Source organism: Streptomyces sp. NPDC021562 (assembly GCF_040640875.1).
In the GTDB taxonomy this organism is placed as follows: Bacteria; Actinomycetota; Actinomycetes; order Streptomycetales; family Streptomycetaceae; genus Streptomyces.
This window is the reverse complement of sequence record NZ_JBFACN010000004.1, coordinates 225,491-442,379: the sequence shown is the minus strand read 5'-3', so window position 1 is coordinate 442,379 and position 216,889 is coordinate 225,491. Positions and strand designations below refer to the sequence as shown.

Annotated in this window: 192 protein-coding genes, 1 tRNA gene and 3 pseudogenes (1 of these 196 only partly in view); 88 read left to right on the top strand and 108 right to left on the bottom strand. The window is 70.3% G+C overall.

What is annotated here, in order from left to right:
• The 3 genes from AB0G52_RS08990 to glgB form a co-directional block, all read left to right on the top strand.
• The coding region (locus tag AB0G52_RS08990) for an alpha-glucosidase C-terminal domain-containing protein (protein WP_207921722.1) at positions 1–243 on the top strand (243 nt) is incomplete at its 5' end.
• Positions 244–331: 88 nt separating this feature from the next.
• Positions 332–1,702 (top strand): maltokinase, encoded by a 1,371-nt coding sequence (locus AB0G52_RS08985; protein WP_361335103.1) that lies wholly within the window; start codon positions 332–334, stop codon positions 1,700–1,702.
• 17 nt (positions 1,703–1,719) lie between these two features.
• Positions 1,720–3,906 carry a 1,4-alpha-glucan branching enzyme gene (glgB, locus tag AB0G52_RS08980; protein ID WP_361335100.1) on the top strand — a complete coding sequence of 729 codons (2,187 nt, stop codon included), beginning with the start codon at positions 1,720–1,722 and terminating at the stop codon, positions 3,904–3,906.
• Between the two features lie 186 nt (positions 3,907–4,092).
• On the opposite strand, the gene AB0G52_RS08975 is transcribed toward glgB, so the two are convergent.
• The 5 genes from AB0G52_RS08975 to AB0G52_RS08955 all read right to left on the bottom strand — a co-directional run bounded on the left by AB0G52_RS08975 (position 4,093) and on the right by AB0G52_RS08955 (position 9,628).
• Positions 4,093–6,381: a UvrD-helicase domain-containing protein gene (locus AB0G52_RS08975; RefSeq protein ID WP_361335149.1), complete on the bottom strand. Its 2,289-nt coding sequence runs from the start codon at positions 6,379–6,381 to the stop codon at positions 4,093–4,095.
• Between the two features lie 132 nt (positions 6,382–6,513).
• Positions 6,514–6,849, bottom strand: coding sequence for a thioredoxin domain-containing protein (locus AB0G52_RS08970; RefSeq protein ID WP_361335097.1), 336 nt, complete (start codon positions 6,847–6,849; stop codon positions 6,514–6,516).
• Positions 6,846–7,274 (bottom strand): MerR family transcriptional regulator, encoded by a 429-nt coding sequence (locus AB0G52_RS08965; protein WP_132888961.1) that lies wholly within the window; start codon positions 7,272–7,274, stop codon positions 6,846–6,848. The genes AB0G52_RS08970 and AB0G52_RS08965 overlap by 4 nt, the downstream gene beginning before the upstream one ends.
• A gap of 29 nt (positions 7,275–7,303) precedes the next feature.
• Complete coding sequence (locus tag AB0G52_RS08960) at positions 7,304–8,077, bottom strand: DUF2127 domain-containing protein (protein ID WP_132888960.1); 774 nt, start codon at positions 8,075–8,077, stop codon at positions 7,304–7,306.
• Between the two features lie 150 nt (positions 8,078–8,227).
• On the bottom strand, positions 8,228–9,628 hold the full coding sequence (locus tag AB0G52_RS08955; protein ID WP_132888959.1) for a cation:dicarboxylase symporter family transporter: 1,401 nt from the start codon (positions 9,626–9,628) through the stop codon (positions 8,228–8,230).
• A 130-nt stretch (positions 9,629–9,758) separates the two neighbouring features.
• Here AB0G52_RS08955 and AB0G52_RS08950 point away from each other — a divergent pair, with 130 nt between their 5' ends.
• From AB0G52_RS08950 to AB0G52_RS08940, 3 genes are all read left to right on the top strand, one after another.
• Complete coding sequence (locus AB0G52_RS08950; protein WP_132888958.1) at positions 9,759–11,384, top strand: sensor histidine kinase; 1,626 nt, start codon at positions 9,759–9,761, stop codon at positions 11,382–11,384.
• The gene (locus tag AB0G52_RS08945) at positions 11,381–12,064 is read left to right on the top strand and encodes a response regulator (RefSeq protein WP_132888957.1); all 684 of its coding nucleotides are present in this window, start codon (positions 11,381–11,383) and stop codon (positions 12,062–12,064) included. Before AB0G52_RS08950 ends, AB0G52_RS08945 begins: the two co-directional genes overlap by 4 nt.
• Positions 12,065–12,163: 99 nt before the next feature.
• On the top strand, positions 12,164–12,886 hold the full coding sequence (locus tag AB0G52_RS08940; RefSeq protein ID WP_361335091.1) for a helix-turn-helix transcriptional regulator: 723 nt from the start codon (positions 12,164–12,166) through the stop codon (positions 12,884–12,886).
• A 72-nt stretch (positions 12,887–12,958) separates the two neighbouring features.
• On the opposite strand, the gene AB0G52_RS08935 is transcribed toward AB0G52_RS08940, so the two are convergent.
• Entirely contained in the window at positions 12,959–13,984 is a 1,026-nt protein-coding gene (locus tag AB0G52_RS08935) for an ATP-dependent 6-phosphofructokinase (protein WP_132888955.1), read from the bottom strand.
• A gap of 190 nt (positions 13,985–14,174) precedes the next feature.
• On the opposite strand from AB0G52_RS08935, the gene pta reads away from it, so the two are divergent.
• From pta to pyk, 3 genes are all read left to right on the top strand, one after another.
• A complete protein-coding gene (gene pta / locus AB0G52_RS08930) occupies positions 14,175–16,262 on the top strand; it encodes a phosphate acetyltransferase (RefSeq protein WP_132888954.1) in 2,088 nt (695 codons plus the stop codon).
• Positions 16,259–17,500, top strand: coding sequence for an acetate kinase (locus AB0G52_RS08925; RefSeq protein WP_361335087.1), 1,242 nt, complete (start codon positions 16,259–16,261; stop codon positions 17,498–17,500). The genes pta and AB0G52_RS08925 overlap by 4 nt, the downstream gene beginning before the upstream one ends.
• 73 nt (positions 17,501–17,573) lie before the next feature.
• The gene (pyk, locus tag AB0G52_RS08920; protein ID WP_132888952.1) at positions 17,574–19,001 is read left to right on the top strand and encodes a pyruvate kinase; all 1,428 of its coding nucleotides are present in this window, start codon (positions 17,574–17,576) and stop codon (positions 18,999–19,001) included.
• A gap of 80 nt (positions 19,002–19,081) precedes the next feature.
• Here pyk and AB0G52_RS08915 read toward each other — a convergent pair whose 3' ends face one another.
• The 7 genes from AB0G52_RS08915 to AB0G52_RS08885 all read right to left on the bottom strand — a co-directional run bounded on the left by AB0G52_RS08915 (position 19,082) and on the right by AB0G52_RS08885 (position 28,418).
• Complete coding sequence (locus AB0G52_RS08915; protein WP_132888951.1) at positions 19,082–19,468, bottom strand: hypothetical protein; 387 nt, start codon at positions 19,466–19,468, stop codon at positions 19,082–19,084.
• A complete protein-coding gene (locus AB0G52_RS08910; RefSeq protein WP_132888950.1) occupies positions 19,465–19,857 on the bottom strand; it encodes a hypothetical protein in 393 nt (130 codons plus the stop codon). The genes AB0G52_RS08915 and AB0G52_RS08910 overlap by 4 nt, the downstream gene beginning before the upstream one ends.
• A gap of 18 nt (positions 19,858–19,875) precedes the next feature.
• Complete coding sequence (locus tag AB0G52_RS08905) at positions 19,876–23,766, bottom strand: hypothetical protein (RefSeq protein ID WP_361335083.1); 3,891 nt, start codon at positions 23,764–23,766, stop codon at positions 19,876–19,878.
• Between the two features lie 309 nt (positions 23,767–24,075).
• A complete protein-coding gene (locus AB0G52_RS08900; protein ID WP_361335080.1) occupies positions 24,076–25,473 on the bottom strand; it encodes a hypothetical protein in 1,398 nt (465 codons plus the stop codon).
• A complete protein-coding gene (locus tag AB0G52_RS08895; RefSeq protein ID WP_132888948.1) occupies positions 25,463–26,014 on the bottom strand; it encodes a DUF6114 domain-containing protein in 552 nt (183 codons plus the stop codon). Before AB0G52_RS08895 ends, AB0G52_RS08900 begins: the two co-directional genes overlap by 11 nt.
• A gap of 149 nt (positions 26,015–26,163) precedes the next feature.
• Positions 26,164–26,811: a DUF6230 family protein gene (locus AB0G52_RS08890; RefSeq protein ID WP_132888947.1), complete on the bottom strand. Its 648-nt coding sequence runs from the start codon at positions 26,809–26,811 to the stop codon at positions 26,164–26,166.
• 635 nt (positions 26,812–27,446) lie between these two features.
• Positions 27,447–28,418, bottom strand: a complete 972-nt coding sequence (locus tag AB0G52_RS08885) for a tetratricopeptide repeat protein (RefSeq protein ID WP_132888945.1) — start codon at positions 28,416–28,418, stop codon at positions 27,447–27,449.
• Between the two features lie 186 nt (positions 28,419–28,604).
• Here AB0G52_RS08885 and AB0G52_RS08880 point away from each other — a divergent pair, with 186 nt between their 5' ends.
• Positions 28,605–29,237 (top strand): TetR/AcrR family transcriptional regulator, encoded by a 633-nt coding sequence (locus AB0G52_RS08880; protein WP_361335075.1) that lies wholly within the window; start codon positions 28,605–28,607, stop codon positions 29,235–29,237.
• A gap of 212 nt (positions 29,238–29,449) precedes the next feature.
• Here AB0G52_RS08880 and AB0G52_RS08875 read toward each other — a convergent pair whose 3' ends face one another.
• The 4 genes from AB0G52_RS08875 to AB0G52_RS08860 form a co-directional block, all read right to left on the bottom strand.
• Positions 29,450–31,150: a methylmalonyl-CoA mutase family protein gene (locus AB0G52_RS08875; protein WP_132888943.1), complete on the bottom strand. Its 1,701-nt coding sequence runs from the start codon at positions 31,148–31,150 to the stop codon at positions 29,450–29,452.
• Between the two features lie 83 nt (positions 31,151–31,233).
• Positions 31,234–31,572 carry a DUF3817 domain-containing protein gene (locus tag AB0G52_RS08870; RefSeq protein WP_132888942.1) on the bottom strand — a complete coding sequence of 113 codons (339 nt, stop codon included), beginning with the start codon at positions 31,570–31,572 and terminating at the stop codon, positions 31,234–31,236.
• Between the two features lie 66 nt (positions 31,573–31,638).
• Entirely contained in the window at positions 31,639–32,148 is a 510-nt protein-coding gene (locus AB0G52_RS08865; protein WP_132888941.1) for a MarR family transcriptional regulator, read from the bottom strand.
• A gap of 32 nt (positions 32,149–32,180) precedes the next feature.
• Positions 32,181–33,449: an MFS transporter gene (locus AB0G52_RS08860; protein ID WP_361335071.1), complete on the bottom strand. Its 1,269-nt coding sequence runs from the start codon at positions 33,447–33,449 to the stop codon at positions 32,181–32,183.
• Positions 33,450–33,528: 79 nt separating this feature from the next.
• On the opposite strand from AB0G52_RS08860, the gene AB0G52_RS08855 reads away from it, so the two are divergent.
• A complete protein-coding gene (locus tag AB0G52_RS08855) occupies positions 33,529–34,527 on the top strand; it encodes a DUF5937 family protein (protein WP_132888939.1) in 999 nt (332 codons plus the stop codon).
• Positions 34,528–34,573: 46 nt separating this feature from the next.
• Here the strand turns inward: AB0G52_RS08855 and AB0G52_RS08850 are convergent, their stop codons facing one another.
• Together AB0G52_RS08850 and AB0G52_RS08845 are read right to left on the bottom strand one after the other, a co-directional pair.
• Entirely contained in the window at positions 34,574–34,867 is a 294-nt protein-coding gene (locus tag AB0G52_RS08850; protein ID WP_132888938.1) for an MTH1187 family thiamine-binding protein, read from the bottom strand.
• On the bottom strand, positions 34,864–35,208 hold the full coding sequence (locus AB0G52_RS08845) for a DUF3817 domain-containing protein (protein ID WP_361335067.1): 345 nt from the start codon (positions 35,206–35,208) through the stop codon (positions 34,864–34,866). The genes AB0G52_RS08850 and AB0G52_RS08845 overlap by 4 nt, the downstream gene beginning before the upstream one ends.
• A 135-nt stretch (positions 35,209–35,343) precedes the next feature.
• On the opposite strand from AB0G52_RS08845, the gene AB0G52_RS08840 reads away from it, so the two are divergent.
• From AB0G52_RS08840 to AB0G52_RS08820, 5 genes are all read left to right on the top strand, one after another.
• The gene (locus AB0G52_RS08840; protein ID WP_132888936.1) at positions 35,344–35,670 is read left to right on the top strand and encodes a DUF6191 domain-containing protein; all 327 of its coding nucleotides are present in this window, start codon (positions 35,344–35,346) and stop codon (positions 35,668–35,670) included.
• A gap of 76 nt (positions 35,671–35,746) precedes the next feature.
• The gene (locus AB0G52_RS08835) at positions 35,747–36,379 is read left to right on the top strand and encodes an AIM24 family protein (RefSeq protein ID WP_358985359.1); all 633 of its coding nucleotides are present in this window, start codon (positions 35,747–35,749) and stop codon (positions 36,377–36,379) included.
• Between the two features lies 1 nt (position 36,380).
• Entirely contained in the window at positions 36,381–37,031 is a 651-nt protein-coding gene (locus AB0G52_RS08830) for an AIM24 family protein (protein WP_132888935.1), read from the top strand.
• Positions 37,028–37,825 carry an AIM24 family protein gene (locus AB0G52_RS08825; RefSeq protein ID WP_361335063.1) on the top strand — a complete coding sequence of 266 codons (798 nt, stop codon included), beginning with the start codon at positions 37,028–37,030 and terminating at the stop codon, positions 37,823–37,825. Before AB0G52_RS08830 ends, AB0G52_RS08825 begins: the two co-directional genes overlap by 4 nt.
• A 92-nt stretch (positions 37,826–37,917) precedes the next feature.
• On the top strand, positions 37,918–38,394 hold the full coding sequence (locus AB0G52_RS08820; protein WP_132888933.1) for a MarR family transcriptional regulator: 477 nt from the start codon (positions 37,918–37,920) through the stop codon (positions 38,392–38,394).
• A gap of 88 nt (positions 38,395–38,482) precedes the next feature.
• Here the strand turns inward: AB0G52_RS08820 and meaB are convergent, their stop codons facing one another.
• The gene (meaB, locus tag AB0G52_RS08815) at positions 38,483–39,439 is read right to left on the bottom strand and encodes a methylmalonyl Co-A mutase-associated GTPase MeaB (RefSeq protein WP_361335059.1); all 957 of its coding nucleotides are present in this window, start codon (positions 39,437–39,439) and stop codon (positions 38,483–38,485) included.
• A 28-nt stretch (positions 39,440–39,467) separates the two neighbouring features.
• The gene (locus AB0G52_RS08810) at positions 39,468–40,673 is read right to left on the bottom strand and encodes an acetyl-CoA C-acetyltransferase (protein ID WP_361335056.1); all 1,206 of its coding nucleotides are present in this window, start codon (positions 40,671–40,673) and stop codon (positions 39,468–39,470) included.
• Positions 40,674–40,822: 149 nt separating this feature from the next.
• Here AB0G52_RS08810 and mce point away from each other — a divergent pair, with 149 nt between their 5' ends.
• The 7 genes from mce (at position 40,823) to AB0G52_RS08775 (ending at position 50,669) form a co-directional block, all read left to right on the top strand.
• Complete coding sequence (mce, locus tag AB0G52_RS08805) at positions 40,823–41,263, top strand: methylmalonyl-CoA epimerase (protein WP_132888930.1); 441 nt, start codon at positions 40,823–40,825, stop codon at positions 41,261–41,263.
• Positions 41,264–41,485: 222 nt separating this feature from the next.
• Complete coding sequence (scy, locus tag AB0G52_RS08800) at positions 41,486–45,334, top strand: polarized growth protein Scy (protein ID WP_361335052.1); 3,849 nt, start codon at positions 41,486–41,488, stop codon at positions 45,332–45,334.
• A 195-nt stretch (positions 45,335–45,529) separates the two neighbouring features.
• On the top strand, positions 45,530–46,465 hold the full coding sequence (locus AB0G52_RS08795) for a cellulose-binding protein (RefSeq protein WP_132888928.1): 936 nt from the start codon (positions 45,530–45,532) through the stop codon (positions 46,463–46,465).
• A 209-nt stretch (positions 46,466–46,674) separates the two neighbouring features.
• The gene (locus AB0G52_RS08790; protein ID WP_132888927.1) at positions 46,675–47,631 is read left to right on the top strand and encodes an ABC transporter ATP-binding protein; all 957 of its coding nucleotides are present in this window, start codon (positions 46,675–46,677) and stop codon (positions 47,629–47,631) included.
• Between the two features lies 1 nt (position 47,632).
• Positions 47,633–48,409, top strand: a complete 777-nt coding sequence (locus AB0G52_RS08785; protein ID WP_132888926.1) for an ABC transporter permease — start codon at positions 47,633–47,635, stop codon at positions 48,407–48,409.
• A 119-nt stretch (positions 48,410–48,528) separates the two neighbouring features.
• Positions 48,529–49,788 (top strand): ATP-binding cassette domain-containing protein, encoded by a 1,260-nt coding sequence (locus AB0G52_RS08780; RefSeq protein ID WP_132888925.1) that lies wholly within the window; start codon positions 48,529–48,531, stop codon positions 49,786–49,788.
• Entirely contained in the window at positions 49,785–50,669 is an 885-nt protein-coding gene (locus tag AB0G52_RS08775; protein ID WP_132888924.1) for an ABC transporter permease subunit, read from the top strand. The genes AB0G52_RS08780 and AB0G52_RS08775 overlap by 4 nt, the downstream gene beginning before the upstream one ends.
• A gap of 20 nt (positions 50,670–50,689) precedes the next feature.
• On the opposite strand, the gene AB0G52_RS08770 is transcribed toward AB0G52_RS08775, so the two are convergent.
• Positions 50,690–51,031 carry an ATP/GTP-binding protein gene (locus tag AB0G52_RS08770; protein ID WP_361335047.1) on the bottom strand — a complete coding sequence of 114 codons (342 nt, stop codon included), beginning with the start codon at positions 51,029–51,031 and terminating at the stop codon, positions 50,690–50,692.
• Between the two features lie 221 nt (positions 51,032–51,252).
• On the opposite strand from AB0G52_RS08770, the gene AB0G52_RS08765 reads away from it, so the two are divergent.
• Positions 51,253–52,293, top strand: coding sequence for an LLM class flavin-dependent oxidoreductase (locus AB0G52_RS08765; protein ID WP_132888922.1), 1,041 nt, complete (start codon positions 51,253–51,255; stop codon positions 52,291–52,293).
• A gap of 105 nt (positions 52,294–52,398) precedes the next feature.
• Here AB0G52_RS08765 and AB0G52_RS08760 read toward each other — a convergent pair whose 3' ends face one another.
• Positions 52,399–52,791: an SCO5389 family protein gene (locus AB0G52_RS08760; protein ID WP_046734776.1), complete on the bottom strand. Its 393-nt coding sequence runs from the start codon at positions 52,789–52,791 to the stop codon at positions 52,399–52,401.
• A gap of 278 nt (positions 52,792–53,069) precedes the next feature.
• On the opposite strand from AB0G52_RS08760, the gene nucS reads away from it, so the two are divergent.
• A complete protein-coding gene (gene nucS, locus AB0G52_RS08755; RefSeq protein ID WP_132888921.1) occupies positions 53,070–53,741 on the top strand; it encodes an endonuclease NucS in 672 nt (223 codons plus the stop codon).
• A gap of 88 nt (positions 53,742–53,829) precedes the next feature.
• Here nucS and AB0G52_RS08750 read toward each other — a convergent pair whose 3' ends face one another.
• The 4 genes from AB0G52_RS08750 to AB0G52_RS08735 all read right to left on the bottom strand — a co-directional run bounded on the left by AB0G52_RS08750 (position 53,830) and on the right by AB0G52_RS08735 (position 58,700).
• Positions 53,830–56,343, bottom strand: a complete 2,514-nt coding sequence (locus tag AB0G52_RS08750) for an ATP-binding protein (RefSeq protein ID WP_132888920.1) — start codon at positions 56,341–56,343, stop codon at positions 53,830–53,832.
• Between the two features lie 245 nt (positions 56,344–56,588).
• Positions 56,589–56,912 carry an STAS domain-containing protein gene (locus tag AB0G52_RS08745; protein ID WP_053753244.1) on the bottom strand — a complete coding sequence of 108 codons (324 nt, stop codon included), beginning with the start codon at positions 56,910–56,912 and terminating at the stop codon, positions 56,589–56,591.
• A gap of 150 nt (positions 56,913–57,062) precedes the next feature.
• Positions 57,063–57,911: a 3-hydroxyacyl-CoA dehydrogenase family protein gene (locus AB0G52_RS08740; protein WP_132888919.1), complete on the bottom strand. Its 849-nt coding sequence runs from the start codon at positions 57,909–57,911 to the stop codon at positions 57,063–57,065.
• Between the two features lie 147 nt (positions 57,912–58,058).
• Positions 58,059–58,700, bottom strand: a complete 642-nt coding sequence (locus AB0G52_RS08735) for a TetR/AcrR family transcriptional regulator (protein ID WP_132888918.1) — start codon at positions 58,698–58,700, stop codon at positions 58,059–58,061.
• An 81-nt stretch (positions 58,701–58,781) separates the two neighbouring features.
• Here AB0G52_RS08735 and AB0G52_RS08730 point away from each other — a divergent pair, with 81 nt between their 5' ends.
• The 4 genes from AB0G52_RS08730 (at position 58,782) to AB0G52_RS08715 (ending at position 62,897) form a co-directional block, all read left to right on the top strand.
• Positions 58,782–59,567 carry an ATP-binding cassette domain-containing protein gene (locus tag AB0G52_RS08730; RefSeq protein ID WP_361335041.1) on the top strand — a complete coding sequence of 262 codons (786 nt, stop codon included), beginning with the start codon at positions 58,782–58,784 and terminating at the stop codon, positions 59,565–59,567.
• Positions 59,568–59,580: 13 nt separating this feature from the next.
• Positions 59,581–60,330: an ABC transporter permease gene (locus AB0G52_RS08725; RefSeq protein WP_132888916.1), complete on the top strand. Its 750-nt coding sequence runs from the start codon at positions 59,581–59,583 to the stop codon at positions 60,328–60,330.
• Between the two features lie 13 nt (positions 60,331–60,343).
• Positions 60,344–60,916 (top strand): cob(I)yrinic acid a,c-diamide adenosyltransferase, encoded by a 573-nt coding sequence (locus AB0G52_RS08720; protein WP_132888915.1) that lies wholly within the window; start codon positions 60,344–60,346, stop codon positions 60,914–60,916.
• 154 nt (positions 60,917–61,070) lie between these two features.
• Positions 61,071–62,897: a glycoside hydrolase family 18 chitinase gene (locus tag AB0G52_RS08715; protein ID WP_132888914.1), complete on the top strand. Its 1,827-nt coding sequence runs from the start codon at positions 61,071–61,073 to the stop codon at positions 62,895–62,897.
• Between the two features lie 15 nt (positions 62,898–62,912).
• On the opposite strand, the gene AB0G52_RS08710 is transcribed toward AB0G52_RS08715, so the two are convergent.
• From AB0G52_RS08710 to AB0G52_RS08585, 26 genes are all read right to left on the bottom strand, one after another.
• Positions 62,913–63,359 carry a DUF2550 domain-containing protein gene (locus tag AB0G52_RS08710; protein ID WP_132888913.1) on the bottom strand — a complete coding sequence of 149 codons (447 nt, stop codon included), beginning with the start codon at positions 63,357–63,359 and terminating at the stop codon, positions 62,913–62,915.
• A 122-nt stretch (positions 63,360–63,481) separates the two neighbouring features.
• Positions 63,482–63,856, bottom strand: coding sequence for a F0F1 ATP synthase subunit epsilon (locus AB0G52_RS08705; protein ID WP_132888912.1), 375 nt, complete (start codon positions 63,854–63,856; stop codon positions 63,482–63,484).
• A gap of 111 nt (positions 63,857–63,967) precedes the next feature.
• Positions 63,968–65,404 (bottom strand): F0F1 ATP synthase subunit beta, encoded by a 1,437-nt coding sequence (atpD, locus tag AB0G52_RS08700; RefSeq protein ID WP_132888911.1) that lies wholly within the window; start codon positions 65,402–65,404, stop codon positions 63,968–63,970.
• Positions 65,405–66,325: a F0F1 ATP synthase subunit gamma gene (locus AB0G52_RS08695; RefSeq protein WP_132888910.1), complete on the bottom strand. Its 921-nt coding sequence runs from the start codon at positions 66,323–66,325 to the stop codon at positions 65,405–65,407.
• Between the two features lie 21 nt (positions 66,326–66,346).
• On the bottom strand, positions 66,347–67,936 hold the full coding sequence (gene atpA, locus AB0G52_RS08690) for a F0F1 ATP synthase subunit alpha (RefSeq protein ID WP_132888909.1): 1,590 nt from the start codon (positions 67,934–67,936) through the stop codon (positions 66,347–66,349).
• 126 nt (positions 67,937–68,062) lie between these two features.
• Positions 68,063–68,884, bottom strand: coding sequence for a F0F1 ATP synthase subunit delta (locus AB0G52_RS08685; RefSeq protein WP_132888908.1), 822 nt, complete (start codon positions 68,882–68,884; stop codon positions 68,063–68,065).
• Positions 68,881–69,426 (bottom strand): F0F1 ATP synthase subunit B, encoded by a 546-nt coding sequence (locus tag AB0G52_RS08680; RefSeq protein ID WP_132888907.1) that lies wholly within the window; start codon positions 69,424–69,426, stop codon positions 68,881–68,883. The genes AB0G52_RS08685 and AB0G52_RS08680 overlap by 4 nt, the downstream gene beginning before the upstream one ends.
• Positions 69,427–69,463: 37 nt before the next feature.
• A complete protein-coding gene (gene atpE / locus AB0G52_RS08675; protein ID WP_132888906.1) occupies positions 69,464–69,712 on the bottom strand; it encodes an ATP synthase F0 subunit C in 249 nt (82 codons plus the stop codon).
• A 75-nt stretch (positions 69,713–69,787) separates the two neighbouring features.
• Positions 69,788–70,624, bottom strand: coding sequence for a F0F1 ATP synthase subunit A (gene atpB, locus AB0G52_RS08670; RefSeq protein WP_132888905.1), 837 nt, complete (start codon positions 70,622–70,624; stop codon positions 69,788–69,790).
• Positions 70,625–70,834: 210 nt separating this feature from the next.
• Positions 70,835–71,266 (bottom strand): hypothetical protein, encoded by a 432-nt coding sequence (locus AB0G52_RS08665; protein WP_132888904.1) that lies wholly within the window; start codon positions 71,264–71,266, stop codon positions 70,835–70,837.
• A 313-nt stretch (positions 71,267–71,579) separates the two neighbouring features.
• A complete protein-coding gene (locus AB0G52_RS08660) occupies positions 71,580–72,908 on the bottom strand; it encodes an MraY family glycosyltransferase (protein WP_132888903.1) in 1,329 nt (442 codons plus the stop codon).
• 150 nt (positions 72,909–73,058) lie between these two features.
• Positions 73,059–74,306: a serine hydroxymethyltransferase gene (glyA, locus tag AB0G52_RS08655; RefSeq protein ID WP_132888902.1), complete on the bottom strand. Its 1,248-nt coding sequence runs from the start codon at positions 74,304–74,306 to the stop codon at positions 73,059–73,061.
• Positions 74,307–74,398: 92 nt separating this feature from the next.
• Positions 74,399–75,082, bottom strand: coding sequence for a protein-tyrosine-phosphatase (locus AB0G52_RS08650; RefSeq protein WP_132888901.1), 684 nt, complete (start codon positions 75,080–75,082; stop codon positions 74,399–74,401).
• Complete coding sequence (locus AB0G52_RS08645; protein ID WP_132888900.1) at positions 75,079–75,726, bottom strand: L-threonylcarbamoyladenylate synthase; 648 nt, start codon at positions 75,724–75,726, stop codon at positions 75,079–75,081. The genes AB0G52_RS08650 and AB0G52_RS08645 overlap by 4 nt, the downstream gene beginning before the upstream one ends.
• 79 nt (positions 75,727–75,805) lie before the next feature.
• Positions 75,806–76,645, bottom strand: a complete 840-nt coding sequence (gene prmC, locus AB0G52_RS08640) for a peptide chain release factor N(5)-glutamine methyltransferase (protein ID WP_132888994.1) — start codon at positions 76,643–76,645, stop codon at positions 75,806–75,808.
• Positions 76,646–76,737: 92 nt separating this feature from the next.
• Positions 76,738–77,814 (bottom strand): peptide chain release factor 1, encoded by a 1,077-nt coding sequence (gene prfA / locus AB0G52_RS08635; RefSeq protein ID WP_132888993.1) that lies wholly within the window; start codon positions 77,812–77,814, stop codon positions 76,738–76,740.
• Between the two features lie 114 nt (positions 77,815–77,928).
• The gene (gene rpmE / locus AB0G52_RS08630) at positions 77,929–78,153 is read right to left on the bottom strand and encodes a 50S ribosomal protein L31 (protein WP_132888899.1); all 225 of its coding nucleotides are present in this window, start codon (positions 78,151–78,153) and stop codon (positions 77,929–77,931) included.
• Positions 78,154–78,330: 177 nt separating this feature from the next.
• On the bottom strand, positions 78,331–79,467 hold the full coding sequence (locus AB0G52_RS08625; protein WP_361335029.1) for an LCP family protein: 1,137 nt from the start codon (positions 79,465–79,467) through the stop codon (positions 78,331–78,333).
• Positions 79,468–79,685: 218 nt separating this feature from the next.
• Positions 79,686–81,464, bottom strand: coding sequence for a trypsin-like serine protease (locus AB0G52_RS08620; RefSeq protein WP_361335026.1), 1,779 nt, complete (start codon positions 81,462–81,464; stop codon positions 79,686–79,688).
• A gap of 199 nt (positions 81,465–81,663) precedes the next feature.
• On the bottom strand, positions 81,664–83,709 hold the full coding sequence (gene rho, locus AB0G52_RS08615; protein ID WP_132888897.1) for a transcription termination factor Rho: 2,046 nt from the start codon (positions 83,707–83,709) through the stop codon (positions 81,664–81,666).
• 402 nt (positions 83,710–84,111) lie between these two features.
• The gene (thrB, locus tag AB0G52_RS08610) at positions 84,112–85,041 is read right to left on the bottom strand and encodes a homoserine kinase (RefSeq protein WP_132888896.1); all 930 of its coding nucleotides are present in this window, start codon (positions 85,039–85,041) and stop codon (positions 84,112–84,114) included.
• A gap of 338 nt (positions 85,042–85,379) precedes the next feature.
• A complete protein-coding gene (thrC, locus tag AB0G52_RS08605) occupies positions 85,380–86,438 on the bottom strand; it encodes a threonine synthase (RefSeq protein ID WP_132888895.1) in 1,059 nt (352 codons plus the stop codon).
• Between the two features lie 6 nt (positions 86,439–86,444).
• Entirely contained in the window at positions 86,445–87,734 is a 1,290-nt protein-coding gene (locus AB0G52_RS08600; protein ID WP_132888991.1) for a homoserine dehydrogenase, read from the bottom strand.
• A 301-nt stretch (positions 87,735–88,035) separates the two neighbouring features.
• Positions 88,036–89,427 carry a diaminopimelate decarboxylase gene (gene lysA, locus AB0G52_RS08595; protein WP_132888894.1) on the bottom strand — a complete coding sequence of 464 codons (1,392 nt, stop codon included), beginning with the start codon at positions 89,425–89,427 and terminating at the stop codon, positions 88,036–88,038.
• Between the two features lie 19 nt (positions 89,428–89,446).
• Complete coding sequence (gene nrtL / locus AB0G52_RS08590) at positions 89,447–90,598, bottom strand: ArgS-related anticodon-binding protein NrtL (protein WP_361335020.1); 1,152 nt, start codon at positions 90,596–90,598, stop codon at positions 89,447–89,449.
• Positions 90,599–90,795: 197 nt separating this feature from the next.
• Positions 90,796–91,302, bottom strand: coding sequence for a response regulator (locus tag AB0G52_RS08585; protein WP_361335017.1), 507 nt, complete (start codon positions 91,300–91,302; stop codon positions 90,796–90,798).
• Between the two features lie 152 nt (positions 91,303–91,454).
• On the opposite strand from AB0G52_RS08585, the gene AB0G52_RS08580 reads away from it, so the two are divergent.
• Together AB0G52_RS08580 and AB0G52_RS08575 are read left to right on the top strand one after the other, a co-directional pair.
• A tRNA-Arg gene (locus AB0G52_RS08580) sits at positions 91,455–91,526 on the top strand.
• A 176-nt stretch (positions 91,527–91,702) separates the two neighbouring features.
• Complete coding sequence (locus tag AB0G52_RS08575; RefSeq protein ID WP_361335014.1) at positions 91,703–92,404, top strand: hypothetical protein; 702 nt, start codon at positions 91,703–91,705, stop codon at positions 92,402–92,404.
• Between the two features lie 72 nt (positions 92,405–92,476).
• Here AB0G52_RS08575 and AB0G52_RS08570 read toward each other — a convergent pair.
• The 4 genes and pseudogenes from AB0G52_RS08570 to AB0G52_RS08555 all read right to left on the bottom strand — a co-directional run.
• Positions 92,477–92,905: pseudogene (locus AB0G52_RS08570) on the bottom strand (recombinase family protein); the annotation flags it as partial.
• A 918-nt stretch (positions 92,906–93,823) separates the two neighbouring features.
• On the bottom strand, positions 93,824–95,074 hold the full coding sequence (gene dcm / locus AB0G52_RS08565; protein WP_361335011.1) for a DNA (cytosine-5-)-methyltransferase: 1,251 nt from the start codon (positions 95,072–95,074) through the stop codon (positions 93,824–93,826).
• On the bottom strand, positions 95,061–96,023 hold the full coding sequence (locus tag AB0G52_RS08560; protein WP_361335008.1) for a DNA methyltransferase: 963 nt from the start codon (positions 96,021–96,023) through the stop codon (positions 95,061–95,063). The genes dcm and AB0G52_RS08560 overlap by 14 nt, the downstream gene beginning before the upstream one ends.
• Before the next feature lie 22 nt (positions 96,024–96,045).
• Positions 96,046–96,717, bottom strand: a complete 672-nt coding sequence (locus AB0G52_RS08555; RefSeq protein WP_361335005.1) for a hypothetical protein — start codon at positions 96,715–96,717, stop codon at positions 96,046–96,048.
• Between the two features lie 468 nt (positions 96,718–97,185).
• Here AB0G52_RS08555 and AB0G52_RS08550 point away from each other — a divergent pair, with 468 nt between their 5' ends.
• From AB0G52_RS08550 to AB0G52_RS08505, 10 genes are all read left to right on the top strand, one after another.
• The gene (locus AB0G52_RS08550) at positions 97,186–97,974 is read left to right on the top strand and encodes a hypothetical protein (RefSeq protein WP_361335002.1); all 789 of its coding nucleotides are present in this window, start codon (positions 97,186–97,188) and stop codon (positions 97,972–97,974) included.
• Positions 97,975–98,312: 338 nt separating this feature from the next.
• A complete protein-coding gene (locus AB0G52_RS08545) occupies positions 98,313–98,678 on the top strand; it encodes a pilin (RefSeq protein WP_361334999.1) in 366 nt (121 codons plus the stop codon).
• A 287-nt stretch (positions 98,679–98,965) separates the two neighbouring features.
• Complete coding sequence (locus AB0G52_RS08540; RefSeq protein ID WP_361334996.1) at positions 98,966–100,636, top strand: hypothetical protein; 1,671 nt, start codon at positions 98,966–98,968, stop codon at positions 100,634–100,636.
• Between the two features lie 7 nt (positions 100,637–100,643).
• Complete coding sequence (locus tag AB0G52_RS08535) at positions 100,644–101,594, top strand: PrgI family protein (RefSeq protein ID WP_361334993.1); 951 nt, start codon at positions 100,644–100,646, stop codon at positions 101,592–101,594.
• Entirely contained in the window at positions 101,591–103,447 is a 1,857-nt protein-coding gene (locus tag AB0G52_RS08530; RefSeq protein WP_361334990.1) for a DUF87 domain-containing protein, read from the top strand. The genes AB0G52_RS08535 and AB0G52_RS08530 overlap by 4 nt, the downstream gene beginning before the upstream one ends.
• A complete protein-coding gene (locus AB0G52_RS08525) occupies positions 103,444–105,849 on the top strand; it encodes a DUF87 domain-containing protein (protein ID WP_361334987.1) in 2,406 nt (801 codons plus the stop codon). Before AB0G52_RS08530 ends, AB0G52_RS08525 begins: the two co-directional genes overlap by 4 nt.
• Positions 105,850–105,902: 53 nt before the next feature.
• Positions 105,903–106,892, top strand: a complete 990-nt coding sequence (locus AB0G52_RS08520; protein ID WP_361334984.1) for a replication-relaxation family protein — start codon at positions 105,903–105,905, stop codon at positions 106,890–106,892.
• The gene (locus AB0G52_RS08515) at positions 106,889–107,827 is read left to right on the top strand and encodes a bifunctional lytic transglycosylase/C40 family peptidase (RefSeq protein ID WP_361334981.1); all 939 of its coding nucleotides are present in this window, start codon (positions 106,889–106,891) and stop codon (positions 107,825–107,827) included. Before AB0G52_RS08520 ends, AB0G52_RS08515 begins: the two co-directional genes overlap by 4 nt.
• Positions 107,824–108,621 (top strand): extensin, encoded by a 798-nt coding sequence (locus AB0G52_RS08510; RefSeq protein ID WP_361334978.1) that lies wholly within the window; start codon positions 107,824–107,826, stop codon positions 108,619–108,621. The genes AB0G52_RS08515 and AB0G52_RS08510 overlap by 4 nt, the downstream gene beginning before the upstream one ends.
• Before the next feature lie 382 nt (positions 108,622–109,003).
• Positions 109,004–109,852: a helix-turn-helix domain-containing protein gene (locus AB0G52_RS08505; protein ID WP_361334975.1), complete on the top strand. Its 849-nt coding sequence runs from the start codon at positions 109,004–109,006 to the stop codon at positions 109,850–109,852.
• Positions 109,853–110,579: 727 nt separating this feature from the next.
• On the opposite strand, the gene AB0G52_RS08500 is transcribed toward AB0G52_RS08505, so the two are convergent.
• The gene (locus AB0G52_RS08500) at positions 110,580–113,102 is read right to left on the bottom strand and encodes a hypothetical protein (RefSeq protein WP_361334972.1); all 2,523 of its coding nucleotides are present in this window, start codon (positions 113,100–113,102) and stop codon (positions 110,580–110,582) included.
• 631 nt (positions 113,103–113,733) lie between these two features.
• Entirely contained in the window at positions 113,734–114,087 is a 354-nt protein-coding gene (locus AB0G52_RS08495; protein ID WP_361334969.1) for an SH3 domain-containing protein, read from the bottom strand.
• Between the two features lie 244 nt (positions 114,088–114,331).
• On the opposite strand from AB0G52_RS08495, the gene AB0G52_RS08490 reads away from it, so the two are divergent.
• Positions 114,332–114,718 (top strand): hypothetical protein, encoded by a 387-nt coding sequence (locus tag AB0G52_RS08490; protein WP_361334966.1) that lies wholly within the window; start codon positions 114,332–114,334, stop codon positions 114,716–114,718.
• A 10-nt stretch (positions 114,719–114,728) separates the two neighbouring features.
• Here AB0G52_RS08490 and AB0G52_RS08485 read toward each other — a convergent pair whose 3' ends face one another.
• The 6 genes from AB0G52_RS08485 to AB0G52_RS08460 form a co-directional block, all read right to left on the bottom strand.
• Positions 114,729–115,361, bottom strand: coding sequence for a transposase (locus AB0G52_RS08485; RefSeq protein ID WP_361334963.1), 633 nt, complete (start codon positions 115,359–115,361; stop codon positions 114,729–114,731).
• Positions 115,362–115,756: 395 nt separating this feature from the next.
• Positions 115,757–116,449 (bottom strand): hypothetical protein, encoded by a 693-nt coding sequence (locus AB0G52_RS08480; protein WP_361334960.1) that lies wholly within the window; start codon positions 116,447–116,449, stop codon positions 115,757–115,759.
• Positions 116,450–116,600: 151 nt separating this feature from the next.
• On the bottom strand, positions 116,601–120,692 hold the full coding sequence (locus AB0G52_RS08475) for an SGNH/GDSL hydrolase family protein (protein WP_361334958.1): 4,092 nt from the start codon (positions 120,690–120,692) through the stop codon (positions 116,601–116,603).
• 115 nt (positions 120,693–120,807) lie between these two features.
• Positions 120,808–121,191, bottom strand: coding sequence for a hypothetical protein (locus tag AB0G52_RS08470; protein ID WP_361334955.1), 384 nt, complete (start codon positions 121,189–121,191; stop codon positions 120,808–120,810).
• Between the two features lie 18 nt (positions 121,192–121,209).
• Complete coding sequence (locus AB0G52_RS08465; protein WP_361334952.1) at positions 121,210–122,166, bottom strand: hypothetical protein; 957 nt, start codon at positions 122,164–122,166, stop codon at positions 121,210–121,212.
• Positions 122,163–122,372, bottom strand: coding sequence for a hypothetical protein (locus AB0G52_RS08460; protein ID WP_361334949.1), 210 nt, complete (start codon positions 122,370–122,372; stop codon positions 122,163–122,165). Before AB0G52_RS08460 ends, AB0G52_RS08465 begins: the two co-directional genes overlap by 4 nt.
• 127 nt (positions 122,373–122,499) lie before the next feature.
• Here AB0G52_RS08460 and AB0G52_RS08455 point away from each other — a divergent pair, with 127 nt between their 5' ends.
• Positions 122,500–122,724 carry a hypothetical protein gene (locus tag AB0G52_RS08455; protein ID WP_361334946.1) on the top strand — a complete coding sequence of 75 codons (225 nt, stop codon included), beginning with the start codon at positions 122,500–122,502 and terminating at the stop codon, positions 122,722–122,724.
• A gap of 760 nt (positions 122,725–123,484) precedes the next feature.
• Here the strand turns inward: AB0G52_RS08455 and AB0G52_RS08450 are convergent.
• The 19 genes from AB0G52_RS08450 to AB0G52_RS08360 form a co-directional block, all read right to left on the bottom strand.
• Positions 123,485–123,976 carry a hypothetical protein gene (locus AB0G52_RS08450; protein WP_361334943.1) on the bottom strand — a complete coding sequence of 164 codons (492 nt, stop codon included), beginning with the start codon at positions 123,974–123,976 and terminating at the stop codon, positions 123,485–123,487.
• A gap of 83 nt (positions 123,977–124,059) precedes the next feature.
• Complete coding sequence (locus tag AB0G52_RS08445; RefSeq protein WP_361334940.1) at positions 124,060–124,395, bottom strand: hypothetical protein; 336 nt, start codon at positions 124,393–124,395, stop codon at positions 124,060–124,062.
• Between the two features lie 72 nt (positions 124,396–124,467).
• Entirely contained in the window at positions 124,468–124,914 is a 447-nt protein-coding gene (locus AB0G52_RS08440; protein WP_361334937.1) for a hypothetical protein, read from the bottom strand.
• 41 nt (positions 124,915–124,955) lie between these two features.
• Positions 124,956–125,432, bottom strand: a complete 477-nt coding sequence (locus tag AB0G52_RS08435) for a hypothetical protein (RefSeq protein ID WP_361334934.1) — start codon at positions 125,430–125,432, stop codon at positions 124,956–124,958.
• 87 nt (positions 125,433–125,519) lie between these two features.
• Positions 125,520–127,358 carry a hypothetical protein gene (locus AB0G52_RS08430; RefSeq protein WP_361334932.1) on the bottom strand — a complete coding sequence of 613 codons (1,839 nt, stop codon included), beginning with the start codon at positions 127,356–127,358 and terminating at the stop codon, positions 125,520–125,522.
• 88 nt (positions 127,359–127,446) lie between these two features.
• The gene (locus AB0G52_RS08425) at positions 127,447–128,517 is read right to left on the bottom strand and encodes an AAA family ATPase (protein WP_361335144.1); all 1,071 of its coding nucleotides are present in this window, start codon (positions 128,515–128,517) and stop codon (positions 127,447–127,449) included.
• Positions 128,518–129,457: 940 nt separating this feature from the next.
• Positions 129,458–132,253, bottom strand: a complete 2,796-nt coding sequence (locus tag AB0G52_RS08420) for a BTAD domain-containing putative transcriptional regulator (protein WP_361334929.1) — start codon at positions 132,251–132,253, stop codon at positions 129,458–129,460.
• Positions 132,254–132,292: 39 nt separating this feature from the next.
• Positions 132,293–132,739 (bottom strand): pilus assembly protein TadG-related protein, encoded by a 447-nt coding sequence (locus AB0G52_RS08415; RefSeq protein ID WP_361334926.1) that lies wholly within the window; start codon positions 132,737–132,739, stop codon positions 132,293–132,295.
• Positions 132,736–133,164: a TadE family protein gene (locus AB0G52_RS08410; protein ID WP_361334923.1), complete on the bottom strand. Its 429-nt coding sequence runs from the start codon at positions 133,162–133,164 to the stop codon at positions 132,736–132,738. Before AB0G52_RS08410 ends, AB0G52_RS08415 begins: the two co-directional genes overlap by 4 nt.
• Complete coding sequence (locus tag AB0G52_RS08405) at positions 133,161–133,568, bottom strand: TadE/TadG family type IV pilus assembly protein (RefSeq protein ID WP_361334920.1); 408 nt, start codon at positions 133,566–133,568, stop codon at positions 133,161–133,163. Before AB0G52_RS08405 ends, AB0G52_RS08410 begins: the two co-directional genes overlap by 4 nt.
• 3 nt (positions 133,569–133,571) lie before the next feature.
• Positions 133,572–133,772, bottom strand: coding sequence for a hypothetical protein (locus tag AB0G52_RS08400; protein ID WP_355718104.1), 201 nt, complete (start codon positions 133,770–133,772; stop codon positions 133,572–133,574).
• A 60-nt stretch (positions 133,773–133,832) separates the two neighbouring features.
• A complete protein-coding gene (locus tag AB0G52_RS08395; protein WP_361335141.1) occupies positions 133,833–134,729 on the bottom strand; it encodes a type II secretion system F family protein in 897 nt (298 codons plus the stop codon).
• Positions 134,729–135,643 carry a type II secretion system F family protein gene (locus tag AB0G52_RS08390; RefSeq protein ID WP_361334917.1) on the bottom strand — a complete coding sequence of 305 codons (915 nt, stop codon included), beginning with the start codon at positions 135,641–135,643 and terminating at the stop codon, positions 134,729–134,731. The genes AB0G52_RS08395 and AB0G52_RS08390 overlap by 1 nt, the downstream gene beginning before the upstream one ends.
• A 5-nt stretch (positions 135,644–135,648) precedes the next feature.
• Positions 135,649–137,004 (bottom strand): ATPase, T2SS/T4P/T4SS family, encoded by a 1,356-nt coding sequence (locus AB0G52_RS08385; protein ID WP_361334914.1) that lies wholly within the window; start codon positions 137,002–137,004, stop codon positions 135,649–135,651.
• Positions 137,001–137,822 (bottom strand): hypothetical protein, encoded by an 822-nt coding sequence (locus AB0G52_RS08380; protein WP_361334911.1) that lies wholly within the window; start codon positions 137,820–137,822, stop codon positions 137,001–137,003. Before AB0G52_RS08380 ends, AB0G52_RS08385 begins: the two co-directional genes overlap by 4 nt.
• On the bottom strand, positions 137,819–138,382 hold the full coding sequence (locus AB0G52_RS08375) for an SAF domain-containing protein (RefSeq protein ID WP_361335138.1): 564 nt from the start codon (positions 138,380–138,382) through the stop codon (positions 137,819–137,821). The genes AB0G52_RS08380 and AB0G52_RS08375 overlap by 4 nt, the downstream gene beginning before the upstream one ends.
• Before the next feature lie 218 nt (positions 138,383–138,600).
• Entirely contained in the window at positions 138,601–139,437 is an 837-nt protein-coding gene (locus AB0G52_RS08370) for a hypothetical protein (RefSeq protein WP_361334908.1), read from the bottom strand.
• A gap of 17 nt (positions 139,438–139,454) precedes the next feature.
• On the bottom strand, positions 139,455–139,688 hold the full coding sequence (locus AB0G52_RS08365) for a hypothetical protein (RefSeq protein WP_361334905.1): 234 nt from the start codon (positions 139,686–139,688) through the stop codon (positions 139,455–139,457).
• Positions 139,689–140,231: 543 nt separating this feature from the next.
• The gene (locus AB0G52_RS08360) at positions 140,232–140,741 is read right to left on the bottom strand and encodes an ATP-binding protein (RefSeq protein ID WP_361334902.1); all 510 of its coding nucleotides are present in this window, start codon (positions 140,739–140,741) and stop codon (positions 140,232–140,234) included.
• Between the two features lie 411 nt (positions 140,742–141,152).
• Here AB0G52_RS08360 and AB0G52_RS08355 point away from each other — a divergent pair, with 411 nt between their 5' ends.
• The 5 genes from AB0G52_RS08355 (at position 141,153) to AB0G52_RS08335 (ending at position 152,578) form a co-directional block, all read left to right on the top strand.
• Positions 141,153–141,758 carry a hypothetical protein gene (locus AB0G52_RS08355; RefSeq protein ID WP_361334899.1) on the top strand — a complete coding sequence of 202 codons (606 nt, stop codon included), beginning with the start codon at positions 141,153–141,155 and terminating at the stop codon, positions 141,756–141,758.
• 163 nt (positions 141,759–141,921) lie between these two features.
• Positions 141,922–143,307 (top strand): serine/threonine-protein kinase, encoded by a 1,386-nt coding sequence (locus AB0G52_RS08350; protein WP_361334896.1) that lies wholly within the window; start codon positions 141,922–141,924, stop codon positions 143,305–143,307.
• A gap of 246 nt (positions 143,308–143,553) precedes the next feature.
• Entirely contained in the window at positions 143,554–146,736 is a 3,183-nt protein-coding gene (locus tag AB0G52_RS08345; RefSeq protein WP_361334893.1) for a DEAD/DEAH box helicase, read from the top strand.
• On the top strand, positions 146,733–146,891 hold the full coding sequence (locus AB0G52_RS08340; protein ID WP_361334890.1) for a hypothetical protein: 159 nt from the start codon (positions 146,733–146,735) through the stop codon (positions 146,889–146,891). The genes AB0G52_RS08345 and AB0G52_RS08340 overlap by 4 nt, the downstream gene beginning before the upstream one ends.
• Positions 146,888–152,578, top strand: a complete 5,691-nt coding sequence (locus tag AB0G52_RS08335) for a DNA methyltransferase (RefSeq protein WP_361334887.1) — start codon at positions 146,888–146,890, stop codon at positions 152,576–152,578. The genes AB0G52_RS08340 and AB0G52_RS08335 overlap by 4 nt, the downstream gene beginning before the upstream one ends.
• A 67-nt stretch (positions 152,579–152,645) precedes the next feature.
• Here the strand turns inward: AB0G52_RS08335 and AB0G52_RS08330 are convergent, their stop codons facing one another.
• Together AB0G52_RS08330 and AB0G52_RS08325 are read right to left on the bottom strand one after the other, a co-directional pair.
• Positions 152,646–152,858, bottom strand: coding sequence for a DUF397 domain-containing protein (locus tag AB0G52_RS08330; RefSeq protein ID WP_361334884.1), 213 nt, complete (start codon positions 152,856–152,858; stop codon positions 152,646–152,648).
• Positions 152,855–153,730, bottom strand: a complete 876-nt coding sequence (locus AB0G52_RS08325; protein WP_361334882.1) for a helix-turn-helix transcriptional regulator — start codon at positions 153,728–153,730, stop codon at positions 152,855–152,857. The genes AB0G52_RS08330 and AB0G52_RS08325 overlap by 4 nt, the downstream gene beginning before the upstream one ends.
• Before the next feature lie 158 nt (positions 153,731–153,888).
• On the opposite strand from AB0G52_RS08325, the gene AB0G52_RS08320 reads away from it, so the two are divergent.
• The 4 genes from AB0G52_RS08320 to AB0G52_RS08305 all read left to right on the top strand — a co-directional run bounded on the left by AB0G52_RS08320 (position 153,889) and on the right by AB0G52_RS08305 (position 156,266).
• Entirely contained in the window at positions 153,889–154,440 is a 552-nt protein-coding gene (locus AB0G52_RS08320; RefSeq protein WP_361334879.1) for an ATP-binding protein, read from the top strand.
• Between the two features lie 69 nt (positions 154,441–154,509).
• The gene (locus tag AB0G52_RS08315) at positions 154,510–154,779 is read left to right on the top strand and encodes a hypothetical protein (protein WP_361334876.1); all 270 of its coding nucleotides are present in this window, start codon (positions 154,510–154,512) and stop codon (positions 154,777–154,779) included.
• Positions 154,780–154,825: 46 nt separating this feature from the next.
• Positions 154,826–155,395, top strand: a complete 570-nt coding sequence (locus AB0G52_RS08310; protein WP_361334873.1) for a DUF6879 family protein — start codon at positions 154,826–154,828, stop codon at positions 155,393–155,395.
• Between the two features lie 19 nt (positions 155,396–155,414).
• Entirely contained in the window at positions 155,415–156,266 is an 852-nt protein-coding gene (locus tag AB0G52_RS08305) for a formyltransferase family protein (RefSeq protein ID WP_361334870.1), read from the top strand.
• Positions 156,267–156,288: 22 nt separating this feature from the next.
• Here the strand turns inward: AB0G52_RS08305 and AB0G52_RS08300 are convergent, their stop codons facing one another.
• Positions 156,289–158,442 (bottom strand): tetratricopeptide repeat protein, encoded by a 2,154-nt coding sequence (locus AB0G52_RS08300; protein ID WP_361334864.1) that lies wholly within the window; start codon positions 158,440–158,442, stop codon positions 156,289–156,291.
• Complete coding sequence (locus AB0G52_RS08295) at positions 158,439–158,849, bottom strand: hypothetical protein (protein ID WP_361334860.1); 411 nt, start codon at positions 158,847–158,849, stop codon at positions 158,439–158,441. Before AB0G52_RS08295 ends, AB0G52_RS08300 begins: the two co-directional genes overlap by 4 nt.
• A gap of 263 nt (positions 158,850–159,112) precedes the next feature.
• Between AB0G52_RS08295 and AB0G52_RS08290 the strand changes: the two genes are divergently transcribed.
• The 3 genes from AB0G52_RS08290 to AB0G52_RS08280 all read left to right on the top strand — a co-directional run bounded on the left by AB0G52_RS08290 (position 159,113) and on the right by AB0G52_RS08280 (position 170,148).
• Positions 159,113–166,309 (top strand): DEAD/DEAH box helicase, encoded by a 7,197-nt coding sequence (locus AB0G52_RS08290; RefSeq protein ID WP_361334857.1) that lies wholly within the window; start codon positions 159,113–159,115, stop codon positions 166,307–166,309.
• Entirely contained in the window at positions 166,306–168,666 is a 2,361-nt protein-coding gene (locus AB0G52_RS08285) for a UvrD-helicase domain-containing protein (protein WP_361334854.1), read from the top strand. Before AB0G52_RS08290 ends, AB0G52_RS08285 begins: the two co-directional genes overlap by 4 nt.
• A 444-nt stretch (positions 168,667–169,110) precedes the next feature.
• Positions 169,111–170,148, top strand: a complete 1,038-nt coding sequence (locus AB0G52_RS08280) for an ATP-binding protein (RefSeq protein WP_361334851.1) — start codon at positions 169,111–169,113, stop codon at positions 170,146–170,148.
• 348 nt (positions 170,149–170,496) lie between these two features.
• On the opposite strand, the gene AB0G52_RS08275 is transcribed toward AB0G52_RS08280, so the two are convergent.
• Complete coding sequence (locus AB0G52_RS08275; protein ID WP_361335135.1) at positions 170,497–170,829, bottom strand: hypothetical protein; 333 nt, start codon at positions 170,827–170,829, stop codon at positions 170,497–170,499.
• A gap of 335 nt (positions 170,830–171,164) precedes the next feature.
• Positions 171,165–171,299, bottom strand: a complete 135-nt coding sequence (locus AB0G52_RS08270) for a hypothetical protein (RefSeq protein ID WP_361334848.1) — start codon at positions 171,297–171,299, stop codon at positions 171,165–171,167.
• A gap of 286 nt (positions 171,300–171,585) precedes the next feature.
• On the opposite strand from AB0G52_RS08270, the gene AB0G52_RS08265 reads away from it, so the two are divergent.
• The 7 genes from AB0G52_RS08265 to AB0G52_RS08235 are packed head-to-tail and all read left to right on the top strand — an operon-like array spanning position 171,586 to position 176,390.
• On the top strand, positions 171,586–172,248 hold the full coding sequence (locus AB0G52_RS08265; protein WP_361334845.1) for a hypothetical protein: 663 nt from the start codon (positions 171,586–171,588) through the stop codon (positions 172,246–172,248).
• 32 nt (positions 172,249–172,280) lie between these two features.
• On the top strand, positions 172,281–173,282 hold the full coding sequence (locus AB0G52_RS08260) for a hypothetical protein (RefSeq protein ID WP_361335132.1): 1,002 nt from the start codon (positions 172,281–172,283) through the stop codon (positions 173,280–173,282).
• Positions 173,283–173,303: 21 nt separating this feature from the next.
• On the top strand, positions 173,304–173,612 hold the full coding sequence (locus AB0G52_RS08255) for a hypothetical protein (RefSeq protein WP_361334842.1): 309 nt from the start codon (positions 173,304–173,306) through the stop codon (positions 173,610–173,612).
• Positions 173,605–174,891, top strand: coding sequence for a putative T7SS-secreted protein (locus AB0G52_RS08250; RefSeq protein WP_361334839.1), 1,287 nt, complete (start codon positions 173,605–173,607; stop codon positions 174,889–174,891). The genes AB0G52_RS08255 and AB0G52_RS08250 overlap by 8 nt, the downstream gene beginning before the upstream one ends.
• 8 nt (positions 174,892–174,899) lie before the next feature.
• Entirely contained in the window at positions 174,900–175,544 is a 645-nt protein-coding gene (locus AB0G52_RS08245) for a hypothetical protein (RefSeq protein WP_361334836.1), read from the top strand.
• Positions 175,545–175,594: 50 nt separating this feature from the next.
• A complete protein-coding gene (locus AB0G52_RS08240) occupies positions 175,595–176,197 on the top strand; it encodes a hypothetical protein (RefSeq protein ID WP_361334833.1) in 603 nt (200 codons plus the stop codon).
• 10 nt (positions 176,198–176,207) lie between these two features.
• Positions 176,208–176,390, top strand: a complete 183-nt coding sequence (locus AB0G52_RS08235) for a hypothetical protein (protein WP_361334830.1) — start codon at positions 176,208–176,210, stop codon at positions 176,388–176,390.
• A gap of 83 nt (positions 176,391–176,473) precedes the next feature.
• Here the strand turns inward: AB0G52_RS08235 and AB0G52_RS08230 are convergent, their stop codons facing one another.
• From AB0G52_RS08230 to AB0G52_RS08220, 3 genes are all read right to left on the bottom strand, one after another.
• The gene (locus AB0G52_RS08230) at positions 176,474–176,650 is read right to left on the bottom strand and encodes a hypothetical protein (protein ID WP_361334827.1); all 177 of its coding nucleotides are present in this window, start codon (positions 176,648–176,650) and stop codon (positions 176,474–176,476) included.
• Positions 176,651–176,766: 116 nt separating this feature from the next.
• Complete coding sequence (locus AB0G52_RS08225; RefSeq protein ID WP_361334824.1) at positions 176,767–181,188, bottom strand: DUF6531 domain-containing protein; 4,422 nt, start codon at positions 181,186–181,188, stop codon at positions 176,767–176,769.
• A gap of 12 nt (positions 181,189–181,200) precedes the next feature.
• Positions 181,201–181,512, bottom strand: coding sequence for a hypothetical protein (locus tag AB0G52_RS08220; protein ID WP_361334822.1), 312 nt, complete (start codon positions 181,510–181,512; stop codon positions 181,201–181,203).
• 386 nt (positions 181,513–181,898) lie between these two features.
• Here AB0G52_RS08220 and AB0G52_RS08215 point away from each other — a divergent pair, with 386 nt between their 5' ends.
• Together AB0G52_RS08215 and AB0G52_RS08210 are read left to right on the top strand one after the other, a co-directional pair.
• Positions 181,899–182,336: a hypothetical protein gene (locus tag AB0G52_RS08215; protein WP_361334819.1), complete on the top strand. Its 438-nt coding sequence runs from the start codon at positions 181,899–181,901 to the stop codon at positions 182,334–182,336.
• On the top strand, positions 182,329–183,564 hold the full coding sequence (locus tag AB0G52_RS08210) for a hypothetical protein (protein WP_361334816.1): 1,236 nt from the start codon (positions 182,329–182,331) through the stop codon (positions 183,562–183,564). The genes AB0G52_RS08215 and AB0G52_RS08210 overlap by 8 nt, the downstream gene beginning before the upstream one ends.
• A 477-nt stretch (positions 183,565–184,041) precedes the next feature.
• On the opposite strand, the gene AB0G52_RS08205 is transcribed toward AB0G52_RS08210, so the two are convergent.
• The 5 genes and pseudogenes from AB0G52_RS08205 to AB0G52_RS08185 form a co-directional block, all read right to left on the bottom strand.
• Positions 184,042–185,532 carry a hypothetical protein gene (locus AB0G52_RS08205; protein WP_361334813.1) on the bottom strand — a complete coding sequence of 497 codons (1,491 nt, stop codon included), beginning with the start codon at positions 185,530–185,532 and terminating at the stop codon, positions 184,042–184,044.
• Between the two features lie 71 nt (positions 185,533–185,603).
• Positions 185,604–186,464: a hypothetical protein gene (locus AB0G52_RS08200; RefSeq protein WP_361334810.1), complete on the bottom strand. Its 861-nt coding sequence runs from the start codon at positions 186,462–186,464 to the stop codon at positions 185,604–185,606.
• A 97-nt stretch (positions 186,465–186,561) separates the two neighbouring features.
• The gene (locus AB0G52_RS08195; RefSeq protein ID WP_361334807.1) at positions 186,562–186,705 is read right to left on the bottom strand and encodes a hypothetical protein; all 144 of its coding nucleotides are present in this window, start codon (positions 186,703–186,705) and stop codon (positions 186,562–186,564) included.
• 652 nt (positions 186,706–187,357) lie between these two features.
• On the bottom strand, positions 187,358–187,741 hold the full coding sequence (locus tag AB0G52_RS08190; RefSeq protein ID WP_361334804.1) for a DUF6083 domain-containing protein: 384 nt from the start codon (positions 187,739–187,741) through the stop codon (positions 187,358–187,360).
• Positions 187,742–187,934: 193 nt separating this feature from the next.
• A pseudogene (locus AB0G52_RS08185) lies at positions 187,935–188,225 on the bottom strand (site-specific integrase); the annotation flags it as partial.
• Between the two features lie 206 nt (positions 188,226–188,431).
• Between AB0G52_RS08185 and AB0G52_RS08180 the strand changes: the two are divergent.
• The 9 genes and pseudogenes from AB0G52_RS08180 to AB0G52_RS08140 form a co-directional block, all read left to right on the top strand.
• Positions 188,432–188,548, top strand: a pseudogene (locus AB0G52_RS08180) (transposase); the annotation flags it as partial.
• A gap of 192 nt (positions 188,549–188,740) precedes the next feature.
• Positions 188,741–189,109 carry a DoxX-like family protein gene (locus AB0G52_RS08175; protein ID WP_361334801.1) on the top strand — a complete coding sequence of 123 codons (369 nt, stop codon included), beginning with the start codon at positions 188,741–188,743 and terminating at the stop codon, positions 189,107–189,109.
• The gene (locus tag AB0G52_RS08170; RefSeq protein ID WP_361334798.1) at positions 189,106–190,038 is read left to right on the top strand and encodes a hypothetical protein; all 933 of its coding nucleotides are present in this window, start codon (positions 189,106–189,108) and stop codon (positions 190,036–190,038) included. Before AB0G52_RS08175 ends, AB0G52_RS08170 begins: the two co-directional genes overlap by 4 nt.
• Before the next feature lie 23 nt (positions 190,039–190,061).
• A complete protein-coding gene (locus AB0G52_RS08165) occupies positions 190,062–190,817 on the top strand; it encodes a DUF2071 domain-containing protein (RefSeq protein ID WP_361334795.1) in 756 nt (251 codons plus the stop codon).
• Positions 190,814–191,563: a methyltransferase domain-containing protein gene (locus AB0G52_RS08160; protein WP_361334792.1), complete on the top strand. Its 750-nt coding sequence runs from the start codon at positions 190,814–190,816 to the stop codon at positions 191,561–191,563. Before AB0G52_RS08165 ends, AB0G52_RS08160 begins: the two co-directional genes overlap by 4 nt.
• Positions 191,560–191,985: a hypothetical protein gene (locus AB0G52_RS08155; RefSeq protein ID WP_361334790.1), complete on the top strand. Its 426-nt coding sequence runs from the start codon at positions 191,560–191,562 to the stop codon at positions 191,983–191,985. The genes AB0G52_RS08160 and AB0G52_RS08155 overlap by 4 nt, the downstream gene beginning before the upstream one ends.
• Complete coding sequence (locus AB0G52_RS08150) at positions 191,982–192,308, top strand: hypothetical protein (RefSeq protein WP_361334787.1); 327 nt, start codon at positions 191,982–191,984, stop codon at positions 192,306–192,308. Before AB0G52_RS08155 ends, AB0G52_RS08150 begins: the two co-directional genes overlap by 4 nt.
• A 606-nt stretch (positions 192,309–192,914) precedes the next feature.
• Positions 192,915–193,316 (top strand): hypothetical protein, encoded by a 402-nt coding sequence (locus tag AB0G52_RS08145; protein WP_361334784.1) that lies wholly within the window; start codon positions 192,915–192,917, stop codon positions 193,314–193,316.
• Positions 193,317–193,333: 17 nt separating this feature from the next.
• A complete protein-coding gene (locus AB0G52_RS08140; protein WP_132888858.1) occupies positions 193,334–193,978 on the top strand; it encodes a hypothetical protein in 645 nt (214 codons plus the stop codon).
• A gap of 220 nt (positions 193,979–194,198) precedes the next feature.
• Here AB0G52_RS08140 and AB0G52_RS08135 read toward each other — a convergent pair whose 3' ends face one another.
• Complete coding sequence (locus tag AB0G52_RS08135; RefSeq protein WP_132888857.1) at positions 194,199–194,504, bottom strand: nuclear transport factor 2 family protein; 306 nt, start codon at positions 194,502–194,504, stop codon at positions 194,199–194,201.
• A gap of 91 nt (positions 194,505–194,595) precedes the next feature.
• Positions 194,596–195,216: a peroxiredoxin-like family protein gene (locus tag AB0G52_RS08130; RefSeq protein WP_132888856.1), complete on the bottom strand. Its 621-nt coding sequence runs from the start codon at positions 195,214–195,216 to the stop codon at positions 194,596–194,598.
• A gap of 73 nt (positions 195,217–195,289) precedes the next feature.
• Between AB0G52_RS08130 and AB0G52_RS08125 the strand changes: the two genes are divergently transcribed.
• The 3 genes from AB0G52_RS08125 to AB0G52_RS08115 all read left to right on the top strand — a co-directional run bounded on the left by AB0G52_RS08125 (position 195,290) and on the right by AB0G52_RS08115 (position 199,092).
• Positions 195,290–195,904, top strand: a complete 615-nt coding sequence (locus AB0G52_RS08125) for a TetR/AcrR family transcriptional regulator C-terminal domain-containing protein (protein WP_132888855.1) — start codon at positions 195,290–195,292, stop codon at positions 195,902–195,904.
• A 1,237-nt stretch (positions 195,905–197,141) separates the two neighbouring features.
• Positions 197,142–198,020, top strand: coding sequence for a sigma-70 family RNA polymerase sigma factor (locus tag AB0G52_RS08120; RefSeq protein ID WP_361334779.1), 879 nt, complete (start codon positions 197,142–197,144; stop codon positions 198,018–198,020).
• Between the two features lie 370 nt (positions 198,021–198,390).
• Positions 198,391–199,092, top strand: a complete 702-nt coding sequence (locus AB0G52_RS08115) for an NAD(P)H-binding protein (protein ID WP_361334776.1) — start codon at positions 198,391–198,393, stop codon at positions 199,090–199,092.
• Positions 199,093–199,262: 170 nt separating this feature from the next.
• Here the strand turns inward: AB0G52_RS08115 and AB0G52_RS08110 are convergent, their stop codons facing one another.
• Both AB0G52_RS08110 and AB0G52_RS08105 read right to left on the bottom strand, forming a co-directional pair.
• A complete protein-coding gene (locus AB0G52_RS08110) occupies positions 199,263–200,459 on the bottom strand; it encodes an NAD(P)/FAD-dependent oxidoreductase (RefSeq protein WP_361334773.1) in 1,197 nt (398 codons plus the stop codon).
• A 30-nt stretch (positions 200,460–200,489) separates the two neighbouring features.
• Positions 200,490–200,978, bottom strand: a complete 489-nt coding sequence (locus AB0G52_RS08105) for a hypothetical protein (protein ID WP_361334770.1) — start codon at positions 200,976–200,978, stop codon at positions 200,490–200,492.
• Between the two features lie 103 nt (positions 200,979–201,081).
• Between AB0G52_RS08105 and AB0G52_RS08100 the strand changes: the two genes are divergently transcribed.
• From AB0G52_RS08100 to AB0G52_RS08080, 5 genes are all read left to right on the top strand, one after another.
• A complete protein-coding gene (locus AB0G52_RS08100) occupies positions 201,082–201,741 on the top strand; it encodes a PadR family transcriptional regulator (RefSeq protein WP_132888850.1) in 660 nt (219 codons plus the stop codon).
• 169 nt (positions 201,742–201,910) lie between these two features.
• Complete coding sequence (locus AB0G52_RS08095; protein ID WP_361334767.1) at positions 201,911–202,198, top strand: hypothetical protein; 288 nt, start codon at positions 201,911–201,913, stop codon at positions 202,196–202,198.
• 54 nt (positions 202,199–202,252) lie between these two features.
• A complete protein-coding gene (locus AB0G52_RS08090; protein WP_361335129.1) occupies positions 202,253–202,513 on the top strand; it encodes a Fic family protein in 261 nt (86 codons plus the stop codon).
• Between the two features lie 41 nt (positions 202,514–202,554).
• Positions 202,555–203,025, top strand: coding sequence for a hypothetical protein (locus tag AB0G52_RS08085; protein ID WP_132888847.1), 471 nt, complete (start codon positions 202,555–202,557; stop codon positions 203,023–203,025).
• 111 nt (positions 203,026–203,136) lie between these two features.
• Entirely contained in the window at positions 203,137–204,006 is an 870-nt protein-coding gene (locus tag AB0G52_RS08080; protein WP_361334764.1) for a class II glutamine amidotransferase, read from the top strand.
• A 63-nt stretch (positions 204,007–204,069) separates the two neighbouring features.
• Here AB0G52_RS08080 and AB0G52_RS08075 read toward each other — a convergent pair whose 3' ends face one another.
• Positions 204,070–205,080 carry a Ku protein gene (locus AB0G52_RS08075; protein ID WP_361334761.1) on the bottom strand — a complete coding sequence of 337 codons (1,011 nt, stop codon included), beginning with the start codon at positions 205,078–205,080 and terminating at the stop codon, positions 204,070–204,072.
• A gap of 51 nt (positions 205,081–205,131) precedes the next feature.
• On the opposite strand from AB0G52_RS08075, the gene ligD reads away from it, so the two are divergent.
• Positions 205,132–206,013 carry a non-homologous end-joining DNA ligase gene (ligD, locus tag AB0G52_RS08070; protein WP_361334758.1) on the top strand — a complete coding sequence of 294 codons (882 nt, stop codon included), beginning with the start codon at positions 205,132–205,134 and terminating at the stop codon, positions 206,011–206,013.
• 29 nt (positions 206,014–206,042) lie between these two features.
• Here the strand turns inward: ligD and AB0G52_RS08065 are convergent, their stop codons facing one another.
• On the bottom strand, positions 206,043–206,846 hold the full coding sequence (locus AB0G52_RS08065) for a nuclease-related domain-containing protein (protein WP_361334755.1): 804 nt from the start codon (positions 206,844–206,846) through the stop codon (positions 206,043–206,045).
• Between the two features lie 100 nt (positions 206,847–206,946).
• Here AB0G52_RS08065 and AB0G52_RS08060 point away from each other — a divergent pair, with 100 nt between their 5' ends.
• The 6 genes from AB0G52_RS08060 to AB0G52_RS08035 all read left to right on the top strand — a co-directional run bounded on the left by AB0G52_RS08060 (position 206,947) and on the right by AB0G52_RS08035 (position 213,576).
• Positions 206,947–207,453, top strand: a complete 507-nt coding sequence (locus AB0G52_RS08060) for a dual specificity protein phosphatase family protein (RefSeq protein ID WP_165939356.1) — start codon at positions 206,947–206,949, stop codon at positions 207,451–207,453.
• A gap of 123 nt (positions 207,454–207,576) precedes the next feature.
• On the top strand, positions 207,577–208,326 hold the full coding sequence (locus AB0G52_RS08055; RefSeq protein ID WP_132888842.1) for a hypothetical protein: 750 nt from the start codon (positions 207,577–207,579) through the stop codon (positions 208,324–208,326).
• Entirely contained in the window at positions 208,326–209,555 is a 1,230-nt protein-coding gene (locus AB0G52_RS08050) for an ATP-binding protein (RefSeq protein WP_361334751.1), read from the top strand. Before AB0G52_RS08055 ends, AB0G52_RS08050 begins: the two co-directional genes overlap by 1 nt.
• Before the next feature lie 113 nt (positions 209,556–209,668).
• A complete protein-coding gene (locus AB0G52_RS08045) occupies positions 209,669–211,030 on the top strand; it encodes an FtsW/RodA/SpoVE family cell cycle protein (protein ID WP_132888840.1) in 1,362 nt (453 codons plus the stop codon).
• Positions 211,027–212,502 carry a penicillin-binding transpeptidase domain-containing protein gene (locus AB0G52_RS08040; RefSeq protein ID WP_132888839.1) on the top strand — a complete coding sequence of 492 codons (1,476 nt, stop codon included), beginning with the start codon at positions 211,027–211,029 and terminating at the stop codon, positions 212,500–212,502. Before AB0G52_RS08045 ends, AB0G52_RS08040 begins: the two co-directional genes overlap by 4 nt.
• A gap of 135 nt (positions 212,503–212,637) precedes the next feature.
• A complete protein-coding gene (locus AB0G52_RS08035) occupies positions 212,638–213,576 on the top strand; it encodes a diiron oxygenase (RefSeq protein ID WP_361334747.1) in 939 nt (312 codons plus the stop codon).
• Positions 213,577–213,578: 2 nt separating this feature from the next.
• Here AB0G52_RS08035 and AB0G52_RS08030 read toward each other — a convergent pair whose 3' ends face one another.
• The 4 genes from AB0G52_RS08030 to AB0G52_RS08015 all read right to left on the bottom strand — a co-directional run.
• Positions 213,579–214,703 carry an NlpC/P60 family protein gene (locus AB0G52_RS08030; RefSeq protein ID WP_132888837.1) on the bottom strand — a complete coding sequence of 375 codons (1,125 nt, stop codon included), beginning with the start codon at positions 214,701–214,703 and terminating at the stop codon, positions 213,579–213,581.
• Between the two features lie 104 nt (positions 214,704–214,807).
• The gene (locus AB0G52_RS08025) at positions 214,808–215,098 is read right to left on the bottom strand and encodes a hypothetical protein (RefSeq protein WP_132888836.1); all 291 of its coding nucleotides are present in this window, start codon (positions 215,096–215,098) and stop codon (positions 214,808–214,810) included.
• A 10-nt stretch (positions 215,099–215,108) separates the two neighbouring features.
• A complete protein-coding gene (locus tag AB0G52_RS08020; protein WP_132888835.1) occupies positions 215,109–215,762 on the bottom strand; it encodes a TetR/AcrR family transcriptional regulator in 654 nt (217 codons plus the stop codon).
• Between the two features lie 150 nt (positions 215,763–215,912).
• A protein-coding gene (locus AB0G52_RS08015; protein WP_132888834.1) for a styrene monooxygenase/indole monooxygenase family protein crosses the window boundary here: on the bottom strand, positions 215,913–216,889 show its 3' portion. It continues 280 nt past the right edge of the window; the window shows 977 of its 1,257 coding nt (coding positions 281–1,257); the start codon falls outside the window, past its right edge; it ends in the stop codon at positions 215,913–215,915.

The following is a 216,889-nucleotide window of genomic DNA, read 5'->3' as shown; positions in this document are numbered from 1 at the left end:
TCGTCCAACCCGGCGGTGATCGCGTTCCTGCGGGAGTACGAGGACGACCTGGTCCTGTGCGTGCACAACTTCTCCAGGTTCGCCCAGCCCACCGAGCTGGACCTGCGGCCGTTCAACGGGCGGCACCCGGTGGAGCTGTTCGGCGGGGTGCGGTTCCCGGCGATCGGCGAGCTGCCGTATCTGCTCACCCTCGCGGGACACGGCTTCTACTGGTTCCGGCTGCGCGCCGACACCGCTTCGTAGACGAGAGCCCGGGCGGGCCGGTTTCCTCCGGCCCGCCCGGGGCACGCAGCAGTAAAGCCCCCCGACGACCGGGGAAAGGACGTGCCGCATGGCGGAAACGGTCACCCCCTCCACATCCGCTCTCCTCGCCTCGCTCGATCCCCTGCTGCGCGAGTGGCTGCCCCGGCAGCGCTGGTTCGCCGGCAAGGGGCGGCCGGTCGCCGGTTTCTCCCCGGTGGCCGAGACCGAACTGCTGCCGCCGGACGGCAGGGTGGGCCTGTACCACCTGCTGGTCCGCGCCGAGCAGCCGCCGGTGCCCGCCGAGGCCGGCGACTGCTACCAGCTCCTCATAGGCGTGCGCGAGGCGCTGCCGCCCCATCTGGCGCCCGCGCTGATCGGCCACGTGCCCGACGGCCCGCTGGCCGGGCACACGGTGTACGACGCCCTGTACGACCCCCGCCCCGCCGAGGTCCTCCTGGAGGCGCTGCGCTCCCGGGCCCGCATCGGCGCCCTGCGCTTCGAACGGGACCCCGGCCAGGAGATACGCGACGGGCTGGTGGCCCGCCTCCTGACCGCCGAGCAGTCCAACTCCTCGGTCGTCTACGGAGATACGTTCATCCTGAAGCTGCTGCGCCGGGTGGTGCCCGGCGTCAACCCCGATCTGGAGATACCCCTGGCGCTGGCCCGTGAGGGCTGCGCCCGGGTGCCCGCCCCGACCGCGTGGCTGCGGGCGGAGCTGGGCGGTGAACCGTACGTCCTGGCCGTCCTGCAGCCCTTCGTGCACGGCGCGACCGACGGCTGGGAGCTGGCGCTGCGCGAGCTGGCCAAGGGCGAGGACTTCACCGCCGAGGCACGGGCGCTGGGCCGGGCCACCGCCGAGGTGCACACGGCGCTGGCGCACGCGCTGCCCACCGCCACCCTCGGCCACAGCCAGCTGGAGCCGCTGGTCGACGGCATGCTGGAGCGCCTCGCGGCGGCCGCCCAGGCGGTTCCGGCGCTGCGGCCGTACGAGGACGGGCTGCGGTCCGCCTACACGGCGCTGGCTGACCTGGCGGCCGAGGGCCGTACCTGGACGGCCCAGCGGGTGCACGGCGATCTGCACCTGGGGCAGTGCCTGCGCGCGCCGTCCGGGGAATGGTCGCTGATCGACTTCGAGGGCGAGCCGGCCCGTCCGCTGGCCGAACGCCGGATGCCGCAGCCGCCGGTGCGGGACGTGGCCGGGATGCTGCGCTCCTTCGACTACGCGGCCCACTCGGTGACCCCGCCGGTCCCCGGCTGGGCGGCCGCGTGCCGGGCCGCCTACTGCTCCGGCTACGCCGAGATCACCGGCGCCGACCCGCGCACCGACCCCGTCCTGCTGCGGGCCTACGAGACCGACAAGGCCGTCTACGAGGTCGTCTACGAGGCCAGGCACCGCCCCGACTGGCTTCCCGTCCCCCTGTCGGCCGTCCGCCGTCTCGCCACCTCCGACCTGACCTGATCCCGGGAGACCCGTCCGTGACCTCCAAGAAGCCCGCACCCGTAGCCCCCGACGACCGCGATCGGCTGCTGCTCGGCACGCACCACGACCCGCACTCCGTGCTGGGCGCGCACCCGGTGCCGGGCGGCGGGACGGCCGTGCGCGCGTTCCGGCCGTTCGCCCGTGCGGTGACGGTGGTCGCCGGCCGGGACCTGCGGGCCGAGCTGCACGACGACGGTGACGGCTTCTTCTCCGTCCTGCTCCCCCTGACCGACGTACCGGTGTACCGGCTGCTGGTGGAGTACGACGGGACGGTCCTGGAGACCGAGGACGCGTACCGTTTCCTGCCCACGCTCGGCGATCTGGACCTGCATCTGATCGGGGAGGGCCGGCACGAGCGGCTGTGGGAGGCGCTCGGCGCGCATCCGACGGTCCACCAGGGCGTGGCGGGCACCCGGTTCGCGGTGTGGGCGCCGAACGCCCGCGGGGTGCGGGTGGCCGGCGGTTTCAATTTCTGGGACGGCGCCGGGTTCCCGATGCGCTCGCTCGGCTCCTCCGGGGTCTGGGAGCTGTTCGTGCCCGGGATCGGCGAGGGCGAGCTGTACAAGTTCGACATCACCCGCCCGGACGGTTCGCACACCCTGCGGGCCGACCCCATGGCCCGCCGTACGGAGACGCCGCCGGCCACCTCGTCGATCGTGCACGCCTCCCACCACGAGTGGACGGACGGGCAGTGGATGGCGCACCGGGCCGACACCCCCGTCCACGAGGCCCCCTTCTCCGTCTACGAGGTGCACCTGCCGTCCTGGCGCCCCGGCCTGACCTACCGCGACCTCGCGGAGCAACTGCCCGCCTACGTGGCCGAGCTGGGCTTCACGCACGTCGAGCTGATGCCGGTCGCCGAGCACCCCTTCGGCGGCTCCTGGGGCTACCAGGTCACCGGCTTCTACGCGCCGACGGCCCGCCTCGGCACCCCCGACGACTTCAAGTACCTGGTCGACGCGCTGCACCGGGCGGGCATCGGCGTCCTGATGGACTGGGTGCCGGCGCACTTCCCCCGGGACGAGTGGGCGCTGGCGGAGTTCGACGGCCGCCCGCTGTACGAGCACTCCGATCCGCTGCGGGCCGCGCACCCGGACTGGGGCACCCTGGAGTTCGACTTCGGCCGCCGTGAGGTGCGCAACTTCCTGGTCGCGAACGCCGTGTACTGGTGCGAGGAGTTCCACATCGACGGACTGCGGGTGGACGCGGTCGCCTCGATGCTGTACCTCGACTACTCGCGCGAGCCGGGCCAGTGGACGCCGAACGAGCACGGCGGCCGGGAGAACCTGGACGCGGTGGCGTTCCTCCAGGAGATGAACGCCACGGTCTACCGCCGGGCCCCGGGTGTCGTCACCATCGCCGAGGAGTCGACGGCCTGGGAGGGCGTCACCCGCGCCACGGACGGCGGCGGTCTCGGCTTCGGGCTGAAGTGGAACATGGGCTGGATGCACGACTCGCTGGAGTACATGGCGCACGAGCCGGTGCACCGCAGGTACCACCACCACGAGATGACCTTCTCGATGGTCTACGCGTACAGCGAGAACTACGTGCTGCCCATATCCCACGACGAGGTGGTGCACGGCAAGCGGTCGCTGGTCTCGAAGATGCCGGGCGACTGGTGGCAGCAGCGCGCGAGCGAACGCGCCTACCTGGGCTTCATGTGGGCTCATCCGGGCAAGCAACTGCTGTTCATGGGACAGGAGTTCGCGCAGGGCGCGGAGTGGTCGGAGGCGCGCGGCCCGGACTGGTGGCTGCTGGACCCGGCGTACGGCGCCGAGGCGGACCACCGGGGCGTGCGGGACCTGGTCCGTGACCTCAACGCGGTGTACCGGGCGACCCCGGCGCTGTGGCAGCGGGACACCTCCCCCGCCGGTTTCCGGTGGATCGCGGGCGACGCGGCCGAGGACAACGTCCTCGCGTTCCTCAGGTACGACGCGGACGGCACCCCGCTGCTCGCCGTCTGCCACTTCTCCCCCGTGGTCCGCCACGACTACCGCCTGGGCGTCCCGGACGAGATCCCCGCCTGGCACGAGACCCTCAACACGGACGCGGCCCCCTACGGCGGCAGCGGCGTCAGCAACCCGGACCCGGTGAAACCGGAGCATCACCCGTCCCACGGCCGCTCCACCAGCATCCGCCTGACCCTCCCCCCACTGGCCACGGTCTGGCTGCGCCCCGCCTAGCTCGTACCGTGACCGGTCCTGGACTTCTCCTGTCGAGACCGCGGCCGGGGGCTGCGCGGCGGTGCGGCGGTGCGGCGGTGCGGCACAGGGAACCGGCCCTCCCGACCGCGCTGTGCGCGTCGCTCGCGCCCCTGCCCGCCGCGCTGCACCCGAGCTACCCGCCACCGTCGCCCGGCGGGAGCCCCGCTACGGCGCGGTGACCGCGGTGGCCAGTGCCTCCGGCAGTCCGTGCGTGTACAGCACGCCCAGCCGCTGAGTGGCCCGGGTCAGGGCGACGTACAGGTCGCTCGTGCCGTAGCGGCCCGGCTCCACCACCAGGACCGAGTCGAACTCGAGGCCCTTGGCCTGGCGGGGGTCGAGCAGGACGACCGTGCGGGTCAGATCCGGCTCGGCGCCCGCCGTGACGCCGTCCAGCCGGGCGGCCAGCGCGCGGTGCAGCTCACGCGGGGCGACGACGGCCAGCCGGCCCTCGGCCGGGGTGAGTTCGGCGACCGCCTTGGCCACCGCCTCGGACAGGTCGCCGTCGGCCCGGCGGATCCAGGGGCGTACGCCCGTCGACCGGACCGAGCTCGGCGGTTCGAAGTCCGGGTGCTCGGCGCGGACCACGGCCGCGGCGAGGTCCATGATCTCGGACGGGGTGCGGTAGTTGACCCCGAGCCGGGTGTGCTCCCAGCGGTCGGCCACGTACGGTTCGAGGATCTTCGACCAGGAGCCGACGCCCGCCGCCTCCGCGGTCTGCGCCGGGTCGCCGACCAGGGTCATGGAACGGGTCGGGCTGCGCCGCATGAGCAGGCGCCAGGCCATCGGGGAGAGCTCCTGGGCCTCGTCGACGATGATGTGCCCGAAGGCCCAGGTGCGGTCGGCCGCGGCCCGCTCGGCCGCGCTGCGGAAGTCCTCCTCCTCCTGCCGTTCGGCGAACCGCTCGGCGTCGATGATGTCGTGCGCGGAGAGGACCTCCGAGGCGTCGGGGTCGTCGTCCTCCTTGTCGTCGAACTCGTAGGTGCGCGAGGCGTAGGAGACGTCGAGGACGCCCTGCGCGTAGGCGATCTGCGTCTCGCGTTCGCGCTCGGCGCGGGCGCGGGCGGCGCGTTCGTCGACGCCCAGCAGTTCGGCCGCCTCGTCGAGGAGGGGGACGTCCGAGACGGTCCAGGCGCGGGCGACGGGGCGGCGGATCGCGGCCGCGTCCTCGGCGCCGAGGTACCGCTCCGGTTCGGCGAGGAAGTCGGCGACCAGGCGCCGTGGGGTCAGCAGCGGCCACAGCCGGTCGACGGCGGCCCACACCTCGGGGTTCTCGGCAAGCTCGTCGCGGATCTGGGTGATGTCGGAGGCGTCCAGGAGACTGCTGCCGTCGAAGGGGTCGGTCCCGACCCGTTCCGCGTACAGCTCGGTGAGGGTGTTGAGGATGTGGCCCTCGAAGTACTCCCGGGCCACGTTGTGCGGGAGCCGGGCGGCCCGGGTGCGCTCGCGGGCCATGTTGACCAGGCCGTCGTCGAGCATCAGCACCTCGCGGTCGTGCTCGACGGTGATGACCGGGTCGGGCAGCGCCTGCCGGTCGCGTACGACGGCGGCCAGCACGTCGGCCATGTCCGCGCGCCCCTTCACCGCGGCGGCCGCCGGGGTGTCCACGGCCGTCGCCCGCACGCCGGGGAACAGCTCCCCGACCGTCGCGAGCAGCACACCGGTCTCGCCGAGCGAGGGCAGCACCTCGCCGATGTAGCCGAGGAAGGCGGGGTTCGGGCCGACGATCAGGACCGCCCGCTTGGCGAGCAGCTCCCGGTGTTCGTAGAGGAGGTAGGCGGCCCGGTGCAGCGCGACCGCGGTCTTTCCGGTCCCCGGCCCGCCCTCGACCACCAGCACGCCCCGGTGGGGTGCCCGGATGATCTCGTCCTGCTCGGCCTGGATGGTCTGCACGATGTCGTTCATCCGGCCGGTGCGGGCCGAGGTGAGGGCGGCGAGCAGCACGGCGTCCCCGGACGGGTCCTCGTGCCCGGTGCGCTCGCGGTCGCCGAGGTCGAGGATCTCGTCGTGCAGGGAGGTGACCCGGCGGCCGTCGGTGCCGATGTGCCGGCGGCGGCGCAGGCCCATCGGGGTGTGGCCGGTGGCCAGGTAGAAGGGGCGGGCGACCTCGGCCCGCCAGTCGATGAGGACCGGGGTGCGCTCGGCGTCATCCAGGCGCAGCCCGATCCGCCCGATGTGGTGCCTGGTGCCGGAGGTCAGGTCGATCCGGCCGAAGCAGAGGGAGCCGTCGACGGCGTTCAGGGCGGCGAGCAGCCCGGAGCGTTCGGCGACCAGGATGTCCCGCTCCAGGCGGGCCTGCATCGGCTTGTCGCCGAGGGCGAGGGCGTCCGCGACCGAGCCCTCGGTGTCACCGCGCAGCGCGTCCACCCGTTCGTACAGTCCGTCGATGAATTCCTGCTCGTGCCGCAATTCATCATCTGGAAAGTCGGTGTTTGACAATTCCGCTCCCGCCCGGATATACTGTGCCCACTGAACTTCTCCGCGTTCCGATCGACTTGACCGTCGATACGAAGTCGCGAACTCTTGAATATACGCAAAGAAATCCCCCGGGCGCAATTGCCGGGGGATTTCTTCGTATGACCAAGCGGTTCAGCGCAGTGCGTCGTTCAGCTCCTCGACCAGCCGCCGCTTCGGCCGTGCGCCCACCATCGAGCGCACCGGCTCACCGCCCCGGAACACCATGAAGGTCGGCATCGACAGCACCCGGTAGGCGTTGGTCGTCTCCGGATTGGTGTCCACGTCCAGCTGGACCACCTTCAGCCGCTCGCCCTCCTCCGCCGCCAGCGCCGTGAGCACCGGCCCCATCTGCCGGCACGGCGGACACCAGTCGGCGGTGAACTCCACCAGCACCGGCACCTCGGATTCGATCACCTCCGCCGCGAAGTCCGCGTCCGTCACCTCGGCCACGCCCGCCGCCCTGATCATGGAATTGCCCCTCCCAGCTCGCACACCGGTTCCGGACCACCCGGAACCCCCGCGTCGGCGGCCAGCTCGTCCCGGGCCCGCTCGGCCCGCTCCAACTGGGCCCCCACCGTCGCCCGCACGGCCTGCAACTCACCGATCAGCGAGTCCAGTTCCGCCAGCTTGCGCCGGTAGACCGCGAGCGAGGCGGGGCACGTGTCGCCCTCCGGGTGCCCGGCCCGCAGACACTCCACGAACGGCCGGGTCTCCTCCAGCTCGAACCCGAAGTCCCGCAGCGTCCGGATCTGCCTGAGCAGCAGCAGGTCGCTCTCGTCGTACGTCCGATGGCCGTTCCCGGAGCGCCGCGCGGGCAGCAGCCCGCGCGCCTCGTAGTACCGCAGGGTGCGCGTGGTGGTCCCGGCCCGTGCGGCCAGCTCGCCGATTCGCATGGGTACGACCGTAGGCGTTGACGTCGGCGTCAAGGCAAGGTCGGCTGCAGCCCGGCGGACTCCTCGACCTCCAGCAGCGAGGCGCTGTGCCGTTCCTCGTCGAAGGCCCGGCGCCCGCCGCGCAGCCCGAACAGCCGCTTGGCGAGGGCGATGTAGAGCACGGCGAGGATGTTCAGCACCAGCGTGGCGATCTTCAGGTAGCTGACCTTCTCGGTGAGTTCCCAGATCTCCAGCGGCAGGAACGCGGCGGTGGCGACCACGGTCAGGTATTCGGCCCAGCGCTTGGCGTACCAGAGGCCGACCGCCTCGACGAGTTCGATCAGCGCGTACGCCAGCAGCAGTCCCGCGACCAGCAGCAGGGTGGAATGCCGGTAACCGAAGGCCTTCTGGATGGAACCGACGACCGGTGAATGGTCGAGGTCGTAGTGGAAGTGCCGGAAGACCGGCCGGAAGGTGTTCAGGTACTCGTTGAACAGCCGGCGCACCGCGTCCTGGCTGTTGGAGAATTTCCACACCGCCACCGCGACCAGCACGATGAACACGCCGCGCACCGCCCGCTCGACCGCCAGGAAGCGCAGGATGAACAGGTCCCGCAGCACCTTCCCGCGCGGCACCAGCGGGGCGTCGGCGGCCGGCCCCGAGCCGTGCGGCTCGCCGAGGACGAAGTCCCCGCAGCGCAGACAGCGCCACACGTCCCCGACCGCGGTCTGGGCGTGCAGCCGCACCCGCAGCCGCGGGTCGTCGGGTGCGTAGGTCACATGCCCCTTGCGTGCACAGTGCCGCCGATCCCAGTCGATCTTCATTCCCCCGAGCCTCCACATGCCGCGTGCCGTTCCCGTTGAACAGGAACGGCACGTTAGTGGATACGGGTGACAAGCGGGGGCGAGGGGTGGGGGCCGGGCGGCCGGCCCGGGTTCAGGCCGGGCCGGACGCCCGGGGTCCGGTCGGAGGCGTCAGGCCTTGGCCAGTTCCTCGCGCTGCTCGGGAAGCTCCGGCGGCTCGGGCGTGCCGGTCTCGCCGCCCTCGTCCAGCAGCGTCTTCTCGTCGAACGGCAGCTCACCGGCGAGCACCCGCTGCATCCGGGCCTTGTCGATGTCCTTGGTCCAGGTGCCGATCAGGACGGTGGCGACCGAGTTGCCCGCGAAGTTCGTCAGGGCGCGGGCCTCACTCATGAAGCGGTCGATGCCGACGATCAGTCCGACGCCGTCGACCAGCGCGGGCTTGTGCGACTGCAGACCGCCGGCCAGCGTGGCGAGGCCGGCGCCGCTGACGCCCGCCGCGCCCTTGGAGGCCAGCAGCAGGAAGAGCAGCAGCGGGATCTGCTCACCGACGGACATCGGCGTGCCGAGGGCGTCGGCGATGTAGAGGGACGCCATGGTCATGTAGATCATGGTGCCGTCGAGGTTGAAGGAGTAGCCGGTGGGGACGGTGATGCCGACCACGGCCTTGCTGACACCCAGGTGCTCCATCTTCGCGATGAGCCGCGGCAGCGCGGACTCGGAGGAGGAGGTGGACAGGATGAGCAGGAACTCCCGGGCGAGGTACTTGAACAGCGTGAAGATGTTCAGCCCCGCGACCAGCCGCAGCAGGGCGCCGAGCACGACGAAGACGAAGAGCACACAGGTCACGTAGAAGCCGAGCATCAGCACGGCGAGGCTCTTGAGGGCGTCGATCCCGGCGGAGCCGACGACGGCCGCGATGGCGCCGAAGGCACCGATCGGCGCCGCCCACATGATCATGCCCAGGATGCGGAAGACGAGCCGCTGGATGTGCTCGACACCGCGCAGCACCGGCTGTCCGACCGGGCCCATGGCCTGCAGCGCGAACCCGGCGAGCAGCGCGATGAGCAGCGTCTGCAGCACCTGGCCCTCGGTGAAGGCGGACACGAAGGTCGTCGGGATGATCGACAGGACGAAGTCGACGGGGCCGAGCGCCTCGGAGTCGACCTGGCTGTGCCCGGAGGCCTTGAGGGCGTTGGTCAGGTGCAGGCCGTCGCCGGGGTGCAGGACGTTGCCGACGACCAGGCCGATGGCCAGCGCGACCAGGGACATCACCAGGAAGTAGCCGAGTGCGATACCGCCGACGGCGCCGACCTTGGCGGCCTTCCGTACGGACCCGATCCCGAGCACGATCGTGCAGAAGATGATCGGCGAGATCATCATCTTGATCAGGTTGACGAAGCCGGTTCCGAGGGGCTTGAGCTCGACTCCGGCGTCGGGCCAGATCAGGCCCACCGCGATACCGAGCGCCACGGCGACGATCACCGCGATGTAGAGGTAGTGGGTGCGGTCTCTCCTGGCGGGTGCGGCTGGTGCCGTTGGCGTCGTCGTCACGGCTCGCCTCCTTGACGTCATCGTCGGTACGACCGGCGTGCGGCTCACGTCCGGGCTTGCGGGGGGATGCCGTGACTATCTCCCGGTCTGTGAGGGCGGTCACCCTTCCGTTCATTTAGTTCTCGGTTCACCCCGGGGGCACACTGCTGACATGCGCTTCCCGCCCGTCCCCCGGCCCCGCAGCCTCGCCGGCCAGCTCTTCGCGATGCAGGCCGTGCTGATAGCGGTGCTGGTCGCCGGGTACGCGCTGTTCAGCTACGTCAGCGACCGCCACCAGGCGCAGGAGGCGGCGACCCGGCAGGCGACGGCGGTGGCCCGGTCGGTGGCGGACTCGCCGTCGGTGCGCACGGCGATCCACACGCCGGACCCCTCCGCGCGGCTCCAGCCGTACGCCCTCCAGGTCATGCGGGACACCGAGGTCGACTTCGTCACGATCATGACCCCGGACGGCATCCGCTGGACCCACCCCGACCCCGGCCAGATCGGCCGGCGGTACCTCGGCCACATCGACGCGGCCCAGCGCGGCCACACCTACAGCGAGACCTACAAGGGCACGCTCGGCGCGTCGGTGCGCACGGTGACGCCGGTGACGGAGAACGGCCGGGTGATCGGTCTGGTGAGCGCCGGCATCCGGGTGGAGGCGATCAGCCGGCGGGTCCAGGAGCAGGTGACGGCGCTGCTCGCGGCGGCGGCGGGGGCCCTGGTGCTGGGCGCGGTCGGCACGTACGTCGTCAACGCCCGGCTCCGCCGCCACACCCACGGCATGAACGCGGCGGAGCTGAGCCGCATGCACGACTACCACCAGGCGGCGCTGCACGCGGTGCGCGAGGGCCTGCTGATGCTCGACGGCCAGTACCGGGTGGCGCTGATCAACGACGGGGGGCGGGAACTGCTGGGCGTGGGCCCGGAAGGGGAGGTGGTGGGCAGCTCGGTGGCCGAGCTGGGGCTGCCGGCGCCGCTCACGGGCGCGCTGCTGTCCTCCGAACCGCGCATGGACGAGGTGCACCTCACGGCGGACCGCGTCCTCGTGGTGAACACCTCCCCGGTGTCGGGCGGCGAACGCCGGGGTACCGTCGTGACCCTCCGGGACGTCACGGAACTCCAGTCGCTGATGGGCGAGCTGGACTCGGAGCGGGGCTTCACGCAGGCGCTGCGCTCGCAGGCCCACGAGGCGGCGAACCGGCTGCACACGGTCGTCTCGCTGATCGAACTGGGCCGGGCCGAGGAGGCGGTGGACTTCGCGACGGCCGAGCTGGAGCTGGCGCAGGCGCTGACCGACCAGGTGGTGGCGGCGGTCGGCGAACCCGTCCTGGCCGCGCTGCTGCTGGGCAAGACCGCCCAGGCCAACGAGCGGGGCGTGGAGCTGGTGGTCTCGGACGAGAGCCGGCTGGATGACGGTTTGCTACCGGAGAGCCTGTCGGCACGCGATCTGGTGACCATCCTCGGCAACCTGATCGACAACGCGGTGGACGCGGCCCAGGGGTCGGTGGGGGCGCGCGTGACGGTGACCGCATACGCGGAGGACGCCGAGCTGGTGATGAGGGTGACGGACACGGGGGCGGGGGTGGACCCCGCCCACGCGGAGCTGGTCTTCCAGCGCGGTTTCTCGACCAAGCCGGCGGGACCGGGCGGGCGGGGGCTGGGCCTGGCCCTGGTACGGCAGGCGGTCGTACGGCTGGACGGCACCATGACCGTGACGGAGGCTCCCGGGGGCGGAGCGGTGTTCGAGGTACGGCTGCCGTTGCGGGCGTCGGTGACGGGAGGCAGGGCCGGATGACCGGGGAGCCGATCAGAGTCCTGGTCGTCGAGGACGACCCGGTGGCCGCGGACGCGCATGTCATGTACGTGGGCCGGGTGCCGGGGTTCGTGGCGGTGGGCAAGGCGCACACGGGGGCGGAGGCGCGGCGGATCCTGGACCGTACGCCGGTGGACCTCCTCCTCCTCGACCTGCACCTGCCGGACGTGCACGGCCTGCAGTTCGCGCGCTCGCTCCGGGCGGCGGGGCATCAGGCGGACGTCATAGCGGTGACGTCGGCCCGGGACCTGGCGGTGGTCCGGGAGGGCGTCTCGCTGGGCGTGGTCCAGTACGTCCTGAAGCCGTTCACCTTCGCGACCCTCCGCGACCGGCTGACCCGGTACTCGGAGTTCCGGGCGGCGGCGGGCGAGGCCAGCGGGCAGGACGAGGTGGACCGGGCCCTGGCGGCGCTGCGCGCGCCGGCGCCCGCGGCGCTCCCCAAGGGGCTGAGCGCGCCGACGCTGGAGCGGGTGACGGTCGCGTTGCGGGAGGCGGAGGAGGGCCTGACGGCCGCGGCGCTGGCGGAGGGCGTGGGGATCTCCCGGATCACGGCCCGGCGGTACCTGGAGCACCTGGTCGAGGCGGGCCGGGCCGGGCGGAGCCCGCTGTACGGGCAGGTGGGGAGGCCGGAGCTGGTGTACCGGTGGGGGCGGGGCAGATGACGGGCCGAACTCGCGCTCGAAACCGTACGTTCCCACAATCCGTGTTCCTGTCCGAACGGACCGTAGTCAGCTCGCGCGCGGACCCCTACCTTGTCGGCTGTGCGCCGACCCCCAGCTCTGCCGAACCAGCCAGGTCCCCCCTTCGACGCCCCCGCCGCCCGCAGACTGCGGTCCGCACTCGGCATGGGGCCCGAGCACGTGGCCCACGACCTGCGGGCGTCGTACGGGATGCCGTACGCGACGCCGGATCTCGTGCGGGCCTGGGAGCAAGGGGCGGTGACCCCGACCAGCCCCGAACTCACCGCCCTCGCGGGGGCGTTGTGGTGCTCCCCCGGTGACCTGATCGGCCGGCCGCGGACGCTGCGCGAGCACCGGATCGCCCGGGGCGTCGCACCGGAGGACGTGGCGATGGCCGTCGGTCTCGACCTCCTGCCCTACCTGGAGATGGAGGAGGCCGGGGACTGGCGGGGCACCGAACGGCAGTCCGCGGTCCTCGCCGACCTCCTGCACCTGTCCCTGCCGGACTTCGTCACCGTCACCGGGAAGGAGGAGAAGCTGGCCGAGCTGCTGCGCGGCGCGGTCACCACCCGCTGGCAGGCCCAGGTCCGCCAGCTGGGCAAGCTGGTCCCCCTGGACAGGCACCTGATCGAGACCGCCCTGCGCGCACTCCACGAGGAGTACCAGGGCCGCATGACGGCCACGCTGTCCTGGGGCGACACCCCCGCGTCGGCGCAGGCCCAGCGTCTGGGCGAGGACTTCCTGACCCGGATCGTCACCTACTTCTGGACCGCGGTGGAAAGGGGAACTCCCGCACGCCCCTGAGCGAAGGCTGGGGGAGGAACTGCGCGACCGGCCCCCGGGACCCGCACGGACAACTACACCCGCAGCCGCCCCTCAGAAAACCGACTCCGCCTCGTCCATCCGGTCCTTCGGCACCGTCTTCAACTCGGTCACCGCCTCCGCCAGCGGCACCATCACGATGTCGGTCCCCCGCAACGCGGTCATCCTCCCGAACTCCCCCCGGTGCGCCGCCTCCACCGCGTGCCACCCGAACCGTGTCGCGAGCACCCGGTCGTACGCCGTGGGCGTCCCGCCCCGCTGGACGTGCCCGAGGATGACCGGCTTGGCCTCCTTGCCGAGCCGCCGCTCCAGCTCGTACGCGAGTGCCGTGCCGATGCCCTGGAACCGCTCGTGGCCGTACTGGTCGATCGCGCCCTTGCCGTAGTCCATCGTGCCCTCGGCGGGATGGGCGCCCTCCGCCACGCAGACCACCGCGAACTTCTTGCCGCGGGCGAACCGCTCCTCGACCATCTTCACCAGGTCGGCGGGGTCGAAGGGCCGCTCGGGGAGGCAGATGCCGTGCGCGCCCGCCGCCATCCCGGACTCCAGGGCGATCCAGCCGGCGTGCCGGCCCATCACCTCGACGACCATCACCCGCTGGTGCGACTCGGCGGTGGTCTTGAGCCGGTCCATCGCCTCCGTGGCCACGCCCACCGCGGTGTCGAAGCCGAAGGTGCGGTCGGTGGAGGAGATGTCGTTGTCGATGGTCTTGGGGACGCCCACCACGGGCAGGCCGGCGTCGGACAGCATGCGCGCCGCCGTCAGGGTGCCCTCGCCGCCGATCGGGATCAGCGCGTCGATGCCGAACTCGGCCACCATGTCGGTGGCCCGGTCGCACGCCTCGCGCAGCCGGTCCCGCTCCAGTCGCGACGAGCCCAGGATCGTGCCGCCGAGCGCCAGGATGCCGCCGACGTCGTCCAGGTCGAGGGGGCGGTAGTGGCCGTCGAGCAGACCCCGGAAGCCGTCCTCGAAACCGATGACCTCGTCGCCGTACTGGGCGACCGCGCGGTGCACCACCGATCGGATGACGGCGTTCAGGCCGGGGCAGTCGCCGCCTGCGGTGAGAACTCCGATACGCATGGTGGTGTGTCTCCTGCTCGCTGTCGTGACCGATGAGCCGATCCGATTGTTTCATGGCATACAGGGCGATGAAATCCTGACGGGCGCCTTATCCGGCACCGGGGGTATTGTCAAGAGGGATCTGCTCACCTTGGTGGGCGATTTTTATGCCGAGTTGTATGCCGATATGCAGGGAACGGAGTGTGCACACGTGACGCGCAGCGTGTACGTGACCGGGATCGACCGCGGCGACGGCCGGCAGGTCGTCGAGCTGGGCGTGATGGAGCTGCTGACACGGCAGGTCGACCGGGTCGGGGTGTTCCGGCCGCTCGTCCACGACGGTCCCGACCGGCTGTTCGAGCTGCTGCGTGCGCGGTACCGCCTCTCCCAGGACCCGGCCACGGTGTACGGCATGGACTACCACGAGGCGTCCGCCCTCCAGGCCGAGCAGGGCGTCGACGAGCTGGTCTCCACGCTCCTGGACCGCTTCCACCTGGTGGCCCGTGAGTACGACGTGGTCCTGGTCCTCGGCACCGACTACGCCGACACCCAGTTCCCCGACGAGCTGTCCCTCAACGCCCGGCTGGCCAACGAGTTCGGCGCCTCGGTGATCCCGGTGGTCGGCGGCCGCGGCCAGCAGGCGGAGTCGGTGCTCGCGGAGACCCGCAACGCGTTCCGGGCGTACGACGGCCTCGGCTGCGACGTGCTGGCGATGGTCGCCAACCGGGTGGCCCGCGAGGACCGCGACGAGATAGCCGAGCGGATCGCCGGCCGGCTGCCGGTGCCGGTGTACGTGCTGCCCGACGAGCCTGCGCTCTCCGCGCCGACGGTCGCCCAGATCACGCAGGCGCTGGACGCGACGGTGCTGCTCGGCGACGACTCCGGGCTGGCCCGCGACGCGCTGGACTTCGTGTTCGGCGGGGCGATGCTGCCGAGCTTCCTGCCCGCCCTGACCCCGGGCTGCCTGGTCGTGACCCCGGGCGACCGCGCCGACCTGGTCGTCGGCGCGCTGGCCGCGCACAGCGCCGGCACCCCGCCGATCGCCGGTGTGCTGCTCACCCTGGGCGAGCGGCCCACCGAAGAGATCCTGACCCTCGCCGCCCGGCTCGCCCCCGGCACCCCGGTGATCTCCGTGCCCGGCAACAGCTTCCCGACCGCCGCCCAGCTGTTCGCCCTGGAGGGCAAGCTGAACGCGGCCACCCCGCGCAAGGCGGAGACGGCGCTCGGCCTGTTCGAGCGGCATGTCGACACCGCCGGCCTCGACAAGCGGGTCTCGGCGCCGAGCACCGACCGCCTCACCCCGATGATGTTCGAGCACAAGCTCCTGGAGCAGGCCCGCTCCGACAGGCGGCGGGTCGTGCTGCCGGAGGGCACCGAGACGCGGGTGCTGCACGCGGCGGAGGTGCTGCTGCGCCGGGGCGTGTGCGACCTGACCCTGCTCGGCCCGGCCGACCAGATCCGCAAGAAGGCCGCCGACCTCGGTATCGACCTCGGCGGCGCCCAGCTGATCGACCCGGCCACCTCCGAACTGCGGGACTCCTTCGCCGAGCGGTACGCGCTGCTGCGCGCCCACAAGGGCGTGACCGTGGAACTGGCCTACGACGTGGTCTCCGACGTCAACTACTTCGGCACCCTGATGGTCCAGGAGGGGCTGGCCGACGGCATGGTGTCGGGTTCGGTGCACTCCACGGCGGCGACCATCCGGCCGGCGTTCGAGATCATCAAGACCGAGCCCGGGTCGTCGATCGTGTCCTCGGTGTTCTTCATGTGCCTCGCCGACAAGGTGCTGGTGTACGGCGACTGCGCGGTCAACCCGGACCCGAACGCCGAGCAGCTCGCCGACATCGCCATCCAGTCCGCCGCCACCGCGGCCCAGTTCGGGGTGGCGCCGCGGATCGCGATGCTGTCGTACTCGACGGGCACGTCGGGTTCGGGCGCCGACGTCGACAAGGTGCGGGAGGCGACCGAGCTGGCGCGCTCGCGGCGGCCCGACCTGATGATCGAGGGCCCGATCCAGTACGACGCGGCCGTGGAGCCGTCCGTGGCCGCCACCAAGCTGCCGGAATCCGAGGTCGCCGGGCAGGCCAGCGTGCTGATCTTCCCGGACCTGAACACCGGCAACAACACCTACAAGGCCGTGCAGCGGTCGGCCGGCGCCATCGCCGTGGGACCGGTGCTCCAGGGGCTCCGCAAGCCCGTCAACGACCTGTCCCGGGGCGCCCTCGTCCAGGACATCGTCAACACCGTCGCCATCACGGCGATCCAGGCCCAGAATCCGAGCGAGAAGGCAGCCCAGTGAGCCCCAGTCGTGTCCTCGTCCTCAACTCCGGCTCCTCGTCGGTGAAGTACCAGCTGCTGGACATGCGCGGCGGCGGCCGGCTGGCGACGGGCCTGGTCGAGCGGATCGGCGAGCAGACCTCGCGGCTCAAGCACAGCTGCCTGGTCGACGGTGGGACCCGGGAGCAGAACGGGCCGATCGCGGACCACGAGGCCGCCCTGAAGGCGGTGGCGGAGGAGCTGGCGAAGGACGGGCTCGGGCTCGACTCGCCGGAGCTGGCCGCGATCGGGCACCGGGTGGTGCACGGCGGGATGTTCTTCACCGAGCCGACGGTGATCGACGACGCGGTGCTCACCGAGATCGAGCGGCTGATCCCGGTCGCCCCGCTGCACAACCCGGCCAACCTGACCGGCATCCGCACCGCGCGGGCGCTCCGTCCGGACCTGCCGCAGGTCGCCGTCTTCGACACGGCGTTCCACACGACCATGCCGGAGGCGGCGGCCCGCTACGCCATCGACCCGAAGATCGCCGACCGGCACCGGGTCCGCCGCTACGGCTTCCACGGCACCTCGCACGCGTACGTCTCGCGGGCGACCGCGCGGCTGCTGGGGAAGACACCGGAAGAGGTGAACGTGATCGTGCTGCATCTGGGCAACGGGGCGTCCGCCTCGGCGGTCCGCGGCGGACGGTGCGTGGACACCTCCATGGGGATGACGCCTTTGGAAGGGCTCGTGATGGGAACCCGTTCCGGCGATCTGGACCCGGCCGTCATTTTCCATTTGGCGCGTGTTGGCGGAATGTCCATGGACGAGATCGACACTCTTCTCAACAAGGGGAGCGGTCTGTTCGGACTGTGCGGTGACAACGACATGCGCGAGATCCGGCGCCGGATCGACGAGGGCGACGAACAGGCGAAGCTCGCCTTCGACATCTACATCCACCGTCTGAAGAAGTACATCGGCGCCTACTACGCGGTGCTCGGCCGGGTGGACGCGGTGGCGTTCACGGCGGGCGTCGGGGAGAACGCGGCATCCGTGCGGGAGGCCGCCCTGGCCGGGCTCGACGGGCTGGGACTGGCCGTCGATCCGGAGGCGAACGCCGCCCGGGCGGACGGGCCGCGACTGATATCCCCGGCGGGTGCGCGCGTGGCCGTCGCCGTGGTGCCGACGGACGAGGAACTGGAGATCGCCGAGCAGACGTACGCGCTGGTCGGAAGTAAACCCGTAAGTAACCCGGCAGCACCGGTGAATAACAGCTGAGCATATAGGCGCCCATTTGTATCTTCCGCCAGACGGAATATTCCGCAGCGAAACAAACCGATAGGATCGCCCCATGCGCCGTTCGAAAATCGTCTGTACTCTCGGCCCCGCGGTCGACTCCCACGAGATGCTCGTCGCCATGATCGAGGCGGGTATGAACGTGGCCCGGTTCAACTTCAGCCACGGCTCCCACGCCGAGCACCAGGGGCGGTACGACCGCGTCCGGGCCGCCGCCAAGGAGACCGGGCGCGCCATCGGCGTCCTCGCCGACCTGCAGGGCCCGAAGATCCGCCTGGAGACCTTCGCCGAGGGACCGGTGGAGCTGGAGCGCGGTGACGAGTTCGTCATCACGACCGAGGACGTGCCGGGCGACAAGACCATCTGCGGTACGACCTACAAGGGCCTGCCGGGCGACGTCTCGCGCGGCGACCAGATCCTCATCAACGACGGCAACGTCGAGCTGAAGGTCCTGGACGTCGAGGGCCCGCGGGTGCGGACGATCGTCATCGAGGGCGGTGTCGTCTCCGACCACAAGGGCATCAACCTGCCCGGCGCGGCCGTGAACGTGCCCGCGCTGTCCGAGAAGGACGTCGAGGACCTGCGGTTCGCGCTGCGCATGGGCTGCGACATGGTCGCGCTGTCCTTCGTGCGGGACGCCAAGGACGTCGACGACGTCCACAAGGTGATGGACGAGGAGGGCCGCCGGGTCCCCGTCATCGCCAAGGTGGAGAAGCCGCAGGCGGTGGAGAACATGGAGGGCGTCGTGATGGCGTTCGACGCCGTCATGGTGGCCCGTGGCGACCTGGCCGTCGAGTACCCGCTCGAGAAGGTCCCCATGGTGCAGAAGCGGCTCATCGAGCTGTGCCGGCGCAACGCCAAGCCGGTGATCGTGGCGACCCAGATGATGGAGTCGATGATCACCAACTCCCGGCCGACCCGCGCCGAGGCCTCCGACGTGGCCAACGCGATCCTGGACGGCGCCGACGCGGTCATGCTGTCGGCGGAGTCCTCGGTGGGCGCCTACCCGGTCGAGACCGTCAAGACGATGTCGAAGATCGTCGCGGCGGCCGAACAGGAGCTGCTCAGCAAGGGCCTGCAGCCGCTCGTCCCCGGCAAGAAGCCGCGTACGCAGGGTGGCTCGGTGGCCCGTGCGGCCTGCGAGATCGCCGACTTCCTCGGCGGCCGCGGCCTGGTCGCCTTCACGCAGTCCGGAGACACGGCCCGCCGTCTGTCCCGCTACCGCGCCCAGCAGCCGATCATCGCCTTCACCACCGACGAGAACACCCGCAACCAGCTCACCCTCAGCTGGGGCGTGGAGTCGCACGTGGTGCCGTTCGTGAACAGCACGGACGAGATGGTCGACATGGTCGACCAGGAGCTCGCGAAGATCAAGCGCTTCCACCCCGGCGACACCGTGATCATCACGGCCGGCTCGCCACCCGGCGTCCCCGGCACCACCAACATGCTCCGCGTCCACCACATCGGCGGCATCAACAAGTGACGCCCCGCTAGGGACCGTTGACAGCACTGAGGGCGCCCCCTGTGGCAGGGGGCGCCCTCAGCCGTTTCACCACGGCCGGCTCACGCCTCGGCGACCGCCTCCGCGATGCCCTGCGCCAGGGCATCGAAATTCTCCCGGTAGAAGGCCAGTTCACGGTGGAACGCCTCCTCCGAGAACATGCCCCGCTCCAGCAGCACGACGGCCGACGCGGTCATGGCGCTGTGCAGGACGTGCAGCTCCGCGAGAGACAACCGGAGTTCGAAGGAGGTCTCGGGCCGGTGGGCGAACCGCCCGGCGAGGGCGTCGACCGTCGCGGGCCCCGCACCGAGCCGCACGACCAGCGCCGCGTCACCCGGCACCCGCGCCCGCAAAAACGTCAGCGCCCGGTGGAACGCCTCGGCCTGGGCCGGGGTGACGCGCGCGACGAACGCGTCGCCCTCACGAGTGAGCCGCAGGCGCGCCCTCATCCGGTCACCTCGCGGACGGCGTCGGCGATGCCGAGCGCAAGGGCGTCGAGGTTCTCACGGAAAAAGCCCAGTCTGGTACGGAACGCCTCCTGCGAGAGCCTTCCGTCCGACAGGAACATGGTCGCCACCGAGGTGAGCGCTGCGTGCACGGTGTGCAGCTCCTGCCACCGGAACGGGACCTCGACCGGCTCCCCGGCGTCGACGACCAGCCGTTCGACCAGGTCGTCGACCTCCTGCGCGGTCGCGCCCAGTTGCAGCGCCAGGACGTGCTCACCCAGGTCCCGGTTGCGCAGGAAGGCAAGGGCCTCGCGCACGGCGAGCGCCTGGGAACGGGTGAGCCGCACGACGAACGCCGCGCCGTCCCGCCGCAGTACGACCTCGGTCCTCACACCGTCACCGCCGCCGCACTACTGGCTGGGGCCGTTCGGGACATAGCGTCCGCCTTTCAGGAAGTCTGCCTTGGGCAGCTTGTAGCCGTGGATGAACCGGGACGTGATGATGACGATCACGCCCTTGTCCTCGTCGTAGGCGACGGGATTGCCGGTCCGGGAGTCCCGGTGCGTGCCCTTTCCGCGCCAGCCCTTGAAGTACTCGGCCATGGCCTTCAGGTCCCGGCCGATGCCCGGGATGCTGTGGTCCGCAGCCTCCTTGCTGTCTCCCATCATCCGCTTCCACTGGTACTCGATGCCGTCGGCCACGTCGGGCCCGTACTTCTCGTCGAAGAAGTCCAGGATTTCGTACGACAGGTCGGCCAGCTCGTCGAGGTCGCACAGGTCCGGTTCGTCGTCGTCCGAGGCGGCGGCAGCGGCCACCGGCACCGGTGAGGACGACTTCGCCGACGAGAACACCGCCGTCCGCGCGGACGGCTTGCGCACACACGCCGGGAGGCCGGGCTCCTTCTTCGCCTTCTCGGCCAGCTTGCGCAGCTTGTCGAGAGTGCGCTTCGCCTTGGCCGAACCCTCGAAGAACTCGGTGACCCCCTTGGAGACCTTGATGATCGCCTTGCCGACGGCGGGAATCTTCGTCAGCGGGATGGCCACGCCGACCACGTTGACCAGCGTCCACAGACAGCTCTCGACGTCGCCCTTGGTGAAGCAGTTCTTCAGGTCGGTCCAGCCGATGTAGTCCAGGAGGATCTGACCGCCGTTCTGCTTGACCCAGGCCAGCAGGTCCATCGAGGCGAGCGCCTGGGCCGCGCGGTACTGGTCCAGGCACTCCTGACCGCAGGCGCGCAGCAGGGCGGCCTCCAGGTCACTGCTCAGCGCGGGGGCGTCGTACGGCTGGTCGGCACGCTGCTTGCGGAGGGCCTCCACCTGCTCGCGCTGGGCCTTCTCGGCACGGTCCGCTGCGGCGTCCGCCTCCTGCGCGTGCCCCTGTGCGTCGGCGGCCGCCTTCTCGGCCTTGACGGCGTCCGATTCGGCAGCGGAGGCGATCCCGTCGGCCTGCGCGGAGGCCCTCTCGGCGGAGTCGGCCGAGGAGCGGGCGCTCACGGCGTCCCGTTCGGCCTCGGTGGCATCACGGTCGGCCTGCGCGGACGCCGACTCCGCCTCGTTCGCCGCGAAGTTGGCGTAGAGGGCGTCGGTACCCGCCTGCTCGTCGTACTTCTGAGCGCTCGCGTCGGCCTTCTTCGCCGCCGCCGCGTCTGCGGAGGCGGCGGCGGCCGAGGCGTTCGCGGCCGCGGCGGAATCGACCGCCTGCACCGCGTAGGCGGCCGCATCGGCCGATGCCTGAAGAGCGATCTTGGCGTCGCCGGCCGCCTTGTCGGCCAGCGCCTTGGCCTGCGCCGCCGCCTTCTTCGCCTCGTCCGACTTGGCCTTGGCCGCGGCGGCCTGCTGCTGAGCAAGGGTCTTGGAGCTCTGGCCGACCAGTACCGCGAACGCGGCGGAGGAGTCCGACTCCTGGTAGGGGGAGCCGAGGCTGATCGCTTCGTCGGCCGTCTTGGTGGTCGCGACAGCCGCGTCCCGGGCGGCCTGCGCATACTGGGCCGTGGCGGTGGCGTACCCGGCGGTCTTCGCCGACCATGCTGCCGTCTTGACCGCCTCGGCCTGTGCGGCGGTGGCCTCCTTGCGCGCGGCAATGGCGGCCGCCTGGGCCTTCTTGGCCTCGCCGTCGGCCTTTCTCGCCTTCTCCTTCGCCGCTGCCGCCGCGTCGATCGCCTCGGCCGCCGCCGCGTGCGCGGTGGCCGCGGCGGCGGTGGTCTTCCGGTAAGCGGCTTGGGCGGCGTCAGACGCCGAACGGGCACGTGAGGCTGCTGCCTCTGCGCGGGTGGCCGCCGCGCGGGCGCTCACCGCGGCCGCCGACGCGTCGTTCGCCGCGGCCCTGGCCCGGCTTGCCGCTCCGGCGGCCGCGGTAGCCGCACCCCGCGCTTCGGTGGCCGCCTGCCGGGTCTCGGCGGCGGCGTCGGTTCCCGCGGCCGCCGCGGCCGCTGACTCGAGCGCGGCTGCCCGGGACGCGGTGGCGTCCCGCTCGTGCTCCGCCTTCACCGCCTCGTTGCGTTTCTGGAAAGCGAGGCGGTCCGCCTCCTCGGCCGCGGCCCGCTTCTCGGACGCCGTGGCACCGGCCGTGCTCGCATCCGAGAGGGCCCGCTGGGCGTTGCTCTCCTCGGTGCGCGCCCGGGCCTCGGCCGCCTGGGCGTTCTTCCGCTCGGCGGCCGCCTTGTCCCGCTCCCGCTCGGCGTTGGCCTTCTCGGCCTCCGCGACCTCCCGCTGCCGCTTCGCCTCGGCGGCACCGGTTCTGGCGTCCTGCTCCGCCTTCTCGGCCGTCGCGCGGGCGTTCTTCGCGGTGGTGGCGTCGGCCGCGGCCTCGGCGGCCAGTTTGGCCGCGGAGTCCGCGGCGGCCTTCGCCTGGGCCTTGGCCTCCAGTGCGGCCGTCTTGCGGAACTCGGTGTTCAGCGCGTGCGTCTGGGTCTTGGCCAATGCCAGAAGCGTCTGGGAGTCGGCCACGGTGGCCTTCGCCGCGTTCGAGGCGGTCAGCGTGGCCTTCGCCGCGGCTTGGGCGGCGGCGTACGAGGCCTTGGTCACCTGCACCGACTGCTGGGCGTACAGGAGGCCCCGGCCGCGGGGCAGCTTCGCCGCGTCGGCTGTCTGCCAGGCCTTCTGTTGCTGGGTGGTCACGGTGTCGGCGGCCGTCTTCGCCCGTGCGACGGCCGCGTCCGCCGCGGTCACCTGCTTGGCCGCGGCTGCCTTCGCCGCGTTCAGGTCGGCCGTCGCCTTGGTGAAGTCGGCAGCCTTGGGGTAATTGATGGAGTCCTTGTGGGCGGCCCAGTACTTCTGCCAGTACAGGATCTGGTCCGCGAGCCACGCCTGGCGGACCGCCTCGGTCATGGCCTCGGTGGCGGCCCGCGTCTCCTTCGCAGCGGCGGCCTCGGCGGCGACGATCTGCTTACGCTGATCGGCCTGGCCGGCGTACTCCGCCTCCCACTCCGTGTAAGCCGCGGTGACGACACCGGTCAGCACCCGGTAGTGGTCGATGGGGTTGTCGCTGTCGCAGGCAGCCCAGGCCTGCTTCAGTGCCTCGACCTCGGTGCGGAACTCCAGCGAGTCCGGCTCGGGGGCCTTGGTGGCGAAGCCGCCGAAGCGCAGGAAGGTGGCGATGTCGTTGGCCGAGGAATAGCCCAGGTTGGTCGTGTCGAGCAGATCCTTGCCGGCGACGTCCTTGTAAGCGGCAGCCCAGGCGTCCCCGCCGGTGTCGAACGCGTCGAGGACCTTCTTGGCCTGGTCCAGGGAGGCCTGGCCGGGGTGCGGGGTGGGGTCGTCCTTGGCCTTGTCGTACAGCTTCTGCTGCGTGCCGAGGGTGAAGGTGACGATGTCCGCGCCGAACTCGGGGGCCCAGAAGTCCCGGCCGTTCGAGGAGTTCACCGAGCGGTACGGCTTGTTGGTCTCGTCCAGTTTGGTCTGGCGGTCGCGGAACGCGTTCAGGGCGGCGATTCCCGCGTCCCGATCGCGGAGGGCGGCCTGGCCCCACTCGCCGAGCAACGCGTCCGGCGTCACGAAGGCGCGCAGTGCGGCGTCCGTGCCGGTGAGCCTGGCCGCTGCGGCCGCCTTGAGGTCGGGGCCGCCGAAGTGCACGGCCTGGCCCGCCTGGCAACGGTCCGCGCGGGCCTGGGCGCCCAGGCTGATGCGCAGGGTGCGCTGGTAGGGGTTGGCCGGGTTGTCGCCCGGCTCGTCGGCGGCGGCCGGGACCGCATGGACGAGTCCGCCGAGCACCGCTGCGGCGGTGACGAGCGCCGTGCCGGCGATGCTCCGCTGGAGCCGCCTTCCCCCGGTGCGTCTGTATCTGTTCCTTTGTGCTGTTCGCACGTCAGTTCCTTCCTCAGGATGGTCAGTCCGTCAGTCGGTCCGCGCGGAAAGCGGGCAGGAAGCAGCAAAGGATGAAAAAGGCACAAACCCCCCTATGGCGTGCGGTCAACACGCCACCCCGCCCCCCTCCCCCGGGGACGCGATCATCCTGTCAGGCCAGGGCATTTTACGAAAGCAATATCGGCGGTTTATTCGTGCTTTTGAATCACCCCCTCCCCCAAGGGGCAGTGAACGCGACTGTGCCCCGCCGAGTTGGTACTCGGCGGGGCACAGTCTCCTCGCGGCTCCCGAACGGGTCTCTGGTGGGGCTCAGCCGGTGCCGTCGGTGGTGTACACGTGCATCCCGGGCACGGTCAGGGTGCCTCCGAACTGGCCCGCCTGGACGACCTTCACGTTGGTGAAGTAGATCAGCGGGATGTTCAGCGGCGGCGGGTTGTCCGGGCTGAACGTGATCGGGATCAGGCCGAAGAGGTTGCCGGAGATCGACTCCGTGTACATCGTCGTGTCACCGTCGCGGATCGTGGACTTCGAACCGGGGGCCGCCTGGACGTGGTAGGTCTTGTCGATCTTCGTGTCCTTGACCGTCTGGTGCAGGTCACCGATGTCGGTACCGCCCGAGATGACGTACTTCAGGACCTTCTTCGTCTTGCCGCTGGCCGTCCGCACCTCGACGATGCCCTGGTAGTCGGCTCTGTTCAGGGTCAGCGAGCTGGCGCTGAGGTACCAGGGGTCGTCCGCCACCGTCACCTTGTTGTCGACGCCGCTCACGTCGTCGGTGGCCGCCTTGCAGTCGTCCGCCGACGCACTGGAACTCGCGGACGGGCTCGGCGAGGCACTGGAGGTGGCGTCGCCGGCCGCCTTCGTGGCGTCCTTGGTGACCTCGCCGGCCGCCTTGGTCGCCGTGTCGGTGGTGCCCTTGACGGTGTCCGTGACCTTCTTGACGGTCTTGGACACGGTGTCGGAGCCGCTGTCCTTGCCCGACGAGGACGACGAGGACCCGGAGGACCCGGAGGACCCGGAGGACCCGGAGGACTTGGACGACGAGCCGGCGGACGCCGAGGCCGACGGCGACGGAGTGGCGCTCGCCGCGGAGTCCGACGAGGACGAACTCGTGCTGCCGCCGCCGAGGATGCCGGTGATGGCGTCCCCGATGGAGCCCAGCAGACCGCCGCCGCCGCTGCTCGTGGAGGCGGACGGCGAGGGGGTGGCCGTCGCCCCGGAGCCGGACGAACCCGAGGACGAGCCCGAATCACCCGACGAAGCGGACGACTTGGACGCGGACGGCGTCGGTTTCGCCGCCTCGTCGGAACCTGAATCCGACGAGGACGACGTGCCGGACGACGACGTCGGGTCCTTGGTGCCGGACGACGCCGTGGCCGAAGGGGTCGCCGGGTCCGTGGCCTTGTCGCTCGCGCTCGCCGAGGCGGAGGGCGAGGCGGTGTCCAGGGCGGAGACGCAGTTCTTGTAGTCCTCGGCGAGGCTCTTCGACGCCGACGGCGACGTGTTGTTCGTGTCCGCGATGGCGAGCGTCGAGGTGAAGCCCATGCCCATGATGACGGCCGTCGGCATCGCCACGGTGGCTATCGCCTTGCCGGCCGGCATCTGGAACCTGGTGAACAGCGGCCTCTTGGGTGCCGCGTGGCGCGGCCCGGTTCTCACACGGGACTCGTCCACCTCGGTCCCGTGGGTCACCTCGTCAGCCGGCACTGTGCCTCCCGTTCGCCCCGTTCACCGGGCTCGTTCCTGACAGGTCGTTCGACTCCACGCCGTCCGGGCCCGGGTAGTAGGCGGCCTCCTGCGGGGCGTCGTCCGCGGCCGGCGGGATCTCGCCCTCCGGCTGCGGCTTGGGGGGCGCACCCGGGGACCAGGCCACGGCCATCGCTCCGCCGATCAGGGCGAGCAGGAAGCCCATGATGAAGCCGCCGAAGTTGGACACCGGAAGGGACACCAGCGCCAGCAGGATCGCGGCGATCCCCGCGAACGTGCGGATGTGCCTCTGGAACCAGAGGCTGATGCCCAGGACGACGAGCAGCACGCCGATGATCAGGGACCCGGCACCAGCTGTGGTCGCCATCGCGACCGTCAGGCCGCCGAGCTGGAGGTGCGCGTACGGGAAGTACATGATCGGGAAACCGGCGAGCAGGATGTACAGACCGGCCCAGAACGGCCGCGTGCCCCGCCAGGCGCGGAACTGCAGCCTCCGGCGGGTGAACTGGCCGGGTGTGGCGGCAGGGGTCTCGGCGCTCATGGAAAACAGCTCCCTGGTGCGGCGTTGCTGTGGTGGTGGTGCTGTGTGGTGCGGCGGCGGTGTGTGGTACCGCGTGTACCGCCCACGAAGAGTGGGCGGAAGGTGGCCGGGCGGGAGCGCCGTCGGCTCCCCCGCCCGTCACGGAGTGCCTAGTAGCACTCCTCACCCTTCGTCGAGATCGACATGTGCAGACCGCTCAGCTGGAAGGTCGCGGCAGTGGTGGCCCACGCCGTCTGCTTCACCTTCGTCAGCGTGGCTTCGTCCGCTTCCTGCCCGAACCCGTCCGGGTTCGCCTTGCCGGCCTTGACCTCGTCCTGGTTGACACCCGGACCCTTGGTCATGCTCCCCGCAGCGACACCAATGTTGATGTTGCTGAACGTCGCATTCTCGGTCTGCAGGTCATCGAGGTCGATGTACAGCTTGCTGGCCTCGACCGGGTGGTTCGGGTCGGTGCCCGCCCGCAGGATCAGGCTGACGTTCCCGAAGAACGGCACCTTGGGCGTGACCACGGACTGGCACAGGTTGGTGATGGTCGCCTTGTTGAAAGCCGACACCGCCACCGGGTGAACCGTGTCCTTGGAGACGGTGCTTCCCATGTCGACGGCACCGTACTGCTCGAAGCCATAGCCATGAAGCGAGTCGGCCGCGACCTTGAACTGCTGGCCCGACACACTGAACGACGCGGCCAGAGCGCCCTGCGCGAGGGCGACACCTATACACGCCGTGGCGGCGACGCTGGGCACCATGACCACAGCGAACCGCTTCCATCTGGTCCCGCCACGCACCTGGGACTCCATATTTCCTCCTTCTCGGACGTACATCTCCTGGCCCGGAATCGCCCCCAACGGCGGCTCAGCCGGGCAGGGATGGGAGAAGTGCTACGTCCTCGGAAGGGGAGCGCCCGCGCTCGGAGGCGCGAACCGCACCTCGATCACCGGCGATCACCCCCGAGCGACAACCACTGGTCGCGCCTGACACGCATCACGCACAACCCTGCCGGACAGGCTTCACCCAGAAGGTGAAGACCCCCCTGCCCAAGAGCCGGCGTCACTGCCGCCGACTCTGCTCGGTGGGGACCCAGATGAACCCGTGAGCCCGACCGGCTGTCGGGGTACGGGAATGGACCGAGCGTCGCCGATCGTGGTGCATTCTCGGCGCCCGCACAAGGGGCTTCGTTACTCGGTAGTAACGGCGTGATAACCGATGGACGACCCGCCGGTCTCGGAGTGCGACGCTGGGTGTCGTCGAGGGGCGGAACAAAGATGTTGATACATGGACGGAACCAGACAGGCCAACGTCCCTGTTTTACTGCGAGTAACAGCGGCTGCGATTACCAAGATTTGGTAAAGAGCAGCCGCTGTGATCCCTTCTCGGCCAATCTTTCACTCGGGCATCACATGGCGTGACGTTTAGCGACTGGTCAGAACCCGGTTCAGAACAGCGCCCGCGCCAAGGCCCGGCGCGCGCCCACGACGCGCGGGTCGTCGGTGCCGACCACCTCGAAGAGTTCGAGCAGCCGCCGCCGTACGGCGTCCCGGTCGTCCCCCGCGGTCCGCTGCACCGTCTCGATCAGCCGTCCGAAGGCGTCCTCCACGTGCCCGCCGACCAGGTCCAGGTCGGCGGCCGCGATCTGCGCCGCGGCGTCGGCGGGCTTCTCGGCCGCGTCCCTGCGCACCTGCTGGGGGTCCATCCCCTGCACCCGCTGGAGCAACTCGGCCTGCGCGAGCCCCAGCTTGGCCTCGCTGTTGGCCGGGTCGTCGCTCAGCACGTTCTGGTACGCCCGGACCGCACCGCCGAAGTCACCGGCGTCCAGCGCCTGCACGGCGGCTTCGAGGAGCGCGTCGTACGGCCCGGCCGGCGCCGCGGCCGGCGGCTGGGCGCCCGGCTGCGCGTCGGCGTCGACGACGAGTCCGGTGAGACCGAACCGCTGCTCGGCGACCTGGATCAACTGGTCGAGGGTGCCCCGGATCTGCTCCTCGCCCGCCGCCCCCTGGAAGAGCGGCAGCGCCTGTCCGGCGACGACCGCGAAGACGGCCGGGATGCCCTGGATCCCGAACTGCTGCATCAGCATCTGGTTGGCGTCGACGTCGATCTTGGCCAGCAGGAAGCGGCCGTTGTACTCGACGGCGAGGCGCTCCAGGACCGGGCTCAGCTGCTTGCAGGGCTGACACCACTCGGCCCAGAAGTCGATGACGACGGGGACTTCGGCGGACCGCTGGAGGACATCGCGCTCGAAGCCTGCTTCGTCGACGTCGATGACCAGGTCGGCCGGGGCGACGGCACCGGTACCACCCTGCCGGGCCGCTTCGGCGCGCGTCTGCTCGGCCTTGGCCTTGGCCTCCTGGGCCGCCTTCACCGCGGCGAGGTCGACGACGCCGCTCATGGACATGTTCCGTGGCTGCATGCGTCTATCCTCCCCCGTTCCCGCGCGTGTGTGAAAAGCGTCGTGAAAGCCGGGCCCACGGCACGCTCCGGACGGGCCCTGCTTTCGCTACGACCCGTAGCGTAATGCCATCGAGCCCCCGCCCGACACCGATTCCCGGTGATCTCCCTCACGACCCCGCCCGAACCGGCCGGTTATGGTCGTGGGATGCAGAGCCGCACCCCCGCCAGCCGTACCGGCCGTCCGCGCAGCGCCGCCGCGGACGCGGCGATCCTGGCGGCGACGCGGCAGGCACTGGTGGAACTGGGCTGCTCCAAGCTCACCCTGGGGGACGTGGCGACCCGGGCCGGAGTCGCGAAGACCACGCTCTACCGCCGTTGGGCGGGCAAGAACGAGCTGGTCGTGGACGCGGTGGCGGAGCTCTTCGACGAACTCGAACTGCCCGACCGCGGCAGCCTCGCGGAGGACATCGAGGGCGTGGTGCTCCAGTTCGCGGCCATCCTGGACCGCCCGGAGGCGAAGAGCGGGCTGATGGCGGCGGTGGCCGAGTCGACCCGGGACGAGGCACTGCGGGAACGCATCCGCACCTCGATCGTGGACCGCCAGAAGCGGCTGGTCCTGGAGGGCCGGGAGCGCGCCCAGCGGCGCGGCGAACTCCCCCCGGAACCGGACCCCGCCGCGGCCGCCCGCACGGCGGACCTGATCTTCGACGTGGTGGCCGGTTCGGTGGTGCACCGCGCCCTGGTGAGCGGCAAACCGGCGGACGAGGAATGGGTGCGCGGCCTGACCAGGGTCCTGCTGCTCGGCCTGGCGGGCGCGGCGCGGGACGCCACAGGGTGACCCCCGTGCCGGTCCCGCCGCGCGCGGGGACGCCGGCACCGGCTCCCGGCCGCCGCCCGCCACCGGTCGCCTAGGGCGTGTTGCGAAAGTCCCGTCGTCCGCCCGGAGGGCGGGCCGCGCGGCGTCAGGTGCGTGCTCTGGGGGTCCCCCCGGCCGAAGGCTGGGGGGAGCGTGCATGGCGTCGCGCGGCAGGCGGGACTTTCGCACACGCCCTAGAAGCCCGGCGGCTCCGTGTACACCCCCCACTCGTCCCGCAGCGTCCCGCAGATCTCGCCCAGGGTCGCCTCCGCGCGTACCGCGTCGAGCATCGGGGGGATCATGTTGGCGCCGGAGCGGGCGGCGGCCAGGACGGCGTCCAGGGCGGTGCGCACCGCGCCGTCGTCCCGCGCGGCCTTCCGCTCGCCCAGCACCCGCACCTGCTCCCGCTCCACCTCGTGCGAGACCCGCAGGATCTCCAGGTCCCCGGTGACGGAACCGGTGTGCACGTTGACGCCGACGACCCGCTTGTCGCCCTTCTCCAGCGCCTGCTGGTACCGGAAGGCCGACTCGGCGATCTCCCCGGTGAACCAGCCGTCCTCGATGCCCCGCAGGATCCCGGAGGTGACCGGCCCGATCGGGTGCCGTCCGTCCGGGTGGGCGCGCAGCCCGCGCTCCTTGATCTGGTCGAAGATCTTCTCGGCGTCGGCCTCGATCCGGTCGGTGAGCTGCTCGACGTACCAGGAACCGCCCAGCGGGTCGGCCACGTTGGCGACCCCGGTCTCCTCCATGAGCACCTGCTGGGTGCGCAGGGCGATCTCGGCGGCCTGCTCGCTGGGCAGCGCGAGGGTCTCGTCGAGGGCGTTGGTGTGCAGCGAGTTGGTCCCGCCGAGCACCGCGGCGAGCGCCTCCACCGCCGTGCGCACCACGTTGTTGTACGGCTGCTGGGCGGTCAGCGAGACCCCCGCGGTCTGGGTGTGGAAGCGCAGCCACTGCGACTTCTCGGACCGGGCGCCGTAGACGTCCCGCAGCCACCGGGCCCAGATCCGGCGTGCGGCGCGGAACTTGGCGATCTCCTCGAAGAAGTCGACGTGCGCGTCGAAGAAGAAGGACAGGCCGGGTGCGAAGACGTCGACGTCGAGGCCGCGGCTGAGGCCCAGTTCGACGTAGCCGAAGCCGTCGGCGAGCGTGTAGGCCAGCTCCTGCGCGGCCGTCGCGCCCGCCTCGCGGATGTGGTAGCCGGACACCGAGAGCGGCTTGTACGCGGGGATGCCGGCCGCGCAGTGCTCCATCAGGTCGCCGATGAGGCGCAGATGGGGCTCGGGCTGGAAGAGCCACTCCTTCTGGGCGATGTACTCCTTGAAGATGTCGGTCTGGAGCGTGCCGTTGAGGACCGACGGGTCGACGCCCTGCCGTTCGGCGGCGACCAGGTACATGCAGAAGACGGGGACCGCGGGCCCGCTGATGGTCATGGACGTCGTCACGTCGCCCAGCGGGATGTCCTTGAAGAGGACCTCCATGTCGGCGGCGGAGTCGATGGCCACCCCGCAGTGGCCCACCTCGCCGAGCGAGCGCGGGTCGTCCGAGTCGCGTCCCATGAGGGTCGGCATGTCGAAGGCGACGGACAGACCGCCGCCGCCGTTGCCGAGGATCATCTTGTAGCGCTCGTTGGTCTGCTCGGCGTTGCCGAACCCGGCGAACTGGCGGATGGTCCAGGTCCGCCCGCGGTAGCCGGTGGGATACAGCCCGCGCGTGAAGGGGTATTCACCCGGCCAGCCGATCCGCTCGAATCCCTCGTACGTGTCACCCGGTCGGGGCCCGTAGGCAGGCTCCACGGGGTCACCGGAGAGCGTGGTGAAGTCGGCGTCCCGCTTGCGGGCCGCGTCGTAGCGGGCCTGCCAGCGTCGGCGGCCCTCCTCGATGGCGTCAGCGTCCATACCCCCGAATTTACTAGGACGTCCAAGTAAATGTCGATGGAGACCCGCCGCACGGGTGTCCGTACGGCGGTGTGTCCCGGCTCTCAGGCCTTGGCCGCGACCGGCGAGGGCTCGGTCACCTTGGCTTCGAGTTCACGGGTGACCTTGCGCTCCACGAAGAAGGCGGCCGTCGGAACGGTGCCCGCCAGCAGCACCCACAGCTGCTTGCCGACCGGCCACTTCGCCTTGGAGCCCAGGTCGAAGGCGAAGACCAGGTAGACGACGTAGAGCCAGCCGTGCGCGATGGCGACGACCCGGGTGACGTCGGCCGCACCGGAGATGTCCAGCCCGTACTTGGCGATCATGCTCAGGCACAGCAGCACCAGCAGCACACCGGTGACGTAGGCCAGGACGCGGTAGCGGGTCAGCACGCTCTTTTTCATGGGGACGAGCGTAACCACCCGTTCCGGGAGATCTTGCCCCGGGGCACCGCTCGGCGCAGGGCGCGTTCAGTCCTCGTCGAAGTCGTGCGCGGCGACCCTGAGCGGCCGCAGCATCGCGAAGATCTCGCCGCACTCCTCGGCGTCGTACACACCGAGCCCGAAGTCCATCGCCATCAGGTCGCGGGTGGCCGCCTCGACGACCTCGCGGCCCTTCTCGGTGATCGTGGCGAGCGTGCCGCGGCCGTCGTTGGGGTTGGGCCGCCTGGCGACCAGACCCGACTTGACCAGCCGGTCGACCGTGTTCGTCACCGAGGTGGGATGCACCATCAGACGCTCACCGATCTTCGACATCGGCAGTTCGCCGGCCTTGGAGAAGGTGAGCAGGACCAGCGCCTCGTAGCGCGCGAACGTCAGCCCGTACGGCTTGACCACGGCGTCGACCTCGGCCAGCAGGATCTGCTGGGCCCGCATGATCGACGTGATCGCGGCCATCGACGGGACGCTCCCCCAGCGCTGCTTCCAGAGGTCGTCGGCACGGGCGATGGGGTCGAAGGGGAGACTGAGTGGCTTGGGCACGCCCCCGACCCTACCGGCCGGTCATATAGCGTTCAGCCCTGTCTCGGCTTTCGGTCACCTCCGGTGACGACCGCGAGATCCCGGCCCTGCCACGAGCCCGTGGGCGCCGTCCGCCGGGCCGCCGCCGCGAGGGCGCAGCAGCACACCGCGCCCACCGCACCGGCGCCCGCCACCGTGGCCCGTACCCCCACCGCCTCCGCCGCCACCCCGGCCAGCGCCATCCCCACGCCCTGGATGGTCATCAGCCCCGCGCTGAGCACCGTCATGGCCCGGCCGCGCAGCTCCTGCGGCACGGCGCGCACGAACCACTGGTCCAGGCCGAGCGTGTACGCCGACCCGGCGCCGGCCAGCGCCAGGAGCAGCGACGAGACGGCGAGGGAGGGGTGCAGCGCGTAGCCCAGGTACGGCAGCAGGGTGAGGCGGACCAGCGGGAGGGCGATCCGCTCCCGGGCGGCCGGGGCGAGCCGGGCCCCCGCGTACAGCTCCCCCGCGACCGTGCCGACCGGCAGCGCGCACATCAGCAGCCCGAGCCCCGGGGAGCCGGTGCCGAGGGCGTCGGCGTAGGGGGCGGCGAGGGCCTCGGGGACGACGGCGAACATCGCCGGGACCCAGAAGAGCAGGAGGAGCCGCCGGACCCGGGGGTCGGCGAGCAGCCGCCGGGTGCCGCCCCGCTCCCGGGTTCCGGCGCCGCGGGCGCGGGCGGGCCGGTGCCGGGTGCCCAGGCGCAGCAGCGCGGCCGAGGCGAGGAAGCCCGCGACGGTGATCAGCAGGGCGTGGCGGGGGCTGAGGACGGCGAGCAGCAGGCCGCCGAGGCCGTAGCCGACGAGCAGCGCGCTCTGGGCGACGATCCGCAGCAGGGAGCGGCCGAGCACGAACAGGTCGCCGCCGCCGAGGATGTCGGAGAGGGTCGCCATCCGGGTGCCGGAGAACACCGGCGAGACGACGGCGAGCGCGCAGCGCAGCCCGAGCAGCACGCCGATCCCGGTCCCCGGTACCGCCATCACGGCCACGCATCCGGCGCACACCAGGTCGCACACCACCAGCACCCGCCGGGCCGGGTAGCGGTCGCCGACGCCGGCCAGCAGTGTGCCGCCGACCAGGTAGGGCAGGAAGCCGAGTGCGAAGGTCAGCGCGCTGAGCAGCGGTGACCCGGTGAGGTCGTACACCAGGACGGACAGCGCGATCTCGCTGACGATCACGCCGAGCATGGACAGGACATGGGCGGCGAACACGGCACGGAACTCGGGGACACCGAGGACCCTGCCGTAACCGGCGGTGCCGGACGGGGCGGGAGCGGACATGACGGCAAGCGTGCCGCCGGGCCCTTTGCCGCCTTAGAGTTTCGGCACCACCCGAATCTTCACCGCCACAGGACCCCTCATGCCCTCCCGACTGCACTTCGACGAGGACGACTTCCTCCGGTGCCGGTTCGTCGTGTCGCCGTTGTGGGAGACGCAGGAGGCGGTGCGCACGCTGCGGCGGCCGGACCGGCAGGGGTACCACGCGCCGTGGCTGCGGCGGATCCGGGCGGTGGCCGACGGTCTCGACCTGACCCCGCTGTGGCTGCTGATGCCCCGGCACGGCCACTCCCCGGACTGGCTGGTGCCGCCCCCGGCCGGTCCGGCGGCCTCGGTCGAGGAGGAACTGGCGGCGCTGCGGGCGGTGGACCCGCACACGGCCCGCGCGGACACGGCACGTTCGCTCGCGGACACCCCCGGCGCCCTCGATTCGGCGACCGGTCGGGCCTGGCTCGCCGACCCGGCCCGCATGGTGCGGGAACTGACCGACGCCCTGGAGGCCGCCTGGGAGGTCCTGGTGGCCCCGGACTGGCCCCGGCTGCGCGCCCTGCTGGAGGCGGACATCGCCTTCCACTCCCGGCGGCTCGCCGAGGTCGGCCTGGGCGGCCTGCTGCCGGAGATCCACCGCGACTGCGCCTGGCGCAGCGGGACGCTGACCGTGCAGTCGGGGGGCCGGTACGAGCGGCGCCTCGGCGGACAGGGTCTGGTGCTGATGCCGAGCGTGTTCACCTGGCCGGACCTGATCAGCACCTTCGAGCCGCCCGCGCGCCCGACGCTGGTCTACCCCGCCCGGGGCATCGGCGGCCTGTGGACGGAGCCCGCGGCCACCACACCGGATGCGCTGGTACGGCTCCTGGGCCGGGGCCGCGCCACCGTGCTCGGCGCCCTCACCGACCCCGCGTCCACCACCGCCCTCGCCCACCGGCTCCGGCTGGCCCCCTCCTCGGTCTCGGCGCACCTGACGGCGCTGCGCGACGCGGGCCTGCTGACCTCCCGCCGCTACGGCCACCAGGTGCTGTACGAGCGGACCCCGCTGGGCATCGCCCTGGCGTCGGGCGCGACGGCCCCCGGGGACGGCTGAGCACCCCGGCCCGCCTCGGCCCGGGGTGCTCCGTGCGTGCCGTCGGCTATCCGGCGAGGTACCGCTCGACCGTCGCCACCTTGCTGGTGAGCCCGTCGGTGACACCGGGCCGGATGTCCGCCTTGAGGACCAGGGAGACCCGCGGGGCGCGCGCCTCCACGGCGGCGACGGCACGCCTGACGACGTCCATCACCTCGTCCCACTCGCCCTCGATCGAGGTGAACATCGCGTCGGTGCGGTGCGGCAGCCCGGACTCGCGTACGACCCGGACGGCGTCGGCCACGTACTCCCCCACGTCCTCGCCTACGCCCAGCGGCGTCACGGAGAAGGCGACGATCACGCGTTCACCACTCCCTCGTTGCGCGCGCGGGCGGCGATGACCGCGTCCTCGGCCTCGCGGCGCAGCTTGCGCTCCGCGAAGAAGCCGCCGGTCGGCAGCACCGAGAGGACGAAGTAGAAGGCCGCGGTCTTCGCGGACCACTTGGTGCGGTTCCAGGCGTCGGCCCAGAAGATCACGTACAGGATGAACAGGACACCGTGGACCGCGCCCATCACGGGCACCGCGTTGAAGTCCGTGGTCCGCTTCAGCACCGAGCAGACGAGGAGGACGAGGAAGGAGACGGCCTCCGGGGCGGAGACCAGGCGCAGGCGGCGGATGGCGGTGGCGGTCTTGATGTCCACGGGTCACCTTCGGTGGGAGAGACGTCCACTCTTTGTGAACGCGAGCACAAACGTCCCCCCATTGTGGCAAAGGAGCCTCGCGGACCCGGCGCGGGGGTGGGAAGGTGGAGCCCGACACGGAGGGGGTGCCGGGCGATGCAGTTCGTCTTCTTCATGACCCTGCCGGGGCTGGTGGTGGTGCTCACGGTCCTGGCCTTCGCGGACCAGTTGCTGCTGCGGGCCGGGCGGGCCGGGATGCTGCCCTGGCGGAACGCGGCACGGCAGGGCCAGATCTCCGCGACCGGCTTCGAACAGCTGCACGCGGCACTCTCGCCGGGCAAGCAGCACGAGCTCAAGGAGCGGCAGAGCTCGCTGGTGCTGCGCGACGACGAGGAGGACGGCGCGCCCCCGAGGTCCGCCGTCGACCTGACGGCCGGCACGGCGGTCATCCGGCTGCCCGGGGAGCGGCGGCCGGCCCCCTAGGGGGCGGATCCGGGGTGATGTCCACCCGAGGGATCTGTCGCCGCCGTCGGGCTGCGGCTACCTTCGCTGCGTGGCGATGTTCCGACTCCAGGGCAGCAAGGTGCTCGCCGTCGAGATGACCGGGGACGCCGTGAAGGCGAAGAACGGCTCGATGGTGGCGTACGACGGGCAGATGACGTTCAAGAAGATGACGGGCGGTGGTGAGGGGCTGCGGGGGATGGTGACCCGGCGGCTCACCGGCGAGCAGATGACGGTGATGGAGGTGAAGGGGCACGGGACGTGCTGGTTCGCGGACCGGGCGTCCGAGATCAACCTGGTCGGCCTCCAGGGCGACAAGCTGTACGTCGAGTCCAGCAACCTGCTGGCGACCGACGCCGGCCTGCGCACCGGCACGACGTTCACCGGCCTGCGCGGCGCCTCCCAGGGCAACGGTCTGTTCACGACGACGGTCGAGGGCCACGGCCAGGCCGCCATCATGTCGGACGGCCCGGCGGTGGTGCTCCGGGTGAGCGCGCAGTACCCGCTGACGGTCGACCCGGGTGCGTACATCGCCCACCAGGGCAACCTCCGCCAGTCCTTCCAGTCGGGCGTGACCTTCCGCACCTTCCTCGGGGAGGGCGGCGGCGAGGCCTTCCAGATCCGGTTCGAGGGGGACGGCCTGGTGTACGTGCAGCCGAGCGAGCGGAACACGATCGCGGGGGACGTCTGAGATGGCCCTGCGCGAGGTGAACTCCAAGATGGTCGAGGCGACCGTCGTCCCCGGGCAGCGGCTGTTCAGTCAGCGCGGGGCGATGCTCGCGTACAAGGGCGAGGTGTCCTTCACCCCCAACATCCAGGGCGGCCAGGGCGGGGTGATGTCGATGCTCGGCCGCCGGGTCGCGGGCGAGGCGACCCCGCTCATGACGGTCGAGGGCAGCGGCACGGTCTTCTTCGGGCACGGCGGCCATCACGTCCACGTCATCACCCTCACCGGCGACACGCTCTACGTCGAGGCGGACCGGCTGCTGGCCTTCGAGGGGACGCTCCGGCAGGGCACGATGTTCATGGGCTCGCAGGGCGGGGTGATGGGCATGGTGCGCGGCCAGGTCACGGGGCAGGGCCTGTTCACCACCACCCTGAAGGGTCACGGCGCGGTCGCCGTGATGGCCCACGGCGGGGTCTTCGAGATCCCGGTCACCCCGCAGCGCCCGGTCCACGTCGATCCCCAGGCGTACGTCGCCCACCACGGCGACGTCCGCAACAAGCTGTCGGCGGCGCTCGGCTGGCGGGACATGGTGGGCCGCGGCTCCGGCGAGGCGTTCCAGCTGGAGCTCAGCGGCAACGGGACGGTGTACGTGCAGGCCTCGGAGGAGAAACTGTGAGCGGATACGGTGCCGCCGGACCGGTCGTGCACGACCCCCTGACACTGCCCGTCGACGACAACGTCAACAAGTACACCTTCTGCGTGGAGCTCAAGGGGAGCCAGTGGTTCCTGCAGAAGGGGAAGATGATCGCCTACTACGGCTCGATCGACTTCAACGGCGTCGGACACGGCCGTCTCGACCGTCTGGTCCGCTCTTCCTTCCATTCGCCTCTGCACGCGAGCGACTGGGTGGTGGCGGAGGGCTCGGGCCGGATGCTCCTCGCCGACCGGGCCTTCGACGTCAATTCGTATGACCTGGACGACGGCAACCTGACCATTCGCTCCGGCAACCTGCTCGCTTTTCAGCCAAGTCTCGCGCTCAAGCAGTCCATCGTTCCCGGTTTTCTGACCCTTATCGGAACCGGAAAGTTTGTGGCCGCGTCCAACGGTCCGGTGGTGTTCATGGAACCGCCGATCCGGGTGGACCCGCAGGCACTGGTGGGGTGGGCCGACTGCCCCTCCCCCTGCCACCACTACGACCACGCCTATCTGACCGGCGTGATGGGCGGTCTACGTGCGATGACGGGCCTCGGCGGGGCCTCCGGGGAGGAGCACCAGTTCGAGTTCGTGGGGGCCGGCACGGTGCTGCTCCAGTCCACCGAAACCCTGATGGCGGAGCAGGCCACGGGAGCGGTTCCGCACGAGCCCGGGGTACCCGGTGGGGGAGGCCCTTTCACAGGGCCGCCACAGCAGCAGGGCACACCGCGCCTTCCCGGACAGCTGGGGGACCTCCAGCGTCGCTTCGGGCTGTGAGCGGTAGTCTGCGGAGTGTGACCTCGAACGCGTGCGCACAGTCACACCACCCTCACTAGTTCGCCTTTCAACATTTTAGGTAGACTTCATTCATGGAGACCGAAACGGCCACGCGCTGGCTGACCGATGCGGAGCAGTGCGCCTGGCGCACCCACCTGGAGGTCAACAGGCTGTTGACGTACCAGCTCGAAAAGGATCTGCAGCCCTTCGGCCTGACGATGAACGACTACGAGATCCTGGTGAACCTGTCCGAGTCCGAGGACTACCGGATGCGCATGAGCGACCTCGCGTCCGCCACGCTCCAGTCCAAGAGCCGGCTCTCGCACCAGATCACCCGCATGGAGAACGCGAACCTGGTCCGCCGGGAGAACTGCGAGTCGGACCGCCGCGGACTGTACGCCGTCCTCACCGAGCACGGCATGGAGACCATGAAGAAGGTGGCGCCACATCATGTCGCCTCCGTGCGGCGGCACTTCATCGACCTGCTGTCGCCGGAGGCACTCATAGAGCTGGACAAGGGCCTGAAGCCCATCGCGGAACACCTGCGGGGGCAGCGCGGGCGCCCATGACAGGGAACGGCGGCTGAAGACGGCGGACGGGAAGTTCAGGTCCCGTCCGCCGTCGCCGTGGGGCGCCCTTGCCGGGCAGCGCCCCCGGTCAGCCCTCCGTCAGCCCCGCCACCAGTTCGTCCGCCGCGCGGTAGGGGTCGAGGCCGCCGGCCACGATGCGTTCCGCCAGCGCACCCAGGTGGCGGTCCCCGTGCAGGTCGCCGATGCGTTCGCGCAGCGCCGTCACCGCGATCGTCTCGACCTCGCGGGCGGCGCGGGCCAGCCGGCGTTCCGCCAGGACGCCCCGCTCCTCCATCCACGCGCGGTGCTTCTCCAGGGCCGCCACGAGGTCGTCGATGCCCTCGGCGCGCGCGGCGACCGTCTTGACGACGCTCGGCCGCCAGTCGCCGGGACCGCGGGACTCGCCGAGGCCCAGCATGTGGTTCAGTTCGCGGGCCGTGGCGTCCGCGCCGTCGCGGTCCGCCTTGTTGACGACGTACACATCGCCGATCTCCAGGATTCCGGCCTTGGCCGCCTGGATGCCGTCGCCCATGCCGGGGGCCAGCAGGACGACCGAGGTGTCGGCCTGGGAGGCGATCTCGACCTCCGACTGGCCGACGCCCACCGTCTCCACCAGGATCACGTCACAGCCCGCCGCGTCCAGCACCCGGATGGCCTGCGGGGCCGCCCAGGCGAGACCGCCGAGGTGGCCCCGGGTGGCCATCGAGCGGATGTAGACGCCCGGGTCCGAGGCGTGGTCGGACATCCGGACGCGGTCACCGAGGAGGGCGCCGCCCGAGAACGGCGAGGACGGGTCGACGGCCAGGACGCCGACCCGCTTCCCCTGTTTGCGATAGGCACTGACCAGTGCCGAGGTGGAGGTCGACTTGCCGACGCCCGGTGAACCGGTCAGGCCCACCACATACGCGTTGCCCGTCAGCGGCGCGAGCGCCGCCATGACCTCCCTGAGCTGCGGCGACGCCCCCTCCACCAGTGAGATCAGCCGGGCCACCGCACGCGGTCGGCCCTCCCTGGCCTGGGCCACCAGGGTGGCGACGTCCTGCATCACAGCTCCGTTCGCTGAAGAAACGTACTCAGGCCTTCGGTACCCGCACGATCAGCGCGTCACCCTGTCCGCCGCCACCGCACAGCGCCGCCGCGCCGACCCCGCCGCCCCGGCGCTTGAGCTCCAGGGCCAGGTGCAGCACGAGCCGCGCGCCGGACATCCCGATGGGGTGGCCCAGGGCGATGGCGCCACCGTTGACGTTCACCCTTTCCGTGGACACGCCGAGGTCCTTCATTGACTGCACGGCGACCGCGGCGAAGGCCTCGTTGATCTCGATGAGGTCCAGGTCGCGAACGCCGAGACCCTCCTTCTTCAGGGCGTGGGCGATGGCGTTGGACGGCTGGGACTGCAGCGAGTTGTCCGGTCCGGCCACGTTGCCGTGGGCGCCGATCTCGGCGAGCCACTGCAGGCCCAGCTCCTCGGCCTTGGCCTTGCTCATCACGACCACGGCCGCCGCACCGTCGGAGATCTGCGAGGAGGAACCGGCGGTGATGGTGCCGTCGCGGGTGAAGGCCGGGCGGAGCTTGCCCAGCGACTCGACGGTGGTCTCGCCGCGGATGCCCTCGTCCTTGCTGAAGACGACCGGCTCGCCCTTGCGCTGCGGGATCTCCACCGGGGTGATCTCCGCCTCGAAGATGCCGTTCTTCTGCGCGGCGGCGGCCCGCTGGTGGGACAGGGCGGCGATCTCGTCCTGCTCGGCGCGCTCGATGCCGAGGCGCGCGTTGTGCTTCTCCGTGGACTCGCCCATGGCGATGTTCTCGAAGGCGTCCGTGAGGCCGTCGTAGGCCATCGCGTCGAGCATCTCGACGGCGCCGTACTTGAAGCCCTCGCGGGACTTCGGGAGCAGGTGCGGGGCGTTGGTCATGGACTCCTGCCCGCCCGCGACCACGATGTCGAACTCACCCGCGCGGATCAGCTGGTCGGCGAGGGCGATGGCGTCGAGGCCGGAGAGGCACACCTTGTTGACGGTGAGCGCCGGGACGCTCATCGGGATCCCGGCCTTCACGGCGGCCTGCCGGGCGGGGATCTGGCCGGCACCCGCCTGGAGCACCTGGCCCATGATCACGTACTGCACCTGGTCGCCCCCGATCCCCGCACGGTCGAGGGCGGCCTTGATCGCGAAGCCGCCGAGGTCGGCTCCGGAGAAGGACTTCAGCGAGCCCAGCAGTCGTCCCATGGGCGTCCGCGCGCCCGCGACGATCACCGAGGTCGTTCCAGAGGTTCCAGAAGTCATGAGCTGCGAATCCCCTTACCGGCTGCACTGCCGAGGAGTGAACGAGGGTTTACTTCGAATGTATTGCGTGGCACTCCGTGCCGTCATCGGGCCGTCAGTGTGATCGCTGGCACGTTGCGTAACCATCGCCGTGGCGCTGCACTGAATCCATGCTGACGCGAATCGACCACATCGGGATCGCCTGTCACGACCTCGACGCGACCGTCGAGTTCTACCGGGCCACGTACGGCTTCGAGGTGTTCCACACCGAGGTCAACGAGGAGCAGGGCGTGCGGGAGGCCATGCTCAAGATCAACGAGACGTCCGACGGAGGCGCCTCCTACCTGCAGCTCCTGGAGCCGACCCGGGAGGACTCGGCGGTCGGGAAGTGGCTCGCGAAGAACGGCGAGGGCGTCCACCACATCGCCTTCGGTACGGCGGACGTCGACACCGACGCCGCGGACATCCGTTCCAAGGGCGTACGCGTTCTGTACGACGAGCCACGGCGCGGCTCCATGGGGTCGCGGATCACCTTCCTGCATCCGAAGGATTGCCACGGAGTACTGACAGAACTGGTCACTTCGGCGGCTGTTGAGTCACCTGAGCACTGACCCTCGTACATATGGGCCGGTAGGGTTGGGGGCGGTCGCCCCTTCGCAGGTTCGCAGGGCCGGGGCGGCCGCATGCCGGGGTCCGGGTTTCGGGGGACGAGCGTCGGGGCAGCAGCCCGTGCTCCGCCGTTGATCTGACACCATTCCCCGGGGGCCCCGTTCGGCGGATGGACGGGGCTCGTACGGAGAAGGTTGCGACCAGGGGACGGATGGGACCGCGCAGTGCGGGGCTACGAGAGCCAGGAGCGAGAGCCGGCGGCTGACGTCGACCACCTCACTCGTTTCGAAGCCGAGATGAAGCGGCTGAAGACCGAGCGGGAAAAGGCGATCCAGCATGCCGAGGACCTCGGCTACCAGGTCGAGGTGCTGCGCGCCAAGCTGCACGAGGCGCGGCGCACCATCATGTCCCGGCCCGCGTTCGACGGCGGTGACATCGGCTACCAGGCCGAACAGATGCTCCGCAACGCCCAGATGCAGGCCGACCAGATCCGCCAGGAGGCGGAGCGGGTGGCCGCGGAGGCGCGGGCGCAGACCCAGCGGATCCTCCAGGAGCACGCCGAGCAGGCCGCGCGGCTCCAGTCCGAGCTGCACCAGGAGGCGGTGACCCGCCGCCAGCAGCTGGACCAGGAGCTGGCGGAGCGCCGGCAGACCGTCGAGTCGCACGTCAACGAGAACGTGGCGTGGGCCGAGCAGCTGCGGGCGCGCACCGAGTCGCAGGCCCGCCGGCTGCTCGACGAGTCGCGCGCCGAGGCCGAGCAGGCCATGGCGGCGGCCCGCGCCGAGGCCGAGCGCCTGACGAACGAGGCCCGGCAGCGGCTGACCAGCGACACCGAGGCGGCGCGCGCGGAGGCCGAGCAGATCCTGCTGCGGGCCCGCCGGGACGCCGAGCGGCTGCTCAACGCCGCCTCGACCCAGGCCCAGGAGGCCACCGACCACGCGGAGCAGCTGCGCGAGTCCACCACGGCGGAGTCCGACGCGGCCCGTCGGCAGGCCGGTGAGCTGAGCCGGGCCGCCGAGCAGCGGATGGCCGAGGCCGAGGAGGCGCTGCGCAAGGCGCAGTCGGAGGCCGAGAAGCTGGTCGCGGAGGCCGAGGCGGCCGCCGCCAAGGCGCTGGCGAGCGCGGAGGCCACCAACGAGCAGCGCACCCGGACGGCGAAGGAGCAGGTCGCCCGGCTGGTCACCGAGGCCACCAAGGACGCCGAGGTCACCCGGGCGGACGCCGAGCAGATCGTCACGGACGCCAAGGCCGAGGCCGAGAAGATCATCGCGGAGGCCTCCGAGAAGGCCCGCACCCTCACCGCCGAGGAGAGCGCCTCCCAGCTGTCCAAGGCCGCCAAGACCGCCGAGGACGTCCTGAACAAGGCGGCCGAGGAGGCCAAGCGGACCACCAGGGCCGCCGCCGAGGAGGCCGAGCGGATCCGCACCGAGGCGGAGACCGAGGCCGACCGGCTGCGGGCCGAGGCCCACGACATCGCCGAGCAGCTCAAGGGCACGGCGAAGGACGACACCAAGGAGTACCGCGCCAAGACGGTCGAGCTGCAGGAGGAGGCCCGCCGGCTGCGCGGCGAGGCCGAGCAGCTGCGCGCCGACGCGGTCGCCGAGGGCGAGTCGATCCGCGCCGAGGCCCGGCGCGAGGCCGTGCAGCAGATCGAGGAGGCGGCCAAGTCCGCCGAGGAGCTGCTCGCCAAGGCCAAGGCCGACGCCGACGAGCTGCGGGGGACCGCGACCGCCGACAGCGAGAAGGTCCGCACCGAGGCCATCGAGCGCGCCACCGCGCTGCGCCGGCAGGCCGAGGAGACCCTGGAGCGGACCCGGCAGGAGGCCGACCGGCTCCGTGCGGAGGCCGAGGAGCAGTCCGAGGCGCTCAGGGCGGACGCCGAACGGGCCGCGGCGGAGCTGCGCGAGGAGACCGAGCGGGGCGTGGCGGCCCGGCGCGCGGAGGCCGCCGAGGAACTGGCCCGGCTGCACGGCGAGGCCGAGGACCGGCTGGCGAGCGCCGAGCAGTCGCTGGCCGACGCCCGCGAGGAGGCCGGCCGGATCCGCCGGGAGGCCGCCGAGGAGACGGAGCGGCTGCGTTCCGAGGCCGCCGAGCGCATCCGCACCCTCCAGCAGCAGGCCGAGACCGAGGCCGAGCGGCTGCGCGACGAGGCCGCCGCGGACGCCTCAGCGTCGCGCGCGGAGGGCGAGAACGTCGCCGTACGGCTGCGGTCCGAGGCCGCGGCCGAGGCGGAGCGGCTGAAGCAGGAGGCCCAGGACACCGCCGACCGGGTCCGCGCCGAGGCGCAGGCGGCCGCCGAGCGGCTGTCCACCGAGGCGTCCGAGACGCTGGCCGCGGCCCAGGAGGAGGCCGCCCGGCGCCGCCGCGAGGCCGAGGACCTGCTCGGTGCCGCCCGCCAGGAGGCCGACCAGGAGCGGGAGCGGGCCCGCGAGCAGAGCGAGGACCTGCTCGCCTCCGCCCGCAACCGGGTCGAGGAGGCGCAGGCCGAGGCGGTACGGCTGGTCGAGGAGGCGGACCGGCGGGCCACCGAGATGGTGTCGGCCGCCGAACTCCACGCCCAGCAGGTACGGGACTCGGTCGCCGGACTGCACGAGCAGGCGCAGGAGGAGATCACCGGGCTGCGCTCGGCCGCCGAGCACGCCGCGGACCGCACCCGGCGGGAGGCCGAGGAGGAGGCGGACCGGGTCCGCGCGGACGCCTATGCCGAGCGGGAGCGGGCCAGCGAGGACGCGACCCGGATCCGGCGCGAGGCCAACGAGGCGTCGGAAGCCGCGAAGGCGCTCGCCGAGCGCACGGTCGCGGACGCCATGGCGGAGTCGGAGCGGCTGCGTTCGGAGGCGTCCGCGCACGCCCAGCGCGTGCGCACCGAGGCCTCCGACACCATCGCCCAGGCCGACCAGGACGCGAGCCGTACCCGGGCGGAGGCCCGGGAGGACGCCAACCGGATCCGGTCGGACGCGGCGACCCAGGCCGACACCCTCATCACGGAGGCCCGTAACGAGGCCGAGCTCCTCCAGAACGAGACCGTCGCGGAGGCCGACCGCGTCCGCGCGGACGCCATCGCGAAGGCGGAGAAGCTGATCGCGGACGCCACCGGGGACGCGGAGCGGCTGCGCGCCGAGGCCGCGGAGACGGTCGGCTCGGCCCAGCTGCACGCCGACCGCACCCGCAGCGACGCCGAGCGGCTCAAGGCGGAGGCGGAGGCCGAGGCCGAGCGGATGGTCAACGCCGCCCGCGAGGAGGCCGACCGGACGCTCGACGAGGCCCGCAAGGAGGCCAACAAGCGGCGCCAGGACGTGGCCGAGCAGGTCGACACGCTCATCAACGAGACGACCGCCGAGGCCGACAAGCTGCTCACCGAGGCGCAGGCTCAGGCGCTCAAGACCACCGCGGACGCCGAGGCGCAGGCCGACACCATGGTGGGCGCGGCCCGCAAGGAGGCCGACCGGCTGGTGTCCGAGGCCACGGTCGAGGGCAACACGCGGGTCGAGAGGGCCCGTGCGGACGCGGACGAGCTGCTCGTCGGCGCCCGCCGGGACGCCACCGCCATAAGGGAGCGGGCCGAGGAGCTGCGCGAGCGCATCACGAACGAGATCGAGGAGCTGCACGAGCGGGCCCGCCGGGAGGCCGCCGAGACCATGAAGTCGACCGGCGACCGCTGCGACGCGCTCATCAAGGCCGCCGAGGAGCAGCTCGCCAAGGCCCAGGCCAAGGCCAAGGACCTGGTCTCGGAGGCCAACTCCGAGGCGGGCAAGGTCCGGATCGCCGCCGTCAAGAAGGCCGAGGGGCTGCTCAAGGAGGCCGAGCAGAAGAAGGCCACGCTGATCCGCGAGGCCGAGGAGCTCAAGGCCGAGGCGATCCGCGAGGCGCGGCGCACCGTCGAGGAGGGCCGGCGCGAGCTGGAGATCCTGGAGCGCCGGCGGGAGAACATCAACGGCGAGATCTCCCGTGTCCAGGACGTCCTGGAGGCGTTGGAGTCCTTCGAGGCCCCGTCGGCCAACAAGGAGGGCGGAGTCAAGGCGGGCAGTTCGGTGGGTGCCCCTCGATCGGGTGGCAAGTCGTCAGATGGCTAGCGGCCAGGGTGGATTCTGTAGTCTTCTGTGACATTTGACCGGTTCGTCCGCCGAGGCTTTGGCAAGCGATCTCATAGCTAGCCACCCAAAAGGGGTGTCATTCTCCAGATCAAACACGCATCCGCTCGATGACACACCGCTTTCGCCCCTAGGATTCCACCTATCACCTCACCGGTCTCACTCGACAGGAAACCCATGAGCGACACTTCCCCCTACGGCTTCGAGCTTGTGCGGCGTGGGTACGACCGCGCTCAGGTGGACGAACGGATCTCCAAGCTCGTCTCCGACCGTGACAGCGCTCTCGCCCGCATCACCGCTCTGGAAAAGCGCATCGAGGAGCTCCACCTCGAGACGCAGAACGCCCAGGCCGCCGTGACCGACGCCGAGCCGTCGTACGCGGGTCTCGGCGCGCGTGTCGAGAAGATCCTCCGCCTCGCCGAGGAGGAGGCGAAGGACCTGCGCGAAGAGGCCCGACGGGCCGCCGAGCAGCACCGCGAGCTCGCCGAGTCGGCGGCCCAGCAGGTGCGCAACGACGCAGAATCGTTCGCTGCGGAGCGCAAGTCCAAGGCCGAGGACGAGGGCGTCCGGATCGTCGAGAAGGCCAAGAGCGACGCGTCGCAGCTGCGCGCCGAGGCCCAGAAGGACGCGCAGTCCAAGCGCGAGGAGGCGGACGCCCTCTTCGAGGAGACCCGCGCGAAGGCCGCGCAGGCCGCCGCCGACTTCGAGACGAACCTCGCGAAGCGGCGTGAGCAGTCCGAGCGCGACCTGGCGTCCCGTCAGCAGAAGGCCGAGAAGCGCCTCGCCGAGATCGAGCACCGCGCGGAGCAGCTCCGCCTGGAGGCCGAGAAGCTGCGCACGGACGCCGAGCGCCGGGCGCGTCAGACCGTCGAGACGGCGCAGCGTCAGGCCGAGGACATCGTCGCGGACGCGAACGCCAAGGCCGACCGCATCCGTTCGGAATCGGAGCGCGAGCTCGCCGCCCTGACGAACCGTCGCGACAGCATCAACGCCCAGCTGACCAACGTCCGCGAGATGCTGGCCACGCTGACGGGCGCCGCGGTGGCCGCGGCCGGCTCGCCGACCGAGGACGAGCCGATCTCCCGCGGGGTTCCGGCCCAGCAGTCCCGGTAACCACAGCGACACCGAAGGCCCGCATTCCCTCCGGGGGTGCGGGCCTCCGTCGTGAGCCGCGAGCCCGGCGGGGGCTGCGAGCAACCACCCACACCCCGCACCCGACCACGCTGCCCGCCCCCGCGGCGCCGCTCCCCCGATTTCCACCCGCACACCCTCAGGGAGCCGTTCAAGTGGCAGCCCCCGCACCCCGGTCATAGCGTGACCGCATGATCGAGCTGGTGGGCCTGACCAAGCGCTACGGTGACAAGACGGCGGTCGACGACCTCACCTTCACCGTGCGCCCCGGCATCGTGACCGGGTTCCTCGGTCCGAACGGCGCCGGGAAGTCCACCACCATGCGGATGATCCTCGGACTCGACCACCCCACGTCCGGCCGGGTGCGGATCGACGGCAGACGGTACGAGGAGCTCAAGGACCCGCTGACGTACCTGGGGGCGCTGCTCGACGCCAAGGGTGTGCACGGCGGCCGCAGCGCCTACCACCACCTGCTGTGCCTCGCGCAGAGCAACGGCATCCCGAAGGCGCGCGTCGCCGAGGTGCTGGACACCGTGGGGCTCACGGCCGTGGCGAGGAAGAAGGCCAAGGGGTTCTCGCTCGGGATGGGGCAGCGGCTCGGGATCGCCGCGGCGCTGCTCGGCGACCCCCGGATCCTGATGTTCGACGAGCCGGTGAACGGCCTCGACCCGGAGGGGATCCACTGGATCCGGACCCTGATGAAATCGCTGGCCGCCCAGGGACGGACGGTGTTCGTCTCCTCCCATCTGATGAGCGAGATGGCGCTGACCGCCGACCACCTCGTCGTCATCGGGCAGGGCAGGCTGCTCGCCGACACCTCCATGGCGGATTTCATCCGGGCCAACTCACGGTCGTACGTCCGGGTCCGCTCCCCGCAGCGCGAGCGGCTGCTCGACGTGCTGCACCAGGCCGGGATCACCGTCGTGCAGACGGGCACCGGAGCGCTGGAGGCCGAGGGTGGGAAGGCCGAACCGATCGGGGAACTGGCCGCACAGCACGGGATCGTGCTGCACGAGCTGAGTGTTCAGCAGGCCTCGCTGGAGGAGGCGTTCATGCGACTGACCGCGGAGACGGTGGAGTACCACGCGCACGCCGACTCGCCCCCGGCGCCGCGGGGCTGGGGTGCCGGCTGGGACAAGGGGGCGTGAGATGGCGGTCGTGAGCCAGGTCGTGCGGTCCGAGTGGACCAAGATCCGGTCGGTCGCGTCCACGGTGTGGACGCTGTCCCTGGCCCTCGTGGTCACGGTGGCGCTCGGGACGCTGCTCTCCGCGCTGGCGAACAGCCAGTTCGGCAGCATGCCCGCGCGTGAGCGGCTCTCCTTCGACCCGACGAACATCAGCTTCGCGGGGATGACCCTCGGCCAGCTCGCGATGATCGTCTTCGGGGTGCTGGTGGTGTCCAACGAGTACAGCACCGGCATGATCCGCACCTCGCTGGCCGCCGTGCCGCGCCGCGGCACCTTCCTGTTCAGCAAGATCGGGGTGGCGGCGGCCCTGGTGCTGGCGGTCGGCATGGTGACCAGCTTCGCCGCGTTCTTCCTCGGGCAGGCGATGCTCGGCACGCACCGGGCGTACCTCGGTGACCCGGGGGTGCTGCGCGCCGTCGTCGGCGGCGGGCTCTACATGACGCTCATCGCGGTGTTCTCCATGGGCGTGGCCACGATGCTGCGCTCGCCGATGCTGTCGCTGGGCATCCTGATGCCGTTCTTCTTCCTGATCTCCAACATCCTCGGCAACGTCGACGCCACCAAGAAGATCGGCCGGTTCCTGCCGGACCAGGCGGGCAGCCACGTCATGCAGGTGGTGCCGAGGGTCGGCGACGACGTCCCCTACGGCCCCTGGGGCGGGCTCGGGATCATGGGGCTGTGGGTGGCCGCCGCACTGGCCGGCGGGTACCTCCTGCTGAGGAAGCGGGACGCCCAGTGACCGTCCGGTGACCGCCCGGCTTTGCCATATCTTGGTGGGAACCGTCAACGCCCGGATATCCTCCTAACCCTTACGGGGGCGTGTGCCCTGCTGTCCTGACCATCCGATGGGTGCGGAGCATGATCGAGGCTGTCGGCCTGACCAAGCGATACGGCGACAAGACCGCCGTGTACAACCTTTCCTTCCAGGTACGGCCCGGGGCCGTCACCGGCTTCCTCGGGCCCAACGGCTCGGGCAAGTCGACGACCATGCGGATGATCCTGGGTCTGGACAACCCGACCGCCGGCTCGGTCACCATCGGCGGCTACCCGTACCGCAAACTGCCCAGCGCCGCCCGTCAGGTCGGCGCGCTGCTCGACGCCAAGGCCGTGCACGGCGGCCGGTCCGCCCGCAACCACCTGCTCTCACTGGCCCAGCTGTCCGCGATCCCGGCCGGCCGGGTGGACGAGGTGCTCGGCGTGGTGGGCCTTCAGGACGTGGCGGGCAAGCGTTCCAAGGGTTTCTCGCTGGGCATGGGCCAGCGCCTGGGCATCGCCGCCGCGCTGCTCGGCGACCCCCAGGTGCTGCTCTTCGACGAGCCGGTCAACGGCCTCGACCCCGAGGGCATCCTGTGGGTGCGCAACCTGATGAAGTCCCTGGCGGCCGAGGGCCGTACCGTCTTCGTCTCCTCCCACCTGATGAGCGAGATGGCGCTGACCGCCGACCACCTCATCGTCATCGGGCGCGGCCAGCTGCTCGCGGACATGAGTGTGACCGACTTCATCTCCGCCAACTCCGCAGACTTCGCGCGGGTCCGCACCCCGGACACCGAGCCGCAGCTGCGCGAGAAGCTCACCTCGGCGCTGACCGAGGCCGGCGGCCACGTGCTGCCCGAGCAGGACGGCGCGCTGCGGGTGACCGGCCTGCCGCTGCCGCGCATCGCCGACCTCGCGCACGGGGCGGACGTACGGCTGTGGGAGCTGTCCCCGCATCAGGCCTCCCTGGAGGAGGCGTACATGCGGATGACGCAGGGTGCCGTCGACTACCGGTCCACCACCGACGAGCTGGCGGGCTTCCAGCCGCCGCTGCCGCCGGGCGCGCAGCCGCCGATGCCGGTGCCCGGGCAGGGCCAGCCGGGCTGGTACGCCCCGCCGCCGCCCCAGCAGGGCGGCCGGCCCTTCCCCGGGGCGTACGGCGCTCCGGGCGCGCCCGCGGGTCCGTACGGCGCCCCCGAGGTCCTCCAGGGCCCCTACGGCGCCCAGAACCCCTACGCCGCCCCCGCACCCGGCCCGGTCCCGGCACCCGCGCCGCCGGCCGCCCCGGCCCCCGCTCCCCCGGCCGCGCCCGCTCCCTCCTCCTCCGCCCCCGCCGACCTGACCAAGCCCGAGGACGCCCGATGAGCACCCACCAGCCCGCGACGCCGCAGACGGTCCCGGCCGCGCCCGAGTGGCAGGCGGCACCCGGGGGCCCGGGGCCCGGCTACACCTCGCCGATCCCGGTGGTGCGCACCCACCTCGGGCACGCGATCGGTTCCGAGTGGACGAAGATCAGGTCGGTGCGTTCGACGATCTGGACGCTCGGTGTCTTCGTGGTCCTGGTGGTCGGCATCGGCCTGCTGGCCGGCGCCGTGGTCAGCAATGCCTCGTCGTCCTCCGACATGACCGGGGAGAACCCGCTGTCGCTCGGCTTCTTCGGACTGCTGATCGGCAGCATGTGCATCATGACGCTGGGCGTGCTGACCACCGCCTCCGAGTACGGCACGGGCATGATCCGTACGACGACGGTCGCCTGCCCGTCGCGGATGCGGGTGCTCGCGGCGAAGGCCATCGTCTTCTTCGCGGTCGCCTTCGTGGTCACGCTCGCGGCCAGCGCGTTCGTCGCCATGGCCCAGGCCTCGATGCTGAGCGACACCGGCGCGCGGACCCCGACGAACACGGACTGGCTGAAGGCGACCGTGGGTGTCAGCTTCTACATGGCGCTGCTGGGCCTGGTCTCCCTGCTCGTCGGCTCGATCATCCGGCACTCCGCGGGCGCCATCACGATCATGATCGGCGTGCTGCTCGCCCCGCTGGTGATCGCGCTGTTCATGTTCTCGCAGTCGCTGGAGAAGGTGCGTACGGCCCTGTTCGAGTACTCGATCCCGAACCAGCTGAGCGTCTTCTACTCCAACTCGCTCGGCCAGGACGGCCCGTCGGGCTGGGACCCGCTGTGGATCATGCTGGTGGTGACCGCCGTGGCCTTCGGCGGCGCCTGGCTGCTGCTCGAGAAGCGGGACGTTTGACGGAACTTCGGCGACGGGCTTCAGAACTTCGGCGCGTTGCGGGACCGCTGCACCCGGGTGGTGCGGCGGTCCTTCGCGTTCCAGCAGGCCTTGTGCCAGTGCCGGCGCTCGTCGACGCCCGAGTGCTCCGGCCAGGCCACCACGTGCGGCACCCCGGAGGGAATCACCTGGTCGCAGCCAGGACAGCGGTACGTCTTGCCGACCGCGCTGGCGCCCGCCACATGCCGCACGCTCCACTCCTCGCCCTGCCAGCTCTCCGTGGACTGCCAGCCTCCGTAGCGGTCCGCGCGGTCGTCCTCGGCGCTCCGGCCGGACGAGGCCGCTGCGTTCGGGCCCTTGGGTCGGTTGCGACGCGGGGACACGGGACACCTCTGGGGGCTATACAGGAAGCACGGGCGATGTCCAGCCTACGACGCGCGCAGGGGGGTACGCGGAGGGCGCCAACCCGCACAAGTCCCCCTTCAGGGCGACCCATTCTCCCGACAATCCGGAAATCTTTCCGCCAGACCGTGTCCTCGGCACGTGTCGGACGGTTATGCCCGGTGGGGGAGCTCCGGGTAGGAGCCAGGAAAGCAGGAAAGCGATGCGCGTAGGAAGTTTTGTGCTGGCCGCCCAGTTCCCGGGCCAGGGCCAGGGGGAGGCCCTGCACCGGGCGGTGCGGACGGCGGAGGTCTCCGAAGAGGCCGGTCTGGACGCGGTCTGGCTGGCCGAGCACCACTTCGTGCCCTACGGCACGTGCCCCTCGGCCATCACGCTGGCGGCCCTGCTGCTGGGCCGCACCCGCCGGCTACGGGTCGGCACGGCGGTCAGTGTGCTGCCCACCGTGCACCCGGTCGCCCTCGGCGAACAGACCGCGCTGCTCCACGTGACGAGCGGCGGCCGCTTCACGCTCGGCGTGGGGCGGGGCGGGCCGTGGGTGGACCTGGAGGTGTTCGGCTCCGGACTGGAGGCGTACGAGCACGGCTTCCCCGAATCACTCGATCTGCTGACGCGCTGGCTGCGCGAACCGGCCGTGTCGGCCGACGGACCGCGCTTCTCCTTCCGTGAGGTCCCCGTCGTACCCCGCCCGTCCGAGGCGCTCACGGAGGACCTGGCGGAGGCTCCCGGCCCCGAGGTCGTGGTCGCCTGCACCTCGCCGTCGAGTGTCCGGCTGGCCGCCGAACGCGGGCTGCCGATGCTGCTCGGCATGCACGTGGGCGACGAGGAGAAGGCCGAGATGGTCGCGCTGTGGAAGCAGCACGCGCGGGCGGCCGGACGGCCCGGCGACGAGATCGCGGGCGCGGCCCATGTGTCGGCCGGCGTCTGCCAGATCGCGGACAGCCGCACCGACGCCGCCGAGACGCTGACCAAGGCGATGCCCGGCTGGCTGAAGCAGGGGCTGGAGGCCCATGTGACGGTGGACGGCCGGATTCGCTCGATGCGCGACCCGCTCGCGTACACCGAACTGCTCTGCGGACTGCACCCGGTGGGCACTCCCCGGCTCTGCGCCGACCGGCTCGCCGCGACCTCCGAGCGGACCGGCATCTCCCGCTTCGCCCTGCTGACCGAGGGCTCCGGAGACCTCGCGGCCACCGAGGAGAACGTACGACGGCTGGGCACCGAGGTACTCCCCCACCTCAGGTGACCCGGCCGCCGCGGGGAGCTTGCCGCTCCAGTGACTCTGATGCACCTCCCGCGTCCGGAGCGGCAAGCAAGCGGCTCACTGCCTCAGCAGTGGTGAAACACCGCGTCAGCAGTCCCGGAGTTCCGGGGACTGGTTGAGCAGCTGACTGCGCACCGAGGTGAAGCGGGCCAGCGTCTCGTCGACCGAGGCGTCCAGCGGGAACACCGCAACCCGGTGGCAGTTCTGGAAGGCCAGCCGCACACCGAAGTGCCGCTGCAGGGCGCCGCGTATGGCGTCACTCGCGAGCGCACGCAACAGCTGACCGCGTGCCTGCTCGTCCGGCGGGGGCGTCTGGTTGTCGGCGAACTGTCCGCCGTCCACCTTCAGCTGGGCCACCAGGGAGCTGATCATCTCCCACGCGTAGGGCAGGGAGGTCCGGACGCAGTCGACGAATTCTGCTTCGTCGACCTCGCCTCGCTCGGCCTGTTCGAGTAGGGCCGGTGAGACGTCGAGCGACATGGGTTCTCCTCTCGCACCCCCGAACAGCAGGGGTTGCCGGACAGATATAGGGGGTTCGCGATACCGAACACGCTGAGTACACACACCGCGACCTCCCGTTCCCTACGGTAGGCAACGGACGGTGACCCCACCAGGAGATTGCGTATATGCGACGGTCCCTTTAGGCACACAATCGGCCAGAGTTGAGCACAGGTGTGCAGGCGTCCCGTCAGGCTCCGGTCGCGGTGGTGCCCGAGCGAATCGCGTGGAGGGCGGGGCGTCGAGTAGCGTTGCCGACCATGCGTCTCGTCATCGCCCGGTGCTCCGTCGACTACGCCGGCCGGCTCACCGCCCACCTTCCCTCGGCTCCCCGTCTGATCCTGGTCAAGGCGGACGGCAGCGTCTCCATCCACGCCGACGACCGGGCCTACAAGCCCCTCAACTGGATGTCGCCGCCGTGCACGCTGAAGGAGGGGACGGGTGACGAGGAAGGCGTCTGGACCGTCGTGAACAAGGCGGGCGAGAAGCTCATCATCACGATGGAGGAGGTCCTGCACGACTCCTCGCACGAACTCGGCGTGGACCCCGGGCTGATCAAGGACGGCGTGGAAGCGCACCTCCAGGAGCTGCTGGCCGACCGCATCGAAACGCTCGGCGACGGTTACACGCTCATCCGGCGCGAGTACATGACCGCGATCGGCCCGGTGGACATCCTCTGCCGGGACGCCGAGGGGCAGACGGTGGCGATCGAGATCAAGCGCCGGGGTGAGATCGACGGCGTGGAACAGCTCACCCGGTACCTGGAACTCCTCAACCGCGACCCCCACCTGGCGCCGGTCCGCGGCATCTTCGCGGCCCAGGAGATCAAGCCCCAGGCGAGGGTCCTGGCGACCGACCGGGGCATCGGCTGCACGATCCTCGACTACGACGCCCTCCGAGGCATCGAGGACGACAAACTACGCCTGTTCTGACCCCCGCGACGGCCGCGCCCTTCTTCGAGTCCGCCGCGACGGTGCGGCCGAGCGCCGTCGCGGCGGTTCGGAAGTGGGCGGCCGTGGGTCAGATGACCGTGCCGGTGGAGGTGCCCGGGGTGACGCTCCCGGAGGGGCTGGACATGGTGACCGACGGGGAGTCGGACGCCGGGCCGCTGGCCGAGTTGGAGGCGTCGGTCGGAGTGGGGTCCGCGGACTCGCTGGGGGACCCGGAGCCCCCTGTCGGAGGAGGCGACGTCGTGGAGCCGCCGCTGGGTGTACCGGTCGAGGGAGACCCCGGGGACGACGGAGTCGTCGGCTTGCTCGACGTCGGCTTGGTCGGCGTACTCGGCGTTCCCCCGCCGGAGCCCGACCCCTGCGTGCCGCTCGGCGCGGCCGACGGTGTCACGGAGTCCGTCGGGGCCGTCGGGTCGTCCGAGGTGCCCAGGGAGCCGTCCGGGCCGGGGTTCGTCGGCCTGGTCGTCGGGGCGCCCTGGTGCGACGTGCCGGAGGTCTGCCCCGGGTCGGCCCCGACGCCCCCGTCGCCCGTGCCCTCGCTCGCCGAAGGGTTGACGCTGACGTTGTTGGACGGGTTGTCGGCGTTGTCGTGGGAGGTCATGCCGAGGCCGACCACGGTGCCGAGGACCGCCGTGAGCAGGACGCCCGAGCCGACCGCCACCAGGTTGCGGCGGGCCATCCGGCCGAGCCCCGCGACACCGCCCCGGCGCACCGGCTCCTGCTCGACGCGCGGGGTGACGATCGTCTCCGAGGTCGGGGAGTGCACGGCGGGGAAGGGCCTGGTGCCCCCGCCCGCCGGGGATATGGACTCCTCGTGCCGGGCGTCGGGCACCTCGTCGCCCGACATCGCCGCGAGGACGGGAAGCACCTCGCCCGAGCGGTCGGCGACCAGGGCCAGCGCACGCCGCCCGGCCGTCGTACCCCGCTTGTCGGACAGCGCGCCGCGCAGTCCGATCGACGCCTCCAGTTCCGCGCGGGCCCGGTCGAGCCGGCCGCCGCAGAGCGCGAGTACGCCCAGCTCGTGGTGGAAGTAGGCCTGGTCGCCGACCTCACCGGCGAGCCGGGAGGCCTCGACCCCGGCCCGCAGGGCGCGTTCCCAGGCGCTCCAGTGCAGCCCCGCGGCGAACGCGGGGGCGGCCGTACGGGCCAGTCGTACCGGCGTGGACTCCTCGCCCTCCGCGGGCGGCACCGCGGCCGGGACCAGAACCGCCAGGGCGGCGAGGATCGCGTCGGCCTCGGCGCAGACCCGCTCGGGGGTGACGGACGGGTGCCCGGCCCACCAGGAGTAGTGCCGGGCGGCGGTGAGCGCCTGGGCCTCGGCGTCGTCGGCGTACCCGGCGGCCTCCAGCTGCTGCAGGACACCCGAGGCGAGGCGGTAGCGGGAGCCCACCGGGGACACCAGTCCGCAGCCCGCCAGTTCGCCGAGGGCAGCGTCCGCGTGGGTGTCGCCGACCAGGGCCGGCAGATGCGCCTGGTGCGGCACCTCGCCGCCGAGGGCGACCGCGAAGCGCAGGGTGGCGCGGGCGGAGGCGCTGAGGCGGGCGGCGAGCAGCGGGGCGGGCGCGGCGGCCTCGCCGAGGGAGGGCAGCGGTGCCTCCTCGCCGGCCTCGGTGTCGATCGGCGCGTCGGCCGGCAGGGCGTCCTCGAAGACGCCGAACTCGTCGACGGCGCCGGTGCTGGCGCGCCGCTGGTCGCGCTGGAGCAGCAGCGCGCCGGCCTGGACGAAGCGCAGCGGCAGGCCCTCGGACTCGAACCAGAGGTCGCCGGCCCAGTTGGCCTCCTCCTCGGTGAGCACCCGGCCGACCGCGCGCTCCAGGATGTCCACTCCCCCGGCCCGGTCGAGACCGCCGAGGACGACCTCCTCGACGGCGGAGTCGGCGGACGGCGCAGGCACGTCGGGGGTGGCGCCGAGCAGGAAGGCGCACTCGGGGGTGGCGTCGATCAGCTCGTCGAGCCCGGCGCCGCCGAACTCGAGGTCGTCGACGACGACGACCGCGCCGATGTCCCGGACCAGTTCGAGGAGCTCCTGGTGGTCCGGCCGGTACTCGGGCGCCTTGTGGACGGCGTGGAAGAGGTCGCGCAGGAGGTCCTCGGGTGCCCGGTGGAAGCCCGTGAGGCGGACCACGCCGTCGGGGGCGAGGTCGGAGCAGTCGTCGGCGACCAGGTCGAGGAGCGCGGTGCGGCCGGAGCCCGCGGGGCCGGTGAGGCGTACGGAGCGGCCGCGGGCGAGGAGTCGTACGAGCCGCTCGCGGTCGTCCTGGCGCTCCAGGAGCGGCAGCTCGGGCCGGGCGGGGCCGGGCGGCACCGGCGGCAGGGCGGCGCGCTCGTACTCGGCGCGTTCGGCGGCGGTGCGCTTCTCCGGTCGTCCGGGACGTTCGGTCGGCGGGCAGGGTTCTATCTCGCTGCCGTCGACCGGGTTCACCGTGAGCAGGAAGTCGCCGGTGACCAGGCGCGCCGTGCGGGCGAGCGGCGGCGTGCTCTGGCCGAAGTCGTTGGTCAGGGATTCCCTGGGCGGGCGCTGGCGCGGCGTGGTGCCGTCGCTGTCATGGCCGTACGCCTCGGGTCCCGTGTTGATCGGGTCCATAGGTTCCTAGCCCCCCAAAAGCGTCGTGTGCCGTGCATACCGGCCCCTCCCGGCCTGTTGCACACTGCGCTGTCGCTTCTGGTCCGGGCCCGTGCTCGAAGGGTGGCAAGGCAGCGGGCGACCGAACCTTAAACCTTCGCACAGTATCTACGACAGTCCGGGGTGCCGTGCCGTCCGAGACGTCACAGTCTCGTGAGGATTGCACCTGACGTGGGCCGATGACCCGGTACCCGCAGGGGGCGGTGTCACACGCGGGGCAGCGACTCCACTCCGATACCCCCCTCGATCGCCAGGATCCGGTGCAGCCGGGTGGCCACCAGCAGGCGCTGCATCTGCGGTGGCACCCCGCGCAGCACCAGGCGGCGGCCGCAGCGGCCGGCCCGCCGGTGCGCCCCCATGATCACGCCGAGTCCGGTGGCGTCCCAGGAGTCCAGCTCGGACAGGTCCAGCACCAGGTCGCCGACTCCGTCGTCGACGGCCGTGTGCAGGACCGTGCGGGCGTCCGCCGCGCTGCGGACGTCGAGGCGGCCCCCGACGACCAGCTCGGCGTGGTCGCCCCTGATGTACATATGCGCTCCCCGAGAGTGCGTGTCCTACTCCGTGAAAAGTGCTGTCCGTTGATGCAACCTCTGACGGCGTTCACCGGTCAGAGGTTGCCATCTGTAAGCGAACCGATACCGAATTCACCCCAGAGGGTGAAGCATCCGGGGACCGATGTCTCAGTACGTGTAAAAGCCCTGCCCGCTCTTGCGTCCGATGTCACCGGCGTCAACCATCCGGCGCATCAGCTCCGGCGGGGCGAACTTCTCGTCCTGGGACTCGGTGTAGATGTTGCCGGTGGCGTGCAGCAGGATGTCGACGCCGGTGAGGTCGGCCGTGGCCAGCGGGCCCATGGCGTGACCGAAGCCCAGCTTGCAGGCCAGGTCGATGTCCTCGGCGGTGGCGACGCCCGACTCGTAGAGCTTGGTGGCCTCGACGACGAGCGCCGAGATCAGCCGGGTCGTCACGAAGCCGGCGACGTCCCGGTTGACGACGATGCAGGTCTTGCCGGTGGACTCGGCGAACTCCCGCGCGGTGGCGAGGGTTTCGTCGCTCGTCTTGTAGCCGCGGACCAGCTCGACGAGCTGCATCATCGGCACCGGCGAGAAGAAGTGGACACCGACGACCCGCTCGGGGTGCTCGGTGGCCGCCGCGATCTTGGTGATCGGGATGGCGGAGGTGTTGGAGGCGAGGACGGTCTCCGGGCGCACGATCTTGTCGAGCGCACGGAAGATCTCGTGCTTGACTTCCAGCTTCTCGAAGACGGCCTCGACCACGATGTCCGCGTCGGCGGCCGCGTCCAGGTCGGTGGTCGTGGTGATGCGGGCCAGGGCGGTGTCGGCGTCGTGCGCCTCCAGCTTCCCCTTGCTCACGAACTTGTCGTAGGAGGCCTGGATACCGCCGACGGCACGGTCCAGCGCCTCGTCGGTGACGTCCCGCAGGACCACGTCCCAGCCGGCCTGCGCGGCGACCTGGGCGATGCCGGAACCCATCAGGCCGGCACCGATGACGGCAAGCTTCCGTGCCACTCCGCTCCCCTTACACGCTGTTTAGGTATGCCTCTTGGCCGGACCCTAGCGCCGGGAGCGTCCGGGAGGCCCGGTAAGTAATGCGTGTCACGGTCTCAGGGGGTGAGACAACCGTCACGTCCCGTCAGACGACCGCGCCGGCACCGGTCATTGCGCGCCACGCACGGCGTAGTTGAGGACCCGCTCGCTCAACAGGTCCTCCATCTCGTCGAGGAGGACCAGCACCTCCCGGGAGACTTCGCGAGGATCGCGCGCCTTGACCATTTCGCGCCCGATGACCGCCATGACCGTACTGTGCACCCAGCCGAGCTGACCGGCGATCAGCTCGGGCATCGGGTCGTCGGCCGCGGCTCCGGTCTCCTCACGCAGGGCACCTTCCAGGTTGGCCTGGACCTCCTGCCCGATCGCCCACAGCCGGGAGCGCAGCGCGGGCGCGTCCTCGATGACGCGCATGAAGGCGGAGTATCCGGGGATCAGGCCGACCCGGGGCGACACCGCCTCGACCTCCTCGCGCAGCTCCCGCAGGACGGCGGCGGCGGCGGCCTCGCCCTGGTGCCGCCCGCGCACCCAGCGGGCCAGCCGGTCGACCACCCCGGCGGAACGGTCGAAGAAGAGGTCCTCCTTCGCCGGGAAGTAGTTGTAGACGGTGTTGACGGAGACGTCGGCGGCCGCGGCGATCTCCGCGACCGTCACGGCGTCGAAGCCGCGCTCGACGAACAGACCCGTGGCGACATCGGAGATGTACTGCCGGGTCTGCCGTTTCTTCCGTTCCCTGAGCCCTTCCGCCATGCCCGCATCCTAACCGTTCCTGGGCACTCCCAAATTTTGGGTGCATTGCAAATTTTAAGAGACTCTGTTTTTCTGGGCGGCATGACAGCAGTCATCCACGCGGCCGGACTGGCCCGCACCTTCCAGACCAGAAGCGGCCCGGTGGAGGCCGTGCGCGGAGTCGACCTCACCGTCCACGAGGGCGAGATCCTCGGCTTCCTCGGCCCGAACGGCGCCGGCAAGACCACCACCCTGCGCATGCTCACGACCCTGCTCGCACCGACCGGGGGCACGGCCTCGGTGGCCGGCTGCGACCTGGCGACCGATCCGGCCGGAGTGCGGCGCGCGTGCGGGTACGTGGCACAGTCGGGCGGGGTCGACACGAACATCGGCGTGAGGGAGGAACTCGTCACCCAGGGCCGCCTCTACCGCCTGACCAGGGCCCGGGCGGCCGCCCGGGCCCTGGAACTGGCTGACGACCTGGGCTTCGCCGACCTGCTCGACCGCAAGTGCGGCGCGCTCTCCGGCGGTCAGCGCCGGCGCCTCGACATCGCGATGGCCCTCACCCACCGCCCGAGCGTGCTCTTCCTCGACGAGCCGACGACCGGCCTGGATCCGGGCAGCCGGGCCGACCTGTGGGACCTGGTCCGCCGGCTGCGCGCCGAGCACGGCACCACTGTCTTCCTGACCACCCACTACCTGGACGAGGCCGACGCCCTCGCCGACCGCCTGGTCGTCGTCGACCAGGGCGTGGTCGTGGCCGAGGGCGCGCCGAGCGCCCTCAAGCTCCGGTACGGCGGCTCGATCGACGCGAGCCTCCAGGACACCTTCCTCGCCATCACCGGCCGCGACCCCTCCCCGGCCGACGCGACCCCCGTAGCCGTATAGGACTCCGGACGACATGCTCCTCCACGACACCGGCCTCATCTACGGCCGCTACCTTCGCCAGTCCCTGCGCTCCCGCTTCGCCCTGCTCTTCGGCGTACTGATGCCGTTGCTGTACCTGCTGTTCTTCGGGCCGCTGCTGACGCGTCTGCCGTTGGGGTCCCGCGGCACCAGCTGGCAGGTGCTCGTCCCGGGTCTGCTGCTTCAACTGGGCCTGTTCGGAGCCTCGTTCGCCGGGTTCGCGGTCATCATCGAGAACGGTCAGGGCGTGGTGGAGCGGATGCGCGTGACGCCCGTCAGCCGTCTCGCGCTGCTGCTGGGCCGGGTCCTGCGCGACGCGACGGTCTTCGTCTTCCAGGCCGTGCTGCTCGTGCTGGCGGCAGTACTGATGGGCCTGCGCGCCCCGCTGCCCGGCATCCTGATCGGATTGGCCTTCGTGGCCCTGCTGACCGTCTCGCTGGCGTCGCTGTCGTACGCACTGGCCTTCAAGGTCCGCACGCCGCAGGAGTTCGGGCCGATGATCAATGCCCTGACCATGCCGTCCATGCTGCTGTCCGGCCTGATGCTCCCGATGACCCTGGCGCCGGCCTGGCTGGACATCCTGTCCCACTTCGTACCCTTCCGTTATCTGGTGGACGCGGTACGGGACGCGTACGTCGGCTCGTACACGACCGCCCACATGCTGTACGGCGTGCTGGTGGCCCTCGGCTTCTCGACACTCGCCGTGACGGTGGGCACACGCGTCTTCCGCACGGCCGGGGCGTAACTAGGCTGGTCACATGGTCAATCTGACGCGCATCTACACCAGGACCGGCGACCAGGGCACCACCGCCCTCGGGGACATGAGCCGGGTCGCCAAGACCGATCTCCGGATCTCGGCCTACGCGGACGCCAACGAGGCGAACGCGGTGATCGGGACGGCGATCGCGCTGGGCGGGCTGGACGAGGAGCTCGTCGCGGTCCTCACCCGGGTGCAGAACGACCTGTTCGACGTGGGCGCCGACCTGTCGACGCCGGTGGTGGAGAACCCCCGGTTCCCGCCGCTGCGGGTGGAGCAGTTCTACGTCGACCGGCTGGAGGCGGACTGCGACCGCTTCAACGAGCGCCTGGAGAAACTGCGCTCCTTCATCCTGCCGGGCGGCACCCCGGGCGCGGCCCTGCTGCACCAGGCCTGCACGGTGGTACGGCGCGCGGAGCGATCGACGTGGGCCGCCCTGGAGGCGCACGGCGAGACGATGAACCCGCTGACGGCGACCTATCTCAACCGGCTGTCGGACCTGCTGTTCATCCTGGCCCGCACGGCCAACAAGGACACCGGTGACGTGCTGTGGGTGCCGGGCGGGGAGCGGTAGTCCCGGCCCCGGCAGGGGAGTTGGGGAGCGGCCCCGGTGTCGCGAAGGTGGTCCAGACCTATTGACCGGTGGTCCAGACCTTTCTATTCTCGCGGCACCATGGGCATGAAGGCTCAGTCATGCCCACGTCACCCCGACATGAGGGAGGCGCAGCATGCGCTTCAGACACAGAGCCGCGGCAGGGTTCGCGACCCTGTTGCTCCCGCTGGCCGGTCTGGTCGGCCTCGCGAGCCCCGCCCAGGCCGCGACGACCGCGACCGCGACCTTCACCAAGACCTCGGACTGGGGCACCGGCTTCGGCGGCCAGTGGACCGTCAAGAACACCGGCACCGCCGCGATCAGTTCCTGGACCGTCGAATGGGACTTCCCCTCCGGGACCTCGGTGACCTCCGCCTGGGACGCCGACGTCACCTCCTCCGGCACCCACTGGACCGCCAAGAACAAGTCCTACAACGGCACCCTCGCCCCCGGTGCCTCCGTCTCCTTCGGCTTCAACGGGGCCGGCTCCGGATCGCCCAGCAACTGCCTGGTCAACGGCGGAAGTTGCGACGGGGGCAGCACCAACCCCGGTGACTCGGCCCCGTCCGCGCCCGGCACCCCCACCGCCTCGGGCATCACCGACACCTCGGTACGGCTGAGCTGGTCGGCGGCCACCGACGACAAGGGCGTCAAGAACTACGACGTGCTGCGCGACGGCAAGGTCGTCTCCACCGTCACCACCACCTCGTACACCGACACGGGTCTGACGGCCGGCACCGACTACTCGTACACCGTCCAGGCCCGGGACACCGCGAACCAGACCGGCCCGGTCAGCGGCGCGGTCGCGGTGCACACCACGGGCGGTACGACCACTCCCCCGACCACCGGTGACAAGGTCAAGCTCGGCTACTTCACCGAGTGGGGCATCTACGGCCGCAACTACAACGTCAAGAACCTGGTGACGTCCGGTTCCGCCGCGAAGATCACGCACATCAACTACGCCTTCGGCAACGTCACCAACGGCCAGTGCGCGATCGGCGACGCCTACGCGGACTACCAGAAGACGTTCACCGCCGACCAGTCGGTCAGCGGGGTCGCCGACACCTGGGACCAGCCGCTGGCCGGCAACTTCAACCAGCTGCGCGAGCTGAAGGCCAAGTACCCGAACCTCAAGGTCCTGTGGTCCTTCGGCGGCTGGACCTGGTCCGGCGGCTTCGCGCAGGCGGCGGCCAACCCGACCGCGTTCGCGGACTCCTGCTACAACCTGGTCAAGGACCCGCGCTGGGCCGACGTCTTCGACGGCATCGACATCGACTGGGAGTACCCGAACGCCTGCGGACTGAGCTGCGACACCAGCGGCTCGGCGGCCTTCAAGAACGTGATGGCCGCGCTGCGCGCCAAGTTCGGCTCCAGCGCCCTGGTCACCGCGGCCACCACCGCCGACGGCTCGGCCGGCGGCAAGATCGAGGCCGCCGACTACGCGGGCGCCGCACAGTACGTCAACTGGTACAACGTGATGACGTACGACTTCTTCGGCGCCTGGGACGCCTCCGGCCCGACGGCCCCGCACTCCCCGCTCACCTCGTACACCGGCATCCCGAAGGCGGGCTACACCACCGCCGACGCGATGGCCAAGTTCAAGGCGATCGGGGTGCCCGCGAACAAGCTGCTGATCGGGATCGGGTTCTACGGACGCGGCTGGACCGGTGTCACCCAGGACGCCCCGGGCGGCACGGCCACCGGACCCGCGGCGGGCACCTACGAGCAGGGCATCGAGGACTACAAGGTCCTCAAGACGTCCTGCCCGGCCACCGGCACGATCGCGGGCACGGCGTACGCCCACTGCGGCAGCAACTGGTGGTCGTACGACACCCCGTCGACGATCGCCGGGAAGATGAGCTGGGCGAAGTCCCAGGGCCTCGGCGGCGCGTTCTTCTGGGAGTTCAGCGGCGACACCAGCAACGGCGAACTGGTGAGCGCCATCAGCTCCGGGCTGTCGTAACCCAGGGAACGTCCCCTAAGCAACATTGACGCGCTGACCGGGCGGGGCTGCTTCCAGCCACGCGAGGAATCCGGTCAGCGCGTCTTCGCTCATCGCGAGTTCGAGGCGGGTGCCCCGATGGGTACAGGAGAGGATCACGGCGTCGGAGAGCAGCGCCAGTTCCTCCTCGCCCTCGGGAAGCCGGCGGCCGGCCACCTCGATCTGGGCGCGCTCCAGGACCCGGCGGGGGCGGTAGGCGTAGGAGAAGACCCGGTACCACTCGACGCTGTCACCGTTGTAGCGGGCGACGCCGTAGCTCCAGCCCTTGCCGTTGGCGTCGGGTTTCTCGGGGATGTCCCAGCGGAGCGAACAGTCGAAGGTGCCGCCGGAGCGCTGGATCAGTCTGCGGCGCAGACCGAAGAGGAACAGTCCCACCACCACCAGCGCGACCACGATTCCGGCCACAGTCAGAGCGAGGACCATCGGCACCGACCTCCCCGTCTCCTAGGTAATGGAACGTAAAAAGACCCAGATCCACCTCAGCCGCGGCTGGGACCCGAAGGTCCCAGCCGCGGCTGGATGACGTCATTGCACAGCGTGCGGTGTCAGCGTGCCGTCGCCGCCCGCAGGCGGACGTCGGCGCGCCGCTCGGCGGTGGCGTCGCCCTCCGCCTTCGCACGCTCCAGCTCCCGCTCGACGCGCTGGACGTCGATCTCGTCCGACAGCTCGGCGATCTCGGCCAGCAGCGACAGCTTGTTGTCCGCGAACGAGATGAAACCGCCGTGCACCGCGGCGACGACCGTGGTGCCTTCACTCGTACGGATGGTCACCGGGCCCGACTCCAGCACACCGAGCAGCGGCTGGTGACCGGGCATGACGCCGATGTCGCCGGACGTGGTGCGCGCGACGACCAGGGTGGCCTCGCCGGACCAGACCTCTCGGTCGGCCGCGACCAGCGCGACGTGCAGCTCAGCAGCCAAGGTGGCTCCTCGGGTCACCACCCGGCAGGGGGTGCCGGGTGTTGGGGTCAATTCTAAGGGGCGTGAGAGAGGGGGCGGGACGCGCCCGCCCCCTCCGTCCGAGCACGGGGCTCAGGAGACGCCCAGCTCCTTGGCGTTGGCCTTGAGGTCCTCGATGCCACCGCACAGGAAGAACGCCTGCTCCGGGAAGTGGTCGTACTCGCCGTCGATGATCGCGTTGAACGCGGCGATCGACTCGTCCAGCGGGACGTCCGACCCGTCGACGCCGGTGAACTGCTTGGCGACGTGGGTGTTCTGGGACAGGAAGCGCTCCACGCGACGGGCGCGGTGGACGGTGAGCTTGTCCTCCTCGCCCAGCTCGTCGATACCGAGGATCGCGATGATGTCCTGGAGGTCCTTGTACTTCTGGAGGACCGTCTTCACCCGCATGGCGCAGGCGTAGTGGTCCGCCGCGATGTACCGCGGGTCCAGGATCCGGGACGTGGAGTCCAGCGGGTCCACGGCCGGGTAGATGCCCTTCTCCGAGATCGGACGGGAGAGCACCGTCGTCGCGTCGAGGTGGGCGAAGGTGGTGGCCGGGGCCGGGTCGGTCAGGTCGTCCGCGGGGACGTAGATCGCCTGCATCGAGGTGATCGAGTGACCACGGGTCGAGGTGATGCGCTCCTGGAGGAGACCCATCTCGTCGGCCAGGTTCGGCTGGTAGCCCACCGCGGAGGGCATCCGGCCGAGCAGCGTCGAGACCTCGGAACCGGCCTGCGTGAAGCGGAAGATGTTGTCGATGAAGAACAGCACGTCCTGCTTCTGGACGTCACGGAAGTACTCGGCCATGGTGAGGCCGGCCAGCGCGACGCGCAGACGGGTGCCCGGGGGCTCGTCCATCTGGCCGAAGACCAGGGCGGTCTTGTCGATGACGCCCGAGTCGGCCATCTCCTCGATGAGGTCGTTGCCCTCACGGGTGCGCTCGCCGACACCGGCGAACACGGAGACACCGTCGTGGTTGTTGGCGACGCGGTAGATCATCTCCTGGATGAGCACCGTCTTGCCGACGCCGGCACCGCCGAACAGACCGATCTTGCCACCCTTGACGTACGGGGTGAGCAGGTCGATGACCTTGACGCCGGTCTCGAACATCTCGGTCTTCGACTCGAGCTCGTCGAAGTTCGGGGCCTTGCGGTGGATGGACCAGCGCTCGCCCGTGTACTGCTCGTCGACGTTCAGCACCTCACCGAGGGTGTTGAACACCTTGCCCTTGGTGAAGTCGCCGACCGGGACGGTGATGCCGTCGCCGGTGTCGGTGACCGGGGCCTGGCGGACCAGGCCGTCGGTGGGCTGCATCGAGATGGTGCGGACCAGGCCGTCACCCAGGTGCTGGGCGACCTCCAGGGTCAGCGTCTTCTTCTCGCCGGCGTTGGCCGGGTCGGCCACCTCGACGTGAAGGGCGTTGTAGATGTCCGGCATCGCGTCGACGGGGAACTCCACGTCGACGACCGGGCCGATGACCCGGGCGACGCGGCCCGTGGCCGTCGCGGTCTCAACAGTGGTGGTCATTTATCGGTCACTCCCCGCGGTCGCGTCGGCCAGGGCGCTGGCGCCTCCGACGATCTCGCTGATTTCCTGGGTGATTTCGGCCTGGCGGGCCGCGTTGGCAAGACGGGAGAGCGTGTTGATCAGCTCGCCCGCGTTGTCGGTGGCCGACTTCATCGCGCGCCGCGTGGCGGCGTGCTTCGAAGCCGCCGACTGGAGCAGCGCGTTGTAGATGCGGCTCTCCACGTAGCGCGGCAGCAGGGCGTCGAGGACGTCCTCCGCCGAGGGCTCGAAGTCGTACAGCGGGAGGATCTCGTCGCCCTTGGCGGCGCCCTCCTCCGCGACCTCTTCGAGGCGCAGCGGCAGCAGCCGGGCGTCGAGCGCCGTCTGCGTCATCATCGACACGAACTCGGTGTAGACGATGTGGAGTTCGTCCACCCCGCCGTCCGCCGTCTCCGTCTCGATGGCCTCGATCAGCGGCGCCGCGACCTTCTTGGCGTCCGCGTACGAGGGCTCGTCGGTGAAGCCCGACCACGACTCCACGACCTTGCGCTCGCGGAAGTTGTAGTGGGCCAGACCGCGGCGGCCGACGATGTAGGTGTCGACCTCCTTGCCCTCGGCCTCGAGGCGCGCCGTCAGCTGCTCGGCGGCCTTGATCGCGTTGGAGTTGAAGGCGCCTGCGAGACCGCGGTCGCTCGTCAGGAGCAGCACCGCGGAACGCGTCGGCGTCTCCGCCTCGGTCGTCAGCGGGTGCTTGGTGTTCGACCCGGTACCGACCGCCGTGACCGCGCGGGTGAGCTCGGTCGCGTACGGCGCGGAGGCCCGCACCTTGCGCTGCGCCTTGACGACACGCGAGGCGGCGATCATCTCCATCGCCTTGGTGATCTTCTTGGTCGCGGTGACGGATCGGATGCGACGCTTGTAGACCCGGAGCTGGGCTCCCATGAGTCAGGTCCCTTCCTTACGTCACTTGGCCGCGGCCGGGGCGTCCTCGCCGAGAAGCTTGCCGTCCGAGGTCTCGAACTGCTTCTTGAACTCGGCGATCGCGTCGGCGACAGCGGTGAGGGTGTCGTCCGACATCTTGCCGCCCTCCTTGATGGAGGTCATGAGGCCCTGCTCCTTGCGGTGCAGGTACTCCAGCAGCTCCTTCTCGAAGCGGCGGATGTCGGCGACCGGGACGTCGTCCATCTTGCCGGTGGTACCGGCCCACACGGAGACGACCTGGTCCTCGGTCGGCATCGGCTGGTACTGAGCCTGCTTGAGCAGCTCGACCAGACGCTGACCACGCTCCAGCTGCGACTTCGACGCGGCGTCCAGGTCGGAACCGAAGGCGGCGAACGCCTCCAGCTCGCGGTACTGGGCCAGGTCCAGACGCAGTCGGCCGGAGACCTGCTTCATCGCCTTGTGCTGCGCGGAACCGCCGACTCGGGAGACGGAGATACCGACGTTCAGCGCGGGGCGCTGACCGGCGTTGAACAGGTCCGACTCCAGGAAGCACTGGCCGTCGGTGATGGAGATGACGTTGGTCGGGATGAACGCCGAGACGTCGTTGGCCTTGGTCTCGACGATCGGCAGACCGGTCATCGAGCCGGCACCCATGTCGTCGGAGAGCTTGGCGCAGCGCTCCAGGAGACGGGAGTGCAGGTAGAAGACGTCACCCGGGTACGCCTCGCGGCCCGGCGGGCGGCGCAGCAGCAGCGACACGGCGCGGTAGGCGTCGGCCTGCTTCGACAGGTCGTCGAAGATGATCAGGACGTGCTTGCCGTCGTACATCCAGTGCTGGCCGATGGCCGAGCCGGTGTACGGCGCCAGGTACTTGAAGCCGGCCGGGTCGGACGCCGGGGCGGCGACGATGGTCGTGTACTCCAGCGCGCCGGCCTCTTCGAGGGCGCCACGCACGGAGGCGATGGTCGAGCCCTTCTGGCCGATGGCGACGTAGACGCAGCGGACCTGCTTCTTCGGGTCGCCCGAGCGCCAGTTGTCGCGCTGGTTGATGATGGTGTCGACGGCCAGGGCGGTCTTGCCGGTCTGGCGGTCGCCGATGATCAGCTGACGCTGGCCGCGGCCGACCGGGGTCATGGCGTCGACGGCCTTGTAGCCGGTCTCCATCGGCTCGTGCACCGACTTACGGGCCATGACGCCGGGAGCCTGCAGCTCCAGGGCACGGCGGCCGGACGTCTCGATCTCGCCGAGGCCGTCGATCGGGTTGCCGAGCGGGTCGACGACGCGGCCGAGGTAGCCCTCGCCGACCGCGACGGAGAGGACCTCACCGGTGCGCTGCACCGGCTGACCCTCCTCGATGCCGCTGAACTCACCGAGGACGATGGCGCCGATCTCGCGCTCTTCCAGGTTCAGCGCGAGGCCGAGGGTGCCGTCCTCGAACTTCAGCAGTTCGTTGGCCATGGCCGAGGGAAGACCCTCGACCTTCGCGATGCCGTCGCCGGCAAGGGTGACCGTACCGACCTCCTCGCGCGAGGCCGCGTCCGGCTGGTACGACTGGACGAAGTTCTCCAGCGCGTCCCGGATCTCCTCCGGCCGGATCGTGAGCTCCGCCATCTGGGTTCCCTGCTCTCCTTGTTGGGCCCGAAGTTTCACTTGGGGGGTCTGGGGGCGACCCCCAGGATTCTTCTGCACACCGGCCCAACCAGGGCCGTAAGTACGTACTGACTCTTGAGTTGGGTGCTAGCTCGCCATGCGGCGGGCCGCGTCCTCGAGCCGGTCCGCGATCGAACCGTTGATGACCTCGTCACCCACCTGCACCCGGATCCCGCCGACGACGTCGGGGTCGACGTCGAGGTTCAGGTGCATCGTGCGGCCGTAGAGCTTCGCGAGGGCGGCGCCCAGGCGCTGCTTCTGCGGCTCGCTCAGCGGGACCGCCGAGGTGACGACGGCGACGACGCGGTTGCGGCGCTCCGCGGCGAGCTTGGACAGGGCCTCCAGGCCCGCTTCCAGGCTACGTCCCCGCGGCGCGGTCACAAGGCGCGTGACCAGACGCTCGGTGGCGGGCTTGGCCCGGCCGCCGAGCAGCCGGTGCAGCAGCTCGATCTTGGCGGCGCCGGTCGCCTTGCGGTCGGTGAGCGCGGCGCGCAGCTCGGTGCTGGAGGAGACGATCCGGCCGAACCGGAACAGCTCGTCCTCCACGTCGTCCAGCGTGCCCGACTTCTGCGCGGCGGTGAGGTCGGCGACGTCCGCCAGCTCCTCCAGCGCGTCCACCAGGTCGCGGGGCTGCGACCAGCGGGAGCGGACCAGACCGGCCACCACGTCGGCGGTGGTCCCGGAGACCTGCCCGCCGACCAGGCGGCGGACCAGCTCGGCCTTGGCCTCGCCGGACTGCGCCGGGTCGGTGAGGACCCGACGCAGGCCCGCCTCGCGGTCGAGCAGCGCGGTGACGGCCGCCAGCTCGTCGGCGAGCCGCGTCGCGTCCACGGACACGGAGTCCGTCAGCGCGTCGAGACGCTCGCGTCCGGCTGCCAGGGCCTCGCGGCTCGCTCCGTGCGCTGTCATCGAGCCGCCTCGGCCTTCTCCTCGAGCTCGTCGAGGAAGCGGTCGATGACGCGGCTCTGCCGGGCGTGGTCCTGGAGGGACTCGCCGACGAGCTTGCCGGCCAGGTCGGTGGCCAGCTGGCCGACGTCCTGGCGCAGGGCCTGCGCGGCCGACTTGCGGTCGGCCTCGATCTGGGCGTGCCCGGCGGCGACGATCTCCTCACGCTGCCGCTGGCCCTCGGCGCGCATCTCGGCGATGAGCGCGGCGCCCTGCTCCTGAGCCTCCTGGCGCAGGCGCGCGGCCTCGTGGCGGGCCTCGGCCAGCTGCGCCTTGTACTGCTCAAGGACGCTCTGGGCCTCGGTCTGCGCGGCCTCGGCCTTCTCGATACCGCCCTCGATCGCCTCGCGGCGCTGCTCCAGAACCTTGTTGATGTTCGGAAGGAGCTTCTTGGCGAGGAAGCCGAAGACGATGACGAAGGCGATGAGGCCGATGACGAGCTCTGGGATCGGCGGGATGAGGGGGTTTTCGGCCTCCTCCGCCGCCAGCTGAACCAGGGGGCTCATATCAGTGCCTTTCGTCTAAAAGTGCGCGACGGTCGGGTCAGGAGGCCGGGTAGACGAACGGCATGACCAGACCGATCAGGGCGAGCGCCTCACAGAAGGCGAAGCCGAGGATCTGGTTGGCGCGGATGAGGCCGGCGGCCTCGGGCTGACGGGCGAGCGCCTGCGTGCCGTTGCCGAAGATGATGCCGATACCGACGCCCGGGCCGATCGCCGCGAGGCCGTAACCGATGGAACCGAGGTTGCCCTTGATCTGGACGCCGGCGGCAATGGTTTCGAGAGCGGACATGCCGGTTCTTCCTTCTCTTTCAATGACCGGTGGGGGTTGGCCACCGGATGCCTGGGTGGGTGGTCGGGTTGGCGCTCAGTGGTGCTCGGCGAGCGCGCCCTGGATGTAGCTGCAGGTCAGCAGTACGAAGACGTACGCCTGGACAGCCTGGATGAAGAGCTCGAAGGCGGTCATCACGAGGACCATGACGAACGAGACACCGGAGTAGGCGATGCCGATGCCGTTCAGCATGTACCAGCTGGCGATCGTGAAGAGCAGCAGCAGGGTGTGACCGGCGAACATGTTCGCGAAGAGTCGTACGGCGTGGGTGAACGGCCGGACGATCAGGTTCGAGAAGAACTCGATCGTCATCGACAGCGGGAGCACCGGGCCGAGCGTCTTGTCGTAGCCGGTGACGTTCTTGAAGAAGCCGACGAAACCCTGGCGCTTGAAGGTGAGCACGACCCACGTGATGTACACGAGGGCGGCCAGCACCGCGGGGTACGAGATGATCGCGGTGACCGGGAACTGGGCGATCGGGATGATCGACCACAGGTTCATCATCCAGATGAAGAAGAACAGCGAGACGACGAACGGGACGTACTTCTCGCCTTCCTTCTTGCCGATGGTCTCGTAGACGACACCGCGACGGACGAAGTCGTAGCCGGTCTCGGCGATCATCTGGAGCTTGCCCGGGACGACCTTCGGACGCGCGAACGCGGCCCAGAAGAAGCCCACGATGATGATCGACCCGAGCAGCGCCAGCAGCATCGTCTTGTTGAAGTACACGCTGCTGTCCGCGTCGCCGAAGAGCGGCTTGAACAGGAACGAGTGCAGGCCCGGAGCCGGGAAGCCACACCCGTCGAACAGGTGGCAGCTCGTGTCGAAAGCGAGCGTCTGCGTCGGGTCAGCACTCACCGCGGGCTCCTTCATCGTGGCGCATGGGTACGGCAACCTCGTTGTGTCGGCGCGGCGCAGGGCCGCGGTTCGGCACGGGACTGGTGTTACGGATGTGGGGGCGGCTGAGGGGCATCTCGCCTCGCGATTGAGCAGGCGTCAGCTCAGATGCCCGCGCCCGCGATGCCGCAGTTGGCACCGGACGATAGCAGGATCTCTCGTACGCCTTTATCCCGGCCCTACCCCTCACGACGGATGCCCGGTCTTCTCGGCCTTGCCGGCCTCGTCCGGTTCGACGTAGAGGATCTTGGCCTTCATGTGGGCGCGGGTCTGCGCGGCGATCCACGTGAGGGTGGCGACCACGAGAGTGAGGGCGAAGGCCCGGGGGTTGAACAGCGTCGTGTTCTTGAACACGGCCATGAAGACGACCAGCAGCAGGAGCTGGGCCGCGTAGAGCATCAGGCCCATCATCTGGAAGAGCTGCGGCATGGACCTGGCCGTGCGCTGCAGGACATAGAGACCGATCCCCATGAAGAGGATCACGATCACCGTCCCGACGAGCGCCCCGATCGCTCCCTTTCCGCCCGCGACCACACCGCCGACGACGGCGGCGAGCACGCCGACGGCGGCCGTGGGTACGGCGGCCTGGGCCAGGATCCGGGCGTCATTGGACGGCATGGCGGCAACTCCGCTTTCACAGGGGGCAGGTGTCGTCATGGACGAGCGTAGTCCCGGTCGGAGGGGCGAAAACCTCACGCCTGCCTCACGCCAATGGACCAACGCGGTTGCGTCCGTCGGCTCTCTCCGGGGTTCTCGTGAACCGTATCACAAACTATTTGATGAGGTCTTTACCTGTTCGGTGTGCTTGGTGTCACACATGAGAGTGAACCTGCCCGTCTGAGCGAAAACCGGGCCGTTCTGTCTGGTATTGGGGGTGTTTACTCCCCCACGAGTTGGCAATGCTCTAGTCAGATTCTTACCTTGGCGAGGGTCAGCGCGAGCTTCCCGAGGTGCGCCGGTCCAGCACGCGGGAGCGGGCTCCGATGGCCGTCGCGCCGTTGACCTGACCGCGCTCCGGAGCCGCAACTACAGCCGCCGGCTGCGGAGTTGCGGCGGCGGGCGCCTGGGCCGCCTGGGCCGCCAGGGCGGCCCTGCGGCGCCGGTAACGCGGCGGCACGAAGGCCTGTGCCCACATCGGGGCCCGCGGGGTGAAGCGCGGCAGCAGGAGCAGCGCCAGGCCGACCGCGCTGAAGAAGACCACGCCGAGCACGATCCACATGGACGCGGAGTTCACGGAGTAGGCCAGCGCCCCGAAGGCGATCAGGGCCGCCCAGAAGTACATGATCAGCACGGCCCTGCTGTGCGAGTGGCCGACTTCCAGCAGCCGGTGGTGCAGGTGGCCGCGGTCCGCCGCGAACGGCGACTGGCCGCGCCAGGTGCGCCGCACGATCGCGAGCACCAGGTCGGCGGCCGGCACCGCGATGATCGTCAGCGGCAGCAGCAGCGGGATGTAGACGGGCACCATCTGGTGCACCGCGTTGCGCTCGGACCCGGCGAACAGGTTCATCACGTCCGGGTCCACCTGGCCCGTGACCGAGATCGCGCCCGCGGCCAGCACCAGGCCGATCAGCATCGAGCCGGAGTCGCCCATGAAGATCCGCGCGGGGTGCATGTTGTGCGGCAGGAAGCCCAGGCACATACCCATCAGGATCGCCGAGAACAGCGTGGCCGGGGCGGCGGCCTCGATGCCGTACGAGTACCAGATCCGGTAGGCGTACATGAAGAACGCCGCGGCGGCGATGCACACCATGCCGGAGGCCAGGCCGTCCAGGCCGTCCACGAAGTTCACCGCGTTGATGGTGATCACCACCAGCGCCACCGTCAGCAGGGTGCCCTGCCAGGGGGTCAGCGCCACCGTGCCGACACCCGGGATGGGCAGCCACAGGATCGTCAGGCCCTGCATGACCATGACGCCCGCGGCGATCATCTGACCGCCCAGCTTGATCAGGGCGTCGATCTCGAACTTGTCGTCGAGCACACCGATCAGCCAGATCAGCGCCGCCCCGGAGAGCAGCGCGCGCGGCTCGTTGGACTTCTCGAAGACCTCGTTGAGGTTGGTCATGTGGTCGGCGACCAGCAGACCCGCGCACAGCCCGAAGAACATGGCGATACCGCCGAGCCGCGGAGTGGGTTCCCGGTGCACGTCACGGGCCCTGATCTCCGGCATCGCCCCGGCCACGATCGCGAACTTCCGTACCGGCCCTGTCAGCAGGTACGTCACCGCGGCCGTGATGCAGAGCGTCAGCAGGTATTCACGCACGGGCTTCCCCACATGTCTCGCTGGCCATCACAGCCCCACACCCTAGCGAGGGACGCATATGTGTGGGGACTTCCGGGTAGCGACGATGGTTGCACGGGCGGCTGTGAACCGGGCGCACAACAGTGCCTACGACGCTGCGCCTACCCCGTCTCACCGGGGATAGGGCGGAAATCTACCCGTGAGCTCCCGCACCTCGTCACGCACCCTCCCCACCTCCTGCGTCCCGCCCACCACGGCCGCCAGCAGGTCCGCGATCCGGGTCATCTCCGGCTCCCCCATGCCCTGCGTGGTCACGGCCGCCGTGCCCAGCCGCAGCCCGCGTGCGTCGCCGTGCGGAAGAGCACAGCAGTCGAGGACGATCCCGGCGGCGGCGAGCCGGCCCCGGGCGACGCGCCCCTCCACCCCGAGGGGGGCCGGGTCGGCGGTGATCAGATGGGTGTCGGTGCCGCCGGTCGTGACCGCGAGCCCCCGCTCGGCGAGACCGGCCGCGAGCACCTTCGCGTTGGCGACCACCTGATGGGCGTACGCGCTGAACGCCGGTGTCGCCGCCTCCCCGAACGCGACCGCCTTGGCGGCGACGCTGTGCATCTGCGCGCCGCCCTGGGTGAACGGGAACACCGCCCGGTCCAGGCGCTCGGCCAGCTCGGGCGCCTGGCACAGCAGCATCCCGCCGCGCGGCCCGCGCAGCACCTTGTGTGTGGTCGCGCACACCACGTCGGCGTACGGCACCGGGTTCGGCGCCGCTCCCCCGGCGACGAGCCCGATCGGGTGGGCGGCGTCGGCGATCAGGTACGCGCCGACCTCGTCGGCGATCTCGCGGAAGAGGGCGTAGTCGAGGTGGCGGGGGTAGGCGATGGACCCGCACACGATCGCCTTGGGCCGGTGCGACCGGGCCAGCGCCCGCACCTGGTCGTGGTCGACGAGCCCGCTCTCCGCGTCCACCCCGTACCCGATGAAGTCGAACCAGCGGCCGGAGAAGTTGGCCGGCGACCCGTGCGTGAGGTGGCCGCCGTAGGGCAGCCCGAGGGCGAGCACGGTGTCACCGGGGCGCAGCAGCGCGGCGTAGGCCGCCAGCACGGCGGAGGAGCCCGAATGCGACTGCACGTTGGCGTGGGCGGCGCCGAACAGGGCCTTGGCACGGTCGACGGCGAGCCGCTCGGCGACGTCGACGATCTCGCAGCCGCCGTGGTGCCGGGCGCCCGGATACCCCTCGGCGTACTTGTTGGCGAGCGGCGAGCCGAGCGCCGCCAGCACGGCCGGGGAACTGAAGTTCTCGGCGGCGATCAGCTGCAACGACGTCGACTGCCGGGCCAGCTCCCCCAGCAGGAGCTCGGCCAGCTCCGGGTCCTGGCGCCGCAGCAGCAGATCGCCCTCGTCGAGGGCAGGGGTGACCGACATGACGGGCTCCGGACGGTCGGCGGTGACGTAGGTCCAATGTAGGCCCGGTATGCGACGGACGCGCGGTTTGTGCGTACGGATGCGGAGGGTCGCTACATCCGCGCCGGAACACCTGTCAGCGCCGTCACCACCGGGTCCAGCGCCTCGTGTATCTCGTCGCCGATGGACTGGAAGAACGGCAGCGGGGCACCGTACGGGTCGTGGACCTCGTCCGCCTCCGCGGTCGGGGCCAGCAGCCAGCCGCGCAGCGCGGCGGCCGCGCGGACCAGCGCGCGGGCACGGACGACCACGCCGTCGGTGAGCGGCGGCAGCGTCGCCGGGTCGATCGCGCGGACCAGCCGGGTGAACTCCTTCAGGGTGAACGTGCGCAGGCCCGCGGAGTGGCCCATGGAGATGACCTGGGCGCGGTGGTCGCGGGTCGCCGTCAGCACCAGGTCGGCCCGGATGACGTGCTCGTCGAGCAGCTCGCGGCCCACGAACCCGGAGGCGTCCGCGCCGAAGTCGGCGAGCACGGCCTCCGCGTTCGCCTCCATGGGGGCGCCCTCGTGGCCCCAGGTGCCCGCGCTCTCCACGATCAGCCCGCCGCCCAGGAACGTGCCGAGCCGGTCGGTCACGAGGTGGCGGTTCAGCCGCTCGGTGATCGGCGAGCGGCACACGTTGCCGGTGCTGACGTGGAGGATGCGGAAGCTGTCGCGCGGCAGCCCCACGAACGTCGTCGTGATCTCCGCCGCGCGCTCCCCGTTGCCTATGCCACGCCCCGCGTCAGGGGCTGTCAATTCGCCACCTCGAGGTCGGGTACGACCTTGCGCAGCTCCTCCGCCGAGATCGCGCCCGCGCGCAGCAGCAGCGGAACCTCACGGGTGACGTCGACGATCGAGGACGGCACGTTGCCCGGGGTCGGTCCGCCGTCGAGGTAGACGGAGACGGAGTCGCCGAGCATGTCCTGCGCGGCGTCACAGGTCTCCGGCGAGGGGTGGCCGGTGAGGTTGGCGGAGGACACGGCCATCGGGCCGACCTCGGTGAGCAGTTCGATGGCGACCGGGTGCAGGGGCATGCGCACGGCGACCGTGCCGCGGGTGTCGCCCAGGTCCCACTGCAGGGACGGCTGGTGCCTGGCGACCAGGGTGAGCGCGCCCGGCCAGAACGCGTCGACCAGCTCCCAGGCCAGCTCGGAGAAGTCCGTGACGAGCCCGTGCAGGGTGTTCGGGGAGCCGATCAGCACCGGGGTGGGCATGTTGCGGCCCCGGCCCTTGGCGTCGAGGAGGTCGGCGACCGCCTCCGAGGAGAACGCGTCGGCGCCGATGCCGTACACCGTGTCGGTCGGCAGCACCACCAGTTCCCCCCGGCGGACGGCGGACGCGGCCTCGCGCAGACCCGTCACGCGGTCGGTCGCGTCGTTGGTGTCGTATCGCCGTGCCATGTCTAGCGGGCCTCCTCGTACACGTAACTCTGGACTTCGGAAAACACTGCCTGCGGGATACGCGCCGCATACGGGGTGCTCACGGCAGCGCCTTGCGGGCGGTCGCGAAGCGGGGACGGTTGTTGAGGTCCGGGTGGTCGGCCGCGTCGGCCCAGCCCCGCTCCTCGGTGAAGATCCACGGCACCTGGCCGCCCTGGGTGTCGGCGTGCTCGATGACGACGACACCTCCGGGGCGCAGCAGCCGGTGCGCGGTGCGTTCGATGCCCCGGATCAGGTCGAGGCCGTCCTCGCCGGAGAACAGCGCGAGTTCGGGGTCGTAGTCGCGGGCCTCGGGGGCGACGTACTCCCACTCGGTGAGCGGGATGTACGGGGGGTTGGAGATGACCAGGTCGACATGGCCGTCGAGGTCGTGGAAGGCGTCCAGGGCGTCTCCCTGGCGCAGGTCCACCCGGGAGCCCGCCACGTTCTTGCGGGTCCACTGGAGCGCCTCCTCGGACAGCTCCACGGCGTGCACGCGCGAGCGCGGGACCTCCTGGGCGAGGGCGAGCGCGATGGCACCGGAACCGGTGCACAGGTCGACGATGCGGGGCTCGACGACGTCCATGGCCCGCACGGCGTCTATGGCCCACCCGACCACCGACTCGGTCTCCGGGCGCGGCACGAACACCCCGGGACCCACCTGGAGTTCGAGATAGCGGAAGTACGCCCGCCCGGTGATGTGCTGGAGCGGCTCGCGCTGCTCCCGGCGGGCGATGACCTCCCAGTAGCGGGCGTCGAAGTCCGCGTCCTTGACGGTGTGCAGCGCGCCCCGCTTCACGCCGTGCACGAACGCGGCGAGCTCCTCCGCGTCGTTGCGCGGCGAGGGCACGCCGGCGTCGGCCAGCCGCTGGGCGGCCTGCGCCACCTCGGCGAGCAGCACACTGCGGGGGCTTGGGGGTCGCCCCCCAAATTCTTGCTGCACGCTGGTCCTCCGTGTCGTAACTCGTACGTTCCGTACGTGCCGTACGTGCCTTACGCGGCCGCGAGCTTGGCGGCCGAGTCCGCGTCGACGCAGGCCTGGATGACCGCGTCGAGGTCGCCGTCCAGGACCTGGTCCAGGTTGTACGCCTTGAAGCCGACGCGGTGGTCCGAGATGCGGTTCTCCGGGAAGTTGTACGTGCGGATCTTCTCGGAGCGGTCGACGGTGCGGACCTGGCTGCGGCGGGCGTCGGCGGCTTCCCGCTCCGCCTCCTCCTGAGCCGCGGCGAGCAGCCTGGAGCGCAGGATACGCAAGGCCTGCTCCTTGTTCTGCAGCTGGCTCTTCTCGTTCTGGCAGGAGGCGACGACCCCGGTGGGCAGGTGCGTGATGCGCACGGCGGAGTCGGTGGTGTTCACGGACTGCCCGCCCGGCCCGGAGGACCGGTACACGTCGATGCGGAGGTCGTTGGGGTTGATCTCGACGTCGACCTCCTCCGCCTCCGGCGTGACCAGGACACCGGCCGCGGAGGTGTGGATCCGGCCCTGCGACTCGGTCGCCGGCACCCGCTGCACGCGGTGCACGCCGCCCTCGTACTTCAGCCGCGCCCAGACGCCCTGCCCGGGCTCCGTCGCGCCCTGGCCGCCCTTGGTCTTCACGGCGACCTGGACGTCCTTGTACCCGCCCAGCTCGGACTCGGTGGCGTCGATGATCTCGGTCTTCCAGCCGACGCGCTCGGCGTACCGCAGGTACATGCGCAGCAGGTCGCCGGCGAACAGCGCGGACTCGTCGCCGCCCGCGCCGGCCTTGATCTCCAGGATGACGTCCTTGTCGTCGGACGGGTCCCGGGGCACCAGCAGCAGCCGCAGCTTCTCGGTGAGCTCCTCGCGCTGCTTGTCCAGCTCCTTGACCTCGGCGGCGAAGTCGGGGTCGTCGGCGGCCAGTTCACGCGCGGTCTCGATGTCGTCGCCGGTCTGCTTCCAGGAGCGGTACGTGGCGACGATCGGGGTGAGTTCGGCGTAGCGCTTGTTCAGCTTGCGCGCGTTGGCCTGGTCGGCGTGGACCGACGGATCGGCGAGCTTCTTCTCCAGGTCTGCGTGCTCGACGACGAGTTCCTCGACGGCCTCGAACATGTTGGGCTCCTGATACTGCTGCGGCACGGGGGAAGGAAAGGCGGGCGACCAAAAACGCCGGTCCCGGCCACACCCCTCACGGGGGCGTGCCGTGGACCGGCGAAGTCGGGCTCGCTACTTCTTGTTGCCGGCGGCAGCCTTGCCGAAGCGGGCCTCGAAGCGGGCCACACGGCCACCGGTGTCGAGGATCTTCTGCTTGCCCGTGTAGAACGGGTGGCACTCGGAGCAGACCTCGGCACGGATGGTGCCGCTGGTGATCGTGCTACGGGTGGTGAACGACGCGCCACAGGTGCAGCTGACCTGCGTCTCGACGTACTCGGGGTGGATGTCGCGCTTCAAGGGGTTCTCCTAGATATCGGGAGGGCACCGGGTCGCCGTCGCGGGCTGCGGGGCGTGAACCGGGGCCGACGGTCCAGTCTGCCAGGGCTGGCCGTATCTCCCAAAACCGGGGCCCTTGGATCTTTATTCCAGGGGCCACGCCCAGGGGGCTTTCAGGGGCGTCTGCGGCAGCGCCCCTCACGACGACGTCACGACCCCCTCGGCCTGCCCCGTCGCCGTCCCCTTCGTCGCGGAGGCGGGGATCGGCTCGTCGTCGCGCAGCGCGGCCCACACCTGCTTCGCCTTCGCCTCGGCGACCACCACCCGGTTCGGGTCGGAGGGGTCGTACCGGACCGGCATCGTCACCATGTGCATGTTCTGCGCACCGATGGACTTCAGCCCGTTCGCGAAGTCGATCAGCGAGTTCACCGAGCCCAGGTCGGAGTCGGCGGTGACGGTCTTCGTCGCGGTGTCGGCCAGGTCGTACAGCTTCTTGGGGCTGGTGAACACCCCCACCTGCTCGACCTGGTGGATCAGCGCCTTCACGAACGCCTGCTGGAGCTGGATGCGGCCCAGGTCGGAGCCGTCGCCGACGCCGTGCCGGGTGCGCACCAGGCCGAGCGCCTGCTGCCCGTCGAGGGTGTGCTCGCCGGCCTTGAGGTCGAGGTGGCTCTGCGGATCGTCGATGGCCTCGGTCGTGGTCAGCGTGACCCCGCCGAGTTCGTCGACGAGCTTCTGGAACCCGGAGAAGTCGACCTCCAGGTAGTGGTCCATGCGGATGCCGGTCATGCTCTCGACCGTCTTGACCGCGCAGGTGGCGCCTCCGGTGGAGTACGCGGAGTTGAACATCACCCCGGTCGCGGCGTCGTGCGTGGTGCCCTGCGCGTCCGTGCAGGACGGGCGGTCGATGAGGGTGTCCCGCGGGACGGACACCACGCTGGCCTGCCGGTGCCCCTTGTAGACGTGGACGATCATCGCCGTGTCGGAGCGGGCGCTGCCGTCGTCGGCGCCGCCGCCTAGCTTCCGGTTGGCGCCGGAACGCGTGTCCGAGCCGAGGACCAGGATGTTCTCGGAGCCGTTGTCGACCTTGGCGGGCCGGTCGGAGCCGAGCATCTGGTTGATGTCGACGGTCCTGAGGTTCCCGTTGAGCTTGAGGTACAGGTAGCCGACGCCGGTACCGCCGAGGACGAGGACGCCCGCCGCCGTCCAGGCCGTGACGCGCAGCGCCCTGCGGCCGCTGCCGGGCGGCTTGCGGCGTCGGCCCCTGCCGCGGCGGCCGGCGGCCGTCGTGGGGGGCTCGGGTATGTGCGGCCCTGGCGTGCTCTCGGCGGACATGGGCTCCTCGGTTCTCGTACGACTGGTCGGTTACCCCCTGCTTTCAGGGTCAGGCCCGGTGTACCGGGAACATCGGCACGTACCGGACCATCGTCGCTCCGCCGGGTCAGACGGCGAAACTCGGGACAGGGTTGCACGACGCGGTGTGCCCACCGCGTCACGCGATGGGCACACCGTGTCATGGGGCGAGTCCGGGCGAACCGGCCTCACCAGGCGTTTCAGCCGAAGATGTCGTACTGCTGGAAACCGGTGCCGAGCGACTTCCTTGTGGCAAAGATCTCGCTCGTCCCCTTGCCGGTGCCCGGGTACAGGTACAGCGTGCCGCCGGTCGTACGGGCCACCAGGTCGGCCTTGCCGTCGCCGGTCAGGTCGCCGACCGCGGCGAGGGTGTTGTAGCCGGTCCAGCCGGCGCGGACCTTCACGCGGGCCGAGAAGAGGCCGGTGCCGGACGTGCCGGTGCCCTTGTACAGGTACAGGTCGCCGCCGCTGCTCCGGCGGGCCAGCAGGTCGGCCTTGCCGTCGCCGTTGAAGTCGCCGACGCCGCGCAGCTGGTTGTACTGGCTCCAGCCGCCGCCGATGCGGACGGGGGCGGCGAAGGTGCCGTTGCCCTTGCCCGGGTACAGCCACAGGACGCCGCCGGAGTCCTCGGAGAGGACGTCGGGCAGGTAGTCGCCGGTGAGGTCACCGGGGATCACGACGGCCCTGCGGGTCTTCCAGTTGGTGAAGATCTTCGTCGTGACCCAGGAGCCGCTGGTCTGGGCGCTGTTGAGAGCGAAGTGGTACCAGTAGACGTCGCCGGTGGACGACACCCGGTAGACGAGGTCCTGGAAGCCGTCCCGGTTCAGGTCGGCCTGGAGGATCAGGTTGACGCCGCTCCAGTCGCCCCACGAGACGCGGGAGGCGAGCGAGGTGCCCTTGGAGTCCAGCTCGTAGCCGACCCTGGTCGACGACCTGCGGGCGAACAGGTCGGCCTTGCCGTCGGTGCAGCTCAGGTTGGTGTCGGCGATCTGCGCGTAGGCGGCACCGACGTAGGTGCTGGCCTTGGAGAAGACGCTGTAGGCGCCCTTGGCGACGCACTTCTGGACGCCCCAGGAGACCACGCCGACGATCCGGCCGCCGACGACCAGCGGACCGCCGGAGTCGCCGTTGCAGGCCGTGGTGGTGCCCGTGTCGGTACCGGTGGCGGCCTTGCCAGCGCAGACCATGTGGCCCTTGACGTAGTCGCTGCCGTAGCCGCCCGTGCAGGCGGTGTCGGACTGGATGGGCAGCGTGGCCGTCTTCAACGTCGGGGAGATGGCGTCCGAGGTGGAGCTGGTGCGGCCCCAGCCGTAGACCTTGGCGGTCTTGGCGGCGGTGCCCGTGTACGACGCGGTGTCGGTGCTGGTCGTCATCCGGATCGGCGTCGCCTTGACCGGGGCGGCCAGGGTGAGCACGGCGACGTCGTTGTTGGGGACACCGTGGGACGACACGGTGTACGACGGGTGGTTCCACTGGCGCAGCACGCCGGAGACGGTGCCGCCGTGCAGATTGGCACTGCCGTCGCTGTTGGTGGTGGGCAGCGCGGCGGTGCCGGTGATGACCACTGACCTGGTGGTGCTCCACTTGAAGCCCTTGACGCAGTGCGCGGCGGTGAGGATCTTCGTGGGCGAGATGACCGAGCCGCCGCAGAAGAAGGCGATGTCGTCGCTGGTGTCGTCGGTGGTGCCCCTGGTGTCGTCGTACCAGAGCTGTGCCATCCACGGCGCCGAGGAGATGGTGGTCGTACCGCCACCGATGATCCTCGGCGAGACGGCGGAGCCGCTGCTCGACGGCTTCGTGCTCGTCGTCCCGCCGTTGACGGCGGCGACCGCGTCGGCGGCGCGCCGCTCCAGGGCGGCCTTCGACGGCGCGCCGACGGCCGGCTTGACCGTCGGCACCGGCTGGGTGGCCGCGCTGGCGGAGGTCGAGATCAGTGCGGCCGTGACGGCGGCGGCGACGGAGGCCGCGGCCACGGCCACGGGCAGAGCGAAACGTATCCGGCGTCTGTGACGGCCGGTCCCGGACGCGGGTGTACCCACCTGAGTCCCCCCCTGGGGATATGGAGTTCGACATTCGGTCAAGGGACCGAAGGGCGTGATCGTACACCGGTCGCGAAAACGCCAGAAGCCGTCCCCACCAGGGGGGACGGCTTCCGGTTATGAAGATCTACGGGGACTTTCAGTCTCCGTTGCCGGGCGTCGGCGTCGTCTTCTGGATCTGCATCAGGAACTCGACGTTCGACTTCGTCTGCTTCATCTTGTCGAGCAGCAGCTCGATCGCCTGCTGCTGGTCGAGCGCGTGCAGCACCCGGCGCAGCTTCCAGACGACGGCCAGCTCCTCGTTGCCGAGAAGGATCTCCTCCTTGCGGGTGCCGGACGCGTCCACGTCCACCGCCGGGAAGATGCGCTTGTCGGCGAGCTTCCGGTCGAGCTTGAGCTCCATGTTGCCGGTGCCCTTGAACTCCTCGAAGATCACCTCGTCCATGCGGGACCCGGTGTCCACCAGGGCGGTGGCGAGGATCGTGAGGGATCCGCCGTCCTCGATGTTGCGGGCCGCACCGAAGAAGCGCTTCGGCGGGTACAGGGCGGTCGAGTCGACACCACCGGACAGGATGCGGCCGGACGCCGGCGCCGCGAGGTTGTACGCACGGCCCAGACGCGTGATCGAGTCGAGCAGCACGACGACGTCGTGGCCCAGCTCCACCAGCCGCTTGGCGCGCTCGATGGCGAGCTCGGCGACCGTGGTGTGGTCCTCGGCCGGGCGGTCGAAGGTCGAGGAGATGACCTCGCCCTTCACCGACCGCTGCATGTCGGTGACCTCTTCCGGACGCTCGTCGACGAGGACGACCATCAGGTGGCACTCGGGGTTGTTGTGGGTGATCGCGTTGGCGATCGCCTGCATGATCATGGTCTTGCCGGTCTTCGGCGGGGCCACGATCAGACCGCGCTGGCCCTTGCCGATCGGCGACACGAGGTCGATGATCCGCGTGGTGAGCACGCCGGGGTCCGTCTCCAGGCGGAGCCGGTCCTGCGGGTAGAGCGGGGTCAGCTTGTTGAACTCCGGGCGGCCGCGGCCGTGTTCGGGCGCCATGCCGTTGACGGAGTCGAGGCGGACCAGCGCGTTGAACTTCTCGCGCCGCTCGCCCTCCTTCGGCTGGCGGACCGCGCCGGTGATGTGGTCGCCCTTGCGCAGGCCGTTCTTGCGGACCTGGGCGAGGGAGACGTACACGTCGTTCGGACCCGGGAGGTAGCCGGAGGTCCGGATGAACGCGTAGTTGTCGAGGATGTCCAGGATGCCCGCGACCGGGATCAGGACGTCGTCGTCGGCCAGCTGCGGCTCGGCGCCGCCGATCTCGTCACGGCCACGACGCCCACGACGGTCCCGGTAGCGGCCGCGACGGCCGCGGCGGCCGCCGTCGAAGTCGTCGTCGTCCTGCGGGCCCACGTTGCGGTCCTGACGGCCGCCGCCCTGCTGCTGGCCCTGGCCCTGCTGCTGACGGTCCTGCCGGTCCTGGCGGTCCTGACGACCGCCCTGGCCGCTCTGGCCGCCCTGCTGCTCGTCGCCCTTGCCGCGGCGGTCGCGGTCACGGCCGCGCTCGCGGCGGTCGCGGCGGCCACGGCCCTCGCCGTCACCGGCGTCGGCCTTGGCCTCGCCCTGCTGGGCGGGCGTCTCGGCCCTGGTCTCGGTCTTCGCCTCGGCGACGATCGTCTCGGCGCCGCCCGCGGCCGGGCTGCCCGCCTCGGCGGTGGCACGCCGGCGACGGCGCTCGGTGGGGGCGTCGTCCCCGCCCCGCTCGGCCTCGCTCGCGCGGGAGCCGGCCGGCTGGCCCGGGATCTCGATCTGCTGCTGGGCCACGGCCTTCTCGGCGGGAGCCTCGGCGGGCTGCGCCGCCTTCTTCTCCGCGGCGTCGTCGCCCGTACGGGCCTTGGAGGTGGCCCGGCGCTTCGGCTTGGTCTCGGTGGCCGCCTCGGCCTTGGCGGGGGCACCGCCGCCGGCCTGGGCCTCCTTGATGACCTCGATCAGCTGGCTCTTGCGCATGCGCGCGGTGCCCCTGATGCCGAGGCCGGATGCGACCTGCTGAAGCTCGGCCAGCACCATGCCCTCGAGGCCGGTACCGCGGCGCCGCCGGGAGCCGGCACCGGAGGCAGGCGCGGAGGCGTCCGTGGCGGGCGCGGCAGCGGTCTCCTCGACACGTGCGCCCATCAGATCGGTGGTGTCGCTCACGAAGGGTCCTTCCCTGGAGCGGACGTCGGCCTGTCTGGCTCGGCGACCGGTTGTGCTGTCCGGCTTCGGTCCTTGCTGTGGACCGGCCGGGGCGGTGGTCCGCCAAAGCGGCGGAGAGAATTTCTGGTGACGGCGCTTCCTCAGCCGTGGCACCCGGTGTCACGCTGGCGTGGTCGCACCTGTTCCGGAGCGTGCCCAGCGGCCTGCTCAGAGTCCGCGTACGGCGTACTGCCCAGGTACGTCATACAGAACGCTGAATGGCTTGGGAGACTCCCGGAAGAATGTCTGTCCCGGACGGGGACGTGAAGCACCTCGCCATGGTGGGGTCGGGTGCAGACTTGAGGTTAACACTACCGGATCCAACAAACATTCCCCCTCTCCAAATCCGGCAATCGCACACGGTCAGATGTCGCTGGAGGTCGCGAGCGGCAGCACACTCGTCCCTCGCGCGTCGAGGTCGAGCCTGTTGGCGGCCCACTCCGGACCCGCCAGGGCCTGCACTTTCTCGGCGCTGTCGGCGTCCGCCAGGGCCATCACGGTGGGGCCGGCGCCCGAGATCACGGCCGGGACCCCGTCGGCGCGCAGGCGTTCCACCAGGGCGGCGCTCTCCGGCATGGCGGGGGCGCGGTACTCCTGGTGCAGCCGGTCCTCGGTGGCGGGCAGCAGCAGCTCGGGGCGCCGGGTGAGGGCCTCGACGAGCAGGGCGGCACGGCCGGCGTTGGCGGCCGCATCGACGTGCGGCACGGAGCGCGGAAGCAGTCCGCGCGCGGTCTCCGTGAGGACCGGCTTTCCGGGCACGAAAACCACCGGAACGATGGAATCGGCGGGCTCCATCCTGATCGCCCGGGCGGCGCCGGACTCCATCCAGGAGAGCGTGAAACCGCCGAGCAGGCAGGCCGCGACGTTGTCGGGGTGACCCTCGATCTCGGTGGCCAGCTCCAGGAGCGCGGCGTCGTCGAGCCTGGCCTCGCCGCCTATGGTCACCGCGCGTGCGGCGACGATGCCGGCGCAGATGGCGGCGGAGGAGGAGCCCAGGCCACGGCCGTGCGGGATGCGGTTGGCGCACACGATCTCCAGGCCGCGGGGCTGTCCGCCCAGCAGGTCGAAGGCGGTGCGCAGGGAGCGTACGAGGAGGTGACTCTCGTCACGTGGCAGCGTCTCGCTGCCCTCGCCCGCGATGTCGATGTGCAGCCCGGAGTCGGCCACCCGGACGACGACGTCGTCGTAGAGCCCCAGTGCGAGACCCAGGGCGTCGAAGCCCGGGCCGATGTTGGCGCTGGTGGCGGGGGTGCGCACCCGGACGGCGGCGGCGCGGAACGCTGGACCGGCCATCGCTCGATGACTCTCCTTGAGCTGCGTGATGGTCGAATGACATTCGATAGGTACGTGGGGGAACCTCGGGCCGTGGAGACGGCGCGGCACCGCGCCATATGCGGAGGCATATGCAGCGGGCGGGTTCGGTACAGCCTATCGAAGGAAGGTTCTGTGGCGACATAGGGCGCACAGGAGGCGCACGATGCGTGTCGTAAGCCCCCTGTGCCCCCTTCGTAGGGAGTCCCCTCGTCAGGACGCCACAGGCCCTTCACCGGTTGCCCGGCCGGGGTCGGTCGAGTGTGCCGGGTGAGCCGCGTGGTTCTCAAGCACTCCTCGAGTACCCCTTGAGCGGTTTTCTAGGCGAGGCCCAGGCGCTCCGCCGCGGCGGCCGCGTCGACCGGCACCGTGACCGGCTGCGGGGCGCCGGCGACGGCCCAGTCGGGGTCCTTCAGGCCGTTGCCGGTGACCGTGCAGACGATGCGCTGGCCCGGGTCCACCTTGCCCTGCTCGGCGGCCTTCAGCAGACCGGCGACGGAGGCGGCGGAGGCGGGCTCCACGAAGACACCCTCCTGGGCGGCCAACAGGCGGTAGGCGCGCAGGATCTCACGGTCCGTCACCTCGTCGATGAGGCCTTCGGACTCGTCCCGCGCGGCGAGCGCGAACTGCCACGAGGCGGGGTTGCCGATCCGGATGGCGGTGGCGATGGTCGAGGGGTCCTTGACGATCTCGCCGCGCACGATCGGGGCGCTGCCGGAGGCCTGGAAGCCCCACATCCGGGGGGTCTTCGAGGAGACGCCGTCACCGGCGTACTCCCGGTAGCCCTTCCAGTAGGCGGTGATGTTGCCCGCGTTGCCGACCGGCAGGACGTGGATGTCGGGGGCGTCCCCGAGCATGTCCACGATCTCGAAGGCGGCCGTCTTCTGCCCCTCGATGCGTACCGGGTTGACCGAATTGACCAGCGCCACCGGGTAGTTCTCGCTCAGGTTGCGGGCGAGGGTGAGGCAGTCGTCGAAGTTGCCGTCGACCTGGAGGATCTTCGCGCCGTGCACGAGGGCCTGGCCCATCTTGCCGAGCGCGATCTTCCCCCGCGGCACGAGCACCGCCGAGACCATGCCGGCGCGCACGGCGTACGCGGCGGCGGAGGCGGAGGTGTTGCCGGTGGAGGCGCAGATGACGGCCTGCGCGCCCTCCTCCTTGGCCTTGGAGATGGCCATGGTCATCCCGCGGTCCTTGAAGGACCCGGTCGGGTTCGCGCCCTCCACCTTCAGGTGGACCTCGCAGCCCGTGCGCTCGGAGAGCACCTGCGCGGGCACGAGGGGCGTGCCGCCCTCACGGAGCGTCACGACCGGCGTGGTGTCGGAGACGGGCAGCCGGTCCCGGTACTCCTCGATGATTCCGCGCCACTGGTGGGTCATTGCTGGTTACTCTCCTTCAACCCGCATGATGCTGGCGACACCCCGCACGGTGTCGAGCTTGCGCAGCGCCTCGACGGTCCCGGAGAGGGAGGCGTCGGAGGCCCGATGGGTGACGACGACGAGGGAGGCCTCGCCGTCCTTGCCGGTCTGCCGCACCGTATCGATGGACACCCCGTGCTCGGCGAACACGGTGGCAACCTGGGCGAGAACACCCGGTTTGTCGGCGACGTCGAGGCTGATGTGGTAGCGCGTGACGACATCGCCCATCGGGGAGACGGGCAGGGCGGCGTACGACGACTCGCCGGGCCCCGTTGCCCCGCTGAGCCGGTTGCGGCAGACGGCGACCAGGTCGCCGAGGACCGCGGAGGCGGTCGGGGCGCCGCCGGCGCCGGGACCGTAGAACATCAGCTGTCCGCTCGCGTCGGACTCGACGAAGACGGCGTTGTACGCGCCGCGCACGGAGGCGAGCGGATGGGTCAGCGGGATCATCGCGGGGTGCACGCGGGCGGTGACCGAGCCGCCGTCGCCGGCCCGCTCGCAGATGGCCAGCAGCTTGATGGTGCAGCCCATGTTCTTGGCGGAGGCGAAGTCGGCGGCGGTGACCTCGGTCATGCCCTCGCGGTAGACGTCGTCGAGGCGCACCCGCGAGTGGAATGCGATACCGGCCAGGATGGCGGCCTTGGCGGCGGCGTCGAAGCCCTCGACGTCGGCGGTCGGGTCGGCTTCCGCGTACCCGAGCGCGGTGGCCTCGTCGAGGGCCTCCTGGTAGCCGGCGCCCGTGGAGTCCATCTTGTCCAGGATGAAGTTGGTGGTGCCGTTCACGATGCCGAGCACCCGGTTGACCTTGTCGCCGGCGAGCGACTCGCGCAGCGGCCGGATCAGCGGGATGGCGCCGGCGACCGCGGCCTCGTAGTAGAGGTCCCGGCCGTGCTGGTCCGCGGCCGCGTGCAGGGCGGCGCCGTCCTGGGCGAGCAGCGCCTTGTTGGCGGAGACCACGGAGGCGCCGTGCTCGAAGGCGGTGGTGATGAGGGTGCGGGCGGGCTCGATCCCGCCGATGACCTCGACGACCACGTCGATGTCGCCGCGTTTGACGAGGGCGGTGGCGTCGGTGGTGACCAGCGCCGGGTCGATGCCCTCACGCACCTTGGAGGGCCGTCGTACCGCCACACCGGCCAGCTCGATCGGGGCGCCGATCCGCGCGGCGAGGTCGTCGGCGTGCGTCGTCATGATGCGCGCCACCTCTGAGCCGACAACCCCACAGCCCAGCAGCGCCACCTTCAGCGGACGCGTACGCATCATCCGACCTCGTTTCCTCATACCGTCTACGGTTGGACCAGTCTCACTCACCGGACGGTGGTTTCTACCCTTGGTCCGGATCGTGAGACATCTATTTCATTGTGTGGGGGGCGGAAGACAGAAGATCTTCCGACGGAGGACCGGAGGTCTTCCGTTCCCACCGACCGACGCGGGCACCGCACCCGGGCTCAGCCGTCGCCCGGCGGTCCGGTCGACGCCGACACCGCACCGGGCCGCACCGCACCGCACCGCACCGCACCGCACCGGGATCAGCCGACGCCCGCCGGTCGGTCGGTGCCGGTCAGCCGACGTCGAGGCGGAGCAGGTCCTCCTCCGTCTCCCGGCGGACGATCACCCGGGACTCGCCGTCGCGGACGGCGACGACGGGCGGCCGGAGCACGTGGTTGTAGTTGCTCGCCATGGAACGGCAGTAGGCGCCCGTGGCCGGCACCGCGATGAGGTCACCGGGTGCCAGGTCGCCGGGCAGGAACGCGTCCTTCACCACGATGTCGCCGCTCTCGCAGTGCTTGCCGACGACGCGGGCGAGCATCGGCGCGGCGTCGCTGGTCCGCGACACGAGGGCGACGCTGTACTCGGCGTCGTACAGCGCGGTCCGGATGTTGTCGGACATGCCCCCGTCGACGGAGACGTAGGTGCGGAGGTTGTCGAGCGGCTTGATGGTGCCGACCTCGTAGAGCGTGAAGGCGGTCGGTCCCACGATGGCCCGCCCGGGCTCCACGGAGATGCGCGGCGTGCGCAGCTTGGCGGCCTCGCACTCACGCGTCACGATCTCGGTCAGCGCCTTGGCGATCTCGTGCGGCTCACGGGGGTCGTCGTCGCTGGTGTACGCGATGCCGAGGCCGCCGCCGAGGTCGATCTCGGGCAGCTCGACGCCGTGCTCGTCCCGGATGTCCTTGAGCAGCCCCACCACCCGGTGCGCGGCGACCTCGAACCCGGACATGTCGAAGATCTGGGACCCGATGTGCGAGTGGATCCCGATGACCTCCAGGCCGTCCAGCTGCAGCGCCCGCCGCACGGCCTCCGCGGCCTGCCCGCCCGCCAGCGGAATCCCGAACTTCTGGTCCTCGTGGGCGGTGGCGATGAACTCGTGCGTGTGAGCTTCGACACCGACGGTGATACGGATCTGCACCCGCTGCCGCTTGCCGAGTCCCTGCGCGATGTGGGCGACGCGGACGATCTCCTGGAAGGAGTCGAGGACGATCCGTCCGACACCGGCCTCGACGGCCCTGGTGATCTCGTCGACGGACTTGTTGTTGCCGTGGAAGGCGATCCGGTCGGCGGGCATCCCGGCGGACAGCGCGGTGGCCAGCTCGCCACCGGAGCACACGTCCAGGTTCAGCCCCTCCTCGTGCAGCCAGCGCACGACGGCGCGCGACAGGAACGCCTTGCCCGCGTAGAAGACGTCGGCGTCGTGCCCGAAGGCGCTGCGCCAGGCCTGCGCCCGGGCGCGGAAGTCGGTCTCGTCGAGGATGTAGGCGGGGGTGCCGTGCTGTGCGGCGAGGGTCTTCACGTCGACACCGCCGACGGTGACGACCCCGTCGGCGTCACGGGTGACCGTCTGGGCCCACACCTTGTCGTCGAGCGCGTTGAGGTCGGCGGGCGGGGCGGCGTAGTGGCCTTCGGGCAGGACGTCGGCGTGCCGGGGCCCGGCGGGGTGTGCGGAACGGCTCATGGCTCTTCTGGCGCTCTCTTCAGAGGTGTTCGGGTGCGTCGATGCCGAGCAGGGACAGGCCGCCGGCCAGCACCGTCCCGGTGGCTTCGGCGAGCGCGAGCCGGGCGCGGTGGGCGGCCGAGGGTTTCTCGTCACCACGGGGCAGCACGGTCGCGAGGAACGGCAGGGCGGCATCGGCGACGGTGACCAGGTGCCGGGCGAGCCGGTCGGGGGCGCGGTGGGTGGCGGCGGCGGTGAGGATCCGGGGGTAGTCGGCGAGGGCGGCGACGAGGGGGGCGGGGGCGTCGGAGAGGGCGGCCGTGTGGGCGGCGGGGGCGTCGGGCAGGTCGCTCGTGTCGGCGGCGAACCCGAGCGGGGCGGCGCGGCGCGGGGCGGCGCCACGCGGGGCGGGGGCGGCGGGCGCGTGGAGCGCGTCGAGCGAGGCGGGCGCGTCGTCCAGCGAAGCGGGCGCGTCGAAAAGGTCACCGGCATCGGCATCGGCGCCGTACCCGAGCCGGGCGGCGCCGCGCACGGCGGCACGCGAGCGGGCGTGGGCGTACCGCACCCGGAACAGCGGATTGCTCTCCCGCTGCACCAGATGGTCGGCGGTGATGCGCGGCCGGTCGTGCGCGGCGGGATGCAGCAGGGCCCACTGGGCGGCGTCGCGCCCGAGCGGCGCGGGGTCCTCCGGCGCGGGCACGGGCCGCAGGGTGACGGGTTCGCCGTGCCCGACCTCGCCCCGGCCGCCCTGACTGGCGACGAGCCGCACCACCGCGTCGGCGACGACCTCGGCGCGCACGTCGTACGGCACCCGGAGCGCGACCACCTGCCCGGCGAGGGCTTCGCTGTGACCGTAGGCGGCCCCGAGGGCGCGGATCTGAGCGACGAGGGCGGCGGTCGGGGAGGCGGCGGCGCTGAGGGAGATGTTGAGGAACCCGGGCCCGGTGACGACGACGTCATCGACGCCGGCGCAGTCCGCGAGGTGGGGCAGCAGGATCTCGGCGACCCGCAGAGGAGGTTGCCCGGCCGGGCGGGCCAGTTGGAGCGCGACGTTGGTGGCGTAGTCCCCGCAGCCGCCGGGCCCCGGCGGCGTCACGACGACCCGCTCCGGCACGGTCACGCTCAGCTCCCCCTCATCCACAGCACGACGCACCGCGCGCAGCACGGTACGGGAGAGCTCGACGGGGGTCACGGGACAAGCGTAGGGGAGAAGGGGGGTGGGAAGGCGAGCAGGTTCGCCGGGGGTCCGGAATGCGGACGACCCGCGCGCCGGACCGAAGGGGCCGGGCGAGCTGATGGGCCGGCGCCACATCACCCCGGACCGCCTGAGACGGGATCCGGAATACGGGACACGCGCTCGGACCACCAGGGTCTCCTGGGCCACGGAGGTCACGGACAGACGGGGTTGCCTTCGGCCCGCTCCCGGGAGTACTCGACGGCACCGTCCTCCACGGCACCGCCTTCCACCTCGGCCCCCGCAGGCACCTCAGGCCCCGCAGCCCCGCGTCTCCCCCGCCCCCTCCCCCGCTCCAGCAAGTCCCGCACCACCCGCACGAGTTCGTCGGGCTCGAAGGGCTTGGCGAGGAAGGCATCGACACCGACGCCGAGCCCGGCCTCGACCTCGTGCTGGGTACAGGCGCTGACAATGGCGAGGGGAAGATCCCGAGTCCGCGGGTCGGCACGCAGCTGGGCGGCGGTCCGCAGCCCGTCCAGCCGGGGCATGACGACATCGAGGGTGATCAGGTCGGGCCGCACGCGATGAACGACATCCAGACACTCGGCACCATCGGCCGCGGTCACGACCTCGAGACCCTCCAGTTCGAGATTGACCCTGATCAGCTGCCGGATGACCTTGTTGTCGTCCACAACGAGGACCCGGCCGGACGCCCCTGGCACAACTCGAGAGTAGGTCGGGACCGGCCACCGCGTCCGGCTTTTCCCGAGTTCCGCCCCTCCGAGGAGGGCTCCAGGGGAAACCCGTTCCTGATCACCCCGACCGAGCTGGTAGTGTTCTACCCGTCGCCGCGAGCAACAGCTCAAAGCCAGACGCCCCCGTAGCTCAGGGGATAGAGCAACGGCCTCCGGAGCCGTGTGCGCAGGTTCGAATCCTGCCGGGGGCACCCAGAACATGGGAACGAGATCGGGCGTTATGTCCCGGTTTCGCGACCCGGGTGCCGTGATCGGGTGCCAGCACTTCGGTGCGGGCACCCGATTTTTTGTTCCCCACGTCCAGCCCACGGGTGATGGACGCCAGTGCGTCAACCACATGACCCGGGATTGTGACCCGTAGGGTGAGTTGTTCGCCGGGTCGGCTGTAGCGGACTTCCAGACCAAAGGCCTCGTAGAGTTCACGCTGCTTCTCTTCCGGGAGCAGGGTGATGTCGATATTCAGATACGGGAGCGCGTCAAGCAGAGCGGCGTTGTCGGACTTGGCCACAGCCTCGGGGATTTCGAGTCGGGTCAGCTGTTCCGACAGAGCCTTGCACTGAGCTCCGAGGAGCGCGTGCTCCTTACGGATTCCGTCACGGAATTCCCTCTCGTAATCCGCGCCAGTCGCGTCGTCCGACTCAAAGTTGTTGGTGCCGTCCGCCAGCGCCTGGATGAGGCGATGTCGGCGGTGCTCAATGGCGGCGATGGCCTGGTTCAGGGCATCGCGCTCCCGGGTGATGCGTTCGGCGGGTCCGTCCACGCTGAGCTGTGCGAATTCAAGCTGCGCTTGGAGATGCGTACGGCGGTCGGGGCCGAAGACGCGGGTGGCGAAGAAATCAGAGATGGACTTGAGCAGGATCTCTTCTCGGATCCACAGGCTTTTGGGGTGGGAAGCAAACCAAGGGCGGCCTCTGTGTTCGTTCGGATCGAGCTCGCAGGCGTAATACGAGATCTGATGACGCATTTTCCCGAACATTTTCCGGTCGCACAGGGTGCACGTGACGTACGACCGCAGGACGTAGGACCGACCGGTTTCAGGATGGCTGTTCTTCCCGGGGGTGGTGCGTGAGCCCTGGCGTTTCTTCGACATGACCGAGACCGCGTCGAAGAGTTCCCGGGTGACGAGTGGTTCATGGGTGGGCTGGGGCGACCACACCCAGTCCTTCGGGTCGTTATTGCGTCCGCCCTTTTTCGTGGCCCGTCGGTTCCAGACCTGGTAGCCGGTGTATTTCGGGTTCTTGAGGATCTCGCGCACGGCGGAGCCGCTCCACCGGCCGAGAGCAGCGTCGGGACGGGTCGGTTCCGGAGGCGGGTAGGCCACCAGGTCCAGGTTGAGGCGGTCGGCGATGGCGTCGTAGCCGAGCTTGTGCAGGCCACGGAGCTGGAAAAGGTACGTGACGGCCGCGCACCGGGCGGGATCGGGAATCAACCGGTGCTTGGTGCGCCCCTCGGCGCGGCGGGCCGGAACCGGATGCGGGACCTTCTCGGCGAGGTAGCCGTAGGGCGGTTTGCCGGTGTTCCAGCCCTGTTGGGTGTGCTCGACGAAGCCGTCCCAGGACAGCTCAAGCATCTGCAGGACGTACCACTCGGAGACGGCCTGTTTGACACGCCGGGTGAGGGTGGGCGTGGCGCGTTTGGCGCCGCGTCCGGTGACGATCGGCTCGTCGGCGGCGCACAGCGCGACGCCGGCCTGCTCAAGTTCGTACTCGATCTTGGTACCGAAGTACGTGCGCCGGGCGACGCGCTCAATGGACTCGCAGATGACGGCCGCGAAACGGCGGTCCGGGCGCTGGGCCTCGCCGAGGAGATCCGAGATGCTGCCGTCGCGGGGGATGGGAATATTGAATTGCCGGTGCGCGGAAGAACGGCCGCGTTCATCCAGTTCCTTGCGGCCGGATTCGACGTCGTAGAAGTGGGCGACGATGACCCAGCCGGGCGGCAGAGCGGCTCTCGCGTTACGGAGCTGTCGGGGAAGGGACAGCGTCGGGTCCTGAGCATCCTCGGTGGATGTGCGGCCCAACCAGGCCACAGGGACACTGACCGGTACCGCAGCCAGGTCCGGGATGCTGTTGGTGGACCATGGCCGGTCCGGCAATGGGGGCGCCCAGGGTGGGCTGCCAGGCGAAGCGTCCGGCACGTTCTTGTCCCTCTCCCACAGATCTGGCGGGAGCTCAGCCTCTGTCGGCCATGCCGCTTTGACGGGCGTACAGCCATTCCAGCACAGCCCGAATGGCAACCGCTTGGCGTTGGGCCAGAGCTTGAGCGTCCTCGCCTTCTACGACGACGTATTCCACGACCACTCGTGAAACGGTGCCTGACCTATTCCTTCCATTCGGTTTACGGGTGGTCATGGTCCATGGACGCTCCGTCTCGGGCACGTCGTCAAGACCGCGATCTTGTAGGCCGGTGTGGCGCTGCGATTCGCCGTTCACCACTCGCTTCCCATCTCGTCCGAGGTGCTGTGGCGCATAGGGCGCGGCAAAATGCCTTACGCGAGAAGTAGTTCGAGGGCGTGTGTGGCTTGGAGTGGCACAACGCTGTTGCCGAGGAGGCGGAGTTGGGCGGCGCGGGACAGCCCTTCGGTCTGGGTGACCCAGCCCGCGGGGAGCGCCATCATCCACTCGACGAATTCAGCGGAGAGGCGCTGGGTGCCAGGCAGGGTGGGGAGCGGTGCCGTTTGTTGGGTTACGTGTTCCCATCGGCGGATGGCGGGCAGGTAGGGGCCCCACCAGTCGGCAGGTGAGTGACGGCCGTTCTCAGGTTCATGCCGCCCTGGCGTTTCGGGGTGGTACCCGCGCCACCGTTCGCGTCCGAGGACGTGGGGGTGGGGAGGAGACACTCCGCCCCGCCGGTTGAGGCAATGCCCTGGTCCGTGGTCCTCCGGGCGGTGATGGGCTGCTTCGCGACCGCGGCTTTCGGCGCATTCCGGTCGGTGAGAGCTGCCGTGGTGGAGGCAAGGGTGAGGCTGCCGTCGCCGTGGCGTTGGTTCGGCGAGCCCTTGGCACCATCGCTGGCTGTCGGAGTGGGGAGCAGGTGCTCCACCTCGTCGGCCAGGCTGGGGCCGTGGCCTCCCGCCTTGCGTTTGGCCGGGTGCTGGGAGCCGCCGTTCGTGCCCAGGTTCGCCGTGGGAGTTTTCAGCAACGGTCCGGCGTCGGGATGTTGCGGGCCAGGCGGCGACGAAGGCCCGCTCTCGGCGGTGGGGCGCTCCGACGTCAGAGGCGCGTACGCACGTCCAGTTCGCGTCGTACCCGAGGTCGGCCAGGTCCGCGAGTAGCACGCCCAGTGCCCGCATACGGGGTTGATCGGGTGGGTCTCCCAGACACCGCGGGCAGGGTTCCACGTGGCGAAGGGCGTGGGTTCCGGCTCGGGTGGAGAGCAGGCCGCGGACATTCTCGATCACCACCAGGCAGGGGTTGAGGGCGTCGATGGCGTCGACGACGTGGCGCCACAGGCCGGAGCGGGTGCCGACGGCCAGTCCGGTGCGGGGTCCGGCGACCGAGAGGTCCTGGCAGGGGAAACCGGCGGTAAGGACGCATACGGGTTCGGTCTCGTGCCAGTCGATGGCCCGAACGTCGCCGAGGTTGAGGACGTGGGGCCAGTGTCGAGCGAGGACCTGGGCGGCGCGTGGGTCGGACTCGGCGTGCCAGGCGATGTTGCCGCCGACTGCGGCTTGGACGCCGAGGTCCAGGCCGCCGACTCCGGAGAACAGGCTGCCGATCGGCGGGTCAGTGGCCGCCACAGCGGGCCCTTCGGGCGCAGGTGCGGGAGCGGACGGCGGCCAGGCTCGGCGCTCTGCAGGCGGCCGTGCACCTCGGTGCGTCTGAGGTCGCTTTCGGGGCGGGGCACTGTCCGGGGCGGGTGAAGACGAGTACGTCTTCGTGCTGGACGACTGCGAGGGGGATGCCCTGGCGGCGGGCGTCGCGGACGTTCTTCATCTGGAAGAACGAGGGGCGCGTGATCAGGCGGCTGTCGCGGATGCCGGCGAGGAGGGCGACACAGCGTTCGGCGGGGGTCAGCCCTGCGGCCTGGCCGGCGGCGAGGACGGCGGAGGGCAGGTCGATGAGTTCGCCGCCCTCCCGCCAGGGGCGGGTGGTGACGACCACGGTGCCGCCGGGGCGAAGGACGCGCCGGCACTGGGTGAGGATCTCGGTGAATGCCTCCAGGAGCCGGTCGGTGGACACGTGGGCGAGGTTGGAGGGGTCGTGGCTGTAGCGGTAGTCCTTCTTGACGACGCCGCGTTCGCCGGTCTCGCGGGTGGAGCGGACCTGTCCGTGCACGGAGTTCCCGTACGGCGGTGAGGTGACGACAAGGGCGATCTTGCCGTGGTGGCATTCGTCGATAAGGCGCGTCAGGTGACGGGCGTCGCCGCACGCGACCTGTCCGCTGTCGCGTCCGGCCGTCTGGAGAGCGCGGGTGACATTGGCTCGGGCCAGGTCGGCCCAGCGTGATTCGTACTCGGTGCCGAGGGCGTGGCGGTGGAGGCGGATGGCCTCGACGAGGGTGGTGCCGATGCCGCACATGGGGTCCAGGACCAGTTCGCCGGGGCGGGTGTAGGTGGCGATGGCGTGGGCGGCGATCTGCGGGAGCATCTTGGCGGGGTGGGCGGCGGAGCCGGGTACGTAGCGGTCGGCGCGCTGGGCGGGGGCGGAGGTCGGGGCGGTGTTCCACACCGAGAGGGGAGAGGGCATCGCGGTTGTCCCGTTCCTCGGTCTAGGCATGGGTGATCGCGGAGAATGCGATCAGGTCGCAGTGCGCGACGCCGCGGGACGCGTCCGGGGGCGGTGCGGGGACGAGGCGGTCGCCGACGGGGTGGCCGTAGACGACCACGATGTGCTGGAGGTAGCGGAAACCGGCGGTGCGGGCGGATGCGATCAGCGCGCCGAGCGGGTCGGTGAGGCGTCCGGCCTCGCGGCGCTGGCGGGTGGCCAGCAGCAGGAAGCCGTTTACGGGAAGGAGCCGGTGGGCGCGGTGAAAGAAGCCGGGCCAGCCGTCCTCCAGTGCGCCGGGCATCTCGCTCGGGCTGGCCGGCAGGTCGTCTGCGGGGGCGGGGAGGGCGTCGGGGTGAAGCTCGGCAAGAAGAATGGGCGGCTTGCCCGTGGCGTCTTCGGCGTCGGTCGTGGAGGAGAAGGACGTGCACGGGATACGGGCGTCCATGCCGAGCGCCGTGTCCCGGATCGCGATCTTGAACAGCGGGGCGGGCCCGTGGTCGGGGCGGCCGACGAACTCGGTGCGGACCTTGTCGATCGCCCAGGCGGGCAGCACCGCGCCGGGGATGGGGGCGGCGTTGGGCTCATCCGGGGCGGGGAACCAGATCGTCGTCGGCAGAGGGTTGGACGTACTCGGGCGGGAAGCGGTGGAGCGGCGAGACGGAGTCTTCGACATGGGCGGGGTGGCACCCGGGTCGTGGGTCCGGCCGTCTCGTGCTGACGTGAAGTAATAGGGACTCAGCAGCTGATCTTTGCCATCGCGCCGGTGCGTGTTCGACCACCGGGCAACTGTCGCCACGTACTCGTAGGTGTCCTCGGCTGCCCCCGCCGCGCACCGTGTCTGTGCAGGTCATTCCGTATGCGAGCCAGTCGCGCGCCAGCTCCGAGCCACCGCCGGGCCACCTCGGCTCACCACACGGTGAGGGCTGAAAACGGAGCCGAGAATTTCTGTGTTCGATTCCCGTTCCGGCGGCGGACAAGTCGCACCAGGTCATCAGCGGAGGGCCAGTGGCAGGCCATCGCACACGCCGGACCATTCGATCGCGGCTGGCACGGCGCTGGCCTGCGGGTGGGCTGCTCGTGGCACGAGGGCTTGGGAGGGGTGGCGGCGGAAGTTGTCCGCACCGCTCACGGGAGATGCGCCATGCACCACCGTCACCACGTCCACCACTCCGCCGGCCGTCCGCAGAGCTCCGTCCGCTCCCCGCTCGGAGAACTGGAGCAAGCGTTCCTCGCCCTTGTCCACGGGGTTGAGCCGCTCACGCTGCCCGCGCACCTGGTGTGCGAGGCCCCGGATCGCGCGGCGTGGCCGGTCGACCGGGTGCGCACGCACCTCGCCCATCCCTCCACCCGTCCCGAGCTGCGTGAGCAGACCTGGCGCGAGGTGATCCGGCGCGCCCACGAGCTGGGCGAGCCGTGGGACGTGGTGGCGGTCGCCATGACCGTTCCGGTACTGCGCCGGATGCTCGCCCGGCTGGCCCGCCCCGTCCACCTGGAGCGCGCCGAAGTCGAACAAGAAGCCCTTGCCGCCGTCACCGCGGCCCTGCACACACTCGACCCCGGCGCGGAGCGGCTTGACCGGGAGCTGTTCAGCGCCGCCGACCGGGCCGTGCACCGGCTGGCATACGCCGCGCGCCGCCGTGCCACCCGTGAAACCGCCCCGGCGGCGCTGCACCTCGACTACCTCTACTCAGTCCCCCAAGCGAACCACGCTGAACCGGCGGACGAGCTCACCGTGCTGGCCCGTGCCGTGCAGGACCGCGTGGTGGATGTGGACGAGGCACGGCTGATCGCCCGTACCCGCCTCGGCGGCGAGCCGATGGACCGCCTGGCGGCCGAGCGCGGGGTGAGTGTGCGTCAGCTCTACCGGCACCGCAGCGCTGCCGAGCAGCACCTGGCCGCCCATCTGCGGTGGCGGCTGCAGGAGCAGTAGGCACCCGGCCGGGGGATTTCCGGTGGCGGGATGTCAATTCCCGGCGCCGGGGTCTCTATTCACGGTGACGGCGGCCCGCCCCGCTTTGTGTCGGACCGTCTGTCGTGGTCCGGGGCGGCGGCCGATGCCCCGGACCAGAGCTCCGCAACACAGTGCGGGGTGAGCACGACCGTCTCGTGCTGACACCCGAGAACCGCCTGCCGCCGCACCCCCGTAAGGAGGTCGGCGCCCGGGCCAAGGGTTTCTGCTCGCCCCGCGCCGACTCTCCCACGCCCCTGCGGCGTCCCCGTCCTGTCCCGCTCCCGTCCGGCTGTGTGCCCCGATGGAGGTGTACTGCCTTGCCCGCAAGGTTCCGTCGGCCACGCCGACCCCTCATCCGCTGGTCCCTCCAGCTCGTTTGCACCAGCGTCCTCACCACCTGCGCTCTCCTTGCGGAGGCGCCGCACGCGTGGGCGGTCGCCGACATCCCGACCGTCATCAACAACCTGCGAAACTGGATTGTCGGCCTCCTCGCCGCACTGGCCACCCTGTTCCTCACCTTCGGCGGACTGCGGTACCTGATGGCCGGCGGCGATCCCGGGGAAGTCGAATCCGCCAAGAGGGCGTTGAGGGCCGCGGCCATCGGCTACGGGCTGGCGATCCTCGCCCCGGTGATCGTGACCGTCTTGCAGGGCATCGTCGGCGCGGACGGAGGCGGACGATGACCCCCGGCGGGCGTCGGGCACGCGCCGTACCCGCGCTGCTCGCTCTGGCCGTCTTCGTCCTGGTACACGTAGCGGCCTTCTCCGCCGCCATGCACCCTGCGTATGCAGCAACGCGGGCGCCTGCGGCTCCTCAGCCCCCCGCACCTCAGCCCGCGCCCGGTCCCGCCGCCCCCACACCCGATCCGGGAACTCAGCCGAAGCCCGAGCCCTCCCCCGGGCCGCCCCCGGTACCAGGCGACCCCGCACCCGCGCCGAAGCCCTCGCGACCGGCACCGTCACCGGGCCCCATGCCGTCCGCATGTGAAGCGACCGGCGTCGGATGCGACAAGGGCACCAGCTGGGACTTCCTCGACGTCCCCGGCATGATCGTGAACGCGATCACCTCGTTCCTCGGCATGCTGATCGAGCAGATCATGAAGCCGGTTCGCGAGTTCCTCGCCGACACCCTGCTGGCCACCCCGGATGTCACCCAGCATGCCGACATCAAGCGGCTGTGGGCCGCGATGCTGGGGATCACGGCCGGGATCTACGTGCTGTTCGTGACCGCGGGCGGCATCACGGTCATGGGCTACGAGACCGTCCAGAGCCGCTATGCCCTGCGGCAGATCGCCCCGCGTCTGCTGGTCGGCATGGTCGCGGCTGCCACGTCGCTGACCGTGATGGGCAAGGCGATCAGCCTGTCCAACGCCCTGGCTCACGCGATCATGGCTGCCGACATGTCGGAGGCAGGGCAGGGCATGGTCGAACGCGTCCTGCCCTTCGCCCTGTTCGGCGTAGCCGGGCTGAAGCTGTACCTGCTCATCCTCGCGATCGTGATGATCGCTCTGGTGCTCGCGGTGCTGATCGGGTTCCTGGTGCGCGTCGCGGTGATGGCGCTGCTCGCCGTGGCGGCGCCCCTGATGCTGGCGTGTCATGCTCACCCGCTCACCGATCCCGTCGCCCGGCTGTGGTGGCGCGGGCTGGCCGGCTGCATGGTCATCCAACTCGCCCAGTCGACGGCCTTCATCCTCGCCCTGAAGCTCTTCTTCGCCCCCGGTGCCACGACTCTGGGCATCGCCCACTCCGACCAGCTGGGCACGATGCTCGCCGGAGTGGCCCTGTTCTGGGTGCTGTTCAAGATTCCCGGCTGGACTCTCCAGGTCGTTCTGCGCGGCACCCCCGTGCACAACCCGCACGCCCCTGCCGGAGTGCGGGTCCTCAAGCACCTGGCCCTGTACCGGCTGATGGATCACTACCTGCCAGGTATGCGCCAGCTGCGCCACCGACCCGGCGGAGGTGCAGGAGGAGCCGGAGGCACCGGGCTCGGCCCGGGCCGTGGTGGACCGGGAGGTCGTGGAGGTGGCCGCCCAAGACGAGGCGGAGGTGGTGGTGGCCGACCGCCCACAGCCGGGCCTGGGCGCGGGCGTGGTCCCGCCCAGGGGGCGCGGGGTTGGGGTCGTGCGCTGCTCGCCCGCGGGCGTGGGGCCCTAGCCCGCCCCGGTGGCCGCCCGTCTGCGGCTGGCCAGCCCCCACAAGGTGCTCCGGCCGGGTCAGGCGTGCGTCGCAGGGGTGGGGGTGGCGCGCATCCGGTACCCGCAGCGGGTGCCAGAGCCCGCGCCCAGACTTCTCGGCGCCCCGGCCGTGCTGTCAATCCCCCCACTCGCACGTCGGGAGGTCCCCGCGCTGTGATCCACCCCGCTCAGGCGCGGCAGCGTCGGCAATTGGCCCTGCCGATCGCCGCCCAGCGCGCTCCGGCCAGTCCTGGCCGGTCCACCCAGTTGTGGCTGCCCATCCGCGCCGAGCGTGTCCCGGCCTCATCTCCGGCAGCCCGTGCCCTGCCAGCCACACCACCCCCGGCCCGCCCCGCTTCCGCGCCCCGCACACGCCAACTGGCCCTGCCCATTCCCACCCGGCGAGTTCCTGCACGCCCACCGCGCCCCATGCAGCTGCGGCTTCCCCTCGAACCGCCCCGGAGGTAGATCGTCCATGAACCCGCCCGATGAGACAGCAGAGGCCCCGTATGCCACCCGCATCCCTGCCGACATCTCCCGCCCGGACCACCTCCTGGGCCCCTTCACTGCTCGGCAGACCGTCATCCTCACTATCGCGGGACTCGTGCTGTACGGCGGCTGGTGGGCCACCCGCTCCGTCATGACGCCGCTCGCCTACGCGGTCATGGTGATCCCCATCGCCGGAGCCGTGGCAGCGCTCGCGCTCGGCCAACGGGAAGGGATCGGTCTGGACCGGTTCCTGACCGCCGCCCTCCGGCACGCCCGTACCCCCAAGCGCAGGGTGCACGCCCCGGAAGGCATCCCTCCCCTGCCGTCCGTCGTTCCCGACCACTGGGCCAGGGCTGCCGGACCGCCCCCGACGACAATGGACATGCCGTACGACGGCATCACCGCCGATGGCGTACTCGACCTGGGCGGCGAAGGCACAGCGGCCTTGGCGACCTGCTCCACCGTCAATTTCGAGCTGCGCTCTGCGGCGGAACGACAAGGCTTGACCGCAGCGTTCGCGCGCTGGCTCAACTCACTGACCGGTCACACCCAGTTGCTGGTGCGCTGCCACCGCATCGATCTCGCCCCGCTTGCCGACACCCTCCAGCAAGACGCAGCCGCACTGCCGCACCCGGCCCTGGAACGGGCCGCCCGTTCACACGCCGAATTCCTCGCCAACCTCGCCACCGGCGACAACCTGCTCGGCCGGCAAATCGTGCTGGTCGCCCGCGAGGAGACCCCACCACACGGGCTGCGGCGGCATACCGGTGGCGGCCGGACGCTCCAACGACTCAATGAGGCCACCCGAGCCCTGGCCGCTGCAGAGATCGCCGTCACCCCTCTCGACGCCGAGCGAACCGCCGCCCTCGTCGGCACGACCTGCAATCCCGACACCCCGATCCCAACCGCTGCCGAGCCGGAAGGTGACCGCTCATGACGCGGATCCGCCTCAGCAGGCGTCACCCCACTCCCCAGGCCTCCGGCCTCGACGCCGCCGAACTACTCGACGTCGCCGGCCCCGAAGCCATCGAGGTCCACGCCCGCGCTCTCGCGGTCGGCGCGCACCTCGCCACCACGCTGGTGGTCACCGGCTACCCGGCCGAGGTCGCCCCCGGCTGGCTCGCCCCGCTGCTGAACTTCCCCGGGCACCTCGACATCGCCCTGCACATCGAGCCCGTCCCCAACCCGATCGCAGCCGCTGGCCTGAAGAAGCAGCGGGCCCGTCTGGAGTCCGGCCGCCGCACCGGCTTCGACAAGGGGCACCTGGACGACCCGGAGGTCGAGGCCGCCGCAGCGGACGCCGCCGAGCTCGCATACCGGATCGCGCGCGGCGAGGGCAAACTCTTCCACGTCGCCCTCTACCTCACCGTGCACGCCCCCAACGAGGAGAGCCTGGCCGAGCAGGCCGCCGCGGTACGGGCGGTCGCCGAGTCACTGCTCATGGCCATCGCCCCGACCACCTACCGTGCGCTTCCCGGCTGGCTGGCCACCCTCCCCCTCGGCATCGACACGCTGAAGATCCGGCGCACCTTCGACACCGCCGCGCTCGCCGCCTGCTTCCCCTTCACCAGCCCTGACCTGCCGGTCACCGCCGACGAGGACGGTGCGGCGTCGGGAGTGCTGTACGGGCTGAACGCGGTCTCCGGCGCCCCGGTGCTGTGGGACCGCTTCGCGCAGGACAACTACAACTCCATCACCCTGGCCCGTTCCGGCGCCGGAAAGTCGTATCTGGCCAAACTGGAGCTGCTCAGGCTGCTGTTCACCGGCGCCACGGCCTCGGTGATCGACCCGGAGGACGAGTACGTCCGCCTCGCCGAAACCGTGGGCGGCAACGTCATCGCCCTCGGCGCTGACGGTGTACGCATCAACCCCTTCGACCTCCCGGCAGCGGCGGACAGCGAAGAGGATGTCCTGACGCGGCGCGTGCTGTTCCTGCACACGTTCCTCGCCGTCCTGCTGGGCGCTGACCTGACCGCGGCCGAGAAGGCGGCGCTCGACCGGGCCTTCCTGGCCACGTACGCGCGTGCCGGAATCACCGGCGACCGGCGCACCTGGAGCCGTACCGCGCCCACGCTCACCGACCTGGCTGCCGTCCTGGCCGAGGACGGCAGCCAGGCGGCGGCAGAGCTCGCCGACCGGCTGGTCCCCTACATCAGCGGCTCCCACGCGCAACTGTTCAACGGCCCCAGCACCGCAGCCACCGCCGGTCACCTGGTGGTCTTCGCTCTCCGGCAACTTCCGGAAGAGGTCAAGGCCCCGGCCATGCTGCTGGCCCTTGATGCGATCTGGCGGCAGGTCACCTCCCGCCGCGGCTCCGGCCGCCATCTGGTGGTGGTCGACGAGGCGTGGCTGCTGATGCGCGACGGGGCCGGCGCCCGGTTTCTGTTCCGCATGGCCAAGGCTGCCCGCAAGTACTGGACCGGCTTGGCCGTGGTCACCCAGGACACCGACGACGTCCTCGCCTCCCCGCTCGGCCGGGCCATCGTGTCGAACGCGGCCACCCAGGTCCTGCTGCGCCAGGCCCCGCAGGCCATCGACACGATCAGTGACAATTTCCACCTCTGCCACGGCGAGCGGGAATTCCTGCTCTCCGCGAGCCGCGGCGAGGCTCTGCTGCTGACCGGCGACCGCCGCCACAAGGTCGCTCTGATCAGCCTTGCGGCTCCTGGTGAGCATGAAGTGATCACCACGGATCCGGGCGAACTCGCTGCTCAGTACGAAGACGACCGCCACGACGCCAACAGCCCCTACATCGCCGAGGCCGAGGCAGACGAGAGGTGGGCGCCGTGACCGGGCACGGCTGGCTTGCCGCCGCCCAGCCGCACGGATGGCTGGTCGACTTCCTCAGCAACCCGGAAGCCCTCGGCACGACGACGCTCACCACGGCCGTGGACTGGTGCGCAGCGTCCACCCCCCTCCTGATCCCCACAGCCATCGCGTCCACAGCCTGTGGATACGCCGCCCGGCGCCGACTGCTGCGCCTACGGCAGCAATGCCTCACCACCGGCGCTCGCTGCGTGGAACTCCTGGCTCCACCCCAGGCCGCGCCCAAAGGCGGAGAAGTCCTCTGGGCGCAGCTCTCCGGACTCCTACGACCCTGGTGGCACCGGATCCTCACCGGCCAGCCTCATCTCGCTTTCGAATACACCTGGTCCCACACCGGCCTGGGCATCCGCCTGTGGGTTCCCGGCACCGTCCCGATCGGCCTCGTACGCCGCGCCGTAGAAGCCGCCTGGCCCGGTGCCCATACCCGCGTCACCGAGCCCCGCCCTCTGCTGCCATCGGCGCACGACGTGACCGCCGGCCGGCTCCGACTGGCCCGCCCCGACGTCCTGCCCCTGCGCACCGATCACGCCACCGATCCGCTGCGCGCACTCCTGCAGGCCGCGACCGGCATGTCCGAGGACGAGTCCGCCTGCGTCCAGATCCTGGCCCGCCCAGCCACCGGCCGTGCCCTGCGCCGAGCCCGCCGCCAGGCACGCCGCCTCAAGGCAGGCCGAACTCCCCACCGGCTCCCCGCCCTGGCCGCGCTCCTCCTCCACCGCGCCCAGCCCATCGCCACCGGCAAACAAGACCCAGAACACGCAACCGCCGTACGACAATCGGCCGCCAAGCTCTCCGGATCCCAGTGGCAGTGCACCATCAACTACGCCGCCACCTGCAACCCCGCGACGGAACGCGCCCAGGACGTGGCGCGCGGACGAGCCCACGCACTCGCCTCCGCCTTCGGCCTGTACACCGACCGCAACTACCTGGCCCGCACCCGCCTACGGAATCCCGAACCGCACTTGAGAGCCCGGGAGTTCCCAGCCTCGCGACCTGCCCTGCTCTCGGTGCCGGAGCTCGCCGCCCTGGCCCACCTGCCCACCGACCCGGACGCCCCCGGCGTCCAACGAGCCGGCGCCCGCTCAGTCCTGCCACCTCCGCAGATCCCTCAGCCGGCACCCGGCACCGGAGTCAAGCCCCTCGGCCTGTCAGACGTCGGCGCCCGCCGCGGCGTCGGACTCGCGGTCACGGACGCCCGCCACCACCTCCATGTCATGGGCGCGACCGGCTCCGGCAAGTCCACCCTCATCGCGAACCTCGTCCTGGACGACGTACGCCACCACCGCGGCGTCATCGTCATCGACCCCAAGGGCGACCTGGTCACCGACCTCCTGGACCGGCTCCCGGACACCTGCGCCGACCGCCTCGTACTCATCGACCCCGACGACCCGCACACTCCGCCCTGCCTGAACGTGCTGGACGGCACGGACATCGACGTCGTCGTCGACAACATCACCGGGATCTTCCGCCGGATCTTCACCGCCTTCTGGGGCCCCAGGACCGACGACGTGATGCGCGCCGCCTGCCTGACCCTCCTCAAACACCGCGAGCGCACCCGCCAGCTGGTCACCCTCGCCGACGTCCCCCGCCTGCTCGGCGAATCCGCCTTCCGGCTGCGGATCATCCCCGCGCTCAAAGACCCGGTGCTGCGCGGCTTCTGGGCCTGGTACGAGTCGATGTCCGAGCCCTCCCGAGCGGCCGTGGTCGGCCCGGTGATGAACAAGCTGCGGGCCTTCCTGCTGCGCGACTTCGCCCGCCGCGCCATCTCCGCCGGGCCCTCCACCTTCGACCTCGCCAGCGTGCTCGACGGCGGCATCCTCCTCGCCCGCCTCCCCAAAGGGGCACTCGGCGAGGAGACCGCCCGGCTGCTGGGCTCGTTCATCGTCGCCGGCACCTGGCAGGCGGCCGCAGCCCGCGCCCGGACACCCGAGCACACCCGGATCGACGCCACGCTCAGCATCGACGAGGCCCACAACTTCCTCACCCTGCCGTACCCGCTGGAAGACATGCTCGCCGAAGCACGCGGCTACCGGCTCTCCATGCTGCTGGCCCACCAGCACCTCGCCCAGCTCCCCCGCGACCTGCGCGAAGGCATCTCCGCCAACGCCCGCAACAAGATCTTCTTCAACGCCTCCCCGGAAGACGCGAACGCGCTGGAACGACACACCCTGCCGACCCTCGCAGCGCACGACCTCGCCCACCTCGGCCCGTACCAGGCCGCCGCCCACCTGCTGACCAGCGGGGCGGAATCCGCCGCCTTCACCCTCACCACCCGCCCCCTCCCGCCCGCAGTGCCCGGGCGGGCCAAAGACCTGCGCGCGGCAGCCGGCGGCCGCACCGGACCACTCCCGGCGACCCGCCCCTGAAGCCCTGAAGCACACCTTTCCCGATCACTTCGCCCTCCTGGTGGTGACCCGTCATGCCCGCGCTCCCCCGCCCTGCCGTCGGCCCCGGCTCCCGCTACACCGCCCGCGCCTCCACCACCCGCCCACGCCCCGCACGGCACACGGACGTCGCCGCGCTCTCCCGCATCCTCACAGCCCGGGACCTGTGGCTGGCCCAGATGCTCCACGAACACAGCGTCCTGACCACCCACCAGATCGCCAACCTCGCCTACACCTCGCTCCGCACCGCCCAGCGCCGCCTGCGCACCCTGCACCAGCACGCCGTCCTCGACTCGTTCCGCCCCCTGACCCAGACCGGCTCCGCCCCCGAGCACTACACCCTCGGCCCCGCCGGCGCCGCCGTCCTCGCCGCCCACACCGGCTGCGACCTCGCCGACCTCGGCTGGCGCCCCAGCCACACCGGCCGCATCGCCTACTCCCCCTCCCTCGGACACGACCTCGGCGTCAACGAACTCCTCACCCACCTCGCCGCCCACGGCCGCGCCACCCCCGAAACCGGCCTGCCCCTCTGGCTGTCCGAACGATCCTGCACCCGCCGCTGGGGCGACATCGTCCGCCCCGACGCCTACGCCCACTGGCACGACGGCGACCAACTCCTTCCGTTCTTCCTCGAATACGACACCGGCAGCCAGCCGCTGCCCCGCGTCGAGGCCAAACTCACCGGCTACGCCACCTTCGCCAACGCCACAAGCACCCGGCCGGCCCTGCTCATCCACACCCGCACCGCTTCGCGCGACCAGGCAATCCGCCGTCGTCTCATCACCCCCGCGCGGGAACTGGGCCTATACATCGCCACCTCGTCCGCGGACTTCACTACATCCACCCCATGGGGCCCCTGGTGGAGCCCCCTCGGCCCCGGGGACACCCGCCGCACCACCCTCACCAGCCTCGCCGCCCGCTGGTCCCGGCTCGGTCCGGCTTCCGATCTGGAGCCGACCGACGCCGACACCGCCCTCACCCTCCCCGTCCCCCCGCTCCCACCCACGCTCGAGGCGGCAGCATGAGCTCCCTGTTCGCCAAGGCCACCGGAGGCATCGGCTGCGCAGTCCTCGCCCTGCCGATGCTGGCCGCCCTCACCATCGCCGCGCTGCCGGGCGGACCGTTCTCAGGCGGCAGCGCAGCCGCCTTGCCGAGCAAGCAGGCACTGGCGGACATCCCTGCCGACATACTCGCCCTCTACCAACGAGCTGCCCCCGAATGCCCGGGCCTGCCCTGGACGATCCTGGCCGCGATCGGCAAGGTCGAGACCGACCACGCACGCAACCCCACCATGACGTCCCCGGCGGGAGCAGTGGGGCCGATGCAGTTCCTCCCGTCCACTTTCACGTCGTACGCCTATCCCGTACCGCCTGGCGGGAAGAACCCGCCCACGCCGTGGGACCCCGTCGACGCCGCCTACGCCGCAGCCCGACTGCTCTGCGCCAACGGCGCGAAGAACGGCACAAACCTACGCCGCGCTATCTGGCACTACAACCACGACGACGCCTACGTTGACCAGGTCCTCAAGATCGCCAACAGCTACGCAGCAGCAGCTCCCGCCCCAACACAGGTCGCATCCACGGCCGCTGCTTTCGCCCGCGCTCAGCTAGGCACACCGTACGTGTGGGGCGGCGACGGCCCGGCCGAGGGCGGATTCGACTGCTCCGGCCTGACCCAGGCCGCCTATCACGCCGCAGGAATCAGCATCCCCCGCGTCGCCCAGGACCAGTACAACGCAGGCCCCCACCTCCCCAACGGCACCCAACTGATGCCAGGCGACCTACTGTTCTTCGGCACGAGCCCCCGCGCCATCACCCACGTCTCGCTCTACATCAGCCAGGGCCAGACCATCGACGCCCCACACCCGGGAGCCGTCGTACGCCAAGGCCCCAGCCGCACCGACTCCCCGTCCTTCCAAGGCGCGACCAGGCCCTCGCTACGAGGAGCCAGCGCCCGGTGAAACAGATCCCGGCCCGCGAAGCCATCGCCCTGCTGCGGACGATGACCTGGGTGCTGTGCGCGGTCGGAGTCCTCGCCCTGGTCTTCACCACGGTCAACGTCACGCGGTTCGCCACCAGCCGGGACGTCCCCCTGCCCATCGCCATCCTCCTCGACCCCATGATCGGCACCGCACTCGCCGGCGTCCTGTACGTCGACGCACACCTGGCCTCCTGGGGCATCAGCCCACCGGCCTGGTCCACCACACTGCGCTGGAGCGCCGGCTGCACCGCCGCCCTCATGAACTCCTGGCAGAGCCTGTGGCCCGACGGCCAGATCGGCTGGCCCCACCACGCCGACCCAGCAGCCGTCCTCCTCCACCTCACCCCGGCCCTGCTCCTGATCGCCCTCACCGAAACGATCGCCGCCTACCGCCGAACCATCACCGACCTCCTGGACCGGATCGCAGCGGCAGATCTTCCCCCGCCGACCGCCCCGCTCCCAACTGGCCGAACCGGCCCCGAACCCGCCTCGATCAGCACCCCCACCAGCACCGCCATCGGTCACAACCACACCCACACGGGCGACGACACGCCCCACCACACCCCGCCGGCGCCCGGTCCGCCACCGGCCGACGACACGGCGTCAGACGCCGACGTGTGGCAACGCGCCATCGCCCTCCATGAGGCCGTCCTCGCCACCACCGGAAACCCGGTCAGCGTCTGGCGCCTACGCACCGATCTACGCATCGGCCCACGGCGCGCCCGCCGAATCCGCGAACAGCTCCTGGCCCGGGACGGCAACCCATCGCATTGACCAACTGAACCGCCAACCGGATCCGATCGCTCCCGGGACCGATCAGATCCGGTCCACAGAACGCTCGGGCCCCGCTCACCGATCAGCCCGCCGCTGCCACACCGAATGCATCGAACGGTCGTACCACCGCTCTGAGCTGGCCCGATCGGAAAACGATCGGCCCGCTTGACTTCCCGGCGGAGCGGAGCGTCCATGGACGTGGCCGACGCAACCGGCGGACCCACGGACGATCCGTGAACCCGCCCACGCCACAGCCATGTTCACCCGGGAAACCCGCGATGCGCACGCGCCCGGCGAACACCCGCGGCACCGCATCTGCACGGTCCGCACCCCCGGCCGGGGACCTCTCCCACGCGACATCCGACGGAAACGAGGTTCCCCCATGTCCGACACCACCCGCACCCTGCACGCCGTGCCCGACCCCGAACCGCTCGCCGGCCTGACCGGCGCACCCGCCGCCATCTACGCCGAACTGGTCAAACTCACCGACGACGACACGGCCACGGCCGCCGAACTCGCCCTCGCCGCAGGCCTGGGCCGCTCCACCACCGGCAAGGCCCTGGTCACCCTGGAGGAACACGGCCTGGCCACCCGCACTCCCGGCGGCCACGACGGCCCTCGCCGCACCCCCGACCGCTGGCGCACCGCACCCACCGGGCAGAACACCGCCACGGCCACCGAAACCGGCCAGGAAGCCGTGACCGCCGAGCCGACCGACTCCACCTCCAACACCCCGGAGCCGAGCGCCGACAACAAGCAAAGCGACAACGCCTCCGCCGACGAGGCCACGCCGGACACCGACAACGTGACGGCAGCCGACGTAACGCCGGACACTCCGGCATCGGATTTGGATGCCGAGCGGAGCCATGACGGCGCCAGCGGAGACGAGGGCTCGCATCCCGCCCAGGACAACCACAGCGCGGACACCGAGGAGGCCCCCGTCGCCCCGGAGACCGACCCCGACCAGCCGCCGGTAACGCAGGCGGAAACGAACGCTCTGCCGGATGAGAAGAAGCGGCTCGCCCCCGGAGCACTACGACAGATGGTCATCGACCACCTGTCGGCGCACCCCGGCGAGGCATTCACCGCCACGGGCATCAGCCGGGTCATCGAGAAGTCTTCAGGCGCCATCGCCAACGCCCTGGACAAGCTGGTCAAGCAGAACATCGCGGAACAGGTGAGCAACCGACCGCGCGCCTACCGACTGGCAACACCGCAGGCCAACGTGTAGTCCACCGGCGGAAAGCTAACCGGGCTGGTTCCCACGGGGGTTGGGAACCAGCCCGGTTGCCGTGCAAGCCTCCCATACAAGCGGACCCGCGGCGCGGACGGGCGGGGGATTCGGTGGCGGAGTGGCTGAGCGCGTTCGTAGCTGTGGTGTCGGCGGGCATCGCCGTATACGCGGCGTACTGGACCCGCCAAATCCGCACGCGACACCTTCGCACGCACGGCGTACGAGCTGGCGCGCATCTTGCACGCGGATCTCACGACCGGTGCGACCGCCCGGGCGCGGTGGCCTTTCTCGGCCACCCGTTCACCTGACATCTGCACCGCCGCCCGGAGCACTGGTCACCGCTCCGGGCGGCGCTCAAGAAATCCGTCCGGATGCCGGAACTCCGCGATCACGACTCCCTGAGCAGCTTCGGCGACCCCGCCGAAGACGTCACCGGAGCAGATGAGCACACTGCTGTGCTGCGCGCCTTCACCGGGAGCGAGATGTCCCCTCCCACCGCAGGTTGAGCGTTCTCACCGGACTTTGCCCGCCACGCTTGCGAGACGGCCCCATCGCCCGCGCCTGGAGCATGCGTGCCGCCTCGATCGGTCTGCCCGCTCTCGGCACATGGCTGAACCGATCGCGTGACCCGCCGAGGCACCACTCTGGTGTGGACGGGAGGCGGGCTCCTCGACTGTCTTGAGAAGCCCGCCGGTACACGAGGACCCGGGTTCTAACGCGCCGGTCAGACCTGCAGGATCAGCGCTTCCACCTGTTCGAGCGTCGTCACGCTGGCCTGGGCCGCGGCCCGGACTTTCGTCAGTTTCTCCATCCACTCGATCCGCTGCTCGGCCGGGAGCGCGTCTTCTCCGAGCTGGACTCGCAGGCGGTGCGCCTCCTCGAAATCCGTCATCAGGGTGTAGGCGGAGTCCACGGCCTGCTGGTAGCCGCCCTCGACGAGTTCCACGCGGGCGGGCAGCTCCCGGCGCAGCGTGACCAGTTGGTCGTGCGGGTCGGCAGGTGGAGCGCCGTACACGGTGGTGGCAGTGGGATTCGTGCTGGTTCCGGCCGTGGGGGAAGTAGTGGTGCTTCCGGGGCTGCCCGGGGCCGGGCGACCGAGTTCCACGGGGAAGGTCTCGTCGAACCATGCCTTGTCGGCGACGTAGTGGGTGGGCCGACCCTCGGTGTCAGGTGCGATCACCATCCCCGCGGTGATCGGCGTCCGGCCCTCGACCCAGTGCTGCTCGCCGTAACAGATCAGAGGCTTACCGTCTTCCGCCTCGGGCGGCTGTGTTGCGTCCGGGTGCTCCAGCACGGCCTTCGCGAACGCGAGGAGAAGAGCCCGGCTGACGCTCGGCACGCTGGTTGCCGTGTACGCCAGAGTGAGGGCGGCGAGGGCGCTCTTGGGGGTGCGCCGCACACCCTTGCGGCCGTCGCCCGCCTCGCTGCCCTGACCAGCGGTGATGAACGGCTGCGGAGCGTGGATCAGCGCCGGTGCCATGCGCTGGGCGAGGGCGGCCCAGGCGGTCGCGTCGCCGGCCTCTGCCCCAAGGAGGAGCACCTTGAGTGACCGCGGGTCCTGCCCCGCGCCCTTCGCGGTCTCGGGGACGCCGAAGAAGCCGAGGGCGGAGAGGATGTTGCCCCGGTGCAGGAACAGTTGGGCGATGGCGGCGGACCACAGGCGGGTGCGTGCCTCTGCTGTCTTCGCCCTGGTCTGGCTCCACGCCGGCTCCTGCAGCGTTCCCCTGACGATCGGCCAGAAGCGCCCTGTGTCGCGGACGGTGCGTGAGTTCGTCTGCTTCGGGGCCTCGGGCGGGATCTCGGGGAACACGAGCGCTGTGATGGCGCGCACCGCGATGTCGCGGAGTACGGCCGGGGAGACGTCGTCGCCCGCGGGCACGAGCGGCGTCAACGGGTCGAGCGGTCCGTTAGCGGTCAGCGCGTCGCGCACCCCGACCAGGTCGAGGAGGTCCGTACCGCGCGCGTCGGGGAATGCCTCGGCGAGCGCGTCCGCGAGGAGCAATTCCCTGGCGTATGCGTCCACGAGCGTCGCGAACAGGGCGATCAGGCGTGCATCCTCGTCGTAGGGCTGGATGCCGCGCAGGTGGTCGTTGACGTTCAGCGTCCGCAGGACGTGTTCGAGCGCCGCCGGCTTGGTGCAGCCGATCACAATCTCCGCGGAGACCGTGGCGATCTTTCCGGCCCGGACCGACGGGTCGGTCGCCTCCGTCTCCGGCTTGGCGGCGGCCTCGTTGAGCCGGTCGGAGAGCCTGTTCAGGATCTCCCGCTGGCTCAGCAGCAGCAGCTCGGGATCGACCTTCTTGCCCTTCGGCATGGGCAGGAGGGACTGGGGCATCCCCGTGACCAGGTGTTCCGGACGCACACGGAAGATGTTGAGACGGGCCAGTGCACGGTTGTTCCCGGTCACGGCGGCCAGCCGCCACAGCTTCGACACCGTGCCGTCGGGGCGGGTGATCTGCCACTGCTGCAGGACGTTCATGCCCTTGGAGAGCTGGCCCGCGTCCACGAGGGACTCGGCCAGGTCGTAGCCGCGGGTCTTCCCGGCGCGCTCCAGGTTCTCGGCGGCGTACCGCTGCATGTGGACGGCCACGTCGTACGGCTGCTCGGCGAGAGTGAGCGCCGCCTTCGGCTCCCCGTCCTCCTCCGCTGCCCGAACCACAGGACGCGGCCGTCGGCCACCGAGGGCGGTGAGGAGGGCTTGGCGCTCGCCTTCGAGTTCCACCACGCGGCGGTCAGCGTCCTCGTGTTTCTGCGTGGCTGCCGCCAGGGCCTGCGCGGCGTAGGGGTCGTCACCGGCCGCGCGACGGCAGCTTTCCCGCTCCTTCTCAGCGGTCTTCGCGGTCTTCCTGGCTTCGTGCAGCGCCAGCTCGGCGGCGATGAGGTCTTTGACGCGCTGGCTGGCCTTAGCAACGGGCGGCGACCAGCAGTTGACGGTGCGGTCGTTGAGGTCCCATGGGACCACCGCAGCACCATGGACGTCACACATCAGCAGGAGTACCTGCTCGTCGCCGGCCTGCACGAGACGGTAGGCCGAGGGCTTGAGCACCTTCTGGCTGCTCCGGCTGGCGATCAAGCCCTTGATCTCGGTGTCCGGGAGGGCGGTGGCCAGCCCCTCGGTGATCGCCGGCCGGGGAGGGGGTACGACCCCGAGTTCCGCGCAGGTGTTCTCGATGGCGTCCGCGAGATACCGGCCGTAGGTATCGGTGCCGATGCGCGGGAAAATGCCGTCAGGTCGTTTCGCGACCATGGTGTTGTCCTTCCACCCGGCGTGCCGGGCGAACACAGAAACTCCCGACTCTCGGGAGCGTGTCACGCGCCCGAGCGCCAAAGCCTCGTGCCGACGAGGAACGGGCCAACACCCTGCAGAAGGGAGTACGGCGGTCCTCGCCTCGTACGGCCCACCTGCCAACGCCCGAAGAACGATCAGCCCCAACAACGCCTCGGTGGCGTCTGGACATCTCGCAGCTTGCTCCTGCTCCGCCGACGGCGGCATGAGGCGGACGCCGGTGATGAGCCACCGACGTGCACCACGGAATCTGCCACCCACTCCCGCGCAATGCCGAACCAGGACTGCGGAGTTCGTTAGATCAGGTGAACTGGCAACCAATCGTGCCGACCGCAGGTCGACTTGAGGTAGTGCACGATGGCAACGGAGCGGTGGCCGCCAGCAAGCCGGGCTATGCGATCTGACCTGCGGGCCGTCGATGGTGAGCAACTCCGACCTGCGCGGAACTCCTGGCCCAGTAGGCCTGCAAGGTGGTCAGAGTTCGGTGAGAACGCTCAACCATCAGTGAAACGGGACACGAGGCATCACAAGGGACCGACGCGCATAACCGGCGGTCCGTGACCTGGCACGGAACACCAGGCCGCGGGACCGGTCATCCCCCGGTGGCCGTCAGCGACTCCTTGCCCCATGCCACCAGGGACGAGTGCACGTACCCGACGACGCCGGTGCGCTTCATCGTGACCTTCACCCATGCACCCTCGCCCTCCGCCCAGCCGTGCGCGGTGCAGGTGTCTCCCCTGTACGCAGTGCCGAGCGCCTTGGCGGACTTGCGTGGCTTGACGCGCACTGTCGCCGAAGTCCCGGTGATGCGGCAGAAGTCCTGCTTGAGGACCACCGATACGACCGAGACGTCCACTGGCTCGGCGGCCAGTACAGGAGCTGACATCGCGAGTAGCGGGACGACGAGCATGCTCGTCGTGAGCAGCGAGACGTGACAACTGGGCAACGGGCGCTCCTCATCTACGGGTTCAGCGGCGTCGACCTGAAGACTGCTGCTCCTGCCACACACCCATCGCCCACTTTGACCCATTTAGCCGCATACTCCGCCAATTCAGGTGAAGCGGCACCTCTTCGTGAACGCGCCAGTCGTTGTCGGAGGCACCCGGCGACGCCTTCGGGTCCCCACCCGCCGGTTCCAGACCACGATGCCCAGAGGCGCCTTGCGCCGAGATTGCCCAAAGGAGTAGGAGATGCCCCCGTCTCTCGTCCGCATTCATCTGCGTCCCGCCGTTGGCGGCCTCCTGGGCATGGTTGCCCTCTGCGGGGGTATCGCACCAGCTACCCCATCCTGGGCCCAGCCCCAGAGCCGGGCCGAACCGACGCACTGCAAGATCAAGGTCACGGGAAAGACCGTCGCCGTACGCAGGCCGGAGGGTAACGCTCCGGTCGCCAAGCCCAACTCCCCTGTGGTCCGCTACGTCCACCGCGGCGACGTAATCCGGAACAACTTCTGCCTCATCGCCATCGGCCGCACCAATAGCGGGCCCGCCTACCACAAGTGCAATAAAGACGGTTACAACTGGTACGTCGTCGTCGGCGGACAGATCCCGGTGACCTGTGCGGAACGCACTTACTGACTTCGGCGTATTAGGGTCCGTCCGGTCTATCGTGAGCGAGCCCCGCCCCGGCGAGGAATCCGCCGAGAATGCCATGCCGGTACTGCAGCGCCTTCAGCCGTCTGCGGAGCAGAGTCTTCAACTCGTTCAGGGTGCGGGCAGCCAGGTTGGCCAGGCTCTGCTTGATGTGCGCCCACAGGCCCTCCACCGGGTTGAGGTCGGGCGCATACCCGGGCATCAGGACCACTGTCAGCCAGTCCCGCTCGGCAACGAGTGCCTTCATCGTCCTGGAGGTGTGCGCGCTTAGCCGGTCCCACACCACGCTCAGCGGGGCCTTGAGCAGTTGGTGGGCGCCATCCAGCAGGCGGACGTAGTCCGTCTCGCCCAGTGAGCGACGCTCGCCCTTGCGGCCGGTATGCCGACGCAGCCGATAACACAAACGGGCGGGCAGGGCCGGCCGAAAGCACAGCAGCCCGGCCACCGAGAGCCGTCCCCGACTGCGGCCGGAGACCTTCACTCTCGGGGTGATGCCGTGTCGGCCCCAGGTGCGGCCCTTGGGCGGACGGCCGGTCACGCCCGCTTCGTCCTCGAAGCAGATGAACGCGCCGGTCGCCGCCCGGAGGGTTTTATCCTCCCGCCAGGTCGCCTCCCGCCAGGCGGGCATGTGCACGCTTTAGCCCATCCGGTGCAACAGCCGGGCAACCCTGGAGACGCTGTAGGAGGTATTTGGTTGGGACACATCCCTCGGCGAGTGAATACGCAGAGTGATGAACGAGAAGAGGAAGCTTCCTTGCCACCTATGTGGGTTTCAGACCAACCGACAAATGGAGTGCGGCGTCACCTGGCGGCGGCGGACGACGGAGGATGGCTATTCGCCCGTCCACCGGTTGCGGTCATGCCCTAATCGGCGACGGGAGGATTTCACTTACGAGGTGCCTTGCCGGTTGGTTCTGATGGAGGTGTGAGAACTCCCGTATTCCCAGCTCAGCGGGCCTCTTTGCGCCAACCCCGTCCCGCCTCGGTCATCGATCGGTGGATCCAGACTCCGCGATGTTGGTGCTATTTGGATACTTTGTAGTATTCGGGTGAGGCAAGATCTAGTTTGAACACCATGCCGTACTGCTTGCGGATGGTGGCCACCGTCTTGGCGTCCGGCTCCCGCACACATCGGGTCAGCGGTAGATCGTCGGTCGGGCACTTGTCGGGCTCCTTGACCATCAGGTCCGGCCGGCGTTCACGTACGGGGTCCCAGGACAGAGTGTGATCGGGGAGGGACAGCTCGGGGACTTCGCCATGCCCGCCGTGGCCGCGGTAGTAGTCGACGAACTGCCCGTAGGTGTCGTGGGTGAACGGGATGCCGGACCCGGTCCCGTCACCGGCGGTGAGTATGCCGTCGAGGACGGGGACGATTCGTTTCCGGTCGGCTCCGTAGTACGCGGTGACCCACATCGAACAGCGGATCTTGTACTGGTCGTCGCCGTTGGAGTCGAACCACTGTTTCCCTTTTCCTCCCAGGCACGTATCGCGTACGACGACCATGGCGAGGGTGAGGGGGGTGTGGTCGTCGTACGCACGGACCACGTCTCGCAGGCGACTCTCCGTCTTCTGCCGAGCCTGTACTGCCTCGGTGCTGCCCGCGAGTTTGCGGACTTCTTTCGGGCTCGCGGCGCGGCCCTGGGACGAGCAGGCGGAGAGGGCTAAGACGACGGCGGTGGCGACCGCGCCCCACACGGTCTTGTGAGCTCTTGTCATGCTCTCCCCTTTTTTGTATCCGTGGCTACGCTGAGCGCTCGCTGCAACTGTCCGGCAGGACGGACGGGCCGTGCATGAGTATCCGTACCTACATACGACCGTTCCGGGGCAGCCGTGCTTACGGCGGCCCCGGAACGAATGACCGACCGGACTACAGGCCCATGCCTGCCATGGTGCGCTCAAGCGAGTCGGCGTACAGGCGTGCTCCACCGACCTTGGGGTGGAACGACTGGGCGGACAATCCGTACTTGTTCAGGAGTGACCAGTCCAGGGCTGGGTTGTCTGAGGTGGTGAGGGTCTTGACGATGCCATGGACCTGTTCGGGGTTTCCGCACACCCCCTTGCCATCGAAGTCGTTCGCCGGGTTCGAGGGCCATGCCAGAACGCCCTGTTTCTTCACGTCATCGACGGCGCCCTGCATTGCCGCAGCCAGGGTGCCAGCGGTGTCGTTGAGCCAGTTCGCGGAGTCCGCTGAGAGTCCGAGCTGGGCGGTGCCGATGCCGACCCTCAAGCAGGACCCGCTGTCGGAGATGAGAGGCGGGTAGCCCATGAGGACGATCTTCGCGGACGGCGCCTTGCTATGGATTGTCATCAATGTCTTGACGATGTCCGGGCGGACGAGTTCGTTGATGATGCCTGGGACAGCCGTCTTCAGGGTCTGACCGACGAACTTCTGATCTCGCCCGCTGACATTGCCGTCCGTGTCGCTGCTGTCGAATGTCTTGTCGCCGCAATTGCCCGCCCCGAAGGACAGCAGGCATTTCTGGATGATGTCGCCGAACCGGGCGTCGTTACCGCCGATGGAGATCGTGACCAGGGTCGTGTTCGTGTCCAGATAGCCTTGGTCGATCTGCGGTACCTCCCCGCCGTTGTTCTGTGGCACGCCTAGTACGTTGTAGGTGCGGGCTCCGGAGCAGGCGATGAGGTGATAATCCATCCGCGCGCTCCACGAGTCGTCCAGATCCGCCGTGGGCAGGGCCTCTCCGGGGATCTTCGCCTGCCGCGACCAAGCCTGACGAGAACGGTGACAGGCGTCCCGAACATCTTTGTTGCGGTAATTGGTCTCCGGGTAGTAGTCCTGGTTCCCCTCCGAAGCTCCCTCGCCGGACGAGTACGAGTCGCCCATGGCGACAACCATGTGGTTCGGCTTGCCGGGCAAGGGTTGGAAGGCGACGGCGTCCCAGGCGACGTCCTCGTCTGCAGTGCCGTCGTCGGTGGCGTTGGTGAGGGTGACGCTGGGGGTGCCGGTGAAGTGGAAGGCGCCGAGGCTGACCCAGCGGCTCGCGCGTTGCTCCACGATCCTGTGTGGTGAGGTGCTGTCGGAACCGCCGATCACATAGGCGGCCTGCCGTGACTGCGCCCCGGTGTCCGGCAGGTGCACCAGGACACGGGCCCACGACACGCTCTGGTCGAGTGTCCAGGTGCCTTTGACGGTCATCAAACCGCTGTCGCCGCCGAGATGGGCGGTATCGCGGGTGTGGGCGAACCAGAAGTGACCGTTGTAGCCACCGCCGACCTGGTGCAGATCGGCCTTCGCGTCGTACTGGCCGAGTCCTGGGCCGGTCGCATTGGGGTCGGCGTAGAACGTGAACTGGAAGCTGCCCGCGTCGATGCCGGTCGTTCCGCAGTCGCTGTAGGTGTTGGTGTTGTCGGGCATGGAGTTGACGATCAGTGCGGGCGACGGCAGCCCGGCGGTTGAGCAGACGGGGGCCCCGGTCTGGAGGCGGTATCCGCGTCCCGGCTCCGCGCGCAGGGTGGCGTACTTGATGCTCTCGTTGCCGCAGGCGTTTGCGGGGGCAGCGCAGTTCTTCCAAGTCGCGTTGGTCTCGTGCCACCAGTACTGGGCGTAGCAGGCCGCGTCAGGGCAGTGCGGCGGGTTGGCCGCGTTGCAGCTGTTGTGGGAGTTGCAGAAGGTGTCGAGTGGCGGTTTGAGTTCGCTACGCGCCTGATCGCTGGTCCACCAGGCGGGTTGAAAGCCGACCGTCGCGTAACCGGACTCGCCGGGCCAGTCCTGCCGCCCGGAGGTTGCGTAGGAGTACCCGGTGTCGATGGACCACGCGGCCCACCCCAGGACTTTCTCTTCATACGGCCAGTCCTGCGGGTGCGCCGGGTCCTTCGCCCAGCCGTCCGGATCGATCTTGCTGTCCAGGAACGGCTTGCGGTCCGGTTTGAAGGCCGGATTGGCGGGGTTGTTGTACCAGCCCAGGCCCCAGTTGCCGTTCGTGCCGGCGTCGGAACGGTCGTTCATGCCCGAGTTGTAGTTCCAGAGGGCGGCGAACCAGTTTTCCGGCTTGGCGGCGTCGTCGTTGTTGAGGGTGAGGGTCTGTCCCGGCTCGTGGATCTCGTTCCACTTGTCGGCGAGGATGTACATGGAGGCGGCGATGTTCACGGTGTAGTCGAGGGCGACCGCGCGCTGTGTGGCGGGAGCTAGCGCCGTCTCGTTTTTCTTCTCGTGTCCGGCCATGCGCATGCCGTCGGTGACCTGGCCCACACCGTAACCGCAGTCCGACTGGTCCCAGTGGATCGTCCAGTGCGAGTCGGGATCGCCATCGACCTGCTTGTGCCCGTAGAAGCCGTCGTAGGAGGCGAGCGGGTTGCCCATCTGACCGGGGATCGATCCGGGCTCGGCCTGCCACAGGTTGGACTCCTGCGCCATCACACCCAGGAGCACGTTGGCGGGGATACGAGCACCACCGCTGAGCGACGGACGGGGGAACAGCCCTTGCGGGTCGACAGTGCCCAATCCGCTCTCGTTGCGCCATCCGCCCTGAGTGACCCACTGAGCGTGCAGTTCGCCCCGCACGGCCATGTCGACGGCCCACTCGACCTGGTTCGGGGTCGGCTGCAGGGCGAGGCTGTTGACGTCGTTACGGGGCACGGAGCACCAACGGTCGGGATCCGTGGGGTCATGCGAGACGGCACCGGTGCGGGGGGCCGCCACCGGTGTCCGAGTGCCGGTCAGTGCGGGAGAGAACGTGCCGTTGCCGCTCTCGGCCGTGGTGTCCGCAACCGTCTGCGTGATCTTTTTCCCGGTGGCGGTAGCCGTCGAGGTGACCGTCGTCGGCTGATCCGACTCGATGGTGTCCGGCGTCGGCGTCGCGCGCTTCTGAGCCGCCGAGGCGGCTTCGTTCTTGTCGAAGTTCCTGCCCGCGTCCTTGACGCGGGCAAGGCCGCGACGGATGCCGGGGGTGACGACCTGCCCGATGGCGAGACGGCCGAGGGTGGAGATGTCCGCGTCCGCCGGCGCGTTGACGCGGGTGATCCCTGTGCTTGTGGCGTTCGGAGTGCCGGTGGGGTGGCCGGTGAGGAACACCCGTCCCTTGTCGCCCGGGTGGAGGCCGAGGTCGCCGAGCCTGCCCGTGGCGATCAGGGAGGGTTCTTTGCGGCCCCGCCAGATCTCTGCACGCGCCGTGCTGTCGCCCTTGCGGTCGACGAATGCGACCTGTCCGGACGCCATGGGGCTTATCTCGAACGGGACGCTGTCCGTCGCGGCCAGGGTCTTCAGCCTGCCGGAGTGGTCGATACGGACCAGGCTGCGGCCGTGGGCGGCCACGGTGCCGCCTCTGACCGGTACCGCGCTGGTCACCTCGCCGGCCAGCGCGGTGTCGGCGGCCGGTCGGCCGGCCGTGTCCACGGTCACCAGCCGGGTTTGCATTTTGGCCGGGTCGTTCATGTCGCGGAAGGCGGTGAACGCCGCCTGATGCGTGGCGGTGTTGCAGGACGGATCGAAGTACGCGAGCGTGGCCGTGAACGGCAGCTTCGTCACCTGGCCGGTGGTGAGATCAACGACGGCGGCGAAAGCACCGCCCTGCATCAGGTCCGGCTTGTTCGTGAAGGTGCGGGGCGCGTAGACGGCGGCAGCGTGGTTCCGGTCCATGACGCACGTGTTGCCGATCCACGAGTCCGCGGACATGCCCGGTTCGGCGAGGACGGCTGCGGTCTTCCATGTGTACGCCTTGGCCGCATCAGCGACAAGAATCTTGAAGCCGCTGCTGTCGGCAGCACCGGTGACGGCCCGGTCCCCGGAGGTCTTCCAGCCCTTGCCGAGGGTGCTGCCCGGATTCGCGACGCGCACCGGCGGCATAGGGGGCGTTGCGACGGTCGTCGTGGGTAACGGTCTGGGTTTGGCCTCGGCGGCGAGCGCTGGTGCCCCGCCCTGTACGAGGCCGGTGATGATCGCTATGGCCGCCAGGCCCGCGACCACCGTGCGGCTCTGGCGGGCTGGTCTGGGTACGTTCAACACACTCGTCCCCTCCCTGGGGCAGTTTAGTAATGGGCATGACAAACCGCCGCGCCCCTCCTTCGGCTACAGGGGAGACGGAAGCGAGGGGGCGGCGGTCGATAGGGGAAAGGGCCGGTTACGACCCGTCAAGAACCTTCTGGACGTCGCGGACGCTGACCCCCGCGAACGCGTCTTGTTTGTCCCACGGCACGGCGGCGGTCCCGGTGTAGGCGTCACCAGGCAGGACGTGCTGCCGGACGGTCTTGTCCGGTCCGCCGAAGTCGAACGAGATCACGTATGTGGCGGGGGCGGGCCCGGTGTTGTGGACGACGTATTCGACGACTGCCATGAGCTGCCCGTGGCGGGTCTCGGTGTCGTACTGGGTGACCTCCACCTCCGCCTTCTGGGAGACAGATGTCGGGTCGGTGTTGATCTGGGTCCTGGCATACCAGGCGGTTCCGCCGACGACGATGGCCGCGGCCAGCAGCCAGCCGAGAGCTGTTCTTTTGCTCGGTATCACGGTGTGTCCGACGGGGCGTCAGCGGGTGGCCGCGGCGGCGAGGACGGCATGAGCCTTCTGGACCAGCCTCTGGTTGTGGGCCCTCTCCGCCTGCAGCTCCTTAAGGTGGGAGGTGATCTGCTCCTTCTGGTAGGTGGATTCGGCCTGGTACCAGGCCGGCACGAGGTCCGCGGCCTGCTTGCAGTCCACGTCGACGGTGGCCATGGCCACTTCATCCTTGGCCGGCTTCAGACCGTGCAGCTTCGGTGTGGCGAACCGGCCCTCGGCGTCGTCGATGCTCTTGACCTGATAGCCGTGGTTTTTCATGCACGAGGACCACGACGTGAGCGCGGCTTTGACGGCGGGCCGGGTGCTGGTCGCCTCGTAGGACTGCGACGCCAGATCCCCGGACAGGTCGGTCTCGAACAGGACGCCGACCTTGTTGTTCGCCTCCGGGATGCAGGTGTCGTTCATCGCCGTGTCCCACCCCGAAACGGAAGACTCCGCATCCTCCTTGGCCAACTCGGCGTCCTCGGCCTGGGTATCGTCCTCGGCGTCCTGCGGCGCGGCGAAGCCGAGCCTGGCGGCCTCGGTGCGGTCGCTGATGCCGTAGCGGCGCTTCATGTTCATCGCGTCGTACGCGCTTGCGGGATTCAGACCGGACGGCTCGGGAGTGAAGCTGAGGCCGAGGTGCTGCATGCACTGCTGCTTGACCAGATCCCTGGCGTTCTCCACGTCCACGACGTCGGAGGAGGCCATCATGTAATCCTGGAGCGGGAGCCGCATCCCCTTCGCCAGACCCCGATCCACCTGGGCCTTCGGCCACGTGGCGCGGACCTTCGCATCCGGCAGCACCATCGCCTGCGCCACCAGTTGCCGGCTCTTGCCTCCGGCCGAGTCGTCGTGTGAGGTGCTGCACGCGGAGGTGAACACGGCGGCGGTGGCGACAGCGGCGAGGGCGGCGGCCCTCATTCGTGTGGTCGGCACGATACTCAACTCCTTTTGTGCGAGCTATTGCTGTTCTGCAGGCCAGACCCGAGATTGCGGGCGTAGCCGTCCGCCTTCGGGTAGTACTTGCTCGTGCCGCTGTAACCAGTCTTGGCGTACACCGTGTACGCGGCGTAGGGGTCCTGGTTCCACGCCGAGGCCGCGTTGTGGTAGACGGCCTGCCCCGCTCCTCTGTCGTCGCAGGGATGCGGCATGCCGTGGTACGCGTCCGAGGGGAAGGCGCCGAACTCGAACCGGACTACGGACGCCCCATTGGGCGAGTAACTGTCCTCGTTCGACCGGGAATGCCGGGTCGCAAGGCAGCCACTGAGGGACTGCAGAGTGGTTTCCGACCGCGAGTTGAAGTTGATGCGGAAGCAGTGGGTCGGGTTGCTGGTGTCACTGGCGGTGCAGTCGTTGTGGACGTATGACGTGGCGGCTGACGCGGGCAGCGCCGTACAGACCACTACTGCGGTAGAGGCGACGGCAGCAGCGAAAGCGGCGGCTGATGTGGACCGGCGCAAGGATTCCCCCTCCGTGAACGAACGCAGCCAGGAAGGGGCGTGACCGTGCAGACGCTCCCCCCGGCGCGTTGGGCCAGCCGCGACGCGGAATGGTTGGTCTGATCCAATCGCGCACGGCCAGGCCACTTTAGCCATGGTCTGAACCAGTGAGGCAAGAGGTGACAGCGAGGATGGCGTGAAGCCGTCGTGTCACCAGGGTCCGGGGAGCAGCTGCGACCGATCGCGAGATCTGTGGCTTTTCTGTGAAGCAGGTTGGGAGCGGGGGGCTGTCGGTTGATCAGACTGACTCAATCTCGTCCCAGGCCTCGTCGCCATGGGCCTTCGCCGGGAGATGGCCGACTCGGTCCGGGTTCGTGCCCCTGAGCCGGCGCGCGATGTCCGGAGGGGCCGGAGGCCCCTGCTGCTCACGGTTCGTATATGAACCGCCGGGGATGACGGAAAGGACCCACGGGACTCGAGCGCGCGGGCCAGGCGGAGGGCGAGGTTGCGGCCTTGGTCAGGGCCGTCGTCAAAACCTCGGCAGATCGCCGGTGATTCGGTACCGAGGGTTTCGTGGCAGACCACGTGCCCCTCAGTCTGCCGCGCCCGGGTGACCATAGCCGAGACGCGTCCGGGCTGAAGGTCCATGAGGTTGCCCGGGTGGAAGATACAGGTGTCACAGCGGCGGGCGCACACCCGGACGATACCGGTGAGCGGGTCGGTGACCTCGTCGTACGGCTCGCTGCCTTCGGGCTCGACGCCGTCATCATCGAAGGGGCACCGCATCGACGACTCGGCGTCGCCGCGCGGGACGTGCCGGTTCATCATCGTCCTCCGCAGCCCGATAACCGCAGCCGCCGCAGAAACCCGCCGCTGTTGCACGGGCATCGGCAGGCACCCCTCATGGGGCCCCGCGGGGCCGTCTGTCGTCCCGGGGCCGGGGCGAGCTTGGCGGCCGGCAGGATGCTGTGCGGGTCGGGTGCCGTGTACCGGATGGCCACGGTGAGCAGGCCAGCGCGGGCCGTACGCGGGAGCTGGTCGAGGGTCTGCAGGTAGTACGCCGCATTAGGGTCGCCCGCCGTGACGGGGATCTTGCAACGGGCGAGCAGTTGTGCGGCGGTCTCTGCCACGGCCCGGGTGAGGGCGTGCGGGTCCAGGTGTTCGCCGTCTTCGGCCTGCACATGGTCTGCCGCGCGGGCCAGCAGGTCGGCCAGCGGCGAGTCTTCCTCGTTCTCGGAGGCGATAACGAGTGAGTGGGCGCGCAGGAGGATCTGGTGCACCAGCGTGGGGTGCTGCGGCATGTCGGTACCGGGCATGGGTGGAGTCCTTCCGGAGCAGGCGCGCCGGGGGTCTTGGTCCGCGGGCGGGTGCGGGGCCCCGCATGGTCAACGGCGCCTGGTCACAGCCCGGTACGGCGTACTGCTGCCTTCAGCAGGAGGAGGCGCTCAGGCAGGGGGCGTCGGTCCAGATCCCTCATCCGGGAGCGGAGGTCTTCGTCGAAGGGACTGGTCACACGCTGGGGCGTGGCTAGGTTCAGCAGGCAGGCGGCGGCCTCATCGACCGTGCCGCCCAGCGAGAGTGTCCGACCGCCAAGGCAGTCCTGGTCGTAGAGCTCGACGACGAGCTGGGCCAGCAGGTCGTCCAGGGGCGGGACGGATTGGTCGGGGTGGTCGAACAGGCGGTTGTGGGTCTCGGTAAGCAGGCGGTGGGCAGCGATGCTGTGGTGGGCGTTCACGACCGGTTCTCCTTTGTGTGGATGTGACGCGTGGGCGGGATGGGGGGCCCGCGTGCGGGCCCCCCCATGGGGTCAGCTGCGGTTGGTGACGCCTGCGGTGTGCCGCATGACGGTCTGGTAGCTCTCCACGACCAGGGCGAGCTGGTTCATCTGTTGGGCGAAGCGCGCGGCGTGCAGGTCGGTGGTGTGGCCCGTGTTCTGCAGCAGGCCGGTTACCGACACGAAGGCGGGATCGAGGCGGAGGTTGAAGAGTTCACCGAGGCGGTCGCGGGCGTGGGCGGCGTGGCGGCGCAGTTTGCCGTGGAGCCGGTCGGCTTCGGCGGCGGTGTTGAGGACCAGGTAGCCCAGTTCGCCGAGTGCGGTGCCGCGTTCGTGCCGTTGGTGGACGAGGTGCTGGTATCCGTCTTCTCCGAGGGCCGTGCGTAGAGCCTCGTGTCCGGGGGCTCGGCGAGGAGTGGGGGCTGAACCGGATTGGGCAGCGGGGGTGGTGCTTCGGATACGGCTGGCGTGTTCGGTCATGGTGGTGGGTGTCCTTCCTGCCTGTGCCGTGGGTTGGGGGGTCAGAAGATTTCGCCGTAGCAGCAGGTGCTGGTGTGGCCTTCGTCGCTGGCGAAGGTGTCCGGCAGGGTGCTCGGGTGCGCGAGGTCTTCGGGGGCGAGCGGCGGGCGGGCGAGGTGGGTGCCGAGGTCGGCGAGGTGTCGGATGGCGGCGAGGGGGACCTGGCCGAAGCACTCGGGGCAGGGGCCGAGGAGTTCGAATGGTTCGTCTTCGTAGATCGGAAAGCGAGCGAGGAAGACGTACTTCTCGGGGGTGTCGGGGCAGGTGGCGGTGGCCAGGACCGGCTCGCCCGGGGTGGTGCGGCGTCGCAGCGGGTCCGGGGCGGTTGTGATCTGCTCCAGGCCGAGGCCGAGGGCGGCGGCCAGTCGTACGGCGGTGCGGGCGTGTTCCTCGCCCCGGTAGGGGCCGCGTGGGTTGGCGGCGGTGTGGTGGCGGATGTAGTCGGCGGCGGCGTGGGCGCGTTCGGCGAGTGAGGTCATGGGGGCTGAACTCCTTCGTTGGGCTGGTTGGTTGGTGCCTGGTGGGCAGGTGCCGCCCCGGGCGGGGCCGGGGCGGCACCGGGTGTGTCAGGGGGTGGTGGCGGCGAGGGCGGCGATGGCGGCCTTGCCGATCGCGGTGGCGGCCTGGGCGGGGTCGGTGAGTTGCAGGAGGGCGGTGCCGGGGAGGGGGCGGGGGTCGGGGTCGAAGGCGAGCCAGAGCACCGCGCATCCGGTTGCGCGCAGGGCGGTGATGCGTGCGGCGGCGCGGGCGGCTTCGCCGGAGCTGTAGTAGCCGTCGGAGGCGATGACCAGGAGGCGGCCTGCGCCGGGGTGGGTGAGGCCGGTTCCGGCTTCCAGGGCGTCGAGGGCGTCGGCGAGGCTGTGGCCCATGCCGCTGGCGTCGAACTCGGTGACGCGGGCGGGTGAACGGCCCGGTGCGGTGATCGCGGTGATCGAGCGGTCGTAGGCAACGGTCGCGCTGCGCGAGTCGGGGTCGGTGAGGGCGGTGGCCTTGGCCACGATCCAGGCGGCCGAGGCGATCGGTCCGGCGGCGAGGCTCATGGAGCCGGAGACGTCGACCGCGATGCCTACCCGCAGGGGCGGCATCGGGCCTGCCCGGTGCACCCTGTGCACCCAGGGGGTTGCCGTCGGAATCGCGCCTGCGGCCTTCTGGGCGTCGCGGGCGAGAGCCTGGCGCATGTTGAGGCGTCCGGGCGGGGCTGCCGAGGCGGTGACCGTGGTGGTGCGTTCGCGGTAGGCGGCGGCCCGTAGTGCGCGGGCGAGTTGCCCGGCGGCCGTCTTCTCGGCCCGGGTGGGCGGGCGGGTTCCGGTCACCGGGGAACGGCCCTTGCCCTTGCTCTTGGTGGTGGCCTTGCCGGGGGCGTGGGGGGTGTAGGGGCGTCCGCCGGGGGCGAAGACCTTCTCGGCCGTCTGTGCGGCCTGCCGTGCGTGGGCGGCCTGCGCGGCCTTCGCCCGTGCCCGGCCCGTCTGGGCTGCTGTGACGCGTGCCTGGGCTGCGGCCCGTGCGGCCTCGTTCGCGGCTACCGCGCCGAGGACCTTGCCGATGGCCTCGGCCAGTTCGCCCTGGTGTCCTGCGGTGGGGTCGGGGGCCGGTTCCGGCCCGGAGGGGTCGGCGCCGAGTGCCTGGCACCAGGCCCGGGCGTGTTCCAGCATGGCCTGCTCGTCCTCGTCGGCGGTGGCGTGGGCGGCGGTCCAGATCGCGGTGAGGGTGTCGAGGAGGTCGGGGCCGAGGATGGCGGTGACGGTGTCCTTCAGTGCGTCGGTCTCGTCCTCGTCGAGGATTCCGGCGTCCCTGCGGGCGAGGATCAGCCCGGCCGCCGCTGCGGCCTGCCACCGGTCGGCGGGGGTCTGGCTGGTGAAGTCCTCCATGACCAGGGTGTGTACGGCGGCCCGCAGGTACCTCCGGTCACCGGGGCGGCGGCCGAGGTGGGCGTGCTCGGCGCGCGACTCCTCCAGCAGCTGGCCTGCCGTGTCCAGGGCCGTGCCGCGCAACGGGGGCGGTGTCGACCAGCGGCTGTGGGCGGCGTGCGCGGCCTCGTGGGTGAGGGCGCCCCAGGCGACCGGGTAGTTCTCCTCGTCGCCTACCCGGGTGGGGTCGATGGTGGCGGGGGCCAGCGGGGCGAAGAGGGCGGCGTCGATCTCCAGTTGGGCCGTGACGGGGAAGAAGGCGGCGGGGGCGCCGGAGCGGGTGCCGTGTTCGCAGGTGACAATCACGTCCTCGCGTCCGGCGAGTTCCGGGAGGCGTTCGGTCAGGGCGGCGGCGATGCGCAGCCACTGTCCGGCCTGCGGACCGGGCCTGGATTCGAAGGCGGGGCCGCCGTCGTCCTCCCAGCGGGCCAGGGCCTGTTCGGTCTCGGACAGGGCGGGCGGGGTGTGCTGGACGTGGGTCTGGGTGTGCGTAGGCATGGCGGATACGGGTCCCTTCCGGGTGGGGGTGGGGGTGGGTTGGGGTGGCGGCCCGGGCCCGGCGTTCGGCTGGGCCCGGGCGGGGCGGTCAGAGTTGGCGGCCCAGGGTCAGGGCGGTGACGGGGCGGCCGGTGGCCTTGGTGACGATCTCGGCGACCGTGTCCCGGTCCTCCAGGGGCGCGATGCCGACCAGGTTGGCGAAGGCCGCCTCGGCGCCGAGGACATCGGCGATCTTCTGGAAGGCGATCAACTCACGTAGCTGGGGCGCCCATCCGAGGTCGCCCGCCTGCTGGAGGGTGGCGAGGTTGCGGGCGATGCGTACCGCCGTGCGGTTGATCTTGAGGGAGGCGGCCAGGTCGTAGTCGGAGCCGACCTGGATCTGCATGCTGAACCGGGAGGCGAGGGCTTCGGTGAGTACCGCCCCGTGCACGCCCGGGTTGTGTCCGGCGATCACGTAGAAGCCGTCGGCTGCGGTGATCGTCTCGCCCTTGTGCGCCTTGACCTGGATCTGCCTGCGTCCGTCCATCGCCGGGTACAGGGCGGCCAGCACCTTCGGGGAGATCAGCGTGGCGTCGTCCAGGAGGAGGGCCCGGCCCTCCTGCATGGCGGTCACCAACGGCCCGTAGATGAACTCGTATCCGCCGTTCGCGTCCTGGGTGTACTCGCCGATCAGGTCACCGACCGTGGTGTCCCCGTCCCCGGCCACCGTGATCAGGTCCGGGAAGGCCGCCTCGATCAGGGAGGTCTTCCCCGTGCCCGGCGGCCCGTACAGGAGCACCGCCACCTGCGCCTTCCGCAGCTTCCGTAGTGCCTCCACATCGGGCAGCTGGGCCAGCGCCCGGGGGTGGTACGTCTGCCCGTTCGGGCGGATGATCGGTACGGGCCGCCCGTTCGACGGCGGGGGCGCAGGGGTCTGGCGGGGTACCTGGGGCGTGCTGGCCGGGGCGGGCGGAGGGGGCGGTACGGTGTGCTGGGCTGCGGCGGCCGTCGCCGAAGTCGCCTGGTAGGTACGGGGTTTGGAACCGGACCTCTCCGCCTCGCCCCGGCTCACGAGCGTCTCGCAGGCGTTGCCGACCGCCCCGCCCGAGTGCCCCAGCCTTCGCGCCAGTTCCGTGACCGTGAAGACCCGCCCCGGGCTCGCCGCCAGCAGCTGGGCGATCCTTGCGCGCAACTCGCCCGGGCGTGCTTTGCCGCCCGGACCGGGTGCAGGCCCTGCAGGCGTCGTGGGGGTGCTCGGCGGGGGTGCGGAGGCGGATTGCTGCCCGGCGGGGGGCGAAGGCGGGGAGGCGGGCGTAGGCGTGGCGGTGCTCGTCATTGAGGAATTCCTTTCACCGGGTAATCTGGTCGAGAGGGTCGCTTTATCTGAATTCGAATTCGGCCGCCTTTGGGCACACTTCACCCGCCATCCGTTTTCGGGCGGCCCCATTGGCAGGTTTTCCATTCCCGGCTTTTCCGGGAACAATTCAAATATAGCTCGACCCGCACCCCATCTGAAGCCGCATTCCGGCTTGATAATGCTGGAATTCTCGCGAATTCACGACTCTTTTTCAGGGCTTTTCCCGGCGGCGCGACGCAAGGCGTCGTGGCGTGTGACCTGCACGACCGATTCCCAGGCGCCTGCGGGGCGCCGGCAACCTGGGGAATCGAGTACATGCGCGAATAGGCGGCCACCGGCTCAACCCCCGGTACGGCGGGGCCTCCTGCCCCGTACCCGCCTGTGCGGCCGCGTCTCCTGCCCCCCTGGGAGGGCCGGGCAGGCCAGGGACAGGGTCGTATCAGGATCTTTGGAAGCGAAGTGATGAATCAAAGAAGGAATGCAGCACGCCGGGGATGTCCGGGCACGGGGGTCCATGCGGGATGTGCGGGGCTTGGGCGGCAGCTGTCAGTAGATCGGGATGCGTTGCTGCACCGATATACAGTCGCCCTCGCCCGTCGGCGGCTCGCAGGCCGCCTGGCCTGTCAGAACGGGCCGGCAGGGGGCGTCGTTTCCAAGCACGCACGGGGAAGCGATGCCGGAGACGGCACCGGATGCGACGGGGTGGACGCCAGGGGGTCTTGGGCGGCGGATGACGAGGCGTGCGTGGACCGTGGGCTGCTTCTTACCGGGTCTTGCGGGCGTGGGCCCTGGGTGTGATCAGGGCCTGGGTGGCAGGTTCGGGTTCAAGTCCGAGGTCGGCCAGGTGCCGTTGGAGGCGCGTGTATGTGTGCCGTGCGGCGTCGTGGCGGCCAGCGGCTTGGTAGAGGCGGATGGCGTGCTGGTACAGCTGCTCGTGGTCGGGGTGGAGCGCCATGACGTGTTCCAGTGCGGTGAGAGCCGCGTCGGTCTGGTGCGTGTCGCCGGCGTGTTCGGCGTGGTGAGCCAGGCGCAGGACGGCGTCGGCTGCTTTGGTGGCGAGGTGTTCGCGGATGCCGTCGGCCCACAGGTGGTCACCGCCGTGGACGAAGACTCCGCGGTAGTGGCGGAGTGCCTCGCGTACGGAGGACAGTTGCGTGCTTGGGTCGCCGGCGGCTGAGATCCGGTTCAGAGTTGCGGTGAAATCAGCGAGGTCTGTTTCCACAAGCTCTGGATGGAGCTTGTGGAGTTCTCCCTGAAGCAGGACGAATTCCTGTTGGGTAATTCCGGTCGCCGCTCGCAACGCCCGTCGCACGGCGCGTCGTAGATTCTTCAGCTCGCGCGCGTTCTGCTCGATATCGCCGTCCAGGCGCAGGTTCTCGGCGATGTCGGCGGCCAGGAGGCCTGCCGGGTGGGCGGCCAGCAGGGCCAGGAATTCCCGTGCTTCCGCTCGGAGGTTGACGCCGACAGGATCGTCGCTTCCGCGTGCGTAGAGGGTGACGGGGCCCAGGACGTGCAGGCGGATCGGTTTGCGCTGCTCGGGCCGCCGTGATTCGTGTGATTCGGCGGAGCGCGTGAGAGATGCGGGAGCGGCCGGTTCGGCGTCGTTGTCCTCGTCGGCCTCGGCCGGCTCTCCCGCGGGTGGTGCGAGTGTCTCCGTGCGTTCGGCGGGGATGACGCGCAGCCGGGGGCGTTGTCCATGGGCGGCGAGGACGACTTCGATGACGTCCCGGGCGGCTTCGGCGGTGATCTGGAACAGGCGCAGTTCGTCTGTCCACGATGCCCGTGCGGCTCGCGAGGAGGTTCTTGTCGGCAGGTTCGTGGCGCCGTCGGCGGCAATGTGCCATCGGGTGGTCCCGGGCAGGGCGGTATCGAGGGTGAGGACCAGCAGGGCGTCGGGGTCGGTACGCGTGGCCAGCGCCTGGAACTGCCCGGTGTGAGCCGGTTCCGGCGTCGCGAGGAGGAGCAGGATGCCGGGGCCGGCGCCGTGCTGCTCTTCGGGATCGCCGTCATGCCCCGACACCGCCGCTTCCAGGCCGGGTTCCTGTGTCTGCTGCCGATGCCTCGCATGGGCGATCAGATGCTCTTCGGCCAGCTTGATGGCATGAGCCGTGTCGGTCGCCTGGGTCAGGGCCGTGAATTGAGAGGGAAGCCCGGGCAGCAGGCGGTCCGTCAACTCTTTTGGTACGACGGCCCGTAGAAGGGGTTCCTGCGGGCGTTGGCGTTCGGCGGCGGTGAGGATGCCGCACAGCAGGGCGCGGGTGGCCGCCTCGGCGCCGGGACCGCTCCAGTCGCAGCCTCCGTCGTAGGCCAGGGCGTCGAGGGCGATCTCCGTGTCGTCGGCCTGGCCGATGGTCACTGCCTGAGCCGGCTTGGGTGGTTGGGGCGGGGTACGGCGGGTGACGAGCATGTCCGGGTCCGTCGGCGTGCGCGGGAGCGCGGCTTCTCGTGCCGCCCGCGTGGCTTTCTCGACGACTGGGCTGAGCTCCGGCTCGTGTACGTCCGTGCCCAGCCGGCACGAGCGATTGCGGTGGACGCGGACGTAGCGCAGTGCGGCCAGCAGCCCGGCCGCGGTGGTGATGCCGATCAGGCTCGCTTCACCGACGCTGACGGCGACCGCCCCTCGCTCGGCGTGCCGTTGCGCGTCCGCACGCCGTCGGTCTGCGTCGCCCTTCTGCGCGCTGTGAGGAGCAGCCTCCCGTGGAGCTGTGGGCTTGTCCGGGGTCTTCGGCGTATCGGGGACGGAGGGCGCGGGCACGGTGGGAGGTGCGGGAGACAGAGTGACCGTTTCAGCGACGGGGATGGCCAGCCGCCAACCCGGCAGGATCAGATCCGGGTCGGTCAGTCGTCCGCCGTCGGGCTGGACGCGGTCCTTGTTCAGTGTGTAGATCCGCGGCCATTTCACCGGATCGTCCAGGTGCGTCGCCGCGATGTCCCACAGTGTGTCGCCCGCTACCACCGTGTACTCGACGAGCCGATGCCCCTCGGCCGCCTCCGCCGAAAGCCTCGTTCGAGCGTCGTCATCATCGGCCTTCGAGCCTTCCGATCGGGATACGGCCGTCAAGGCCAACGCGGGGTGCAGCGGAGCAGTCGCCGCTACCCGGGACGTCAACTCTCCGACGCCAGACGGCTGCTGAGCGCTTGCGATATGGGGTCGCCACAGCCCGAGCACGGCCAGGACGAGGGTGCCCACACACAGCGCCGCCAACGACCGCTTCAAGGAGAGCGTGGCCACGTGCTCGGCGTGCACGCGACGGTCGCGCATCAGCTGCGGCAGATGCGTCGCGTACCAGGCGATCTCCCGGACCACCGAGCAGGCGAACGCGCTCCAGCACACCCAGCCGAACAGCGCCAGCAGCTCGATCATCAGGGGATCGCCGACGGGCTCCGCGAGCCGATCGGTCAGGTCCCGCCATGAGGACACCTGCTCGGGCCAGGGAACACCGGCCGCCGCCCACAGCACCCAGGGCATGCCGACCAGCAGGGCGAGCGTGATCAGGCCGGTGCCCGCCGCTGTGGCCGCTGCACGCAGCCGTACGCGGGCCGAGTAGTGGGACGTCATACCCGGGTGATCCTTTCCTCGCCCCGTACGGGTGGCGGTTTACGGGGTCACGCGCTCGGCCTGAGCGGTGGCGGACGCGGTGACGGTCAGGGTGCGTAGGCCGATGAGCTGGAGGATCTGCGCGCGCTGATGGTGGGTAACGCGTACCGTCACCGTGTCGCCGTGCGCCGTCGCCGTACCGCTGTCGCCCGTGGAGGCGACATACGCCCGCGCCGCCGCGGCGGCCTTCTCCCCCATCAGCCGAACGTCGTCCGTACGGCGCAGACGCCCGATGTCCACCTGCTGCGCGCCGGTGCGGGCGGCCTCCTGAGCCGTGTCCAGGGCTCGGGCCTTGCCGGCCAGTGCCAGTCCGCCGTCCACGACGATCCCGGCGAACAGCCACAGGGCCAGTACGGTGCCGACGACGAACGCGGTGACCTGCCCGCGGTCGTCGCCTCCCGTAACACGCCCCCAAGCCCGGGGCGTCAGCCGATTCGGCATGCTCATGGGGCGCTCCGGTAACGGTCAACGGGCGAGTGGGCCGTGTCAGCCACCGTCACGCTCCCGGGCACGGGGATGATCGTGAGGTTTCGAAGATCGGCGGTGCAGGTCACGGTGGCTGATGTGCTGGCGCCCGGTGTCAGGCTGCCGGTGTTGACCGTGACCTGGGGGCGCGTACAGGCGCTGCGTGCGGCGTGCAGTGCGTCCTGCGCCGCACGCTGTGCATCGGAACGGGCATGAGGTTCCGTGCGGGCCAGGGAAGCGGCGCGGGCGGCCTGGTGGGCGGCGTCTGCCACCACGAGCCGCGCGTCCGAGAGGCGCCCCAGCCCGACGACGGTCAGCATCACCATGACGAGCAGCGGAGTCACCAGCACCAGCTCGATCGCCGCCGACCCACGGTCCACGGCCCACCGGTCGGGGCGGCCCGTCATGGTGTCGCTCCTTGCGGCGTGGTGAGTCGCTCGACGGCTCCGGAGGCCACGCCGGTGGCGTGCAGGTCGAGACCGGGCACCACCGGAATCACGGCTCCCCGCACCGTCACGGTCGCCTGAACCGCCGTGCGGCGTACGGTCACGGACGGCAAGGTGAGGATGCGGCCTGTGAGTTGGGCGAGACTGGTTCGGGCCTGGGCCTGCCCGTCGGCGGCCGTCGCGTTCTTCGCGCGGGCGGCGGCCAGGGCACGTTCGGCGGTGTACTGCGCGATGTGCTGAGCGTGCCAGACGAGCGCGAACTGCACGCTGAGCAGCATCATCAGCAGCACGGCAGGAACGACCAGCACCAGCTGGGTGGTTGCCGCGCCACGGTCGTCGCGGAACCCGCTCGGGATGTACGGCATGCCCTATCCGAGGTCGATGCTGTTGGCTCGGGCGGTGACCTTGGCGACGATGATGCCGACGACCGTCAAGCCGAGGATCGCGAGCAGTGCGGTGACCACGATCGTCTCCGTGGTGTAGCCCGCGTCGTTACGGGCGGCGTGCCGTACGCGTGCGAGATGCGTGCGCGCGGTGGCGATCAGGTAGTCCAGGTGCATTCGAGACATGCGGATCGTTCTCCGGTCGGTGGTGTGCGTTGGGTGAGCTGCGTGCATCCGAGGCGGGTGTCAGGTGGCCGTCAGCACATGGGCGAGGGCCGGGTAGCCGATCAGCAGCAGGAAGGCGGCGAAGAGCACGACCACTGGCAGGGACATCTGCTCGGTGGCGGCCTGAGCCGCTCCGTCGGCCTCGGAGATACGGCGGCGGCGCATCGCCCTGGCCTTCGCCGCAAGGGATCCACGGACTTTGGCGCCCTCCGCGCCGGCCAGGCCGAGAGTGGCGGCAAGCTCGGCAAGGTCGTTGACGGCCAGCTGCCGTCCGAGGTCGCCGAGGTGCGGCCAGGGGCTGGTGCGGGTCAGCTGGGCGACATGGAGGGCATGGCGCAGTTTCCCGGCCGCCCATCCCGTCGGCGCGTGGACGGCATGGGTGAGGGCCTGCTGCACTCCGGCCCCGCCCGCGAGCGCGATCACGGTGAGGTCCAGGACGAGGCTGAGGGTGTGCCGCATCTCGCGACGCCGCAGGGCAGCCTGCCTTCGCACTGTGAGGTCGGGGGTAGAGAACAGGACTACGGCGAGCGCCAAGGAGCCGCTCACCGGCGCCCACGATCCTGTGTCCATCCCTGCACCGAGATGGATCAGCGCCACCGCGAGCCACGGTGTGGCCAGTCCGGCGATCGCGCAGGTCGCCTTGCCCGCGAGATGTCTGTCGACGTCCTGCCCGCACGCGGCGAGGTCCGCGCGCAGAGAAGCGGTGGGGAGGCCGAGCGCCCGCACCAGCGGGATGAATCGTCGGCCCAGCCGGGTCGCCCATTCCTCGCCCTCGGCCTCCGGCGCTGACGCCGGCGGGAGTGGCGGAGCGTTGAGCGCGGCCAGTACGTCGGCGAGGGCGGGGCGGGGAGGGCGCAGCCCGTGGACGAGGGCGGTCAGGCCGGCCCCGAACATGGCTCCCAGTACCAGGACAGTGATCATCGTGTTCCTCCTGGCACAGCGCCGGTGCCCACGGGGCTGGGTGCGGTCGCGGAGTTCATCAGGCGTACGGGTTCGTCGACACGACCGATCGCGGTCAACCAGGCGAAGGACGTCGCGAACAGGGCGCCCACCACGGCCAGGACCACCTGCCCGGCGAGCGTGTCGAAGGGGTCCAGGTAGGGACGGTTGAAGACCACCAGCCCCACCGCCATCCCGAGCGTGACGCTTACGGTGACCCGGACTCCGGTGCGGATGCTGGCCCGTCCCGCGTCGACGCGCTGTCGCATCGCGACCTGCTCGCGCACCGATTCCGCCAGCTCACCGAGCAGTGGTCCAAGTTGGCTGCCCTGCTGCTCAGCCGCCATGACGAGCGCGGCCACGACCACGTCGGCCAGCGGATCGTCCGCTTCCTCCGCGAAGGCTCGCAGCGCCGCAGGCAGCGGACGTCCGGCACGCACCGAGGCGGCCAGGCTGCCGAGTTCCCGTTCCAGCGCGGTGGGGGCGATGTCTGCGGTGACGAGGACCGCCTGTTCCAGGCCTGCGGCGGCGGACAACGTGTCCCGGAGCATCTCCGTCCAGGTGGCCAGCGCTTCCATCCGCTCGGTACGCCGTGCGGACTGTCGGTCCGGGCCGAGCAGCCCGGGCAGGGTGAGCAGCGCGGCCGTGGTGAGGGGAGCCGCCACCGGCCACGCGGTCAGCGATCCGACGGCGATCCCGGTCACCCCTGCAACGGTCACCCGTCGCTTGGTCCAGTTCTCGGGCAGGCGCTCCATGAGGCTCCGCACGGCGCCGGCCCGTACCTCACGGTCCGGGCGCCGCAGGGAGCCGTAGACGATGGTGACGAGGCCGAGTCCGAAGATCGCTCCGAGCACCGCTACGACCGCCGTCAGCGAGCCGTTCGTGAATTCCATGCCCATCACGCTCCCCACCGGGGAACGGCGACCGCCTGCGGCTCCAGGCCGACCGTCATGAGGTCCTGGAGCGTCTCGGCGCGCAGCGGGGCGGCGGGCTCGGCCCGTCCGTTCGGGCCGGGCCGGTAGACCTCGTTGGAGACGACGTGCGCCCCGTCGGCGTCGATGACCTCGCGCACGGAGTCGACCACCCGCCGGCTGTCGGCGTCCCAGCCGAGGTGGACGACGAAGTGCACGGCGGAGGCCACGAGCAGGTTCGTCGCTTCGAGCGACAGGCGCTCCGGTGCCTGGGCCGCGTACGAGGCGAGCTTGGTGAACACGCCTCGGGAGGTGGAGGCATGGATGGTGGACAGGGAGCCGTCGTTGCCCTGGGACATGGCGTTGCACATCGGGATCACCTCGGCCCCGCGGATCTCCCCGACGATCACCCGGTCCGGAGACATCCGCAGCCCCCAGCGCACCAGCTCCGCCTGGTCGATGCCGCCCTGGCCCTCGATGTTCGGCTCACGGGCCTGCATGGCCACCACGTTCGGATGCGCCTGGGTGTCCGCGTCCAGCCCCAGCTCGAAGGTGTCCTCGATCGTCACCAGCCGCTCGGCCGGCGGGATCTCACTGGCGAACGCCCGAAGCACCGTGGTCTTGCCGACGTTGGTGCCGCCGCCGATCACGATGTTCTTCCGGGCCCGCACCAGCGCGGCAAGGAACGCGGCCAGCTGCGGGTCGCACACTCCCAGCCGTACGAGTTCGGCCATCGACGTGGCCGGGAAGCGATGCCGCCGGATCGTCAACGACACCCGCCCGGTCACCGCCATCACGGCAAACAGCCGAGAGCCATCCGGCAGTTGCAGATTCAGACGCGGCATGCCGCGGTCGAATCGCCGTTCCTCGCCGTCCACGCTCGCCGCGAGGGTGCGTGCGAGTTCCACGAGCTCGGCGTCCGAGTCGGCCACCGGTGGCCGACGATGCCACTGCCCGTGTGCGTCCTTGACCCACACCACGTCGCAACCGTTGACGCAGATGTTCTCCAGGCTTTCGTCAGCGAGGAGCCGCTCCAGCCCCCCGGTACCGAACAGCGAGTCCTCCACGGCCTGCGCGATCCGCTGCTCGGCCCACTGGTCGAGTGCCCGGCCGCCTTCGGTCACGGTCCTGCGCCAGTGAGTGCCGAGTTCCTCGCCCAGAAGGCGCTTCACCGTGTCCCGCCGCGCCGTGTCGTCCTCGGGCGGGAGCCCGGCCGCCTCCCGTTCACCGGCGTACGCCGCGAGCCGGGTCACCACACGCTGCCTGACCAAGTCCGCCAGTTCCCGTTCATGCGCTCCGAACTGGCCCGGCACCGCGCCTACGGACATACCTGCCCCGCTCATACGCCGCTCCCCTCTGCCGCGGCCTCCACCAGCGCCGCCCGCATCTGCCTGACCACCCCGGCACGCTCAGGCGCCTCCACCTGCCCGCCGACTCCGCTGATCTGCCGGGCGAGGAGATGCGCGGCGGCCATCAAGGGCAACGTGCGGAAACCGGACGTACGCAGGGTGATCCGCCGTTGGCTGCGCATCGCGGCCACGGTCCTCACATCCCACGGCAGGAAGACCACGTCCCCAACGCCGAGGGCCTGGGTGATCTCCCCCGACGGAAACGAGCACGGCCCGACCACGGCGAGAGTGATCCGCCGGGCCTCTTCGCCGATGCCCAGGAGGTGCGCGTAGACATGGGTCAGTGCCTCCGGGCAGCCGCGCGTCACCAGCATCACGTGATCGGACGAACTCAGCAGCCCAGCGACGTCCTCGCCGATCCTTCCGACGTCCAGGAGCGCCGTGCCCCGGTCACCGGCATCTCCGGTCAGAACGCGCCGCCCGCTCTCGGCAGCCAACACCCGTACCGCCTCGCCGCACGCACCCCGGCCGGCGGGCGCCACAACAGCCCGCACACCGAAGGGCAATTCGGCAACAGCCCCCAGCAACGACCCCGGCTGGGGCTGCCGGGCCGCGGCGGCAACATCCAACAGGCCAGGCGTATACGGAGCCCCGTACCGCGTGGCGAGATCACCACCCCACACATTGGCCTCTACGACGACCGGCCGTACACCGCCATCGGCTTCGTGAGGCCACGCGGCGGCCAATGCCAGCGCAGTCGTCGTCACTCCCGGGGCACCGGTCAGCGAGCCCAAGGTGATCAGCCGCCTCACGGTGCCTCACGCCCCTCGGCCGGGAGCACCACGATGCGCGGGTGCTCGAACTCCGCCGCCCGGCGCACCGCACCGGTCTCCACCAGCACCGTCACCACCCGCACACCGCTGGCGGACTCCGGGGCCTTCACACCGGTCACCGTCCCGACGACGGCAGCCGGCGCCTTGTCTTCTGCCTCCTTGTCCACAGAGGCACCGTCGGTGGACGGGCCCGGGAGTACGGCGACGCGTTCTCCCCGCGCGAGCTCCGGCGGAGCACCCCCCGTCTCGACCGCGAGTGACAGCTGCGACCACCCGGAAGGTGGAAAGTCCGCCCGCTTCCCGATCTGCCCCATCGCGAGCAGTGAACCGGCCACCAAAGGCACCCTGGCCTGCCGTCCCACCACCTGCGCCCGGTCGGCAACCCGAACCACGCCCGCCTCAGCCGCAACCTCCACGGAACGCAGATCACCGGCGGTCAGCACGTGCCCGGCCGGTAGGTCCCGGGCGAGCACCAACACGTCCGTACGACCGCCCAGTTCCGTCGCAATCAGCGTGAAGCCGACCGCGGACGCCAACACGGCCCCGATCCCGCCCCACAGCCAGCCCGGTCTGCGCTTGACGCCGCCGCCGTGCGCCGGCGGCCGCTGCTCCGGTCCACCCTTGCGTGCACCGGGCAATCCGATCCCAGGGGCTGGCGGAGAAGGCATGGAGGTACCCACAAATCACCTCGCAGAAAAGAAAATCCGACTGTTCCGGGCCCGTCATGTCTCGACGAGCCGGTCCTCATCCGACGACGTCATCGCACGACGACGGCTTGCACCTCATCCACCACCAGTTGCCGCTCCGCACCTATCACCAGTCCGGGCACCACTCCGGACTGACCGCCGCCGCGCCACTCCACATCCCACGTCACCCGCACGGACACCGTGAACCTCTTGTCCGGCTGGGCCAGCGAGGACCTTCGGTACGTATAGCCGCAATCCGGCGACTCCGCGTCCGGTCGGTACTTCGCGGAGTACGGCGTCCCAGGCCCCGTACACGAGACCGTCGAGCCATCCCCCATCGACCACACCGCCAGACGCGGACGCGCGGTCGCAGTCACTTGCACACCAGGCACCGACACCGTCTCCGTAACGGGTCCCCAGCTGCTCTTCTCCACCCACATCCAGGTCGGCACGTGGACCACCTGGGCGGAGTCTTCGTCGGGACTCGTGTGAATTACGGGCTCGGGCAGCTGCAGCCGCTCGACGGCCTGTCGAGCCACTGCCTCCACGGAGATCTGCGGCGCTTGCAAGCCGCCGGCCTTCTTCTTGTCCTTCTTGTCCGCGTCAAACCGCGGCAGAATGCCGATGCCGTTGCCCAGGTCGTACTCCCACCCGTCCGAGACAACCGTCGGTGGCCCGGCGGACCCACCGCCCCCACCGCCGCCGCCTCCACGACTGCCACCGCCGCTTCGGCGTACGGGAGCTGCCCCAGGGGAGCGTCGCGCCGGACTCGTACGGGAAGCCTTGAGATCGCACCCTCCGCCCGTGCAGCTCACGCCAGTGGCGTTGCCGAGTCCGCCGTCTGCGAACGCCTTCGGTCCGGCCAACACGCCAGTCCCGACGGCGGCCAAAAGGATGGCCATCGGCACGACCGCCCCGCCATGACCTACTGCACGCACGTGCCGACCTCGTCGATGTACAACGACTCGACCAGCCAACGGCCGCCGTGCTTGCTGACCGTCGCGTCGACGCGATGATGTCCACCCGGTACGTTGTCCTCGAGTGCACCGTCCTCGGTGTACTGGAGCCATCGGGAATCGTCGGCGCAGTCCTGGATGATGACCGTCGAGTCCCTGGCCTTCGTGACCACGGGCGCGAACTTCGGTTGCCCCTTCGTCACGACTCCCTGCTCCTTGTTCGCTCGCATCATGTGGCGCAGAAGCTGCAGGGCACCGCCCTCTGCGTGGTCGTCCAGCCGCGAGTGCTCGGCATCCGAAGTCCGAGCCGCGACGACCACGTCGCCCCACATCGCCCGGTAGGCCGTGAGGGCCGCGTCCCCCGAGGGCGGAGCAGCGGACGCGGATGAGCCCGAAGCCGGTGTCCCAGGAGGCGCCGGAGCACCATCAGCTGATGTACATGCGGCAGCCGTCAGCAAAAGCACCAGAGCGGCCAACGACGCCAGGCCGCCGTGTCCGTTCTTCACCACAGACCCCCATCACTCAGTGCACATGTATAGCAACCCTTAGTAGTCGAATGCGACTGGAGCTACCCACTGAGGCAGAGGGTCAACCACAATCAGACCGATCAATTTGAGCCGGGTTTAGCCTTGTTGCATACCTTTGGCCATAGATGATGCGCGGTGTTTGTAGCTCGGTCGAGCGACAAACACCGCGTGAAAGAGGGGGGAAGGCGGTCTACCGCTTACCCAAACGCCCTGAACACCTCAGTCGCTTGAAGGTACGAGACGATCAGCCGTACCGACAACGCCCGGCAGCACGAACCAGGCCGTCTTGGTTCCATTCCGGCTGCGGAACCCCCAGGCTCCCTTGGTGAGTTCGTGGACGATGAACAGGCCTCGTCCGTCCTCGGACAGCAGTGCGCACAGCGCCTCCAGGCCACCCCCACGCTTGTCCTCGGCCGGAGCGTACGGCATCACTGCCGGAAAGGCAGGGATCTCCGGAATACGCGGATCATGATCCTCGACCTCGCAGATGACCTCCGCGGCGGTACGGCGCAGACGCATCTCGTACGGCCCTACCGCGTGCTTGGTGGCGTTGGTGACGAGCTCGGAGACGGCCAGCACGGCGTCGCTGATCACCTCGCCGTCGAATCCGAGTTGGTCGAGGGCGCAGCGGAGAGCGGCACGAGCCTGGGCCGGCGCGTCAGGAGTGCAACCCGTCCAGCACCACACGATGCACGGAGCAGCGCCCAAGGCGCAGAGCGTCGCGGTCATCGACGGCCTCCCCGAACCGCGTGACGTCCGCGTACGACGCGGCGGTGACGGCCACTTCCCGGGCGTACGCAATCTCGTGCTTCGCACAGCGCGAACGGACCGGCCATCGTCACGAACGGCAGCGACAACACGGCGGTGAACAGAATCGGCACCACGGCAGGGACCTCCCCGGTGATCACGACTGGGTCGCGACCACGACACCGTGGACCCTGCGAAGAGCGGAACCCCTCTCTGAACAGCTCTTTCAAGGACTTTCTGGCGCCCCGATGATGCCAGGTAGCCAGATCTTCAAGTGCGTTCTCCCGTGCGATACCGAGCGCCTCTCGGAGACTTCGAGAGGGTATGGTCCCGACCACATCTGCGCCGCCCTACATCAGATGTGTCACTTGATTAGTGGAGTTGCGTTGGGAAGTGAAGATCCCGTTGGTCGAGCGTGACACGGTTAGGGTGTGTCGTCGGCACGTGCGGGTCGACGAGGTGCGGCGCGGAGCCGACCGCACGGTGCGGGAAGAGGGTATGGCGACTCATCTGGTGATCATCAGCGACCGTGAACCGCTGGCGTGGGTGTTGCGGACCCAGCGGATGGCCTTTCCGGCCGGCCGAGCCAGCGGCCTGCCCGCCGAGGGCGATCAGGCCCTTCTGTACACGACGCGGGGCTGTTACCGGAATCCGACGCGTGACCGCGGCCGGGTCATGGGACTTGCCGTCGTCACGTCACCCGTGGAGACCCTCCCGGAGCCGGTCGTCTTCGGTGAGAGGCGGTTCACCTCGGGGTGTTCCCTCCGCGTCGAGGGACTGGCGCCGGTGCGCGGAGGTGTCCTGCTCGCCGACCTGGTGCCGCGGCTGGAGGTGTTCCCGGACGAGCGCTCGTGGAGCGCGCGCATTCGACGGGCCTCGCTCCGGCTCCCGTCGGCGGACGCGGAACTCCTGACCCGTGAACTCCGGCCGCTTCTCGGACCGCGATCGGAGCGCCTCGCCGACTACACGCGGGGGACAGAGTGGCATGACGGAACCTGATCGGAAGCGGCCGATCACGACCATCACTTCCGTACACTGATCGACACGCTGTGTGCGTGGCCGGCGGGACGCGGCCGTCCGGGAACCGCGCGGACTCCCGGACCGTTCCTCTGCCGCGGGCCGGATCTGATCCGAAGACAAGGGGCGGGGGACGCGGAGCGGCATGCAGGCGTTGGACACGGAGAAGGACCCGGCCGTACTGGGCCCGTTCGAGCTGCTCGCCGTGCTCGGTCAGGGGGGCATGGGCAGGACCTATCTGGCTCGGCGGCTGCGGCTGGCGGACCTCCCGCCGGAGCTGGAAGCGGCGTATCACCTGACGGACGTCGACCAGCGGCCGGACGGCGCTCCTGTGCTCGCCGCCGTCAAGGTAATCAAGCCGGACTCTCTGACGGACGGCAGCGAGCACTCGGAGCAGCAGGCGCGTGCCCGCTTCGGGCAGGAGATCGAAACGATGCGGGCCGTCGTCAGCTCACGGGTGCCCTCCCTCCTCGCGTCGGACGCCGAGGCGGGCCTGCCCTGGCTTGCCATGGACTACGTGCACGGCCCGACTCTCCATCGGCTCGTGCACGCGTGCGGCCCGCTGGAGGTGGGCCCGTACGCGGCGCTCGGCCTCGCCCTCGTCGAGGCGCTGCGTGCCATCCACGAGGTGAAGCTGTTGCACCGGGACCTCAAGCCGGGCAACATCGCGATCGGTCCGGACGGCCCGGTGGTGCTCGACTTCGGCCTGGCGGTGCTGACCGAGCGTGACAGTGCCGAGGCGCTGACGAAGACCGGTACGGGGTTCGGAACCCCGGCCTACATGTCCCTGGAGCAGGCGACGGACGCTAAGCACGTCCAGGAACCGGCCGACATCTACTCTCTCGGCGCGGTGCTCTACTTCGCCGCGACGCGGCGGGACGCCTTCCCTCACGGTCCCATTCCCGTGGAGCCCGGCTGGGAGCGGGTGCCGCCTCCCTTCGTGCCGCTGCTGGCTCGGATGCTGGTGCACGTCGCGGTCCAGCGGCCGCTGCTCGGCGAGGTGGAGCAGCGGCTGGTGCAACTGCTCGCCCAGCACGGCCTCACCCCTCAGGACGCGGCCGGGCAGCTCCGAGCCCTGGTCGACGCGTCCGGGCTCGTCCCGGTCCTGCCCGCCGCGGCGCTCGCCGACGACACCGACCCCGAGGCGCGACTGGCCGCCCAGCGGGCCGTGGACGAGGGCGACCGCCCGGACGCGCCGTGGGCCTCGGCCGACGACCTCTTCGCCGAGTTCCTGGCCGAGGAGGACGCGGCGGAAGAGCTTCCGGCGGCGGCCGAGGACGCGGACACCCCTTCCCCCGCCGCTCCCGCCGAGTTCGTACCGACGGTCGGGGACGAGGAGGCGCGGCAGGCACCCGAGGACGGGGCATCCGCCGAGGACCCTGCCAAGGTCACCAGCTACCGTCTGGCCCCGCCGGATCCCGCGCCGGACCCGGTACCGGCGGCGGAGCCCGAGGCCTCCGGCCCGCCTCCGGCCGCGCTCCGAGCGGCGGAGTCCCTGCGGCGCGCGTACGCGCACAGCGGACGTCTGTGAGCCGGAGGCCCGCCGAGAACACCGGGAGCCGGTGCCCCCGGTGACGGCCCGGCTCGCGGCTGCCGCCACCGGGGCACGTGACGTCGCCGCCCCTACTCAGCGCGTCCTACCCGCACCGCCGTGACCGATTCCGGGGTGCCTGCCCGGTCGGAGGGCGGCGAACGGTACAAAGGAACACTCACACCGAGACCGCACCCGCGACCCGGGCGTCGTGCCGTGCGGTGTCCGTCGAAAGGAACGTCCGCCATGTCCGAGACCGCCTCCGGTCTTCCCTCCGGTGCGCCCCCGGCCGGGACGCTGATCGAGGTCCGGGACGAGGAGTGGCTGGTACGCAGCAGCAGTGAGGTGCGCACGGGTCAGTATGCGATCGACGCGATCGGCGCCTCCGAGCTGGTCCGCGGGCACACGGCACGGTTCCTCACCGCGCTCGATGGCATGCCGCGGATCCTGCGTCCGGAGAACACCTGCCTTGTGGCGGACGAATCCGACGGCTACCGGGTCGGCCGGCTCTTCCTTGAAGCGGTGCGGCGCAGGTTGCCGCTCCCGCAGAGCGAGCAGGGCCTCGCGCTGACCGAGGGCTTCCTGCTGGACCGGCTGGACTACCAGTTGCGGCCCGCGGTGAAGGCGCTGGCCAACCGCTTCCAGCCGCGCCTGCTGATCGGCGACGTCGTGGGCCTGGGCAAGACGCTGGAGATCGGGATCCTGCTGGGGGAGCTGATCCGGCGTGGCCGTGGTGAGCGCATCCTTGTGGTGACGCCGGCGCCCGTCCTGGAGCAGTTCCAGCACGAGATGTGGACGCGGTTCTCCCTGCCGCTGGTCCGGCTGGACAGTGTGGGCATCTCGCGGATCGAGCGGAAGATCCCGGTGGGGCGCAACCCCTTTACGTACTACAAGCGCGTCATCGTCTCGATGGACACCCTGAAGAACCAGAAGCGCTACGGGCCGTGGCTCCGGGATGTCGAGTGGGACGCCGTGGTGATAGACGAGTCCCACAACCTCCTCAACCGGGGAAGCGGCCGCCGGGAACTCGCCGAGCTGCTGGCCGAGAAGACCGACGCACTGGTGCTGGCGAGTGCCACCCCGCACAACGGCGACATGCGCGCCTTCACGGGCCTGGTACGGCTCCTGGACCCGATGGCGGTGCGGGACGCCGCCCGTCCCCGGGCCGAGGAGCTGCACCATCTGATGGTGCGGCGTACCAAGGTAAGCGATGAGGTCGCACGGGTGCTGAAGGACAAGTGGGCGCCGCGCGGTGAGTCCCGCCCACTGCGGGTGACGGCGAGCGAACTGGAGGAGGAGGTCTTCGTCGAGCTGGCGAAGGTCTGGCTGGCCAACCCCGGACAGGGCCGGTCCGACGCCCGGGGCGACGAGCATCTGTTCCCCTACGTGCTGTTGAAGTCGTTCCTCTCCTCGCACCGGGCGTTGTTCGCGACGGCCCGCGAGAAACTGGCCAAACTGGGGCACGCCCTACCCGAGGGCCACAAGTACGTGACGGATCCCTCCCCGCAGGGCCCGGCGGATTCCCCCGCTCGCGAGGTGGCCTCTCTGCTGCGCCTCACCGAGCTGGCCCGCCGGATCGAGCGGTCGGCGGCGGACGGTACGGGTGCCACCGCCAAGCTCGCCGGGCTCGTCGCCGAACTGCGGGACCACGTCAAGGTGGGACCGGGTCGCGCGGCCCGCGCCGTCGTGTTCTCCGAGCGCCGCGAGACCCTCAACTGGCTCGGCACGGTGCTGCCGCCGCTGCTGGGCTGGACGGACCCGAAGGACGGCGAGGCGGCCGTCAAGGTGATGCACAGCGAGGTCTCCGACACGGTCCAGATGGGTTACGTCGACGAGTTCGCCCGCGCGGGCGGGGACATCCGCGTGCTGCTCACCGGTGACGGCGCCTCCGAGGGCGTCAACCTGCACCGCCAGTGTCACCACCTGGTCCACTGGGACCTGCCGTGGAGCCTGATCCGGGTCGAGCAGCGCAACGGCCGCATCGACCGCTACGGCCAGACCCGGCCGCCCGAGTTCCGTGCCCTGCTGCTCACCAGCGCGGTTGAGGGGGCGCTCGACGACCGGACCGTCGCGGAGAAGGTGCTGGCCCGTGAGGCCAGGGTGCACGAGGTGCTGGGCGCGGTGGAGGCCGTCACCCGGGAGAACGACGGGGCCCGCGAGGAGCGCAGGGTAATGGAGGCGCTGCTGGGCCGGGCCACGCCCGAGGAGGCCGTGGCGGACCTGGAGGCGGTCCCGGTGGAAGCGTTCGAGACGGGTGGAGCCGATGGAGCGGTCGATAATGGCGGGGCATCGGGTACGGACGCCGCCGCGCCGCCGGTCGAGCGGCTGACGATGAGCGAGTTCGGCACCGGCCCCGCGCCCGCCGACGGCCCGGCCCATGTCGTGGCGGCGGCGGACGGTACGCCGGAGGGGAGTACCTTCGGCGCCGACTCCGATCTCGACCTGGACATCGACCTGGACGACTTCGGGGACTTCGCTCCGACGGACGGTGAGGAGGCAGCGGACGACAGTGGTGCGGGTACGGGCTGGCCGGAGTCCCCCGCCTCGGACATCCCCACGGTGGAGGAACTGCGCTTCTTCTCCGCCTCCCCGGAGCGCAACCGGCAGGAGTTCGTCCTGGCGGGTCTCGCCGAGCTGCCGGACCTCGGCGGGCTGCGGGCGGGACTCACCGTCGCCGGTACCGACCTGAGCTTCGAGCCACCGCGGGATCTCGCCGACCGCTTCGACGTCCTGCCGCCCGGTTACGTCCGCGAGCAGGGCATCACGAGGCGGATCAGTCTCACCTTCAGCCGGGAGGACGCTGCCGACTCCCTGCGGCGCGCCCGGGAGGACGCCGGTTCGACGTCGCTGTGGCCGGACGCGCACTACGTGGGCGAGTTGCACCCTGTGGTGGAGTGGATCACCGACAAGGTGCTGGTGGAGTACGGCCGCCAGCAGGCCCTGGTGCTCCAGGTGGGGCCGGAGCGGGCTCCGGACCCCGTGTTCCTGACGCAGGGGGTGTGGTCCAACGCGGAGGGCCGCCCCACCGCCGTGGCCTGGCTCGCCGTCGACCGGCTCGGCACCTCCGCGCCCCGCGTCCGCGAGCTGACCCCCACGTTGCTCACCGCGCTCGGGGTGGGCCCGGACATGCGGGACCACTGGACGCCCTCCGACCCGGAGACGCTGCGGCCGCTGGTGCCGCTCGCCGTGGCGGAGACCCGGCGGGCGATGGAGCGGGTCAGGAAGGTGGCGGAGGAGCTGGTGGACTCCCCGCTGCAGGACCTCGAACGCGGGATCGGCGAATGGCGGGAGCAGACGCTGCCGGGGTTCGAGGGCGGCAAGCCCAAGCAGCGGGAGGCGGCGGATCGGCTGGCCCGGATCGCCGCCCGGCTGCGGACCGCCGGCGAGCCCATGGTCCGGGTCCTGGCCGTCCTGGAGGCCGGCTCATGACCTGGTCCGTCACCTGCCGCGCCTCCGGTCGCCCGAGCGCCTCCCGGCTGATCTGCGGCCTCGCGGCCTATGGGCCCCTCTCCCTCATCCCGGCGGTGCCGCGACCGCCCCTGTCCTCCCCCGGTCCGAGCAGCGAGCAGGAGCCGCAGGCATGACGTTCGACTCCCTGATCAACGAGCGCGAGTACTTCCCCTCGTTCTACCTGGACGACATCCTGCCCAAGGAGCTCGCGAGCGGTCCGCTGAAGGAGTGGGCGGCGCTGGAACGGCAGGGTGTGACCACGCCCCGGCAGGCGCTGCGCGACCTGACCCGTCCGTACATGGACGTACGGGCCGTGCTCGGTCCGGAGGCGGACAAGTACAACCGGCTGCCGTACGCGCCCGCGATGGCGGCGCAGCTGGCGGCGGCCGAGGTGTTGAGAGCGGTCGGCGCGGACGCCGAGCCCCCAGCCTTCCAGCCCGCCGGGGCCCGCCCCGACGAGCCGGACGAGACGGTGGAGGACGAGTGGCGTACGGCGCTGGACGCCTGGCACCGCCGGCTGCTGTCCGCCCTGGGGTTCAGCCCCTCCCCCGGTCACTTCACCGTCCGCACCCCGACCGGCCCCGTCGCCGCCCCCGTCGCCCACCACGAGCCCGGGATCGTCGTCCTGACCGGCGGCTTCGCCGAGGACCTGGACGCCACCCGGGGCGATGGCACCGCGAACCTGCTGCCGGTACCGGTGCGGGTGTCCGCGTCGAAGACCCTCACCACCGTCCGTGAGCTGGCGTCCTGGCTGCTGAACGCGGAGAACGCGCCCCGGTACGCGCTGCTGCTCTTCGGCGGCGTGGTGATCCTCGCCGACCGGCACGCCTTCTCCCGGGGCCGCTATCTGGCGGTGAACTTGGACACCGCGCTGCCCCGCAAGGCCGCCAAGGGCGCGCGGGCGAACGAGATCGACCTGATCGCGGCGGTCTTCGCGGCCGATTCGCTGCGCCCCGGTGAGGACGGCTCTGACGACGGCATCGCCCGCCTGGTCGCCGCCTCCCGGGACCACTCGGAGGGCGTCACCGACAAGCTCCGCATCGGCCTGCAGAAGTCCGTGCAGCTCATCGCCAACGAGGTCCTGGCCCGGGCCCGCATCGAGCACGGCGTGCACCCCGAGGACCTGCCCGAGTGGCTGCCCGACGTCCTGCGGGAGCCCGGCGACCTGCCGCGCCTGCTGACCGAGGAGTCGCTGCGCTACCTGTACCGGATCCTGTTCCTGCTGTACGCGGAAGCCCGGCCGGAGCTGAACATCCTGCCGGTGAAATCCGAGGCGTACGCCGCCGGTTACAGCGTGGCCCGGCTGCGTGAGCTGGTCGTGCCGGAGAAGCTGGGCAGCGCCTCCCGCCGGGGCCACCACTTCCACGAGTCTCTCGCCCTGCTGTTCAAGCAGGTCTACCACGGGCATCCGCTGGCCGGGACCGTCACTGACCGCGCTTCGGCCTCCGTCCTCGCGGAGGAGGCACCGACGCTCGCCGCCGACGACGGCCACGACGACGTCCGTGTCGAGGCCCTGCGCTCCAGCCTGTTCGACCCGGAATCGCTAAAGCTGGTAGGTCGGTGCGTCCGCTACCCGCACCGGGCGCGCCCCGACGGCTCCCCGGCCCCCGCCAAGCCGCTGGACCTGCGCCTGCGCAACGAGGTGCTGCACCAGGTGCTGCGCCATCTGACCCTGGTGGAGGGCAAGGGCAACGGACGCGGCGGCTTCATCAGCTACGCGAACCTGAGCATCAACCACCTCGGCGCGGTGTACGAGGGCCTCATGTCGTACTCGGGTTTAGTCGCCACCGAGCCGCTGTACGAGGTCGCCAAAGGCGGCGACCCCAAGGGCGGGAGCTGGCTGATCAACAAGGCCCAGGTGCGTTCCGGGCTGTACCGAGACACACCGGGCGACAGCGTGTTCGTCAAGGCGGACGGCATCAATCCGGAGACGGGCGTACCGGACTCGGTGGTGCACCGGGTCGGGTCGTACATCTACCGGCTGGCTGGCCGTGAGAGGCAGACCAGTGCTTCCTACTACACCCCGGAGTCGCTCACCCAGGCCACGGTGGAGCAGACCCTGCGCTTCCGGCTCGACGACGAGGGCCGCGTTGACCCCCGTGAGCCGGAGAGGTCCCACGTCAGGGCCGCCGAGGTGCTGCGCTGGCGGGTGTGCGAACCGGCCCTGGGCTCGGGCGCGTTCCTGAACGAGGCCGTGAACCAGCTGGCCGAGCTGTACCTGAGGCTGGCCCAGCACGAGCGGGGCGAGCAGATCGACCCGGAGGAGTATCCGCGCGAGCTGCAGAAGGTGAAGGCGTACATCGCCCTGCACAACGCCTACGGCGTCGATCTGAACGGTACGGCGGTGGAGCTGGCGGAGATCTCGCTGTGGCTGAACACCATGTACCCGGGGATGCGGGCTCCCTGGTACGGGCTGCACCTGCACCGGGGCAACTCACTCGTCGGCGCGTCTCGAAAGGTGTACCCGGGCAAGGGGCTGAGCGGGGGCGGCTGGCTGAAGGCGGGTGACCAGCAGAAGCCGCGTGCGCTGCCGTTCCCCCAGAAGCTGCCGGGGCGGGCCGTGCACCAGTTCCTGCTGCCGGCACTGGGCTGGGGCTCGGTCGCCGAGTCCCTTTCGGTACGCAAACCGAAGAAGGACGCGGCCGACCAGACGCCGGTGAGCGTCGTGGCCGGGGCGGTCGCCGAGTGGCTGGAACCCGAGCGCATCGAGGCGCTCAAGCGGTGGCGGTCGCGTATCCGGCGGGCGCCCGAGGGCTCGAAGTCGTCGAAGCGGGCGAGTGCGGCGACTTCGGCCGCGCAGGTCGTGCGAGCGACACCGCAGGAGCGGGCCGCCAAGTCGGAGGCACGGTCCGGGCAGGGGGCATTCGACCTGGGGCTGGAGATCTGGGAGCAGCCGGGGCTGGACTTCGCCGGCTCCGGCGACTCGGGGAGTTCCGGGAATACAAACGGGTCCGGGGGCGCGAAGGATTTCGGGGACTCCGGCGCCCCGGCAGCCGCGACCGCCTCCCTGCCGTCGGCTCGGGCGGCGCGGCCTCAGGTGTCCGCCCGGACCTCGCCCGGCGGCGGTGAGGACGACGAGAGGCCGGGCGGGCGGTCCCAGACCGGGCGGCTGATGGCGCTGGCCGAGCGGGTGGAGTACCTGTGGGGTCTGGTCCGGCTCCGTCTGGAACTGTCCGAGCGGGAGATCTCGCGGCAGGTTCCCGTGTGGGGCGCGGACGCGCCGTCCGGTGCGCCGGGCGGCCCGGTCATGGACCGTAAGGCGGTGCTCCAGGCCCTGCACGCGGAGGGCAGCCCGTACTGGCGCCTGCGGCAGCTCATGGACGCCTGGTGCGCGCTGTGGTTCTGGCCGCTGGAGGAGGTCGACCTGCTGGACGGCACGGCGCCGGACTACTTCCGCGACGGCCGGGACCTGAAGAAGGCGGCCCGGGGCGGCGGGGAGCGCAGGGTGGCCCTGCGGTCGCTGGACGACTGGATCGAGTTCGCCGAGGCCCTCGTCGGCCGCGTCGACGCCGACTCGGAGGCGGAGGCAAAGGCCAAGGGGACGACCTCGCTGTTCGAGATGCCCAAGGTGACCGGCCTACCGGATCTGGACACCTTCGAGCAGGACCTTGACACGCGGATGACCCGGCTGTCGGCCTGGGTGTCCTTCCTCGACCTAGGTGACCTGTTCCCGTGGCACGGGACGGCCGCGCGGATCGCCGAGGAGCGGGGGTTCTTCCACTGGGAGCTGGACTTCGCCCACGTGTTCGCGGAGGGCGGGTTCGACGTGATGGTGGGGAATCCACCGTGGGTCAAGCAGGAGTGGAAAGAGAGCGAGGTTCTCGCCGAGTTCGAGCCGTGGTTCGAGCTGGCGGAGAAGCCGAGCAACGAGGCGTGGGCCGAGCAGAAGGGGGCGGTGCTGGAGCGGGGGGACGCGCGGTCGGCGTTTCTGGAGGAGCTGGCGGGAGCTGCGGGGACGACCGAGTTCCTGGCGTCGCTGGACAACTATCCGGAGCTGGTCGGCACTCAGCCGGATGTGTATCGCGGGTTCATGCTGCTGTCATGGAGGGCGACGGGCGAAAGAGGGGCCGTGGGGCTCATTCACCCGTCCACCCATCTGACGGGGGCCAAGGAAGGCACTCTGAGACGCGCTGCCTATCAACACCTGCGCCTGCACGCCGACTTCGTGAACGAGCTGTACCTCTTCGCTAAGCCAGTCGACCACAGCACGCATTTCAGCGTGAATGTCTACGGCAGGAAGCGAGCCATCAGTTTCCAGCATCTGAGCTGGTTGGTTCACCCGCTGGTGCTCTCTGAGTCGCTGCGCCATGACGGTAAGGGGGCTACTCCGGGGATCAAGTACGAGGGCACCTGGGATAAGAGGCCGCATCTGAACCGTGTCGTGAGCGTGGACGAGGCGACGCTCACCGACTGGCAGAAGCTGACGGGAGACGATGCGGCTCTTGCCGAGGAAGCAAAGCTGCTGTTCCCCGTGACCGTGTCCGAGGAGTCGGCCATCTCGGCACTGGCCAGGTGGCCGCACCGGCTCGGGGCGCTCCGGCCGCGTATCAGCCCCGGTTTCCATGAGAAGAACGACCGTACAGCGGGCTACTTCACCTGGGATTCCGGCCCGGCGGAGGCATGGGAGGACGTGATCCTCCAGGGGCCGTTCTTCGGCATCGCGACGCCGTTCGCGAAACGGCCGGTGGAGGGGGCGCGGACTTCGCTTCAGATGGAGCCCTGGGATGTCGCGGGGCTTTCGGAAGAGGAGGTACCACGCAGCAATTACCGGCGGGCCACCTCGCAGTCACGGTTTGTGAAGGCGCAAGACCGCTGGGTTGATCACGAACGGCTAGCACAGCTCCTCGGCTCCCCGGCCGCTGTGCACGCGGCCGAGGCCGAGGTGCTGGCCGGCCGGCCCGACCTGGCGAAGGACCCGGAAGCCTGCGCTCAGGCCGTCCGTACACTTCTGGAGCCGGTGGCGGAGCGGCCGTACTCGGAGTTTCATCGAGTGGCGTGGCGGCGGCAGATTCCGTCCAACACGGAGCGCAGCCTCTTCGCCTCACTGATTCCGAGTGGTCCGGTGCACGTCGATCTGGTGAATAGCGCCTCACTGCACGATGACTGTGAGACAGCGCTGTTGAGCGGGTTCATGGCCAGCCTCCCGCTTGATTACTACCTGCGAGCCACCGGACGTAACGACCTGCGTATCGGAGAAGCGAAGACACTTCCCGCACCCACCCCCGACCACCCCCTCGCCCCGGCCCTTCTACTCCGGACCCTGCGTCTCAACGCCCAGACGAACGCCTACTCAAAGCTGTGGTCCAAGCTGTACGAAGCGTCCTGGGCCAAGGACGAGTGGGCGGCGAAGGACGAGTGGCCGTCCGGTCGCCCGGGCCTCTCGGCGGGCATCGGCCCCGACTGGACGCGGGACACCCCGCTCCGCTCGGAGTTCGACCGGCGTGCGGCCCTGGTCGAGATCGACGCGCTGGTCGCCGTATGGCTGGGCATCAGCGCCGACGAGCTGGTCGCCATGTACCGGGCTCGGTTCCCTGTGCTCCAGCAGTACGAGGAGAACATGTGGTTCGACGCCACGGGGCGGCGGATCGCCAAGGCGCGTCAACAACACGGCTACGGTCAGCCCAAGGACGCGTGGAAGCAGCTCAGTTCGCATGAGGACTTCCCGCTCGCGGCAAAGGTGCCCGAGGGGTACGAGGAGCCGTTGTACCAGGCGAACCGGGTGGAGGAGATGCGGGCCGCACACGCGGAGTTCACGCGGCGGATGCGGGCCGTCGGGTGGGAGCCTGGCGACACCGAGCCACCCGGCAGCGGCGGGGAGTAGAACCCCGGCAACCCACGTGAGCCCTGCCGCCCAAGACGGGTGGCAGGGCTCACGCCATGCGGCGAGGTCAGACGCTCCGGTCGGTCACGGCCAGGGCGACCAGTCCGGCCCACGCCTGAGGGGAGACGGTCACCGTCGCGTCCGCCGGTCGCTTCGAGTCCCGCACGTGGACGGTTCCGGGGGTAGTAGCGACCTCCAAGCACTGGCCACCCTCACCACTGCTGTAACTGCTCTTGAACCAGGCGAGGTCCGACAGCCGCTCGCCCATCCTGAAGGTCATGTCTCTCCCAGCAGCTTCTCGACGAACGTCAGGGATTCACGGGGCGGTAGTGCCTGGGCCCGCAAGATGCCGTACTGCACTTCCATCTCCCTCACCGTCTCACGCTCTGTGTAGAGACGGCTGTGGCGCTGCACCTCAACGTAGGCGATCCTGCGCCCTTCCCGCGTCTCGATCAAGGTGAACGGACCTGCCAATCCGCCATGTTCCTCCCGGTCGTGTGGCATGACCTGGATCTCGACGTTGCGCTGCTGCGCAAACAGGAGAATCTGTTCCAACTGCCCTTGCGTCACAGCCCGGCCGCCGATGGGCCGGGTGAGAACCGCCTCCTCGATCACGAAGCTGAGGATCGGCGACGGCTTACGCGCGAAAATCTCCTGGCGGAGCATGCGTGCGGCAACGCGTTGCTCGATGGTGTCCTCGTCCAGCGGTGGACGCCGCATCCGGAACACCGCACGGGCGTATTCCTCCGTCTGGAGAAGGCCGTTGATCACATGCGTGTCGTAGACGTGCAGTTCGACCGCCTCCGCCTCCAATTTCGCCGCATCCCGAAAGAACGCCGGATACTGCGCCCGAGCCACCTCCTCCTTCAGCGCCGTAAGCACCCCACCCGCCCCCAGCACCTCATCGGCCCGCTCGATGAACCGCGGCGGCGGGATGCGGCGCCCCTGTTCGTAGGACGCGATGCTCGACGCGGAGTAGCCCAGCCGGCCGCCCAGTTCCGCGCGTTCCATGCCCGCCGCCGTTCTCAGCAGCTTCAGCTGGCGGCCGAACGCGGCCACCACCCCCGTACCCGGATCGTCCTCCGGCCGGAAACCGGCCTCCCCCTCCCCCGCCTCCTCGTCCACGCCCGTGTCCAGTCCCGTCGGCTCCATCGGCCTCACCCGCCCGTCCCGTGCACCCGCGCACCGCATGTGCCGCACACACGACACGCCCCAGCCTGCAGACAACGCCACCGACAACCGCGTACAACCGGGCCGCGTCAGCGCGTCACCACTGGTCACGCTACGCGACAGGGCCGAATGCTGTCCGCATGACGAAGGAAGCCACCACCTTTACCGGCGACCCCGAATCCCTCGCCCCTTTCCAGCACTTTGGGATGCGGTTCAGCTGTACGCCGCGCGGTGCCCGGCTCGCCCGACGACTTGCCGCCGTGCGGTTGGACGCGTGGGGCTGGGCGTACGGCACCGCCGTGCACGACGATGTGACCCTGATCATCGCTGAGCTGTGCGCCAACGCCGTGCGGCACGCGCATGTGCCCGGCCGGGACTTCCGGTTGGACCTCGGCGCGCAGCCGGGTCCTCCCGAGGCGCCCGTCGTCATCCGGGTGACCGCCACCGACACCGTCGGCGAACGGCTTCCCGTCGCCCGTCCGGTCAGGCCGCTGGATGACACCGGGCGCGGACTGGTGATCGTGGCAGCGCTTGCCGCCCGCTCGGGATGGCGCCCCCGGGAGGGCGGGGCGCCGGGGAAGACGGTCTGGGCGGAGTACCCGGCAGCCCGTCCCTCCCGACGGCGGCCGCGGTCCGAACTGCATGGCCGTCTGCCCGATGCAGGGGGCGATGTGCTGCGTTCGCGTGGCTGAAAGTCGCGTATTGATCTCACATCATGTGTGATCTCAGTTACCTTCGGAGCAATTGAACGGAGGACCGTGATGACTCGGGGCTGGGAAGCCGATCCCTCTTCTCCACTGGTGCGCCGCCTGGGAAAATCACCCACCGAACTCGGGACCACAGGCGGCGAACAAGGATGTCCGGACATCTGGGAACTGGAGAACGGTGACATCGCCGTCGTGGGCCGCGACCTCACCGACTCCTACCTGACCCGCCTTCCCCCGGGACTTAGTGTCGCCCCGGACGAGCGGATCGTCGTCATCCCCCGCAGGACTGTCGTTGCAGCGAAGGCGGACATCCCTGATGCGTAGCCCACAGACCGGCGGCTCCGGCCAGCGTCTCGGACTGGACGACTACATGGAGGACTTCGACCGCTATTTCTGGCGTTCCGGGCCCGAGGGGTTCTGGAAGCTCGAACGCCAGCAAACCTTCCGGGAGCCCGGGGTACAGAGCTGGGAAGCGTTCCGCCGTGGGGAGTGGGACGAGTCCCTGACGCTGATCGAGGGACAACGAGGTCATTATGAGGAGTACTTCCGGCGAATCGCCGGAAGCGGGTTCGCTCTCCACCGTGTCCGCTGCGTGGAGGAGCCCATCTCTCCGTACCTCCAGTGGGAACTCCACCTTCTGCACCTCAAAGCCCAGTGCGGGGAGGACACGAGAGTCCTCAGCAGGGACGGAATCCGGCGGTACGAAACGCGGCGCACGCTTCCGGAGATCGTCGTGCTCGGTTCCTTGGTGATGTACGAGGTCCTCTATGACGACGAAGGGGTGCTCGCCGGCGGCATCCGCTTCGACGATCCTCAGCACATCTCCGAGTACCGACAGGTGATCCAGGAGATGCACCGGTCCGGTGAGCCGTTGGATGACTTCTTCAGCAGCCATGTCGCCCCGTTGCCTCCGCCGAACCTGGCTGGGGAGCAGGTCTGAGGTGTCACTGAGGCCACATATGCGCATCGTCCTGATTTCATACTCTGCGCAAGGTTTCGCCCTCCTGCGTGGCGTCTGCGAGCAGGCCGGGCACGTGCCCGTCGCCTGTCTGCATGCGCGGTCACTGCGGCCGGGTGGGCCGACGCGCAGTGGTGCAGGCGATGTTGTGGGTGAGATCGTCGATGCGCTGCCGGACGGAATGGATCTGCTCATCCCAGGCCGGAAGAGTATGTTGCCGCACATCGTCGAGGGGTATGGGGCCGATCTCATCGTCTGCTACGGCTTCCCCTGGAAGCTGCCGTCGGCGGTCCTCCGGTCGACGAGTCTGGGCGCGATCAACGTGCACACGTCCATGCTGCCGAAATACCGAGGTCCCATTCCGGTCAACTGGGCGATCAGGAACGGTGACAAGGAAATCGGTGTGAGTATCCACTGGATGGAGAGTGAGTTCGACTCCGGCGGGATTCTGGCTCAGGAGGCGGGGATCGCGTTGGGCGATGACGTCGTCCCCCGGTTGTTGTGGGAAGAGGTCGACCGGTACATCGAGCGGCTTCTTCCTCTGGCGCTCTCGCGGGCCGTGGCCGGTTCCCCGGGTATGCCCCAGGAGGAGGCGGCCGCCACGTACGCGGGATGGATGGAACCCGAGTTCTCGCGGATCGACTGGAGCAACGCCAGAGAAGAGATCCACAACCAGGTGCGCGCCATCCGGTTCGGCAGTTCGGGGCGGTCCGGCCCGGTTGCCACGGTGGCTGGCCGTCGGCTGCGGGTTCTGCGCACGTCCTTGCAGCCGGTGGACGGAACAAAGGTGATGTGCGCGGACGGTCCCCTGTGGCTCACGGAGTCCGTACCAGTGAAGGACTCCGAATCCTGAGCGGCTGCCGAACCGCCGCGCATCAGCTCGGGGCGGGTGGCGTTGCCTCCGCTAGGGAACGCCGGTACCGGGCGAGTTTGTCCTGGATGACCGTCGTCCACGGGTGCTCTTGGCCGAGAACCCGCTCGCGCCATTCTCTGACGGTCTCCGCCTGTTCGACTGCTTCTTGGTACTCGCCGACCGCGTGCAGGACACTGCTGAGCAGACTTCGTGCCGCCAGCGTGATGGGGTAGTCCGTTCCGAAGCGGTGTTCGTGCGCTGCCAGCGCATGGCGGGCCAGCGTCAGTGCTTCGGAGTGCTGTCCGGTGTTGAACAGTGCTCCCGCGCAGTTGAGTTCGGCCGACAGGGTGATTGGGTGGTCGGCGCCCAGCTCGCGGCGGCAGTCCGCGACCAGGTCCGGTCCTGCCGATACCTCGCGGTCCAGTTCCGGTCCGGGAGGCAGTTCGAGCAGGCATGCCCTCGCCTCCAGTGTCAGCGGGTGCCAGGGGCCCAGCAGCGCGGCTCGCCCGGACGCCGCTCGGTGCATCAGCTGGACCGCTTCCGCCTGCTTGCCGATCCAGGTCAACGGGCGGGACAGGTGGAGGCAGGTGGTCAGAGTGTCGGGCGCCTCGGGACCGCAGACCTGTTCGAGGTCGGCGAGCAGCCTGCGGTGGAGGTTCGCTGCCTCTTCGAGGCGTCCCAGACGATCGATCGCTTTCCCGATCCGCTGCCGTAGGCGCAGCACCAGGACATGGTCGTCGCCCAGTCGTCGTCGCACGAGATCCGTCGCCTGTTCGGCGGCGGCCAGCGCAGAGGCGTAGTCGCCCGAACGATGTTGCGCCGTTACCAGACGCAGGGCGCAGATGGCGGCGACTTCGGCGGTGCCGACCGCGGTCTCGGGCCAGGTGATCACGCGACGAAGTAACGCCAGGACATGTGGGGCGAGGACAGCGAGCCGACTGTCGCGCAGGCCGCGTACCGGTGTCGCGGGTAGCGAGCGCAGCAGGATTCCGGCCGCCGCGGCAGCGAGTCCGTCGCGTTCGTCAGCCGGGGTGACGCGCGCGACGCTGTCGAGCAGGACCCCGTGCGTGCGCAGGCTGCGAATGTCGCCGGGGAGGAGTTCGGTGAGGGAGCGGTCGAGCAGTCCCCGAAGCGCCAGTTCCACCCGGTCAGCGGGCAGGGGCAGGTCGAGCCGGGCGTCGGCCAGCAGCGACAGGGGCAGCGGATCGTTCGACCAGCAGGCCAGCAGCCGGAGCAGGGTGACGGCCTCGGGCAGGTTCTGCTCAACCAGGGAGTTCAGCGAGAGCTGCCACGTTCCGCTGACCAGATGGCGCGAGTCGTTGTCCGCGTCCGTGGCGCCTTGGTCGATGAGTTCGATGGGATCCGTACGCTCCCGCAGACGGCGTCCGTACTCCTCCATGGTCCAGGGGCTGATCACCTGGTGGGCGAGGAAACCGCCGGCCAGGGTGAGGGCGAGCGGCAGGCGGCCGAGGCGGTCGGCAACGGCGGCTGCGTCCTCGGCGGAACCCGTTCCGGGGGCCAGGTCGCACAGGACCTGGGCCGCCTCCTCACGCGGCAGGACACCTACGTACAGTAGCTCGGCGGCGGGCCACCAGTGGCCGGCCGCCTGCCGTGTGGTCACGAGGACGGTTCCGCGTGGACTGGTGCGCAGCCACCCGCCGTCCCGCAGCACCGCCGGATCGTCGGCGTTGTCCAGCACCAGCAGCCACGGCAGGTCGGACCGGTCGAGGTGGTCCCACACCAGGTCGGCGGCCGCACGCAGGCCGTTGCGCGCGGCCATCAGTTCACCGTCTCCGGCGCCGCGGTCGGCGGCCACCGCGAGCATCCCGGCCCGCAGGGATGCCTGATCGGAGGCGTTGACCCACAGGCCCAGGCGTCCGCGTTCCCTGGTGGTGTAGTCAAAGAGTGCGCACGCCACGGCGGTCTTGCCGCATCCTCCCAGGCCGTGCAGGACGAACACGGTGTTTCCGGCGCCCTCGGTAACCGCCTCCTTCAAGCGTCCGATGAGTTCGCTGCGGTCCCGGAGAATCGCCGGTGCCCGGCCGATGGGCGGACGCCGTACCGAGTCCGGGCCAGTCCAGGCGGTGCCGTGATGGTGGTGTTCGACGATGTGCTGGTCGCCGGAAGCCTGGTAGACGCGCCCCTGGTCGGTGGCTCGGCCGTCGTTTCCAGTCATCGCTGGTCGATGTTCAGGTCACGGCCGGCCTGGTAGACGCGTGAGCTGCCGGAGGCAGTCGCGCGTTGGGTGACGGTCACTGGGGTGAGCGCGCCGGGAGCGAGCTCGGTCAGCAGAGAGCGGAGTTCCGCCGCCAGCTCGGGGTGGGCGACGAGGAGACGGCGGATGCGTCCCCGCCACTCCGCCGCGACCTCCCCTTCGGCCTCTTCGTCACCGTCAGCCTGCGCGTCCAGGAGGTCCCGGCGCGAGGTGTCCAGTTGGGTGGCGACTCGCTCCTGGTCGTCGGGCCGGACGCGTCCCCACAGCGCGAGCACCCCGTTCCGCACGCCGTTCCACATGTCGGTCGCCAGCAGCGTTGCGATCGTCGTGCCGGCGGTGCCCGCTAAAAGGGTGATCTCCGCGTCCATCCTCTGCCCTCTCTCGATCCGGCCCGGGCTACAACTCTAGGGAGCCGACGCAGCGCCGGTACACCTGGCAGCCGGGGCGCGCAGGCATCGTCGGCCGGGCAGCGGTCGGCGGCAGACTGTCTCACCAGTTCCTCCCGGCTGATTCGTTCCTCACTGTCAGTGGCCGGACGTAAGGTGGTGGAGATCGTGTACGGGGCGACGGGGCCGGGGGAACCGTCGGCGGGCGTCCCGTGTCTGGCCGTACGGGAGGGGCTGCGACCGCCATGAGACCCACACTCGCCGCGCAGGCGCTGCGCGACACGGCGGTCGAGTACCTGACCACCACGTTCGCGCTGGCCGAACCTGCCACGCAGCAGGCGCTCACCGACTTCCTCACCGATCCCGCCGACGGGCTCTTCCGGGGGCCGTACCTGCGCATCCGGCGGCCGTTCCGGTCCGCCCCCGGCGGCTGGGAGCGGTACCTGGACTGGTGGCGGGAGGGTTTCCGGCCGTACGCGCACCAGGCGGAGGCGTTCGCGCGGCTCACCACCAAGGGCGGGCACGTGCCGCGGCCCACGCTGGTGACGACCGGTACGGGGTCCGGGAAGACCGAGTCGTTCCTGGTGCCCGTACTCGACCACTGCCGTCGGGAGCGGGCGGCTGGGCGGGCCGGCGTCAAGGCGGTGCTGCTGTATCCGATGAACGCGCTCGCCGGGGACCAGGCGGGGCGGCTCGGCAAGCTGCTGGACGAGGATCCGCGGCTCGCCGAGGTGACCGCCGGGCTGTACATCGGCGAGGCGAGCGCGCGCGGTGCGGCCTCGCCGTACGGGCGGGTGATGGTCGAGCGGGCCGAGATACGCCGCAATCCGCCAGACATCCTGATCACCAACTACAAGATGCTGGACCTGCTGCTCCAGCGGCAGCTCGACGCCCCGCTGTGGGCGGACGCGGACCTCGCGTACGTGGTGATCGATGAGTTCCACACGTATGACGGGGCGCAGGGGACGGACGTGGCGATGCTGCTGCGGCGACTCGGCGCGGTCGCCGGGGCGGCTCAGGAGGGGCGGCCGCTCGGGTCGGTGTGCCCGGTAGCGACCTCGGCGACGCTCGGCGAGGGCGGACCGGACGACGATCCGCAGGCCTCCGGAGGTGGCGGGGCGCGCGCCATGCTGGACGTGGCGTCGCGGGTGTTCGGCACGTACTTCCCCGACGACTCGGTCATCGGGGAGGACCGGCGGGAGCTGAGCGTCTTCCTGAAGCCGCTGGACGCCTCGCTGCCCGTACCGTCTCCCGGCGAGGTGGCCGCGTTGCCCGATCCGGTGGCCACTGCCGGCGGGATGGACCGGCTGGCGCGGACGGTGCTCGGCTGTGACACGTCCGACGCCCGGAAACTGGGGCGGCGGCTGCTCGCGCACCCGGTGACGCACGACCTGCTGGCCACCGGCGTGGACCGGCCGCTCACCTTCGAGGAGGTGCTAGGCGCGTTCCCGGCGAGTTCGCCCTGGCGGCTGGCCGTGGAGCAGGACCCGGTGACCGCCGTGGAGGCGCTGGCCCGGTTCGTGGCGCTGGTCTCGGAGGCGCGCGATCCGGACGCGCCGGACGGGGAGGAGCGGCCCTTGCTGCTGGTCGAGAGCCATCTGTGGGTGCGGTCGCTGTCACGGGTGCTGCGGTTCGTCTCGCCCCGGCCGGTGTTCTCCTGGTCGGACGATGACCAGGCGGCCGCCTCCGCCATGGCGTCGGCCGCGCAGGAGGAGCGGCGGCGTTCGGTGCGACGGTCGGGCCGGCTGCCGTCGGCGTACTGCCGTCACTGCGGGCGGTCAGGCTGGAGTGCCGTGTGCCCCGAGCGCAACCCGTCCGTCCTGGTGACCGCGCCCGAGGACATCTACCGGCTGAGCGCGGGCGGCGGTGCCGGGAAGGCCCGGGTGCGCGCGATGATCGCGGCGACGCCCGCCGAGGCGGCCGAACAGGCCCGGCGGACCCTCGCGCGGGCGCGGCGGCGCGGCGCGGCCTGGCGGGACGCGAGCGTGCTCGTGCTGGAGGACAACGGGGAGCGGCTGCGGCCCGTTGACCCGGACGAGGTGTTGCTGCCGGGCGGGCGGATCGCCGACGCCCCGGACAACGGGGTGTTCGTCAAGCTGTGGTACCTGAACCAGGACGCCGACGAGTTCGCCCGGCAGGACCGCTGCCCGGCCTGCGGGCAGGCCGAGGGCATCCGCTTCCTCGGCGCGGGTGTCGCGCCGCTGGCCTCGGTGGCGGTCACCCAGCTGTTCACCGGCGGCGAGCTGCCCGCGCGGGACGCCGACGGCAACGACCGGCGCCGCACCCTGGTCTTCAACGACTCGGTGCAGGACGCCGCGCACCTGGCCGGGTTCGTCGCCAGCCGGGCCTGGAAGTTCTCCCTGCGGTCGCTGGTGCACGAGCAGCTGACCGAACAGGCGGCGGTGAACGCGGCGTTCGCGAAGGACGGGGTGCCGCTGAACGAGCTGATCGCGGCGCTGGTGCGCCGGGCGTCCGTGGACAAGGAGAAGCTGCTGGCCTCCGTCGTCCCGCCGGACCTGCACGACGTGGACAGGGTGCGGCGGCTGCTGGCGGGCCGCAAGCGGCTACCGAAGGGCACGTGGAACCTGGTCGGGGAGCGCCTGGCCTTCAACACACTGCTGGAGTTCGGGCTGCACGCGAGGCGCGGCCGGACCCTGGAACTCACCCGGGCCGTGGCCGCCGAGGTCCACCTGACCGACGCAGAGACGGCGGCGAAGACCGCCGAGGCCCTCTACGAGGAGGTTCTGCGGCAGCAGCTGCCGTTGGCGGAGACGCCGGACGGGAAGGCGCCGGACGAGGGGACGCCGGACGGCCCAGAAGCCGAGGACGGCAGGCCCGAGGCCGAGGACGGCGGCCCGGACGCGGGCGCGGTAGCCGGAGTACCCGCCGCCGGGCCCGAACGGCTGCGCCGCTTCGAGGGGTTCGTGCGCGGACTGCTGGAACACGTCAGGGTCAGCGGCGGCATACGGCACGCCTGGCTGGACACCTTCATCCGCGAAGAGGGCCGCGACCGCTACAGCGTGTGGGGCGGCCGCCCGGAGGGGATGCAGGCGTTCGGGCGGGGCTCCGAGGCGCCCGCGTTCGTCCTCGTCGGCGCCCGGCCCGGCCGGACGGACTTCGAACGGGTCGACACCAGGGAAAGCTGGTACACCGACTTCACGGCCCGCTGCCTGGACCTGGACCGCGCCCTGGCCGGTGAGTACCTGGCCAGGCTGCTGCCCCGGCTCGCCGAACCGGGCATCGGCGCGCTGGCGTACCGGCGCACCGGCGAGCAGCGGGCCGGACGTGGCCAGGACCGGGCCGGGGTGTACGGACTGACCCCGGGGCACGTCCGGGTGCGTCCGCTCGCCGACGAGGAGACGGCCGACGCCGCGCTGGTGTGCCGCGAGTGCGGCTGGACGCAGACCGTGCCGCCGGAGCGGGTCGGTGTGTGGGCGGGGCTGCCCTGTCCGCTGAAGGGTTGCGCCGGCGACCTGTGGCGCCCCCCGGCGGCGGACGCCGGGCGGGCCGGACGCGACTACCGCGGCGACTACTACCGCCGCCTGTACCGGGAGGCCGACCCGTACAGCGTGGTCGCGGCCGAGCACACCGGCGTACTGGGCCGCAGGCAACGAGAACAGGTCGAGAAGGGCTTCCGTGAAGGGGTGCGGCACACCGACCCCAATGTGCTCTCCTGCACGCCCACGCTGGAACTCGGCATCGACATCGGTCAGTTGGAGGCGGTTTTGCTGGCCTCGCTGCCGCCGACGACCGCGGCGTACGTCCAGCGGTCCGGTCGCGCGGGGCGCTCCACCGGCAACGCGCTGCTGGTGTCCCTCGCCGACACCAGCCCGCGCTCCCTGTACCACCTGGCCGAGCCCCGGCACCTGATCGCCGGGCGCATCCTGCCGCCGGGCTGCTTCCTGTCCGCCACCGAACTGCTGCGCCGCCAGTTCACCGCATACCTGCTCGACCTCGCGGGACGGGGCACGCTGGAGGGCGTGCTGCCGCTACCGGACCGGGCGACCGCGCTGTTCGGACCGGCGGGCTGGCTGCGCCACTTCGGGCGGGCCGTCGTCGGCAGGACCGACCTGGTGGACGACTTCCTGCGGCTGTTCCCCGAGATCGAGGGCGTACCTGACTCGGGGGCGTCCCGTGACGCCCACAAGGAGCTGCGCCGGTACGTGGAGCCACTGACCGCCGACGGCGACGCGGCGGCGCCCTCGCCCGAGCGGTGGCTTGCCTGGCGGCTGCGGGACGCCGAGGCCGCCTGGGAGGCGGAGCGGGCCGAGCTGGTGGACCGGCTCGCCGCGATCGACGAGGCCGCCGAGGCCCTGCACGACACCGTCGAGGACGAGGCCCGCGAGAAGCGCACCCTGGGCCGGGAGGCCGGAGCCGTACGCGGTCAGTTGCAGCTCCTCGCCCAGTCCGGCGCGCAGGCGTTCCTCGTCGAGCGGGGCCTGCTGCCCAACTACACCCTGGTGGAGAACGGCGTCCGGCTGGAGGCGGTCCTCACCCACAAGGAACCCGCCGGGCGGACCCGCGGCACGGAGACGGAGCGGAAGCCGGGGACCCGGTGGCGTACCGAGACCCGCCTATATCAGCGGCCCGCCGAGGCCGCGCTGACCGAACTGGCGCCGGGTAACTCCTACTACGTGCTCGGCTACCGGCACGAGGTCGACGGATTCGACCTCGGCGCCCGGCCCCGCAACAACGGCGAGCAGACCGGGGACGGGGAAGAGAGCCGGCCGGCGATCGCGGTGTGGCGGGTGTGCCCGGAGTGCGGTCACGTCCGCACCGGGCGGGACGCGGAGACGGACACCTCGCCGTGCCCGCGCTGCGCCGGGCCCGGCATCGGCGGCCGGTCGGCGCGGTTCTCGGTGATCGTGCCGCGCAAGGTCACCTCCCGTGACCGGCGGGACGACGCCCGGATCATCGACGACCAGGAGTCCCGCAGCCGCCGCTACCACTCGACGGTGACAGCGGTCGACGTCGACCCGGCGGCAGTCAAGGAGAGCTGGCGACACGAGAGCGCCGTCTTCGGCTTCGACCACGTGCGGGAGGCGGTCGTACGCCGCTTCAACCTGGGGCTGTCCCGGCCAGGCCGGCATCCGGACACGTTCTTCGCCGGACAAGAGGTCACCGTCAGCCCGTTCACCGTGTGCCCGCTGTGCGGCGGGGCCACCGACCGGGACCCGGGGCATCCGCCCGTGCAGGAGCAGCTCAGCGAGTCGATCGCGGCCAGGCCCGAGCTGGCGCACCACAGGCCCTGGTGCCCCACCCGACGGCGGGCCCGGCCTGTGGAGGCGGCGGACACGCGGGTGATCACGTGCGCCGAACACCGCACCGAGGCCCTGCGTGTCCTGCTGCCCGCCGCGACCCTGCACGTACCCGAGCGGCTCGCGTCGTTCTCCGCCGCGCTCCACCTCGGCCTGGCCCTGCGCTACGGCGGCGACCCCGCACACATCCGGTCCGCCCCCACCAGCGAACCGGACCGGGCGACCGGCCTGACCCGCAACCACCTGGTGTTGTACGACTCCCTGCCCGGGGGCACCGGCTACCTCCAGCGTCTCGTCGAACACGACGGCGAGGAGTTCCGGGCGGTGCTGGCCGGAGCCCAGGCATATCTGCGCAAGTGCCCCTGCGAGAAGGGGCCGCGGCGCGCCTGCCACCTGTGTCTGCTCGGCTACGCGCCGGACCGGGACTACCCCCAGCTCGACCGGCGCGAGGCCCTGTGGATGCTGGACGACGTCCTCGGCGTGGACGGGCACAGTCGCTGGGACGTCCGCCGCGTCCGCAGGGAACCGGACGGGCGGGCCGGAGACGGTGAGCGCGGCGGGGACGTGGACCGCCGACGGTTCGCAGCGCAGGCACAGAGCGACCTGGAGCGGCGGTTCATCGACTGCCTGGACCGGTGGCTGGAGAGTACGGCCGACGGTGCGGGGGTGGAGCACGAGGAAACGCCGACCGGTCGCCAGGGCAAGCGGTTCACCCTGCGCGGGCGGAACGGCTCGCCCGTCCACTGGGAGGTGGTCGCGCAGAAGCCGCTCGACGCCCACGGCACTGTCCCGGACCTGCTGCTGCGCCCGGACGAGGGGTCGCCCGACGGCGACGGGCCGCGCCCGATGTCGGTCGCCGTGTACCTCGACGGCTACCGCTGGCATGCCTCCGAGGCCGTCAACCGGATCGCCGGGGACGCTGCCAAACGGGCCCGGCTGCGGGCCGACGGCATGCTGGTGTGGCAGATCACCTGGGACGACGTCATCGCCTGGGAGAAGGAACTGCGCGAGCGGTCCGGGCGGGCCGGCGGCGCGGACGCGGACGAGGCGGCGGGGGCGCTCGCCCCCGCGCTGGCCGGACCGCAGGCGCGGGCTGCCTGGCCGCCGTACCCGGTGGACGGGGACGGCACACCGGGCGGCAAGGCACGGGCCCGGTGGGTCCAGCAGCGGCAGGACCCGGCGGAGCTGGACCGGCTGTTCGCCGGCGCCATCCCCGCGCTGCTGGGGTTCCTGGCCGACCCGGACCCGCGCCGGTGGCAGGTGCTGGCACGGCTCGCCGTGGCGGGGCTGATGAGCATGGCGCGCCGCGAGGACGTCGTCGACGCCGGACCCGAGGCGGCGGTGCCCTGGGTGGAAGCCGCGCTGCGGGGCGAGGATCGCCCGGCGGTCGTCGGGAGCGGGCTGCGACTGTATCCGGTACGCGACGGTTCGGGACTGCCCCTGCTGCTGATCGGGGACTCCCGGGTAAAACCGCAGGGACTGAGCGCGCTCGCGGTGCTGGACGACCGACCGGAGGCGGTCGCCGGTGACGGCGCCGAGCACCGGCGACGCTGGAAGGCGTGGCTGTGCTGGGGCAACGTCCTGCAGTTCCTGGATCCGTCGGGTGAGGGCCAGGCGGACGGGCTGCAGCTGGCCCGTACCGCGCTGGACGCCTTCGACGCGGGCCTGCTGGCCGCGACGGCCGGACAGGCCAGCGGGCTCCTGACGGCGCTGCGCGAGGACCGCAAGGGTACTGGGCTGATCGATGCCGGCGCGGTCCCGGCCGGGGCCGACGCGGGGCAGGAGCGGGGCACCGGCACCGGCGTGGTCGCGCCCGCCGGGGACACCACGCCCACGGCTCTGGAGTGGGCGGCCGCCTGGCAACTCGTGCTGCGGGAGCTGTCGTACATGGGCGACCCGGCCATCGAGAAGCTGGCGCGCACGCTCGCGGAGCGGGGCGACGTGCCGCCGCCCGAGGCCGGGTGGGACACGCGTGGCGTCTCCCGCCCCCTGGAACTGGCCTGGCCCACGGCGAGGATCGCCGTCGTTCTGGCCGAGGACGCACAGGACACCGGGTACCTGACCGAGTGCCATGCCGCGGGCTGGCGCGTCGGTCAGGCGGCGGCCTGGGACGAGACCGAACTGGCCGCGCTGCTCCGCCAGACGCGGCCCGGCGTGAGGGACGAGGGAGGCGGCGGAGCGTGAACAGCCCGGTCAGAACACAGGTCATCCCGACCCCGCAGGCCAACGAGGACATCAAGCGCCTGGCCCCCGGCGACAAGAACGCCGTCGGCGACTTCGTCCGCAGGCTGCGCGCCGACCGCTCCAACCGTGCTCTGCTGCTCACCTCGCTGCGCGACACCGGTCGAAACGGCCGGCTTTTCCTCGCGCGGATCGACAGCCGCGGAACGGCCCTGCTGCTGGAGACCGACGAGAACCGCTTCAGCCTGCTCGCCGTCCGGGTCGGGGACACGGCCCGCGACGAACTCGCCCGGATCACCGTGGAGATCAACGAGGTCTCCGGGGGCGTCGAACTCGTGGACCAGAGCGTGGTCAGCCGTGAGGTCGTCGCGCTTCCGCTCCGGGAGGGCGCGGGCGACACCGAGGACGGGGAGCCGTCGCTGGCCGACGACACCGCTCATCCGGCCCCCCGGTCGCTTCCGGTGCCCCTGTTCGCCCGGCACGACGACACGGAACTGCTCCGCCTCGGCGTGTCCGCAGCGCTGCTTCCGGCGCTTCGGCGGATCACGGACCGGGCGCAGCTGGACGCGCTGCTGGGCCACAACCTCCCCGGGCTCACCCGCGACGTCCTGCTCGCCCTGAGCGACGGGATGGAGCCCGCCGACGTCCGGGCCCACATCACCGAGTCATGGCGTGCCGACGACAGGGTGGATCCGCACGACTGGGCGAAGGCGGCGCGTCGGCCGGTGTCCCGTGTCAGCACCGAGGACGCCGCCGTGCTCGACGCGCTCGGCGACGGGTTCGAAGCCTGGCGGCTCTTCCTCCACCCCGAGCAGCACCGCCTGGCCACCACCTCGTTCAAGGGGTCGGCCAAGGTGACCGGAGGCCCCGGGACCGGCAAGACGGTGGTGGCGCTGCACCGGGTACGTCACCTGGTGGAGAAGCTGCCACCGGGGCACAGCAGGCCAGTGCTGCTCACCACGTACAACACCAACCTCGCCAAGGACCTGCGGGACAGGCTGCTCCGGCTCGGCGGTGACGAGCTCGTGCGCCGGGTCGACGTGAAGTCGATCGACCAACTCGCCCGTGAGGTCGTCCAGGAGACGCACCCCGGCTCCCCGCTTCCCCCTCCGCTCAGTGACGAGCAGGCACTGAGCCTCTGGCACTCGGTGTGCACCGAGGCCGAGGTGTACGCGTTCGACGTGGAGTTCCTGGACTGGGAGTTCAGACACGTGATCCTCGCCCAGGGCTGCGGCACCGACCACATGTACTTCCGGGCCGAACGCAGGGGCAGGGGTGTCCTTCAGCGTCAGCAGCGCCGCCAGGTGTGGGAGCTGGTCCAGCGCTACCGGGCGCATCTGGATCGGGAGCACCGCACCACGCACGCGCTCATCGCCGACGAGGCCGCCCGTGCGGAGGGCCGGCGGATGGCCAAGGTGACCGCGCAGGCCCGCTACAAGGCCGAACACGGCGGTCTCGACCTGATCCACCGCGAGGCCGGGAGCGGCATGTGGCTCAAGCCCCGCTACCGGCACGTGGTCGTGGACGAGGCGCAGGACCTGTCCGCCTCCCACTGGCGCATGCTGCGCGCGATGGTGACGCCCGGCCCGGACGACATCTTCCTGGTCGGCGACGCCCACCAGCGGATCTACGCCCACCAGGTGGTGCTGGGGCGGCTGGGCATCAGCACGCCCGGACGGGCCTCACGCCGGCTGACCCTCAACTACCGGACCACGCGCGAGATCCTGGGCAGCGCGCAGGGACTGATGAACGGCGAGCGGTTCGACGACCTCGACGACGGCCGGGACACCCTCGACGGTTACCGGTCCGTGCTGACCGGACTGGCACCGCAGTACTGGCGGGCGCCCGACTGGCAGACCGAGATGCGGGCCATCGCCACGCTGCTCAAAGAACGCCACGACCGTCATGGAACGCCCTACGCGGCGATGGCGGTCGGCGTCCCGTCGCGTGACGCGGTGACGCAGTTGGCCGTCACCCTCGCCGACGAGCGGTACGGCATCCGCGCCTGCGAGATCGGCCGCGACATGCCGGCAGGAGTTGACGCCGTCCGCATCGGCACACTGCACGGCTTCAAGGGCTTGGAGTTCCAGCGGGTTTTTCTCGCCGGGGTGAGCGAGGGGCTCGTTCCGCATCAGCGAATCGAGACTTACCGGTACGACCAAACGGAACGCTACCGGCAGGAGGAACAGCGCTCCCGCTCGTTGCTCTTCGTGGCGGCCACGCGAGCCCGCGACGAGCTGGTGATCACATGGAGCGGGAAGGCCAGCCGCTTTCTCCCGGACCACGCTGTAAGGAACGCCGGTCATGCCACGGAGCTACTGGTGGACGATGGTCCGCCATCCGGATCCGCAGCGGCATAGTCAGACAAGCGACTCGGATGGCCCGGCCGACTGCCGGGCGGGGGGACGAGCCGTCGCTCAGTTGTGCACCGACGACGGGTAGTTCCTCGTCTCCGTCGAAGCGCCCGCTACCTGCAGGCGCCGAGCGAGACGGCGCGGCTGTTGGGGCTCGGTGTTCGGAGCGAGGGTCGGCGTGGTAAATCGGAGTGCGGGCGACCAGCGTGACCGCGGAGGCCGGAAGGCTCGCCGGATCCGTCTCGGGGCGCTTGACAACGCGCCGCCTCAGGCGACATTCCTGTCCCGTCCAGGGGCGTAGACGTACTCAGCGACATAGGGGTTCGCAGATGCGCCAGAAACCCGCCACGGAATGATCTTGAACCCCTGATGAGGTATCTCCGACATACACTCAGGAGGGGCGCTGAGCCCAGTGTTTACGCCGCCCACAGCGCCGTCCATGCTGGCCCCGTGAACATCGAAGACGTACGTACGGCGCTCAGCGCCGGAAACCTTGCGGCGCTGATAGGCCTCGAAGAGTGCGGATGGATGGACGTGAAGTCTGCGCCCTACATGGTCGACTCAGAACCCCACCACAAGGAAGAGCTCGTCAAGGACGTTGCTGGCTTTGCCAACACCGCGACCGGTGGGCTGCTCATCATCGGCTTCAAGACGACCAAGGCCAACGGAGTGGAGACCGTCTCGGAAGTCAACGCAGTACCACGGAAGCTGGTCGACACGGAGACGTACCGCAAGTTGATCGACGAGCGGGTCTACCCGCACATCGAGGGCCTAGAGCTGAGGTGGGTTGAGTGCGGGGATGGCAAGGGAGTGTTGAGCATTGACATCCCAGCTCAGCCCGCCAGCGCGCGCCCGTTCGTGATTCCGCCGCCTACCAAGAAGGACTCGCAGTCGGTCACAGGTCTCGCCGTCCCTGTGCGACGCGGAGACCAGACTGTGTTCTGGAGCCGCCAAGAGGCCCACCGCCGTCTCTCCGCAGGATGGATGGCCATCGGAGCCCCGGCTGCCGACGACAGCGGCGTGCATCGGGCGGCCGAGGAATCCGTTGCGCTGCACGGGAACACCGCGGACCGGTCCAAGGCGCAGCGGATCCTCGCGGCGATGCCCTTCGACGCGCCCTGGCTCCGCATGCTCCAGGGTCGGCTACCAATGCGCCGGGTCAGGGCGGATGTCACGCGAGCGATCGACACGGCCTGGGATGCCCTCATCGGCGACAACGACATCAAATTCCTCGATCCTGAACTGGCGGACGCGCACGCTACGTTCATGGACAGCCTCCGCCAACTGATCAACGAACTCGACGGCATGCACGACCCCGATAACGGCTCCAGCCCCCCGGCCTACCTAGAGGTCCCCCCGGAGTGGAAGCGCTCTGACCCTGAGCGGTACCAGCAGACGTTGGCCGACCTGTCCGGGGCTCGTGACGCCTTCCTTGAGGCGCGCACCGAACTCATGAACTCGCTGAACCGCAGGGGCCTCTTGAGCTGAGCGAGACGCAGACCACGCAGTCGATCAGCGCCCGACGACGGGGCGACGTGGGTAAGCGGCGAGTTGGTGCACTCCGGAAAGGGCCAGCGGCTCGTCACGTTGGTGGGCTGTTCGTGGCCATGCCTGCCTCCGCGTATCGGGGCGCCGCATGTTGGGCGAACGCGAGGCTACGCGGCCCAGTCGGAGCTCTAATTCGGCGGTCCTCGTGCCCAGCCAGCCCCTCCCGGCCGAATACCGCCAGCTCCATCGCGGTTCCAGCAACCCCAATACCAGTGCCCTCGGTTCGGCAGGCTCGGAGAAACCCGAGCCTGCTCCGGTCCGTTCTGAACGCACGATCCGTGAGTTCGGCTACGAGGCCCCTTCGGGAAACTCGAACCCACGGCCTTTGGAGATCTCGCGCAGGCTGGTGACGCGGGTGGACCAGCTCGTCGAGGTCGGTGAAGGGGAAGTGGCCACCTCGCCGTCGGGGAAGCTGACGGTGAGCTGGTGGGCTTCGACATCGACGGCGGTGATCGTGCCGCTGCTGCCGTTGAAGACCCCGGCTTCGCCTCGGTGGGGATTGTTGCGGACCTGCTGGACGCGATCGCCGAGCCGGAAGGCGGTCCCATTTCCGGCGGGCGGTGAAGCTGCCGGAGGGCACGCTGCCGCTGTACCAGGCGGTTGAAGACCGCGAAGGACCACCGGGGCCTGGTACGGCAGCGGGTGGGCGTGGTCTACGACCAGGCCGAGGCCCGCCGGATCGCCGAGGCGCGATTCGGAACGAGGCCGCGGCGAAGAACCGCCCAGCCAGTCCAACTGCGCGATCAGCCGCTTGAAGTGCGACCAGGAAGCCGAACGGGTGACGGGTTGCGACCTCAAAGCATCGAGATCATCTCGTGGCCCTTTCTGGGCTTATCTCGGCGATCCCCCCGCGTACGGCCGATTCGACGCGTCGGGCGCGCAAACCGGACAAGCGCGGGCTATGCGGTCTACGTGGCGCTTGGTGGTGACGGCATCAGGTGTCGGATGCCGTCCGTTCAGTACGCTGCGCGGCGGACTTCGTTGCTGGTGTCCCGGTGCAGCAATCCGTTCACGACGCTGAGGCTGCAGCCCAGTCCGTCGGCGATCACATCGAAGGAGGCCCCGTCGGCGGCGTACCACTCGGCAGCCATCTTCGCGTACCGCTCGCGCGGCTCCGATGATGTACCTGCTGTTGTTCGGGTACGGAATGCTCTCCATCCGGGGCTTCTGTGGCTCGTGTTCAGGCGATACGGCCACGCCCACAGACTTCGTTGCGTTATGAAACAGTGACCCTGCGGCTCAGTTATCCGTGGTGACTTCTGTCGCGATTTGCCCAGTTGGAAGATCGGGCTTGACGTGAACCCGCCTGGTGTCCCCCAAGTCCCGCCGATAGCGTTGGCACACTCGTGAGATTCCTCGCCCCACCGGGAGCCATCCGTGAACCGCCGTCCCACCCTGCTCGCAGCCGCCGCGCTGACCGCCGTCGCGGCCCTGTCGCTGTCCGCCTGCGGGAGCGGTGACGATGGCTCCAAGAGCAACGACAAGATCGCTGGTGCTGACACGGGTGACCAGTCGTCTGCTTCAGCGTCGCCGAGCTCCTCCGCCTCGACGCCTTCTGACCGCCCCGACATCAAATTGCCGTCGGACCTCACTATGACGTTCGAGGGCGAGAAGACGGGCGACTCCGTCAAAGACGCCGTGCTGGCCGACAGCGCCGAACGAATGCGCGCGGTCAACGCGGCAATCGCGGGTACGGACCCGAAGGATAAGGGGATCGACTTCTACAACAGCGGGAAAGCCCTGGAAGCGGCCGTGACGTGGGTGGGGAAGTTCAAGAAGGCGAGTCTCGGTATCACCGGGACGTTCCGCTACTACGACCGGATCGTGACGCTGGACGGCAGCAAGACTGCATCGGTCGTGTTCTGCGCCGACGAGAGCAAGGGCTACGCCAAGGACCTCAAGACGGGTAAGCCCAAGGTCACCACTCCGTCCGACCAGGACTTCATCCTCTACAACACCCGACTCGAAAAGAGCGGTGACGGGGTGTGGCAGACCACGGGCATCGTGTCGACCGCGGGAGCGAAGCAGTGCCTGAAGTGAGCCGGCGAGTACTTGGTGGTCTCGCCCTGACCATGGCGTTCGTGGCTCTGGGTTCGCCAAGCGCTTGGGCCAGTGCTACCCCTGACGGCAGTCGAGAAGGCGACACGACCGTGTCGGCAGACAGCAAGGGCGACACGGTTTCGGCGACAGCTGGCGCTGTCGTCTTCGACCGGTCGAAGAACGGTTCCGGGCAATCCGCAGGGGCAGTGACGTCTACGACCACGTGGACCCCGCCTGCGTGCTATTACGCGCCCAAGTACACCCCGGCCGAGCTGAAGGCATACCTGGAGCCGATCTGGGAGGCCGAGTCGACGGGGGCTCAGTGGGACTTGGAGCAACGCAACAAGTACGAGAACGGTGGCCAGACCGCCGGCACGTACAAGGACTTCAACAAGGACAAGACCGGCAAGGGCTACTGGTGGGACTCATACGTCACCAAGGGACGTGAGGGCGACCCGGGCGCGCTCGACTGCACCAAGCCCATCTTCTGGGTGGACCAGGGTGAGGCTCCGCCGGCGGACATCCCCCAGGCAGTCACGCCGGAGGTGCTCGCGCAGCTCGCGTACGCCGAGATCCGCGTCCCCTCGACCAAGGTCCAGCTCGCTCCACAGGGCACCACGAAGGTGAACCTGCCGACCTGGGCGTGGCTGGACGCGGCGAAGTTCAAGCCGGTATCGGTCACAGCGTCCGTCCCACTACTCGGCATCGAGGCGACGACCACCGCCGAACCGGTGTCGCTGAGGATCGAGCCGGGCACGGCCGAGGCCACGACGTTTCCGGCGTCCGGCGTCTGCGAGATCAGGAACGGCCGGATCGGTGAGGCGTACGCGAAGGGCAAGGCGGACGAGACTCCGCCGTGCGGCGTGAGGTACCTGCGCTCCTCGGGAGACGGCTCGTACAAGCTCAAGGCCACCATCACCTGGAAGATCCACTGGACCGGTACGGGCGTGAACGGCGAACGGGCCCTGCCTGACGGCACATTCGGAGCCGAGCAGGATGTCGTCGTCCAGGAGATCCAGGCCGTCAACCGCTGAGCCAATTCAACCGGGGGAACGATGAGTGACATCCGCATCGACATCGGTGTACTTGACCGTGTCCGCAGCGACATCAAGCGCATCGGCGAGATCATGGAGCGGCCGGGCCGGGAGATGGACGAGGTCGACGGCGACTCCATGGGTGTGAACTTGCTCGCCTCGCGTATGAACGACTTCGGGGACGAGTGGTCGTACGGGATCAAGCAGATCAAGAAGTATTCCGGTGCGGCGGTCAAAGCCCTCGACACGATGAAGAAGGAGTTCGAGGAGCTCGACGACAAGTTGGCTGAGGCGCTGCGGAAGTCACGGGAGGGGGAGGCGTGTGAGTGAAGTCTTCTCCTGGACTTCGCCCACGCAGACCTCCCCTCTGAGGGGTCGGTTCCCGGCCCTTGGGTTCGTCCCGTGCCCCGGCGACCCCCACGCGGCGAAGCACGTGGCGGGTGTCGTGCAGCACACTGCACATGCGCTGCACGAGATATCCGACGTCCTGCACGGCACGGGAGAGGGCGACTGGAAGGGTAAGCACGCGGACGCGTTCCGCCAGCAGTTTCACGAGAACTTCAGGCCCAAGGTCGACAAGGCGAAACGCTCCTTCAGCAAGGCCGCGACGGCTCTGCACGACTGGGCCGACGCGATGCCGGAGTGGCAGCGCAAGGCCGAGGTCCTGGAGCAGCACGCCCAGGACGCCCAGGACGCGTTGCACGCGGCGAAACAGAAGCTGGCCGCTCTGCCGCCCAAACCACGGATCGACCTGCCATCGAAGGACGACGCTGAGGCGAATAAGCAGGAGAAAACCGAGAAGGACAGGTCCACGGCGGAGCTGGCGGCCGCTACCGCGCAGTCCGATCTCGACCTGTACCGCGCTCAGGCCCGCAAGCTGGCCAGCGACTACGACCTGGAAGGCCAATCGGTCGCCCGGCGCCTGGACAAGGCGATGGACATCGCGCCGAACGAGCCGGGTCTGATGCACAAGCTGGGCGACGCCTTCAAAAGCCTCGGGAAGGTACTCGACGCGCTCGACGACATCGTCGCCAAAGAGATCAGCGCGGCTGTGGCGGACGCGGTCAAGTGGCTCGCGGACCATGCGAACGCCATCGCCGCCCTTGGTGACGTGCTCGGGACTATCAGCGCCGCGCTGGGCGCGGCCTCGCTCATTGTCGCCCTCGTCTCTCCGGTGTCCGGACCGTTCGCACCTATTTTTCTCGCGGCTGCAGAGGGCATCGGCGTCGCTTCCGGTGGCTTCTCCCTCGGCGCCCTGGCACTGCACGGCGCCGCCCGAGCCGTCGGCGGAGACTCAGTGGTCTCCAACCGTACGTTGGCCGAAGACGCTCTCGGTGTACTGCCCTTCGGCGGCGGCTTCAAAGGCATATCCAAGGTGGCCGCCGACAGCCGCTTGGCGGTCCATGCTTCCAATTTCGGCCTGGTCGATACGGTTGCGGCCTTCCTGGGCGATCCGACCGCACTCGGATACTGGGAGCCGAACAATGGGCGACAGGTCGCTGAGGTCGCGGCATCCCCGGTTATCCCCGGAGCCCCCCTGCTCGTGGCGTTCGAGAACGCCTGGGAAGCTGGAACCGAGAAGGACAAGGCAGCCCGGCAGGGAAAGTGAGCCACACGATGAAAGATGCAGAGATTCTGGCCCACTTCGATGGGCGCGGCACTGCCGAGTTCAGTCTGAGCGGCCTGGAGGCCGGCCAGTCCGACATGATCACGGCGATCGGCTTCGAGTTCGGCTACGACCTCAAGCAAGCCGAGGCGGTGAGCAGGAGCACGATGCGCATGATCTTTGTGCGCAATGACTCACCAACGGCTCGTCAGCGCGCCTGGCAGACACACGACCGATTGCGCGCGGGAGGTCCGCTCCTGGCGACGTGGACCGTCCCCGGTGCAGCACCAGGAGCGGCCGACTCCGTCACGGCCGTCGACATGGCGTCGAAGCGGCGAGGTCTCGCCGCCTACGAGGCCAACGGCATCAAGGGATTCGTAGTCTTCATCGCCGTGCTCAGCCTCGGCTGCTTCATCCTCGCGTGGGTACTGCGCGACAGCCCGAACACACCCCTCGCCGTCATGGCGGCGGTGCTCGGCATCGCCGTCGCCGTGGCCGCGGCCCTGACCCCTCGGTGGATGAAGCAGTGGTACGAGAAGAACCGTCGACTGGTGGACCTCTACGACCAACAACGGTCTGGCCAGGTGGGCCCCCCACCACCCCCGCCGCCGCCCGGGCCCACCGATCCGCATCCCGGTAGCGGGAGCGGCCAGTGATACGGGTCGACTTCTCGGTTCCCTCCGAATTCGAAGAAATGCCTTTGGACATGGACTTCGACACGGCCTGGGCCACCGTGAACGCCCGAAGCACCTCCGCCTCACTGACGCCAGAAACCGAGCAACAGCCACCGGCGGAGATGGCCCGCACACTCCAGCAGATCTCGCGGCTGCTCGCAGAGGCCGGCGTCGTGTACACGGCCAACTGCCTGCGGTCCGTCGAGGGCGAGACTTCCATCGGCTCGCTCGCCGTCGCCGTCGTGGACTTTCCCTACGGCGACGATCCCGCCACCGCAGTCAGAGGGACCCTGCGAGGGATCCTCGACTCGCGAAGAGGAGGCTGGGCCGCATCGGTGATCGACGCTCCGTGCGGCCAGGCTGCCGTCTTCACCGGCAGCCAGATCTACGTTCTTCCTGCGGTGTTCTCTCCGAGTGGTGAAGAACTCAAGGTCCTCACTGCCCAGTTCCACGCGATCATCCCCATCCCGCCCAAGGCGGGGGGAGGCGGTCAGCACATGTGTCTGGTGGCTTTCTCCACACCCCAGATCGCTCACTGGGAGAGGTGCTACGCCCCGATCATGGCCACGGTGCTGCGAAGTCTCCACTTCACAGTGGAGGACGAGAGCAACACCCGTGATGAACTTGAGCTCTGACACGAAGAGAATGACGCCGGCGCCGCGCCCGCGATACCGCGTCTACCTGGCCGTCGGCATCGGCTGCTACGTCCTCGCCGCGATCGCGAGCCTGTTCCTCATAGCGGACGACTTCGGTCCTGCCCTGCTGGTGCTCCTGTGGACCGTGCGCGGTGGGCTCCACGCTCCGTGCGTGTCCGCCGCAGCACAATGAAGATACCGGGCCAATACCCCGCCGCGCGTTTCCCTGATGCTATAGAGGGAGCGTCGCCAGCAGCCTCGAAGCCGCCCGGAACGCTATGCCCTGAGGTAGAGCTGCTCGGCTTCGAGGATGAGGCTTCCCAGTGGATTGTCGTAGGGCCAGGAGTCGGTGATGACACGGCCGATGCCTCGCAGCCGCTGCGGCTTGGGCGGGAGCGGGGAGGTGGAGAGTTGTACGGCGGCCTGCTCCAACTGCTCGCGGAGGGACGTCAATTGCTGGGCGCTGCTCACTCGTCCGTGGCCCTCGGTGTGCCGTTGTAGTTCCTCATCGATTCCCGACAGGGCCTGTCGGGTCGCTGCGAGGGCTTTTTGTGCGGTTGATTCGGACACTATGGCTCCAGCAAGTCCCTGTCGGGGTCCAATACGTACGTCTGTTTTCCGCCGCCAGGGTAGCCGATGCCCTGCTCCGCGACCCGGCCCTCGATGATGGGTGCACCCGGGCGGATCTTCCATTGTTTGAGGAAGGTGAACTGGTTCCAGGACGCCTTGACGGCGACCTCTTCACGAGTGGCGGGCCATTGTGTCGTGAGATAACGCCCGCGTGCCCACGCGTTCTTGCCGTCGTAGAAGCGCATTCCGTAGTCGCTGTCGCCGGCCCGGCGCACCGTGATCGTGCCTTCCTCGAACGACTCCATGACTTGGATCCGGAAATTGCGTGGGATGCCGGCGTCGCGGAGGAGTTGTGCTGCTTCCCTGGTTCCGGCGTAGGGATCCAGGGGGCCAGTCTCGCAGGGGGCGAGTCCGAGCGGGTCGGCCCAGGACCGGGGGTCGGTCACGTAGGCGACGGGGTTGGGGGCTGGGGCGAGCCCGAGGGGATCGAGTGTGAGGTAGCGGCCGGTTTCCGGGTCGTAGTGGCGGAAATAGTTGTAGTGGAGCTCGGTTTCGGGGTCGTAGTACTGGCCGGGGAAGCGCAAGGGGGTGTAGGCCGAGCTGTCGGCACCCCAGGAGGTCCTCCCCCATAGCGTGGAACGTGTACGCCAGACGATGCCGCCGGATTCGTCGACGAGTTCTGTTGGTGCGCCGACGAGATCGGTGACGATCGCGAAGAAGCGGGAGTCGATCTCCTCCTGCGGCGCGTCGAGGGTCGTGCGGTGTTCGGTCTGGGCGATGGGGCGCAGGCCGTCGTGATCCCAGGTGAGGACAACGGGATCGGGTGCCTCTGGTGTGAGGGTGGTCTGCTCGCAGAGGGTGGCGCCGTCCCAGGTGAACGTGATTTGTTCGACGATGGTTTCGTTGTCGGTTGCCAGGCGCTGCTTGGCGATGCGGCGGCCGAGCGCATCGTAGAGGTAGCGCCAGCGGGTGCCATCTGGTGTGATTACTGATGTGAGGCGGTCTTCGGCGTCCCATGAGTAGTGCCAGGCGTCGGGCTTGTGCGACAGGCGGGTCTTGCGCCGGACGGTGACGCGGCCGGCCGCGTCGTGTTCGAAGCGCGTGTTGCCCGCCCGGACAAGACTCGTGCCCGTGTAGGTGCGCGGTCCGGTGGCCTCGTGATCCGGGTGTGCGGCGGGCCAGGAGGCTTCGCTCTGGTTGCCTGCCTCGTCGTAAGCGTACCGCTCGGTCCAGTCAGCCGCCTGGACGGTGGTCACGCGGCCGAGGGCGTCAAGGTCGAAACTGCGCCGACCGTTGAGCTGGTCGTCGATGCCGGTGATCAGGCCGTCGGCGCGGTAGGTGTACTCGCGCCTCTGGAGACTGGCCCCTGTGGCGTGGTTCGTCGCCGACTGGGTGAGGAGTCGGCCGAGGTCGTCGAACGTGTTCGCCAGGGTGAGGGTGTCACCGATGTGCCGGTTCAGTTCCCGGCCGGCCAGGTCGCGGTCGAAGCTGATCGTGCGGCCCGCGCTGGTCCGTTCGATGCAGTTGCCGGCAGTGTCATATCGCCAGGTGCTGGTCACGCCGGTGGGGGTGATGCGGCTGGTGCGACGGCCCATGGCGTCGTAGCCGTACGAGATCGTGCGCCCGTTGACGGTCTCGGCCAGCAGGCGTCCGGCGGCGTCGTGTTCCCGGACCACGGTCGCATCCGGTGTGACGGCCGTGCCGAGTTCGCCGTCGGCCGTGTAGGTGAAGGTGGTCGCCGTGTCGCCGTCCGTCTGCCGGACGATCCGGCCCAGCGCGTCCCGCTGGAAGCGGAGGATCTGCCCGAGCGGGTTCGTGCGGGCGACGAGAGCGCCCGCCGGGTCGTGGACGTACTGGACGACACGGCGGTCGAAGTCGGCCTCGGCCACGAGGCGACCGGCGGGGTCGTACTCATACCGCCAGGACAGTCCCAGAGGGTTGGTGACCTCGGTGAGGCGCAGCTCAGAGTCGTACGTGAAGGTATGACGTGCGCCGTCCGGACCGGTGCGTGCACTCAGCAGGTCGAAGTGGGTGTACTCGTAGCGGTCCACGGCGCCCATGGCGTCGGTGTGGCGGACGCAGTTGCCCTCACCGTCGTAGGCCCACGACTCGCTGCTGCCATCCGGGGCGGTGCGGCGGGCGGGCTTGCCCTCCACCGTCCACGCGAAGCGGGTCACGTTTCCCAGGGGATCGGTGAGGGTGACGGGCCGTCCGAAGGGATCGCGCTCGTAACGGGTTTCCGCACCGGCCGGGTCGATCGTCACCACGGGCAGGCCCGCGCGGTCGCAGGCGATGCGCGTGCGGTGGCCGAGCGGGTCGGTGATGGACGTCAGATGCCCGGAGTTGTTGTAGGAGAAGTGCGTCGTCGCGCCGACGGCGTCTGCGACGGAGGTCCGGTTCCCGCGCTCGTCGTATTCGTAGCTCCAGATGCGACCCGCCGGACCGGTCACCGTCGTCGGCAGGCCGAGGTCGTTGTACTCGACGCGGGTCTCGCTGCCGTCCGGGCGGACGGCGGACGTCAGCCGCCCGTGCTCGTCGTAGTGGTAGTCAGTGGTGTGTCCGAGCGCGTCCGCGGCAGTGGTCAGCCGGCGCTCGGTATCCCACTCCTGACTGGTGACGTTGCCGAGCGGGTCCGTCTCGCGGACCAGGCGCAGGGCCTCGTTGTGTTCGTAGACGCGGGTATGGCCGACGGAGTCGGTCACCCGGGTGGTCATGGTGGCCGAGTCGTAGGTGAGGGTGGAAGCAAGTGCGTTGCCGGTGCCGCCGGTGGCGATCACGCGGCCCTGGTCGTCGTAGGTGTACCAGTAGGTGGTGGTGTTGCGGTCGGTCCAGGAGGTGATGCGGCCGTCGGAGTCATAGGCGTAACGCATCGGCAGGCTTGAGGAGTTGGTCTCCTCGGTCAGGCGTCCGTCATCGTCGTAGCCGAAGGTCATCAGGGTGGTGCCGGGGGCGTGCGGGGCGGCGGGGTCGATGAGGCGCAGGCCCGTGATGCGGGAGCGGGACCGGTCGTGGTCGATGGCGATGTGGTAGCCGCCCGAGTGCACCACGGCGGTGGGGATGTCGGCGCCGGTGTAGAGGACGGTGATGCGGTTGCCGTTGCGGTCCTGGATGTGCTGCAGGGGGAGGTCGACCGCCTCGTCGGCGGCTGCCGGGACCGGGGAGTGGAAGACGCGGGTCAGGCCGGTGTCGGGGTCGGTGATGCGGACCGCGCCATCTATCTCGTCGTCCCAGAACAGCAGCAGGCGCGAGCCGGGCGTTGCGGGGCGGACGGGGGCATTGGTTTCGGGGTCCGGTATCGGGAAGCAGAGGCGGGCCCCGTCCGGGGCCGCATAGACGAAGCCCTCGTCGTCGGCCTGCACTCGCTGGTCCAGCGTCGAGGCCCAGGTAGGGCCGAACCAGCCGCCCCAGCGGTACGACGAGATGTGCGTGCGCTCCAGCACGAGCGGTAGGACACCTGGCAGTTGGACGTCGGTGCGGGACAGGGCCATGTCGCCGGTGGCCACATCGATCGGGTCCCGCACGAACGTCTTGACCATGTTGCGGATCGAGGCGGGCAGCTTGTTGAAGCCCGGGTTGAGCTTCAGCCGCTCGAAGGCGGCGCAGTCCAGGCCCATGCCCTTGCCCAGCTTGGCCAGGGCGGCCGGTCCCAGCGCCTTCAAGCCCTTGCCGAGCGCCTTGCCCAGCATGCCGAAGCCGACGCCCATCAGGGCACCCTCGGTGAGGATCCCGGCGAGCTTGTCCGGGTCCTTGAAGGCGCTCGGGTCCTCCAACATGGTCTGGAAGGCGGTGAACTCCATGCCGCCCTTGGCCATCTTGGCGACCTCGGCGACCCCGCGGATCTCCTTGAGCGCCTTCAGCGCCCGCTCCACGCCTCGGATGACCTCCATGACCTCGCGGACCACGGAGCCCAGCGCGGTGCCCTCCTCCTCGATCCGGCCGACCAGCGCGACGACCTTCAGCGCCCGCTCCCCCGCCATCAGCGTGGAGGCCACCTCGGAGGCGCCCGCGGTGAGGATCGACAGGGCCAGGCCCGCGATCTCGAACTCGGCTATCTCCGCCAGCATGACGCCGATCTCGGACAGCAGCTCGTGCGCCTTGTCGGCGAAGCCGTCCAGCGCCTTGGCGCCCTCGCGCAGCGAGTGCGCCATCTCGGTGGCCTGCTTGCGTGCACTCTTGGAGCGCTTGTGGAACGCCTTGGCCGCCTTGCCTTCCCACTCCACGTCCTGCAGGGAGCGTTCGGCGGCGGTGGCCGCGCCGTCCAGGCCCGTGGCCAGGTGCCGCCACTTCTTGGCGATCTCCCGCACCCCGTCCGGGTCCACTGCCGGATCCGAGATGCCCAGGAACTCCAGGCCGCTGGCGACACTGTCGCCGAACATGTGGTTGAACTTGTTGATGTAGTGGAACGGGTTGAGGTCGACCATGGCTGCGCCCGCTCAGCCCTTCTTGCTCCGGGCCTCGGCCGCGATCAGCACGTCCAGCAGGTCGAAGGCATCGGACGCCTCCCCGATCAGCTTGGCCTCCGCCTCCCACTCCTCTTCCAGCTGCTTCGTCAGCCTGGTGAGAGTGTGCATGCCCTCGCGTATCTCGCCGGTCGCGCTGAGCAGCGAGCCGAGCGCACCCAGGGCGCCCAGGTCGTCCGACTGCGCCTTGAACTCCTGCAACGGCTTCGCCGTGTGATGCCCCACCGCCCGCAATCCCGACGCCGCCTTGTGCATGGACGTGGCCTGCTTCTTCAGGTCCGACACGCCACCCACCCCCGCACTTAACTCTGTGCACATGCCAACCTCAAGACACTATTGCGGACGGTCACAGGGAAGGTAAGGCAATCTTCAAGTAGGAGTAAAGATCGCCAACCCTTGAGCTGCGCCGCCCCTTGATTCCGGCAGGGGGAGCACGGCGCAAGAGCAGCAGGTACACGGGGGTCCGGTGGACGCAGTCCGTGACGGACCTTTGACAGACAATAAAGGGTACGGCTGGGTTGCAGAACAGCTCGTCTGCGCCGGGGCCGCACAGTCCTGCCCGGTGAGCCCGTCTGACGCCCTATCAAAGCGGTGGATAACACAGTGACCCGTCCGCTACGTTTTTCTTCGGCTCCACATTGGGTCTGTTAGACAGGAGGGGTTAACACACCATGCGCATCGTCCTGGAGGAAGTGCCCGACGATCTGGCGCGCGAGCTGTTCGCACTACTCGGCCAAGCCGACAAGCTCCCGGTCGCCTTCACGCCGGAGTGGACCGTGTCCCGTGCCGCCGCCCTGTTGCGCGACCTGCCGACCGCCGCCGTCGAGATCATCCGCACCGCCGCCGCGGCGGACGACGGCTGGGCTCCAGCCGAAGCGCTCCGCGGTCCCGACGGCAAGGCCTCACTGCGCGGTCGGACCGGAGCGATCACCAAGGCGATTCAACGCGGAGCAACCCGCAAGGACTGGCCAGCAGACATGCCCGCTCCCGTCCAGGCCCAGTATGACCCGAATATTCCTGCATTCCAGCGGACTTCTGGATTCCGTATGCACGCGGACTGCGTGCCTGTCTTCCGGGCAGCAATCGAACGGATCGACGCCAATGTCTGAGTTGCTCCGGGTGACGCCGCCCGCCTTGAGCGATTTGCCCTCCACCCTCGACCGTGAGCAGGTTCGCCTGCTGGAGATCATCTCCCAGCCGCTGCTCAACGAGGGCAAGTCGGCAACGTGGGGCCGCGTACTCGACCTCGCCGAGCGCGGCGAGGGCATGAACGCGGAGACGACAGAGGCCGTCCTGCACTCGTTGCCGCGCGTCGGCGGCTCGAATCAGGTCGGGATGAGTTACGGGTTCACATCTGTGCCCGAGCGCTACATGAACGAGACGAGCGAGATCCGCCCGACCGTGGCGGCCGGCCTCGTGCTCCCTGATCTCAAGATGATGGTCAGCAACCCGTTCCTCTCCGTCCTGCACCACATGGTCGAGCTGCACCTGAACCGACCGATTGACCTGGTCGGCAGCGAGCCGGTCCGCGCTGTGCTGCGCTCCGGCGAGCTGGCACAGGCGATGTCCCGCATGCGGCCCGAGTTCATCGCTGTGCTGCCGGAGCTCTTCCGGTTCGAGCCGTACATCCAGGCCGAGGGCAGCTCGACGTCGCCTGACGGCGAGTGGGAGTGGCGGATCCAGCGCAACATCGTTGGCTACGAGGGCGCGGACTCGCTGGAGGCGTACGTGGCGAAGACCTGCGAGATGGTCGGCAAGTCCAACCGGTCGACGGTCTATCCGCCGCGCTCATCTCTGGGTCCGTTCACCTCGCCCGACTTCCGCAACGTGTCGTTCGATGACCAAGTCGCGGTAGAGGCCAGCACGGGTAACCCTCAACCTGCAGAGAACCCCTCCGTGGAGACGCGCGGGGTGTACGTGAAGGAAGCGATCATCACCGAGTTGGAGGACCTCGACAGCGCCGGCGGCCTGCGGACTGACAAGCTAGTCGGGCTCCTGCGCGAGCTGAACTTCAACTACGCCAACAGCCAGCCGCTGGCCAGCAACAGCCTGCTGCGCGCGGTGATGGACCACGTCCCGCCCGGCTTCGGCTTCCCCATCGGCACGACGTTCGCCACGGTGGTCGCTCAGGCCAAGTGGGGTCAGTCGGACAAGAAGTACCTCAAGAAGCTCACCGACTTCCGCGACCAGGGTGACGACGTGATGCACCGACAGATAGACCAGCGACGGAGCCGAATCGACATGGACGACATGCCGCAGGCGGCGGCCGTCAACGCGATGCTCGACGGCCTGGTCGTCGCGCTCCAGAAGAGCAAGGCGACTCCGGCCTCGCAGTAAAGCACAGGGCTGCGGCTGCTGAACGCGGTATTCGAGATCTTCGGTGTGGACTGCCGGGACATGGACATCAGCGTTGAGCACTCCGAGGATCTCGCACATGTACTGCTGCCTTTGTGGCCGCAGTACATGAGCGGATCTGGTGGCCGCCGGCCAGCCTGGAAAACCTGGGCGGTATCAACGGTCTGCTTCAGGAGCCCATCATCGGCTGGGAGAGCCCGGAGCTTGAGGAAGGGCGACAGCGGTATCAAGACGACGGGTGCGGCACCTCCTCCGGCGCACCAGCCTCATTTCGTGCGCCAGCACCGTTCCGCTGGATCAGAGACGAAGGGGACCTGGCCGGGGCCCAGGCAGAGGAGACCGGCAGATGGCGAAGGACTCGACGAGCACGACGGTGAGCGTGGCTGTGGCGCAGCGGCCGGGCCGGGGACGGAGCCGCCGTGTACGGCCGAGGTCGACGTCCAGCAACGCAGCCAGCACTCATCTGCGGTAGGGGCCGTACGGACTCCAGCCGTGCAGGAAGGGCTCCAGGTCGCTGGGTCCGGGCTTGGGTACTTCGGGCATGCGGAGCGGTCGGGTGAGCGGATCGAGTGATCGTATGTGGTTCGTCGCCCAGGTCAGCCAGGCTTCGGCCGCGGTGCGCTCGGTACCGTGTGGCATGGCGTCGATCCGCGCGCTCGCCGCGGTCAGGTATGCCGAGAGCTGCGCGGCCTGCCGCCATGCCTTCTCCTGTTGCTCCAGCAGGCGGATACGGAACGTCTCGGCATAGTCGTCGTGGGCTTGCCGGATTGCCGCTTCCCATTGACGACGTGTGAGCCTGGCCTGTTCCTCTTCCTCAGCACGCTTGCGTTCGGCGGCCTGTCCGCGCAGGTCCACTTCCTGAAGGATCTCCGGCAGTTGGTCCTCCAGCGGACGGTCCGCTGTGTCTTTCCACACGGACTGGCGGTGGGTGATTCCTCCGTTGAGCGTGATGCGGAGGCGGCCGGAGGGTGCGTACTCGTACTTGGGAGTCTTGACCCAGGAGTACCGGTCGGCATCGGCGAGTTCCTTCGCCGTGGGCACGTGTTCGATCACGTCCTGCTCTTGCCCGAAGGAGAAGCCACACGGCTGCCCTTGGGCGGTGACAGTGAAGAGGCCTTCGTCGTCCGACCGGCGTGAGCGGTGTCCGTGGTGTCCGCCGCTGGCCAGTCGAACCGTGTGCCCGCGATGCTCCGCCTGCGTCACGATGGCCTGCACGAGGCGCAGTGCTCGTGGCTGGACGGGCTTGCTCAGGCCCAGCGCGGGTCCCCCGTCTCGGAGCGCGGCCACGATGGCATGCGGGCTGTGGAGTCGCTCCGGAACGGGAATCGGGTCCAGGACGGCCAGCTTCCACGCCGGCATGTCCTGGATGGTGATCTCGTAGCCTCCCGTCCGCCAGCGATGGACCAGCTCTTTCCCTTCGGGCAGCTTTCCGCACTGCTGCGCCGATCTGATCCGAGCCGTCCAGTTGGGTGCCCCTGCCCCGTGCTCCTGCTTGACCACGAGAAAACCGCCGGCGGCGAGAACATCGTCGATGAGCTGTTCGCCAAGGGTCTTCCTCGGTTGTCTCGCCGCCGTACGTCGCCTGGGCGCGGGGCCAGCCACGGGTGCGCGGGCCGCAGGTTTGCCGGAAGTGAGGTTCTTCGGTGGCGTGGGCTGGGCCGCTACCGAGGGCGTCGACGGAGCCTTGGCCTCGGTGTGCCGCCCGGCGCGCTCCTGCCCCGCCTTGTGCGCGGGATAGGTCCCGTGTTCAAGGTAGTGACGGCCGGGGGCCGTGACCTCGGCGCTCCACACGCCCGCCCGCCTAGTGATCTTCACCAGCCCGCGATTCTGCAGTGCCTGCCCGCTGGTCTTGTAGGTGAAGTCGTTCTCGTCCCATACTCCTGCGGGGCAGCCTTTGGCGATCCAGCTGAGCACCCCCATCTGCCGCTCGGTGAGGGGCTTCTTGGCCATCTCTGTCTCCTGCTCAGATACTGCGGACGATGATGTCGCGGACCAAGCGCGGATCTCGACCCGTGGGTGGGTCAACTGGGCGGCTGCATCCTGCGGAATTCGGCCACGGGGATCTCGAACTGTGCTTCGAGCTTCCTGGCGTCCTTGTCCCGGCCGGCTTGCTGGAGCATGCCGACGGCCTGCTCCACGATCCTGCCGAGCCTGACGACCTCGGCCCGCAGGAGGCGGAGTTCGGCGTAGGCCTCGACGGCCTGCGCACCGCACCAGTGCCGTACGAGGTCTCGGGCGGGCTTGAACTGCCTGTCAACGTGGGCGCAGACCGCGGGGCTGAAGTGATGCCCCTCCCGTTTGCCCCGCCCCGGGGTGTACGAGCCGTAGATCGCTTCCCTTTGGGCCCGTTGCTCCTCGCGTTCCACCTCTGCCATGACCTGATCGGCGTGCAGGGTGGCGCCCTTGCGAGCGCACGCAAAGGTCACCGGCCAGGGCGCCTCCGCACTCCCGTCATCGTGAACCACCGTCAACGGATCACCAGTGAGGAACTCGGCACTCTCCTTCAGCGCCTCGGCGAACGCCGTCACGTCGTGGACGTACAAGACGCCGTCGTCGTGCCGCGAATAGCCGACGCTCGCCAACTCGTCCCACGGGCAGACCTCGAAGACGGTGTCCACCGCACGGCGTTCGGGAACATCACGAGGGGGCGTAGCAGCGCTGAGTTCTTTCCAGCGGCGTTCTCTCTCGAGCCAGCGGTCGACCTCTTCCCACGGAACGCACAACTGAGAAGGCGGCACCCAAGCTTCACGGCCCTCCTCCTCGTCCGCGGTGAAACGGACCTTCACGCGCGCCGGGCGCTTGGTGCCGAGACGGAGCACCTCAACCCGAGCGACCGGGCCCTGCGCCCGGGTACGGTGCGCCCAGAACTCCCCTACCTCCATCGCCGCCTCCCTGGCGTGGCTCGGATGCGCAGGCATTCGCAGAATTTTGTGCGGCTCCACCGTATGGCGAGCTCCGGCTCCGGGGCAGGCAAGAATGCTACGCACCACCCTGTTCGGGCTGCCCGACACACTGTTCCTCGTCGGCCAGGAAGAACAGAACGTCGCGCATTGCGTTCAGCTGACGCCGCCCGAGTTCTTCTCCTTCCAGCCCGTCGACGACAACGAACTCGACCCGAACCATGGGCTGGGCCCCGAGCGATCCCGCCCCGCACGGGCGCCGAGACACTGCCCTCACTCGCCATAGCGACCAGTCTCGGCGCGCGCTGCACTCGCGTGCGGCTCAACCACCGAAGCTGCAAAAAATGCTCCCATGTGGCTATATCCTGACCGGATACCGCCGCTGCATCAGGCCTGGCCTATAACACGGAAAGTGTCAGCCCGGGTCGGAGGTCTGCTTCACCACGCGCGGGGAATCGGAGACCCCCGGGACCGTCCCCGGCGCGAGCGGTACCAGCCGAGACCGCCCCTCAACAGCCACCGTGGCGCAAACGCGCAGGTCAGCGCCATGCGCACGACAAGCCATGTTTTGGGGCTCCTGTCCAGGACTCGAATCTGCGGCCAAGCGATCGGTCTACCGCTTCAACTGGATGATCGTCTGGATCACCAGCTGCCCGCCCCCGGCCGACGGCTTCCCCCGTTCCCATGTTCTGTGTCCCCCGCCGGGGGCACCCTGCATGAGGCGCCCAAAGACCCCGTCACCAGCGGAAACGCTGAGGTCGGGGTCTTCTTGTGTGTGCGGCGCTGGGCAGCGCTATGACGGCCTCTGTGGACTACTTACGGAAAGGCTCTTGGAGCATCGCCCCAGGTCAGCCCGCCGATTCAGCCGAAGCCCATCATCCGGCGTCCGGCCACTCCTCGGGAGGGTGGGGCGGCTCGGGCTCGTTCAACCGCTCGGCTTGCCGCGCGTTCTCCCCTCGCAGACTCGTCAGCCACGGCCACAGGTCCGGCAGGGTCTGCTCGGGACAGGCAAGACGATGCTCGATGCGGCACCGCTGGAACGGCTCGGCAGGACAGACGCCGTACACCGCCACTCGCCCGTCGGACGTCTCGATCCACCGGTACTCCGCCGGCACCAGGTGGGCGAGCGGAGCCATGTCGGGCTCCAGCAGCACCCAGTCGTGTTCGATCGTCGCCACGCGTTCCTGTGGCAGACCGCAGTACGGGCACATCAGCCGTGACTCGCCCAGCCTGCGCGTCGACTTCTTGGAAGCCCCCATATAGCGAGGGTCGGCACTCTGTCAGGCCGCGCGTAGAGGGCGAATCGGACGGGACTCCTGGGGCGCCCGAGCAGCAGCGAGGGGGAAAGTGACGCGAAAGGTGCATGCAGCAACCGGCGGCTTAGAAAGTGCGGCCAATACACGACGAAGCCCCCAACCCGTGAAGAGGGGGCTGTTCGCCGAGCGACCCAATTCACTCGTACTCGCTCAGGAGGTCTGCAATCCTTCGGTTGCCGATCTCCTGTCGCCCGTCGATGCACTTCGCATAGCGGCCGAGCAGGACTTCAACGCTGTTTCCTGCCCGCTGAGCCACCTCGGTCGCATCTACGCCGGAGTTGAGCCAGGTCGACAGGGCCGAGTGCCGGAGGTCGTACGGCCGAGCAGCGAGTGGTGATTCGACCGCGGCCGGTGAAAAGGCCAGCGCTCAAGCCTCCTGCCAAACGCGAGAGTACGTCGACGAGCCGACCACTCCCCCACGCTCGTTCGTGAGCGGCGTTGCGATAGGGCCCGCACAGATGAACGGCCACCGGCTGATCTTCGAAGTGTCGAAGCCTCGAAAAAAATCGACGCGATGACCGCACCTGACAGTCTGCCCCTGCACGCCCTCGCCGAGGACAACCCTGCCGCGGCGAGTCCCGATCTGGTGCGCGCGATGGCCGAAACCTTCGCCGACGCACTCATGTCCGCGGAAGCAGACGCCCCCGCGCCGGCACCGTCGAACTGGCAGTCCCCGAACTGCGGCAGGGCGGCTACTTCCCGCACTGGCTCCTTGAACGACGCCGCCGGGTCGAGCAGGCCCTCATCTCCTTCTCCGACGGTCGTACATGAGTAGACTGTTCTTGAACGCGTTCAATTCTGCGATCGGGTGTGGTGTCCATGGACTCTTTGGTCGGGTCTTCTCCGGCCGCGCTTCGCGCCGGTGCGTCCGATGTACCGCCCGCCGCAGAGGCACCACCCGAAGGGCTGGGAGACCGGAGCGTAGTGACGGGGTGGCAAAGGGTGCTGGCGCGCTGGGCTGTTGCTCTGGTGTGGTTCTACGAGGGCCTGTGGTGCAAGGTCTGGCCGGGGCGGGACGATCAGCGGGCCATTGTCGGGGACGTTCCCCATCTGCCGGCTTGGGCGGTGACGACGGCGCTGATCATCATCGGGATCGCGGAGGCGGCCATCGGGCTGTGGGCGCTCTCCGGGCTGTGGGCGCGGGCCGCCGCTGTCGTACAGACGGCGCTCGTGGGGGTGTTCAACGCGGGCGGGCTGCTGTTCGGCCTGGACCACATAGCGGAACCGGGGCGTATGCTCACCCAGAATCTGGCCTTTGTGGCACTGGTCTGGCTGGTGGAACGGACCTCACACGGAGTGCCGGTCCGGTGAGCGGCACACCGTGGGCACGCGGCCGGATCATCAGCGGGTCGGGCGGCCCCCGCCTCTTGTTCGGGCGGATGTACGAGGACTGCGGTATCGAGCTCGGCGTCCTGCCCAGCGCGGGAGCACGGGTGCTGTGCATCGCCTCCGCGGGCGACACCGCCGCCGCCCTGCAGCAGGCCGGTCACGACGTGACAGCCGTCGACGTCAACCCGGTGCAACTCGCCTACGCACGTGACCGGCTCGCCGGCAGAACCACCACGGAAGGCTCCGCGGAGACACTGATGCGGCTGGGCCGTGGAGCGGCCGGCGCGCTGCTGCCGGCCTGGCGCGGGCCCGCACTGCGCGCCTTCCTCACCCTCGACGATCCGGCCGAACAGGCCCGGCGTTGGCGCACCGCCCTGGACAGCCCGGGGCTGAGACGGCTGATGTGGCTCGCGCTGCGGCCGGGCGGCGCGCTTGCGGTCGCGCTGCGCCCCTCGTTCGCGCACGTGGTCCCGGCACGCTTCGACAAGGTGCTGAGACGACGCCTGGGGCGGACCGTCGCCGGGCACGCCAATGCCTGTAACCCCTGGATGTGGCGGCTTCTCGCGGGAGTCGAACTTCCGGGGGCAGAGCCGCTGTTCGCGCCGGGCGTCCGCCTCGTCCACGCCGACGTGGTCGACGCGCTGGAACAGGCTCCGCTGGCCGGCTACGACGCGGTGACCCTCTCGAACGTGCTCGACGGGCCTGGCCCCGCCTTCGCCGGCCGGCTGCGCGCCGCCGTGCGTCGTGCCGTCCGTCCCGGCGGCATCGTCGTTCTGCGCAGCTTCCGCGAGCCCACGGCGACCGGACCCGGCTGGGCGGCGCAGGACCGATCGGCGCTGTGGGGCGTGGTGCGCGTCGTGCGGCTGGGCGCAGACACCTCGGGCGCCGAGGACAGGAGGATCGACCCGTGAGGCACTTGGTGCAACGTCATCCCATGGCGATGAGCACGCATTTCGCGCACTCGCTCGTGCTGACCTACGCTCTGCCCGCCGAGGCGCTGCGCCGGCTGGTGCCGCCCGGCCTGGAACTTGACACGTACCCCTGCGGCGAGCAGGGCGTGGAGTACGGCTTCGTGGCCGCCGCCCTGGTCGACACCCGTGCCCTGCGGCCGGCGTTCCTGCCCGCGCGGCTGGGCCGTGACTTCCTGCTGACCGGATACCGCGTCTTCACCCGCTTCCGCACCCCTGGCGGGCGCACCATGCGGGGGCTGCGCATCCTGCGCAGCGACACCGACACCCGGTTGATGTGGCTCGGCGGCAACCTGTTCACTCACTACAACTACCGACTTGCCCACATCAGGTCGCACGCCACGGACGGCACCCTGGAATTCCGGGTCGACAGCGCCGACGGGCACGCCGACCTGCTGGTGCGTGCCGACCTGCGCAGCGCTCCGGCGCCGCTGCCCCCGCACAGCCCCTTCGCCGACGCCCGAGCCGCCCGCCGCTTCGCCGGCCCCCTGCCCTACACCTTCGAGTACGAACCCCAGACCCGCTCCGTGATCGTGGTCAAGGCATTCCGTACGCAGTGGGACCCGCAGCCGGTCTGTGTCGATGTGCGCCGGCTGACCTTCTTCGACCACGGCCCGCTCGCCGGAACCCGCCCCGTCCTCGCCAACGCCTTCCACGTCGCGGGCGTCGACTACGGCTGGCACCGCGGTGTGCGCCGCACCGAGAACGGCGGCATACGGTGACGCTGCGGCACTCCGGCGTCCGCGACGTGATCGCCTACAACTGGCCCCAGTACGCAGCGGGTGCGGCGACTGCGGCGGCCGCGGCCCTCCTTGCTCCACGTCTGCCTCGCGCGCTGCGCCCCCTCGCCCGGGCGGGATCGGTCGCGGCACTCACTCTGCTGTGCACCGCCACGGCGGCGAGCCGGCACGTCTACGACCGCTCCGGCCTGTACACGTACGACTGGCTGGAGGACCTGCTGCCTCGCATCCCGTCGGCATACGTGGTGGTGAGCACCGGCCTGGACGAGGTGAGCGCCCCACTCGCCGCACGCTGGCCGAAGGCCGAGCGCGCCGCCATCGACCTGTACGACCCGGCCCTGACGAGCGAGGGGTCCCTGCGCCGTGCCCGACGCCGGGTGCCTCCCCCCGCCCACGCCGCACCGGGCCGCCCAGAGACGCTGCCGCACCCGGCGAACTCGGCCGACACCGTCCTGCTCGTCTTCGCCGCGCACGAACTGCGCCACGCACAGGACCGGGAGCGGCTGTTCACCGAATGCGCCCGGCTGCTGCGGCCCGGCGGCACACTGCTGGTCGCCGAGCACCTGCGAGATGCCGCCAACACAGCCGTGTTCGGGCCCGGCGCCTGGCACTTCCTGCCCCGCCGGGAATGGTTGCGGCTCGCCGCCCACGCGGGGCTGGAACACAGCGCCGAGCGCCGCTTCGCGGGCCTGGTCGCGGCATTCGCCTTCAGCAAGGATCGAAAGTGACCCAACTTCTCAGTCTCACCGTCCAGTTGCGCCTGGTCGGGGTCGCCCTGATCTTCATGGGGCTGGTGCACGTCGCGCTCCCGCGCATACTGGGGTGGCCCGCCGACCTGCGCGCCAGCAGCCTGCTCACCCGCCAGGTCTCTTACGCGCACCTGTTCTTCATCGCATTGACCTGCACACTGCTCGGCTCCCTTCCCCTGGCCTTCGCGCCGGCCCTGCTCACCGGCGCGCCCCTGCCGACGTTCCTGCTCTGTGGCCAGACCCTGTTCTGGGGACTGCGCTGGATCATGGAGTTCGCCTACTTCTCACCCCGGACATGGCGCGGCCATCGCCTGCGCACCGCAGGCCATGTCGGGCTCGCGGTGCTGTGGACCTGGGTGACGGCTGTGTTCGCGGCAGCGGCGGCGCACGGGTTGCGGTGAACCCGGCACCCCTGCTCAACCCGGCACCTCTGCTCAAGTTCACCGCCAAGGGAGCGGAGGAGGGCGGCAGCCCCGCGGTCTCCTCGCCGACCGCGACCTCGAAGAGCGCCGAGAGCACCAAGTCGGTCACGTCAAGCAGCGATTCCGCTGCCCGCGGACTCTTCGTCGCCGGGCTGATCGTGGGCGTCCTGCGGCCGGCGGCAGCGGTGTTCGCCATCACGCGCAGCCGCTCCGCCGGATCCCGGGCGGGTGAAAACGCCTTCCGTGCCGACGGACGAAGGGTCATGGCACGGGCCGACGTACTGACCGCGCTGCGCGGCTGAAGTCCGTCAAAGATCAGCAGAGCTGAGAGCCGTCTGGCAGCCGGCCCGCTCCCCGACTCCTCCCGGGATCGCGCGAGACCCGTCGAGCGAAACGCCCCGACCTGCAGAAACACCGAAGAGGCTGGTGCTGAACTTGACCGAACCTCATTCGGGACGAAGAGATCGCGGGCTCACGTCCGGCAACCGTCGAGGAGAAGTACCGGTCTCAGGGCAGTGAGGCAGCTGGTCTACGAAGTGGGCTGGCTCTCCAGCGGAGTTTCCACCGTCAGGGTCCCTGCCGGCGTGCCCGTCAGCCATTCCGCGAGGTTCACGCCCTGGGGCCAGCACTCACCTTCGTGGTTGCACCACATGGCGCCCGCAGGATCGCGGAAGTCGACCAGCCCCGCCCTGGCCGGATGCGGCAGGACACCGACTCGCACCAGGCAGCCAGACACGCCGCCGACCGGGCTGAAGACCTGCCTCCGCGCGTCCGTCGGCCTGCGCCTGGGCTCACGCCTCGCCATGGCGGCGTCGCAAAGCCTCACAGGGCCGTGGCCCGCCGGGGACCTCCTTTAGGGCATGCGGAGGAAGCCCCCCAGAACACGTCAGCCACACACTGAAATCGGGGTGAGTCGGGCCGATGCCCCTCACTGGAACAAAACCAAGAAGTGCCACCAGAAGGACCTGGACGGGCGGAACGTACCCACCCGTATCGGCAACAGCGAACTGGGCTGGGCGCACTTCGCCGGCAACCACAACATCCGCACCTGCCGCATCGTCAACGCTCCCCTGAACGGCAAGGCGGACAAGAACGACGGCAAGGGGGGCCTGGAATACTGGGGTTACGCCTTCGACGGTACGCATCCCCAGGTGAAGATCATCGTCAAGGCGCAGGTCACCCGCCGTACCCAGGACAACCGGTACGACGCCGGAAGCGGGCAGATGATCGGCGTCATCACCGCCTACTGCAAGGGCATGAGGAAGTGCCCCAACTGGATGAACCAGTCCGCCGCCGAGTTCAAGCGCTGAACAGGGAGACACCCGCAATGACGCCGTGGGAAGTGGCCGTGGCACAGGCCGACGTGACCGGCCACTTGATCCTCTACACGCAGGCTCCGATCGTGAAGAAGATGCGCGTCCGCGGCGTTCTCCCGGGCCCTGGCGGGACGCCGGCCGTGCGGATCGCGCTCGGCCGGCGGAAGGCGACCGTCACCGATCTCCTCACCATCTACGAGATCCCGCTGTTCCGGCAGGACGAGGTGCTGCTCCCGTGGGAGGCCGTCAGCCGCGTGCGGCACGAGGCGGGCGAGGTGCGCTTCTACTCCGGCGGCCAGGTGGACCACGTCCTCGATACTCCGCTCATCAGGCTCGCGGAGGACGCGCACGACGAGGAGCTGCCGGAGGACCGGGCGTACAGCCTGCTGACCGCACTGAACTGCCCGGCTCCGGGCTATGAGGAGCGGGAGAAGGCCGAGTCACTGCTGGTCGGCTTCCTGTACCTGCGCGAGGGCCGGATGCGGCTGTACGTACGCCATCAGGGAGACCCCGACGTCGTGGCCTGTGACGTCCGGCTCTCGGAGGCAGGGCCGGCCGTGATCGCGGAGGTGTTCTCCCGCTCGCGGGAGCGGGAGCTCTTCGAGGAGCCGGAGGACGATCCGCACTGCACGGTCGTGCTGGACCTGACGCACTGAGCAGATCAACATCGCGTGGGGATCAACGGGTATCCACCGGCCGAAGACCAAGCCGGTGGATTCCCGCGTGGACCCGATACATTCCCTTCCTCACCCCTCTGATCGAGGGTGGGCCAAGCCTGCTCAGTTGCTCTTCCCGTCCTCCTGGTCACCCGCGGTGTGTCGGTCGGCACGGCCGATGGCGCGCCCGTGGATCGCCCGCACGGTCTCCCGGGACGCTTTACCCCTGGGTGGCCTGATCTGGCATGTGGCGGCTGGTGGAGTGGACGCGACGGAGCCGTCCGTCCGGAGCCGGCTCCCCGAACAGGTGGATCTCGCCCGAGCGACGCGCTTTGCGCACGGTGGAGTGCAAGGTGTGCCGGCCGGCGACGCGGTCGCCGGCCACCAGGGCGTCATGGACCTCCACGTCGCGGGCGATCGCGTTCTTCCGCGCAGGGCGGGCATGGGCGATCAACCTGTTCCGGTCCAGGCACATCCCGTCGTTGTGCCACTCGATGTCCGGGGTGTGGTACCGGTCGATGACCACGCCGGGGCCCTCGTCGCCCAGGCCATCTCCTGGATGTACGACCTCAGATACTCGGCGAGTTCCCGCGCCGGGGTGGGCCAGGGATCGTCGCTCACGATGCTCCTTCGGGACGAGGTCCTGATGGCAGTGATGTTTGAGTCCCCAGTTCGAGCAGGCGGTCAACCGACCACTGGTCGTAGGCGTGTTCGCCGTACTTGGCGGCGAGGATGCGGCCGTCGGGTGCGATCAGGAAGTCGGCGGGAAGGCCGAGCCGTCCGCCGTGCGGCCTGCGGGACGGCGGACGCTCCCGCCCGCGGAGGATCGTCCACGTGCTACGCAGGATGGCCCGGGCGGTCGGTGCCCAGGCCCGCAGGCTGAGCAACGCGCGAGGCGACGACTCCACCCCGAACTCGGCGTACAGGCGCTTGGCGGGGTCGGCTATGACGGCGAAGGGGAGGTCGGTCACGTGCTTCCGCAGTTCCTCCGCGGGCGAGTGGAAGACCACGATCTCGCAGATTCCCGCTTGAGCGATCTCCGCGTGTCGTCGCACCACCGATTGAAGGTGCAGGTTGCAGATCGGGCAGCCGGCGAACCGCCGGAACTGAAGATGTGTCAGCCGGTCGCCGTCGGGCACGGCGATCTGGGCGCCGGAGACGGCCGTGAGGTCATGGGCACCGACAACGACACCGGGCCTTAAGGTTCCTGTCCGCGTATTCCTGCGAGTCGTTTTCATGATCCCCCTTCTCCTTTTAGGCGTACGCCATACGCCTACCAGCGTAGGCGTATGGCGTACGCTGTCAACCGTCATGCCTCGCCCCCGCTCACTCACCCCGGACCACCTCGCCTCGTCCGCCCTGACCGTCCTGGACCGCGACGGGGTCGCCGGCCTGTCCATGCGTGCGGTCGCCAAGGAACTACGCATGAGCACGATGGGGCTCTACCGCTACGTGGCCGACCGCGAGGAACTCGAACGGCTGGTCGTCGAGTCCGTACTCGGAACCGTCGACACCGAGCCGCCGCCCTCGGACGCGCCGTGGGAGGAGCGGATCGAGGCGCTGGTGCGGCGCCTGCGCGACACCGTCGGCGCCCATCCCGCCGTCGTGCCGCTGACGATCACCCACCGGCACCGGTCCCGCGGGGTGCTGCGCTGGTCGGAGGCCGTACTCACGGTTCTCACCGAGGCGGGCTTCGACGGCGCGCGACGCGTCATCGCACTGCGGGCCCTCCTGAGTTACGTCATCGGAGCCATCCAGCTCGAGCACCTGGGACCTCTGGCGGGCGAAGGTACGGTCGCCATCTCCGCTCTGCCGCCGATCGAGTTCCCACGCCTGGCCGAGACCGCACACCACGCACAGGACGTGGGAGCCGACCAGGAGTTCTTCGGCGGGCTCGCCGCGCTGATGCGCGGCCTACACAGGTAACGACAACGGCCCTCAACCGGCGGTCCATCGCGGCCTTTGGTCCGATCTCGCAGGCAAGCGCCGCCGGATCCACAACGAAGCCCGCGTGCACCAGCAAGCGAGGGGAGACGACGAACGCACCGGACCACGCCGATACTGGACAGGGAGCCGCTCGGCTACCAGGGAAGGTGGGGCACGGCTGGCCCATGGCGCCGCACCACGGTCACGACCTGGGTTCACAGCACCTCGCCGGCCGTCGTCAGCCGTGCCGAACGTGGGGATGTGTCCGGTACGGGTGCGACAGCTCCCAAGACCAATCCAGCAGACCGCTCGCCGATGCCGGCCCGGTGCCGGGTACGCCGTTGGCGTAGCTGGTCGTGCAGGTCGCTTCGTAGGTCGGTCTCTTCTCGTACGTCGAAGACGATCCGGCACCGGCTCAGACGCTGAACCTCTTCCGCAGAGAGTGCCTTCAATCGACGAGGCGGCCGCGGAGTTCGTCCGGAGCCTGATTCGGGGCCCTCAGGGCCGCCGCAAGGGAACGGCACTTGGCATCCGGCGCGCTGACTCGTCGGCCAGGAGCAGCACTTTTCATCTGGGCAGCCAGCAGGCATTCTCCCGTCCGGTCGACCGGATCAAAGTCGACGACATCGACGGCATCCGCCGTAGTGCCCGGGACGGGGCCCTCGATTCTGCACCCCTCGGTATCGCGCGGTCCATGGCCGCCAGCAGAGCTTCCGGGGTGCGCAGATACTGATATTGAAAACCGCGCGCGGCCACCCGCCCGCCGTCCATGCTGCTCACCGGTCACGGCCCCCTCGGTGCAGTCGACAGGCCCCTGAGCGTATGAGCGTAGCCGGCACCTACGACAGTGGGACGGCCAGCAGGCAGCCGCATGAGGTAGGGGTGGGCGCGGGGCCATGCCTAGCCATACACGATCGTTCGAATCCGAGGCAGACGCACTCCGCCGTGTCACGTTTTCGTGACTCGATCCGACCAAGTGTCTGAGCCTGGCTGTACGTGAGGGGAGAGGAAATGGCGAGGAGGACCGATGCCTGACATCTCGCAGGATGACATCGAGAACTGAGCCGACGCCCGAAGGCGCCGCGCCCGCCTGGCCGACGAGCGTGCGCGGATCTCGATGCTGCCGCTGCCGGCCCGGGTGCTTCAGCGGCGGGTATGGGAGCCAAGGGGTGCCAATGCGCCGCCTCTGTCATGACATCGTCGGCCGGGACGGCTGAGGCCGGGAGTGGAGAGCGGGATGCAGAGGGACGACAAGGTCTGGTTCGCCGAGCAGTTCGAGTTGCACCGCCCACGGTTGAGGGCGGTGGCGTATCGGATGCTGGGCACGCTCACCGACGCCGACGACGCCCTCCAGGAGGCATGGATCCGCACGACCCGCTCCGATGCCGACGCCATCGAGAGCATCGACGGCTGGCTGGTCACGCTGGTCGGCCGGGTGTGCATCGACATGCTGCGTACCAGGAAGTCCCGACGCGAGCAGCTCACCGGATGGCTTCCCGAGCCGGTCGTCACCACCGACGAGACGGTTGACCCTGAGCAGGCGAGCCTGCTGGCCGACTCGGTCGGACTTGCTCTGCTCGTCGTCCTGGAAAGCCTTGAGCCCGCCGAACGCCTCTCGTTCGTGCTCCACGACATGTTCGGCGTCCCGTTCGACGAGATCGCCCCGATCGTGGACCGTACTCCGGTGGCGGCGCGCCAACTCGCCAGCCGCGCGAGGCGGCGGCTGCGCGGTACCGCGGCCGTGCCCGACGCCGATCTCCGCACCCAGCGCCGGGTCGTGGACGCGTTCCTCGCCGCGTCCCGGGCGGGCGACTTCGAGGCACTCCTCGCCCTGCTCGACCCCGACGTGGTCTTCCGCGTCGACACCGGATCACGCACCTGGCTCGCACCGGCGCTGCTGACCGGCGCGGCCGACGTCGCGGCCCACGCCGCCACGCACGGCTCTCGGTTCGCCATGCTGTGCGAGCCGGCCCTGGTCAACGGCGCCGCCGGCATCATCGCCAGGACCCGGTCGAGCGTGGTCGCTGTCGTAGGGATGACCGTCGTCTCCGGTCGCATCGCCGAGATCGACCTGGTCCTGGACACAGCCAAGCTCTCCACCCTGACGATCCGCTGATGAGGACCACCAGGAGGACCCTGGAACGGTGGTGCGGGCGGGCGATCCGCCGTGGCGAACTTCTCGAACCGGCTTGAGGAACAGGACGACGGCGTCCTCAGGACGACCGAGCCGAATGTCGCTCCGTGGCTTGGGGCCTCGACCCTGCGACGAACCCTTCCCGGGCCGCAGCTCCACGCCATGCCCCCGAGCACCTGCGGCACCTGGCGTGCGCGCATCTGACCGGCGCAGCCGGGGCGGTCCCCGCGCCTCAGGTTGAGCTAGCCGGATGGCCGCAGGCGCCGCGACCGGCACCGTCACATCTACGGCGGCTGATCCGACTTCACCTCGGAACCATCGCCCAACAGAACAACAGGACAGGGGTACCCGAATGAAGCTCGTCGTCTTCGGTGCGAATGGCAAGACCGGCCGCCGGCTCACCCGCCAGGCCCTGGAGGCCGGACACCGGGTGACCGCAGTCACCCGGCGACCCGACGTCTTCCCGCTCACCCACGAGCATCTCGAGGTGGTCCCGGCCGACGTCCACGTCGAGGACGACGTCGTGAAGGCCGTCCACGGTGCGAACGCGGTGCTCTCGACGCTCGGCGTGCCCTTCAGCCGCGACCCGATCAGCGTCTACAGCACAGGTGTCGCGAACATCGTCACCGCGATGCGCCTGCACGGTGTCACCCGAATCGTCGCCGTCAGCTCCAGTGCCCTGGACCCACGTCCGCACGCGGACGGCGGCATCGTGCTCAACCGGGTGCTGCAGCCTCTGATCACCCGAACGATCGGCAGGACGACGTACGCCGACATGGCCGCGATGGAGACGCTCCTCGCGAACAGCGACCTCGACTGGACGGTCCTGCGTCCCTCCGGACTTTTCGACGCCGAGAAGGTGAGCGACTACCGCCTCCAGGAAGACCACGCGGACGGCGTCTTCACCAGCCGGGCCGACCTCGCCGCCTGCCTCCTCGCGCAGGCCGGGGACCGGCGGTGGAGCGGCAGGCGAGTAGCCGTGACGACCCCCGAGGGCGCCCCGACCCTGTGGCAGCTCCTACGGCGCGAAGCCTTCGGCAAGAGCCCGGCATGAGTCGGGCGTCCGGCAGCATCGAGTGCGGTGCTTGGTGTCGAGCACGACGGCGAATCCGAGCGATGTGCGGCGACCCGCGTACGGGCCGTGCGGGCGCGGTGCGCGGGGTGCCGTGCCCGCGACGACACGGGCGCTCGAGTCGGGTGGCCGCTGTCAGACGTCGTCGCGCGTCAGGCGGGCGCCACGGGCGTGTCCCAGTCGATCCGGTACCGGTGCGTCCAGCCGAACATCTTCTCCGGGCTCAGGAACGTCCGCGTCGCCAGCGGCATCAGCAAGGTCATGATCTTCGTCGCGACCGGCCCCATGGACTTCTGGCTGTTGGTCTTCGCCGCCTGGGCGGCGACCTTCTCCACCCTCGCCCGCCTCAGCCGCTCGTACGTCGCGAACGCCGTGCCCACGTCGGGGATGTCCCGCAGACACCGCGCCAGTTGCACCGCGCTCTCCACGGCGAGGGACGCGCCCTGTCCGGAGCTGGAGGACGGTGCGTGGGCCGCGTCGCCGACCAGGACCATCCGGCCGCGGTGCCACTTCGGCACCGAGGGCAGGATCTCCAGCCCTCCGAAGGTGAGGAGTTCGTCGTCGCCGGTGCCCCGGAGCAGATCCCGGCCGGGCACGTCCTCGGTGTACTTCTCCCGCAGGATCCGCATCCATGCGGCCGACGGCGTCGCACGGGCCTGCTCGGCGCTGAGCGGCTTGTCGAACGGCAGGTTGCCGAACCAGGCGGTGCCGCCACCGGGCACCGGCCAGTAGCCGAGAAACGCGTGCTTGCCGAAGGCGAAGTACATGGTGTCCGGCCGCGCCTGTGGGACCTGCGCCTTCGAACGCGCACCGAAACCGAGCAGGCCGGTGTAGCGCGGGCCGGGCGCTGCCGGGTCGATCAGCCGCCGGACCGCCGACCGGATACCGTCCGCGCCGACCAGCACGTCCGCGGTCACCCGGGTCCCGTCGGTGAACTCGGCGGTGACGCCCGCCGGAGTCTCCTCGGCTCCGGCCAGGCGCTTGCCGTACACGGTCCGTACGCCCATCGCGGCGGCCCGCTCGCGTACCGCCCCGTACAGGTCGGCGCGCCACATCACCTGGCTGGGCGGTAGGCCCGTCAGCCCGCCGAACTCGCCCAGCCGTCGGCCCCGTCCGTCGGTCATCACCATGCGATGGATCGGCTGACCGGCCAAGCCATGGTCCACACCGACTACTTCCAGGGCGCTGAGCCCGTTGGGTGCGACCATCAGCATGCCGCCGAGGCCGTCCGCCGTGTTCTCGTGAGCCTCGTAGACGGTCGCCTCGATGCCCGCCTTGCGAAGTGCGAGGGCCGTCACCGGTCCGGCTATGCCGCCCCCTATCACGGCCGCCGTCTTGATCGCAGTCATGCGTCTGCCCTTCCCCGTCCTGTCGGATGTTCAGTGGCCGTGCGAGCGAGCCGGGTCGTCCACGGTCGGGTGGCCGCCCGTCCTGTGGGCGAGGCGCAGGTCCTGGAGGTAGGCCCGGGAGCACATGGCACTCAGGACCGCGATGCCGCCGCGGTGCACGCGGACCTCGCTGTCGGCTGCGGCACCGGTCAGACGGATTCGGCGGGCCCCGGTGGCCGGTTCCCCGACGGTCCGGCCCTGCGCGTCCTTGACCTTGCCGCGGGCGGTCCAACGCAGGTCCCAGTGCTCGACCACGGCGTCTTCCGGCACCAGCAGTTTGACCGTGGCGCGTTGGAGTTCCAGGCGCAGCTCGATGTCGTCAGGCAGGTCCGGGGAGCGCAGGTCGAGCACGGCCAGGCCCCGACGAGCACGCACCTGGATGTGTGCTGCACGGGTCCAGTTGCCCAGCCGCTTGGTCGTGGCGTGGTCGGCGTGGACGCGCTCGGTGGCGGCGGGCGTCTCAGTGCTGGTGGTGGTCATGTTCGTGGTCTCCGTCCGGTCGTGGGTCCCGCTCACTTCTGTCCGATAGTTGCACTGCAACTAGTATCAAGTCAACTAGTTTCAGCGTGGGTAGTATGCGCGCATGAGCACCCCGCCCCGTAGTTCCCCGCTGGCCCTGACCGTGCTGGCCCTGTTGCACTTCCAGCCGCTGCACCCGTACGGCATCCAGAGATTGATCAAGCAGTGGGGGAAGGACGAGGTCGTCAATGTCGGCCAGCGCGCGAGCCTCTACCGAACGATCGACCGGCTGCTCGCAACAGGCCTGGTCATGGTCCGGGAGACCGGCCGCGACCAGCAGTACCCCGAGCGGACGGTGTATGAGCTGACCGACGCGGGGCGCTCGACCATGCGCGTCTGGCTGTACGAGATGCTGGCCGCGCCGAAGCAGGAGTTCCCCCAGTTCCCCGCCGCGCTGTCCTTCGTCCTCATGCTCGCCCCGGAGGAGGCCCTCGATGTACTGGAACAGCGCGCCGCGGCCCTCGTGCAGACCCTTGACGCGCACGACAAGTCCCTGACGGAGCAGGCGAAGGTCCAGAGCCTGCCGCGGGTGACCAGGCTCGAGGAGGAGTATCTGCGCGCGATGACCGCCGCGGAGCTGGACTGGATCCGAGAGGTCACAGAGGACCTTCGCAGCGGCCGGCTCGGCTGGACGCCCGAGGAGCTGATCGGTTTCGCTCAGAGCACGGGACAGCAGGCCCTGGGCGGCCAAACGCCCTCGAAGTCGGACCAAGGCCTGGAGTGAGCGCGCCGCGCCGCACAGAGGATCAGCACGTCCGCACTGCACGGCCGCGCCAGTAGCACGTGGAGTTCAACGGAACGCCGGCCGGAGAGCGTCCCGTCGGAATCCGCCGTGAGTGACGCGCGCGCGAGGCTGTCGCGGATTTTGGCCGACCTGCCGGAGTCCGGCGCGGATGCCGATCCGGTCCTCATCGGCGCCCACCGCAAGCCCGCAGGGCGTCCTCCTGTCCGTCGAGGCCTTCGAGGCGCTGAGCGGCCGAGCGGCACGACGTGCGGCCGCCGCCTCGGCCACCGGCTCCATCGAGGCCGAGGGGCTCCACGCCTCGGAGGCGTCCGACCGCGACACCGAGGCGTATGTGAAGGGCGACCTCGACGCGGACACCCTTGTCGCCCGCGCGATCGCCCGCCACCAGCAAACTTCGGAGCGGCGGGCAGGGTGTGTTGGCGGCAGCGGAGGCTGACATCACCAGGGCTCGCCTCGTCCTGCTCACCGAACGCCCCCTGCCGCCGGTCGTCTGCGGGGTCTCCCCCGGCAGGAATTCGTCATCCGACTGACCGAGCTGTACGGCGACATGAACGTCCTCCACCCGTTCCGCGAGGGCAACGGCCGTGCCCAGCGGGCGTTCCTGGCCCAGCTGAGCGCCGACGCGGGATACGAGCTGAACTGGGCGGCGTTGGCCCCTCAGCGCAAGGAGGACGCCTCGGTGAAGAGTTTCCTCGGTGACAACAGCCTGCTGGAGCAGGTACTCGACGAACTCGTCACCACCACGGGGTGACGCCTCCGTCCGGAGTGATGATCTTGTGATCTGATACCCGCGTGGATGGTGTCGTCTCGGCGTTGATCGCCATTGTGGGCACGTTGCTGGGCTCCGCTGTCACGTACGCGTTCCAGCGCAACGCGTCCGCGCAGGAGCGGCTGTTCGTGAGTCAGCAGCAGCTTCGGGCGGACCGGATGGCCGTCTACAGCGACTTCGCCGGAGCGCTGACGGAGTTCCGGCGCGCGCAGCAGGACCGCTGGCACCGCAGGGAGGCGGATCCGGGCGGTGCCACCACGTACCCCGAAGCCCGGTCCGAGGCCCACCGCCTTCGCGGGGTCGCCCTGCACGCCTTGTTCAGGGTCCAGCTCATCGCGAGCGCGCGGCCGTTGATCGACACCGCGCAGGAGGCCTACGCCCTGACCTCCACCCTGCACAAGGCCGCCGACAAGACGGAACTGGCCGCCCTCGCCACGCAGGCGCGCGAGGTGCTGGAGCGGTTCGTGCAGTTCGCCTCGTCGGACGTGCAGTGACACCGACGCCGGCACGGGGCCGACGTACGGACACGGTGCCTTGGCGCCGTCCTCCCCCGTGGCGTTACGGTCTTTGCAGGGTCATGAACCGCCTGCCCCCAGGAGGCTCCCGTGTGCCGTCTCTTCGGCCTCAGCAGTGCCCCGCTCCGCGCGCACGCCACCTTCTGGCTGCTCGACGCGCCCGACAGCCTCAGTCGGCAGAGCCACCGCGACCCCGACGGCACCGGGCTCGGCTGGTTCGGTCCGGACGGCGCGCCGCACGTCGACAAGGCGCCCATCGCCGCCTACCGGGACCGCGCCTTCGCGCAGGAGGCCCGGCAGCGGGAGTCGGCGACCTTCCTCGCCCACATCCGCTTCGCCTCCACCGGCAGCCTCGACGTGCGCAACACCCACCCCTTCGAGCAGGACGGCCGGCTCTTCGCGCACAACGGGGTCATCGAGGGCCTCGACGCACTCGACGCCCACCTGGGCGACGACCGCTCGCTGGTCCGGGGCGACACCGACTCCGAGCGGTACTTCGCCCTGATCACCAGGGAGACCCGGCGCCACGGCGGTGACGTCACCGAGGGCATCCGGCAGGCCACCCGCTGGATCGCCGCGAACCTGCCGGTCTACGCCCTGAACCTGATCCTCGTCACCCCGCAGGAGCTGTGGGCGCTGCGCTACCCGGACACCCACGACCTCTACGTCCTGGAGCGCAGGCCGGGCGGGCAGCACGGCAGCCGGCACCTCGACCAGAGCGGCAGCCACGGCCGCATGCGGGTCCATTCGGCGCACCTCACCGACCACCCCGCCGTCGTCGTCGCCAGCGAACGGCTGGACGAGAACGCCGACTGGCGCCCGCTCGGTCCCGGCCAACTGCTCCGTGTGGACCCCGAACTGCGCGTCGTCCAGGAGACCCTGCTGCCGGATCCCCCGACCCACCGGCTCACCCTCGACGACCTGCACCCCGCCGCGGCCGCCTCCCAGAAAGCCGCCTGAGCGGCCTGCCGCTCACCGGGAGCCGCGTGCCGGGGTGCGCGCGGCCAGGGCACGCCGGTGCCCTCACGCCGAGCGTTTGCGGGCGGTCTTCTTCGCCGTCGTCTTCTTCGCCGCCGCCGACTTGCTCGCGGTCTCCTTCGCCGTCGTCTTCTTCGCCGCCGCCTTCTTCGCCGCCGCCGACTTGCTCGCGGTCTTCTTCGCGGGTGTCTTCCTGGCCGCCGTCGTCCTCTTCGCCCTCGACGCGGACTTCTTCTCGCCGGTCAGCGGCGTCACCTCCGCCTCCTCGCCCCTCGCCTCGCCCCTGGACTCCTTGGCCGCCCGGACGCTCTTCTCCAGGGCCGCCATCAGGTCCAGGACCTTGCCGCCCTGGGCCGGTTCGGGGGACTCCGGCGGGGTCTCGCCGGCCGCCTTCGCCGCGATGACCTCCTCCAGGGCCTCCCGGTACTCGTCGTGCAGGTCCTGCAGGTCGACCTCGCCGAGGGTGTCCATCAGGGCGTCGGCAAGGTCGAGTTCCTTGTCGCGGACGGTGACGTCGACGTCGGGGGCGACGCCCTCGGGGGCGCGGACCTCGTCCGGCCAGAGCAGGCCGTGCATGGCGATGGCGTCGCCGACCACCCGGAGCATGCCGAGGCGTTCCCGGCCGCGCAGCGCGTACTTCGCGATGGCCACCTTGTGGCTGCGTTTCAGGGCCTCCCGCAGGAGGGTGTACGGCTTCGCCGCGGGGGCGCCGCTCGCGGCCAGGTAGTACGCCGCGTCCATCTGGAGCGGGTCGATGCGGTCGGCCGGCACGAAGGCGACGATCTCGATGGTGCGGGCGGTGGGGATGGGCAGGTGGGACAGGTCGTCGTCGGTGATCGGGACGATCGTGCCGTCGGCGTCCTCGTACCCCTTGCCGATCTCCGACTGGGTGACCTCGCGGTCCTCCAGCTCGCAGAACTTGCGGTAGCGGATGCGGCCGTTGTCCTCGGTGTGGACCTGACGGAACGAGATCGAGTGGCTCTCGGTGGCGTTCACCAGCTTGATCGGGATGCTGACGAGACCGAAGGAGATCGCGCCGTTCCAGATGGATCGCACGTGCGGCTTCCCTCCGTCCGGGTCGTACGGTTTGTGTGAGATTGTCATCGTATGACGCCGATCACAGAGGTGGAGGGGCGAAGGGTCGCGCTCAGCAATCTGGAGAAGGTGCTGTATCCGGCGACCGGGTTCACCAAGGGGGAGCTGCTGCACTACTACGCGACGACGGCCGGGGTGCTGCTGCCGCATCTGCGGGACCGGCCGGTGTCGTTCCTCCGGTACCCGGACGGCCCCGACGGCCAGGTGTTCTTCGCCAAGAACGTGCCGCCCGGTACGCCCGAGTGGGTGACGACGACCGAGGTGCACCGGTCGGAGGGGGTGGCGCGGATGGTGCTGGTGCAGGACCTCGCGAGCCTGATGTGGGCGGCGAACCTGGTCACCGAGTTCCACACGCACCAGTGGGTCGCCCGGCGCCCGGACGAGGCCGACCGGATCGTCTTCGACCTGGATCCCGGGCCGCCCGCCACGGTCGTGCACTGCTGCGAGGTCGCGCTGTGGCTCCGGGAGCGGCTGGCGGCGGACGGGATCGAGGCGTACGCGAAGACGGCCGGGTCGAAGGGGCTGCACCTGCTGGCGGGGGTGCGGGGGGCGAGCAGCGAGCGGGTCAGCGAGTACGCGAAGGGGCTGGCGGTGGAGGCGGAGCGGGCGATGCCGCGGCTGGTGGTGCACCGGATGACGCGGAGTCTGCGGCCGGGGAAGGTGTTCGTGGACTGGAGCCAGAACGCGGGGCGCAAGACGACGGCCACGCCCTACACGGTGCGGGCGCGGCGGGAGCCGATGGTGTCGGCGCCGGTGACCTGGGAGGAGGTCGCGGCCTGCCGGGCCGCGGGGCAGCTGGTGTTCCGGCCCGAGGACATCGCCCCCCGCGTCCAGGACCACGGCGACCTGCTGGCCCCCCTCCTGGACGCGACACGCTCGGCCCCCCTGCCATGACCCCGACACCGGTCAGCCCGCGGAGCGTCCTACACCCGCCCCCACGTGTTCCGGTCCCGTGCCATCGCGTGCAGTGCCTCCACGTCCGCCGGTTTGAGGACGCCGCCCAGGCGGGCCAGGTCCGGCAGGTCGCGGTCGCGCAGGACGCGGGCCTCGCGGGGCGGCGCGAGCACCGTCACCTCCGCCGGTTCGGTGAGGGCGAGGATCGGTCGGACCTCGGCCGTGAGCGCGTACGAGGCCCGGTCCGCGTCGGCACGCAGCCGGCGGAGCAGCGGCTGCGGATCGCGGCGGCCGAGGGTGACCATCGGGTCGGCCACCAGCACCTTCCGCCTGCGGGCGGAGAGCGCGTGCACGCAGAAGATGCCGCCGGGGCCGATCAGCAGGTGGTGGATGCGGTCGCCGCCGGGCAGCGGCACGGAGTGCAGGGCGTGCCAGCCGGCGCCGTCCAGGCGGTCCAGGGCGTCGCCCACGGCCTGTTCCGCGGCCAGGGCGCGGCGGCGCGGGTCGGGGCGCAGGCGGCGCGACGGGCCGGGATCCCGGTCGATCGCGACCAGCAGCGCCTCGCCGGGGCGGTTGGGTGCCAGGTCGTCGTCCGGGTGCAGGGTCAGCCGGGCCAGTTCGGCGGGCGTCGGCACGGGTGGCGGGCCGACCGTGACCGGGCCGGTCAGGTAGGGCCGCAGGGCTTCCAGTACGTCGTCCAGGTGCTCCTCGCCGAGGAGGTTGACCCGGCCCGCCTCACGGTCGTACCAGGCGATGTTCCGTCCGTCCGTGAGGCAGACGTACAGCCGCTCCTGGCCGTGGCGCCAGGCCGGCACGACGCGCAGTCCGCTCATTGCGACATCACCCCTCGACCATGGGAACAGGCGGGGTGCTCCAGGGGCAAGAACCCCGCTACCTTTGACTGGGGTTGGCGCACGCAGCGGGGAGGCGCCGGTGCGGATCCGTGGGGAACGGTACGAGGTCCCGGCTCCGGACAGTCCGTGGAGCGAGGTGCTGCCCGGGCTGTGGATGGGCGGTCTTGAGTTCCGCGGGCGGTCGGGGCGGCTGGAGCCCGCCGTGGTGCGGGACGAGTTCGATCTGGTGCAGAGTCTGCTGCGGGTGCCCGGGCACGGGCCCGACGCGGGCGTGGAACACCATGTCTGGCCGATACCCGACGGACCGCTGGACGGAACACAGCTGGCGGGGGTGATCCGGCTGGCCCGGGCGGCGGGCGAGGCCCTGGACGCGGGGCGGTCGGTGCTGGTGCGCTGCTACAGCGGGTACAACCGGTCGGGTCTGGTGGTCGCCGGGGCCCTGCTGTACCGGGGGTGCACGGCCGAGGAGGCGATCCGGCTGGTGCGGGCCCGGCGCTCGCCCTGGGCGCTGCACAACGAGCTGTTCGTCGCCTATCTCCGGGCCGGTCTGTCGACCGCCCGTCTGCTTGAGGAACTCGCCGAGTAGCCTCTCCTCTGCACCGGCCCTCCGGAGCAAAACGGACTTCCATACGAATCTACGTCTAAGGTGTACGGGGCCGTCATCCGATCCGCCGGCCCGGACACCCGTCGTACCCGAGCCAGGAGCAGCGTGCCGAGCCGTCGCCCCCTTCGCAGCGCCGTCGTCGCGGCCGCCGTCGCCCTGCTGGCGATGACGGTGGCGGGCTGCGGCGACTCCGGCGGGCTGCGCGCGGCGGGGGCGACGCCGACCGCGGTCAGCCCCGCGAAGCTCTGGCCGGACCTGCGGCCGGCGTCCAGTCCGGCCTGGCCGTACGACGAGGGCAGCAGGCACACCGTGAAGGGGATCACGGTTCCCGGGGACGACATCCGCGCGGTGGATCCGGTGGCCGTCGTCCGCGCGGAGATCGCCTCCGACCCGGCGGACTACGGGTCCAAGGGGGTGTACCACGAGACCGTGAACCGGATGAAGGCGTGCGGGGCGGCCGGCGGCGGCGACCGGTGTCCGCTCCTGAAGCCCTACTACCGGGACCTGACCGGGGACGGGCGGGACGAGCTGACGCTCGGCTTCCGGCTGTATCCGACGAACCAGACCGCGCTGCGCGTCTACACCGTCGAGAAGCACCGGCTGGTGCAGGTGCTCGACGACAACGACGCGATCATCGGCGTCGAGCTGGCCGGGCGGGCGGTGATCGTGCGGTCGCCGGCCGGGATCACCGGGTACGAGTACCGCACGACCTGGGCGTGGGACCCGGACCGCAGGGCGATGGTGTTCTCCCGGGACGAGTTCATGCGCACGGGCAAGGGGCGCCACCACCGCACACCGGCACCGGCCCTCACCCCGCCCTCCGCCCCCACGGCGTCGGCCTCGGCGGGTGCCTGATGAGGCTTCCCCGCTGGGCCGGGACGCTCGCGGCGAAGTCGGCCGCGTTCATCACGGTGATGTGCTGTGCGCTGGCCGCGCTCCTCGGTGTGCTGGTGCACGTGTCGGTGACCGACCAGACCGTGGCGCAGGCCCGCGAACAGGCGCTGTCCCGGCTGGCGGAGGCGACCGGCGACTTCGAGGCCGGGGACACGCTGATGCCGGAGGCCAGGGTGGATCCGCGGGGGCTGCCGTCGCCGCTGCGGGCGCTCGCGCTGGCCGGCCGGCGCGGCACGATGGTCTCCAAGGAGGACGGCCGCCCCCTCATGTGGGCGGCGGGCCCGGCCGACCGGCACCGGGTGCTGGCGGTGGCCGTCGACTACTCCCAGCAGGCCCGCACCATCGCCGCGCTCGACGGTTCCATCCTCTGGTCGTCGGCCCTGGCCATCGGGGCCACGCTGCTGGTGGGCGCGTTCGCGGTGACCCGGGTGACCCGGCGGCTGCACGGCACCGCGCAGGTGGCCCGGCGGATCAGCGCCGGGGATCTGGACGCGCGGGTGGACGACCCCCGGACGAAGGACCCGACCCGGCCGCAGGACGAGGTGGCCGCGGTCGCCGCCGCGCTGGACGGCATGGCCGCGTCGTTGCAGAGCAAGCTGCTGAGCGAACAGCGGTTCACGGCCGACGTGGCGCACGAGCTCCGGACCCCGTTGACGGGACTGCACGCGGCGGCCGAACTGCTGCCTCCGGGGCGGCCGACGGAGCTGGTGCGGGACCGGGTGGCGGCGCTGCGCACGCTCACCGAGGACCTGCTGGAGATCTCCCGCCTCGACGCGGGCCGGGAGCGGCTGGAGACCGACGCGGAGGCGCTGGGCGCGCTGGCCGAGCGGGTGGTGCAGGCGTCCGGGACGGAGACCGAGGTGAAGGTGGTCCGGGACGTGTGGGTGGAGACCGACCGGCGGCGACTGGAACGGGTGCTGGGCAACCTGGTCGCCAACGCGCACCGGCACGGGCGGGCGCCGGTGGTGCTGACGGTGGAGGGCAAGGAGGTCACCGTGCGGGATCACGGGGCCGGGTTCCCCGAGTACCTGGTGGCGCACGGCCCCCAGCGGTTCCGGACCGAGGGCGGCTCCAAGGGGCACGGGCTGGGGCTGACGATCGCGGTGGGGCAGGCGGAGGTGCTGGGCGCGCGGCTGTCGTTCGCCAACGCGGTGGACGGGGGCGCGGTGGCGACTCTGACGCTCCCGTAGGGGCCTGAAGGCGGGAGGCGCGACTGCGGGTGGGCGGGGGCCGCTCGGATCCCACGCCACGCTGGCACCCTTGCCACAGCACGCATCTCACGCTATTTGGGTAAGTTCCGGACATGACCAAGGCCGGAACCACCCTCCCGGCGAGCGCGCCCGCCGCCCCCGCCGAACGCCTCCCCCGGCGCCGGGGCGTCGAACTCGCCCTGATCGTGCTGGCCGTGCTGCTCTGCGTGTACGGCTACTGCGCGGTCGGCCTGGCCAGGACCGGCACCGTCCCGCCCGGCGCCGCCGGTTACGGAGCCGGCCTCGGGATCCTCGCGCTCGTCGCCCATCTCGCCGTACGCATGCGCGCCCCGTACGCCGATCCGCTGCCGCTGCCGATCGGCGTGCTGCTCAACGGCCTCGGCCTGGTCCTGATCTACCGGCTGGACCTGGAGACCCCGGGCGACCGCGCGGCCCCCGCCCAGCTCGTCTGGTCCACGCTGGGCGTCGGCTTCTTCATCATGGTCGTGCTGATGCTGCGCGACCACCGCGTCCTCCAGCGCTACGCCTACGTCTGCGTGGCCGCCGCCCTCGTCCTGCTGCTGCTCCCGATCTTCTTCCCGGCCGTCAACGGGGCCCGGATCTGGGTCCGGATCGCCGGATTCTCGCTCCAGCCCAGCGAGTTCGCGAAGGTGCTGCTCGCGGTGTTCTTCGCCGCGTACCTCGCCGCCAACCGGGGCGCGCTGGCCTACGCGGGCCGTCGGCTGTGGTTCATGCAGTTCCCGACGGGCCGGGTGCTCGGTCCGATCGTCACCATCTGGCTGGTGAGCGTCGGGGTGCTGATCCTCGAACGCGACCTGGGCACCTCGCTGCTCTTCTTCGGCCTCTTCGTCGTCATGCTGTACGTCGCCACCGGACGCACCGGCTGGATCGCCGTCGGCCTGCTGCTCGCCGTGGTCGGCGCGGTCGCCGTCGGCCCTCTCGAGCCGCACGTGCACGGCCGTATCGAGGACTGGCTGCACCCCTTCGCCTCGATCGACGCGGGCCAGGGACCGAACCAACTCGCCCAGTCCCTCTTCGCGTTCGCCGCGGGCGGGGTGCTCGGGGCCGGGCTCGGCCTCGGTCACTCCGTGCTCATCGGCTTCGCCGCCAAGTCGGACTTCATCCTGGCCACGGCGGGCGAGGAACTCGGCCTCGCCGGCCTCTCCGCGATCTTCCTCCTCTACGGCCTGCTCGTCGAACGCGGCTACCGGGCCGGGCTCGCCCTGCGCGACCCCTTCGCCCGGCTCCTCGCGGTCGGGCTCGCCTCGATCGTCGCCCTCCAGGTGTTCGTGATCGCGGGCGGGGTGACGGGGCTGATCCCGCTGACCGGCATGGCGATGCCGTTCCTCGCCCAGGGCGGCTCGTCGGTGGTCACCAACTGGGCGATCGTCGCCCTGCTGATCCGGGTGAGCGACTCGGCCCGCAGGCACTACGACGGCCGGGTGGCCCCGTGAGCCGGCAGCAGGGGACCGCCGCGTACGTCCGCCGGGCCCGCGCGCTGTGCGCCCTGCTGCTGTTCGCCCTGCTCGTCAACGCCGCCCGCGTGCAGGTCGTACAGGGCCGCTCCTACGACGGCAATCCGGCCAACCGCCGCGCATCGATCGCCCGTTACGGTCTGCCCCGCGGGAACATCCTGGTCGGCGGCGAGGCGGTCACCGGCTCCCGGGACAGCCGGGAGCAGCTGCGCTACGAACGCACCTATCCGCAGGGCCCGTTGTACGCCCCGGTCACCGGCTTCGCGTCCCAGCTGTACGGCACGACGTTCCTGGAGCACGCCGAGGACGGCCTGCTCGCGGGCACCGACCCGATGTTGTCGCCGTTCCCGCTGTGGCACGACGGCAGCCGGGTGCCGACCCCCGGCGGGAACGTGGTGACCACCCTGAACCGGTACGCCCAGGAGGCCGCCTTCCGGGGCCTGGGCACCCGCAAGGGCGCGGTGGCCGCGATCGAACCCGCGACCGGCAGGATCCTCGCCCTGGTCTCCACCCCGTCCTACGACCCCTCGGAACTGTCCGGCAACGACAGCCGGGTCGCCTCGGCGTGGGCGCGGCTCAACGACGACCCGGAGAAGCCGATGCTCAACCGGGCGGTACGGCAGACCTATCCGCCGGGTTCGACGTTCAAGGTGGTCACCGCGGCCGCCGCCCTGGACGCCGGGGTGGTCACCGACCTGGACGCGCCGACCGACTCCCCCGACCCCTACCGGCTGCCGGGCACCACGACCCGGCTGACCAACGAGGGGGACGGCTGCCGGGACGCCTCGCTGCGGGAGGCCTTCGAGTGGTCGTGCAACACGGTCTTCGCGAAACTGGGCGTGGACGTGGGGGTCGCCGACATGACGACCGTCGCGCAGGCGTTCGGCTTCAACGACACCCGGTTGCGCATCCCGTTCTCCACCGCGACCAGCACCTTCGACACCCACGTGGACAAGGCGCAGCTGGCGCTGTCGTCGATCGGGCAGTACAACACGCGGGCCACCCCGTTGCAGATGGCGATGGTCGCGGCGGCGGTGGCGAACGGGGGGATGGCCCGGCCGCCGTATCTGGTGGAGCGGACCGAGCGGCCGACCGGTGAGACGGTGGGCACGGGCGGTTCGGGTCCGGTGCGGCAGGTGATGAGCCCCTCGACGGCCGTCCGCATGAAGGAGCTCATGGTCGACGTGGTCCGGGAGGGCACCGGCGGCAACGCGGCGATCCGCGGGGCCACGGTCGGCGGCAAGACCGGCACCGCGCAGCACGGTCTGGGCAACTCCGGGGTGCCGTACGCCTGGTTCGTGTCCTGGGCGCAGGCGGACACGGACGTGGAGCCGAAGGTCGCGGTGGCGGTGGTGGTCGAGGACGCGGCGGCCGACCGCGGGGAGATCAGCGGGGGCGGGGACGCGGCGCCGATCGCCCGGGCGGTGATGCGGGCGGCGCTGGGGCTCTGAGACTCCGGTCCGGCGGCCGGGGTCGAGGTAGATCCGTTGTCAACAAGTCGCGCGCAGGGGATTGACCACCTTGCTGACACGCGGTCTCATAAGACCGGACGAGGATGTACCCCCGGGTGACGAGGTGAGGGAGCCATGACGACCCTGACGGAAGCCGACGCGGTCGACGGACTGCGGGACGCGCTCGGCCTGCTCAAGGACCGCGAGCAGGTGGCCGAACGGCTGCTCGTCTCCTCCGCGAAGCACTCCTTCGACCCGGACAAGGAGCTGGACTGGGACGCGCCCTCCGAGGACGGCAAGTGGTTCTGGCCGCCGGAGCTGGTGTCGCTGTACGACACGCCGATGTGGAAGCGGATGAGCGAGGAGCAGCGGATCCTGCTCTCGCAGCACGAGGCCGCCGCGCTGGCCTCGCTCGGCATCTGGTTCGAGCTGATCCTGATGCAGCTGCTGGTCCGGCACGTCTACGACAAGGCGGCGACGTCCGCGCACGTGCGGTACGCGCTGACCGAGATCGAGGACGAGTGCCGGCACTCGAAGATGTTCGCCCGGCTGATCGAGCGCGGTGACGCGCCCTGGTACCCGGTGAGCCGGGTCCACCAGAACCTGGGGCGCCTGTTCAAGACGATCTCGACCACGCCGGGGTCGTTCACCGCGACCCTGCTGGGCGAGGAGGTGCTGGACTGGATGCAGCGGCTGACCTTCCCCGACGAGCGGGTGCAGACGCTGGTCCGGGGGGTCACGCGGATCCATGTGGTCGAGGAGGCCCGGCACGTGCGGTACGCCCGCGAGGAGCTGCGGCGGCAGATGCTGACCGCTCCCCGGTGGTCGCAGGAGTTCACCCGGGTGACCTCGGGGGAGTTCGCCCGGGTGTTCTCGGTGGCGTTCGTCAATCCCGAGGTGTACACGAACGTGGGGCTGGACCGGCGGGAGGCGGTGGCGCAGGTGCGGGCCAGTGGGCACCGGCGGGAGGTCATGCAGACGGGGGCGAAGCGGTTGACCGACTTCCTGGACGACATCGGGGTGCTGCGGGGGGCCGGGCGGCGGCTGTGGAAGAGCTCGGGGTTGCTCGCCTGAGTTCACAGCGCCGGTGAGTGACCCCGGCCCTCGTCGGGTCCGTCCGTCGCCGCCCTCGGGATGACCGGGGGGCTGTAACGGGCCAACGGTCTCGCCGTCGGGTCCGGGCGTACCGCGCCCAGGATGGGGTTGGCGGCGATCGGGGAGACCTTGATCTTCGCGCCGGGGCGGGGGGCCTGGACCACCTTGCCGTCGCCCAGGTAGAGGGCCACGTGGCTGGCCTCGGGGAAGTAGACGACGAGGTCGCCGGGGCGAAGGCGGTTGAGGGGGACGTGCGGCAGGTGTGCCCACTGTTCCTGGCTGGTGCGCGGGATGCGGGTGCCCGCGTGGCCCCAGGCCTGTGAGGTGAGGCCCGAGCAGTCGTACGACGTCGGGCCCGCCGCACCCCACTGGTACGGCTTGCCCAGCTGCCGCACCGCGTAGCGCACCGCGCGGTCGCCCAGCAGGGACGGCGGGGGCGTGGTGGCGCTCAGCGCGCCGGAGGCGGTCAGGTCGCGCTGGGCGGCGGCGGTGTCCGTCCGCTCCAGGTCGGCGACGGCGGCGAGCTGGGCGGGGGTCAGGGCCGCCAGCATGCGTTCCACGTCGGACAGCCGGGCCCGTACCTCGTCGCGCTGCTTCTGCCGGCCCTCGGCGAGGGTGAGCTGGGTGTCGAGGGCCCTGCGGGCCTTGCGGGCCAGGTCGGTCTGCCTGCGCTCGTCGTCCGCGAGGCGGCCCACCGCCTCGGCGCGCTGCCGCGCCAGCCGGCCGATGAGGTGGCCCTCGTCGAGGGCGTGCTGCGGGTCGCGGGCGAGGAGCAGCCGGAGGTACGGGGAGATGCCCGTGGTGTTCTGGTACTGCTCCCGTGCCAGCCGGCCCGCGTCGGTCCTGCTGGTGCGCAGCGAGCGCCTGGCCCTGGCCAGCTCGTCGTCCAGGCGGGTCACCTCGGCGCGCTGGCGCTGCAGCCGTTCCTCGGCCGCGTTGTAGGCCTCGGTGGCCTGTTCGGTCCCCCGGTACAGCCGCTGAAGGTCCGTCAGCAGCTCGGCCACCGGACGCTGCGGGTCGGGCGCGGCGAGCGCGGGTACCGGCACGAGGACGGCCTGGGCCGCCACCGCGGCCGTACAGACCAGGCGCAGAAACCCTCCTGACACGTCATCACCTCCGATGCGGGACGGACCCTCCGTGCCGCATCGGCGATAATCAGACATGTATGGCCGGTTTGTACCGTACGTGTGCGCGGTTCGGCGCAACGATGTCACCCGTCGGTGTCAGCCGGCCTGGACCACGGCCACTTCGGCCTGCCGGCGCCGCTGCCGCCGCCCTTGCCCGTCGGGTCGTACGCGTACTTCCAGCCCTGGGTCAGGCCCAGGCGCTTGCTCTGGCCGCGGGGGACGCGGCGGTAGACCAGGACGGTGGGCGGGCCGCCGTCCGGGTCCGGGACCGGGATGCGGTACGTCTTCGGGGGGTGGCCGGTCATGCCGAGCAGCACGGGGAGCACCCGCCCGTCCATGGGGCCGCCCTCGAAGGGGGTGTCCTGACTCTTCACGGCACCAGTTTCAGCCATCCGCCGCGAGCGCGTCGACGAGGGCGGCCGTCTGCGGGTCACGGCGCGCGGTCACGCTCAGCACGGCGACGAACTGGTCGACCAGCCAGTCCCGCAGCTCCTCGACGGGCGGCTGCTTCTCCTCGTCCAGCCAGATCAGGGAGGCCGCCTCGACCGCGGTGATCCACATCCGGACGGTCATCCGGAGCCGGGGGCCGGGGCCGGCGACGCCGAGGTGGCTGAGGATGTGCTGCGCGGCGGCCCGCCGTACGCCGTCCACGATCGCCGTCGTCCGCGAGGTCTCCACCACGCTGCCGCCCTGGAGCAGGGCGCTGAAACCCGCGTCGTGCTGGTCGACGAAGGTCAGGTAGCGGTCGAGGGCCCGGGACAGCCGGGGCAGCAGAGGGCCCTCGCGGGGTTCGTCGAAGCAGTGCTCCAGCTCCTCGGCGGCGGACCTGAGCGCGGCCTCGTAGAGCTGCTGCTTGCCGCCCGGGAAGTACCGGTACACCAGCGGACGGGAGACCCCGGCCGTCTCCGCCACGTCGTCCAGCGAGACGTCCTCGGGCAGGCGGTGCGCGAAGAGGGAGAGGGCCGCGTCGAGCAGCTGGCTGCGCCGCTCCTCGACGGACAGCCTGCGGTAGGCGGGGGTGGCGGCCTGCGGGGTCATATGTGCAGGGTATGTGTTCCGCCGGGGGTGCCGCGATGGGGTGGTGGCCGGGTGCGGGTGCATCGTGGCCGGTCGCGCAGTTCCCCGCGCCCCTGACGGGGCGCGGGGAACTGCGCGAGCAAGCACGACGTGCCCGCGGCCGACAGGCGATCAGGCGCCGACGCTCACCGAGGCCAGGTACGCCTCCGTCTTCTCCGGCTCGTAGAAGAAGTTCTCGAAGTCGGCCGGGTCGTTGAACGCGTTGGCGAAGCGGTCCGCGACCGGCTGGAGCTGGCCGGCGGCGCCGATCAGGTTGAGGATGTGCTCCGGCGGCGGCGCCAGCATCGCGTTCGTCCACTTGGTGACGTGCTGGGCCGTGTTCCAGTAGCGGTCGAACGTCGCCTGCATCCAGGCCTCGTCGAACTCCTTCTCACCGTGTTCGAGGATCGAGGCGAGGTAGGAGGCCGCGCACTTGGCGGCCGAGTTGGAGCCCTGGCCGGTGATCGGGTCGTTGGCCACGACCACGTCCGCGACGCCCAGCACCAGGCCGCCGCCGGGGAGCCGGCCGATCGGGTTGCGGACGGTGGGGGCGTAGCGGCCGGCGAGGGTGCCGCCGGCGTCGGTCAGTTCGACCTTGCCGGCCCGCGCGTACTCCCAGGGCGTGTACCGCTCCATGAGTTCCAGGGTCAGGGAGAGGTGCTCCGAGGGGTCCTTGACGCCGTTGAAGACGTCCAGCGGGCCGCCGGGTATGCCCTCCCAGAAGAGGATGTCGGCGGGTCCCGAGGTGGTCAGGGTGGGCATGACGAAGAGCTCGCCGACGCCGGGGACCAGGTTGCAGCGGACCGCGCGGAAGTCCGGGTGCTCGGGGCGCGGGCCGAGGCCGTGGACGTAGGCGACGGCGAGGGCCCGCTGCGGCTCCGTGTACGGGGAACGGGCGGCGTCGCGGCCGAACATGGACACCAGCTCGCCCTTGCCGGCCGAGACCAGGACGAGGTCGTAGGCGCGGGAGAAGTAGTCGAGGTCGCCGACGGCCGCGCCGTGGATGACCAGCTGGCCGCCGCGCTGCGCGAAGGTCTCCATCCAGCCGGCCATCTTCACCCGCTGGTCGACCGACTGCGCGTACCCGTCGAGCCTGCCCACCCAGTCGA

Coding starts and splice junctions, on each gene's coding strand:
- AB0G52_RS08840 (WP_132888936.1), top strand. CDS start 35,344: ATGCAGTTCGTCTTCTTCATGACCCTGCCGGGGCTGGTGGTGGTGCTC.
- AB0G52_RS08240 (WP_361334833.1), top strand. CDS start 175,595: ATGGACTTCGACACGGCCTGGGCCACCGTGAACGCCCGAAGCACCTCC.
- AB0G52_RS08270 (WP_361334848.1), bottom strand. CDS start 171,299: ATGGCTGCCGAGTGGTACGCCGCCGACGGGGCCTCCTTCGATGTGATC.
- AB0G52_RS08350 (WP_361334896.1), top strand. CDS start 141,922: ATGCAGGCGTTGGACACGGAGAAGGACCCGGCCGTACTGGGCCCGTTC.
- ligD (WP_361334758.1), top strand. CDS start 205,132: ATGACGCCGATCACAGAGGTGGAGGGGCGAAGGGTCGCGCTCAGCAAT.
- AB0G52_RS08460 (WP_361334949.1), bottom strand. CDS start 122,372: ATGCCGCATCCCTGCGACGACAGAGGAGCGGGGCAGGCCGTCTACCAC.
- AB0G52_RS08200 (WP_361334810.1), bottom strand. CDS start 186,464: ATGGAGGTAGGGGAGTTCTGGGCGCACCGTACCCGGGCGCAGGGCCCG.
- AB0G52_RS08215 (WP_361334819.1), top strand. CDS start 181,899: ATGCGCATCGTCCTGGAGGAAGTGCCCGACGATCTGGCGCGCGAGCTG.
- AB0G52_RS08045 (WP_132888840.1), top strand. CDS start 209,669: ATGACCAAGGCCGGAACCACCCTCCCGGCGAGCGCGCCCGCCGCCCCC.
- AB0G52_RS08235 (WP_361334830.1), top strand. CDS start 176,208: ATGACGCCGGCGCCGCGCCCGCGATACCGCGTCTACCTGGCCGTCGGC.
- AB0G52_RS08095 (WP_361334767.1), top strand. CDS start 201,911: ATGCCGATCCGGTCCTCATCGGCGCCCACCGCAAGCCCGCAGGGCGTC.
- AB0G52_RS08190 (WP_361334804.1), bottom strand. CDS start 187,741: ATGGGGGCTTCCAAGAAGTCGACGCGCAGGCTGGGCGAGTCACGGCTG.
- pyk (WP_132888952.1), top strand. CDS start 17,574: ATGCGCCGTTCGAAAATCGTCTGTACTCTCGGCCCCGCGGTCGACTCC.
- AB0G52_RS08645 (WP_132888900.1), bottom strand. CDS start 75,726: ATGGCACGGCGATACGACACCAACGACGCGACCGACCGCGTGACGGGT.
- AB0G52_RS08730 (WP_361335041.1), top strand. CDS start 58,782: ATGACAGCAGTCATCCACGCGGCCGGACTGGCCCGCACCTTCCAGACC.
- AB0G52_RS08720 (WP_132888915.1), top strand. CDS start 60,344: ATGGTCAATCTGACGCGCATCTACACCAGGACCGGCGACCAGGGCACC.
- AB0G52_RS08420 (WP_361334929.1), bottom strand. CDS start 132,253: ATGACGTCCCACTACTCGGCCCGCGTACGGCTGCGTGCAGCGGCCACA.
- AB0G52_RS08970 (WP_361335097.1), bottom strand. CDS start 6,849: ATGATCAGGGCGGCGGGCGTGGCCGAGGTGACGGACGCGGACTTCGCG.
- AB0G52_RS08065 (WP_361334755.1), bottom strand. CDS start 206,846: ATGAGCGGACTGCGCGTCGTGCCGGCCTGGCGCCACGGCCAGGAGCGG.
- AB0G52_RS08405 (WP_361334920.1), bottom strand. CDS start 133,568: ATGCCGTACATCCCGAGCGGGTTCCGCGACGACCGTGGCGCGGCAACC.
- AB0G52_RS08335 (WP_361334887.1), top strand. CDS start 146,888: ATGACGTTCGACTCCCTGATCAACGAGCGCGAGTACTTCCCCTCGTTC.
- AB0G52_RS08955 (WP_132888959.1), bottom strand. CDS start 9,628: ATGACGTCAAGGAGGCGAGCCGTGACGACGACGCCAACGGCACCAGCC.
- nucS (WP_132888921.1), top strand. CDS start 53,070: ATGCGTCTCGTCATCGCCCGGTGCTCCGTCGACTACGCCGGCCGGCTC.
- atpB (WP_132888905.1), bottom strand. CDS start 70,624: ATGAAGGAGCCCGCGGTGAGTGCTGACCCGACGCAGACGCTCGCTTTC.
- AB0G52_RS08345 (WP_361334893.1), top strand. CDS start 143,554: ATGTCCGAGACCGCCTCCGGTCTTCCCTCCGGTGCGCCCCCGGCCGGG.
- AB0G52_RS08985 (WP_361335103.1), top strand. CDS start 332: ATGGCGGAAACGGTCACCCCCTCCACATCCGCTCTCCTCGCCTCGCTC.
- AB0G52_RS08540 (WP_361334996.1), top strand. CDS start 98,966: ATGCCGTCCGCATGTGAAGCGACCGGCGTCGGATGCGACAAGGGCACC.
- AB0G52_RS08020 (WP_132888835.1), bottom strand. CDS start 215,762: ATGACCCCGCAGGCCGCCACCCCCGCCTACCGCAGGCTGTCCGTCGAG.
- AB0G52_RS08935 (WP_132888955.1), bottom strand. CDS start 13,984: ATGCGTATCGGAGTTCTCACCGCAGGCGGCGACTGCCCCGGCCTGAAC.
- AB0G52_RS08105 (WP_361334770.1), bottom strand. CDS start 200,978: ATGACCACCACCAGCACTGAGACGCCCGCCGCCACCGAGCGCGTCCAC.
- AB0G52_RS08115 (WP_361334776.1), top strand. CDS start 198,391: ATGAAGCTCGTCGTCTTCGGTGCGAATGGCAAGACCGGCCGCCGGCTC.
- AB0G52_RS08415 (WP_361334926.1), bottom strand. CDS start 132,739: ATGAGCATGCCGAATCGGCTGACGCCCCGGGCTTGGGGGCGTGTTACG.
- thrB (WP_132888896.1), bottom strand. CDS start 85,041: ATGGCCGGTCCAGCGTTCCGCGCCGCCGCCGTCCGGGTGCGCACCCCC.
- AB0G52_RS08390 (WP_361334917.1), bottom strand. CDS start 135,643: ATGGAATTCACGAACGGCTCGCTGACGGCGGTCGTAGCGGTGCTCGGA.
- thrC (WP_132888895.1), bottom strand. CDS start 86,438: ATGACCCACCAGTGGCGCGGAATCATCGAGGAGTACCGGGACCGGCTG.
- AB0G52_RS08295 (WP_361334860.1), bottom strand. CDS start 158,849: ATGGACGCGGAGATCACCCTTTTAGCGGGCACCGCCGGCACGACGATC.
- AB0G52_RS08225 (WP_361334824.1), bottom strand. CDS start 181,188: ATGGTCGACCTCAACCCGTTCCACTACATCAACAAGTTCAACCACATG.
- atpE (WP_132888906.1), bottom strand. CDS start 69,712: ATGTCCGCTCTCGAAACCATTGCCGCCGGCGTCCAGATCAAGGGCAAC.
- AB0G52_RS08600 (WP_132888991.1), bottom strand. CDS start 87,734: ATGCGTACGCGTCCGCTGAAGGTGGCGCTGCTGGGCTGTGGGGTTGTC.
- AB0G52_RS08245 (WP_361334836.1), top strand. CDS start 174,900: ATGAAAGATGCAGAGATTCTGGCCCACTTCGATGGGCGCGGCACTGCC.
- AB0G52_RS08050 (WP_361334751.1), top strand. CDS start 208,326: ATGAGGCTTCCCCGCTGGGCCGGGACGCTCGCGGCGAAGTCGGCCGCG.
- AB0G52_RS08855 (WP_132888939.1), top strand. CDS start 33,529: ATGCCCTCCCGACTGCACTTCGACGAGGACGACTTCCTCCGGTGCCGG.
- AB0G52_RS08810 (WP_361335056.1), bottom strand. CDS start 40,673: ATGACTTCTGGAACCTCTGGAACGACCTCGGTGATCGTCGCGGGCGCG.
- AB0G52_RS08205 (WP_361334813.1), bottom strand. CDS start 185,532: ATGGCCAAGAAGCCCCTCACCGAGCGGCAGATGGGGGTGCTCAGCTGG.
- AB0G52_RS08735 (WP_132888918.1), bottom strand. CDS start 58,700: ATGGCGGAAGGGCTCAGGGAACGGAAGAAACGGCAGACCCGGCAGTAC.
- AB0G52_RS08125 (WP_132888855.1), top strand. CDS start 195,290: ATGCCTCGCCCCCGCTCACTCACCCCGGACCACCTCGCCTCGTCCGCC.
- AB0G52_RS08860 (WP_361335071.1), bottom strand. CDS start 33,449: ATGTCCGCTCCCGCCCCGTCCGGCACCGCCGGTTACGGCAGGGTCCTC.
- AB0G52_RS08320 (WP_361334879.1), top strand. CDS start 153,889: ATGACGAAGGAAGCCACCACCTTTACCGGCGACCCCGAATCCCTCGCC.
- AB0G52_RS08140 (WP_132888858.1), top strand. CDS start 193,334: ATGACGCCGTGGGAAGTGGCCGTGGCACAGGCCGACGTGACCGGCCAC.
- AB0G52_RS08960 (WP_132888960.1), bottom strand. CDS start 8,077: ATGAAGATCGACTGGGATCGGCGGCACTGTGCACGCAAGGGGCATGTG.
- AB0G52_RS08195 (WP_361334807.1), bottom strand. CDS start 186,705: ATGGTTCGGGTCGAGTTCGTTGTCGTCGACGGGCTGGAAGGAGAAGAA.
- AB0G52_RS08895 (WP_132888948.1), bottom strand. CDS start 26,014: ATGAGCGCCGAGACCCCTGCCGCCACACCCGGCCAGTTCACCCGCCGG.
- AB0G52_RS08120 (WP_361334779.1), top strand. CDS start 197,142: ATGCAGAGGGACGACAAGGTCTGGTTCGCCGAGCAGTTCGAGTTGCAC.
- AB0G52_RS08535 (WP_361334993.1), top strand. CDS start 100,644: ATGAACCCGCCCGATGAGACAGCAGAGGCCCCGTATGCCACCCGCATC.
- AB0G52_RS08915 (WP_132888951.1), bottom strand. CDS start 19,468: ATGAGGGCGCGCCTGCGGCTCACTCGTGAGGGCGACGCGTTCGTCGCG.
- AB0G52_RS08550 (WP_361335002.1), top strand. CDS start 97,186: ATGCACCACCGTCACCACGTCCACCACTCCGCCGGCCGTCCGCAGAGC.
- AB0G52_RS08555 (WP_361335005.1), bottom strand. CDS start 96,717: ATGTCGAAGACTCCGTCTCGCCGCTCCACCGCTTCCCGCCCGAGTACG.
- AB0G52_RS08965 (WP_132888961.1), bottom strand. CDS start 7,274: ATGCGAATCGGCGAGCTGGCCGCACGGGCCGGGACCACCACGCGCACC.
- atpA (WP_132888909.1), bottom strand. CDS start 67,936: ATGGCGGAGCTCACGATCCGGCCGGAGGAGATCCGGGACGCGCTGGAG.
- AB0G52_RS08505 (WP_361334975.1), top strand. CDS start 109,004: ATGTCCGACACCACCCGCACCCTGCACGCCGTGCCCGACCCCGAACCG.
- mce (WP_132888930.1), top strand. CDS start 40,823: ATGCTGACGCGAATCGACCACATCGGGATCGCCTGTCACGACCTCGAC.
- AB0G52_RS08710 (WP_132888913.1), bottom strand. CDS start 63,359: ATGGTCCTCGCTCTGACTGTGGCCGGAATCGTGGTCGCGCTGGTGGTG.
- AB0G52_RS08745 (WP_053753244.1), bottom strand. CDS start 56,912: ATGTACATCAGGGGCGACCACGCCGAGCTGGTCGTCGGGGGCCGCCTC.
- AB0G52_RS08665 (WP_132888904.1), bottom strand. CDS start 71,266: ATGCCGTCCAATGACGCCCGGATCCTGGCCCAGGCCGCCGTACCCACG.
- AB0G52_RS08300 (WP_361334864.1), bottom strand. CDS start 158,442: ATGACTGGAAACGACGGCCGAGCCACCGACCAGGGGCGCGTCTACCAG.
- AB0G52_RS08035 (WP_361334747.1), top strand. CDS start 212,638: ATGACGACCCTGACGGAAGCCGACGCGGTCGACGGACTGCGGGACGCG.
- AB0G52_RS08750 (WP_132888920.1), bottom strand. CDS start 56,343: ATGGACCCGATCAACACGGGACCCGAGGCGTACGGCCATGACAGCGAC.
- AB0G52_RS08325 (WP_361334882.1), bottom strand. CDS start 153,730: ATGGAGCCGACGGGACTGGACACGGGCGTGGACGAGGAGGCGGGGGAG.
- AB0G52_RS08110 (WP_361334773.1), bottom strand. CDS start 200,459: ATGACTGCGATCAAGACGGCGGCCGTGATAGGGGGCGGCATAGCCGGA.
- AB0G52_RS08210 (WP_361334816.1), top strand. CDS start 182,329: ATGTCTGAGTTGCTCCGGGTGACGCCGCCCGCCTTGAGCGATTTGCCC.
- AB0G52_RS08685 (WP_132888908.1), bottom strand. CDS start 68,884: ATGACAGCGCACGGAGCGAGCCGCGAGGCCCTGGCAGCCGGACGCGAG.
- AB0G52_RS08885 (WP_132888945.1), bottom strand. CDS start 28,418: ATGCAGCCACGGAACATGTCCATGAGCGGCGTCGTCGACCTCGCCGCG.
- AB0G52_RS08490 (WP_361334966.1), top strand. CDS start 114,332: ATGCCCCCGTCTCTCGTCCGCATTCATCTGCGTCCCGCCGTTGGCGGC.
- meaB (WP_361335059.1), bottom strand. CDS start 39,439: ATGCAGGACGTCGCCACCCTGGTGGCCCAGGCCAGGGAGGGCCGACCG.
- AB0G52_RS08340 (WP_361334890.1), top strand. CDS start 146,733: ATGACCTGGTCCGTCACCTGCCGCGCCTCCGGTCGCCCGAGCGCCTCC.
- atpD (WP_132888911.1), bottom strand. CDS start 65,404: ATGACCACCACTGTTGAGACCGCGACGGCCACGGGCCGCGTCGCCCGG.
- AB0G52_RS08165 (WP_361334795.1), top strand. CDS start 190,062: ATGGCGATGAGCACGCATTTCGCGCACTCGCTCGTGCTGACCTACGCT.
- AB0G52_RS08795 (WP_132888928.1), top strand. CDS start 45,530: ATGAGCGACACTTCCCCCTACGGCTTCGAGCTTGTGCGGCGTGGGTAC.
- AB0G52_RS08775 (WP_132888924.1), top strand. CDS start 49,785: ATGAGCACCCACCAGCCCGCGACGCCGCAGACGGTCCCGGCCGCGCCC.
- AB0G52_RS08695 (WP_132888910.1), bottom strand. CDS start 66,325: ATGGGAGCCCAGCTCCGGGTCTACAAGCGTCGCATCCGATCCGTCACC.
- AB0G52_RS08435 (WP_361334934.1), bottom strand. CDS start 125,432: ATGACCTCACTCGCCGAACGCGCCCACGCCGCCGCCGACTACATCCGC.
- AB0G52_RS08725 (WP_132888916.1), top strand. CDS start 59,581: ATGCTCCTCCACGACACCGGCCTCATCTACGGCCGCTACCTTCGCCAG.
- AB0G52_RS08310 (WP_361334873.1), top strand. CDS start 154,826: ATGGAGGACTTCGACCGCTATTTCTGGCGTTCCGGGCCCGAGGGGTTC.
- AB0G52_RS08945 (WP_132888957.1), top strand. CDS start 11,381: ATGACCGGGGAGCCGATCAGAGTCCTGGTCGTCGAGGACGACCCGGTG.
- AB0G52_RS08440 (WP_361334937.1), bottom strand. CDS start 124,914: ATGACCGAACACGCCAGCCGTATCCGAAGCACCACCCCCGCTGCCCAA.
- AB0G52_RS08680 (WP_132888907.1), bottom strand. CDS start 69,426: ATGAGCCCCCTGGTTCAGCTGGCGGCGGAGGAGGCCGAAAACCCCCTC.
- AB0G52_RS08890 (WP_132888947.1), bottom strand. CDS start 26,811: ATGGAGTCCCAGGTGCGTGGCGGGACCAGATGGAAGCGGTTCGCTGTG.
- AB0G52_RS08130 (WP_132888856.1), bottom strand. CDS start 195,216: ATGAAAACGACTCGCAGGAATACGCGGACAGGAACCTTAAGGCCCGGT.
- AB0G52_RS08100 (WP_132888850.1), top strand. CDS start 201,082: ATGAGCACCCCGCCCCGTAGTTCCCCGCTGGCCCTGACCGTGCTGGCC.
- AB0G52_RS08515 (WP_361334981.1), top strand. CDS start 106,889: ATGAGCTCCCTGTTCGCCAAGGCCACCGGAGGCATCGGCTGCGCAGTC.
- lysA (WP_132888894.1), bottom strand. CDS start 89,427: ATGAGCCGTTCCGCACACCCCGCCGGGCCCCGGCACGCCGACGTCCTG.
- AB0G52_RS08830 (WP_132888935.1), top strand. CDS start 36,381: ATGGCCCTGCGCGAGGTGAACTCCAAGATGGTCGAGGCGACCGTCGTC.
- glyA (WP_132888902.1), bottom strand. CDS start 74,306: ATGTCGGTCACCCCTGCCCTCGACGAGGGCGATCTGCTGCTGCGGCGC.
- AB0G52_RS08410 (WP_361334923.1), bottom strand. CDS start 133,164: ATGACGGGCCGCCCCGACCGGTGGGCCGTGGACCGTGGGTCGGCGGCG.
- AB0G52_RS08385 (WP_361334914.1), bottom strand. CDS start 137,004: ATGAGCGGGGCAGGTATGTCCGTAGGCGCGGTGCCGGGCCAGTTCGGA.
- AB0G52_RS08820 (WP_132888933.1), top strand. CDS start 37,918: ATGGAGACCGAAACGGCCACGCGCTGGCTGACCGATGCGGAGCAGTGC.
- AB0G52_RS08485 (WP_361334963.1), bottom strand. CDS start 115,361: ATGCCCGCCTGGCGGGAGGCGACCTGGCGGGAGGATAAAACCCTCCGG.
- AB0G52_RS08765 (WP_132888922.1), top strand. CDS start 51,253: ATGCGCGTAGGAAGTTTTGTGCTGGCCGCCCAGTTCCCGGGCCAGGGC.
- AB0G52_RS08875 (WP_132888943.1), bottom strand. CDS start 31,150: ATGGACGCTGACGCCATCGAGGAGGGCCGCCGACGCTGGCAGGCCCGC.
- AB0G52_RS08315 (WP_361334876.1), top strand. CDS start 154,510: ATGACTCGGGGCTGGGAAGCCGATCCCTCTTCTCCACTGGTGCGCCGC.
- AB0G52_RS08255 (WP_361334842.1), top strand. CDS start 173,304: ATGAGTGACATCCGCATCGACATCGGTGTACTTGACCGTGTCCGCAGC.
- AB0G52_RS08870 (WP_132888942.1), bottom strand. CDS start 31,572: ATGAAAAAGAGCGTGCTGACCCGCTACCGCGTCCTGGCCTACGTCACC.
- AB0G52_RS08520 (WP_361334984.1), top strand. CDS start 105,903: ATGCCCGCGCTCCCCCGCCCTGCCGTCGGCCCCGGCTCCCGCTACACC.
- AB0G52_RS08480 (WP_361334960.1), bottom strand. CDS start 116,449: ATGACAAGAGCTCACAAGACCGTGTGGGGCGCGGTCGCCACCGCCGTC.
- AB0G52_RS08625 (WP_361335029.1), bottom strand. CDS start 79,467: ATGTCCGCCGAGAGCACGCCAGGGCCGCACATACCCGAGCCCCCCACG.
- AB0G52_RS08760 (WP_046734776.1), bottom strand. CDS start 52,791: ATGTCGCTCGACGTCTCACCGGCCCTACTCGAACAGGCCGAGCGAGGC.
- AB0G52_RS08715 (WP_132888914.1), top strand. CDS start 61,071: ATGCGCTTCAGACACAGAGCCGCGGCAGGGTTCGCGACCCTGTTGCTC.
- AB0G52_RS08360 (WP_361334902.1), bottom strand. CDS start 140,741: ATGACCGCGACGCTCTGCGCCTTGGGCGCTGCTCCGTGCATCGTGTGG.
- AB0G52_RS08780 (WP_132888925.1), top strand. CDS start 48,529: ATGATCGAGGCTGTCGGCCTGACCAAGCGATACGGCGACAAGACCGCC.
- AB0G52_RS08305 (WP_361334870.1), top strand. CDS start 155,415: ATGCGCATCGTCCTGATTTCATACTCTGCGCAAGGTTTCGCCCTCCTG.
- AB0G52_RS08530 (WP_361334990.1), top strand. CDS start 101,591: ATGACGCGGATCCGCCTCAGCAGGCGTCACCCCACTCCCCAGGCCTCC.
- AB0G52_RS08430 (WP_361334932.1), bottom strand. CDS start 127,358: ATGCCTACGCACACCCAGACCCACGTCCAGCACACCCCGCCCGCCCTG.
- AB0G52_RS08450 (WP_361334943.1), bottom strand. CDS start 123,976: ATGCCCGGTACCGACATGCCGCAGCACCCCACGCTGGTGCACCAGATC.
- prfA (WP_132888993.1), bottom strand. CDS start 77,814: ATGTTCGAGGCCGTCGAGGAACTCGTCGTCGAGCACGCAGACCTGGAG.
- AB0G52_RS08400 (WP_355718104.1), bottom strand. CDS start 133,772: ATGTCTCGAATGCACCTGGACTACCTGATCGCCACCGCGCGCACGCAT.
- AB0G52_RS08950 (WP_132888958.1), top strand. CDS start 9,759: ATGCGCTTCCCGCCCGTCCCCCGGCCCCGCAGCCTCGCCGGCCAGCTC.
- AB0G52_RS08560 (WP_361335008.1), bottom strand. CDS start 96,023: ATGCCCTCTCCCCTCTCGGTGTGGAACACCGCCCCGACCTCCGCCCCC.
- AB0G52_RS08290 (WP_361334857.1), top strand. CDS start 159,113: ATGAGACCCACACTCGCCGCGCAGGCGCTGCGCGACACGGCGGTCGAG.
- AB0G52_RS08835 (WP_358985359.1), top strand. CDS start 35,747: ATGTTCCGACTCCAGGGCAGCAAGGTGCTCGCCGTCGAGATGACCGGG.
- AB0G52_RS08790 (WP_132888927.1), top strand. CDS start 46,675: ATGATCGAGCTGGTGGGCCTGACCAAGCGCTACGGTGACAAGACGGCG.
- AB0G52_RS08785 (WP_132888926.1), top strand. CDS start 47,633: ATGGCGGTCGTGAGCCAGGTCGTGCGGTCCGAGTGGACCAAGATCCGG.
- AB0G52_RS08500 (WP_361334972.1), bottom strand. CDS start 113,102: ATGGTCGCGAAACGACCTGACGGCATTTTCCCGCGCATCGGCACCGAT.
- AB0G52_RS08330 (WP_361334884.1), bottom strand. CDS start 152,858: ATGACCTTCAGGATGGGCGAGCGGCTGTCGGACCTCGCCTGGTTCAAG.
- AB0G52_RS08880 (WP_361335075.1), top strand. CDS start 28,605: ATGCAGAGCCGCACCCCCGCCAGCCGTACCGGCCGTCCGCGCAGCGCC.
- AB0G52_RS08260 (WP_361335132.1), top strand. CDS start 172,281: ATGGCGTTCGTGGCTCTGGGTTCGCCAAGCGCTTGGGCCAGTGCTACC.